196 protein-coding genes, 1 tRNA gene, 1 other RNA gene, 7 pseudogenes and 1 riboswitch (1 of these 206 only partly in view) are annotated in these 230,686 nt (G+C 73.3%); of the genes and pseudogenes, 104 read left to right on the top strand and 101 right to left on the bottom strand.

The genetic code is table 11. The features are described from left to right. From OG422_RS09040 to OG422_RS09030, 3 genes and pseudogenes are all read left to right on the top strand, one after another. Positions 1–762, top strand: partial view of a sugar ABC transporter ATP-binding protein gene (locus tag OG422_RS09040; protein WP_405741788.1) — the end only. Its footprint begins 981 nt before the window's first position; 762 of the gene's 1,743 nt are visible here — the last part of the coding sequence; its start codon lies beyond the left edge, outside the window; it ends in the stop codon at positions 760–762. A gap of 130 nt (positions 763–892) precedes the next feature. Further along, a pseudogene (locus tag OG422_RS09035) lies at positions 893–2,778 on the top strand (substrate-binding domain-containing protein). Between the two features lie 154 nt (positions 2,779–2,932). Then, positions 2,933–3,859 carry a ribokinase gene (locus OG422_RS09030; RefSeq protein ID WP_405741785.1) on the top strand — a complete coding sequence of 309 codons (927 nt, stop codon included), beginning with the start codon at positions 2,933–2,935 and terminating at the stop codon, positions 3,857–3,859. A 154-nt stretch (positions 3,860–4,013) separates the two neighbouring features. Here the strand turns inward: OG422_RS09030 and OG422_RS09025 are convergent, their stop codons facing one another. The 4 genes from OG422_RS09025 to OG422_RS09010 form a co-directional block, all read right to left on the bottom strand. Continuing rightward, positions 4,014–4,262: a hypothetical protein gene (locus OG422_RS09025; RefSeq protein ID WP_405741782.1), complete on the bottom strand. Its 249-nt coding sequence runs from the start codon at positions 4,260–4,262 to the stop codon at positions 4,014–4,016. Continuing rightward, positions 4,259–5,656 carry a nitrilase-related carbon-nitrogen hydrolase gene (locus tag OG422_RS09020; protein WP_405741779.1) on the bottom strand — a complete coding sequence of 466 codons (1,398 nt, stop codon included), beginning with the start codon at positions 5,654–5,656 and terminating at the stop codon, positions 4,259–4,261. Before OG422_RS09020 ends, OG422_RS09025 begins: the two co-directional genes overlap by 4 nt. 137 nt (positions 5,657–5,793) lie before the next feature. Next, a complete protein-coding gene (locus OG422_RS09015; protein ID WP_405741776.1) occupies positions 5,794–6,495 on the bottom strand; it encodes a DUF4097 family beta strand repeat-containing protein in 702 nt (233 codons plus the stop codon). Between the two features lie 112 nt (positions 6,496–6,607). Then, positions 6,608–7,540 (bottom strand): SGNH/GDSL hydrolase family protein, encoded by a 933-nt coding sequence (locus OG422_RS09010; protein WP_405747696.1) that lies wholly within the window; start codon positions 7,538–7,540, stop codon positions 6,608–6,610. Between the two features lie 387 nt (positions 7,541–7,927). Between OG422_RS09010 and OG422_RS09005 the strand changes: the two genes are divergently transcribed. Beyond that, the gene (locus OG422_RS09005) at positions 7,928–8,422 is read left to right on the top strand and encodes a DUF3145 domain-containing protein (protein WP_405741773.1); all 495 of its coding nucleotides are present in this window, start codon (positions 7,928–7,930) and stop codon (positions 8,420–8,422) included. 52 nt (positions 8,423–8,474) lie between these two features. Beyond that, positions 8,475–9,350: an NAD(P)-dependent oxidoreductase gene (locus OG422_RS09000; protein WP_405741771.1), complete on the top strand. Its 876-nt coding sequence runs from the start codon at positions 8,475–8,477 to the stop codon at positions 9,348–9,350. Between the two features lie 70 nt (positions 9,351–9,420). Here the strand turns inward: OG422_RS09000 and OG422_RS08995 are convergent, their stop codons facing one another. The 5 genes from OG422_RS08995 to OG422_RS08975 form a co-directional block, all read right to left on the bottom strand. Further along, complete coding sequence (locus tag OG422_RS08995; RefSeq protein ID WP_143940675.1) at positions 9,421–10,686, bottom strand: beta-ketoacyl synthase; 1,266 nt, start codon at positions 10,684–10,686, stop codon at positions 9,421–9,423. Positions 10,687–10,761: 75 nt separating this feature from the next. Then, positions 10,762–11,010, bottom strand: coding sequence for an acyl carrier protein (locus OG422_RS08990; protein ID WP_143940674.1), 249 nt, complete (start codon positions 11,008–11,010; stop codon positions 10,762–10,764). 97 nt (positions 11,011–11,107) lie between these two features. Continuing rightward, positions 11,108–12,154 carry a ketoacyl-ACP synthase III gene (locus OG422_RS08985; RefSeq protein WP_143940673.1) on the bottom strand — a complete coding sequence of 349 codons (1,047 nt, stop codon included), beginning with the start codon at positions 12,152–12,154 and terminating at the stop codon, positions 11,108–11,110. Next, the gene (locus tag OG422_RS08980) at positions 12,151–13,122 is read right to left on the bottom strand and encodes an ACP S-malonyltransferase (protein WP_143940680.1); all 972 of its coding nucleotides are present in this window, start codon (positions 13,120–13,122) and stop codon (positions 12,151–12,153) included. The genes OG422_RS08985 and OG422_RS08980 overlap by 4 nt, the downstream gene beginning before the upstream one ends. 89 nt (positions 13,123–13,211) lie before the next feature. Beyond that, positions 13,212–14,396 (bottom strand): CdaR family transcriptional regulator, encoded by a 1,185-nt coding sequence (locus OG422_RS08975; protein WP_030286795.1) that lies wholly within the window; start codon positions 14,394–14,396, stop codon positions 13,212–13,214. A 57-nt stretch (positions 14,397–14,453) separates the two neighbouring features. Between OG422_RS08975 and OG422_RS08970 the strand changes: the two genes are divergently transcribed. Then, complete coding sequence (locus OG422_RS08970; protein WP_405741766.1) at positions 14,454–15,125, top strand: pirin family protein; 672 nt, start codon at positions 14,454–14,456, stop codon at positions 15,123–15,125. Between the two features lie 299 nt (positions 15,126–15,424). Here the strand turns inward: OG422_RS08970 and OG422_RS08965 are convergent, their stop codons facing one another. After that, positions 15,425–16,255: a serine hydrolase domain-containing protein gene (locus OG422_RS08965; RefSeq protein WP_405741764.1), complete on the bottom strand. Its 831-nt coding sequence runs from the start codon at positions 16,253–16,255 to the stop codon at positions 15,425–15,427. A gap of 286 nt (positions 16,256–16,541) precedes the next feature. On the opposite strand from OG422_RS08965, the gene OG422_RS08960 reads away from it, so the two are divergent. Together OG422_RS08960 and OG422_RS08955 are read left to right on the top strand one after the other, a co-directional pair. Next, positions 16,542–17,066 (top strand): MerR family transcriptional regulator, encoded by a 525-nt coding sequence (locus tag OG422_RS08960; RefSeq protein ID WP_405741761.1) that lies wholly within the window; start codon positions 16,542–16,544, stop codon positions 17,064–17,066. A gap of 6 nt (positions 17,067–17,072) precedes the next feature. Next, on the top strand, positions 17,073–18,089 hold the full coding sequence (locus OG422_RS08955) for an aldo/keto reductase (RefSeq protein WP_405741758.1): 1,017 nt from the start codon (positions 17,073–17,075) through the stop codon (positions 18,087–18,089). A 224-nt stretch (positions 18,090–18,313) separates the two neighbouring features. On the opposite strand, the gene OG422_RS08950 is transcribed toward OG422_RS08955, so the two are convergent. The 6 genes from OG422_RS08950 to OG422_RS08925 form a co-directional block, all read right to left on the bottom strand. Continuing rightward, a complete protein-coding gene (locus OG422_RS08950) occupies positions 18,314–19,477 on the bottom strand; it encodes an alpha/beta hydrolase (RefSeq protein ID WP_143940668.1) in 1,164 nt (387 codons plus the stop codon). A gap of 356 nt (positions 19,478–19,833) precedes the next feature. Beyond that, on the bottom strand, positions 19,834–20,514 hold the full coding sequence (locus OG422_RS08945; RefSeq protein ID WP_143940667.1) for a response regulator transcription factor: 681 nt from the start codon (positions 20,512–20,514) through the stop codon (positions 19,834–19,836). Continuing rightward, positions 20,511–21,866 carry a sensor histidine kinase gene (locus OG422_RS08940; RefSeq protein ID WP_405741754.1) on the bottom strand — a complete coding sequence of 452 codons (1,356 nt, stop codon included), beginning with the start codon at positions 21,864–21,866 and terminating at the stop codon, positions 20,511–20,513. The genes OG422_RS08945 and OG422_RS08940 overlap by 4 nt, the downstream gene beginning before the upstream one ends. Positions 21,867–21,967: 101 nt before the next feature. Then, positions 21,968–22,846, bottom strand: coding sequence for a DUF4429 domain-containing protein (locus OG422_RS08935; RefSeq protein WP_143940665.1), 879 nt, complete (start codon positions 22,844–22,846; stop codon positions 21,968–21,970). Between the two features lie 91 nt (positions 22,847–22,937). Then, a complete protein-coding gene (locus OG422_RS08930) occupies positions 22,938–24,161 on the bottom strand; it encodes an alpha/beta hydrolase (RefSeq protein WP_405741751.1) in 1,224 nt (407 codons plus the stop codon). A 241-nt stretch (positions 24,162–24,402) separates the two neighbouring features. After that, positions 24,403–25,062 (bottom strand): TetR family transcriptional regulator, encoded by a 660-nt coding sequence (locus OG422_RS08925; RefSeq protein ID WP_143940663.1) that lies wholly within the window; start codon positions 25,060–25,062, stop codon positions 24,403–24,405. Positions 25,063–25,177: 115 nt separating this feature from the next. Here OG422_RS08925 and OG422_RS08920 point away from each other — a divergent pair, with 115 nt between their 5' ends. Together OG422_RS08920 and OG422_RS08915 are read left to right on the top strand one after the other, a co-directional pair. Next, complete coding sequence (locus tag OG422_RS08920; protein ID WP_405741748.1) at positions 25,178–26,779, top strand: MFS transporter; 1,602 nt, start codon at positions 25,178–25,180, stop codon at positions 26,777–26,779. Between the two features lie 553 nt (positions 26,780–27,332). After that, entirely contained in the window at positions 27,333–27,737 is a 405-nt protein-coding gene (locus OG422_RS08915; protein ID WP_405741745.1) for a peptidase inhibitor family I36 protein, read from the top strand. A 100-nt stretch (positions 27,738–27,837) separates the two neighbouring features. Here the strand turns inward: OG422_RS08915 and aceE are convergent, their stop codons facing one another. Then, positions 27,838–30,570, bottom strand: a complete 2,733-nt coding sequence (gene aceE / locus OG422_RS08910) for a pyruvate dehydrogenase (acetyl-transferring), homodimeric type (RefSeq protein WP_143940660.1) — start codon at positions 30,568–30,570, stop codon at positions 27,838–27,840. Positions 30,571–31,099: 529 nt separating this feature from the next. Between aceE and OG422_RS08905 the strand changes: the two genes are divergently transcribed. The 6 genes from OG422_RS08905 (at position 31,100) to OG422_RS08880 (ending at position 35,630) form a co-directional block, all read left to right on the top strand. Further along, entirely contained in the window at positions 31,100–31,531 is a 432-nt protein-coding gene (locus OG422_RS08905; protein WP_143940659.1) for a DUF3052 domain-containing protein, read from the top strand. A 148-nt stretch (positions 31,532–31,679) separates the two neighbouring features. Next, complete coding sequence (locus tag OG422_RS08900) at positions 31,680–32,138, top strand: peroxiredoxin (RefSeq protein ID WP_030286771.1); 459 nt, start codon at positions 31,680–31,682, stop codon at positions 32,136–32,138. Positions 32,139–32,299: 161 nt separating this feature from the next. Continuing rightward, the gene (locus OG422_RS08895) at positions 32,300–32,875 is read left to right on the top strand and encodes a TerD family protein (RefSeq protein WP_143940658.1); all 576 of its coding nucleotides are present in this window, start codon (positions 32,300–32,302) and stop codon (positions 32,873–32,875) included. Between the two features lie 163 nt (positions 32,876–33,038). Further along, positions 33,039–33,614: a TerD family protein gene (locus tag OG422_RS08890; RefSeq protein WP_405741740.1), complete on the top strand. Its 576-nt coding sequence runs from the start codon at positions 33,039–33,041 to the stop codon at positions 33,612–33,614. 54 nt (positions 33,615–33,668) lie between these two features. Then, positions 33,669–34,796: a DUF475 domain-containing protein gene (locus OG422_RS08885; protein WP_405741737.1), complete on the top strand. Its 1,128-nt coding sequence runs from the start codon at positions 33,669–33,671 to the stop codon at positions 34,794–34,796. Between the two features lie 96 nt (positions 34,797–34,892). Then, a complete protein-coding gene (locus OG422_RS08880; protein WP_143940655.1) occupies positions 34,893–35,630 on the top strand; it encodes a Tellurium resistance in 738 nt (245 codons plus the stop codon). Positions 35,631–35,733: 103 nt separating this feature from the next. Here the strand turns inward: OG422_RS08880 and OG422_RS08875 are convergent, their stop codons facing one another. After that, positions 35,734–36,795 (bottom strand): TerD family protein, encoded by a 1,062-nt coding sequence (locus tag OG422_RS08875; protein WP_405741734.1) that lies wholly within the window; start codon positions 36,793–36,795, stop codon positions 35,734–35,736. Between the two features lie 195 nt (positions 36,796–36,990). On the opposite strand from OG422_RS08875, the gene OG422_RS08870 reads away from it, so the two are divergent. The 3 genes from OG422_RS08870 (at position 36,991) to OG422_RS08860 (ending at position 41,652) form a co-directional block, all read left to right on the top strand. Then, a complete protein-coding gene (locus OG422_RS08870) occupies positions 36,991–38,163 on the top strand; it encodes an HpcH/HpaI aldolase/citrate lyase family protein (protein WP_405741731.1) in 1,173 nt (390 codons plus the stop codon). Positions 38,164–38,266: 103 nt separating this feature from the next. Then, on the top strand, positions 38,267–40,816 hold the full coding sequence (locus OG422_RS08865; protein WP_405741728.1) for a phosphoribosyltransferase: 2,550 nt from the start codon (positions 38,267–38,269) through the stop codon (positions 40,814–40,816). After that, positions 40,816–41,652 carry an HAD family hydrolase gene (locus tag OG422_RS08860; protein ID WP_405741725.1) on the top strand — a complete coding sequence of 279 codons (837 nt, stop codon included), beginning with the start codon at positions 40,816–40,818 and terminating at the stop codon, positions 41,650–41,652. The genes OG422_RS08865 and OG422_RS08860 overlap by 1 nt, the downstream gene beginning before the upstream one ends. Positions 41,653–41,851: 199 nt before the next feature. Here the strand turns inward: OG422_RS08860 and OG422_RS08855 are convergent, their stop codons facing one another. The 3 genes from OG422_RS08855 to OG422_RS08845 all read right to left on the bottom strand — a co-directional run bounded on the left by OG422_RS08855 (position 41,852) and on the right by OG422_RS08845 (position 44,501). Beyond that, positions 41,852–42,064, bottom strand: coding sequence for a zinc ribbon domain-containing protein (locus OG422_RS08855; RefSeq protein ID WP_143944668.1), 213 nt, complete (start codon positions 42,062–42,064; stop codon positions 41,852–41,854). Positions 42,065–42,157: 93 nt separating this feature from the next. After that, positions 42,158–42,817, bottom strand: coding sequence for a DUF4383 domain-containing protein (locus tag OG422_RS08850; RefSeq protein WP_405741722.1), 660 nt, complete (start codon positions 42,815–42,817; stop codon positions 42,158–42,160). A 310-nt stretch (positions 42,818–43,127) separates the two neighbouring features. Then, positions 43,128–44,501, bottom strand: a complete 1,374-nt coding sequence (locus OG422_RS08845; RefSeq protein ID WP_405741719.1) for a hypothetical protein — start codon at positions 44,499–44,501, stop codon at positions 43,128–43,130. Positions 44,502–44,643: 142 nt separating this feature from the next. Here OG422_RS08845 and OG422_RS08840 point away from each other — a divergent pair. From OG422_RS08840 to OG422_RS08830, 3 genes are all read left to right on the top strand, one after another. Further along, positions 44,644–44,715, top strand: a tRNA-Val gene (locus OG422_RS08840). A 661-nt stretch (positions 44,716–45,376) separates the two neighbouring features. Then, a complete protein-coding gene (locus OG422_RS08835; protein WP_405741716.1) occupies positions 45,377–45,928 on the top strand; it encodes a DoxX family protein in 552 nt (183 codons plus the stop codon). 40 nt (positions 45,929–45,968) lie between these two features. Continuing rightward, positions 45,969–46,469: a VOC family protein gene (locus OG422_RS08830; protein ID WP_143945140.1), complete on the top strand. Its 501-nt coding sequence runs from the start codon at positions 45,969–45,971 to the stop codon at positions 46,467–46,469. Positions 46,470–46,500: 31 nt separating this feature from the next. Here OG422_RS08830 and OG422_RS08825 read toward each other — a convergent pair whose 3' ends face one another. The 3 genes from OG422_RS08825 to OG422_RS08815 form a co-directional block, all read right to left on the bottom strand. Next, positions 46,501–47,343, bottom strand: a complete 843-nt coding sequence (locus OG422_RS08825; RefSeq protein WP_405741713.1) for an alpha/beta fold hydrolase — start codon at positions 47,341–47,343, stop codon at positions 46,501–46,503. A 237-nt stretch (positions 47,344–47,580) separates the two neighbouring features. Beyond that, entirely contained in the window at positions 47,581–48,240 is a 660-nt protein-coding gene (locus OG422_RS08820) for a nucleoside/nucleotide kinase family protein (RefSeq protein WP_405741710.1), read from the bottom strand. Between the two features lie 203 nt (positions 48,241–48,443). Further along, a complete protein-coding gene (locus tag OG422_RS08815; protein ID WP_405741707.1) occupies positions 48,444–49,613 on the bottom strand; it encodes a methyltransferase in 1,170 nt (389 codons plus the stop codon). 436 nt (positions 49,614–50,049) lie between these two features. Between OG422_RS08815 and OG422_RS08810 the strand changes: the two genes are divergently transcribed. After that, positions 50,050–50,979 (top strand): universal stress protein, encoded by a 930-nt coding sequence (locus OG422_RS08810; protein WP_405741704.1) that lies wholly within the window; start codon positions 50,050–50,052, stop codon positions 50,977–50,979. Between the two features lie 17 nt (positions 50,980–50,996). Here OG422_RS08810 and OG422_RS08805 read toward each other — a convergent pair whose 3' ends face one another. The 3 genes from OG422_RS08805 to OG422_RS08795 all read right to left on the bottom strand — a co-directional run bounded on the left by OG422_RS08805 (position 50,997) and on the right by OG422_RS08795 (position 53,398). Next, on the bottom strand, positions 50,997–51,635 hold the full coding sequence (locus tag OG422_RS08805; protein ID WP_405741701.1) for a DedA family protein: 639 nt from the start codon (positions 51,633–51,635) through the stop codon (positions 50,997–50,999). A 269-nt stretch (positions 51,636–51,904) separates the two neighbouring features. After that, positions 51,905–52,390, bottom strand: coding sequence for a DoxX family protein (locus OG422_RS08800; RefSeq protein WP_405741698.1), 486 nt, complete (start codon positions 52,388–52,390; stop codon positions 51,905–51,907). Between the two features lie 363 nt (positions 52,391–52,753). Then, positions 52,754–53,398, bottom strand: coding sequence for an HNH endonuclease family protein (locus tag OG422_RS08795; RefSeq protein WP_405741695.1), 645 nt, complete (start codon positions 53,396–53,398; stop codon positions 52,754–52,756). 704 nt (positions 53,399–54,102) lie between these two features. Here OG422_RS08795 and OG422_RS08790 point away from each other — a divergent pair. Further along, on the top strand, positions 54,103–54,684 hold the full coding sequence (locus OG422_RS08790; protein WP_405741692.1) for a TMEM165/GDT1 family protein: 582 nt from the start codon (positions 54,103–54,105) through the stop codon (positions 54,682–54,684). 49 nt (positions 54,685–54,733) lie between these two features. Here OG422_RS08790 and OG422_RS08785 read toward each other — a convergent pair whose 3' ends face one another. Together OG422_RS08785 and OG422_RS08780 are read right to left on the bottom strand one after the other, a co-directional pair. After that, positions 54,734–55,414 carry an HAD-IA family hydrolase gene (locus tag OG422_RS08785; protein ID WP_405741689.1) on the bottom strand — a complete coding sequence of 227 codons (681 nt, stop codon included), beginning with the start codon at positions 55,412–55,414 and terminating at the stop codon, positions 54,734–54,736. A gap of 450 nt (positions 55,415–55,864) precedes the next feature. Continuing rightward, complete coding sequence (locus tag OG422_RS08780) at positions 55,865–56,758, bottom strand: peptidoglycan-binding protein (protein WP_405741686.1); 894 nt, start codon at positions 56,756–56,758, stop codon at positions 55,865–55,867. 861 nt (positions 56,759–57,619) lie between these two features. Between OG422_RS08780 and OG422_RS08775 the strand changes: the two genes are divergently transcribed. Continuing rightward, positions 57,620–59,695, top strand: a complete 2,076-nt coding sequence (locus tag OG422_RS08775) for an MFS transporter (RefSeq protein ID WP_405741683.1) — start codon at positions 57,620–57,622, stop codon at positions 59,693–59,695. Between the two features lie 267 nt (positions 59,696–59,962). Here the strand turns inward: OG422_RS08775 and OG422_RS08770 are convergent, their stop codons facing one another. The 4 genes from OG422_RS08770 to OG422_RS08755 form a co-directional block, all read right to left on the bottom strand. Beyond that, positions 59,963–60,289, bottom strand: a complete 327-nt coding sequence (locus tag OG422_RS08770) for an antibiotic biosynthesis monooxygenase family protein (RefSeq protein ID WP_391642774.1) — start codon at positions 60,287–60,289, stop codon at positions 59,963–59,965. A gap of 232 nt (positions 60,290–60,521) precedes the next feature. Then, positions 60,522–61,907 carry a glycine betaine/L-proline transporter ProP gene (proP, locus tag OG422_RS08765; RefSeq protein ID WP_251076632.1) on the bottom strand — a complete coding sequence of 462 codons (1,386 nt, stop codon included), beginning with the start codon at positions 61,905–61,907 and terminating at the stop codon, positions 60,522–60,524. 592 nt (positions 61,908–62,499) lie between these two features. Next, positions 62,500–63,513, bottom strand: a complete 1,014-nt coding sequence (locus tag OG422_RS08760; protein ID WP_405741678.1) for a CU044_5270 family protein — start codon at positions 63,511–63,513, stop codon at positions 62,500–62,502. After that, positions 63,506–64,045 carry an RNA polymerase sigma factor gene (locus OG422_RS08755; protein WP_143941847.1) on the bottom strand — a complete coding sequence of 180 codons (540 nt, stop codon included), beginning with the start codon at positions 64,043–64,045 and terminating at the stop codon, positions 63,506–63,508. Before OG422_RS08755 ends, OG422_RS08760 begins: the two co-directional genes overlap by 8 nt. Positions 64,046–64,161: 116 nt before the next feature. Between OG422_RS08755 and ctaD the strand changes: the two genes are divergently transcribed. Continuing rightward, the gene (gene ctaD, locus OG422_RS08750; protein ID WP_405741675.1) at positions 64,162–65,811 is read left to right on the top strand and encodes a cytochrome c oxidase subunit I; all 1,650 of its coding nucleotides are present in this window, start codon (positions 64,162–64,164) and stop codon (positions 65,809–65,811) included. Beyond that, on the top strand, positions 65,808–66,155 hold the full coding sequence (locus OG422_RS08745; protein WP_405741672.1) for a hypothetical protein: 348 nt from the start codon (positions 65,808–65,810) through the stop codon (positions 66,153–66,155). Before ctaD ends, OG422_RS08745 begins: the two co-directional genes overlap by 4 nt. 168 nt (positions 66,156–66,323) lie before the next feature. On the opposite strand, the gene OG422_RS08740 is transcribed toward OG422_RS08745, so the two are convergent. The 4 genes from OG422_RS08740 to OG422_RS08725 form a co-directional block, all read right to left on the bottom strand. Continuing rightward, positions 66,324–67,001 carry a hypothetical protein gene (locus tag OG422_RS08740; protein ID WP_405741670.1) on the bottom strand — a complete coding sequence of 226 codons (678 nt, stop codon included), beginning with the start codon at positions 66,999–67,001 and terminating at the stop codon, positions 66,324–66,326. 223 nt (positions 67,002–67,224) lie between these two features. Next, complete coding sequence (locus OG422_RS08735) at positions 67,225–67,719, bottom strand: DUF6114 domain-containing protein (RefSeq protein WP_405741667.1); 495 nt, start codon at positions 67,717–67,719, stop codon at positions 67,225–67,227. Between the two features lies 1 nt (position 67,720). Further along, entirely contained in the window at positions 67,721–68,338 is a 618-nt protein-coding gene (locus OG422_RS08730; protein WP_405741664.1) for a DUF6230 family protein, read from the bottom strand. A gap of 432 nt (positions 68,339–68,770) precedes the next feature. After that, entirely contained in the window at positions 68,771–70,003 is a 1,233-nt protein-coding gene (locus OG422_RS08725) for a cytochrome P450 (RefSeq protein WP_405741661.1), read from the bottom strand. A 333-nt stretch (positions 70,004–70,336) separates the two neighbouring features. Here OG422_RS08725 and OG422_RS08720 point away from each other — a divergent pair, with 333 nt between their 5' ends. From OG422_RS08720 to OG422_RS08710, 3 genes are all read left to right on the top strand, one after another. Further along, the gene (locus OG422_RS08720; RefSeq protein WP_143941842.1) at positions 70,337–71,506 is read left to right on the top strand and encodes a steroid 3-ketoacyl-CoA thiolase; all 1,170 of its coding nucleotides are present in this window, start codon (positions 70,337–70,339) and stop codon (positions 71,504–71,506) included. Positions 71,507–71,573: 67 nt separating this feature from the next. Next, positions 71,574–72,242, top strand: coding sequence for a HEAT repeat domain-containing protein (locus OG422_RS08715; protein ID WP_405741657.1), 669 nt, complete (start codon positions 71,574–71,576; stop codon positions 72,240–72,242). Between the two features lie 4 nt (positions 72,243–72,246). Next, the gene (locus OG422_RS08710) at positions 72,247–73,263 is read left to right on the top strand and encodes a HEAT repeat domain-containing protein (RefSeq protein WP_405741654.1); all 1,017 of its coding nucleotides are present in this window, start codon (positions 72,247–72,249) and stop codon (positions 73,261–73,263) included. On the opposite strand, the gene OG422_RS08705 is transcribed toward OG422_RS08710, so the two are convergent. The 6 genes and pseudogenes from OG422_RS08705 to OG422_RS08680 form a co-directional block, all read right to left on the bottom strand. Beyond that, a complete protein-coding gene (locus OG422_RS08705; RefSeq protein WP_405741651.1) occupies positions 73,218–74,165 on the bottom strand; it encodes an ECF transporter S component in 948 nt (315 codons plus the stop codon). The two genes, OG422_RS08710 and OG422_RS08705, sit on opposite strands and share 46 nt — an antisense overlap. Then, positions 74,162–75,925, bottom strand: a complete 1,764-nt coding sequence (locus OG422_RS08700; RefSeq protein WP_405741648.1) for an ABC transporter ATP-binding protein — start codon at positions 75,923–75,925, stop codon at positions 74,162–74,164. The genes OG422_RS08705 and OG422_RS08700 overlap by 4 nt, the downstream gene beginning before the upstream one ends. A gap of 329 nt (positions 75,926–76,254) precedes the next feature. Continuing rightward, positions 76,255–77,337 (bottom strand): annotated as a pseudogene (locus tag OG422_RS08695) (CbiQ family ECF transporter T component); the annotation flags it as partial. Further along, the gene (locus OG422_RS08690; protein ID WP_405741645.1) at positions 77,334–77,987 is read right to left on the bottom strand and encodes an SCO2322 family protein; all 654 of its coding nucleotides are present in this window, start codon (positions 77,985–77,987) and stop codon (positions 77,334–77,336) included. The gene OG422_RS08690 and the pseudogene OG422_RS08695, both read right to left, overlap by 4 nt. Continuing rightward, positions 77,987–79,255, bottom strand: coding sequence for a prenyltransferase/squalene oxidase repeat-containing protein (locus OG422_RS08685; RefSeq protein WP_405741642.1), 1,269 nt, complete (start codon positions 79,253–79,255; stop codon positions 77,987–77,989). Before OG422_RS08685 ends, OG422_RS08690 begins: the two co-directional genes overlap by 1 nt. 177 nt (positions 79,256–79,432) lie before the next feature. After that, positions 79,433–79,573: riboswitch (cobalamin riboswitch) on the bottom strand. 181 nt (positions 79,574–79,754) lie between these two features. After that, a pseudogene (locus OG422_RS08680) lies at positions 79,755–80,486 on the bottom strand (MBL fold metallo-hydrolase); the annotation flags it as partial. A gap of 255 nt (positions 80,487–80,741) precedes the next feature. On the opposite strand from OG422_RS08680, the gene OG422_RS08675 reads away from it, so the two are divergent. The 3 genes from OG422_RS08675 to OG422_RS08665 all read left to right on the top strand — a co-directional run bounded on the left by OG422_RS08675 (position 80,742) and on the right by OG422_RS08665 (position 82,718). Next, positions 80,742–82,193: an aldehyde dehydrogenase gene (locus OG422_RS08675; protein WP_405741639.1), complete on the top strand. Its 1,452-nt coding sequence runs from the start codon at positions 80,742–80,744 to the stop codon at positions 82,191–82,193. Continuing rightward, positions 82,193–82,429, top strand: coding sequence for a ferredoxin (locus OG422_RS08670; RefSeq protein WP_405741636.1), 237 nt, complete (start codon positions 82,193–82,195; stop codon positions 82,427–82,429). Before OG422_RS08675 ends, OG422_RS08670 begins: the two co-directional genes overlap by 1 nt. 142 nt (positions 82,430–82,571) lie before the next feature. Next, positions 82,572–82,718 (top strand): hypothetical protein, encoded by a 147-nt coding sequence (locus OG422_RS08665; RefSeq protein ID WP_405741633.1) that lies wholly within the window; start codon positions 82,572–82,574, stop codon positions 82,716–82,718. A 75-nt stretch (positions 82,719–82,793) separates the two neighbouring features. Here OG422_RS08665 and OG422_RS08660 read toward each other — a convergent pair whose 3' ends face one another. Continuing rightward, positions 82,794–83,540, bottom strand: a complete 747-nt coding sequence (locus tag OG422_RS08660; protein ID WP_405741630.1) for a phosphotransferase family protein — start codon at positions 83,538–83,540, stop codon at positions 82,794–82,796. Between the two features lie 340 nt (positions 83,541–83,880). After that, positions 83,881–84,534: a TetR family transcriptional regulator gene (locus OG422_RS08655; RefSeq protein WP_405741627.1), complete on the bottom strand. Its 654-nt coding sequence runs from the start codon at positions 84,532–84,534 to the stop codon at positions 83,881–83,883. A 241-nt stretch (positions 84,535–84,775) separates the two neighbouring features. Between OG422_RS08655 and OG422_RS08650 the strand changes: the two genes are divergently transcribed. The 4 genes from OG422_RS08650 (at position 84,776) to OG422_RS08635 (ending at position 88,889) form a co-directional block, all read left to right on the top strand. Then, positions 84,776–86,137, top strand: a complete 1,362-nt coding sequence (locus OG422_RS08650; protein ID WP_405741624.1) for a glycosyltransferase family 4 protein — start codon at positions 84,776–84,778, stop codon at positions 86,135–86,137. Positions 86,138–86,194: 57 nt separating this feature from the next. After that, positions 86,195–86,929: a class I SAM-dependent methyltransferase gene (locus OG422_RS08645; RefSeq protein ID WP_143943915.1), complete on the top strand. Its 735-nt coding sequence runs from the start codon at positions 86,195–86,197 to the stop codon at positions 86,927–86,929. Then, positions 86,926–87,996 carry a prenyltransferase gene (locus tag OG422_RS08640; protein ID WP_143943916.1) on the top strand — a complete coding sequence of 357 codons (1,071 nt, stop codon included), beginning with the start codon at positions 86,926–86,928 and terminating at the stop codon, positions 87,994–87,996. Before OG422_RS08645 ends, OG422_RS08640 begins: the two co-directional genes overlap by 4 nt. An 86-nt stretch (positions 87,997–88,082) precedes the next feature. After that, on the top strand, positions 88,083–88,889 hold the full coding sequence (locus tag OG422_RS08635; protein ID WP_143943917.1) for a maleylpyruvate isomerase family mycothiol-dependent enzyme: 807 nt from the start codon (positions 88,083–88,085) through the stop codon (positions 88,887–88,889). 87 nt (positions 88,890–88,976) lie between these two features. Here the strand turns inward: OG422_RS08635 and OG422_RS08630 are convergent, their stop codons facing one another. The 4 genes from OG422_RS08630 to OG422_RS08615 all read right to left on the bottom strand — a co-directional run bounded on the left by OG422_RS08630 (position 88,977) and on the right by OG422_RS08615 (position 92,871). Then, positions 88,977–89,987, bottom strand: a complete 1,011-nt coding sequence (locus tag OG422_RS08630) for an LLM class F420-dependent oxidoreductase (protein WP_405741620.1) — start codon at positions 89,985–89,987, stop codon at positions 88,977–88,979. Positions 89,988–90,223: 236 nt separating this feature from the next. Then, positions 90,224–91,072 carry a hypothetical protein gene (locus OG422_RS08625; protein WP_405741617.1) on the bottom strand — a complete coding sequence of 283 codons (849 nt, stop codon included), beginning with the start codon at positions 91,070–91,072 and terminating at the stop codon, positions 90,224–90,226. A 199-nt stretch (positions 91,073–91,271) separates the two neighbouring features. Beyond that, positions 91,272–92,192: an N-acetylmuramoyl-L-alanine amidase gene (locus OG422_RS08620; protein WP_405741614.1), complete on the bottom strand. Its 921-nt coding sequence runs from the start codon at positions 92,190–92,192 to the stop codon at positions 91,272–91,274. A 19-nt stretch (positions 92,193–92,211) separates the two neighbouring features. Next, on the bottom strand, positions 92,212–92,871 hold the full coding sequence (locus OG422_RS08615) for a class I SAM-dependent methyltransferase (RefSeq protein WP_405741611.1): 660 nt from the start codon (positions 92,869–92,871) through the stop codon (positions 92,212–92,214). A 515-nt stretch (positions 92,872–93,386) separates the two neighbouring features. Here OG422_RS08615 and OG422_RS08610 point away from each other — a divergent pair. The 6 genes from OG422_RS08610 (at position 93,387) to OG422_RS08585 (ending at position 102,049) form a co-directional block, all read left to right on the top strand. Continuing rightward, positions 93,387–95,678: an acyl-CoA dehydrogenase gene (locus tag OG422_RS08610; RefSeq protein ID WP_405741608.1), complete on the top strand. Its 2,292-nt coding sequence runs from the start codon at positions 93,387–93,389 to the stop codon at positions 95,676–95,678. 57 nt (positions 95,679–95,735) lie between these two features. Next, positions 95,736–96,929, top strand: a complete 1,194-nt coding sequence (locus OG422_RS08605) for a lipid-transfer protein (RefSeq protein ID WP_405741605.1) — start codon at positions 95,736–95,738, stop codon at positions 96,927–96,929. 161 nt (positions 96,930–97,090) lie between these two features. After that, the gene (locus tag OG422_RS08600) at positions 97,091–98,530 is read left to right on the top strand and encodes an MFS transporter (protein ID WP_405741602.1); all 1,440 of its coding nucleotides are present in this window, start codon (positions 97,091–97,093) and stop codon (positions 98,528–98,530) included. 407 nt (positions 98,531–98,937) lie between these two features. Then, positions 98,938–99,861 carry a MaoC/PaaZ C-terminal domain-containing protein gene (locus OG422_RS08595; RefSeq protein WP_405741599.1) on the top strand — a complete coding sequence of 308 codons (924 nt, stop codon included), beginning with the start codon at positions 98,938–98,940 and terminating at the stop codon, positions 99,859–99,861. Between the two features lie 97 nt (positions 99,862–99,958). Beyond that, positions 99,959–101,035, top strand: coding sequence for a Zn-dependent alcohol dehydrogenase (locus OG422_RS08590; protein WP_405741596.1), 1,077 nt, complete (start codon positions 99,959–99,961; stop codon positions 101,033–101,035). Between the two features lie 63 nt (positions 101,036–101,098). Then, entirely contained in the window at positions 101,099–102,049 is a 951-nt protein-coding gene (locus tag OG422_RS08585; RefSeq protein WP_405741593.1) for a 3-oxoacyl-ACP reductase, read from the top strand. 124 nt (positions 102,050–102,173) lie between these two features. Here the strand turns inward: OG422_RS08585 and OG422_RS08580 are convergent, their stop codons facing one another. Continuing rightward, positions 102,174–102,341 carry a hypothetical protein gene (locus OG422_RS08580; RefSeq protein WP_405741590.1) on the bottom strand — a complete coding sequence of 56 codons (168 nt, stop codon included), beginning with the start codon at positions 102,339–102,341 and terminating at the stop codon, positions 102,174–102,176. 132 nt (positions 102,342–102,473) lie between these two features. After that, complete coding sequence (locus tag OG422_RS08575; RefSeq protein WP_405741587.1) at positions 102,474–104,054, bottom strand: hypothetical protein; 1,581 nt, start codon at positions 104,052–104,054, stop codon at positions 102,474–102,476. A gap of 233 nt (positions 104,055–104,287) precedes the next feature. Here OG422_RS08575 and OG422_RS08570 point away from each other — a divergent pair, with 233 nt between their 5' ends. The 4 genes from OG422_RS08570 (at position 104,288) to OG422_RS08555 (ending at position 108,202) form a co-directional block, all read left to right on the top strand. Beyond that, the gene (locus OG422_RS08570) at positions 104,288–105,319 is read left to right on the top strand and encodes an ABC transporter substrate-binding protein (protein ID WP_405741584.1); all 1,032 of its coding nucleotides are present in this window, start codon (positions 104,288–104,290) and stop codon (positions 105,317–105,319) included. Positions 105,320–105,434: 115 nt separating this feature from the next. Beyond that, positions 105,435–106,310: a Nif3-like dinuclear metal center hexameric protein gene (locus OG422_RS08565; RefSeq protein WP_405741581.1), complete on the top strand. Its 876-nt coding sequence runs from the start codon at positions 105,435–105,437 to the stop codon at positions 106,308–106,310. Continuing rightward, entirely contained in the window at positions 106,307–107,050 is a 744-nt protein-coding gene (locus OG422_RS08560) for a zinc ribbon domain-containing protein (RefSeq protein ID WP_143945494.1), read from the top strand. The genes OG422_RS08565 and OG422_RS08560 overlap by 4 nt, the downstream gene beginning before the upstream one ends. Before the next feature lie 3 nt (positions 107,051–107,053). Continuing rightward, positions 107,054–108,202, top strand: coding sequence for a bifunctional RNase H/acid phosphatase (locus tag OG422_RS08555; protein WP_405741578.1), 1,149 nt, complete (start codon positions 107,054–107,056; stop codon positions 108,200–108,202). A 59-nt stretch (positions 108,203–108,261) separates the two neighbouring features. Here OG422_RS08555 and eda read toward each other — a convergent pair whose 3' ends face one another. Then, positions 108,262–108,903 (bottom strand): bifunctional 4-hydroxy-2-oxoglutarate aldolase/2-dehydro-3-deoxy-phosphogluconate aldolase, encoded by a 642-nt coding sequence (eda, locus tag OG422_RS08550; RefSeq protein ID WP_143942981.1) that lies wholly within the window; start codon positions 108,901–108,903, stop codon positions 108,262–108,264. A gap of 69 nt (positions 108,904–108,972) precedes the next feature. After that, the gene (gene yaaA / locus OG422_RS08545; RefSeq protein WP_405747692.1) at positions 108,973–109,770 is read right to left on the bottom strand and encodes a peroxide stress protein YaaA; all 798 of its coding nucleotides are present in this window, start codon (positions 109,768–109,770) and stop codon (positions 108,973–108,975) included. A 285-nt stretch (positions 109,771–110,055) separates the two neighbouring features. Between yaaA and OG422_RS08540 the strand changes: the two genes are divergently transcribed. Beyond that, on the top strand, positions 110,056–111,573 hold the full coding sequence (locus OG422_RS08540) for an RNB domain-containing ribonuclease (protein ID WP_405741576.1): 1,518 nt from the start codon (positions 110,056–110,058) through the stop codon (positions 111,571–111,573). Between the two features lie 39 nt (positions 111,574–111,612). Next, positions 111,613–112,013, top strand: an RNA gene (rnpB, locus tag OG422_RS08535) — RNase P RNA component class A. Positions 112,014–112,263: 250 nt separating this feature from the next. Here the strand turns inward: rnpB and OG422_RS08530 are convergent. Continuing rightward, positions 112,264–113,120 (bottom strand): annotated as a pseudogene (locus OG422_RS08530) (nucleotide sugar dehydrogenase); the annotation flags it as partial. Positions 113,121–113,186: 66 nt separating this feature from the next. On the opposite strand from OG422_RS08530, the gene OG422_RS08525 reads away from it, so the two are divergent. Then, a complete protein-coding gene (locus tag OG422_RS08525) occupies positions 113,187–113,960 on the top strand; it encodes a glycosyltransferase family A protein (protein ID WP_143943561.1) in 774 nt (257 codons plus the stop codon). A gap of 33 nt (positions 113,961–113,993) precedes the next feature. On the opposite strand, the gene OG422_RS08520 is transcribed toward OG422_RS08525, so the two are convergent. Next, positions 113,994–114,932 carry a TauD/TfdA family dioxygenase gene (locus OG422_RS08520; RefSeq protein ID WP_405741572.1) on the bottom strand — a complete coding sequence of 313 codons (939 nt, stop codon included), beginning with the start codon at positions 114,930–114,932 and terminating at the stop codon, positions 113,994–113,996. A gap of 483 nt (positions 114,933–115,415) precedes the next feature. Between OG422_RS08520 and OG422_RS08515 the strand changes: the two genes are divergently transcribed. The 7 genes from OG422_RS08515 to OG422_RS08485 all read left to right on the top strand — a co-directional run bounded on the left by OG422_RS08515 (position 115,416) and on the right by OG422_RS08485 (position 129,445). Then, positions 115,416–115,742 (top strand): Lsr2 family protein, encoded by a 327-nt coding sequence (locus tag OG422_RS08515; protein ID WP_143943563.1) that lies wholly within the window; start codon positions 115,416–115,418, stop codon positions 115,740–115,742. A 1,008-nt stretch (positions 115,743–116,750) separates the two neighbouring features. Continuing rightward, positions 116,751–121,139 carry a type I polyketide synthase gene (locus OG422_RS08510; protein ID WP_405741569.1) on the top strand — a complete coding sequence of 1,463 codons (4,389 nt, stop codon included), beginning with the start codon at positions 116,751–116,753 and terminating at the stop codon, positions 121,137–121,139. Continuing rightward, entirely contained in the window at positions 121,136–124,465 is a 3,330-nt protein-coding gene (locus OG422_RS08505) for an amino acid adenylation domain-containing protein (protein WP_405741566.1), read from the top strand. Before OG422_RS08510 ends, OG422_RS08505 begins: the two co-directional genes overlap by 4 nt. A gap of 169 nt (positions 124,466–124,634) precedes the next feature. Continuing rightward, the gene (locus OG422_RS08500) at positions 124,635–125,585 is read left to right on the top strand and encodes a thioesterase domain-containing protein (protein ID WP_143941775.1); all 951 of its coding nucleotides are present in this window, start codon (positions 124,635–124,637) and stop codon (positions 125,583–125,585) included. Beyond that, entirely contained in the window at positions 125,582–126,808 is a 1,227-nt protein-coding gene (locus tag OG422_RS08495; RefSeq protein WP_405741563.1) for a cytochrome P450, read from the top strand. The genes OG422_RS08500 and OG422_RS08495 overlap by 4 nt, the downstream gene beginning before the upstream one ends. Further along, positions 126,805–128,751 carry an FAD-dependent oxidoreductase gene (locus OG422_RS08490; RefSeq protein ID WP_405741561.1) on the top strand — a complete coding sequence of 649 codons (1,947 nt, stop codon included), beginning with the start codon at positions 126,805–126,807 and terminating at the stop codon, positions 128,749–128,751. The genes OG422_RS08495 and OG422_RS08490 overlap by 4 nt, the downstream gene beginning before the upstream one ends. Before the next feature lie 190 nt (positions 128,752–128,941). Continuing rightward, the gene (locus OG422_RS08485) at positions 128,942–129,445 is read left to right on the top strand and encodes a hypothetical protein (RefSeq protein ID WP_405741558.1); all 504 of its coding nucleotides are present in this window, start codon (positions 128,942–128,944) and stop codon (positions 129,443–129,445) included. A 36-nt stretch (positions 129,446–129,481) separates the two neighbouring features. On the opposite strand, the gene OG422_RS08480 is transcribed toward OG422_RS08485, so the two are convergent. Beyond that, on the bottom strand, positions 129,482–130,660 hold the full coding sequence (locus tag OG422_RS08480; RefSeq protein ID WP_405741555.1) for a hypothetical protein: 1,179 nt from the start codon (positions 130,658–130,660) through the stop codon (positions 129,482–129,484). 334 nt (positions 130,661–130,994) lie between these two features. On the opposite strand from OG422_RS08480, the gene OG422_RS08475 reads away from it, so the two are divergent. Further along, positions 130,995–131,378, top strand: a complete 384-nt coding sequence (locus OG422_RS08475) for a hypothetical protein (RefSeq protein WP_405741552.1) — start codon at positions 130,995–130,997, stop codon at positions 131,376–131,378. A 66-nt stretch (positions 131,379–131,444) separates the two neighbouring features. Further along, positions 131,445–131,651 (top strand): hypothetical protein, encoded by a 207-nt coding sequence (locus tag OG422_RS08470; RefSeq protein WP_405741550.1) that lies wholly within the window; start codon positions 131,445–131,447, stop codon positions 131,649–131,651. A 215-nt stretch (positions 131,652–131,866) separates the two neighbouring features. Here the strand turns inward: OG422_RS08470 and OG422_RS08465 are convergent, their stop codons facing one another. From OG422_RS08465 to OG422_RS08455, 3 genes are all read right to left on the bottom strand, one after another. Further along, the gene (locus OG422_RS08465) at positions 131,867–133,279 is read right to left on the bottom strand and encodes a hypothetical protein (protein WP_405741547.1); all 1,413 of its coding nucleotides are present in this window, start codon (positions 133,277–133,279) and stop codon (positions 131,867–131,869) included. A 283-nt stretch (positions 133,280–133,562) separates the two neighbouring features. Beyond that, positions 133,563–134,504, bottom strand: coding sequence for a PhzF family phenazine biosynthesis protein (locus OG422_RS08460; protein WP_405741544.1), 942 nt, complete (start codon positions 134,502–134,504; stop codon positions 133,563–133,565). 215 nt (positions 134,505–134,719) lie between these two features. Next, a complete protein-coding gene (locus OG422_RS08455) occupies positions 134,720–135,616 on the bottom strand; it encodes a DUF4429 domain-containing protein (RefSeq protein ID WP_405741541.1) in 897 nt (298 codons plus the stop codon). Between the two features lie 335 nt (positions 135,617–135,951). Between OG422_RS08455 and OG422_RS08450 the strand changes: the two genes are divergently transcribed. From OG422_RS08450 to OG422_RS08425, 6 genes are all read left to right on the top strand, one after another. Continuing rightward, positions 135,952–137,604, top strand: coding sequence for an alkaline phosphatase D family protein (locus OG422_RS08450; protein ID WP_405741538.1), 1,653 nt, complete (start codon positions 135,952–135,954; stop codon positions 137,602–137,604). A 138-nt stretch (positions 137,605–137,742) separates the two neighbouring features. Next, entirely contained in the window at positions 137,743–139,065 is a 1,323-nt protein-coding gene (locus OG422_RS08445; protein ID WP_405747690.1) for a Bcr/CflA family multidrug efflux MFS transporter, read from the top strand. Between the two features lie 53 nt (positions 139,066–139,118). Beyond that, entirely contained in the window at positions 139,119–140,258 is a 1,140-nt protein-coding gene (locus tag OG422_RS08440) for a serine hydrolase domain-containing protein (protein WP_405741536.1), read from the top strand. Between the two features lie 210 nt (positions 140,259–140,468). After that, positions 140,469–141,428, top strand: coding sequence for a small ribosomal subunit Rsm22 family protein (locus OG422_RS08435; RefSeq protein ID WP_405741533.1), 960 nt, complete (start codon positions 140,469–140,471; stop codon positions 141,426–141,428). Positions 141,429–141,495: 67 nt separating this feature from the next. Next, a complete protein-coding gene (locus OG422_RS08430) occupies positions 141,496–142,092 on the top strand; it encodes a TetR/AcrR family transcriptional regulator (RefSeq protein ID WP_405741530.1) in 597 nt (198 codons plus the stop codon). Positions 142,093–142,241: 149 nt separating this feature from the next. Continuing rightward, positions 142,242–142,985, top strand: a complete 744-nt coding sequence (locus tag OG422_RS08425; protein WP_143940438.1) for a bifunctional DNA primase/polymerase — start codon at positions 142,242–142,244, stop codon at positions 142,983–142,985. 98 nt (positions 142,986–143,083) lie between these two features. Here OG422_RS08425 and OG422_RS08420 read toward each other — a convergent pair whose 3' ends face one another. The 4 genes from OG422_RS08420 to efeO are packed head-to-tail and all read right to left on the bottom strand — an operon-like array spanning position 143,084 to position 147,454. Next, positions 143,084–143,959 carry a hypothetical protein gene (locus OG422_RS08420; protein ID WP_405741527.1) on the bottom strand — a complete coding sequence of 292 codons (876 nt, stop codon included), beginning with the start codon at positions 143,957–143,959 and terminating at the stop codon, positions 143,084–143,086. Further along, positions 143,946–144,938: an iron uptake transporter permease EfeU gene (gene efeU, locus OG422_RS08415; RefSeq protein ID WP_405741524.1), complete on the bottom strand. Its 993-nt coding sequence runs from the start codon at positions 144,936–144,938 to the stop codon at positions 143,946–143,948. The genes OG422_RS08420 and efeU overlap by 14 nt, the downstream gene beginning before the upstream one ends. Before the next feature lie 60 nt (positions 144,939–144,998). Beyond that, entirely contained in the window at positions 144,999–146,309 is a 1,311-nt protein-coding gene (efeB, locus tag OG422_RS08410) for an iron uptake transporter deferrochelatase/peroxidase subunit (RefSeq protein ID WP_405741521.1), read from the bottom strand. Continuing rightward, positions 146,306–147,454 (bottom strand): iron uptake system protein EfeO, encoded by a 1,149-nt coding sequence (efeO, locus tag OG422_RS08405; RefSeq protein WP_143940440.1) that lies wholly within the window; start codon positions 147,452–147,454, stop codon positions 146,306–146,308. The genes efeB and efeO overlap by 4 nt, the downstream gene beginning before the upstream one ends. Positions 147,455–147,777: 323 nt before the next feature. On the opposite strand from efeO, the gene OG422_RS08400 reads away from it, so the two are divergent. Then, entirely contained in the window at positions 147,778–148,437 is a 660-nt protein-coding gene (locus OG422_RS08400; RefSeq protein ID WP_405741517.1) for a PhzF family phenazine biosynthesis protein, read from the top strand. Between the two features lie 64 nt (positions 148,438–148,501). Here OG422_RS08400 and OG422_RS08395 read toward each other — a convergent pair whose 3' ends face one another. Together OG422_RS08395 and map are read right to left on the bottom strand one after the other, a co-directional pair. Further along, a complete protein-coding gene (locus OG422_RS08395; protein WP_405741514.1) occupies positions 148,502–149,179 on the bottom strand; it encodes a heme oxygenase (biliverdin-producing) in 678 nt (225 codons plus the stop codon). Between the two features lie 130 nt (positions 149,180–149,309). Beyond that, positions 149,310–150,167: a type I methionyl aminopeptidase gene (map, locus tag OG422_RS08390; protein WP_405741511.1), complete on the bottom strand. Its 858-nt coding sequence runs from the start codon at positions 150,165–150,167 to the stop codon at positions 149,310–149,312. Between the two features lie 67 nt (positions 150,168–150,234). On the opposite strand from map, the gene OG422_RS08385 reads away from it, so the two are divergent. Then, positions 150,235–150,465: a hypothetical protein gene (locus tag OG422_RS08385; protein ID WP_143940444.1), complete on the top strand. Its 231-nt coding sequence runs from the start codon at positions 150,235–150,237 to the stop codon at positions 150,463–150,465. A gap of 134 nt (positions 150,466–150,599) precedes the next feature. After that, a complete protein-coding gene (locus tag OG422_RS08380; protein WP_405741508.1) occupies positions 150,600–151,679 on the top strand; it encodes a sugar ABC transporter substrate-binding protein in 1,080 nt (359 codons plus the stop codon). 21 nt (positions 151,680–151,700) lie between these two features. Here the strand turns inward: OG422_RS08380 and OG422_RS08375 are convergent. The 3 genes and pseudogenes from OG422_RS08375 to OG422_RS08365 all read right to left on the bottom strand — a co-directional run bounded on the left by OG422_RS08375 (position 151,701) and on the right by OG422_RS08365 (position 154,897). Continuing rightward, positions 151,701–152,315, bottom strand: a pseudogene (locus tag OG422_RS08375) (hypothetical protein). 52 nt (positions 152,316–152,367) lie between these two features. After that, positions 152,368–153,885: a sialate:H+ symport family MFS transporter gene (locus OG422_RS08370; protein WP_405741505.1), complete on the bottom strand. Its 1,518-nt coding sequence runs from the start codon at positions 153,883–153,885 to the stop codon at positions 152,368–152,370. 55 nt (positions 153,886–153,940) lie between these two features. Further along, on the bottom strand, positions 153,941–154,897 hold the full coding sequence (locus tag OG422_RS08365; RefSeq protein WP_405747688.1) for a dihydrodipicolinate synthase family protein: 957 nt from the start codon (positions 154,895–154,897) through the stop codon (positions 153,941–153,943). A 176-nt stretch (positions 154,898–155,073) separates the two neighbouring features. Between OG422_RS08365 and OG422_RS08360 the strand changes: the two genes are divergently transcribed. From OG422_RS08360 to OG422_RS08345, 4 genes are all read left to right on the top strand, one after another. Further along, the gene (locus OG422_RS08360) at positions 155,074–155,757 is read left to right on the top strand and encodes a FadR/GntR family transcriptional regulator (RefSeq protein ID WP_143940449.1); all 684 of its coding nucleotides are present in this window, start codon (positions 155,074–155,076) and stop codon (positions 155,755–155,757) included. A gap of 247 nt (positions 155,758–156,004) precedes the next feature. After that, entirely contained in the window at positions 156,005–156,139 is a 135-nt protein-coding gene (locus OG422_RS08355; protein ID WP_349628723.1) for a hypothetical protein, read from the top strand. 91 nt (positions 156,140–156,230) lie between these two features. Beyond that, positions 156,231–156,980, top strand: a complete 750-nt coding sequence (gene npdG / locus OG422_RS08350) for an NADPH-dependent F420 reductase (RefSeq protein ID WP_405741501.1) — start codon at positions 156,231–156,233, stop codon at positions 156,978–156,980. A gap of 145 nt (positions 156,981–157,125) precedes the next feature. Further along, complete coding sequence (locus OG422_RS08345) at positions 157,126–157,350, top strand: hypothetical protein (RefSeq protein ID WP_143940450.1); 225 nt, start codon at positions 157,126–157,128, stop codon at positions 157,348–157,350. Positions 157,351–157,382: 32 nt separating this feature from the next. Here OG422_RS08345 and OG422_RS08340 read toward each other — a convergent pair whose 3' ends face one another. After that, the gene (locus OG422_RS08340) at positions 157,383–158,177 is read right to left on the bottom strand and encodes a site-2 protease family protein (protein WP_405741498.1); all 795 of its coding nucleotides are present in this window, start codon (positions 158,175–158,177) and stop codon (positions 157,383–157,385) included. Between the two features lie 356 nt (positions 158,178–158,533). Between OG422_RS08340 and OG422_RS08335 the strand changes: the two genes are divergently transcribed. Further along, positions 158,534–161,989: an AfsR/SARP family transcriptional regulator gene (locus OG422_RS08335; protein ID WP_405741495.1), complete on the top strand. Its 3,456-nt coding sequence runs from the start codon at positions 158,534–158,536 to the stop codon at positions 161,987–161,989. A 149-nt stretch (positions 161,990–162,138) separates the two neighbouring features. Here OG422_RS08335 and OG422_RS08330 read toward each other — a convergent pair whose 3' ends face one another. The 3 genes and pseudogenes from OG422_RS08330 to panB all read right to left on the bottom strand — a co-directional run bounded on the left by OG422_RS08330 (position 162,139) and on the right by panB (position 165,038). Then, positions 162,139–162,969 (bottom strand): ABC transporter permease, encoded by an 831-nt coding sequence (locus OG422_RS08330; RefSeq protein WP_405741492.1) that lies wholly within the window; start codon positions 162,967–162,969, stop codon positions 162,139–162,141. Then, positions 162,966–163,919: pseudogene (locus tag OG422_RS08325) on the bottom strand (ATP-binding cassette domain-containing protein); the annotation flags it as partial. The pseudogene OG422_RS08325 and the gene OG422_RS08330, both read right to left, overlap by 4 nt. 225 nt (positions 163,920–164,144) lie before the next feature. Beyond that, positions 164,145–165,038, bottom strand: a complete 894-nt coding sequence (panB, locus tag OG422_RS08320) for a 3-methyl-2-oxobutanoate hydroxymethyltransferase (protein WP_405741489.1) — start codon at positions 165,036–165,038, stop codon at positions 164,145–164,147. Positions 165,039–165,312: 274 nt separating this feature from the next. On the opposite strand from panB, the gene OG422_RS08315 reads away from it, so the two are divergent. From OG422_RS08315 to OG422_RS08300, 4 genes are all read left to right on the top strand, one after another. Continuing rightward, the gene (locus tag OG422_RS08315; RefSeq protein ID WP_405741486.1) at positions 165,313–166,932 is read left to right on the top strand and encodes an MFS transporter; all 1,620 of its coding nucleotides are present in this window, start codon (positions 165,313–165,315) and stop codon (positions 166,930–166,932) included. Beyond that, positions 166,929–167,579, top strand: a complete 651-nt coding sequence (locus OG422_RS08310; protein ID WP_405741483.1) for a TetR/AcrR family transcriptional regulator — start codon at positions 166,929–166,931, stop codon at positions 167,577–167,579. The genes OG422_RS08315 and OG422_RS08310 overlap by 4 nt, the downstream gene beginning before the upstream one ends. 315 nt (positions 167,580–167,894) lie before the next feature. Further along, positions 167,895–168,827, top strand: a complete 933-nt coding sequence (locus OG422_RS08305; protein ID WP_405747686.1) for an endonuclease/exonuclease/phosphatase family protein — start codon at positions 167,895–167,897, stop codon at positions 168,825–168,827. A 172-nt stretch (positions 168,828–168,999) separates the two neighbouring features. Next, positions 169,000–169,392 carry a LecA/PA-IL family lectin gene (locus OG422_RS08300; protein WP_405741480.1) on the top strand — a complete coding sequence of 131 codons (393 nt, stop codon included), beginning with the start codon at positions 169,000–169,002 and terminating at the stop codon, positions 169,390–169,392. A gap of 257 nt (positions 169,393–169,649) precedes the next feature. On the opposite strand, the gene OG422_RS08295 is transcribed toward OG422_RS08300, so the two are convergent. After that, a complete protein-coding gene (locus tag OG422_RS08295; protein WP_405741477.1) occupies positions 169,650–170,183 on the bottom strand; it encodes a GNAT family N-acetyltransferase in 534 nt (177 codons plus the stop codon). Positions 170,184–170,367: 184 nt separating this feature from the next. On the opposite strand from OG422_RS08295, the gene OG422_RS08290 reads away from it, so the two are divergent. The 4 genes from OG422_RS08290 (at position 170,368) to OG422_RS08275 (ending at position 173,082) form a co-directional block, all read left to right on the top strand. Further along, entirely contained in the window at positions 170,368–170,496 is a 129-nt protein-coding gene (locus tag OG422_RS08290; protein WP_405741474.1) for a hypothetical protein, read from the top strand. After that, a complete protein-coding gene (locus tag OG422_RS08285) occupies positions 170,493–171,005 on the top strand; it encodes a lasso peptide biosynthesis B2 protein (protein ID WP_405741471.1) in 513 nt (170 codons plus the stop codon). The genes OG422_RS08290 and OG422_RS08285 overlap by 4 nt, the downstream gene beginning before the upstream one ends. Positions 171,006–171,313: 308 nt before the next feature. After that, a complete protein-coding gene (locus OG422_RS08280) occupies positions 171,314–171,667 on the top strand; it encodes a GNAT family N-acetyltransferase (RefSeq protein ID WP_405741468.1) in 354 nt (117 codons plus the stop codon). Positions 171,668–171,846: 179 nt separating this feature from the next. Continuing rightward, positions 171,847–173,082, top strand: a complete 1,236-nt coding sequence (locus OG422_RS08275; protein WP_405741465.1) for an MFS transporter — start codon at positions 171,847–171,849, stop codon at positions 173,080–173,082. A 40-nt stretch (positions 173,083–173,122) separates the two neighbouring features. Here OG422_RS08275 and OG422_RS08270 read toward each other — a convergent pair whose 3' ends face one another. Together OG422_RS08270 and OG422_RS08265 are read right to left on the bottom strand one after the other, a co-directional pair. Beyond that, entirely contained in the window at positions 173,123–174,877 is a 1,755-nt protein-coding gene (locus OG422_RS08270) for an NAD+ synthase (protein ID WP_405741462.1), read from the bottom strand. A gap of 172 nt (positions 174,878–175,049) precedes the next feature. After that, positions 175,050–176,648 carry a multicopper oxidase family protein gene (locus tag OG422_RS08265; RefSeq protein WP_405741459.1) on the bottom strand — a complete coding sequence of 533 codons (1,599 nt, stop codon included), beginning with the start codon at positions 176,646–176,648 and terminating at the stop codon, positions 175,050–175,052. Positions 176,649–177,414: 766 nt separating this feature from the next. Here OG422_RS08265 and OG422_RS08260 point away from each other — a divergent pair. From OG422_RS08260 to OG422_RS08250, 3 genes are all read left to right on the top strand, one after another. Continuing rightward, complete coding sequence (locus tag OG422_RS08260; protein ID WP_143942993.1) at positions 177,415–178,236, top strand: alpha/beta fold hydrolase; 822 nt, start codon at positions 177,415–177,417, stop codon at positions 178,234–178,236. Between the two features lie 311 nt (positions 178,237–178,547). Beyond that, positions 178,548–179,909 (top strand): type I glutamate--ammonia ligase, encoded by a 1,362-nt coding sequence (glnA, locus tag OG422_RS08255; protein WP_143942992.1) that lies wholly within the window; start codon positions 178,548–178,550, stop codon positions 179,907–179,909. A gap of 57 nt (positions 179,910–179,966) precedes the next feature. Continuing rightward, positions 179,967–182,990, top strand: a complete 3,024-nt coding sequence (locus tag OG422_RS08250) for a bifunctional [glutamine synthetase] adenylyltransferase/[glutamine synthetase]-adenylyl-L-tyrosine phosphorylase (RefSeq protein WP_143942991.1) — start codon at positions 179,967–179,969, stop codon at positions 182,988–182,990. Positions 182,991–183,018: 28 nt separating this feature from the next. Here the strand turns inward: OG422_RS08250 and OG422_RS08245 are convergent, their stop codons facing one another. The 4 genes from OG422_RS08245 to OG422_RS08230 all read right to left on the bottom strand — a co-directional run bounded on the left by OG422_RS08245 (position 183,019) and on the right by OG422_RS08230 (position 187,146). After that, a complete protein-coding gene (locus OG422_RS08245; RefSeq protein WP_405741455.1) occupies positions 183,019–183,441 on the bottom strand; it encodes an SRPBCC family protein in 423 nt (140 codons plus the stop codon). A gap of 43 nt (positions 183,442–183,484) precedes the next feature. Further along, entirely contained in the window at positions 183,485–184,498 is a 1,014-nt protein-coding gene (locus OG422_RS08240; protein ID WP_143942989.1) for an aldo/keto reductase, read from the bottom strand. A 501-nt stretch (positions 184,499–184,999) separates the two neighbouring features. Continuing rightward, a complete protein-coding gene (locus OG422_RS08235) occupies positions 185,000–185,824 on the bottom strand; it encodes an aldo/keto reductase (protein WP_405741452.1) in 825 nt (274 codons plus the stop codon). Positions 185,825–185,922: 98 nt separating this feature from the next. Next, positions 185,923–187,146 (bottom strand): MFS transporter, encoded by a 1,224-nt coding sequence (locus OG422_RS08230; protein ID WP_405741449.1) that lies wholly within the window; start codon positions 187,144–187,146, stop codon positions 185,923–185,925. 192 nt (positions 187,147–187,338) lie between these two features. On the opposite strand from OG422_RS08230, the gene OG422_RS08225 reads away from it, so the two are divergent. Then, positions 187,339–187,806, top strand: coding sequence for a MarR family winged helix-turn-helix transcriptional regulator (locus OG422_RS08225; RefSeq protein ID WP_405741446.1), 468 nt, complete (start codon positions 187,339–187,341; stop codon positions 187,804–187,806). Positions 187,807–187,894: 88 nt separating this feature from the next. Here the strand turns inward: OG422_RS08225 and OG422_RS08220 are convergent, their stop codons facing one another. Then, a complete protein-coding gene (locus OG422_RS08220; protein ID WP_405741442.1) occupies positions 187,895–188,530 on the bottom strand; it encodes a TetR/AcrR family transcriptional regulator C-terminal domain-containing protein in 636 nt (211 codons plus the stop codon). A gap of 165 nt (positions 188,531–188,695) precedes the next feature. Here OG422_RS08220 and OG422_RS08215 point away from each other — a divergent pair, with 165 nt between their 5' ends. Together OG422_RS08215 and OG422_RS08210 are read left to right on the top strand one after the other, a co-directional pair. Next, on the top strand, positions 188,696–190,252 hold the full coding sequence (locus OG422_RS08215; protein ID WP_405741439.1) for an APC family permease: 1,557 nt from the start codon (positions 188,696–188,698) through the stop codon (positions 190,250–190,252). Between the two features lie 68 nt (positions 190,253–190,320). Continuing rightward, complete coding sequence (locus OG422_RS08210) at positions 190,321–191,925, top strand: amidohydrolase (protein ID WP_405747683.1); 1,605 nt, start codon at positions 190,321–190,323, stop codon at positions 191,923–191,925. Positions 191,926–191,961: 36 nt separating this feature from the next. Here the strand turns inward: OG422_RS08210 and OG422_RS08205 are convergent, their stop codons facing one another. Genes OG422_RS08205 through OG422_RS08195 form a run of 3 tightly spaced genes read right to left on the bottom strand, consistent with a single transcriptional unit; the run spans position 191,962 to position 195,705 of the window. Beyond that, the gene (locus tag OG422_RS08205; RefSeq protein ID WP_405741436.1) at positions 191,962–192,819 is read right to left on the bottom strand and encodes a phosphatase PAP2 family protein; all 858 of its coding nucleotides are present in this window, start codon (positions 192,817–192,819) and stop codon (positions 191,962–191,964) included. 36 nt (positions 192,820–192,855) lie between these two features. Next, positions 192,856–194,061, bottom strand: a complete 1,206-nt coding sequence (locus OG422_RS08200; RefSeq protein WP_405741433.1) for a LacI family DNA-binding transcriptional regulator — start codon at positions 194,059–194,061, stop codon at positions 192,856–192,858. Positions 194,062–194,085: 24 nt separating this feature from the next. Beyond that, positions 194,086–195,705 (bottom strand): glycoside hydrolase family 13 protein, encoded by a 1,620-nt coding sequence (locus tag OG422_RS08195; protein ID WP_405741430.1) that lies wholly within the window; start codon positions 195,703–195,705, stop codon positions 194,086–194,088. Between the two features lie 272 nt (positions 195,706–195,977). On the opposite strand from OG422_RS08195, the gene OG422_RS08190 reads away from it, so the two are divergent. Genes OG422_RS08190 through OG422_RS08170 form a run of 5 tightly spaced genes read left to right on the top strand, consistent with a single transcriptional unit; the run spans position 195,978 to position 201,726 of the window. Then, the gene (locus OG422_RS08190) at positions 195,978–197,252 is read left to right on the top strand and encodes an extracellular solute-binding protein (RefSeq protein WP_405741427.1); all 1,275 of its coding nucleotides are present in this window, start codon (positions 195,978–195,980) and stop codon (positions 197,250–197,252) included. Beyond that, positions 197,249–198,184, top strand: a complete 936-nt coding sequence (locus tag OG422_RS08185; protein ID WP_405741424.1) for a carbohydrate ABC transporter permease — start codon at positions 197,249–197,251, stop codon at positions 198,182–198,184. The genes OG422_RS08190 and OG422_RS08185 overlap by 4 nt, the downstream gene beginning before the upstream one ends. Before the next feature lie 8 nt (positions 198,185–198,192). Further along, a complete protein-coding gene (locus OG422_RS08180) occupies positions 198,193–199,071 on the top strand; it encodes a sugar ABC transporter permease (protein WP_405747681.1) in 879 nt (292 codons plus the stop codon). A gap of 1 nt (position 199,072) precedes the next feature. Further along, a complete protein-coding gene (locus tag OG422_RS08175) occupies positions 199,073–200,692 on the top strand; it encodes a glycoside hydrolase family 13 protein (protein ID WP_405741421.1) in 1,620 nt (539 codons plus the stop codon). Next, a complete protein-coding gene (locus tag OG422_RS08170; RefSeq protein ID WP_405741418.1) occupies positions 200,689–201,726 on the top strand; it encodes a LacI family DNA-binding transcriptional regulator in 1,038 nt (345 codons plus the stop codon). Before OG422_RS08175 ends, OG422_RS08170 begins: the two co-directional genes overlap by 4 nt. Before the next feature lie 28 nt (positions 201,727–201,754). Here OG422_RS08170 and OG422_RS08165 read toward each other — a convergent pair whose 3' ends face one another. Genes OG422_RS08165 through OG422_RS08155 form a run of 3 tightly spaced genes read right to left on the bottom strand, consistent with a single transcriptional unit; the run spans position 201,755 to position 203,612 of the window. Beyond that, positions 201,755–202,594, bottom strand: a complete 840-nt coding sequence (locus OG422_RS08165; protein WP_405741415.1) for a maleylpyruvate isomerase family mycothiol-dependent enzyme — start codon at positions 202,592–202,594, stop codon at positions 201,755–201,757. A 2-nt stretch (positions 202,595–202,596) separates the two neighbouring features. Next, the gene (locus OG422_RS08160) at positions 202,597–202,785 is read right to left on the bottom strand and encodes a DUF397 domain-containing protein (protein ID WP_405741412.1); all 189 of its coding nucleotides are present in this window, start codon (positions 202,783–202,785) and stop codon (positions 202,597–202,599) included. After that, the gene (locus tag OG422_RS08155) at positions 202,782–203,612 is read right to left on the bottom strand and encodes a Scr1 family TA system antitoxin-like transcriptional regulator (protein ID WP_405741409.1); all 831 of its coding nucleotides are present in this window, start codon (positions 203,610–203,612) and stop codon (positions 202,782–202,784) included. Before OG422_RS08155 ends, OG422_RS08160 begins: the two co-directional genes overlap by 4 nt. A gap of 153 nt (positions 203,613–203,765) precedes the next feature. On the opposite strand from OG422_RS08155, the gene OG422_RS08150 reads away from it, so the two are divergent. From OG422_RS08150 to OG422_RS08135, 4 genes are all read left to right on the top strand, one after another. Next, complete coding sequence (locus OG422_RS08150; protein WP_405741406.1) at positions 203,766–204,230, top strand: ATP-binding protein; 465 nt, start codon at positions 203,766–203,768, stop codon at positions 204,228–204,230. Between the two features lie 129 nt (positions 204,231–204,359). After that, the gene (locus tag OG422_RS08145) at positions 204,360–204,821 is read left to right on the top strand and encodes a DUF3592 domain-containing protein (protein ID WP_405741403.1); all 462 of its coding nucleotides are present in this window, start codon (positions 204,360–204,362) and stop codon (positions 204,819–204,821) included. Positions 204,822–204,946: 125 nt separating this feature from the next. Continuing rightward, positions 204,947–205,231 (top strand): hypothetical protein, encoded by a 285-nt coding sequence (locus tag OG422_RS08140; RefSeq protein ID WP_405741400.1) that lies wholly within the window; start codon positions 204,947–204,949, stop codon positions 205,229–205,231. Between the two features lie 95 nt (positions 205,232–205,326). Beyond that, the gene (locus OG422_RS08135; RefSeq protein ID WP_405741397.1) at positions 205,327–205,809 is read left to right on the top strand and encodes a GreA/GreB family elongation factor; all 483 of its coding nucleotides are present in this window, start codon (positions 205,327–205,329) and stop codon (positions 205,807–205,809) included. Positions 205,810–205,975: 166 nt separating this feature from the next. Here the strand turns inward: OG422_RS08135 and OG422_RS08130 are convergent, their stop codons facing one another. The 4 genes and pseudogenes from OG422_RS08130 to OG422_RS08115 form a co-directional block, all read right to left on the bottom strand. Next, complete coding sequence (locus tag OG422_RS08130; protein WP_405747679.1) at positions 205,976–207,127, bottom strand: serine hydrolase domain-containing protein; 1,152 nt, start codon at positions 207,125–207,127, stop codon at positions 205,976–205,978. Positions 207,128–207,392: 265 nt separating this feature from the next. Beyond that, a pseudogene (locus OG422_RS08125) lies at positions 207,393–207,641 on the bottom strand (GNAT family N-acetyltransferase); the annotation flags it as partial. Positions 207,642–207,760: 119 nt separating this feature from the next. After that, a complete protein-coding gene (locus OG422_RS08120) occupies positions 207,761–208,801 on the bottom strand; it encodes a GNAT family N-acetyltransferase (protein ID WP_405747677.1) in 1,041 nt (346 codons plus the stop codon). A 443-nt stretch (positions 208,802–209,244) separates the two neighbouring features. Next, positions 209,245–210,090, bottom strand: a complete 846-nt coding sequence (locus OG422_RS08115) for an LLM class flavin-dependent oxidoreductase (RefSeq protein ID WP_185993998.1) — start codon at positions 210,088–210,090, stop codon at positions 209,245–209,247. Positions 210,091–210,796: 706 nt separating this feature from the next. On the opposite strand from OG422_RS08115, the gene OG422_RS08110 reads away from it, so the two are divergent. Then, on the top strand, positions 210,797–211,627 hold the full coding sequence (locus OG422_RS08110) for a thioesterase family protein (RefSeq protein ID WP_405741394.1): 831 nt from the start codon (positions 210,797–210,799) through the stop codon (positions 211,625–211,627). A gap of 56 nt (positions 211,628–211,683) precedes the next feature. Here OG422_RS08110 and OG422_RS08105 read toward each other — a convergent pair whose 3' ends face one another. The 3 genes from OG422_RS08105 to OG422_RS08095 are packed head-to-tail and all read right to left on the bottom strand — an operon-like array spanning position 211,684 to position 213,114. Further along, positions 211,684–211,911, bottom strand: coding sequence for a helix-turn-helix transcriptional regulator (locus OG422_RS08105; RefSeq protein ID WP_143943160.1), 228 nt, complete (start codon positions 211,909–211,911; stop codon positions 211,684–211,686). Next, positions 211,911–212,408 carry a DUF2975 domain-containing protein gene (locus OG422_RS08100; protein WP_405741391.1) on the bottom strand — a complete coding sequence of 166 codons (498 nt, stop codon included), beginning with the start codon at positions 212,406–212,408 and terminating at the stop codon, positions 211,911–211,913. Before OG422_RS08100 ends, OG422_RS08105 begins: the two co-directional genes overlap by 1 nt. A gap of 31 nt (positions 212,409–212,439) precedes the next feature. After that, positions 212,440–213,114: a TetR/AcrR family transcriptional regulator gene (locus tag OG422_RS08095; RefSeq protein ID WP_405741388.1), complete on the bottom strand. Its 675-nt coding sequence runs from the start codon at positions 213,112–213,114 to the stop codon at positions 212,440–212,442. 116 nt (positions 213,115–213,230) lie between these two features. Here OG422_RS08095 and OG422_RS08090 point away from each other — a divergent pair, with 116 nt between their 5' ends. After that, complete coding sequence (locus OG422_RS08090; protein ID WP_405741385.1) at positions 213,231–214,196, top strand: alpha/beta fold hydrolase; 966 nt, start codon at positions 213,231–213,233, stop codon at positions 214,194–214,196. A gap of 52 nt (positions 214,197–214,248) precedes the next feature. Here OG422_RS08090 and OG422_RS08085 read toward each other — a convergent pair whose 3' ends face one another. From OG422_RS08085 to OG422_RS08060, 6 genes are all read right to left on the bottom strand, one after another. Beyond that, on the bottom strand, positions 214,249–214,947 hold the full coding sequence (locus OG422_RS08085) for a TetR/AcrR family transcriptional regulator (RefSeq protein WP_405741382.1): 699 nt from the start codon (positions 214,945–214,947) through the stop codon (positions 214,249–214,251). Between the two features lie 67 nt (positions 214,948–215,014). After that, positions 215,015–216,124 carry a PDR/VanB family oxidoreductase gene (locus tag OG422_RS08080; RefSeq protein ID WP_405741379.1) on the bottom strand — a complete coding sequence of 370 codons (1,110 nt, stop codon included), beginning with the start codon at positions 216,122–216,124 and terminating at the stop codon, positions 215,015–215,017. A 1-nt stretch (position 216,125) separates the two neighbouring features. Continuing rightward, positions 216,126–217,040 (bottom strand): metal-dependent hydrolase, encoded by a 915-nt coding sequence (locus OG422_RS08075; RefSeq protein WP_143943166.1) that lies wholly within the window; start codon positions 217,038–217,040, stop codon positions 216,126–216,128. A 167-nt stretch (positions 217,041–217,207) separates the two neighbouring features. Beyond that, on the bottom strand, positions 217,208–219,178 hold the full coding sequence (locus OG422_RS08070) for a hypothetical protein (RefSeq protein ID WP_405741375.1): 1,971 nt from the start codon (positions 219,176–219,178) through the stop codon (positions 217,208–217,210). Positions 219,179–219,303: 125 nt separating this feature from the next. Beyond that, the gene (locus OG422_RS08065) at positions 219,304–219,588 is read right to left on the bottom strand and encodes a DUF397 domain-containing protein (RefSeq protein WP_384590165.1); all 285 of its coding nucleotides are present in this window, start codon (positions 219,586–219,588) and stop codon (positions 219,304–219,306) included. A gap of 58 nt (positions 219,589–219,646) precedes the next feature. Further along, on the bottom strand, positions 219,647–222,787 hold the full coding sequence (locus tag OG422_RS08060; protein ID WP_405741372.1) for an alpha-N-acetylglucosaminidase TIM-barrel domain-containing protein: 3,141 nt from the start codon (positions 222,785–222,787) through the stop codon (positions 219,647–219,649). A gap of 555 nt (positions 222,788–223,342) precedes the next feature. Here OG422_RS08060 and OG422_RS08055 point away from each other — a divergent pair. Together OG422_RS08055 and OG422_RS08050 are read left to right on the top strand one after the other, a co-directional pair. Next, the gene (locus tag OG422_RS08055; RefSeq protein ID WP_405741369.1) at positions 223,343–224,113 is read left to right on the top strand and encodes a GNAT family N-acetyltransferase; all 771 of its coding nucleotides are present in this window, start codon (positions 223,343–223,345) and stop codon (positions 224,111–224,113) included. Then, a complete protein-coding gene (locus tag OG422_RS08050) occupies positions 224,110–224,922 on the top strand; it encodes a lysophospholipid acyltransferase family protein (RefSeq protein WP_405741366.1) in 813 nt (270 codons plus the stop codon). Before OG422_RS08055 ends, OG422_RS08050 begins: the two co-directional genes overlap by 4 nt. Positions 224,923–224,986: 64 nt before the next feature. Here the strand turns inward: OG422_RS08050 and OG422_RS08045 are convergent, their stop codons facing one another. After that, complete coding sequence (locus OG422_RS08045) at positions 224,987–225,610, bottom strand: winged helix-turn-helix domain-containing protein (RefSeq protein ID WP_143943285.1); 624 nt, start codon at positions 225,608–225,610, stop codon at positions 224,987–224,989. Between the two features lie 585 nt (positions 225,611–226,195). On the opposite strand from OG422_RS08045, the gene OG422_RS08040 reads away from it, so the two are divergent. The 4 genes from OG422_RS08040 to OG422_RS08025 all read left to right on the top strand — a co-directional run bounded on the left by OG422_RS08040 (position 226,196) and on the right by OG422_RS08025 (position 229,991). Further along, entirely contained in the window at positions 226,196–227,083 is an 888-nt protein-coding gene (locus OG422_RS08040) for a Gfo/Idh/MocA family protein (protein ID WP_405741362.1), read from the top strand. Positions 227,084–227,224: 141 nt separating this feature from the next. Then, the gene (locus OG422_RS08035; RefSeq protein ID WP_405741359.1) at positions 227,225–228,793 is read left to right on the top strand and encodes an AMP-binding protein; all 1,569 of its coding nucleotides are present in this window, start codon (positions 227,225–227,227) and stop codon (positions 228,791–228,793) included. Between the two features lie 113 nt (positions 228,794–228,906). Next, positions 228,907–229,179 (top strand): hypothetical protein, encoded by a 273-nt coding sequence (locus tag OG422_RS08030; RefSeq protein WP_143943287.1) that lies wholly within the window; start codon positions 228,907–228,909, stop codon positions 229,177–229,179. Positions 229,180–229,529: 350 nt separating this feature from the next. Continuing rightward, a complete protein-coding gene (locus OG422_RS08025; protein WP_405741356.1) occupies positions 229,530–229,991 on the top strand; it encodes a nuclear transport factor 2 family protein in 462 nt (153 codons plus the stop codon). A gap of 24 nt (positions 229,992–230,015) precedes the next feature. Here the strand turns inward: OG422_RS08025 and OG422_RS08020 are convergent, their stop codons facing one another. Further along, the gene (locus tag OG422_RS08020) at positions 230,016–230,630 is read right to left on the bottom strand and encodes a PadR family transcriptional regulator (RefSeq protein WP_405741353.1); all 615 of its coding nucleotides are present in this window, start codon (positions 230,628–230,630) and stop codon (positions 230,016–230,018) included. Positions 230,631–230,686 lie beyond the last annotated feature (56 nt).

Genomic DNA, 230,686 nt, shown 5'->3' with positions numbered 1-230,686 from the left:
GCGCTCTTCGGTGTGGACCGCTATGACGCCGGGACCGTCGAGGTGGACGGCAGGGAGCTGGCCCCCGGCGACGTACGGGCGGCGATGCGCGCCGGGCTCGGGCTGGTGCCGGAGGACCGCAAGGGCCAGGGGCTGGTCCTGGACGCGTCGTTGCAGGACAACCTGGTGCTGGCCCGGCTGGACCGGGACACCCGCGGCGGGCTGGTCGACCGGCGTGGGCAGCGGCGCGAGGCGGCCGCGGTCGCCTCGCAGCTGAAGGTCCGGATGAGCGGTCTGGGCCAGAGCGCCCGCACCCTCTCCGGCGGCAACCAGCAGAAGATCGTGATCGGCAAATGGCTGCTGACCGAGACCCGGCTGCTGATCCTCGACGAGCCGACGCGCGGCATCGACGTCGGCGCGAAGGTCGAGATCTACCAGCTGATCAATGAGCTGACCGCGGCCGGATGCGCGGTCCTGATGATCTCCAGCGACCTCCCCGAGGTGCTCGGCATGAGCGACCGGGTGCTGGTCATGGCCCAGGGCCGGATCGCCGGTGAACTCCCGGCCGGACAGGCCACCCAGGATGCGGTCATGGAGTTGGCCGTGCAGGCCCCGAAATCGGCCACCGGGAGCCGGGCGCCCGCCGAGGCACCGAAGCCGACGGCCGGCGGCCCCACCGAGGCGGCCACGGCGGCCGGCCCTGCGGGCCCCGCCTTGTCCGCCACCCCGCAGAATCCCATGAAAACCCCTGGTCAGAGCGCGATGGAGGGCTCCGATGACTGAGTTGCTGAAGACCCCGGAGGAGACTCCTCCGCCCCTGGAGGCGGGCCGCGGCGCCGCGTTCGGCGGATGGTTCACCAGGGTGGTCCTGAAGAACGGCCCGCTGGGCGGTCTGATCGCGCTCGTCGTGGTGATGGCCGCGCTGTCGAAGGACTTCCTCAACGGCCAGAACCTCCTCAACGTCGGTGTCCAGGCGTCCGTCACCGCGATCCTCGCCTTCGGCGTCACCTTCGTCATCGTCTCCGCGGGCATCGACCTGTCCGTCGGCTCGGTCGCCGCGCTCTCCGCCACCGTCGTCGCCTGGGCGGCGACCCACGAGGGACTGCCGGTGTGGTGCGCGGTCCTCCTCGGGCTGGCGGTCGGTGTGGCCGCGGGTCTCGTCTCCGGCGCGCTCGTGGCGTACGGCAGGCTGCCCGCGTTCATCGCGACGCTGGCGATGCTGTCGGTCGGCCGTGGCCTGGCGCTGGTCGTCTCCGGCGGTACGCCCATCCCGTTCCCTTCCTCGGTCAGCGCTCTCGGTGACACCCTCGGCGGCTGGCTGCCGGTCCCCGTCCTCGTGATGATCGCGATGGGGCTGATCGCCGCGGTGATCCTGTCCCGTACGTACACGGGCCGGGCGATGTTCGCGATCGGCGGCAACGAGGAGGCGGCCCGCCTCTCCGGCATCCACGTCAAACGCCGCAAGCTCGTCATCTACGCGCTCTCCGGCCTGTTCGCGGCGGTCGCCGGTATCGTGCTGGCCGCCCGGCTCACCTCCGCACAGCCGCAGGCCGCGTCCGGATACGAACTCGACGCGATCGCCGCCGTCGTCATCGGCGGTGCCAGCCTCTCCGGCGGCTCCGGCAAGGCATCCGGCACCCTCATCGGCGCCCTGATCCTCGCGGTGCTCCGCAACGGCCTCAACCTGCTGAGCGTCTCCGCGTTCTGGCAGCAGGTCGCCACCGGCGTGGTCATCGCCGTCGCCGTCCTCCTGGACACGCTGCGCCGCCGGAGCGCCCGATGAACGCCCGGAACGCGGCGGCCGAAGGCCGCGAGGCCCAGTCCCGTACGGGACGGGCTCGTACGGGACGGACCCGTATGGCGGGCATGGGCGCGGGCCGCAGGTGGGGCGTGCGGTGCGCGGTGGCCGCCGCGGCGGCCGGGCTGGCGCTGGGGCTGGCGGGCTGCGACCGCGGTGGCGACACCGACCTCGGGCTGGCGCTCTCCACGCTCAACAACCCGTTCTTCGTCGGCATCAAGGAGGGCGCCCAGGCGGAGGCGGACGCCCGGGGCCTGCACGTCAACATCACCGACGCGCAGAACGACCCCACCCAGCAGATCAACCAGATGGAGACGTTCACCAGCCAGGACGTCCGGGCCGCCATTATCAACCCGGTCGATTCGGATGCAGCGGTTCCGGCCGTCGGCGTCGCCAACCGCGCGAACGTCCCGGTCATCTCCATCGACCGCGGCGTCAACGGCGGCAAGGTCGGCTCCACGATCGCCTCCGACAACGTCGCGGGCGGCCGCCTTGCCGCGAAGACGCTCGCCGAATCGCTGGGTGGCAAGGGCAAGGTCGCGTTCCTGGAGGGCCAGCCCGGGACGTCCGCGGCCCGCGAGCGCGGCCAGGGCTTCGAGGAAGGCATCAGGAAGTACCCCGGCATCCAGGTCGTGGCCCGCCAGCCCGCCGACTTCGACCGGACCAAGGGCATGGACGTGATGGCGAACATGCTCCAGGCCCACCGCGACATCGGCGGGGTCTTCGCCGCCAATGACGAGATGGCGCTCGGCGCGTCCAAGGCCCTCGGGGCCCGCTCCGGCAAGGACGTCAAGGTCGTCGCGTTCGACGGCACCCCCGACGGGGTGACGGCCGTGCGCCGGGGCACGCTGACCGCGACCGTCGCCCAGCAGCCCAAACTGCTCGGCAAGAAGGCGGTGGACTGGGCGCTGAAGGCCGCCCGCGGTGAGAAGCTGCCCGCTTCGGTCAAGGTGCCGGTCGTCCTGGTGACGTCGGACAACGCGGCGTCGTTCGACGGCTGAACGGGCCGCGGCCCACGCCGCCTGTGCCATACGGGCGATACGAGCCGTGCGTGCCAAGTGGCCTGTGGAGCGCCGACGGGTGACGTGGCCGCCGCGCCGGACGCGACAGGCAAGAGTTTCACGACAGATACGAGAGAGGGGAGCGGCGAAGGTGATGAGTGGAGAGGGGCGTGTGTACGACGTTCTGGTGGTCGGTTCGGCCAACGCGGATCTGACGGTACGGGTGGACCGGCGGCCCGGTGCGGGGGAGACCGTGCTCGGCACCGATCTGGTGGAATCGGCCGGTGGCAAGGGCGCCAACCAGGCCGCGGCGGCGGCCCGGATCGGCGGGCGGACCGCCCTGTTGGCACGGGTCGGCAAGGACGCGTACGGCGATCTGCTGCTCGCCGCGCAGCGCGAGGCCGGAACCGATGTGACGCCGGTCGTCGTCGACGAGGCGGCCCGCACCGGCACCGCCATGATCATCGTCGGCCCGGACGGCGACAACAGCATCGTCGTCTCACCCGGCGCCAACGCCGCTCTCACGCCGCAGGATGTCGCCGCCGCCCGGCAGACCGTCGCCGCTGCCACCGTTCTCTCCCTTCAGCTGGAAATTCCGACCGAGACCGTGCGGGCGGCCGCCGTGACCGCCGAGGAGTGCGGCACCCGCGTCGTCCTCAACCCCTCCCCGGTACCGGAGCGACTGGCCCCCGAACTTCTGGCGGCGGCCGACCCGTTGGTGGTCAACGAGCACGAGGCCCGCTGTCTCTCCGGCGCCGCCGACGGCACCCCGCGGGACTGGGCGCACGCCCTGCGCGAGCTGGGCGCCCGCTCCGTCGTCGTCACCCTCGGCGCCGACGGCGCGCTGCTCCTGGACGGCGCGGGCCTGCACGAGGTGCCCGGCGTCACGGTCGACGCGGTCGACACCACGGGCGCCGGCGACGCCTTCACCGGAGCCCTCGCCACCCGCCTGGCCCGCGGCGACACCCTGCCCGCCGCCGCCCGCTTCGCGGTTCGTGTCGGCGCCGCCGCCGTCACCAAGCCGGGCGCCCAGCCGTCCTACCCGACTCTGGCTGACCTGGACGCCTTGCTGGGGAGCTGAACGGTGGTGGGGTGAGCGGCGTGTGGGTGCACGGCGTGCGCCTCGCGCAGGCCGGGCGTGAAGCTTCGGTGCAGGCCGGGCGTGAAGCTTCGGCGCAGGTCACTGCCCCACCGGGACGTGGGCTCGTCCACCCCGGAACGGCCCGCCCCGACGATCACCCCCGCCGACCCCGCCCCCGACACCTCCCCGCCAGCTCCGCCGCCACCGCCACCTCCGTGCCGGCCAGGCCGACCGACGAGAACAGGGTGATCGCGTCGGTGTCGGTCCGGCCCGGTGCGGAGCCCGCGAGGACCGCTCGCACCGCCCGTACCGCACACGTCGCGTCCAGCGACTCCCGTACCTCGGCGTCGCCCAGCAGCACCGGCCCGGTCAACCCGCCGCCGCCTTCGCGGTCTTCGCTCACCTCAGCTCCCTCGGTCCGTACAGCGCGGCGTCCGCGCCTGTTTCCAGTGCCCAGTAGCGGTCGCCGTACGACCAGTGCCACCACTCGGTCGGGTAGTTCACCAGCCCGGCCGTCGTCAGCGCGGCGCTCAGTGTCCGCCGGGCCCGACGTGCCGCCGCCGGTATGCCGGGCGCGGCGGTGTAGCAGGCGCCGTCGCTCTCCTCCGGCGAGGCGTCCACAGGGGTGCCCATGTCGACCGGTGAGCCGTCGGCGGTGATCAGGGTGACGTCCACGGCGCCGCCCGCGCTGTGCGGGGCGATCTCCGGCGGCGAGACGAACCGGGAGGCGGCGGAGCGCACCCGGTCCGGAGCCCAGTCGGGGTGCAGCCCGCGCAGCCTGTCGGCGTATCTCTCGAAGTAGTGGCGCTGGAGGGCCGGCGGGCGGTACCCCTCGACCAAGCGGAGCCGCAGGCCGTCGGGGAGCACCCGCTCCGCGGCGAGCAGCCGCTCCAGCACCCCGGCCCGCAGATGGGCACCGGCGCCGTCCGTCGTCGCCTCCTCCGTATCGGCTGCGGCCGCCAGCAGGTTCGGCGCCGCCTCCCGTACGTCCACCAGCGGCTCCCCGCACTCGCGGACCGGCATCGCGGCCACCGCCGGGTCCGCCATCAGCACGACGGCGTCGCGTACGTCGGTCAGCACCAGCTCGCCCTCCTCCGGGCAGTCCGCCCCCGGCCCGGCCGACGCCACCTGCCGCCCGTCCGGCAGCCAGCCGCCGCTGAGCCCGCATCCCGGGCCGGAGGTGCCGCTGCCCATGCCCGCGCCGTTGGCGAGCAGGACGTGGAGGCCGTTGTCCCACGCCCGGTCCGGGTACTTCGTCAGGCTCTCCGGCGAGCTGTGGAACGAACTGGCGAGGTACACCCGGCAGCCGTCCGCCGCGGCCCGCTCGGCCAGCTCCGGGAAGGAATTGTCGTAGCAGGTGGCGAGGGCGAACGGGACACCGCCGAGGCGGAAGCGGCCCTCGGTGTGGCCCGGGGTGACGAGGTCGCGTTCCCGGCCGGACAGATGACGCTTCGTATAGCGGGTCAGCAGCGCCCCGTCCGGACCGAAGACGAACGAGGTGAGGCCCGGTATGCCCGCCGGGCCGCCGGGCTCCCGCGCGGGGACGTTGACCACCGCCCCGACACCGTGCGCCCGGCACGCCTCCCGCACCGGCGCCAGCCGCGCGTCGTCCGGGGTGAGGGCGAGGCCGGGATCCGCTGCGAGGGCGTCGAGGTCGTACTGCGTGAGCGCCAGCTCGGCGAAGACGACCAGGGCCGCGCCGAGGTCGGCGGCGCGGGCGAGGAGGGCGGCCATGCGTGCGGCGTTGGCCGCGATGTCGTGGCGGCGGGACGGGAATTGAGCTGCGGCGATCAACATGCCGTCATCATGCATCCGCGCAACTCACCCGCGCAGAGCCTGTGGATAACTCCCGATCGGCGGACCGCAGACCGCAGACCGCGGACCGGCGGATCGGCCAGCGACCGCCCGCCGATTGCAGCCCCCGCGCTCGCTGTTCAGGAAGCCGTCACCACCGACACATCCCCGCCGCTGGTGCGCGCCACCACCCGGTGCCGGGCGGCCGGATCCGTCGGTACCGAGACCTTTCGGTCGCCGCCGCTGGTCGTGGCCTCCACGGCGTAACTGCTCCGCGGCAGCCGGATCGTGACGTTGCCGCCGCTGGTGGTGCCCGACACGTCATCGGGCACGGTGGTGAACGTGGCACTCACGGAGCCGCCGCTGGTCTTCGCCCGGGCCTTGCGCGCGGCGACGGCGTCCAGGGTGACGTCCCCGCCGCTGGTCTCCGCGGCGACGGAACCCGTCGTACCGCGCACCGTGATGTTCCCACCGCTGGTGTGCAGATCGACCGCGGTCGCCCGCGGCACCTGCACCCGGTAGCTCACCGAGCAGTTGTTGCCCAGGCCCCGGCACACCGAGGCGTCCAGCGTCAGCCCGCCACCCGCGACGGAATGGGTCGGGGCCGGGCGGCTGTCGTGGTACGCGTACTTCTCCGTGACGCGTACCGGGCCGCCGCCGTCCACCGTCACCACCTCGATGGAGCCGCCCGCCGTGGTGGCCGTCACCGTGCGGACGTCACCGGGCACGGAGTACGTCCGCTCCGCGGATTTCGACGGCCCGAGCGCGCCCGAGCAGCCGGTCGTCAAGGCGGCCGCTCCCGCGCAGGTCAGGGCGAGACAGGCGGTACGGAGACGGGTCATGGCGAGGTTCCCTCAGGAGTCGACGGCGATACCGGTCACCGGAATCCTCCGGCACGGCTCCCCGGGGCGCCTCATGCCACAGGACGACCGGACCCGGAGGACGCCCCCGAGGTCAGGCCGCCGATCCCTTACGGGTGATCGTCCGGAACGCCATCTCCGCCAGCTCCCCCTGGCCGCGGACGCCAGGATGGAACCAGTCCCAGCTGCTCAACTGCCGTTCCGTGAAGCGGTAGTCGAAGACCCCCGGGTCGAAGCGGCAGAGGGAGTCCTCGGCGCAGACCTCCTCCAGCGCCTCGTTGTACGCCTTGACGCGGTCGCGCACCTTCTCGCGGCGCTCGGCCGCCCGCTCCGTCAGATCGTCCGGGTCGCGCAGCATGGAGCCGCAGATCCCCAGCTGCCACACCTGCTTGCCGAGCGGGTTTTTGCGCCCCTCCGACCACAGGCGCAGCAGATCGGGCACCGCCGCGACGTACACCTGCGTCCGGGGCAGCGACCGCCGCAGCTTCTTCATCGCCCGGGTGAAGTCGGCGCGGAAGGCGGCGGCCGGGGTCATCGCGCGGACCTCGCTGCGGCAGGCGTCGTTGGCGCCGATCAGCACCGTCACCAGCTCGGGCCGGTCGGCCTTGGCCGCGTCGACCTGATCCGGCAGATCGCTCATCAGCGCGCCGGTGCGGGCGTGGTTCCAACTGTGCCCCGCAGGGTGGTCCAGCAGCCGCCTCGCGAGGCTGTCGACCTTGGGCGAGGTGCCCGTCGACCAGGACACCTCGGGGCAGTCGGACAGCACCGTGCAGGCGTCGAAGCCGACGCTGATGGAGTCGCCGAGCGCCGCGATCGACGCCGGGGCGGTGCGCCATACCGGGACGGGCTTAACGGACGGCGCGGAGACCTTCGGGCTCGGCCGCGCCGACGGTGCGTCGGCGCCGTCCTCGCTGCACGCCGTCACGGACAGCAGCAGCGCGCCGGCGACGAGGGCGGCGCCCGCGCGACGCCGCACGCCCCCCGACGCGCCGTTCCGCCCTGGAGGAGCCGCCTCCGCGGACCACATCCGGAACGAAGCCGTACGCCGAGAGGGGAACGACCGGTCGATCTCTGTCATCCCCTGTCCCCTCCGGCGCGTGGGTGATATCTCTTCGAGGTACCGACGGTACGTCACCCCTCGGCCGGGTCCGCGGGACAGCCCCGTTCCGGGGTCGCCGCGCCATGACCCGAACGGGTGTGCACAGTCGGCGTAAACCTCTGGCAACCCGTCATTTCCCGTCCTTTTTACGGCAGATTGCGGCATATTGGGCCCAATGGTGTTTACTGTAGGTCACCTGGCAGGCCGGTGCCGAAACGCTCACCGGGGCGGACCGCCGGCACTCGTCCCGGCCGCCGACGGGGCGGGCACGAGGCCGCCGGGGAAGGCGAACCTCGAACCGCACTGGAGGTCCCGGTGACGACCCGTGGAGTTCTCTACGTCCACTCCGCACCGCGCGCGCTCTGCCCCCACGTCGAATGGGCCGTCGCGGGCGTCCTCGGCGTACGCGTCACCCTCGACTGGATCGCCCAGCCCGTCGTCCCTGGCACCTGGAGAGCCGAATTCTCCTGGCAGGGCGCCGTCGGCACCGCCTCCAAGCTCGCCTCCGCGCTGCGCGGCTGGCATCTGCTGCGCTTCGAGGTCACCGCCGAACCCTGCGCCACGGCCGAGGGTGAGCGCTACAGCTCCACCCCTGACCTGGGCATCTTCCATGCCGTCACCGGAATCCACGGCGACATCCTCATCCCCGAGGACCGGCTGCGCGCCGCCGTCGTCCGCGCCGAGGGCGGCGAGAGCGAACTCGCCGCCGAGGTCGCACGTCTCCTCGGCAAACCCTGGGACGACGAACTGGAGCCCTTCCGTCACGCCGGGGAAGGCGCCCCCGTCCGCTGGCTGCATCAAGTCGTCTGACCGCCCCGCCGCGCCTTGCCTTCGAGCGCGCTCGAAGTCTTAGCGTGCGGACATGGCTGATCACATCTCTGTGGCGGTGCTCGGCACCGGCATCATGGGCACGGCGATGGCCCGCAACCTCGCCCGCGCCGGATACGACGTCCGCGCCTGGAACCGCACTCGCGCCCGGGCCGAACCCCTCACCGCCGACGGCATCCGCGTCATGGACACCCCGGGCGAGGCCGTCGACGGCGCGGACACCGTCCTCACCATGCTCCTCGACGGACCCGCCGTCCTCGACGCGATGACGGCGGCGGCCCCGCGCCTCGCCCCCGGCACCCTCTGGCTCCAGATGAGCACCGTCGGAATCGAGGGCACCGCCCCACTGGCCGCCTTCGCCGCCGCCCACGGCCTGCGCTACGTCGACGCCCCCGTCCTGGGCACCAAGGCCCCCGCGGAACAGGGCCAACTGACCGTCCTGGCCGCCGGACCCGCCGACGTACGGGAGCGGGCCGCCGCCGTCTTCGACGTCATCGGGCGGACCACCCGCTGGGTCGGCGATGACGGCACGGACGGCCACGCCAGCCGCCTCAAGCTCGTCCTCAACAGCTGGGTGCTGACCGTCATCAACGGCGTCGGCGAGGCCGTGGCGCTCGCCGAAGGGCTGGACGTCGACCCGCGCGACTTCCTCGCCGCCGTCGACGGCGGCCCGCTGGACCTGCCCTACCTGCGCATGAAGGCCGAGGCCATCCTCTCCGGCGACCTCCGGCCCAGCTTCACCGTCTCCGCCGCCCGCAAGGACGCCCGGCTGATCGCGGAGGCCGCCGCGGCGTCCGGTGTCCGCACCGACCTGGCCGCGGCCGCCGCCGAACGGCTGCGCCGGGCGGAGGAACAGGGGCACGGCGACGAGGACGCGGCCGCCGCCTACCACGCTTCCTTCGGCGACTGACCCGGCCACGTACGCCGAGGGCCCGCCCGGTCGTCATGACCGGGCGGGCCCTCGTACGTCAGCGGTGCGTTCAGACCGTGCGGAACGCCAGCACGACGTTGTGACCGCCGAAGCCGAACGAGTCGTTCAGCGCCGCGATACGGCCCTCGGCGGGCAGCTTGCGGGCCTCGCCGCGGATGATGTCCACATCGACCTCGGGGTCGAGGTTCTCGACGTTGATCGTCGGCGGGGCCACCCGGTGGTACACCGCCAGGATCGACGCGACGGACTCGATACCGCCGGCGCCACCCAGGAGGTGACCGGTCATCGACTTGGTGCTGGCGACGGCGATGTGGTCGGTGTCGTCGCCGAAGACCTTGCGCAGCGCCTTCAGCTCGGCGAGGTCACCCTGCGGCGTCGACGTCGCGTGCGCGTTGACGTGCACGATCTCGGCCGGGTCCAGATCACTGTTGTCGAGGAGGCTCTGCAGCGCGTGCGCGATGCCGTTGCCGGACGGCTCGGGCTGCACGATGTCGTGACTGTCGGCGGAGATGCCCTGGCCGACGGCCTCGGCGTAGACCCGCGCGCCACGCCTGGCGGCGTGCTCCGCGGACTCCAGGACGATGACGCCGGCGCCCTCACCCATGACGAAGCCGTTGCGTGCGGTGTCGAAGGGGCGCGAGGCACCCTGCGGGTCGTCGTTCGACTTCGACATCGCCATCATGTTGCCGAACGCGGCGATCGGCAGCGGGTGGATCGCCGCCTCCGTACCGCCCGCGACGACGATGTCCGCACGGCCGGTGCGGATCATCTCGATGCCGTAGCCGATGGCCTCGGAGCCGGACGCGCAGGCGCTGACCGGGGTGTGCACACCCGCGCGGGCGTTCACGGCCAGGCCGACGTTGGCGGACGGGCCGTTGGGCATCAGCATCGGCACGGTGTGCGGGGAGACGCGGCGTACGCCCTTCTCCTTCAGCACGTCGTACTGGTCGAGCAGGGTCGTCACGCCGCCGATGCCGGAGGCGATGACGGTGCCGAGCCGGTCGGGGTCGACGGTGGTGTCCTCGCCCGCCTTGGCGGTGAAACCGGCGTCGGCCCACGCCTCGCGGGCCGCGATCAGCGCGAACTGCGCCGAGCGGTCCAGCTTGCGGGCCTGCGGCTTGGGGATGACCTCACCGGGGTCGACCGCCGCACGGGCGGCGATGCGGACCGGGAGGTCGGCCGCCCAGTCTTCTTCCAGGGCGCGTACACCGGACCGGCCGGCGAGCAGGGCCTCCCAGGTCGAAGCGCTGTCGCCACCCAGCGGTGTGGTTGCGCCGATACCGGTGACGACCACGGTGCGATTGGTCGCGTTCACGGGAATTCTTACTCCACGGGTAGAGGGGTCTGAATACGGCGCCACCGCGGGGTGGCGACATGCGCAGGAGCTGGATCAGCTCTGGTGCTTGAGGATGTATTCGGTCGCGTCGCCGACGGTCTTGAGGTTCTTGACGTCGTCGTCGGGGATCTTCACGTCGAAGCGCTCTTCAGCGGCGACGACGACCTCGACCATGGACAGCGAGTCGACGTCGAGGTCGTCGGTGAAGGACTTTTCCACCTGGACGTCCTCGGTGGGGATCCCGGCGATCTCGTTCACGATCTCGGCGAGACCGGCGACGATCTCTTCCTTGGTGGCGGCCATGATGGCGCTCCTTGGTGCTCTAGTGGTAACTGACGGGGTGAAGCTAGGCGCAGCGACCGGCACATCAGGGGGACGGACGGCGCTGCGCAGATCCTGCCTAGGGGAGGGTAACGACCGTAGCCGCGTAAACGAGACCCGCCCCGAAGCCGATGACCAGCGCGGTGTCGCCGCTCTTGGCCTGACCGGTCGCCAACAGCCGCTCCATGGCGAGCGGGATGGAGGCGGCGGAGGTGTTGCCGGTGGTCTCCACGTCACGGGCGACCGTGACGTTCTCCGGCAGTTTCAGTGTCTTCACCATCGAGTCGATGATCCGCATATTCGCCTGGTGCGGAATGAAGACATCCAGGTCGTCCGGGCTGACACCGGCCGCGTCCAGCGCCTGCTGGGCGACCTTCGCCATCTCGAACACCGCCCACCGGAAGACCGCCTGGCCCTCCTGGGTGATGGCGGGGTAGCGGATCGCCTCGGGGGCCGTCCGCTCCTCGGGGCCGTCGCCACCGGGCACCGGCGTCGTGCGGTACGCGTCCCAGGCGATGGTCTGCTTGATCGTTTCCGCTTTGTCGCCCTCGGAGCCCCAGACGGTCGGGCCGATCGAGGGCTCCTTGGCGGGGCCGACGATGACCGCGCCCGCACCGTCACCGAACAGGAAGGCCGTCGCACGGTCCTCCAGATCGGTGAGGTCCGACAGCCGCTCCACGCCGATGACCAGCACATACTCGGCGGAACCGTCGGTGACCATGCCCTTGGCCAGGGTCAGGCCGTAGCCGAAGCCCGCGCAGCCGGCCGAGATGTCGAACGCGGCCGGACGGCCCGCGCCGATGCGGTGCGCGATCTCGGTCGCGACGGCCGGGGTCTGCTTGAAGTGCGAGACGGTGGAGACGACGACCGCGCCGATCTGCTCGGGCGAGATGCCCGCGTCGGCGATGGCCTTGCCCGCCGCCTCGACCGACATGACGGCGACGGTCTCCTCCGGGCCCGCCCAGTGACGGGTGGCGATGCCCGACCGCGAGCGGATCCACTCGTCGGAGGAGTCGATGTGCTTGAGGATTTCCTCGTTGGGCACCACACGGGTCGGGCGGTAGCCGCCGACACCCATGATCCGTGCGTACGGGGCACCCTTCGTGGGCTTGATCTTCGCGGTCATGCGCGGGCTCCTTCTTCGGCCGACGGATCGGCGACCGGAGAGCTGTGCTCGGCGATCAGGGTACGGGCTGCGTCGAGGTCGTCGGGGGTCTTCAGGGCGAGCGTCTTCACACCGGGCAGGGCGCGCTTGGCCAAGCCGACGAGCGTGCCGCCCGGCGCCGCCTCGATGAGCGCGGTGACGCCCAGCTCCTTGAACGTCTCCATGCACAGGTCCCAGCGCACCGGGTTCGCCACCTGGCCCACCAGAAGCCGCACCAGCTCATCGCCGGTGGTCACGATCCGCCCGTCCCTGTTGGAGACGTAGCGGGTGTGCGGGTCGGTGGCGGTCAGCTCGCCGACCGCGAACTCCAGCGCCGCCACGGCGGGGGCCATGTGGTGGGTGTGGAACGCGCCGGCCACCTTCAGCGGGACGACCCGCCGGGTGCCCTCCGGCTTGTCCGCGACGAGCGCCGCGATCTGCTCGGTGGTGCCCGCCGCGACGATCTGCCCGGCGCCGTTGACGTTCGCCGGGGTCAGCCCCAGCTTCTCCAGATGCGGGACGACGACGGACTCCTCGCCGCCGAGCAGCGCCGCCATACCGGTCTCGGTAACGGCGGCGGCCTCGGCCATCGCCTGGCCGCGCCGCCGGACCAGCGTCATCGCCGACGCGTCGGTGAGCGTGCCGGTCAGCGCGGCGGCCGCCAGCTCGCCGACGCTGTGACCGGCCGCGGCGCCGACGTGCGCGGTGAACTCCTCGGGCGTGGCGAACAGCTGCCGGGAGGAGATCAGCGCGGACGCCACCAGCAGCGGCTGCGCCACCGCGGTGTCGCGGATCGCGTCCGCGTCGGCCTGCGTGCCGTAGTGGATCAGGTCCAGATCGATGGCCGCGGACCACTCACGGAGCCGGTCTTCGACACCGGGGAGGTCGAGCCAGGGGGTCAGGAAGCCGGGCGTCTGAGCGCCTTGGCCAGGAGCGACGAATACGAGCACCCTCACACTCTCTCTTGTGGGAGGTCCCGCCCGCCCGTGGGGACAGGGACGAAGAACCATCGGGGGAATTGTTGGTGTCCGACAAAAGTCTAGAGCTGCGATTCTCCGTCAGCCAGACGCCCCAGGATCAGTGCGATACGCAGGGTGAAGGCCGAGCGGACATCGGACGGGGACCATCCCGTGACGTCCGTCACGCGTCGGAGCCGATAGCGCACGGTGTTCGGGTGCACGAACAGCATCCGCGCCGCGCCCTCCAGACTGCTGGCCTGCTCCAGATAGACGCTCAGTGTTTCCAGGAGCGCGGAGCCCGCCTCCTCCAGCGGCCTGTAGATCTCCTCCACCAGCTGGTCGCGCGCCACCGGGTCCGACGCCATCGCGCGCTCCGGCAGCAGATCGTCGGCGAGCACCGGCCGCGGTGCGTCGGGCCAGGCGGCGCAGGCCCGCAGACCCGCGGCGGCGGCCTGCGCCGACCGCGTCGCGGCCAGCAGGTCGGCGACGACCGGACCGGCCACCACCGGGCCCGCCGCGTACGGCCCGATCAGCGCCTTCGCCGCCTTGAGCGGGTTGTCGGAGCCACCGGCGATCACCACCAGGCGGCTGCCCAGGACGCCGGTCAGCACCTGGAGCTTGGCGTGCCGGGCGGCTCGGCGGATCGCCTCCACGGTCAGTTCGCTGTCGCCGTCGGGGGCGGTGCCCAGGACGACACAGACGTGCTCGGGGGAGTTCCAGCCCAGGGCCGCGGCCCGGGAGACCGCGCCCTCGTCGGCCTCTCCGGAGAGCACCGCGTTGACGACCAGCGATTCAAGGCGGGCGTCCCAGGCGCCGCGGGCCTCGGCGGCCTGGGCGTAGACCTGCGCGGTGGCGAAGGCGATCTCGCGGGCGTAGACGAGCAGCGCCTCCCGCAGGACCGATTCGTCACCGGGAGCCGCGACCTCGTCGATCGCCGACTCCATGACCTCGATGGTCGTCCGGACCATCTCCACGGTCTGGCGCAGCGTGATCGCCCGGGTCAGCTCGCGCGGCGCGGTGCCGAAGACGTCGGTGCTGATCGCCTGCGGGGTCTCGGGATGCCGGAACCACTCGGTGAACGCCGCGATACCGGCCTGCGCCACGAGGCCGATCCAGGAGCGGTTCTCCGGTGGCATTGCGCGGTACCACGGCAGCTGCGCGTCCATGCGGGCGATGGCTGCCGCGGCGAGTTTCCCGGACGACTGCTCCAGCCTGCGGAGGGTCGCCTGGTGCGGATGAGGGGCGCGCGATGCGGGTTCAGACACGGGACAAGACTGCCTTATCGGGGCGGGCAGGTGGCGCGGCGGGGCTACGGTGACTGCATGATTCAGGTGCACGCGGGCGCGGAACGCTATCGGGGCGGCGATCCGGAAGCCGGGATCGAGACGTTGCACGCGTTCTCCTTCGGCCCCCATTACGACCCCGCCAATCTGCGGTTCGGCGCGCTGATCGCCTGCAACGAGGAGCGGCTCGCACCGGGCGCCGGTTTCGACGAGCACCCGCACCGCGACACGGAGATCGTCACCTGGGTCGTCGAGGGTGAACTGACCCACCGCGACTCCACGGGCCATGAGACGACGGTAGGGCCCGGCGACCTGGCCCGGCTGACCGCCGCCGACGGCGTCCGGCACATCGAACGCAACGACGGCCCCGAACCGCTGCGCTTCGTCCAGATGTGGCTCGCACCGACGGAATTCGGCGGCACCCCCTCGTACGACGTGGTGCGCGGCCTCACCGACAACGCCCCGTACGCCGTCCCGCGCGCCGGCGCGACGCTGCACGTCCGCCGCCTCGCCGCCGGCGAGAGCACCGAGGTCCCGGCCGCGCCGCGGGTGTATGTGCAGGTGGTACGTGGTGAACTGCGGCTCGGTGAGGACGTGTTGGTATCTGGTGATGCCGTGCGGCTCACCGAGGAACGTGGTGCGCTGTTGCGGGCGGAGAGGCCTGCCGAGTGCCTGGTTTGGGAGATGGGCGCGGAGCCGCGGTACGTGTGAGGACGGTGCGCGGGTGAGGGTTGCGGTGGGCGCCGGGGCGGCGGACGTCGGTGGCCTGGTGGCCTGGCCTCGTGGTGGGCGGGCTCGCCGGTGCGGCGTGAAAGCCGTGGTGGTGTGGCCTGGTGGCCCGGCGCCGTGGTGGTGGGCGGGCCCGCCGGTGCGGCGTGAGGGCCGGGTGGTGCGCCGGTACGGGGCGGTAAGCCGCGAGGGCCGGGCGGTGCGCCGCGGGTGCCGGTCGGAGCCGGGTGGTGGGCCGGGTGGTGGGCGGCCGGGATCCGTGTGGGCCCGGCCGCCGGGGGTCAGGCGGAGTGGAGCTCGGCCAGGACCGCGTCGGTCAGCGGCGGCCAGGCGTCGATGGCCCAGGGGCCGAAGGCGCGGTCGGTGAGCGCGACGCAGGCGGCACCGGTGCCGCCCGCCGCCTCCGGGTCCACCCACAGGAACGTACCGGACTGACCGAAGTGCCCGAACGTCCGCGCCGACGACGAGGCGCCTGTCCAGTGGGGCGACTTCCCGTCGCGGATCTCGAACCCGAGACCCCAGTCGTTCGGCTTCTGGTGACCGTAGCCGGGCAGTACGCCGGTGAGCCCGGGGAAGGCCACGGAGGTTGCGGCAGCGACGGTCTCGGGCGCGAGCAGCCGTGGCGCCTGCAGTTCGGTGGCGAACCGGATCAGGTCGGCGACGGTCGAAACGCCGTCCTTGGCGGGGGAACCGGCCAGCTCCGTCGCGGCCATCCCGAGCGGCTCCAGCACCGCCTCCCGCAGATACTGCGGGAAGGGGATCTCGGTGGCCTCGGCGATGTGGTCGCCCAACGCCTCGAAACCGGCGTTGGAGTAGATCCGGCGGGTGCCCGGGGCGGCCATCACGCGCCGCTCGTCGAAGGCGAGGCCGGAGGTGTGGGCGAGGAGATGGCGCACGGTGGAGCCCTCGGGCCCGGCCGGTTCGTCCAGCTCGACCGCGCCCTCCTCGATCGCCACCAGCGCGGCGTACGCGGCCAGCGGCTTGGTCACCGAGGCCAGCGGGAAACGGTGCTCCTGGGGCCCGTAGGCTCCGGCCACGCTGCCGTCGGCTCGTACGACGGCGGCCGCAGCGGTCGGCACCGGCCAGTTCTCGATCATCCGCAGGCTCTGCATGGGACGAGCCTAAAGGCCGCCTGCCCGGGGGCCGCAGGCCGGTCGGTGCAGGGCTCCGACCCGGTACGGGGTGCTCGCTCGGACCGGATCGGGCCGGTCGCGCCGGGAGCCGGGCCGGAGACGGGGCGGCGGTCGGGGCAGCATCGGGAGACGGGCCGGCGGAGCTCCGGGCCACGTGGGGTGCTTGCCAAATCCCGGTCAAGATCGCGCTTGCTTGGAGTGCGCTCCAACTCTCTAGCGTTGAGTGACGTCGACGGGGGCGACAGCCGAACAGGGGAGACGCGGCATGACGGTGACCCGGAGCGAGCCGGTGATCGAGGAAACGGTGATGACGTGTGGCGGAGCGGTGTCCACGCAACGGACACCGGACGGTCCGCAGTGGGCGGCGCGGAGCTGCGCCCAGGAGGTGTTCCACCCGCGCCCGACCGGCCGGGACCGCTACTCGATCAGCGAGGTGGCGGCACACACCGGGCTCAGCGCCCACACCCTGCGCTGGTACGAGCGGATCGGCCTGATGCCGCACGTCGACCGCAGCCACACCGGACAACGGCGCTTCACCAACCGTGACCTGGACTGGCTGGCGCTCGTCGGCAAGCTGCGGCTGACCGGTATGCCGGTCGCTGACATGGTGCGCTTCGCCGAACTGGTCAGGGCCGGCGACGCGACGTTCGCCGAGCGGGAACGGCTGCTGACCGCGCACCGCGAGAACGTACGGCACCGGATCGCGGAACTGCAGAGCACCCTCGCCGTACTCGACTACAAGATCGACATCTACGCCGACGCCCGACGCCGGGCGTCCGAGAGGGGCTGAGCCGACATGGGCAGCGAAAAGATCGACACCGTGGAGCTGGGCACCGGCGGCCCGCGCGTCGGAGTCCAGGGCCTGGGCTGCATGGGCATGAGCTTCGCCTACGGCCCGACCGACGCCGACGAGGCACGCGCCACCCTGGAACGCGCCCTGGAACTGGGCGTGACCCTCTACGACACCGCCGACCTCTACGGCAACGGCGAGAACGAGAAGTTCCTCGGGCCCTTCCTCCGCGACCACCGCGACGAGGTCGTGCTGGCCACCAAGTTCGCGCTGGCCATCGACTCCGCCGACCCGAACAAGCGCGTCATCCGCAACGACCCGCCCTACATCCGGCAGGCCGTCGAGGGCAGTCTGCGGCGACTCGGCGTGGACACGATCGACCTCTACTACATGCATCGCCGCGCCCCGTCCGTCCCGATCGAGGAAACCGTCGGCGCGATGGCCGCGTTGGTCGCCGAGGGCAAGGTCAAGCACCTGGGGCTCAGCGAGGTGACCGCCTCCGAACTGCGCGCCGCCCAAAGCGTGCACCCGATCGCCGCCGTCCAGTCCGAGTGGTCGCTCTTCAGCCGTGACGTGGAGAACGGCGTGGTCGCGGCCGCGGCCGAGCTGGGCGTGGGCTTCGTCCCGTACTCGCCGCTCGGCCGGGGATTCCTGACCGGCTCCTTCGTCCACGCGGAGAAGGAGCTGAGCAGCGACGACTTCCGCCGCCAGCAGCCGCGCTTCACCGGGGACAACGCCGCCGCCAACGCCGCGCTGCTGGAACCCGTCCGCGCTCTCGCCGCCGCGCACGACGCGACGCCCGGACAGATCGCGCTGGCCTGGGTCCAGCAGCGGGCCGAGACCCACGGCCTGAGCGTGGTGCCGATCCCCGGCACCCGCAGGCGCACCCGTATCGAGGAGAACACCGCCGCCACCCGCATCCGGCTGACCGGGGACGAGCTGGCACTGCTGGAACCCATCGCGGGGAAGGTCGCGGGGGGCCGGTACGCGGACATGACGTTCACCTCTGCCGGACGGGAGTGACGGACGGGAGCTGCGGGCGGGGCGGGTGCCTGGACCCTTCGGGACGGCGGGGGGAAGGCCGCCCGCCGGAGCTGGGCCGCCCTCGCCGGGCGGGCCGTTGCCGAGCCGGTCCGGGCACTCAGCGAGCCGGTGGCCCGAGCCCGTCGCCGAGCCTTCGGCCAGCCAGCGACCCGGCCCGAACCAGGCGGCGCCGGGCCCTGAACCGCCCACTTGCCGGGCCCGGTTCAGCTGACGGCTGCGTAGCGCCCGAGCGTGATGGCGGCGAAGTTGCGTAGTGAGTCGGTGCCCGGGGCGAGATAGCCGGTGTGGCCCTCGGCCCGTATCGCGGAGACCTGCCGTGCCCCGAACGCCGGGTCGGTGGGGTCCTCGCCATGGCCCAGCCCCAGCACGTCGACGTGGGGAACGTTGCCTATCCAGTCCGTGGCATCCCGCGCGGCCCACACCTGGGCGTAGCCGTCCACCGCGGCGGCCGACGGCCGACGTATGCCGGGGGAGCCGAAGATGATCAGATCCCTCGCGGTGTGGCCCAGAACCGGCCCGGCGAGACCGCAGACGACCGAGCCGTAGCTATGGCACAGCAGCGCCGGTGCGGGGGAGCCGACCGCTGCCAGCCCGGACAGGAAGCGCACCAGCCGGGGAGCACCGGCCTCGGCGAGCCTCCCGGTCGCGGCGTCCGGTCCCAGACCGACCGGGGTGGTGTACCCCGTCCAGGCGATCACGGCCGTCCGGACACCGGGGGCGTCGGCGGCCATCCGGGCGCGCAGCGACGTCGCCATCCCCGTCGGGGTGCCGTACGGATCGAGGTCGCGGTCGAAGGTGGTCAGATCGATGTCGGAGCCGGGGACGACGACGGCGGTGCGCTCCGCCCTTGCCAAGTCGCCGTGCACCTCCGCGATCTGACCGCGACCACGTGCGTCGAAGGCGAGGATGTGGCGTCCGGGCGCGAGCAGTTCGGTGTAGCGGTCGGCCGCCCGGCGCGCCGTCCGATGGTCCTCAAGGGTGCCGCCGGGGTCGGTCGACAGCGCCCGCTGACGGTCCCTCTCGGCCGTCAGCGCAAGGGAGTTGGCCTGGTACCGCAGCGCTATGGGAGCACCGTCGAGATTGCCGACGGTCAGAGGGTGCCGCACCGCGAGGGCGTACCGCTGGGCCGCGGTCAGCCCGTCGAAGAAGTGGGCCACCTCGGCCGGGGGCGCCGTCGCCGGATCCGGCAGCCGGGTGCCCAAGGAGTGGTCCGCGCGCCAGGCGGCGGCGCCCGGCGCGGGCCCGGTCACGGCGGTCTCCGCGGAGCCGGCGGCCCAGCCGCCCGTGCCCCCGGCGACGAGCGCGACGAGCGCGGCGGTGATCAGCGCGCGTCGGCCGCGCCGGGTGGCGGCTCGTAGCAGTGCCATGGTGTCTCCCTCGTGCAGTGGTGCGATGGAAGGAAACGTAGAAAGGCGTCGGGTGAGACGGCGTCCCCCCTCGGAGCCAACTCCCGAGTGATACCGCAGTAGGAGATGGTGACGCCGGGTCCCACCTGAGTACCGCCCGGCCTCACCATGGCGGGGGAGTGGCGGGCTGACCTGCGGTCGTATCGCGGCGCGGCCCGGCCGGGGGGCGGCGCCCCGACCGCTCGCAGAGGTCACCGGAAACCGGACCGCGGGCTGCGTCGGCACGCCGGAACACCCCGCCGCATGCCGACGTCACGGAACCCGTATCGGGCGAGACCGTCCCCCTGTCCCGCCAAGGGCGCGAACTCTGTGGCGCCTCAGCGTTCGCCGGGCGTGACCAGCCCCGACTCGTACGCGAAGATGACCGCCTGGGCGCGGTCGCGCAGCCCCAACTTGGCCAGTACGCGCCCGATATGGGTCTTCACGGTCTGCTCGGCGAGGATCAGCGCGTCCGCGATCTCCTGGTTGGAGAGGCCGCGGGCGATCAGCTTCAGCACCTCCGTCTCCCGCGGGGTGAGGCCGTTGAGCCGCAGCACGGTGGTCTCCTTGCGGGGCGCCGGACCCTGGCGTGCGAAATCCGCGATCAGCCGACGCGTCACGGACGGCGCGAGCAGGGCCTCGCCCGCGGCGACGATCCGCACCGCCGCGATCAGATCGGCGGGCGGTGCGTCCTTGAGGAGAAACCCCGAGGCACCGGCACGCAGCGCCTCGTAGACGTAGTCGTCGACGTCGAAGGTGGTCAGCATCAGCACCTTCGGGCGATGCGTGACGCCCTGCGGCGGGGACAGCAACTGCCGTGCCGCCTCCAGGCCGTCCATCTCCGGCATCCGTACGTCCATCAGCACCACGTCCGGGTGTGTCCGGCGGCTCAGCTCGACGCCCTGGACGCCGTCCGGAGCGTCGCCGACCACGTCGATATCGCTCTGCGCGGCGAGCAGCGCGGCGAAACCCGCCCGCACCATGGCCTGGTCATCGACGATGATCACCCGTGTGGTCATGAGGAGTCGGCGTCCTTGTCGATCGGAAACGGCAACGGCAAAGGGAGTTGGGCGGCGACCATGAAGCCGCCGCCCGGTAGCGGCACGGTCTTCAGCGAACCCTCCACCAGCCGCACCCGCTCCCGCATCCCCACCAGACCGTGCCCGGTGCCGGAGGTCTCCCAGGCGGTGGACGGCGTCGGGGGCGGGCCGTTGAGGATCACCACCGTGAGCAGGGTGCCGTCCGGGGACCGCGCCACCGACACCTGGGTGGGGGCCCCGGGGGCGTGCCGCACCACGTTGGCCAGGGCTTCCTGCACGATGCGGTAGGCCGAGAGAGCCACCGCGGGCTCCGGCGCCACCGGCTCCTCGGGCAGCGCCAACTCGACCGGCACGCCGGCCCGTATGGTGGCCTCGACCAGCCGTGGCAGCTCGTCCAGACCCGGCTGTGGGGCCTTCTCCGGACCCGCGTCCCGCGCCGCCTCCGCGCTGCGCAACACCCCGAGCAGCCGCCGCATCTCCGTCAGCGACTCCCGCGCCGTCGTCGCGATGGCGGCGAACTCCTCCCGCGCCTGCGGGGGTATGCCCTTGATGCGGTACGGCGCGCTGTCCGCCTGGACGGTGATCACCGACATGTGGTGGGCGACCACGTCGTGCAGCTCGCGCGCGATCCGGGCCCGCTCCTCCAGCAGGGTGCGGTGGGCCCGCTCCGCCTCACTGATCGTCTCCTGCTCCCGCAACTTCCGTCTGGCGTCGCCGCGTTCCCGCACGACGACGCCGACCAGCAGCAACACGCCCGCCAGCACGAACAGCAGCATCCAGGTGTTGTCGCTGCCGCGGGGCGTCAGCGGCTCCAGGAAAACGCCCACCACGCCCGTCGCCGCCCAGACCGTGCCCAGGGTGCGGCGGCTCTCCCGCTGGGACAGCGGCACCATCAGCGCCAGATAGCCGATGATCGCCGCCGGTGGCCACGGCCAGGGCTGCGTCTGCGGGGATGCGGAGAGCAGCAGCGCGCACAGCACGTCGGAGCCGAAGATCACCCACCACGCCGACAGCGGCCGGACCACCGCCATCAGCAACGGCAGCGTCTGCGCCGCCCCCAGGAGCCCGGCGGGAGCACCGCTCATGCCGTAGTTCTCCCCGAGGTTGCGCGCGGCGACGGGCATCAGCACGGTGGTGAGGAGGACGGCGAGGACGTACGGGAGGCGGCGGACCCAGGTGCTGCGGGCCGACCCGAGCAGCGGCGCGCCGGGCCGGTCCCCCAGCCCGATGAGCGCGGCCAGGACCCGGCGGGCCGTGTGCAGGGCGCGCTCCCGGGCCGGTGCGCGCGCCGCGCCGGTGCCGGTCGAGGAAGAGGAAAGATCTCGGGTCATCGCGCAGTCAATGTAAGCGGACTGCGATGAACCGAACGTCATACCGCAGTGCGGAGCTGCACCCCCTACCACGGTATGACCCACGGCCGTTCGCGCCGCGGCTACAACTCCGCGAGGAGTTCGGCCTTCTTCGCGCTGAACTCGCCGTCCGTCAGCAGCCCGGCGCCGTGCAACTCGCCGAGCCGGCGGATCCGGTCGGCGATATCAGCCGGATTCCGCCCGGCGTCCCCGGCCCGGCGCACCGGCTCGCACGCCGTCGGCTCCGGCCCCGACTGTGCCGTCCGCACCGCCGCGAGCACCGCCGCGGCGAACGGCAGCGACTCGTGGACGGGCCCGTACCCGAGGCCGAAGACCACGGCCGCCGGGTTCTGATCGGCCTCCCCGGGCGCCTCGTCCAGGGCGGTGCGCTCCAGGAGCCGCAGATGGCCGGTGACCAGCTCCGGCGAACGCCACTCCACACCGCTCAACTCGCCGATGCCGAAGCTCTGGTCGCCGCGCTTCCACTTCGCGGACGACGCACCCGTCCAGAACCAGTGGAACGTCACCGCGCTCCCGTCGAACGACGCCTTGCCGTCGTACGCCTTGAAGTGCAGCGGGCCCTCGGGCGGCGCGACCAGATGACGGTCGGCGGGCTCCCCGGCGCCCGGGCCCAGCAGACGGCGCAGCTCGTCGGCGTACCGCGCCGCCGGGGTCCCGTGCTCGGCGGGCAGCACCAGACGGTACGGGTCGGCGTCCTCCTTGAGCTGCCCGGCGGCCGCCTCCATCAGGGGGTCGGCGCCCGGGCGCGGCACGGCGTGCAGCACGACGGTGCCGCGTCTGCCCTCGGACAGCTCGACGGCGCTCAGCGCCTCGTACGGAATGCGCCGCTCGCCGAGCGCCTGGAACAGCTTCGGCCTGCGGATCCCCCGTTCGAAGCGGATGAGTACGGAGTCCGTTCCGAACTCCCAGACGGCGTGAAAACCGGCCAGCACATCACCCATGCGGCTCATCGTATGTGGCGGTTGCCCGCCCGTCCCCCTTATGGACACCTTGTACCGTCCGCGGCCGACGGCCCCCGGCCGTCGCAGCGGATCAGGCGAGCCCGGCGACGCAGCCGGCGTCGTCGGCCGCGCAGCGCACGTCCGAGAGCGCGCCCACACCGACCTTCGCGAAGTTGCGCAGGCTCTCCGCGCCGGGTGTGAAATACCCGGCGTGGCCGACGGCCCCCTCGGCCGACAGCAGACGGCTGCCGAACGCCGGGTCGACCGGGTCGGGACCGTGCCCCAGCCCGCCGACCTCCAGGTACGGCATGTCCTGGATCCAGTCGTCGGAGTCCCGCATGGCCCAGAGCCGGGCCCGGGTGTCGAGCGCCGCCTTGTTGGCCGCGCGCATGCCGGGGCTGCCAGCCACCGCGATGTCCCGCACGTTCGACGGCAGATCGCGCGCGGCCAGGCCGCAGACCACCGAGCCGTAGCTGTGGCAGAACAGCGCGACGGCGTCGGCGGAGGGCAGTGCCCGGGTCAGCGCCCGCAGGCGGACGGCGCCCGCCTCGGCGAGCTGCCCGGTGGCGGCCTCCACCCCGAGACCGGCCGGGGCGGTGTAGTCGGCCCAGGCGATCACGGCGGTCCTGGTGTGCGGACGCACGGCACGCTCGGCGCCGTAGAGCGCGTCAGCCATGCCCACGGGGGCGCTGGTGGCGCGGGTGGTGCGTTCGAAGTTCGTCAGGTTGGTGTCCACCCCGGGGACGACCACGGAGACCCGGCGGGCCGTGTCGAGGTCGCCGAAGACCTCCGCGGCGCGGCCGCCGCCCGCCGGGTCGAACGCCAGGATCTGGCGGCCCTTGGACATCATCGACTCGAAGCGGTGCATCAGCCGGCCCGCGTCCTGGCGGCCGACGGGTGTGAGGCGGCGGTCGGTGGAGCGCCGCTCCTCGATGGCGCGCGCCTGGTCGAGCGCGGTGCGGTTGGCGCGGTAGCGCAGATCCACCGGCGCGCCGTTCATGTTGCCGACGACCAACGGATACCGGTCGGCGAGGTCGCGGCGACCGGCGCGGTCCAAGGTGGCGAAGAAGGCGCGGAGCCGGGCCGGTGCGGCGGCCGGGTCGGGCAGCCGGTCACCGTGGAACGCGCTGTGCCGCCAGTCGGTCTTCGCCGTGGCCAGCGGGTCGGCGTCCTCCTGGTGGCCTCTGATCGCCGTCCAGCCGGTGAGGGTGAGCATGACGAACACCACCACCAGGGCGAGTGCCGCACGCCAGGCGGTGGACTGCAGGAATCCGAAGGAACCGAAGGAGGGGCCGAGCCCAGAGAAAGAAGTCACCGCGGGCCACCCTAGGAGACGCGACGGCATGCCTGCTCCACGGGTGAGTCATGTCACGTTTCACGGCAGGTAATTCGAACAAAGTGGACGCCGGAAGCCGCGTTTCCGCGCTCAGGAGTGCGGCACCGGACTCATCCGGAATCGGCGCGTCACGCCCAGTCGATGCCAGGTGACGGTGCGTCCCGGGGCGGGTCGGTGTACGTCCCCGGCGCGCGGGCGGACCCTACGCGCCGGGTGCGCGTCACCGCTCCTCGCGCCAGTTGTCGTCGAGGGCGGGCCCGATGTGATCGAGGTACGAGTGGGTCAGCTCACGGATCGATGCGACGGTAACCTCATCGCCCTCGCTCCACGCCTTCCCGGCAGCGCGCATCACGCCGTTGAACGCCCCGACCAGCACCCGGGGGCGCGGGTCCCGGTCCGCGTCGAGCCCCTCCCGCCGGGCGAGCAGCCGGGCGATCTCCTCCTCCAGATCGCAGGAGCGCCGCATGTGCGCGGCGATCAGCGCGGGCGTCGACTCGATCATCTGGTAGGCGCGCATGTGCAGCTCCACCGGGACGATCGGCTCGATCGAGGCGGCGATGCCGTCCCAGGCTGCCATCACCGAGCTGCGCAGCGCGGTCAGCGGCGCCTCGTCGGCGGGCCGGTGGCGCAGCTCCTCCAGGAAGCGCGCCTCGACCATCTCCTGGACGGCGAAGGCGACCTCTTCCTTGTTGCTGAAGTACCGGAAGAAGGTGCGCTGCGAGACGTCGACGGCGGCGGCGATCTCGTCCACGGTCGTCGCCTCGTAGCCCTGGGCCGTGAACAGTTCGAGCGCCGCGCGGATCAGGGAGTCCCGGGTGCGTTGTTTCTTGCGGGCGCGCAGTCCGCACAGAGCCGCTTCGTGCGGCGTCGACGGGTCCATGCTGCGCCGCCTTTCCATGGTGTTCTCGCTGCTCAGGATAGCTGTGAGCGAAATGACAGTTACCGACTCATGAATTACTTTGTCAACTGTCAGTGGCTGACATTAATGTCTGAGTATGAGTTCCCAGACCCCGGTTGCCCAGAGCGCGCCGGAACTTCCCGTACCGGAGCCCCGTAAGGGGTTGCGCGGCCATCCGTGGCTGACTCTCTTCTCCGTCGCGATCGGCGTCATGATGGTCGCCCTCGACGGCACGATCGTGGCCATCGCCAACCCGGCCATCAAGCAGGACCTGAACGCCTCGCTGGCCGACGTGCAGTGGATCACCAACGGCTACATGCTCGCGCTGGCCATCGCGCTGATCACCGCCGGAAAGCTCGGTGACCGCTTCGGCCACCGTCAGACGTTCCTGATAGGCATCGTTGGTTTCGCCGCCGCCTCCGGGGCCATCGGCTTCTCCAAGGAAGTCACCTTCGTCGTCGTCTTCCGCGTGCTCCAGGGACTGTTCGGCGCGCTGCTGATGCCCGCGGCGCTCGGTCTGCTGCGCGCGACCTTCCCCGCCGAGAAGCTCAACATGGCGATCGGCATCTGGGGCATGGTCATCGGCGCCTCCACCGCCGGTGGCCCGATCGTCGGCGGTCTCCTCGTCGAGCACGTCAGCTGGCAGTCGGTGTTCTTCATCAACGTCCCCGTGGGCGTGCTGGCCCTCGTCCTGGGCCTGGTGATCCTCAAGGACCACCGCGCGGCCAACGCCCCGCGTTCCTTCGACATCCCCGGCATCGTGCTGCTGTCCGGCGCGATGTTCTGCCTCATCTGGCCGCTGATCAAGGCGTCCGCGTGGGGCTGGGGCTCGATGCAGACCTGGGGCTTCCTGATCGGCTCGGTGGTGCTCTTCGCGCTCTTCGCACTCCTGGAGACGAAGGTGCGCGAGCCGCTCATCCCGCTGCGGATGTTCCGCTCCGTGCCGCTCACCGCGGGCACGGTCCTGATGGTCCTGATGGCCTTCGCGTTCATGGGCGGCCTGTTCTTCGTGACGTTCTACCTCCAGAACGTTCACGGCATGAGCCCCGTCGACAGCGGTCTGCACCTCCTGCCGCTCACCGGCATGATGATCGTCGGCTCGCCGCTGGCCGGTGCCCTGATCACCAAGTTCGGCCCGCGTATCCCGCTGGTCGGCGGCATGGTCCTGACCGCCGTCGCGATGTACGGCATGTCCGGTCTGGACACGGAGACCGGCACGGTCCTGATGTCGATCTGGTTCGCCCTGCTCGGTCTGGGCCTCGCCCCGGTCATGGTCGGCGCCACCGAGGTCATCGTCGGCAACGCCCCGCTGGAGCTGTCCGGCGTGGCAGGCGGTCTCCAGCAGGCCGCGATGCAGGTCGGCGGCAGCCTCGGTACGGCTGTCCTGGGCGCGGTGATGGCGTCCCGCGTGGAGAACGACCTGCCGGGCAATTGGAAGGACGCGGGGCTGCCCGCGGTTGACCCGAAGCAGCTGTCGCAGGCGTCCGACGCGGTCTCGGCGGGCTTCGCGCCGGTGCCGCCGAACACCCCGCCGGTGATCGGCCAGAAGATCGTCGCCGTCGCCCATGACACCTTCATCTCCGGCATGGGCCTCGCCTTCGCCGTGGCCTGCGGTGTCGCGGTCGTCGCCGCCGTGGTCGCGCTGTTCACCAAGCGCGGCGAGAACGCGGAGGCGGGCGCGGGCGTCGGCCACATCTGAGCCACCGCATTCCCGACGGCGCGCGGTCGGACCGGTCAACTCCGGTCCGCCCGCGCGCCGTTGCGCTGCCCGGGCCCACGGTTGCCCCTCGCCGGCCCTCGCGCCGCTCCCGTGCGGGGCGGCCCCGTAGCTACGGGGCCGCCCCACGCATTTCCCCCTGCCTTACGCGTCAACTCCCTGCCGTACGCGCCACTTCGAGCCCCAACCGTCGACGCCTTGCCGCGTCCGGCCCCCGCCTCCGCCCCGTTTCGCTCCTTCGGGTGAGTCCCGCACGGGAACTCGCCGCGGCGCCTCCCGCACGGTCTGCGCGCGGGCCCCTTGGTACAGGCGGGAGGAACGGTTTCCGCGGCCCCGCACGGCCGCTGTCGGCGCGTCAACCCGGCGCCGCGAAGCCTGGCCCCGAGCCCTACGCTCCGTCCACATCGCCCCACCGGGTGGTGCTGTCGCCAGGGCCTTGGCAGCCGCCCCGGCCGACGCCGAAGCTCGGCAGTGAACCGCCGCGGGCAACCGGCCTGCGGCGGACCCATCGCCGTATACACGGGGGAGATTCCTTATGCGTACGTACCGCAGCACCGCGCTCGTCACCGGCCTCACCGCGCTGGCCGCCACCCTCGCCGCACCCACCGTCCTCACCGCACCGGCCGCCCACGCGGCGCCCGGCGGGAAGAGCGCCACCTCCGGCGACTGCTCCAACGGCCAGCTCTGCGTCTGGCCCGGGGCGGAGTTCGGCGGCAAGCGCCAGACCTTCGAACTGGCCGACACCGACATCGACAGCTGTATCCCGCTGCCCAAGGGCACCACGGCCGCCTCGCTCGCCAACCGCACCGGCCGCCCGGTCACCACGTACCAGAGCGCCGAATGCGCCGAGACCGGCGAGTTCGACACCTACCCGGGCGGCGGCAGCTGGGTGCCCAGCTCGCCGTACCGCTTCCGGGCCGTGAAGATCTGGGAGCACTGACCGGCCGATGACCCGCGCATCGGACACGGCCGTGCCCGGAAACGCACCGCGCCCCCGACCGGCGGACCGGTCGGGGGCGCGGCAGGGGCCGTGCGGCGGATCAGGCGTCGCCGCCCGCCTCCCCGGCGTCGGCGGCCGTGACGTCCAGCAGCTCGTAGCGGTCGATGGCCTGCTTCAGCAGCGAGCGGTCGACCTTGCCCTCCTTCGCCAGCTCGGTCAGCACACCGAGCACGATCGACTGCGCGTCGATGTGGAAGAAGCGGCGGGCGGCGCCACGGGTGTCCGCGAAGCCGAAGCCGTCGGCGCCCAGCGACTGGTACGCACCGGGCACCCAGCGCGCGATCTGGTCCGGCACCGAACGCATCCAGTCCGACACCGCGACCTTCGGGCCGGGCGCGTCCGCCAGCTTGCGGGTGACGTACGGGACCTGCTGCTCCTCCTCGGGGTGGAGCAGGTTGTGGCGCTCGACGTCCACGGCCTCGCGGCGCAGCTCGTTCCAGGAGGTCGCCGACCAGACGTCCGCCTTGACGTTCCACTCGTCCGCGAGGATCCGCTGGGCCTCCTCGGCCCACGGCACCGCGACACCCGAGGCGAGGATCTGGGCCGCGTGCTCGCCCTTCTCCCCGGCCTTGATCCGGTGCAGACCCTTGAGGATGCCCTCGACGTCCACATCGGCGGGCTCGGCCGGGTGCTGGATCGGCTCGTTGTAGACGGTCAGGTAGTAGAAGACGTCCTCGGAGTTCTCGCCGTACATCCGGCGCAGACCGTCCTTGACGATGTGCGCGATCTCGTAGCCGTACGCCGGGTCGTAGGCGACACACGCCGGGTTGGTCGAGGCCAGCAGCTGGGAGTGGCCGTCGGCGTGCTGCAGGCCCTCGCCGGTCAGCGTCGTACGGCCGGCGGTCGCGCCGAGCACGAAACCGCGCGCCAGCTGGTCGGCCATCTGCCAGAACTGGTCGCCGGTCCGCTGGAAACCGAACATCGAGTAGAAGACGTAGACCGGGATCAGCGGCTCGCCATGGGTGGCGTAGGCGGAGCCCGCGGCGATCAGCGAGGCGGTGCAACCGGCCTCGGTGATGCCGTCGTGCAGCATCTGGCCGGTCGGCGACTCCTTGTAGGCCAGCAGCAGCTCGCGGTCGACCGACTCGTAGATCTGGCCCAGCGGGTTGTAGATCTTCGCCGACGGGAAGAACGCGTCCATGCCGAAGGTGCGGTACTCGTCGGGCGCGATCGGCACGAAGCGCTTGCCGATCTCCTTGTCCCGCATGAGGTCCTTCAGCACCCGGACGAACGCCATGGTCGTGGCGATCTTCTGGTGGCCGGAGCCCTTCTTGGCACCGGCGTACGCCTTGTCGTCCGGCAGCGGCAGCGGCTTGGCGCGCACGACACGGGTCGGCACATAGCCGCCCAGCGCCGTGCGGCGGTCGTGCATGTACTGGATCTCTTCGGAGTCGCGGCCCGGGTGGTAGTACGGCGGCAGGCCGTCCTCCAGGTCCTTGTCCGGGATCGGCAGCCGCAGCCGGTCGCGGAAGCCCTTGAGGTCCTCGACCGTCAGCTTCTTCATCTGGTGGGTCGCGTTGCGGCCCTCGAAGTTCGGGCCGAGCGTCCAGCCCTTGACGGTCTGCGCGAGGATCACCGTCGGCTGGCCCTTGTGGGCCTTGGCCGCCGCGTACGCCGCGTAGATCTTCTTGTGGTCGTGACCGCCGCGTCCCAGGTGCAGGATCTGGTCGTCGGTCATGTTCTCGACCATGGCGCGCAGCCGGTGGTCGCCGCCGAAGAAGTGGTCACGGATGTACGCGCCGGTCTCGGTGGCGTACGTCTGGAACTGACCGTCGGGCGTGGTGTTGAGCTTGTTGACCAGGACGCCGTCGCGGTCCTGCGCCAGCAGCGGATCCCAGCTGCGGTCCCAGACCAGCTTGATGACGTTCCACCCGGCGCCGCGGAACTGCGACTCCAGCTCCTGCATGATCTTGCCGTTACCGCGGACCGGGCCGTCCAGGCGCTGCAGGTTGCAGTTGACGACGAAGGTGAGGTTGTCCAGCCCCTCGCGCGCGGCGATGGAGAGCTGGCCCAGCGACTCCGGCTCGTCCATCTCGCCGTCGCCCAGGAAGGCCCAGACGTGACTGTCGGAGGTGTCGGCGATGCCGCGCGCCTCCATGTAGCGGTTCATCCGCGCCTGGTAGATCGCGCCGAGCGGGCCCAGGCCCATCGAGACGGTCGGGAACTCCCAGAAGTCCGGCATCAGCCGCGGGTGCGGGTAGCTCGACAGACCGTTGGGGGCCTTGGACTTCTCCTGGCGGAACGCGTCCAGCTGCGCGTTGGAGAGCCGGTCCAGCAGATACGCGCGGGCGTACACGCCGGGGGAGGCGTGGCCCTGGAAGAAGATCTGGTCGCCGCCCTTGCCGTCGTCCTTGCCCCGGAAGAAGTGGTTGAAGCCCACGTCGTACAGGGAGGCGGAGGAGGCGAACGTGGCGATGTGACCGCCGACGCCGATACCGGGGCGCTGCGCCCGGGAGACCATGACGGCCGCGTTCCACCGGGTCGCGTTCAGGACCTTGCGCTCGATCTCCTCGTTGCCGGGGAAGAACGGCTCGTCCTTGGTGGCGATGGTGTTGACGTAGTCCGTGCTGCGCATCTCGGGCACGGCCACGCGCTTCTCGCGGGCACGCTCGATCAGTCGAAGCATGAGGTAGCGAGCTCGTTCCCGGCCTCGCTCATCGACGGCTGCGTCGAGCGAGTCGAGCCATTCCTGGGTCTCTTCGGGATCGAAGTCCGGGACCTGGCTGGGAAGGCCGCCAATGATGATCGGGTTTCGATCGGATCCGGAAGCCACGCTGTTCCTTCGTGTTCGGGTCATGTCGTGCTCTGCACGCGATAGCTGCTGCGCACGCGGTCGGATGGTGTCTCTCTGTGGTGCCTGTCGATGGTCGCGCCGCCTTCCATCGTGTACCGAGGCATCGCGATACGTCATCTCTACCGAGGGGTAACCCCAGGCCGGGAGCCGATGGCGGCGCGGGCCGCGGTGACAGGTCGGCCAAATCGCAACCATACGCCCATGTCGACAGAGGGTGACGTACTGAGGTACGGAATCCGCATGGGTGTCCGAGAGGCGGGTAGAACACCTAGGAGGGATCGCCGCGACTGTCCACACCGCAAACCCGGCAGATCGTCGTGAGGTGCATCACTTCGGCCCGTCCGGACGGGGTCGCAGTTGCGGCGAGACGCCGCCAATCGTCACCGTTTAGGCGGTCTCCGCGGCCGGGTACTTGCGCGATCCGTCCCGCCCGTGTGGACTACGCCCAATGCTCCGCGCACGCGCGGGGCGTTTCAGAGCATTTCCGAAACACGACAGGAGGCAATCCGTGAGCGCGACCGCGGACCACGCGGAGGAGCGGACCAACCATGCCGCCAGGCTGGGGTTCGAGCCCGGACAGGTGGTCCAGGAGATCGGCTTCGACGACGACGTCGAGCAAGAGCTCCGCGAAGGTATTGAGGCCGTTATCGGCCAGGACCTCGTCGACGAGGACTACGACGACGTGGCAGACGCCGTCGTGCTGTGGTTCCGGGACGACGACGGTGACCTCACGGACGCGCTGGTGGATGCCATCAGCCTGATCGACGAGGGCGCCCCTGTGTGGCTGATGACGCCCAAGACCGGGCGCGAGGGCTACATCGAGCCGAGCGACATCAATGAGGCCGCGCAGACCGCGGGTCTGTCCCAGACCAAGAGCATCAACGCGGGCAAGGACTGGTCGGGCAGCCGGCTGGTCACGCCGAAGTCCGGCAAGCGCTGAGCGGCCTTTTCCGCCAGCCGCACCCGAGCCCCCTCCGGATCCGTCCGGAGGGGGCTCGGTGCCGTCCGGGGACGGCCTCCGGCGCGCGCGGGCGGGCGCGTAGGGTTGGGCCGATACCCGTTTGAACGTGAGCGAAGGGATGCACCCCATGGCGATCGAGGTCGGCACGAAGGCTCCGGATTTCGAGCTGAAGAACCAGCACGGCGAGCTGGTCACGCTCTCCCAGTTCCGGGGTGAGAAGGCCGTCGTTCTCCTCTTCTACCCCTTCGCCTTCACCGGCGTCTGCACGGGCGAGCTGTGCGCGCTCCGCGACGAGCTGCCCAAGTTCGTCAACGACGACGTGCAGCTGCTGGCCGTCTCCAACGACTCCCCGTTCTCGCTGCGCGTCTTCGCCGAGCAGGAGGGCCTTGAGTACCCGATGCTGTCGGACTTCTGGCCGCACGGTGAGGCGTCGCGCGCGTACGGCGTCTTCGATGAGGAGAAGGGCTGCGCGGTGCGCGGCACCTTCGTCATCGACAAGGAGGGCGTGGTCCGCTGGTCGGTGGTCAACGGTCTGCCCGACGCCCGCGACCTGAACGAGTACGTCAAGGCGCTCGACGCCCTCTGAGCGACGCCGTGGGTGGCGCCGGTTCCCGCCGCAGCCGACATTCACCGGTGATATCTGCGATCGGCGGGAACCGGTCACTAGGATCGATTCGTTGATCCGATGCCATGCACGATGGGGGCGCAAAAAATCTTGACGTACCCCTCGAATCTATGGGAGGACTCGTGGGAGTCAGCCTCAGCAAGGGCGGCAACGTCTCGCTGACGAAGGAAGCCCCCAATCTGACCGCCGTGCTCGTCGGTCTGGGCTGGGACGCGCGTACCACCACCGGTACGGACTTCGACCTGGACGCCAGCGCTCTGCTGACGAACGACCAGGGCAAGGTGGCCGGCGACCAGAACTTCGTGTTCTTCAACAATCTGAAGAGCCCCGACGGTTCGGTCGAGCACACCGGCGACAACACCACCGGTGAGGGCGAGGGCGACGACGAGGCCATCAAGGTCAATCTCGCCGGTGTCCCCGCCGATGTCGCGAAGATCGTCTTCCCGGTGTCGATCTACGACGCCGAGACCCGCCAGCAGAGCTTCGGCCAGGTCCGCAACGCGTACATCCGCGTCGTCAACCAGGCCGACGGCAACGAGCTGGCGCGCTACGACCTGAGCGAGGACGCCTCGACCGAGACCGCCATGGTCTTCGGCGAGCTGTACCGCAACGGCGCGGAGTGGAAGTTCCGCGCCATCGGCCAGGGGTACGCCTCGGGGCTGCGCGGCATCGCGCAGGACTTCGGCGTCAACGTCTGACCGCTCGCGGGCCCGCGCCCCGAGGCGCAACGCCCGCGGCACCGCTCGACCACGTGCGGCGCCGTACGCCCGCAAGGGGGTGCGGCGCCGCACGCGCGCACAGAGGGGCGGCGGCCCAGGGTGCGCCGCGGCCTGTCACGACACCGGGGAGGATCCGAACACCATGAGCGTCACACTCGCCAAGGGAGGCAATGTCTCCCTGTCCAAGGCCGCGCCGGACCTCACGCAGATCATGGTCGGTCTCGGCTGGGACGCACGGTCCACCACAGGGGCCCCTTTCGACCTCGACGCCAGCGCGCTGCTCTGCGCCGGGGGCCGGGTGCTGGGCGACGAGTACTTCGTCTTCTACAACAACCTCAAGAGCCCGGAAGGCTCCGTCGAACACACGGGCGACAATCTCACCGGTGAGGGCGAGGGCGACGATGAATCGATCCTGGTCGACCTCACCCGCGTGCCCGACCGGGTCGACAAGATCGTCTTTCCCGTGTCGATCCATGAGGCGGATCTGCGCGGCCAGAGCTTCGGTCAGGTCAGCAACGCCTTCATCCGCATCGTGAATCAGGCCGACGGCAGCGAACTCGCGCGGTACGACCTGAGCGAGGACGCCTCCGCCGAAACGGCGATGATCTTCGGTGAGGTGTACCGCTACCACGGCGAATGGAAGTTCCGGGCCGTGGGGCAGGGGTACGCGTCGGGTCTGCGGGGCATCGCTCTAGACTTCGGGGTCAACGTTTCGTAAAAAGGCGCCACGCCGTGTGCGCGGGGGCCCGTAGAGCTAGGGAATGGGTAGGCAGTGCTCCTGAAAACCTTTGGCTGGTCGTTCGCCGTCACGGTGGTCGGCCTCGCCGTGGCCGGCGTGCTCTGGGGGTGGCAGGGGCTCGCGATCGTCGGGATCCTGTCGATCCTGGAGATTTCGCTCTCGTTCGACAATGCGGTCATCAACGCGGGCATCCTGCGCAAGATGAACGCCTTCTGGCAGAAGATCTTTCTGACCCTCGGCATTCTGGTCGCGGTCTTCGGCATGCGGCTGGTGTTCCCGGTCGTCATCGTGGCGATCACGGCGAAACTCGGGCCGATCGAGGCGGTCAAGCTCGCCATCAACGACAAGGCCCATTACCAGGAGCTGGTCACCGCCGCGCATCCGGCCATCGCGGCCTTCGGCGGCATTTTCCTGCTGATGATCTTCCTCGAATTCCTTTTCGAGGAGCGCGACCACAAGTGGCTGGCCTGGATCGAGAAGCCGATGGCTCGCCTCGGCAAGCTCGACACCCTCTCCGTGATCGTCGCGCTGGCGGCGCTGCTGGTGACCGCCATGACGGTCGCCACGAACGTTGCGCACGGCGGCGGTGACAAGACCGCCACGGTCCTGCTCGCCGGTGTCGGCGGTCTGATCACCTACCTCGTCGTCGGCGGTATCTCCGGGTACTTCGAGGACAAGCTGGAGGATGACGAGGAGGACGAGGACGAGGCCGCCGCGGCGCCCGCGAAGAAGGGCACCGGCGCCGCCGTGGGCCTGGCCGGTAAGGCCGCGTTCTTCATGTTCCTCTACCTGGAGGTCATCGACGCGTCGTTCTCCTTCGACGGCGTGATCGGCGCGTTCGCCATCACCAACGACATCTTCGCGATGGCGCTGGGTCTGGGCATCGGCGCGATGTACATCAGGTCGCTGACGGTCTTCCTGGTCCGCAAGGGCACCCTCGACGACTACGTCTACCTGGAGCACGGCGCGCACTACGCGATCGGCGCGCTCGCCGTCATCCTGCTCGCCACCATCAGGTACGAGATCAGCGAGGTCATCACCGGTCTCATCGGTGTCGTGCTGATCGGGCTGTCCTTCTGGTCCTCGGTGGTCAAGAACCGCCGGGAGGCCGGGCCCGGCGACGGCGCCGAGGCGAAGGCCGAAGTATCCTCCGGCGTGTGACGCCGGCCTGATTGAGGAACGCTCTCAGCGGGGCGGCCACGGGGTGCGGACCTCGGGCCGCCCCGTTGTCATCGGGCCGAGCAGTGGGGTGGGCAAGTGTCGTTCCTCGGGAACTTCTGGCGCGGCGGTGCGCCGGCGTTCGACAACGGCGGCGGGTCGTACGTCGTCGAGCTGACGAAGCGGAAACCGACGGTCTCGCTCAGCAAACAGGGCGCGGACCACGGCCATATGCGGGTCAATCTGCACTGGCAGATGCGGACCACGGATCTGGGTGACCGGAGCGGGCGGAGCCTGCGCTCCCTGCTGCGGCACCCGAGCCGGATGTTCACGCCCGAGGTGGTGCAGTCGCAGGGCCCGGCGGTCGTCCAGATCGACCTCGACCTGGCCTGCATGTACGAGCTGAAGGACGGCACCAAGGGCGTGGTGCAGCCGCTCGGCGACTTCCTCGGCGACCTCAACACCGCGCCGTATGTACAGCTCAGCGGCGACGACCGGTTCGGTTCGCCGTCCGGCGAGACGCTGTACATCAACATGGACCAGCGCGATGAGATCAAGCGGCTGCTGATCTTCGTCTACATCTACGACGGCACGCCCGCCTTCGACCGTACGCACGCGGTGGTGACGCTCTACCCGACCACCGGGCCGCGGGTGCAGATCCGGCTCGACGAGCGGGCGCCGCAGGCCCGGTCCTGCGCGATCTTCACGCTGGAGAACAGCAAGGGCGAGCTGACGGTGCGCCGCGAGGTGAAGTACGTCTACGGCTTCCAGGCGGAGCTGGACCGGCTCTACGGCTGGGGACTCCAGTGGGGCCGGGGCTACAAGTCGAAGACGTGAGCCCGGGGCCACGCCCGGCCGGTCGCCGCGCCGGGCCCGCCCGCCGTCCGCCGCGCCCCGGGGCGCGCCTCCGTAGTGGGGCCCGCCCCGGGGTGCGGCACTCTCAGCGCCGTTGGAACTGCGGGCCCTGGGGTGGCAGGACGAAGGCGGGCTCCGGCGCGGCCGGTTGCTGCGGGTAGCCGTACGCCGGGGGCTGCTGCGGGTAGCCGTACGCGGGCTGCGGCTGGTACGGCGGTGGGCCCGGCTGGTGCGGCGGGCCGGGGTAGCCGTAGGCGGGCTGGGCCGGGGGCTGGGCGGGCGGCGGGGGGACGTGCTGCGGGTAGCCGTAGCCGCCGGTCGCCGGGGAGCCCTGCGGCGGGGCGAGGGGGAAGGCGTCGGGCAGCTGGCCCGTCGCCGGGTCCGGGACGTGCTGGGTCGCGGCGTCCGGGTCGGACGCGGGGTGACCGCCGCCCGCCGCGGCGACCGGCGGGGCGGCCGCTTCCTGGGGCCATGCGGACGGCGGCGGGACCACCGGGCCGTCGGCGCCGCCCCTCACCGGGGGGCCGTCCGGGAGCGGCGGGGCGGTGGGGTGCGGGGCCGGTGCGGCGGACGGGCCGGACGGCTCGGGGGTGTGGCCCTCGCCGTCCTCCTCGACCGAGATCCCGAACTCCGTGGCCAGGCCGAGCAGTCCGCTGTCGTACCCCTGGCCCAGCGCGCGGAACTTCCAGCTACCGGCGCGCCGGTAGAGCTCACCGCAGATCAGGGCCGTCTCGTTGCCGGTGTCGGGCACGATGTCGAAGAGCAGCAGCGGTTCGCCGTCGCCGCCCGCCGCGTCGTACAGCAGGACCCGCAGGTCCGGCACGTTCCCGAACGTTCCGCCGTCGGCGGAGGCGGTGAGGAGGATGCGGTCGACGGAGGCGTCGAGTGTGGTGAGGTCGGCCTCCAGGGTGTCGGTCAGGCTCTCGCCGACCGGGGCCTTGGCCAGGTGGCGGACGCCGCAGCCGGGGTGCTGCGGCTGGTTGTAGAAGACGAAATCCTCGTCGGAGCGCACGCGTCCGCCGGGCCCGACCAGCAGCGCCGAGGCGTCGACGTCGGGGACGTCCGCGCCGGGTGTCCACCGCAGGACGGCGCGTACGGCCGTGGTGTCCACGGGTACGTTCGACCCTTTCAGCATGGCGTGCGTCATAGCGCAATCCTGCCTTCCCCGAGGCCGGGCGGACAACGCGGGGCACCGGCCGGTGGGCGCGCGGGGCGGGCGTACCGGGGCGATTTCCCGCCCGAGGGAACTTTCCGTCACCCCCCGCACGTACGATTATCGGCTGGATCCAGAGGTCAAGACGCAGCGGGTGTGCCCGGTTCGCGCCTGTATACGGGGAGTTGTATGCGGCATTTTGGGCATCTCGGGCCCGACATCCGGAAGAAGTTGTTCCACCGGGAGCCGGTGGAGTTCACCACAGCCTCACCCGCCCGCACCCTCGCGACCGCGCTCGGCGCCACGCTCTACAGCCCCGCCACCCGGCCACGGCTCGCCGACGACATCCGCAAGCAGACCGGGCGCGGCGTCGTGTCGATGGTCCTCTGCCTGGAGGACTCCATCAGCGACGCCGAGGTGGTGGCCGGGGAGGCCAACCTCGTCCGGCAGTTCGCGCTGCTCGACGCGGCGGCCGAAGACGGCGCCGACCTCCCCCTCCTCTTCATCCGCGTCCGCACGCCCGAGCAGATATCCGACCTCGCGCGGCGGATGGGGCCCGCGGTGCGCCGCCTCTCCGGCTTCGTGCTGCCGAAGTTCACCGCGGAGCGCGGCGCCGCTTTCCTGGAGGCCCTGCGTGCCACCGAAGCCGCCTGCGGCCGACGGCTCTTCGCGATGCCGGTCCTGGAGTCCCCGCAACTGCTCCACCTGGAGAGCCGCCGCGAAACGCTGGCCGGGATCGCCGCGACCGTCGACGACCACCGCGACCGCGTCCTCGCCCTGCGCCTCGGCGTCACCGACTTCTGCTCCGCGTACGGACTGCGCCGCGCGCCGGACATGACCGCCTACGACGTCCAGATCGTCGCCTCCGTCATCGCCGACGTGGTCAATGTGCTGGGACGGGCCGACGGCAGCGGGTTCACCGTCACCGGGCCGGTGTGGGAGTATTTCCGGCTGCATGAGCGGATGTTCAAACCGCAGCTGCGCCGCAGCCCGTTCCAGGGCCGCGCCGAGGAGCTGCGGACGGCGCTGATCGAGCACGACATGGACGGGCTGCTGCGCGAGATCGAACTCGACCGCGCCAACGGCCTGCTGGGCAAGACCTGCATCCATCCCTCGCACGTCGCGCCGGTGCACGCCCTCTCGGTCGTCAGCCACGAGGAGTTCAGCGACGCCGCCGACATCCTGCGGCCCGAGCGCGGCGACGGCGGCGTCCTCCGCTCCGCGTACACCAACAAGATGAACGAGGTGAAGCCGCATCGCGCCTGGGCCGAGCGCACCCTGCTGCGCGCCGAGGCGTTCGGGGTGGCCCGCGAGGGTGTCGGTTTCGTGGAACTGCTCACCGCGAGCGTGCCGCAGGACTGACCGCGGCGGACGGAACGGACGACGGGCGGCGCACGGCGCGACCGCCCCGCGGGCACCGCACGGCGCCCGTCGCACAGGGAATTCGACGGAGGGGAAGAAACGCGTGGTGTGGACGGGAGAATGGGTCGCTCGGCGGCTCGGGGTCTCGCTCAGCGGCGGGGACCAGCTGCCCGGGCTGCTGGGGCTGGCGCTGCGGCGCAACCCCAAACGGGCCCATCTGCTCGTCTCGCATGTGCTCGGCAAGCATGTGCCGCAGCGGCCCGGTGTGGTGCACGGCGTCGGCGTGGGGCTGGGCCGCCGGGTGCGCGCGCTGCTCGGTGACGACGAGGCGTCCCGCGCGGTGGTCCTCGGATACGCCGAGACGGCCACCGGACTCGGCCACTCCGTCGCCGACGGCCTGGGCCTCGCGCCGTATCTGCACTCCACCCGCAGGCCGGTGGAGGGCGTCGCACCCGCCGGCGGCTTCGAGGAGGAGCACTCCCACGCCACCTCCCATCTGCTGCTGCCCGAGGATCCGGCGCTGCTCGCGGGCGACGGCCCGCTGGTCCTCGTCGACGACGAGTTCTCCACCGGCCGCACGGTCCTGAACACCATCAAGGCGCTGCACGCCCGCTTCCCCCGGCAGCGGTACGTCGTCGTCGCCCTCGTCGACATGCGCTCCGAGGGCGACCGCCGTCACCTGGAGAAGTTCGCCGCCGACCTGGGCGCCCGCGTCGACCTCCTCGCGCTCGCCGCCGGTGGCGTACGGCTGCCCGCCGACGTCCTGCGGCGTGGCCAGGAGCTGGTCGCCGCCCATGACGCCCCGGAGGAGGCACCGCCCGCCGCGCCGCGGAACGCCGCCGTCCGGACCGATCTGGCCTGGCCGGACGGCCTGCCGGACGGCGGCCGCCACGGCTTCACCCCCGCCCACCGCGTCCGGCTCGACGCGGCGCTGCCCGCCATGGCCGACCGGCTCCGCGACCACCTCGGCGCCGCCCGCCGCGTCCTCGTGCTCGGCAACGAGGAGCTGATGTACGCACCGCTGCGGCTGGCCCACGCCCTCGACCAGCGGCTCGGCGCACCCGACGGCTTCGGCGCCCTGGACGCCGAGCGCGCCGCCGAGACCTGGGCCGCGGACGGCGCCGGCCACGACGACGGCCCCGCGGTGTTCTTCTCCACCACCACCCGCTCCCCGGTCCTCGCCGTCGACGACCCCGGCTACGCCCTCCGCACCCGCCTCACCTTCCCCGCCCACGACGACCCGGCCGACGGCCCCGGCCCGCGCCACGCCTACAACGTCGCACCCGGCGGCGACCCGGCCCGCCGCTTCGACGCGATCGTCGCTGTCGTCGACTCGCACGGCGACACCCCCGAACTCCACGCCCCCGGCGGTCTGCTGGACCGCCTCGCCGCCCACACCGACCGGCTGCTCCTCGCCGTCGTCCCCGCCCACACCCCGCGGCCCGCCGCGGCGGACCGCGCACCACACCGACAGGCCCCGCCCATGCCCCTCCCCGAGCCGCTGCGCGGCCCCGCGTTCTCCTCGTACGCCCCCGAGGAGGTCGGCTGGCTGCTCCAGGACCTGTCCGCGGTGACGCTGGAGGCGCCGACCGAGGAGCGCGAGGAGGCCATCCAGAGCGGCGGCGCGCACTACGCGGAATCGCTGCCCGTCGAGTACCAGCCGTCCCATCGGTACCAGGCGCTCTTCCACGCCGCGCTGGAGACGTCCGCCGCCCGCATCGCCCGCGCCGTCGGCGCCGTCACCGAGACCGTCCTCGCCGAACTCCCGCGCCGCCGCGGCCATCTCACGGGCCCGCCGCCCCGGCCGGTACTGGCCTCACTGGCCCGCGCCGGGACGCCCGTCGGCGTGCTGATGCGCCGCTGGGCGCACCACGCGCACGGCCTGGACCTGCCGCACTACGCCATCTCCATCGTCCGCGGCCGCGGCATCGACACCACCGCACTGCGCTGGCTCGCCGCCCACCACGACCCGGCCGATGTCGTCTTCGTCGACGGCTGGACGGGCAAGGGCGCCATCACCCGCGAACTCACCGCCGCACTGACGGAGTTCCCCGGCTTCGACCCGCGCATCGCGGTCCTCGCCGACCCCGGCGGCTGCGTCGGCACCTACGGCACCCGCGATGACTTCCTCGTCCCGTCCGCCTGCCTCAACTCCACCGTCTCCGGGCTGATATCCCGCACCGTCCTCCGCGACGACCTGGTGGGGCCGGACGACTTCCACGGCGCCAAGTTCTACCGCGAGCTGTCCGGCGCCGACCTCTCCGGCACCTTCCTCGACGCGGTCACCGCCCGCTTCGCCGAGGTCGCGGACGGCGTCGCCGCCGACGCCGCCCGCCTGGCCGCCGAGGACCGCCGCCCCACCTGGGAGGGATGGGCCGCCGTCGAGCGGATCAGCAAGGAGTACGGCATCGACGACATCAACCTCGTCAAGCCCGGCGTGGGAGAGACCACCCGGGTACTGCTGCGCCGGGTCCCGTGGAAGATCCTCGCCCGCCGCGGTGCCGGACCCGACCTCGACCACGTACGCCTGCTCGCCGAGGAACGCGGCGTCCCCGTCGAGGAGGTCGGCGAACTCCCCTACGCCTGCGTCGGGTTGATCCACCCCCGCTACACCCGCGGGGCGACCGGCGCCGACGGCCGGACGGTGGCCTGATGACGACCACCCTTGTCGCCAGCGACCTCGACCGCACCCTCATCTACTCGGCGGCGGCGCTGGACCTCACCGTGCCGGACGCCGAGGCACCCCGCCTGCTCTGCGTCGAGGTCTACGAAAGGCGCCCGCTCTCCTACCTGACGGAGACCGCGGCGGCGCTGCTCACCGACCTCGCCGCCCGGGCCGTCTTCGTCCCGGCCACCACCCGCACCCGCGAGCAGTACCGGCGCATCCATCTGCCCGGCCCGCCGCCGCGGTTCGCGGTCTGCGCCAACGGCGGCCATCTGCTGGTGGACGGCGTACCGGACCGCGACTGGCAGCGCACGGTCGCCGCCCGCCTCGCCGAGGGCTGCGCCCCGCTCGACGAGGTCCACGCCCATCTGGTCCGCTCCGCCGACCCCGCCTGGCTGCTCAGGGAGCGGACCGCCGAGGACCTCTTCGCGTACCTCGTCGTGGAGCGGGCGCTGCTGCCCGACGGCTGGACCGAGGAGCTGACCGCGTGGGCGGACGGCCGCGGCTGGTCCGTCTCGCTCCAGGGCCGCAAGGTCTACGCGGTGCCGAAGCCGCTGACCAAGAGCGCGGCGGTCGCGGAGGTCCGCCGCCGCACCGGCGCCACCGAGGTCCTCGCCGCGGGCGACTCCCTGCTCGACGCCGATCTCCTCCTCGCCGCCGACCGCGCCTGGCGCCCCGGCCACGGCGAACTGGCCGCCACCGACTTCCGCGCCCCGCAGGTCACCGCCCTGACCGAGCGGGGAGCCGCCGCGGGCGAACGCATCCTCCGCGCCTTCCACGAGGCGGTACGGGAGGGGGACGGGGTCCGGGGCACGCTCGCGTGACGGTACGGGGGCCCGGGAGGCCCGGCGCCTCGGGGCGGGGCCGGGCCGGATGCATCCGAGCAGGTCAACGGCAGCTACGGTAGGAGGCGAAGACCTCCGGGCGTGGTGTGTTCCTGGACAGCTCCATCACACCGGGGGTCTTCTTCCGTACCCGCGTCCGGGGGCTCGCGTCCCGGATGCCGCTACGTGGCGAACGCGGTCAGCCGCAGCAGCCGCCCCCGCAGCAGCCGCCGCCCCCGCCTCCCGAGGGTGCGGGCGCCGGGGCGGAACCGGCGACGGCGACGGTGGAGAGCAGCTTCACGGTGTCCTCGTGCCCGTCCGGACAGACGGCGGGCGCGGCGGACTCGGCCATCGGCCGGCTCAGCTCGAAGGTGGAACCACAGGGACGGCACCGGTACTCGTAACGAGGCATGGCGACAGATTAAGGGCTGTCACGCCCGCGGCCCCGCCCGGGCACCCGATGCCGCCGGGCGGGCACCCGGCGGCGGCACGTCCGGCCCGGTGATCAGGCCCCGGCCCGTCCGGTGTCCGGCCCCTCGCCCTTCCGCAGCTGCTCCAGCGCCGCCTCCCGGGCGGCCGTGGGGCCGGGGGCGGGCGTCGGCCGGTGCGCCGCCTCGGGGTGACGGGCGCGCCAGTACGGGTTGTCGTGCGACAGCCCGCCGCTGACCCGCCCGTACATGCCGAAGACCACCAGCAGCAGGCCGACCACGAAGCTGAACAGCACGTTCTGGATCTTGAACGCGAGGAAGTTCGCGCCGGTCTGCAGCAGCGCCAGGTTCACGAATCCGCTCAGCAGGAACAGCAAGCCCAGCACGATGTTGAGCGTCGACGCCAGATTGCCGCCGATGACCATGCCGCCGAACAGCACCACGCCCACGATGATCGACAGGACGCTCAGCGCGCCGTTGGTGTTCAGCTCGGCGACCATCGCGCCACCGGTGTCGAAGAAGCCGATCCTGTTGAGCAGACCGAGTATGCCGAACGCGACCAGGACCAGGCCCATCAGTCCCGCGCCGACCCGGTAGACCTTGCTGAGCCGGTGGTCGATCGGCAGATGCTCGTCGAGTCGGGTGTGGCGCAGCTTGCCCCCACGGAACAGATTCGAGGGCCCGTGCAGACCGTGCGGTCCGACCCTCGTGGTTCCGGTAGCCCCAGTCGTTGCCATCTCCGGCCTCCCTTGCGCAGAACGTGCCGCTTGGGCTGTGTTGCTTTCCAGGATCCGTCAGGGGGTCGGGTCACGCCAATGCGCCGCGGGGGCGGCGGGGTGGTCGCTCTGCGGTAGAGGGGTGGGGCGGTGGCCGGTGAGGTTGCGCGTGCCCGGCGTCCGGGGGCGGGCTCACCTGGCTCGGGGCGGAACCGGCGGCCTCGGGTGGCTCGGCCTCGGTCGGCCCGGCCGGGAAGGCAAGCGGCCCCGCCTCGCCCGGACGCCCCGGACCTGCCCGGGCCCGGCCCGGCCCACTCGGGCGGGGGCTCGCTCAGCCCCCGCCCCGCTCCTCCCGGATCTCGCGGACCACCCGCGCGGCGGTCTCGCGTACCGCCTCCGTCTCGGTCAGGAAGTGCCACCAGTCGGGGTGGCGGCCCTCCAGACCGGCGACCGCGCGATCCAGCCGGGCGACCGCGTCGTCCAACGGGCGCGCATGGCGGGGATCGGGCGTACTGCGGCCCGTCATTGCCAGCCGCTGGGCATCCCGGACCGCGAACCGCGTCCGGTCGACCTCCTTCTGCCGGTCGAAGGCGACCGCGTCGAGCCGCTGCAGACGGTCACCGGCCGCCGAGACCGCGTCGTTCGTGGTGTCCAGCAGCGCCCGGACCGTCGCCAGCAGGCTCGCCGCATCCGCCCACCGCTGGCCGTCCCGCGCCCGCTGGGCCTCGCGCAGCTTCGTCCCGGCCTGCGCCACCGACTCCGCCGCCTGCTCGGGAACGCGCTGGAGGTCCTGCCAGCACGCCGCGCTGTACCGCCGCCGCAGCTCGCTCAGCACCGGATCGACCTGCCCGGCCCGCGTCGAGATCGCCTGCGCGCGGGTACGCAGCGACACCAGGCGCTTGTCGATCTCGGCCGCCCGCTCCGGCAGCCGCTCGGCCTCCGCCCGCAGCTCCTCGGACCGGCGCAGCACCTCGTCGGCGCGCCGGATCGTCTCCTGCACGCCGTGCCGACCGGCGCCCTCGTTGAGCTTGGTCAGCTCCGGTGCGAGCGCCGCCAGCCGGGCCGCCAGCTCGTCGGCCGCCAAGCCCTTGGCGCGGACGGCGTCCAGCGCGTTGCTCGCCGCGAGCAGCGCCTGCCGGGCCCGCTCCACGGCGGGCGCCAGCCGCGCGAGCTGCGTCTCCGCCGCCGCCAGCAGCGGGCCCAGCCCCTGCCCGAAACGGTCCAGATCGGCCTTGGCGCGCTCCAGCTCCTCCCGGGCTCGCGTCAGATCGGCCCGCGCCCGCCCGGCGGCTGCGCCGTCCAGATCGTCGCGGTCCAGATCATGGGCGTCGACGGCCGTGATGTACCCCTGGCTGACCTCGTCGATCCGCCGGATGAACCCCTGGTACTCCTCGGCCGCCCGGCTCGCCCGCGGCGAGTTGTCGACCGCGGTGATCGTCTCCAGCGAGATACGCAGATCCCGCTGCGCGGTGTCCAGCTCGTAGAACGCCGCCGCGGCCGCGTCCTTCGCCGCCTGCGCCTCGGCCCGCTGACCGTCCCCACGCCCGAACCACCGCCGCGTACCGCCCCCGGCGAACGCCGCCGGAGCCACCGCGACCAGCAGCGGCAACGGCAGCAGGGCCAGCGCCACCGCCTCACGCAACGGCCCCCCGCGGGCCCGACGGCGTGCTCGCTGCTCGTACGGCTGCGTGTGTGTCGCCGTCACATCCCTCTCCCGATCGGATCGCCCCGGAACCGGCTGCCATTCTCCCACTCGGGAGAAACGAACACACCGGCCGGTAAGTTCGCGATATGCCCGCTGGCTTGCAGTTCGGCCCGTACGGCAAGGTAGTCTGTCGCCTCGACCAGGGCGCATAGCTCAGCGGTAGAGCGCTGCTCTTACAAAGCAGATGTCGGCGGTTCGAATCCGTCTGTGCCCACCGGTCGAAAGACCCCTCGCCGATTGTGGCGGGGGGTCTTTCGCGTCCAGGGATGACATCGGTTCCGGTGTGGGGCCGAAGGGGAAGGGGGCGGAATGCCGCAGGAGAGGCCGGAAGGGGCGCGGGAGAAGCGGCGGGGCGGTGCGTTCGAGGCGCTTGCCGTGGGGTCGCGCGGGCCGTGCTGCCGTACGGGCGTGACGGGCGGCGGACCTCGTTCTGGTCGTGGGATGCCCGCGGACTCTTCATCGTTCTGCTCGGCGGGCCGGGCATGGTCGGGAACGCCGTCGTGCCCGGGCTGGGGTGGGTGTGGTGGCAGCGTGCGCTCTTCGGGCTCGGTGGCGTCGCCTTTTCCGTGATCGCCGCTCTGACCTTGATCGGAGGGTGGGGGTTGCTGTCCCGGAAGGAGTGGGCCGCTGAGGTACGCCCGGAGCGGCCCGATTGGTGCCCCCCCCGTAGCGCCATGTCCTCGCGAAGGCCCTCTGCAAGAAGCATGCAGGGGGTCTTTCGCGTACGTGGGGGCCGGGCGGAGGCCGGGGATGTCGGGCGGCGGCTGCCGATGGTGCCGGTTGTCGCGGATGGGGTGGCTGTGTATCGTCAAATGCAGATGTCTTGAAGTTTCAAGTAAATCTTTCCCTGTCTCCGTCCGAAAGAGCGGCCTCCCATGACCACCCCCCTCGGTACCGTCCCGACGGCGCGCGCCGGTGCGCCGGAACACCCCGATTCGTCCCCGCACGGCTACGCCGCGGGCCTGCTCGTACTGCGGCTGGTCATCGGTCTGACGATGGCTGCGCACGGGGCGCAGAAGCTGTTCGGCTGGTTCGACGGGCCCGGACTGGACGGCACCGGCCAGTTCTTCACGATGAGCGGCTACCCGGCCGGTCACACCATGGCCGTCGTGGCCGGGCTCAGCGAGGTGCTGGGCGGGCTCGGGCTGGCCGTCGGGCTGTTCACGCCGCTGGCTGCCGCCGCCGTCGTGGGCACGATGATCAACGCGCTGGCCGTCAAATGGGGCGGCGGCTTCTTCGCGCCCAAGGGCGTCGAGTACGAACTCCTGCTGACCTTCGGGGCGGCCGCACTCGCCCTGACCGGGCCCGGGCGCTACGCCCTCGACCGCTGGGTGCCGGTCCTGCGCTCCCACCGGCTGCGGTACGGCGCACTGGCCCTGATCCTGGGCGTGGTACTCGCCGGGATCGTGCTGCTGGTGCGTAACTGACGTTGCCGCCGGTGTGGAGAGGAAGAGGAGGGTGAGTCCGGTGTCGGTGCGCAGGCTGAATCATGCGGTGCTGTACGTGCGGGACGTCACGGTGTCCGTGGCGTTCTACGGGGAGGTCCTGGGGCTCGCGCCGGTCGATGAGTTGCCCGGCCGGGCGGCGTTCCTCCGGGCGGCCGGTTCCCTGAACGATCACGACCTGGGACTGTTCGCCGTGGGGGAGGACGCACCGGGGCCCGGGACCGGGCGGGTGGGGCTGTACCACCTGGCCTGGGAGGTCGGCACGCTCAGGGAGCTGGTCGCGGCCCGGGAACTGCTGGCCGCGCGTGGCGCGCTGGTCGGGGAGAGCGATCACCTCGTATCGAAGTCGCTGTACGCCAAGGACCCGGACGGCAACGAGTTCGAGGTCATGTGGCGGGTGCCGCGCGAGGACTGGCCGGGCCCGGACGAACCGGACCGGGTGCGGCCCCTCGACCTCGCCGCCGCGCTCGCGCACTGGGGGCCGGACCGGGAGACGGGAGCGGCGGTCGGTCAGGCCACCTGAATTGCCCCTGGGCCCTCCGGGCGGCGCACGCTCAGTAGCTCAAGGACGAGAGGAAGTCGTGGAGGGCGTGGTCGAACTGCCCGACGTTCTCCAGGTTGACCATGTGTCCGGCGCCGGGTATGCGGACCCGGCGCGCGCCGGGCACTGCGAGGGTGATGGCGTGGGCATTGGCGGAGATGTCGCGGCTGTCGAGGTCGCCGTCGAGGACGAGGGTGGGGACGCGCAGCTCGGCGAGCCGCTCGGCGGTGCCGATCTCCAGGGGCATACCCGTACCCTCGGCGTGCACCTCGACATTGGCCTCGGCTGCGGCGCGCAGCCGCTCGCGCAGCCCGGGATGGACGGCCTCGGGCGCCCGGTGCGGGCCGTCCACCCATCCACGCAGGAAGTGCTCGACGTACCGCTCGACACCGTCCGGCTCGCCGATCGCGGCGGACTGCTCCCGCAGGTGGTCGAGGAGGAACGGGTCGGTGAAGGGGCGTCCGCTGATGCCCGGTGAGGCGAGCGCCAGCGCCGTGACGCGCTCGGGGTGCGCCAGCGCCGCGTCGAGGGCCACGCGGGAGCCGTGGGAGAGACCCACCAGGACGGCGCGATCCACCGCGAGCGCGTCGAGCAGTGCCCGCAGGTCGTCGTGGTGGGCGAAGTCGCCGGTGGCCGTGGAGGAGAGGCCGTGGCCCCGCAGGTCGTACCGGATCGCGCGGAGGCCGGAGTTGACGAGCCAGGTGAACTGCTCGTCCCACATCCGCTGGTCCAGCAGCGCGCCGTGCAGCAGCACCACGGCGGGGCCGGTACCGGCGGCTTCGTAGAACAGCTCGCCGTCGTCGATCGGCACCGTGCCGTTCTCGACGTCGCTCCATGCGCTGATGCCCTGGGTCATGCTCCGTCCGTCCTTCGTGAGCGGTGAGTGGTGAGCTGTGTCGTACGAGGTGGGTGGGGCGCGGTGCTGCGGGTGGTTCGCCGGGTCCCTTCGGGGCAACGTCCGAGCCGTGCGCCAGGTGCCGGAATTCCTCGGCCGGGCGGTTCAGCGCCCGCGTGGTGGTGGCGGGGCGTGCCGTCGGCCTCGAAAGCGGCACCCCGGCGCCTGGCGCTCCACCCGGCGGCCGCGCTGCCCCGGTCAGCCGTCGCCGGATGGCTGCGGCGCCACGTCGGGACTGAACGCCACGACGAGATCGGCGCGTTCCCGGGTCGCCGCCACCAGGCGGGCGTTGGCCTCGTCCGAGGTGTGGACGAAGCGCTCCGCCGCGTCGCGCGCGGTGCCGAACCGCTCGTGACGCGCGATCAGCCGTCGCACCCGTTCCACGCCGGGCAGGTCGACGTACCAGACCTCGTCCAGCAGGGCGCGGGCGCGCCCCCACGGAGGTGTGTCCAGGAGCAGGTAGTTGCCCTCGGTGATGACGAGCGGGACCTCAGGCGGTACGGGGAGGGCACCGGCCACAGGGTCCTCGATGCGACGGTCGAACTCCGGGGCGTAGACGACCGATCCGGGGACGGGGTGGCGCAGCCGCTCCAACAGGGCGGTGTAGCCGTCCGGGTCGAAGGTGTCCGGGGCGCCCTTGCGGTGGCTGAGGCCCAGGCGGCGCAGTTCGGCGGCGGCGAGGTGGAACCCGTCCATGGGGACCAGTGCCGCCTGCCCGGCCAGCCGGGCCACCAGATGGGCGGCGAGCGTCGACTTTCCGGCACCCGGCGGGCCCGCGATGCCGAGCAGGCGACGGTGCCCGGGCGTCGCGGAGGCGGCGAGCCGACGGGCGCGCGTCAGGAGATGCTGCGGATTCATGGTGGGTCCATGGTGCCCGAGGGGCGGCGCGCGTGGGGGAGCGGCCTGCGGGGGCGCCGGGCCCGCGCCCGACGGCGTCCGGAGACCGGCGCCGCGCTCGCCCCGTAGACGTCCGCCGCCGAAGGGACGCGGCGTCAGCCACCGGGGGCACGACCGCAGCTCACCGCAAGGGCCCGCTCCCCGCTCACCGCAAGGGCGTGCCCTCAGCCCTCTCCGGCACGCGCCGTCAACCGCCACAACGACGTCACCTCCGCCGCCCGCGCCGCATGCAGCGGATCGGAGGCATCGCGCGCCCGAGGATGCCGCGGGGCGATGTCATGGCGGTCGACGACGGTCAGACCGGCCGTCTCGAAGGCGGACAGCAACTCCGCGCGGGGGCGCAGGCCGAGGTGTTCTGCCAGGTCGGAGAGGATCAGCCAGCCTTCACCGTCCGGTGTCAGATGGGCCGCCAGGCCGTTCAGGAAGCCGTGGAGCATGCGGCTTCCGGGGTCGTAGACGGCGTGCTCCACCGGGGTGGCCGGTTTGGCGGGGACCCAGGGCGGGTTGCAGATCACCAGAGGGGCGCGCCCCTCGGGAAACAGATCGGCCTCGATGATCTCGACCCGGTCCGCGGCACCCAGGCGCGCGGTGTTCTCCCGGGCGCAGGCGAGCGCGCGCGGGTCCTGGTCGGTGGCGACGATCCGGCGCACGCCCCGGCGCGCGAGCACCGTGGCGAGGACGCCCGTACCGGTGCCGATGTCGAAGGCCAGCTCCAGGGAGGGCAGCGGTGCCTCCGCCACCAGGTCGACGTACTCGCCCCGGGCCGGGGAGAAGACGCCGTAGTGCGGGTGGATGCGGTCGCCGCCCAGCGCCGGGACCTCGACGCCCTTGCGGCGCCACTCGTACGCGCCGATGAGGCCGAGGAGTTCGCGCAGGGAGACGACCGAGGCGGCTCCGGGGGCCGCGGGCGCGGCGCCGGGCTCCGGGGGCGGCCCGTATGCCTGGGCGCACGCCGCGCGCACATCGGGTGCGCGGGGCAGTGGCACCGCCAGCTCCGCGTCGAGGGGGACGAGCAGCATGCCCAGGATGCGGGCGCGTTGGTTCTGGGCCGCGCGGTGCCGGTGGAACGCGAGCGCGGGATCGGCGGGCGGCGCCTTGCGCGGGCGGCGGTCGATGCGGCGGGCCAGCGCCGTCAGCATCTGCCGCGCGTTGTGGAAATCGCCGCGCCAGAGGAGCGCGGTGCCCTCGCAGACGAGCTTGTAGGCGGCGTCGGCCTTCATCCGGTCGTCCGCGATCACGACGTGCTTCGGGGGTGGCGCGCCGCTCTCGGAGCGCCATGCGGCGGTACGGGCCTCGTCGGCCTCGGTCCATGCGACGACCGGCGGTGCGTTCACCTGAATGTGCCTCGTGTGGATGGTGCGGAACCCGGCCGGACGCCGCGGGGCGGGGCTCCGCCCGGGGCGCCGGGCCGCCCTCGGCGTGCGCGGGCACAGGGGCGGAGCGGCGGGATGGTGACGGCCGACTCTACCCGGTGCCGGACGGCCGCACCGGTGCGCGCGGAGCGTCGCCCGAGGTCCCGGTCCCGGGGCGGCCGGTACGGGACCTTCGGCCCGTGCCGTACGGCAGCCACCGGGGCAGGATGAGAACAGCGGTAAAGGGGCGAAGGGCGTGGGAGGTTTTCCACCATCGCAGGGCGGGCTTTTCCGTACGTGTGGGCAACGGGGGTGGGGGCTGCCCGGGGCGCCGCGGGCGGTGCCGGGCACCGGTGCGCCGCCCGACGTTCGATGGCCCCCGCCCGTGAGAGAACCCCACAGATCCAAGGAGAGTCGCATGGAGGGCAACCTTCCGGTCATCGTCGCGGTGGACGGATCCGTCGACAGCGAGCGGGCGCTGCGCTGGGGCAGGGAGGCGGCGCGGCTACAGGCGGCGCCGCTGCACGTGGTGCACGTATGGCCGTACGCCACGGCCGAGCGGGCCGCCGCCGGGGAGGCGGGCGGTGACCCCGTCCTGGCGCGGCTGCGCGACGAATGGGAGGGGGCGGAGGGAGAGCCCGACCCGGTGTTCCGCAGCGTCGGAGGACTGCCCGACAACATGCTGCCCGCCCTGGGGGCCGAGGCCCGGATGCTGGTCCTCGGCTCGCGCGGGCGCGGCGGCTTCGCCAGCCTGCTGCTCGGCTCGAACGGCCTCGCCGCCGCCGGTCAGGCGGCCTGCCCGGTCGTCATCGTGCCCCGCCCGGACCGCGGCGGCGGACGCCGGGCCGACGGTGAACGGCTCGGGCTCGACGGGCCGCAGATCACCCTCGGCGTGGACGCGGAGGACGACCAGCCCGGTGCCATCGGCTTCGCGTTCGCCGAGGCGGGCCGCCGCGGCGCCCGTCTGAAGGTGATCTCCGGCTACACCTGGCCGCTCCTGATGCCGCCCGCCTTCGAGTACCTCGCCGCCTACGAGGCCACCCAGCAGGAGTACGAGGACGCGCTCGCCGACCAGCTGACGAAGGTGCTCGACCCCTACCGCAGGCACCACCCGGAGACCGAGGTGGAGGTGGAGCTGCGCGGCGCCGACGCGGCGGGGCTGCTGGTGGACGCCTCGCTGGAGAGCGATCTGGTGGTCGTCGCCCGCCACCGCCGCCGGTTGCCGCTCGGACGGCGGCTCGGCTCGGTGGCGCACGCGGTGCTGCTGCACGCCCTCTGCCCGATCGCCGTCGTACCCGGCCAGGCCACGGTCGCCACGGGGAAGCCGGAGGCGGACGCCGGCGCGTAACGGGGGATCGGCGCCGGTCAGGCCGAGGCGCGGCGTTCCGGGCGGCGCATCAGGAACGCCGCCGCCGATCCGGCGACGACGAGGGCGCAGACGGAGAGCACGGTGCTCATCCAGGAGGCGCCCAGCCACTGCCCACCGAAGTAGCCGAGGCTGACGCTGTACCCGGCCCAGGCCAGGCCCGCCAGCGCGGACCAGGGCAGGAACTCGCGGACCGTACGGTGGGCCACCCCGGCGCCCAGGCTGACCACCGAGCGCCCGGCGGGCGCGAAGCGGGCCAGGACGACGATGGCGCCGCCGCCCCGGGCCAGGGCGGTGCCGAGGCGTTGCTGGGCGGCGGTCAGACGGCGGGAGCGGCCGATCGCGCGGTCGAAGCGGTCACCGCCGCGCCAGGCGAGCCGGTAGGCGACCATGTCGCCGAAGACCGACGCGGTCGCGGCGCACAGCACCAGCGCACACAGCTCCGGCAGAGGGGCGCCGCCGTCCACGCGGGCACCGACGGCGCCCGCGGCGGTACGGGTGCCCGCCGCCGCGGTGGCCGCGGCGATCACCAGGACGCCGCTGGGCAGGAACGGCACGAAGACGTCGAGGACGATCGAGAGGCTGACCAGGGCGTACACCCAGGGGGTGCCGCTGACAGGCCCCAGGCTTTCCAACAACGTGCCACTCCCGGTCCGGACCCCGCCGCGACGTCGCATGGGGCGGCAGGGGCGGCTCTACAGCTGTACAGCGTACGCCTGGGATGCGGCGGCTTTTGTCCCAGGGGGACAGATGTTGTTCGTTTCACGTTCACCCGGGGGGTTCGACCCCCTGTGCCCGGGCTTGAACGGCGCCTCCAGGGGTGAACGGTGCGCCCTGGGAGGCGCCGTGCGGACCGGCGGCGGGATCACGGACCGTGAGCGGAGGGCCCGTTCTCCAGGGGCGGCGGTCAGTCGGTCGCCTCCGGTGCGCCGTCGCGGCTGCCGAAGAAGAGCCGGTCGAGGGGCCAGGCGCCGGGGCCGAGGAAGAGGATCAGCAGGAACGCCCAGCAGTAGATCGCGGACGGTTCGCCGCCGTTCTGTATCGGCCACAGCGCGTTGCCCTGATGGACGGAGAAGTACGCGTACGCCATCGAGCCGGAGCTGACGAAGGCGGCGGCGCGGGTGCCGAGGCCCAGCAGGACCAGGAGGCCGCCGGCGAGCTGGATGACGGCGGCGTACCAGCCGGGCCAGGAGCCCGCCGGAAGGGCCGAGCCGTTGCCCATCGCGCCGCCGAGCACCCCGAAGAGCGAGGCCGCCCCGTGGCAGGCGAAGAGCAGACCGACGACGATCCGGAAGAGCGCGAGGACGTGCGGCGCGTATCTCGTGGTCAGCGACGTTATCGGGGTGATGGTGCCGGTATGGGGGGTAGTAGGCGGATGGAGCTGAGCGGACATGTGAGACTCCTACGGCTTCGGAGGGGACGGACAACCGATGGAGGCATAGGTTAGGGATGCCTAATAGTGCTTGCAACTTCAATCTCTAACCAACGGTCGACCTTGCCGAACTGATTGGTCTGAACCAATCATGCGTGCGGGGCCGGACGCGTCAACGGTCCGGACAGCGGTAAATCCGCGCACCACCCGCCACCGGGTGTCCTGTGCCCCCGACTGCCCCTGTACGTCCGGGTGTTCGGCGCCGGGGCGCGGTCGTCCGCCGGATTCCGGACATGCGAAAGCCCGCCTCCCGGAGGGCTCCGGAAGGCGGGCAGGGAGCGAGGGAGTCCGGGCGGGCCGCCGGATCTCGGTCGCCCGACGGGATCAGCAGCCGTCGAGGATCTTCTTCAGCGCGGCCTTCTCGGCCGAGTCCGCCGTCAGCTCGTACACGTGCTTCACCCAGACCCACATCCGCGCGTACTCGCAGTGGTACGAGGTCTTCGGCGGCAGCCACTTCGCCGGGTCCTTGTCGCCCTTGGCCTGGTTCACGTTGTCGGTGACGGCGAGGAGCTGGGAATGGGTCAGGTCGTTGGCGAATTCCTGGCGGTGCGCGGTCGTCCACTGGGAGGCGCCCGACTTCCACGCCTCGGAGAGTGGCACGACGTGGTCGATGTCCAGGTCCGACGCCTTCGTCCACTTGGCGTCGTCGTACGGCGAGATCCAAGTGCCGCTCACCGCCGCACAGTTGGAGTCCGTCGTGACGTCGGTGCCGTCGCGCTTGAGTACCACCTCACGGGTGTTGCAGGCGCCCTCCTGGGTGATCCAGTGCGGGAACTTGTCGCGGCTGTAGCCGTCGCTCGAACCCTCGGGCTGCTCCTTGATCTCGGAGAGGTACGTCCGGGCGGTGGCCGCGCTCGGCGGGCTCGGCGGCGCCGCCTCGGCGGTCTGGCCGGTCAGGGCCACGGTGCAGACGAGCGCGAGGGCCGAACCCGCGGCGACCGTGAGGCGACGCGCGTAGACCTTTGGCATCGGAACTCCCTTGACGTGGGGGGAAGTGGGGCGGGCCCATGGTGGCCGTGTGGGATGGCCGGTACATAGGCGCCAGGTAACAGAGTGACGACATGCTCACGTCAGTTCAAGGGCTTGATGCCGCGCCATGTTCGTGTCGGGGCACGGGGGTTGGGACGCTCCCGCGCACGCGCCCCCCTGGTGCGAGCGCGGGCCACCGCTGGTCAACGGGGCGCCGCCCGCTCGCCGCCGCATCGGCCGGGGCGGAAGGGCACTGCCGTGACTGCCGGGATTCCTCGTGCGGATGTTCGCCGCACCGCCGGGAACCGGCCCGGACCCGGGAACGTGGGGTTGGTCACGCCGCCCGGGGCGCCCGTGGAGCCGCCGCCCGGAGACCTCCGGCGCGTTCCGGCAGGCGCGGTACGACAGTTCACGCCGGTGGCGGTGCAGACTCCCGGGCGACGTGGTCCCGGCGCCGTGCGCGCGTGGACGGACAGGCCCCGTACCCTTGGCCGGAGCAGAAGGGGAGTAGCTCTTCGCCGGACCGTCGACATACTGCCCGCCCTCGCGGCGGGCCGGCGCCCGGAGGCTCGCGACCGTCGAGGAATCATCGGCGTACGCGGGCCAGCGAGACCTTCGGCCGCAGTGTCCTGACGCTGCCGTGCCGAAGCGACCCCGGATACGGGCCCCTCGGCGCGGCCCGACCGAACGAGGTATCCCGCCCCGTGTTCAGCCTTACCGTCGCCGCCGTCGTCTTCGGCGTCATCTTCCTCGCCGAGCTGCCCGACAAGACCGCGCTGGCCGGTCTCATGCTCGGCACCCGCTACCGCGCCTCGTACGTCTTCGTCGGCGTCGCCGCGGCGTTCCTCGTCCATGTGGCGCTGGCCATCGCGGCGGGCAGCGTGCTGACGCTGCTGCCGCACCGCCTCGTCCAGGGCGTGGTCGGCGTGCTCTTCCTGGCGGGCGCCGCCGTGCTGCTCTTCAAGAAGGACGACGGCGAGGAAGAGGTGAAGAGGCCCGCCGACCAGAGCTTCTGGAAGGTCTCCGGGGCGGGCTTCATGATGATCCTGGTCGCGGAGTTCGGCGACCTCACGCAGATCATGACCGCGAACCTCGCGGCGCGCTACGACGACCCGGTCTCCGTCGGCGTCGGCGCCGTCCTCGGCCTGTGGGCCGTCGCGGGCCTGGGCATCCTGGGTGGCCGCACGCTGATGAAGCACGTCCCGCTGAAGCTGATCACCAAGGTGGCGGCGGCCGTGATGCTGCTGCTGGCCGGATTCAGTCTCTACGAGGCGATCGCCGGCTGAGTTTCCACCGGGTGGCGGCCGGGAACGGTGCCACCCGGTGCGGCAGGCCCTACGCCCCGGCCGCGTCCCGGGCGGGCAGGCGCAGAGTGAACCCGCCGTCCGGCAGCGCCTCGATGCGGATGCCGGTCAGGTCGGTGACGTGCACCGTCGGCGCGAAGGCCGCGGCCCGGTCGCCCACGCCGACGACCCGCATCCCGGCCGCCCGGCCCGCCTCGATGCCCGCCTCGGAGTCCTCGAAGACCACGCACTCCGCGGGCGCGAAGCCCAGCTCCGCGGCACCTTTCAGGAACCCTTCCGGATCGGGCTTGCTGGCGCCCACGCTCTCCGCGGTGATCCGCACGGCGGGCATGGGCAGCCCGGCGGCGCCCATCCGGGCGTCGGCGAGGGCGCGGTCCGCGGAGGTCACCAGGGCGTGCGGCAGTCCGGCGAGCGCGGCCATGAAGGCGGGCGCGCCGGGGACCGGCACCACACCGTCGGTGTCGGCGGTCTCCTGCGCCAGCATCCGCCGGTTGTCGGCGAGGTTCTCCGCCATCGGGCGGTCCGGGAGGAGGGCGGCCATGGTGGCCCAGCCCTGACGTCCGTGCACCACCCGCAGGACGTCCGCCGCGGCCAGCCCCCGCTCGTCGGCCCAGCGGAGCCAGCAGCGCTCGACCACGGCCTCGGAGTTGACGAGGGTGCTGTCCATGTCCAGCAGCACGGCGCGGGTGGTGAGCGTGGTGGTGGCCGTCATCGGCGGGCTCCTGGGCGCTACGGGGAGTGCGGAGGGCGCCGTCAGGCGGGGCCGCTGCGCGCCCGGTGCCGCGGGGAGGTCAAGTGGCTCCGCCCGCCGGTCAGGGAGTGCGGGCGGAACCACTTTGTTCCTACACGATACAAAGCGCGTCGGGGTGCGGACAAGCGGCCCCCGCCGAACGTTCGTGGGCCCGCGTGTGAACGCCGGGTGCACGCCCTGGGGTGCGCCGCCCGTAGCCCCCGGTCCGGGGGCGCCCTGGCGGCGGCCTCGCGCCCGCCGTGCCGGGGCTGCGCGTACGCCGGGGGCTCCCGTCCACCGCCCGCGCGCCCCTGAGTTCCCGGGTCGGGGTGTGCCTGATGTCACGGCACCGGGGGCGCTCCGGGGCGGGCTGGTGCGGGGGCGCGGGGGCGCGGGGGCGTGCGGGGCAGGCCCGGGCGCGCCCGCGTCCTTCTACGGCCCGTACGTGTGGGACTCCAGGGAGGCGCGGGTGGCGGGTCCGTAGACGCCGCGGGGGTCGCTCGGGACGCCGTACCGCGCCTGGTAGCGGGCCACCGCGTCCCGGAGCTCCGCGCCGTAACGGCCGTCGACGGGGGCGATGTAGAGCCCCAACTCACGGAGCCGGAGCTGGAGTTCGGTCACCCGGCGGCCGGTGGCGCCCTCGCTGAGCGGGACCGGGGCGGGCGGGGTGGTGGTGCCGTGGGCCGGTGGGCGGGGGTGCCAGGCGCCGGGGGCGGAGACGGCCGCGTCCGAGGCCGGGCCGGGGGAGGCGGCGCGGGCCGTGGAGCGCGACGGCGGCAGCGCGACCGCCGGGGCGCGGTCGTCGGCGGGTGCGGTGTCCTCAGCGGTCGGGACGGCCGTGTCGTCGGAGGGTGGTGCGGCCCGGTCGCGCCGGTCGGCGAACGGTTCGCCGCCGAGCAGCCCGGCGGTCACGGCCACCGCGGTACCGGCCATGGCCAGGACGGCCGGTACGGCGCGTTTGCCCGGGCGCGCGCCGGGGGGCGCGGGAGCCTCGGCTCCGGGCTCCGGGCACCGCACCGTCCGCGAGGTCGGCCCCGCGAGCCCCGGCCGGGCCCGGCGTACCGCCCCCGCGCGCGCCACCGGGCGGACGCCTCGCAGCCCGCGCAGGTCCGGCAGGGCGGCGAGAGGCGGCCGGGCGTCACCGGGCGGGACGGTCCCGGCGGCGGGCGCCGAGGGGGGCTCGGAGGGAGGCCGCCACCCGGGGCCGCCCGGTGGGGGCGGCGGGGCGACGGGCGGGAACGCCGGGGCGGGCGGCGGTTCCTCGGGGTCGGGCAGCAGCACGTACGGCCGTAAGCGCAGCGGTTCGAAGTCGTCCGTGGCGGACACGGCACACAGGCACGCCGGCCGGCCGCCGCCGCTCTCCGGCGCCAGGCAGTACGGGCACCTCGCAGACGTCACAGCGGTACCTCCCGCGGTGCCCGGAACTCCCGACGTGCGCGTGGCGGCCCCGGAGCGGCCCGCTGTCCCCGCCTCCGGGCGTACGGCGGAGCCGCGCGGACCTGCCCCGGCCCGCGGCGGCATCGCGGGCGTTCGGCCGCTGCGATTATCCAGGCCCGCCCCGGCGCGCGCAGGTACTCCGGCACATCCAGGGGCGTACGGCGGAAGGCGCCCTGGTGGCTGTGCGGGGCGCTCGGCCGCCAGGAGGGGCGGGCCCGGCGCGCGGTGTCCGGAAGGGGTGCGCGGGGGCGCACCGTACGGACGCCGCGCCGCGGGCCCTCTCCCGGCGGGGCGCCGCACCGGCGGCGCTCCCGCGCTCGGCGGGCCGGATCCGGACATAACCACCAGGATGGAGGGTGCGGGCGCCCGCCATGGACGGCCACCCCGGGCGACCGGTTCCGTGCACCGGGTCCGTGTACCGGGCCCGCTGACAGGGCACGGCGCACCGAGTGCCGGGAGGACGAGGAGGCCGCGAGAACCAGAAGGCCGGACGGCCGGAACCGGGAGGAGCCGGAGCTTCGGGAAGGCCGGAACGGCTGGAACGCCGGAACGGCCGGACCCGCTGGGACGCCGGTACCCGGGTGGACCGGGAAGGCCGGGAAACCGGGCCCGGGGCCCAGGTCGTCCCGGCGCATCACGAGCCGGAAGCCGGGAAACCCGGCCTCGGCCGCCAGGCCGCCCGGCGACGGCATCCGGGCCCGGAGACCACCCATCCGGAACCCGCGAAGCCCGGGAGAGGGGAAGACGCTCATGGCGCAGGACACCGGGGCACCGGCGGGGCCCGTCGAGGCCGGGGACCGGCGGACGGTTCTCGTCGCGATCGGCGCGCTGCTGCTCGGCATGCTGATCGCCGCACTCGACCAGACCATCGTCGCCACCGCGCTGCCCACGATCGTCAGCGACCTCGGCGGTCTCGACCACCTCTCGTGGGTGGTCACCGCCTACCTCCTGGCGTCGACGGCGGCGACCCCGCTGTGGGGCAAGCTCGGTGACCAGTACGGCCGCAAGAAACTCTTCCAGACCGCCATCGTGATCTTCCTGATCGGCTCGGTGCTCTGCGGATTCGCCCGGAACATGCCGGAGCTGATCGGCTTCCGGGCGCTCCAGGGCCTGGGCGGCGGCGGGCTGATCGTGCTGTCCATGGCGATCGTCGGGGACCTCGTACCGCCCCGGGAACGCGGGAAGTACCAGGGGCTCTTCGGGGCGGTGTTCGGCGCCACCAGCGTGCTCGGGCCGCTGCTCGGCGGGGTGTTCGTGGACCACCTCAGCTGGCGCTGGGTCTTCTACATCAACGTGCCGATCGGCGTGATCGCCCTGGCCGTCATCGCCGCCGTGCTGCACATCCCGGTCCGCCGCACCTCGCACCGCATCGACTATCAGGGAACCTTCCTGATCGCTGCGGTCGCCGCCTGCTTCGTGCTGATGACCTCGCTCGGCGGCGTCACCTACCCCTGGAGCTCCTGGCAGATCATCGGGCTCGCCGTCCTCGGGTTCGTCCTGCTGGCCGCGTTCGTCGCCGTGGAGCGGCGGGCCGCCGAACCGGTGCTGCCACTGCGCCTGTTCCGCCTGCGGACCTTCGCGCTGACCTCCGTCATCGGCTTCGTCATCGGCTTCGCGATGTTCGGCTCGATGACGTATCTGCCCACGTTCCTGCAGGTTGTCCAGGGCGTCACGCCCACCATGTCGGGTGTGCACATGCTGCCGATGGTCCTCGGCATGCTGCTGTCGTCGACCGCGTCCGGGCAGATCGTCAGCCGCACCGGGCACTACAAGTTCTTCCCCCTGGCCGGGACCGCCGTGACCGCCATCGGCCTGCTCCTGCTGCACCAACTCGGCCCGGCCAGCGGCGTCGCGGTGATGAGCCTGTACTTCTTCGTCTTCGGCTTCGGGCTCGGCCTGGTCATGCAGGTGCTGGTACTCATCGTGCAGAACGCCGTCGACTACCGGGACCTGGGCGTCGCCACCTCCGGCGCGACCTTCTTCCGCTCCATCGGCGCGTCCTTCGGCGTCTCCATCTTCGGCACGGTCTTCGCCGGCAACCTCGGCCCCCGTATCGCCGACGCCGTCGCGGGCCACCCGCTGCCGCCGGGCATTTCCCCGTCCGCCATCGCCCAGGACCCACGGGTCGCCGGGCAGCTGCCGCCCGCGCTGCGCGCCGGTGTGCTGAACGCCTACTCCGTCTCGATCACCGATGTTTTCCTCTACGCGGTGCCCGTCGTCCTCGTCGCGTTCGCTCTGGCATGGTTCCTGAAGGAAGAGCCGCTGCGCTCCAGCGTGACGGCGCCGGACACCACCGAGGTGCTGTCGTCCAACCCCGTCGAACGATCCTCGTACGAGGAGTGCGCCCGGGCGCTGTCCCGCCTCGGCGGCCTGGAGGGCCGCAAACGGATCTACGAGAAGATCACCGAGCGGGCCGGGCTCGATCTGAAACCGGCGGCCAGCTGGATGCTGCTGCGCATCCAGCACCACGGCTCGGTGGAACCGGCCCTCCTCGCCGACCGCACCACCGTGCCGCTCGGCGTGATCTCCGAGGCCACCCGGCAGGTCGAGGAGCGCGGTCTCGCCGTACGCGAGGGCCTCGACCTGCGGCTCACCGACGCCGGGCGGGAGGTCGCGGAGCGGCTGGCGGAGGCGCGGCAGGAATCGCTGGCGCGGATGCTCGGCGACTGGTGGACGAAGGACCGGCCGACCGATCTGACGGAGCTGGTACGCGAGCTGACCTCGGAACTCTGCGGTTCGGACGCCGAGGAGCCACACAACGGCGACGCCCGGCGCACCCTGCCCCGTACGGGCTCGGCGCCGCGGCCGCCGGATCTGGCGAAGTGAGGGGGCCGGAACCGGGAGGGAGCGTCCCCTGGGAGGTCGGAAGGCCCGCCCCCGGAGAAGCCCAGGCGGGTCCGTCCCCGGGGGAGGCCCAAGCCGGTCCAGGCACCGGGGGAGGCCCAAGCCGGTCCGGATCCCAAGGGAGGCCCAAGCCGGCCCGGATCCCAAGGGAGGCCCAAGCCGGCCGGTCCGGCCCCAGGGGGAGGCCCCAATGGGTCCGGCCCCCCCCGGGGCGCCCACACCAGGCGGGCGCCCCGGATCGGTACGGTGTCAGCCCTGCTTCGGACCGGCCTGCTGGACGACCTCGAAGGACCAGAGGGTGGAGCCGGACGCCGCGGGCTTCGGCCGCTCGCCGCCCTCGCCGCCGCCCTGGTGGGCGGCCTTCATCGGCCCCTCCATCCACGCCTGGAAGGACGCCTCGTCGCGCCAGCGGGTGTAGACGAGGTACTGGTCGGTGCCCTCGACGGGGCGCAGCAGCTCGAACCACTCGAAGCCGTCGGACGAGTCGACGGTCCCGGCGCGCGAGGAGAACCGCTGCTCCAGGACCTCACGCTGCTCGGCGGGGACGGTGAGTGCGTTGATCTTCACGATGCTCATGCCGCCATCGTGCCCCATCCCGGCGGACGGCCCCGGGGCAGGTCCCCCGACCGGACGCCGCCGCCGGGGCCGGTCGGGGCGGGCGCGTGGGGCCGGATGCGGGCCCGGCAGGTGGGGCGGCGTCCGGCGGGCCGGGAGCGAGCCCGGCCGGTGGCCTCGGACGCGCAGGAGCCCGGTGCCGTAACGCACCGGGCTCCTGCATGTTTCCTACCGCTTCCGACCGACTTGCCGGTCAGGCGGCCGCGGCGGCCTCCTGGCGGGTGGCGTGGATGACCTCGCGGGCCTCCGCCTCGGTCTCGACCGCGGGGGGCGAGCCGGGCAGCGGCTTGCGGGCGCTCTCCGACATCCGCCAGACCGCGATACCGCCGATGACGGCCGCCGCCATCATGTAGTAGGCGGGCATCATGCGGTCGCCGGTCGCGCCGATCAGCGCCGTGACGACCAGCGGGGTGGTGCCGCCGAACAGCGACACGGAGATGTTGAAGCCGATGGACAGCGAGCCGTAGCGCACCTTCGTCGGGAAGAGCGCGGGCAGCGCCGACGGCATCGTGGAGGTGAAGCAGACCAGCAGCAGGCCCAGCGCGCTCATGCCGAGGGCGATGGCGAGCAGCGAACCCTGCCGGATCAGCAGCAGCGCGGGCACCGAAAGAAGCAGGAACCCTGCACATCCCGCGGCCATCACCGGGCGGCGGCCGAAGCGGTCGCTGAGCCGCCCCGCGAACGGCTGGACGCACATCATCACGACCATCACCGCGAGGACGACCAGCAGCCCGTGCGTCTCGTCGTACTTCAGCTCCGAGGTCAGATAGCTCGGCATGTACGACAGCAGCATGTAGTCGGTGACGTTGAAGACCAGGACCAGGCCGACGCAGAGCAGCATCGAGCGCCACTGCCCGAAGATCATCTCGCGGACGCTGACGCGCTTCTCGGCCTCCCGGCGCTCCTTCTCCTTCGTCCGTGCCTCCTGCTCCAGCAGCGCGAACGCCGGGGTCTCCTCCAGCCGCATCCGCAGGTAGAGGCCGATGATGCCCATCGGGCCCGCGATCAGGAACGGGATCCGCCAGCCCCAGGACAGCAGGTCCTCGGTGGAGAGCAGCGCGGTCATCAGGGTGACCAGACCGGCGCCGCCGACGTAGCCCGCCAGGGTGCCGAACTCCAGCCAGCTGCCGAGGAAGCCGCGCTTCTTGTCGGGCGCGTACTCGGCGATGAAGGTGGACGCGCCGCCGTACTCACCGCCGGTGGAGAAGCCCTGCACCAGGCGGGCGACGAGCAGCAGGATCGGGGCGCCGACGCCGATCGAGGCGTACGAGGGGATCAGGCCGATGCAGAAGGTGCCCGCAGCCATCATGATCATGGTGACGGCGAGGACCTTCTGGCGGCCGATGCGGTCACCGAGCGGACCGAAGACCATGCCGCCGATCGGCCGGACCAGGAACGCCGCGGCGAACGCGCCGAACGTCGACAGCAGCTGCGCCGTCGGGTTCCCGGACGGGAAGAAGACCTTGCCGAGGGTGACCGCTATGTAGCTGTAGACGCCGAAGTCGAACCACTCCATCGCGTTGCCGAGCGCCGCGGCGGATACCGCGCGCTTGACCATCGCCGGTTCGACGACCGTCACCTCGTCGGCAGGTCCTTTGGAGGACGTTCCCCCGGTGCGCTTTTCCGAGTCGGATGCGGCAGCCGTCTGGCTGCCGCCCTTGCCACGGGGCCCCGGTGCGACGGGGGACTGCGTCGGCACGTGTTCGCTCGCCTGCGCTCTCTGGGTCGACTACAAGGAAAGTCCCGTCACGGGGTGACGGGCGAAGTCGACCATAGGGGCAGACCCGGTCATCACGGACGGTGCGCGGATGACCGCGCAATTGGTCGCCTACCCGTTCCACGCAGGGCAAACGCGGCTTCGGAGACGTTCCCGCGGTGAGTCGTGGTGTGAGCCATATCGCGGTGAGAGCCTGCAACCGTACGCCGGGGTGAGGCGGCCCACACCCCGCGCGCAGCCCTCCTCGCACGCGCCCCTCCCGCACGCCTTCCCGCCCGCCGCGCACGGGGCTGCCGTACGGCCCGCACGGGACCGACGGCCCGTACGTACGCCTCGTACCGGGCCCGCACACACGACCGGCGCGGCAGCCCGTGGCGGGCCACCGCGCCGAGGGATCGTCGCGTCACTCAAGGATCCGCCCGGTCCGCCCGGACCGCCACCCGGAGGGCACCGCTCACTCCATCCACGCCTCGTACGACAGCACCGCACCGGCCTCGACCCGGGTACCGGGGATGTCCTCGGTGGTGGTCGTCTCGCTGCCCAGGAGACGACCGGTCGTCGGGTCGAGGATCAGCATCTGGCGGATGCCCTCCATGGCGCCCTCACGCCCGGCACAGACGTACGCCTGGCCGCGGCGGCCCAGCCGGTCGGTGACCCGGCCCACCGGGCGCAGATCACCGGCGCTGGCGAGCAGCCGCACCACGGCGGCGCTCTCCCGGGGCCCCGGCGTCCACTCCTGACGGAACGCGGACAGCGCCTGGAGCAGCTGCGGCGTTCCGCCGTCGGCCTCGCCGTACAGCGCGCCCAGCAGCCGCCGCAGCGCCTCCGGGTCGTCCGGCGGCGGGGTCCGCGACGCCAGACCGCCGCGCTGCGCCTCGACGCCCGCCGGATACACCACCCGGTGCAGCACCTTCCCGTCCTCGACGGTGCCGCGGCGGCCGTCGCCGGTGGGGTGGATCACCGGGCGCCCCGGGTGGCGCGGATCGGTCGCCACCACCAGCTCGGCGCCGCTGCCGTCGGCGTTCCAACGGGTCAGCCGCTCTTCGGGCACGGTCAGCGGCGGCGCGTCCGCGGTGCCGGTGCGGCGGTCCAGGTACCAGCTCTGCAGATGGCTGCCCCGGTGCGGCCCGGCCCCGGGGCCCGCCGCGGCGGCGTACGCCTCGGCGCGCCGCGCCAGCTCGGCCAGCGGCACGGACGGGTCGCCGGAACGCACCTGGAGGGCGGCCGGGACGGCGGCGGCCGGGGTGGAGCCGGGCCCGGAGAGGGTGTAGGCGAGCACCGCGAAGAGGGCCAGCGCCGCCGCCTCGGCGCGGAGCACCAGACGGCGGCCGATCTTCTTGCGGCGGCTGCGGTACAGCAGCTGGTTCAGCTCCCGTTCGGCCCGGTGGCCGAGGGGTTGCTCCCGCCACGGTCCGGTGTGCGCCGACACGGGATCGGCCGTGCGCAGCAGCTCCAGTTCGTCATCCATCGCACTCGCCTCCTGCTCGCGCGGACATCGGCGTCCGCATCCGGTCGATCTGGGTACGGAGCCGGGCCCGCGCCCGGTGGAGCCGCATCGCCGCCGCGCTCCGGCCGCAGCCGAGGGTGACGGCGAGCTCGTCGACGGTCAGCTCCTCCCACGCCGTCAGCCGCAGCACCTCCTGGTCGGCGGGGGAGAGCCGGGCGAGCGCCTCGTGCACCCAGGAGCCGGGCCGCTCCGCGTCCGGGCTCTCCACCGTCCCCCCGCGGTGCGCGATCTCGTGGTTGCCCAGGCGGTGCAGGAGGCGGCGGTAACGGCCCCTGCCGCGCACCGTGTTGGCCAGGCAGTTGCGGGCCACCCCGTACAGCCAGGGCAGGGGCGAGTCGGGGAGGTCCGCGCGGCGCCGCCAAGCGGTGGAGAAGACCTCCGCGACTACTTCCTCGACCTCGTCCGCCTGCCCGTCCAGTCGCCGCGCCACGAAACGACTGACCGCCCAGTAGTGGGCGCGGTAGGCAGCGGCGAAGGCATCGTCCGTGCTCATGATCGGTTGGTGTCCGGCACACCCCGGATCGTCACACCCCGCCGCGGTGATCCATCCCACGGCCCCCGGCGGCGCGGAACGGTGACACGGGGCGGGCCGCCGGACACCTACCGGGCATGAGAACTCCCGTGAAGTGGCTGACGACCACGGACCACAAGGCGATCGGCACGCTGTATCTCGTCACCGCGTTCGCGTTCTTCTGTATCGGCGGGGTGATGGCGCTGCTGATGCGCGCCGAACTGGCCCGGCCCGGCCACCAGATCCTGTCGAACGAGCAGTTCAACCAGGCGTTCACGATGCACGGCACGATCATGCTGCTGATGTTCGCGACGCCACTGTTCGCCGGATTCGCCAACTGGATCATGCCGTTGCAGATCGGCGCGCCGGATGTCGCCTTCCCGCGGCTGAACATGCTCGCGTACTGGCTCTATCTCTTCGGGTCCCTGATAGCTGTCGGCGGGTTCCTCACGCCGCAAGGGGCGGCGGATTTCGGCTGGTTCGCGTATACCCCGCTGTCCGGTGCGGTCCGGTCGCCCGGCATCGGCGGCGATATGTGGATCATGGGGCTGGCGCTCTCCGGGTTCGGCACGATCCTCGGCGCCGTCAACTTCCTCACCACCATCATCTGCATGCGGGCGCCCGGTATGACGATGTTCCGCATGCCGATCTTCACCTGGAACGTGCTGCTCACCGGCGTACTGGTCCTCCTCGCCTTTCCGGTGCTCGCCGCCGCGCTGTTCGCCCTGGAGGCGGACCGGAAATTCGGGGCGCACCTCTTCGACGCGGCGAACGGCGGGGCGCTGCTGTGGCAGCACCTCTTCTGGTTCTTCGGGCATCCAGAGGTCTACATCATCGCCCTGCCGTTCTTCGGCATCATCTCCGAGGTCATTCCCGTCTTCTCCCGCAAGCCGATGTTCGGTTACGTCGGATTGATCGCCGCGACGATTTCCATCGCCGGCCTTTCGGTGACGGTCTGGGCGCACCACATGTACGCCACCGGCGGCGTACTGCTGCCGTTCTTCTCGTTCATGACCTTTCTCATCGCGGTGCCGACCGGGGTGAAGTTCTTCAACTGGATCGGCACGATGTGGAAGGGCTCACTCTCCTTCGAGACGCCGATGCTCTGGGCGATCGGCTTCCTGATCACCTTCGTCTTCGGCGGCCTGACCGGCGTCCTCCTCGCCTCACCGCCGCTCGACCTCCACGTCACCGACTCGTATTTCGTGGTCGCCCACTTCCACTACGTCATCTTCGGTACGGTCGTCTTCGCGATGTTCTCCGGATTCCACTTCTGGTGGCCGAAGTTCACCGGAAAAATGCTGGACGAACGCCTCGGGAAAATCACCTTCTGGACGCTGTTCGTCGGCTTCCACGGCACGTTCCTCGTCCAGCACTGGCTGGGCGCGGAAGGCATGCTCCGCCGCATCCCGGACTATCTGGCGGCCGACGGCTTCACCACGCTGAACACCGTCTCCACGATTTTCTCGTTCCTGCTCGGCCTGTCGGTCCTGCCGTTCTTCCACAACGTCTGGAAGACCGCGAAATACGGGGAAAAGGTCGAGGCGGACGATCCGTGGGGCTACGGCCGCTCCCTGGAATGGGCGACCTCCTGCCCGCCGCCGCGCCACAATTTCCGCACCCTGCCGCGTATCCGCTCCGAATCCCCGGCGTTCGATCTGCACCATCCGGAGATCGCTGCCGAGGGCAATGCGCCACGGAACGGGGAACGGGCGGCGCTCGTGCCCGAGCGGAGCGGCCGGATATGAGCGGGACGACCGGCGGGATGCGGACCGACGAGGCGATCAACGAGATCGAGGGCTTCCTGCTGTGGGAGGCGGAGAAGCGCCGGGCGCGGGGCCGGGCCGAGGCGTTCTGCGCCGGGCTGCCCTGGCTCACCGAAAGCCAGCGCGCGGAGGTCGAACGCCGCTACTGCCACGACCAGGCGGAGCTGTCCCGCGACTGCCTGGAGCGGATCGCGGCACGCGCCACCGCACTGCGCGCCGAGTACGCGGGCGTCCACCGGGCGCTGCGGCGACGCCTGTTGACCGGGTACGCGACGGGCACGGTCGTGGTGGCGGCGGCGGTGGGCTTCGCCCTGGGCGGTCGGTGAGGCGGCGGCCCCGGGGCGATCTGCGCGGCGCCGGACCGACAGCGGTGGTTGGTTCCGTAGCGCCTGCCCGGTGGTGCCGCCGACGGCCGGGGGGAACAGCCGTCGGCGGCGGGACCGGCGCGGCGCGTGGGCCGACCGGAGTGCGGGCGGTGCGTGGGCGGTGCGGGGTCAGCCGCCGACGGTGATCCGGGACGCCGGGTCGGTGGTGTCGCTGACGGTGTAGGTGGCGTTGAAGTGCGAGCTGGTCGCGGTCGTCGGGCAGCCGAAGCCGCCCTCGGCCTTCACCGGCACCGCCGCGTCGGTGAACTTCAGGGTGGACGGCGCGCCGTTGGTCCAGGTGCCGTTGACGGTCGCCGCCGCCGTCGGTGCGGCGGTCACCGTACAGCTGGCCAGACCGCTGGTCTTCAGCACGAACCCGCCCGACGGCATGGTGAGCCCGGCGGTCGCCGGGGCGCCGTTCTGCAGGGCCACGGTCCAGTCGCCGGTCGTGGTGACGGTGGCGCTGACGCCCGGCATGCTCGTGGTGCAGGAGCTGTACGTGGGCGCGGAGACGGCGCTGCTCACCGGCCCGGAGGCGTTGGCGTTGCCGGGTGCGGCGGGGACCGAACCGGTGGCGTCGGAGGCGGTGCAGGTCACCGTCACCGAACCGGCGGAGAACGTCGCGGAGCCGGACAGCTTCGCGCCGAAGGCGTGCCCGGCGGGCGTGACGGTGGTGGACGCGGCGGCGGTCCGTGCTGTGGGGGCGGGCTCGGCGGTCGCCGGTCCCGTCACGGCCAGCATCAGCCCGAGGGCCGCCGCGATACCGGCCGATGCGGTGAGCACGGTGCGGGAGAGGTGCTGGGTCATCGCTGAACTCCTTCGTACGGGTGGGTGCCCGGGGCCGGGCTGTGAGGGGGAGTGCGGTGGTGCGGGCACACGCGGCGGCACACGGACGCATGGCCGCGCGGCGTGGCGGGGGCGCACGGCGGACACCGTGCGCGGGGGAAGGGCAGCCGTACGGGGCCGGTCGGCTGTGGGGTGCCGTACGGAAGGCGGGGGACGAACTCCGGGACGGGCGGGGGCTACCGCGTCACGGAATGCGGCTTTCCACGGCCGGGTCCGGCACGCCGGGCGCCACGGGCGGAGCCCCGTCCGCGTCCGGTGCACCGGACGCCTCGGCCGCGGCAGGCCCTATGGGCGGAGCCCCGCCCCCGTCCGGAGGCGTCCTGGTCTCCACCGGCTGCCATGCGAAGACCATCGCGCCGCCGAGGATGCCGAGGACGGTGCCGACCAGGAAGCCGCCGAGGTTGGACATGACCAGCGCGGCCATCGCGCCGAGGACGGTCAGGACGCCGGCGAGGGTCCGGTGCTGCGGGGTGAACCACGCCGAGAGGCCCATCAGGATCATCACCAGCCCCATCAGCACCGACGGGACACCGGCGATGCCCTGCTGGAGCATGATCTTCAGCGGGGCCAGCGGCAGGGCGCAGATCTCCGCCCCGGCCAGCACCGCCGCCAGCCCGCCCCAGAAGGGACGGCCGCGCCGCCAGCGCCGCCAGCGGGCCCGCGCTCCGGCGGCGCCCATCTCAGAAGCATTCCTTCGCGCCCTTGGACACCTTCATGCTGAGCCCGGAGAGCCGGAACGTCCCGGCGTTGGTGGACCAGGCGGTCTGCCGCAGATGGTTGATGGCGATGTCGTCGGCCTGCTGCGCGAAGAGGTCCTGGAGGCCCTTGGCGTCGGCCGGGCCCTTGGTGAGCGTCGAGGCGTCCCGGCCGATCTCGATGCGGTGGAAGGACGCGTCCCCGGAGAGCTGGGTGGCGTCAACGAACAGGTCGGTCGCCTGTACGGGCTTGTCGGCGCCCGCGGTCAGGTTGAGCGAGATGTCGCCGAGGACCGGCAGATGGGTGACGACGGACTGGCACAGATGGTGCAGTTCGGCGGTCTTGATGGCGGTGACGGCGACCGGCAGCAGATCGCCCCTGGCGTTGGTGTCCACGCTGCCGTACTGGGCGAATCCGTCGCCGGTGAGGCGGTCCGCGGACACCTTGAACTGCTGTCCCGAGACGGCGAACGAGGCCGCGAGCGCCCCGTTGGCGAGGGCGATGCCCAGGGCGGCGGTGCCGGCGACGGCGGGGACGGTCAGCACGGCGAACCGCCGCCAGCTGATGCGTCCCGTGACGTGTCTGCCGTGTGCGTCCTTCACGACGTGTCCCCTTCGATGAGTGCGGTGGTCGCGCTGTCGAACGTGTGGGGGCGTGCCAGGTGCGGGTACGCGGCGTACCGTCCGGGCGCCGCGGCCGTCGGGCGGCGTGGGGCGCGGGCGGGCACGGTGGCCGTGCGGCGGTACGGGAGCGTGCCGGCAGGGTCTGCGGACGGCGCGCTGCCGGTGGCGCTGAACTGCCGGTGTTACCACGGGTGTTACCGGCGAGTTGAATGTAATTCCGCCGCTGTCCGCTGGCAAGGACACGCGTGCGACGGTTTTCGGCCGACTGCGCGGGCCCGTGACGCCCGGTCTCCGGCGCCCGACGGCATGCGACGGCCCGCCGCCCCGGGCGCACGCGAAGGCCCGCCGCCCCGTGGACGACGGGCCCGTCCCGCACGGCAACGCGTCGGCAACGCGTCGGCAACGCGTCGGCTACGCGTACCGCACCCGCATCTCCTTCACCCCGTTGAGCCACGACGAGCGCAGCCGCCGGGGCGTGCCGGTGAGGGCGATGTCCGGCAGGGCGTCGGCGATGGCCTGGAAGATCAGGTCGATCTCCAGGACGGCGAGGGACTTGCCGAGGCAGAAGTGCGGTCCGCCGCCGCCGAATCCGAGGTGCGGATTGGGGTCGCGGGTGATGTCGAAGACCTCGGGGCGGTCGAAGACGTCCGGGTCGTTGTTGGCGGAGGCGTAGAAGATGCCGACCCGCTGGCCCTCACGGATCCGCGCGCCGCCCAGGGTGGTGTCCTGCGTGGCGGTGCGCTGGAAGGAGACCACCGGCGTGGCCCAGCGCACGATCTCCTCGGCGGCGGTGGCGGGCCGCTCCCGCTTGTACCGCTCCCACTGCTCGGGGTGGGTGAGGAAGGCGTGCATGCCGTGAGTGATGGCGTTCCGGGTCGTCTCGTTGCCCGCGACCGCCAGCAGCAGCACGAAGAACCCGAACTCGTCGGAGCCGAGGTTGCCGTCGCCCTCCGCGGCGACCAGCTTGCTGACGATGTCCTGCGCCGGGCACGCCTTGCGGTCGGCGGCGAGGTTCATCGCGTACGAGATCAGCTCCATCGCGGCGGTGGTGCCGACCTCCTCGGTGATGGCGAGTTCCGGGTCGTCGTAGGCGATCATTTTGTTCGACCAGTCGAAGATGCGGGCCCGGTCCGCCTGGGGGATGCCGATCAGCTCCGCGATGGCCTGGAGCGGCAGTTCGCAGGCGATGTCGGTGACGAAGTCGCCGGTGCCGGAGCGGCGTGCACCCTCGACGATCTTCCCGGCGCGCTCCCGCAGCGCGTCCTCCAGTGCCCGCACCGCGCGCGGGGTGAAGCCGCGCTGCACGATCTGCCGGACCCGGGTGTGCTCGGGCGGATCCATGTTCAGCATGATCAGCTTCTGGACGTCGATCTGGTCGCGGGTCATGGACTCGTGGAAGCGGATGATCGACGTGTTGCGGTGCGCGGAGAAGATGTCCGGTTTGGTGGACACCTCCTTGACGTCCTCGTGGCGGGTCACCACCCAGTAGCCGTCGTCGCCGAAACCGGCGATGTTGTGCGGCTGGGCGCACCACCACACCGGCGCGGTGCGCCGCAGCCGGGCGAATTCGGGGAGCGGGACGCGGGACTGGTAGACGTCGGGGTCGGTGAAGTCGAAACCCTCGGGCAGCGCGGGGCATGGCATCGGCGGCTCCTGATCCGGTCCGGCGCGGCCCGGCGGCCGGCCGTCACGGGCCGGGTGACGCCGGCGCCACCACTGGTTCTGACGAGTCATCAGATGTCGCGGCGAAGGTAGTGACGAGTTCTGCAAGTGGCAAGGGGCGCGGCGCCATCCACCCGTCGGCAAGGGTGCCCCGGCGGCCAATTCCGGCGCGCGCGACGCGGACCCGGCGGCTGCATGCCCCTTGCGCCCCCGGGGTACGGCTCATGAGACTGACCGAAGAACTAGAACGCGTACTAGTTCTTCTTCCGTGGGTGCCGGGACGCCCCGCGGACGCGAGGAGAGGACGAGTCAGTCATGGCCGCGGAACCCGTCATCGTCGAAGCCGTACGCACCCCCATCGGCAAGCGCCAGGGCGCGCTCGCCAACCTCCACCCCGCCTACCTCCTGGGCGAGACGTACCGCGAACTCCTCGGCCGTACGGGCATCCAGCCCGACTGCGTCGAGCAGATCGTCGGGGGCACCGTCACCCACGCCGGCGAACAGTCGATGAACCCGGCCCGCAACGCCTGGCTCACCATGGGCCTGCCGTACGAGACCGCCGCCACCACCGTCGACTGCCAGTGCGGCTCCTCGCAGCAGGCCAACCACATGGTCGCCAACATGATCGCGTCCGGCGTCATCGACATCGGCATCGGCTGCGGCGTCGAGGCGATGTCCCGGGTGCCGCTCGGCAGCGGCTCCAAGCACGGCCCCGGCAAACCCTGGCCCGACGAGTGGCACGTCGACCTGCCCAACCAGTTCGAGGCCGCCGAACGCATCGCCCGCCGCCGCGGCCTGACCCGCGAACGCGTCGACGCGCTCGGCCTCCTCTCCCAGCAGCGCGCCCAGGCCGCCTGGGCCGAGGAACGCTTCAAGCGGGAGACCTTCGCCGTACAGGTCCCCACCACCGAGGAGGAACAGGCCGCAGGTCAGGGCATGTGGCGCCTGGTCGACCGCGACGAGGGGCTGCGCGACACCACCATGGCGGCGCTCGGCGGCCTCAAGCCCGTCATGCCGCAGGCCGTCCACACCGCCGGGAACTCCTCCCAGATCTCCGACGGCGCCGCCGCCGTCCTGTGGGCCTCCAAGCGCATGGCCCGCGCCCTCAAACTCAAGCCCCGCGCCCGCATCGTGGCGCAGGCGCTGGTCGGCTCCGATCCGCACTTCCACCTCGACGGACCCGTCGACGCGACCCGCGCCGTCCTCGGTAAGGCCGGAATGACCCTCAAGGACATCGACCTCGTCGAGATCAACGAGGCGTTCGCCTCCGTCGTCCTGTCCTGGGCGCAGGTCTTCGACCAGGACCTGGAGAAGGTCAACGTCAACGGCGGCGCCATCGCGCTGGGCCACCCCGTAGGCGCCACCGGCGCCCGCCTGATCACCACCGCCCTCCACGAACTGGAGCGCCGGGACAAGGAGTTCGCGCTGATCACGATGTGCGCGGGCGGGGCCCTGGCGACGGGGACGATCATCCAGCGGTTGTGACGGGCCGGGGCCGGGCTTGACCTTCACACGGTGCGAAGGTCTTGCCTGGGCCCCGGAGGTGGTCGCGATGACCCTGTCGGACGAGGACACACCCACGACGCGCGCGCTCCGGGCGCTGGCGCACGGCGACGCGTCGGTACGGCTGCGCGCCGCGCTCGCGGTCGGTACGGACCCGGCGACGCCGTGCGTCACACCACTCATCGAACGGTGCGCGGTCGAGCCGGAGTTCCCCGTACGGGAGATGCTGACGTGGGCGCTCACCCGGCACCCGTCGTCGGCGACGCTCCCCGGGCTCCTCGGTGAACTCCGCTCGGAGCGCGCGCAGGCCCGCAGCCAGGCGCTGCACACGCTGTCCAAGATCGGGGACCGGCGGGCGTGGCCGGCGCTCACCCGGTCCCTGCTGACCGACGCCGACGACGAGGTGGCGCGGAGCGCCTGGCGCGCGGCGGTCGTCCTCGTACCCGACGGCGAGGAACAGGCACTGGCCGGAGCGCTGGCGACGCAGCTCGGGCGCGGCGGGCGGGAGACGCAGCTCAGCCTCAGCCGGGTGCTGATCGCGCTCGGCGAGGCGAGCACGCCGGCCCTGCACGCCGCGACGACCGACCGCGAACCCCACGTACGGCGGCACGCCCTTGCCACGGAGCAGCTGCGGCGCGACCCGGACGCCGGTTTCGATTTCGCAATCGAGGAGGCGAAGCGCATCGTGGCTCTCGGCACGGACGACCGGGAGGAGTGACGGAGTGCTGATCGGCGAGGTGGCGCGGCGCTCCGGGGTCAGCGCCCGGATGCTCCGGCATTACGACACGCTCGGCCTGGTGCGGCCGACGGGCCGCAGCGGGTCCGGGTACCGGGAGTACTCCGGTGACGATCTGCGGCGCCTCTTCCAGGTCGAGAGCCTGCGGTCGCTGGGGCTGTCGCTGCGGGAGGTCGGGCGCGCGCTGGACGGCCCCGGCTTCGCGCCCGCGGAGCTCGTCGACGACCTCATCCGGCAGGCCCGGGAACGCCTCGCCACGGAGACGGCGCTGCTCACCCGGCTCCGCCGGATCGGCGCCGCGGAACCCGCCGACTGGGCGGACGTCCTCCAGACCGTCGCCCTCCTCCAGGCGCTGGGGTCGGAGAGCGCCGGGCGGCGGCAGCGCGCCGCCCTGTCCGCGGCGGAGGGGCCCACACCGGTGGAAGCCCTGGTCGAGGCGGTGCTGAGCGAGTCGGACCCGAACGTCGCCGGGGCCCTCCGCTGGGCTCTGGCACGCTCCGGAGACGCCGCACCGGCGCTGCTGGCGAAGGCCCTCGACGCCCCGGCGGCCGCGACGCGGCAGCGCGCCGTGCAGGCCCTCGCCGCACTCCCGGGCGACGCGACGACCGCACCGCTGCGCGACGCCCTCGCCCACCCCGACACCGCGGTCCGCCGGGGCGCGGCCCTGGCGCTCGGCGCCCGGGGGCTGACCGACGCGATCCCCACCCTCGTCGACATGGTCGCCGAGGAGGCCAACGACGTCGACGCGGCCGATGCGTTGAGTGCCCTGGCGGGCGATCCGGCGGTGGCGGAGCAGATCGCCACCGGGCTCGTCGCCCGTCTCGCTCCCGGCGCCACGGGCGCGCCGGTACGGCGGCGGCTGGCCCAGGCGCTGGCCGGGATCCCGGGGGATACGGCGGCACGCGCCCTTGGGGAGTTGTCACGCGATGAGGACCGTGGTGTGGCGGTGACGGCGGGTTATGTCCTTACGTTGCGGGATGCGTCGTTCGGTGGGGGTGGGTGAGGGCAGGGGGCCCGCTTGTCATGGCTCGTGGGCTCCCCCTCCGCCAACGGCTCCGCCCCCTCGGGCGGCGTCGCGAACTCCACCGGTGCATCGAACGCCGCCCTCCGGGTCGCCCGCCGCAACGCCTTCAGCAGGGGGCCGCCGACGGTCAGGGTCAAGGCCACCGTGACCGCCGCGCGCGGCAGATCCCAGCCCAGAGACGTCGCCAGGCAGTACGCCAGGTACCGCGCCAGGTTGTCGGCGAGGGGGTCGCCGGGGACGAAGGAGACACCCGAGGCCAGCCCGGCGATGTACGGCCAGCCCTGGAGGTTCATCACCAGCCCGTAGGCGACCGCGGCCACCGCCCCGTACCCGGCGAGCAGCGCCAGCTCGCGGCGGCCGCGGAGCCGGTCCGGGCCGGGCAGCAGGCCCGCGCCCATCGACACCCAGCCCATCGACAGCATCTGGAACGGCATCCACGGCCCGACGCCGCCGGTCAGCAGCGCCGACGCGAACATCGCCACCGAGCCGAGGACGAACCCGAAACCGGGGCCCAGCACCCGCCCGGCCAGCACCATCAGGAAGAACATCGGCTCGATGCCCGCCGTGCCCGCGCCGAGCGGGCGGAGTGCGGCGCCCGCCGCGGCCAGGACGCCGAGCATCGCGATGGCCTTGGCGTCCAGACCGGAGTCCCCGATCGTCGCCACCACCACGGCCAGCACCATCGGCAGCAACGCGGCGAACAGCCACGGCGCGTCCGCGGAGTGCGCGAGCCCGGAGGCGGAGGAGGCCAGCAGCGGCCAGCCGAACGCCATCACGCCCGTCACCGATACGAGTGCCAGCGCGACGACGGAGCGGGGGCCGAGCCGTACCGCCCGTGCCTGCCGTCCCGTGCCCGTCGTGGGCTCCGGTGCGGCCGTCACGGCGCGGTCCCCAGGGCGCGGGCCACCTGCGGCACCGTCAGCCACGGCAGCGGCGCGAGGATCTTCGCGACCTGCGGGGCGAACGCGGGCGAGGACACCACGACCTCCTCGGTCGGCCCGTCGGCGACGATCTCCCCGCCGGCCAGGATGACGACCCGCCGCGCCAGTTCGGCGGCGAGTTCCACGTCGTGGGTGGCGAGGACGATGCCGTGCCCGTGCGCCGCCAGCTCCCGCAACACCTCCACCAGGCGCGCCTTGGCCGCGTAGTCCAGGCCGCGCGTCGGCTCGTCGAGGAGCAGCAGCGGCGGCCGCGCGGTCAGCACCACGGCCAGCGCCAGCGCCAGCCGCTGGCCCTCGGACAGATCCCGCGGATGCGTCGCGTCCGACACCCCCGGCAGCAGCCGCGCGACCAGTTTCCGGCAGGTGCCCGCCGCGGCATCCGCGTCCCGGTCGGCGGCGGCGCACTCGGCGGCGACGGTGTCCGCGTACAGCAGATCCTGCGGCTCCTGCGGCACCAGCCCGACGTGCCGGACCAGCGTGCCGGGCGCGGTGCGGTGCGGGACGGCGCCGCCGACGGTGACGGTGCCCGACGCCGGTTCGTGCAGCCCCACCAGGGCGCCCAGCAGCGTCGACTTCCCGGCGCCGTTGCGGCCCATCAGCGCCACCGTCTCCCCGGCGCCGACGGTCAGATCGACCGCGCGCAGCGCCTCGGTCCGGCCCCGGCGGACGGCCAGCCGCCGCACCTCGGCGAGCGGCGCCCCGGGCGCGGCACCGTCCGGCGCGCTCCCGTCGGCCGCGCCCCGGCGCCCGCCCCGCCGCAGCCCCGGCAGACCGGGCAGCTTCCGTCGGCGGGTACGGCCCGGGGCGGCGGGCGCGGGCGGGGCGCCGTCGGGCGACGGCTCCGGAGCGGCGGCGTCCGGGGCGTTCGGGTGGCGCGGTTCCGTCCCCGCCAGCCGGGCGCGCAGTTCGGGGGCGCGGCGGCGGGCGTCGCGTACCGACAGCGGCAGCGGCGACCAGCCGGCCAGCGCCCCGAGGTCGACGACCGGCGGCCGCACGGGGGAGTGCGCCATCATCGCGGCGGGCGGGCCCTGCCGCGGCGCGGCGCCCGGCCCCGGCAGCAGGATGACCTGGTCCGCGTACTGCACCACCCGCTCCAGACGGTGCTCGGCCAGCAGCACCGTCGTCCCCAGGTCGTGCACGAGGCGCTGGAGTACGGCCAGGACCTCCTCGGCGGCCGCCGGGTCCAGCGCCGACGTCGGCTCGTCCAGCACCAGCACCCGGGGGTGGGCGGTCAGCACCGACCCGATCGCCACCCGCTGCTGCTGCCCACCGGAGAGCGTGGTCAGCGCGCGGTCCCGCAGCCCGGCCAGCCCCAGCAGGTCCAGCGTCTCCTCGACCCGGCGCCGCATCACCTCCGGCGCCAGGCCCAGCGACTCCATGCCGTACGCCAACTCGTCCTCGACGGTGTCGGTGACGAACCGGTCCAGCGGGTCCTGGCCCACCGTGCCGACGACGTCGGCGAGTTCGCGCGGGGCGTGGGTACGGGTGTCCCGCCCGGCGACGGTGACGCGGCCGCGGAGCGTGCCGCCGGTGAAGTGCGGCACCAGCCCGCACACCGCGTTCAGCAGTGTCGACTTACCGACACCGGAGGGGCCGACGAGAAGACACAGCTCCCCCTCGGCGACGGTCAGGTCGACCCCCTGCACGGCGGGCGCCGACGCCTCGCCGTAGGTGACCGAAACCTGCTCGAACCGGATCATTGGGCGCGCTCCTTCGTGGGGCGTGTGGGGGAAGGGGGCCGGCCATGGGCGGCGGGCTGCGCGTCGCGGACGGGGCGCGCCCCGGGGCCGGGACGCTCCCGGTCGGCGGGCGTCCGGCCGACGAACCGGTCCAGGCCGACGCCCGGCCCCGCGCCGACGGCCCGCTCCCCGCGTACGGGGCGCGCTCGGTCGGCGGGCGCCCGGCCGGTGATCCGGTCCCTGCCGACGCCGGGCCCCGCGCCGACGGCCCGCCCCCCGCGGACGGCCCGCTCCCGGCCCCCACCATCCGGCCCCGCCCCGGGACCGTCACCGCCCGCGCCCCGCCCGGCCGCATCCGCCGGACGCGGCGCCACCCACGCCGGGACCAGCCCGACGAGGACGGACAGCGCGGGCCACAGCGGCAGCCGCGGCGCGGTCAGCGGTACCGCCGACGGGTGCAGCGCCTCGGGGGCGTAGCCGCCCGCCGCGATCAACAACGCCGCCACCGCCACGCCCGAACCCGCCACCAGCCAGGCCCGCACGCCCCACCGCTCGGGCCGGTACCGGGTCCGCACTGAGCGGCGGCCGCCGAGCCACAGCCCGGCCAGCGCCGCCGCCAGGCCCGCGATCAGCAGCGGCAGCCCGAGACCCGCGCCCGCCTGCGCCAGCAGGCCGTACGTCCCGGCACACACGCCCAGCAGCCCGCCGAGCGTCAGCGCCGCCGTGGTCCGCCGCACCGCGCGCGGCACCTCGGCCCGGCGCCCGTACCCCCGCGCGTCCATCGCCCCGGCCAGCGCCACCGAACGCTCCAACGCGCCCTCCAACACCGGCAGCCCCACCTGGAGCAGCGCCACGAACCCGCGGTCCGGGCGGCCCCGCAGCCGCCGCGCCGCCCGCAGCCGCTGCACATCGGCGACCAGATGCGGCGCGAACGTCATCGCCACGACCACCGCGACCCCCGCCTCGTACAGCGCCCCCGGCAGCGACTTCAGCAGCCGCGCCGGGCTCGCCAGGGCGTTCGCGGCGCCCACACAGATCAGCAGGGTGGCGAGCTTCAGCCCGTCGTAGAGGGCGAAGACCATGCCCTCCGCGGTGACCCGGCCGCCCACCCGGACGCCCTGCGCCCAGTCGGGCAGCGGCAGTTCCGGCAGCGTCACCAGGGTGTGCGTCCCCGGCACCGGCGACCCCAGGACGAACGCGAACACCAGCCGGATGCCCAGCACCAGCAGCCCCAGCTTCACGAACGCGCCGTACGACCGGGCCCACGGCGCATCCGTCCGCCGCGCCGCCACGACAAACCCGGCCACCGCGATCAGCAGCCCCAGCAGCAACGGATTGGTCGTCCGCGACGCCGCCGCGGCCAGCCCCAGCGCCCACAGCCACCAGGCGCCCGCGTGCAGCGCCGTACTCCGGGTGGCCTGCGGCGCCCTCATCCGCGACGGCGACGGGCCTGCCACACCGCCGCCGCCCCCAGCACCACGACCGCCGCGCCGCCACCGAGCAGCCCCGCCGACGGTCCGCCGTCGCCGTCCGCCCCGGCCGAAGGCTTCCCCGGCGCCTTCGGCTCGGACGTACCCGAACCGCTCACCTGCTCCGCGCACCCCGCCTCCGGATACCCGGCGACCCCGCACAACAGCCCCTGCGCGTCGTACCGCAGCGGCTTCGCCACCGCGGCCAGCGCCTCACCGGCCGACGCGTCCTCGGGCACCCGCGCGCACGCCGTCCGCTCCCGCGGCGGCCGCTCACCGTCCGGCGCGTCCGCCGCCGACCCGAAGTCGACGACGACGCCGACCCGCTTCGTCCCGGACTTCTGCGGCGTACCGGAGCACAGCTTCCCGAAATCGGCCGCCGCCCGCGGCCGGTCCACCGCCGACGACTCCGCGCTGACCGTGAACCGGAAACCGGCCACCGCACCGTCCGCGGGCCGCAGCGTCGCCGGGCCCTGCGTCGCGTACGCCCACGTGCCGCCCGCGCCGTCCCAGAACGACCAGTACCGGTACCCCTGCGCCTGCGCCGGGCCCGCGCCCAGCGCCGTCACCGCTCCGGCCAGCGCCAGCGCACCGGCCCACCGCGACCGCCGCATCACTGCCCGCGCTTCCGGCGGCCGCTCAGCAGGAACCCGATACCGGCACCCGCGGCGAGCCCCACCGGCACCAGCCACCACGCGCTGATCGAGCCGGTGCCCTTCTCCTTCGGCACCGCCTTCTCCGCGGCGGCGGACGGCTTCGGGCCCGTCGCGTTCAGCGCGGCCACCAGATCCGTACCGCCGAAGTCCCGCGGGTCGGTGCCCGTGGCGTGCGCCGCCAGCACCAGCTGCGCGTACGCCGCCGGACCGGCCTGCTTCGCCCACGCCGGGCCGTTCTTCTCCAGCCACGCCAGCGGCTTGGCCGCCGCCGCGCCGTGCCCGCCGGCGGCCAGCGCCACCACCGCGTCCGCGGTGTTCCCGACATCCGGCTGCGGCTCGGCGCCCGGCATCGCCGACATCAGATGCTGCCCGTGCGCGTCCATCTCCTTCACCAGGTACGCGCTCGCGCCCGACGCGGCGGACCGCAGCGCGGCCGCATCCGCACCGGTCGGCTCCTTCTTCCCGCCGCAGTCCGGCGCGGCCACCGGGGTGTCGGCGTCCTTGCCCGCCGCCGGGACGACGAAGCCCTTGCCGAGCGCGCCGGTCGCCGCGGCGGCCGAGGCATCCGCGTTCGCCGCCGCGCCCTTGAGCTGGAAGGTGAACGCACCGCGCTCGGCGGGCTTCACCGCGCACCCGAGCCGGAACGTCAGCAGCCCCTCGTACGGCGTGTGCCCCTTCGGCGACGTGACCTTCGCCGGGTCCTCGCCCGCCGCGGCCAGCGCGCCGATGACCACCGCGGTGGAGTTGGCGTCGCTGGGTGACCCCGGCATCGACGGCCAGCCGCCGTCGTCGTTCTGCACCGACGTCAGCCAGTGCACCGCCTTGTCCACCGCCTGGCCGTGCCCGCCGAGCGCCGCCAGCGCCTGCACCGCCGCGCCCGTCTGGTTGGTGTCCCGCATCGTCGACGCGCCGCACGCCTTCGCGGTGTCGGCGCGGTACGCGGTGAACGCGCCGTCGGCGCACTGCTGGCCGGTCAGCCAGTCCACGGCCGTGGCGGCGGGCTTGACCTGCACGGTGTGCTGGGCGAGCAGCGCCAGCGACTGCCGCCACACGCCGTCGTACTGCGGGTCACCGGAGCCGTACAGGCCCGCGGGCAGCTTCTTGGGGGACGGCGCCGGAGTGGCGAACGCGGCGGGCGCGGTCGCCGCGACCGGCACGAGCGCCGCGGCGCACACCACGGCGGCGCGGCGCACCAGGGCGGCGCGGGAAGGGGCCAGGGGGGCCATCGTCGGTGCCTCTCAGTCAGGTCGCTCGGAGCGCTCGGGGCGTCGCGGGGCGGACGGCCGCGCTCGGCCCTCCACCCGCACGACGGCCGGGGCCGTACGCGGTGGCACCGGGCTCAGCTCCGTATACCTCGACGGTGCCGCCACCGGTCCGGCCGCCGCACGCGGCCCGCCGGTGGCGGGAGCCTGTCGCGCCCCATCGGGTGTTCCGGCTCGTGCGGACCGCGCCCACGGCGCACGTCCGCCCTGACGGTTGCGGGTCAGCGCCGGAATTTCACCGGCTTCCCCCGATCGGGCACGGATGGAGTTGTCCGCACATTTTAGCGGTCGCCCCGCTACGCCCACCCGGCGCCGGGGCGGCGGCCACCGCGGTACGAAGGCAGGCGCGGCCCGACGGTCACCGCCGTACGGCCGCCACCGGGGCGCGACGGCCACCCGGCCCCGGCGCCACCGGGGTGCGACGGCCCCGCCGAGACTTGTCGGCCGCCCCGTGCCGTACGCCTCACACCGCCCGGTACGTCACCGGATCCGACCCCGGCACCGCCTCCGCCCGGCCCAGCGTCATCAGCCGCCGCAGATGCGCCTCGGCCTCCGCCACCGCGATGTTCCGCGAGGCGTACGGGATCCGCTCCCAGGGACGGTTCCACTCCATCGCCACCGTCAGCTGCCACAGCGTCAGCGGCTCCGCGAGCAGCCGTACCGGACCGCCGAGCCGCGCCTCGTGGTGATCGAGCAGCGCACGGGCCCGCCCCGCCGCGTCGGTGAACGCATGCTGATGGGCGGGCAGCACCTCCGCCGGGGCGAGCCGCGCGACCCGCTCCAGCGACGCGAGGTAATCCCCCAGCGGGTCGGTGGGCGCCTCGCCCGGCCCCTCGTACACACCGATGTGCGGGCTGACCCCCGGCAGCAGATGATCACCGGAGAACAGTCGCCCGAACCCGGCGCCCGGCGCCCGCCCCGGGTGCGCCTCCTCCAGATGCAGACAGACATGGCCGGGCGTGTGCCCCGGCGTCCAGACGGCACGCAGCCGACGGCCGGGCAGCTCCAGCAGCTCACCCGGGGCGATGTGCCGGTCCGGCACCGCCGCCCGCTGACCCGGCAGCTCCCCGCCGCCCGTCAACGGCGCGAGATGCTCCTCGGGCGCCCCGGCGGCGGCCAGCTTCGCGGCCAGCCGCGCCCGCCACGCGGCGGGCCGCGCCGCCCGGGTGCGCCGGACGACATCGGCGTCCACGGAGGCCCGGTCGCGAAGGCGGCGACGGCGCGGGCCCCGCCGCCGGTTCCCGGAGGCCCTGTGGACTCCTGCTCCGGGAGGTGGTATCAGTTCAACGACCCATAACTGACGTGCCGTCAGAATTGCTTCGGTGTCGCTCCGCCCCCCGGCGGACGGCCCGGGACGGCGCCGGACACGCGCGACGCGCAGGCAGTTGACGGAAGTTCCCGCCCCGCCCCGGACGCCGGGCGGGGCGGCCGACCGCGGGAGGCGGCAGCCATGAGCGACCTCGTCGAACACGGCAAGCTCTACATAGGCGGTGAACTCGTCGACCCCGCCGGACCCGACACCCTCGACGTGATCTCCCCGCACACCGAACAGCTCATCGGCCGCGTCCCGCACGCCACCCGCGCCGACGTCGACCGCGCCGTCACCGCCGCCCGCACCTCCTTCGACTCCGGCGTCTGGGCCGACACTCCGCTGGAGGAGCGGATCGCGGTGGTCACCCGCATCAAGGACGCCTTCGCCGTCCGCAGCGAGGAGATCGCCAAGGTCATCAGCGCCGAGAACGGCACCCCCTACACCTCCGGCGTGATGGTCCAGGCGCTCGCCGCGATGCTGGTGTGGGACGCCGCGCTGACCGTGGCCCGCGACTTCCCGTTCGAAGAACGCCGCGACGGTCTCCTCGGCCCGCTGCTCATCCGCCGCGAGCCCGCCGGAGTCGTCGCCGCGGTCGTCCCCTGGAACGTCCCGCAGTTCACCGCCGCCGCCAAACTCGCCCCCGCCCTCCTCGCCGGATGCTCCGTCGTCCTCAAGGTCTCGCCCGAGACGCCGCTCGACGCGTACCTCCTCGCCGACATCGCGACGGAGGCGGGCCTGCCGCCGGGCGTCCTGTCGATCCTGCCCGCCGACCGCGAGGTCAGCGAATACCTCGTCGGGCACCCCGGCGTCGACAAGGTGTCGTTCACCGGCTCCGTCGCCGCCGGGAAACGCGTCATGGAGGTCGCCGCCCGCAACCTCAGCCGCGTCACCCTGGAACTGGGCGGCAAATCCGCCGCGGTGATCCTGCCCGACGCCGACCTGGACGCGGCGGTCGCCGGGATCACCCCGTTCGCCTGGATGATCAACGGCCAGGCGTGCGTCGCCCAGACCCGCATCCTCGCCCCGCGCTCCCGCTACGACGAGATCGCCGAACGGTTCGCCGCCGCCGCGGGCGCCCTGACCGTCGGCGACCCCCTCGACCCCGCCACCGAACTGGGCCCCCTCGTCACCCGCCGCCAGCAACAACGCTCCCTCGACTACATCGCCCTCGGACAACAGGAGGGCGCCAAGATCCTCGCCGGCGGCGGCGTCCCGTCCGACCGGCCCACCGGCTGGTACGTCGAACCCACCCTCTTCGGCGACGTCACCCCCGCCATGCGCATCGCCCGCGAGGAAATCTTCGGCCCGGTGATCTGCCTGCTCCCGTACGAGGACGAGGCGGAGGCGGTACGCATCGCCAACGACTCGGAGTACGGCCTGTCCGGCTCGGTGTGGACCGCCGACACCGGCCACGGCATCGACCTCGCCCGCCGCGTCCGCACCGGCACCTACTCCGTGAACACCTTCAGCATCGACATGCTCGGACCGTTCGGCGGCTACAAGAACTCCGGCATCGGCCGCGAGTTCGGCCCCGAAGGGTTCGGCGAATACCTGGAGCACAAGATGATCCACCTCCCGGCGGGTGCGTGATGGGCGACCGCTGGCAGGTGACGGTGGACCGCGGCGTCTGCATCGGCTCCGGCATGTGCGCCGCCACCGCCCCGGACCACTTCCGCCTCGACAGCGCCCGGCAGTCCCATCCGGTGAACCCGGAAACGGACGCGGCGGAACCTGTCCTCGCGGCAGCTGAGGGGTGTCAGGTGGAGGCGATTGTTCTTGCGCTCACGGGGAGTGGGGAGGTGGTGTTTCCGCCGAGGGAGGAATGAGGGGCTATTTGGGGCTGGAGGCGGGGGAGGGGTGAGTTCTGGGGCGTGGGGCGGAAGCGTTAACGACTCCTAACAAAAGGAGGTTTCCGGACCTCGGGAATGACGATGTGTCAGTTCTCGTCCGGGCGTGTATCGCTGGGTCGTGGAAGGAGCAATCGCGCTGCTGCACTGGTTCCGCCGCCTGCGTACCCGCTGGGAGATCCGCGACGACATCCACCACGCGTTCGTCACCCTCGACTGCGCTGTCATCTGCTGGCGACGACTGCGCACCGTACTTTGTCGAGAGTAAGGGCGGGCGATCAGCCCAGGGGATGGCCTGCTCGATGCGTCAGAGCGCATTCGTAGCAGTCAGGCCCGCGCAGCCTCACATCCGGGATCTCAGCACGTCGACCTCACAGCCCGGCGCGAACGGGTCGAAGCCGTGCTCGATCAGCCAGCGAACTGCCAGCAGGCTTCGCAACGACCACCACGCGTGGATCACGTCGAGGTCGATGTCGGTGCCATAGCCGGTGAGGACGTCGTCGAGGTGCTCCTCGTGTCCGAGCGTGAAGGTGGCGAGGTCGTACAGGGCATCACCCTGGCCCGCCTCGGACCAGTCGATGATGCCCGTGACCTCGTCGCCGTCGACGAAGACGTGCGCGATCTGCAGGTCGCCGTGCGTGAACGCCGGAGTCCACGGCCGGAGTGCGGCCTCGGCGACTTGGCGGTTGTGGGTGACCAGGTCAGCGGGCAGGAGGCCGTTCGTCACGAGCAACTCGCACTCGTCGTCGAGTTCCGCCGCCAGCGCGACGATGCTCCGGCCGGCCCGGCCGGGCAGGGGCGGCAGCGGCGCGTCGTGCAGCTTCCGGATGGCGGCGCCCGCCGCGGCCCATGCCGCCGACGACCCGGTCGACGGCCCGCCGAGGCGCCCAAGCGTCGTCCCCGGGAGTGCGGCGATCGCGAGCACGGGCGGCTTGCGCCACAGGACCTCCGGGGTCGGGACCGGCGCGAGGGACATTGCCTCGACCTCGACGTCGATGCGCGCCTGATCGGCGTCCACCTTCAGGAACACGTCGCCGACGCGCAGGGTCGCGCGCTCGGAATGGGCGACAACGACTTTGACCTCATCCATGGGCGGCCAGTATCCCGGGGATGATCGCCGATGTCGCCGGGTTTATCGCGTGCGATTACGCGGCTGACCGCGTCCCGATACCCGGCGGCCCCGTGCGCGACACCGACCTCTGACCAGGTCAAGTCCACCACTTTTGTGAGGAGTTCTAAGTCCCCCGGTCCAGCGGGTAGTTGGCCCGCGAGGGGCCCGCCGAACCCCTACGGGATCCGCCGTACGGGATCCCCGCCCCGCACCCCGATCCGACCGCCCGTCCCGTAGGGCGCGTCCCGTAAGGGTCAAAAGGCCCCCTTGCGGGCCAACTACCCCCACCCCCACCGAAGCTAACCCCACCCCACCGAAGCTAACCCCACTCACCGGAGCTACCCCTCTCACCCCCACCGCCCGTAACCCCGATCAACCGGCACGCCATCTCGATATCGATCTTCACCTGAGCGATGGACGCACGCCCCGACAGCCACGTGATCAGCGCGGAGTGCCAGGTGTGTTCGATGACGCGGACGGCGGAGAGTTGTTCGGGGGTGGGTGGGCTGTCGAGGTTCATGGCGTCGAGGATGATCGTGGTGGTGAGGCGGGAGACGGTGTCGACCTCGGGGCTGACGGAGCGGTCGGCGAAGGTGAGGGCGCGCACCATGGCGTCGGCCAGGTGGGGTTCGCGTTGGAGGGCGCGGAAGGCCCGCATGAGGGTTTGTGCGACGCGGGCGCCGGGGTCCTCGTCGGACGGCGGGCGTTTGCGGAGTGTGGTGTGCAGGTGTTGGAGCTGGTCCTGCATGGTGGCGACCAGCAGGTGCACCTTGGACGGGAAGTAGCGGTAGAGGGTGCCGAGGGCGACGCCGGAGGATTCGGCGACCTCGCGCATCTGGACGGCGTCGAAGCCGCCGCGGCCGGCCAGTCGGGCGCTGGTGCGCAGGATGCGTCGGCGCCGCGCCTCCTGACGTTCGGTCAGGGGTGGACTCGCGGGAAGTGCCGGCCTGGCCACCCTGGATTCCGTAGTCATATGTCCCATTCCATGGCATTTCGTCCGCGATGCGGCGCTGTGCCGGTGGTGCGATCGGCACAGCATGGCAGGGGCTCCGGCCGTGGCGCGAATCACCCGATGCGGCTCCTCGTGCCCCGTGCCCGGCCGGTAGATTCAACAGCTCGTGAACTGATCAGTAGCCATTCAGTTCTGAAACTTGTTCTAGATTACCGTCAGCGGTTACGCTCCGGCGGACGTCCAGTGAGGAAGGGGGCCGCGCGTGACCGCAGAGGCCGTCCAGGCAGCGACGCCCCGCCCCGGCGGCGCTCCCTCCACCACCGCCCGGCCGCACCGAGACGACCCCCTGAGCATCGCGATGCTGACGTACAAGGGGAACCCGTTCTGCGGCGGACAGGGCGTCTACGTACGGCACCTCTCCCGCGAACTGGCCCGCCTCGGGCACACCGTCGAGGTCATCGGCGCCCAGCCCTACCCGGTGCTCGACGAGGGCGTCCCGCTCACCGAGCTGCCCAGCCTCGACCTCTACCGCCAGCCCGACCCGTTCCGCACGCCGAAGCGCGGCGAGTACCGCGACTGGGTCGACGCGCTGGAGGTCGCCACCATGTGGACCGGCGGCTTCCCCGAACCGCTCACCTTCTCCCTGCGGGCCCGGCGCCATCTCGCCGCCCGCCGCGGCGAGTTCGACATCGTCCACGACAACCAGACCCTCGGCTACGGCCTGCTCGGCGGCACCGGCCCGCTCGGCGCCCCGCTGGTCACCACCGTCCACCACCCCATCACCGTCGACCGGCGCCTCGACCTCGCCGCCGCCGACGGCGTGGGCCGCCGCCTCTCCGTCCGCCGCTGGTACGGCTTCACCCGTATGCAGAAGCGCGTCGCCCGCCGCCTGCCGTCCGTCCTGACCGTCTCCGGCTCCTCCCGCCAGGAGATCATCGACGACCTCGGCGTACGCGGCGACCGCATCCATGTCGTGCCCATCGGCGCCGACACGGACCTCTTCTCCCCGGACCCGTCCGTCCCCGAGGTGCCCGGCCGCATCGTCACCACCTCCAGCGCCGACGTCCCCCTCAAGGGCCTGATCCACCTCGTCGAAGCGCTCGGCAAGGTCCGTACGGAGCACCCCGACGCGCACCTCGTCGTGGTCGGCAGGCGCGCCGACGACGGGCCGGTCGCCGCCGCCGTCGAACGCCTCGGCCTCTCCGGCGCCATCGAGTTCGTCAAGGGCATCACCGACGCCGAACTGGTCAACCTGGTGCGCGGCGCCCAGATCGCCTGCGTCCCCTCCCTCTACGAAGGGTTCTCGCTGCCCGCCGCCGAGGCGATGGCCACCGGCACCCCGCTGCTCGCCACCACCGGCGGCGCCATCCCCGAGGTCGCTGGGCCCGACGGCGAGACCTGCCTCGCCGTGCCGCCGGGCGACGCCGGAGCCCTCGCCGACGGACTGCTGCGCCTCCTCGGCGACGCTGGCCTCCGCCGCCGCCTGGGCGCCGCCGGACGCGAACGGGTCCTCGCCCGTTTCACCTGGCGTCAGGCCGCCCTCGGTACCGTCGAGCGCTACCGCGAGGCCATCGCCCGCCAGTCCGGCGCCGCCCCCGCCCGCCGCGCCGCCGCGCGCGTGTAGCCCCGCAACTGCCCCTGAGTTCCCCCGACCCGCCCCGCCGGACGAAAGCAGAACGCCGTGCTGACCGTCGACTTCTCCCGCTTCCCGCTCGCCCCGGGTGACCGCGTGCTCGACCTGGGCTGCGGCGCCGGTCGCCACGCCTTCGAGTGCTACCGCCGCGGCGCGCAGGTCGTCGCCCTCGACCGGAACGCCGACGAGATCCGCGAGGTCGCCAAGTGGTTCGCCGCCATGGAGGAGGCGGGTGAGGCGCCCGCCGGTGCCACCGCCACCGCCATGGAGGGCGACGCGCTGGCCCTGCCGTTCCCCGACGACTCCTTCGACGTCGTGATCATCTCCGAGGTCATGGAGCACATCCCCGACGACAAGGGTGTCCTCGCCGAGATGGTGCGGGTGCTGCGCCCCGGCGGTCGCATAGCCGTCACCGTCCCGCGCTACGGTCCCGAGAAGGTCTGCTGGGCGCTGAGCGACGCCTACCACGAGGTCGAGGGCGGCCACATCCGCATCTACCGCGGCGACGAACTCCTCACCAAGATGCGCGCCGCCGGACTCAAGCCGTACGGCACCCACCACGCCCACGGACTGCACAGCCCCTACTGGTGGCTGAAATGCGCCTTCGGGGTCGACAACGATCAGGCGCTGCCGGTGAAGGCGTACCACAAGCTGCTGGTCTGGGACATCATGAAGAAGCCGCTGGCCACCAGGGTCGCCGAACAGGCGCTCAACCCGCTCATCGGCAAGAGCTTCGTCGCCTACGCCACCAAGCCGCACCTGCCCGAGGCGGCCGCCAAGTGACGAGCCCGGGCCGCACCGAACGCCTCGTCCTCCCCGGGGTGCTCACCGCCGAACAGGCCGCCCGTACGGTCGCCGGCATCCTCGCCACCCAGCGCACCGACGGCGCCATCCCCTGGTTCCGCGGCCACCACCTCGACCCGTGGGACCACACCGAGGCCGCCATGGCGCTGGACGCCGCCGGTGAGCACGAGCGCGCCGCGGCGGCGTACGACTGGCTGCGCCGCACCCAGAACCCCGACGGTTCCTGGTACGCGGCGTACGCCGACGGCGACGCCGACGAGCCCACCGACCGTGGCCGGGAGACCAATTTCTGCGCCTACCTCGCGGTCGGTGTCTGGCACCACTTCCTGTCCACCGGCGACGAGACGTTCCTCGACCGGATGTGGCCCGCCGTCCACGCCGCGACCGAGTTCGTCCTCGCGCTCCAGCAGCCCGGCGGCGAGATCGGCTGGAAGCGGGAGGACGACGGCACGCCCGTCACCGACGCGCTGCTGACCGGCTCGTCCTCCGTGCACCACGCGCTGCGGTGCGCGCTGGCCATGGCCGAGCAGCGGGAGGAGCCGCAGCCCGACTGGGAGCTGGCACTCGGCCGCCTCGGCCACGCGCTGCGCGAGCACCCCGAGCGGTTCCTCGACAAGTCCCGCTACTCCATGGACTGGTACTACCCGATCCTCGGCGGCGCGGTCCGCGGCGCCGCCGCCCGGGCCCGGATCGACGCGCACTGGGACGAGTTCGTCGTCCCGGGGCTCGGCGTGCGCTGCGTCCTGCCCAACCCGTGGGTCACCGGCGGCGAGAGCGCTGAACTGGCCCTCGCGCTCTGGGTGATGGGCGAGTCCGACCGCGCCGTGCAGATCCTCGCCTGGATCCAGCATCTGCGCGCCGACGACGGCATGTACTGGACCGGGTACGTCTTCGACGACGATGTGATCTGGCCACGGGAGCGGACCTCCTGGACGGCCGGTTCGCTGCTGCTCGCGGTGGCGGCGCTCGGCGGCGACGAGGCCACCACCTCGGTCTTCGGCGGCGAAAGTCTTCCCATGGGTCTCGCCCCGGACTGCTGCCGCTGACGGCGCCCGCGGCAGGCGGAAAGAATTCGCCAGAGTGTTCGGGAAATGTGCGAGCGCTCCGGAATCCGCTGTATTACGGTGCGGCCATGACACTCCAAGGATCACTCAGCCACGAGCGGTACTGCGCCGAACTCCTCGCGGAGGCCGAGGCGTTCCGCGACACCGTGCGCGGCGCGGACCTCACCGCCACGGTGCCGACGTGCCCCGACTGGACGCTCGCCGACCTCGTCCGGCACGTCGGCGGCGCGCACCGCTGGGCCGGGACGATGGTCGCCCGCCGAGCCACCGAGGTCGTCCCGCCCGCCGACGTCCCGGGCGGCGAGGGCCCCGGCGACGACCCGGACGCCCTGGACCGCTGGCTCGCCGAGGGCGCCGAGGAGACCGTACGGGCGCTGCGTGAGGCCGGTCCGGAGGCTGCGGTGTGGACGTGGACGCCGGAGCGGCGGGCGGGGTTCTGGTCGCGGCGGATGGTCCACGAGACGGTCGTGCACCGCGCCGATGCCGCGCTGACCGCCGGGGTGCCGTTCGAGGTCGCCCCGGAGGTCGCGGCGGACTGCCTGGAGGAGTGGTTCCAGCTGGGCGAGGTGCCCGAGGTCGCGGCGCGGCTGGCCGCCCGCGAGGGCCTGGAGTCGCCGTTCGCCCCCGGCCGCTCCGTCCATCTGCACGCCACCGACGCCCCGCCCGAGCTGAACGCCGAGTGGTTCCTCGACCTGAGCGGTGACCACGTCGTCCACCGCCGCGCCCACGAGAAGGCCACCGTGGCGGTCCGCGGTCCGCTCACCGACCTCCTGCAGATCGCCTTCCAGCGGCTGCCCGCCGACAGCGACCGCGTCGAGGTCATCGGCGACCGCGACGTGCTCGACGGGTGGCTGGCGTACGCGACGTTCGGCTGAGGGACGGGCGGAGCGATCAGCGGCACGGCGGACCCGGCGCCGCGCGGGACCCGGCCACGGCCACCGGCCCGCCCGGCTGTCACCCCGTCAGGTCGTCAGCTCCGCCAGGACCCGCAGGGTGTGGGGGTCGGGTGCGGTCACCAGCAGGTCGGTGACCGGGCCCGACCGCCACAGCTCCAGCCGTTCCGCGATCCGCTCCCGCGGCCCCACCAGCGAGATCTCGTCGGCGAACGCGTCCGGCACGGCCCGTACCGCCTCGTCCCGGCGGCCCGCCAGGAACAGTTCCTGGATCCGGTGCGCCTCCTCGGCGAACCCCATCCGGGCCATCAGCCGGGCGTGGAAGTTCTTCGCGGCGTGTCCCATGCCGCCGATGTAGAAGCCGAGCATCGCCTTGACCGGCCACAGCCCCTCGGCGACGTCGTCGCAGACCGCGGCCCGTGCCATCGGCGCGATCCGGAAGCCTTCGGGCGCCTCGCGCATCGACTCCTCGTACACGCCGGTGCGCAGCGGCGACCAGTACAGCGGCAGCCAGCCGTCCGCGATGCGGGTGGTCTGCGCGATGTTCTTCGGACCCTCCGCGCCGAGCAGTACCGGCAGGTCGGGGCGGAGCGGGTGGGTGATCGGCTTGAGCGGTTTGCCGAGCCCGGTGGAGTCGTCGCCGCGGTAGGGCAGCGGGTGGTACGTCCCGTCCGACGTCACCGGGGCGCCGCGCCGCAGCACCTGGCGGACCACGTCGACGTACTCGCGGGTCGCGGTCAGCGGGCTCGCCGGGAACGGCCGCCCGTACCAGCCCTCGACGACCTGCGGCCCGGACAGTCCCAGGCCCAGCAGCAGCCGCCCGCCGGAGAGATGGTCGAGGGTGAGCGCGTGCATCGCGGTGGCCGTCGGGGTGCGGGCGGCCATCTGCGCGATGCCGGTGCCCAGGGCGATACGGGAGGTGTGTGCGGCGATCCAGGTGAGCGCGGTGAACGCGTCCGATCCCCAGGATTCCGCGGTCCACACCGAGGCGTAGCCGAGCCGTTCGGCCTCACGGGCCAGCTCCAGATGGCGGGGGTCGGGGCCGCGGCCCCAGTAGCCGAGCGCCAGCCCCAGTCGCATGCCCGCCCCTCCCACCGCCGGAATCCGCAGAGCCCGCACCAGAACTGACGTAGCGTCAGGAATGGGCGGTGGGCGCACTGTACGACCCGGCGACGGCCGGTGCAATGGCCTCTCGCCCGGCGCCGCACGGCACAACAGCCCCACGCGCCGCAACGGCCTCGCCCGCCCCCGGGCAACACGAAGACCCCCTGCCGGAAAGGCGAGGGGGCCGTCGTACGCCGGTTGCGCGGTGTGTGTCAGCCGCGCTGGATGCCGGTGGTGTCCTGCAGGACGCCGCGACGGCCGTCCTGGGTCTGCGCGATCAGGGCCTGGCCGCGCTGCTCCACCGCGAGGTACCAGGTGCCGGGCGCCAGCTCCGCGATCGGCGACGGCGAACCGTCCTCGCCGTACAGCGGACGCGCCACCGGCACCGCGAACCAGAACGCCGCGAACTCCGCGGGGGCCGCCGCGCCCTGCGCGCCGCCGGCCGTGCCGCCCGCCGGAGCGGGCTGCTGGCCGCCGTAGCTCTGCTGCGCCGGGTCGGGCTGCTGCTGACCGCCGCCGGGGTAGCCGTACCCCTGGCCCTGCGGCTGCTGCTGCGCGCCCGGGTAGCCGTACCCCGGCTGCGGACCGGCGCCGTACGGAGAGGCGGTCTGCGGCTTCGGGGCGCCGAGCAGCGGCGCCTTCAGGGCCGGGACCAGCGGCGTGGCGACGGCCCCCGCGGCCAGCACCAGCGCGGCGATCAGGCCGAGGATCATGCCCGCCGAGGCGCCGCTGCCGCTGACGATCCACCAGAACTCGGTCCAGGCGACGAACACGGACAGCACGACGCCGATCTGGTTCAGCTCCAGACCGATGACCTTCGGGGCCTGCGGCAGCGCCCGCGCCAGGACGATCAGGGCCGCGGCGATGACGCCCGCGAGGTACACGCTCATCAGCAGCGGCAGCGCGTCCCAGGCGTTGGGGCCCGAGGACGGCGCCGGGCAGTACTTGCCGACACAGTCGGAAGCGCCGGTCGAATAGAGGGGGAGGAACGAGGCGATGAACAGCAACACCGCTGCTCCGGTCACCACGCCGTCACCTCGACTGAGGGAGCGGATGTTCACGTAAGGGTCCTTTGTCGGTTTCGGGTTCGGATCGTCGCTGTCGCTCGTGTGCGCGGCGGGAGGCGCGGCGGTGGCCCCCACCGTAAAGGCGAACCTATCGCCCGGGCGGGCGGGCCGTCCTGCCGGTCGGCGTACCGCGGGGGAACACCAGGAGTCCGCGGGGGCGCATTCCGCGCCCGGCGCTCCGGGAGATTCCGTCTCAATGCTCCAAGAAGTCCGTAATGCCCTCGGCGATCCCGCGCGCGGCCTTTTGCCGCCACTGCGGATCGGTCAATTGCGCGGCGTCCTTCGGATCGCGCATATTGCCGCACTCGATGAAGACCTTCGGCACCTTCGAAAGGTTGAGGCCGCCGAGATCGGAACGGACGTCGAGGCCCGTTCCGTTGCCGATGTAATTGGAAGGGGCGCTGCCTGTCGCCGCCACGAATCGCCCGGCCAGTCGCTCGCCGAGCGCCCGCGACGGCGCCACGATCGCGGAGGTGTCCGCCTTGCCCGCGGTGACCCGCGCCGGAAGGATCACATGGAAGCCGCGGTTGCCCACCGCCGAACCGTCCGCATGCACCGACACCGCGGCGTCCGCGTGCGCGGTGTTGCCCAGGGCCGCCCGCTCGTCGACACACGGACCGTACGGCCGGTCGCCGTCCTGCGTGAACACCACCTTCACGCCCTCCTGCCGGAGCAGCGCCCGCGCCCGCCGCGCGACATCCAGCGTGAACGACGCCTCGGCGTAGCCGTCGTTCGTGGCGGTGCCGGTGGTGTCGCACTCCTTACGGGCGTTGCCGACGTCCACCCGGCGGGCGATCTCCGCGCCGTGGTCACGGTTGCGGAGGTTGTGACCCGGGTCGAGGACGACGATCTTGCCGCTCAGCCTGGTGTGCCCCGGGGCGCCGTGGCCCGCGCCGTGCCCGGTGGGGCCGTGCGACGGGGCGGGTGTGGCGGACGCGCCGTGCGGCGACGGCGCCGCGGCCCGCGGGGACGCGCCACCGCCCGGCCGCCAGAGGAACCAGCCCACCGCCCCGGCGGCGACCACCGCCACCAGCAGGGCGGCGACGAGGATGCCGCGCGCGCGACGACGGGGCTCGGGCGACAGGGTGGACCTGGGGGAGGGGCCGGAGAACACGTCGGTGATGGTAGCCCGCTCAGATTCCGGGCCCGATGCGCCGCAGCACATGCAGCGAACGGCAGACTGCGGTCTCGCTGAACGCACCGGACTCCAGCGCCCGCCGGTAGATCCGGTACGGCGCCTGCCCGCCGTCCGCCGGATCCGCGAACACGTCGTGGATGACCAGCAGCCCGCCCTCCGCGAGGTGCGGCGCCCAGCCCTCGTAGTCGGCGGTGGCGTGCTCATCGGTGTGCCCGCCGTCGACGAAGACCAGCCCGACCGGCGCCCCCCACACCGCCGCGACCTGCGGCGACCGCCCGACCAGCGCGATGACGTGGTCCTCCAGACCGGCCGCGTGCAGCGTGCGGCGGAACGTCGGCAGCGTGTCCATCCGGCCCACCTCCCCGTCCACCACCGACGGATCGTGGTACTCCCAGCCCGGCTGCTGCTCCTCGCTGCCCCGGTGGTGATCGACGGTGAGCGCCGTCACCCCGGCGGCGCGCGCCGCGTCGGCGAGCAGGATCGTGGACCGCCCGCAGTACGTCCCGACCTCCAGCAACGGCAGCCCGAGCGCCGCCGCCTCCACCGCGGCGGCATACAGCGCCCGCCCCTCGTCCACGGGCATGAACCCCTTGGCCGCCTCGAAGGCGGCGAGGGTCTGCGGCGCGATCTGAACGTCGGCGGGCACAGCGGCCATGGCGTCCTCCTGGTCGTACGGTCCGGTGGGTTTCCGCCCAGGGGCGGGCCCGGTGGGCCATGGTGCCGTATGGGGGAGGAGGCGGTGGGGGTGGGGGAGGGATGAGTGGCCGGGGTGGAAATCCGGAGAGGGGGAAAGCGCGTCCGTATTCCGGCGCGTATTCCCTGCCGAATTTCGCTGCGCTGCCAACGGTGTGCGCGTGTGGCCTCCCTTCGCCGTGGGCTCTCCTCGTTCACCTGTGCCGTTCTCGGAATGCCGGGATTTCCGCCCGGAGTCGGGATACGGGAATCGGCGAGGGCGTGCGCGCCAGGCGGGACTTTGCGGACACGCCCTGGGCCGGAGAGGGCGATCGGCGGGAATGCGGGGCGGAATCGGACGGCGGGGTGGGCGTGGCTGCTGCCGGCGCCGCGCGACCCGACCGCGCCACCGGCCCCCTGCGCGGCCCTGGCGCGCCGCCGCCCCGCATCCCGCACCTGACCTTCCGTCAGATTGAAACGTGTTCTACTCTGCCCGCCATGGGCATCGGAATCACGCAGGAGCAACGTGACCTGGCCGAGGCGGTGCGGGGCTGGGCCGCGCGGGCCGTGCCGCCCGAAGCGGTGCGCGCGCTGGTCGACGCGGGGGAGACCGGGAAGGCGGCTCGGGAGCGGCCCGCGTACTGGGGCGAGTTGGCGGCCCAGGGGCTGCTTGGGCCGCACCTTCCGGAGGGGCTGGGCGGGGGCGGCGGCACCGTGCTCGATCTCGCGGTCGTCCTGGAGGAGTGGGGAGCCGCGCTGTTCCCCGGCCCGTATCTGCCCAGTGCGCTCGCCGCCGAACTGCTGCGCCGCGGCGGCGCGGACCACCTCGCGGCGGCGCTCGCCTCCGGCGACCGGATCGGCGCCGTCGCCCTCGGTGCGGGCACGCTCACCGCCACCGCCGTCCCCGGTGGATACGTCCTCGACGGCACCGCGCCCCCGGTCCCGGGCGGCGGCCCGGCGGACCTGATCCTGCTGGCCGCGACGGAAGCCCCGGGCGCCGACGCAGCCCCCGCCCCCGGGGAGCCGCCGGGCGCCGACACGGCCCGGCCTGCCGGAGGAGCACCGTCCGCCCCGGCCACCGGGGAAACCCCCTCACCCCTCCTCTGGTTCGCCATGGACGCCGCCTCTCTCTCCGTCCGCGTCCGGAAAGCCGCCGACCCCACCCGCCCCACCGCCGAGGTGCGTGCCGACGTCGTGACCGTCCCTGCCGCCCGGCGCCTCGCCCTGGACGAGGCGCTCGTCCGGGACCTCGCCGGGGTGCTGTACGCAGCCGAGAGCTGCGGCACCGCCGCGTATACCCTGCGTACCGCCGCCGAACACGCCGCCGTACGCGTACAGTTCGGGCGGCCCATCGGGCAGTTCCAGGCGGTCAAGCATCTGTGCGCCACCATGCTGATCCGCTGCGAGACGGCCCGGGCGCTGGTCTGGGACGCGGCGCGGGCGCTCGACGCGCCGCCCGCCGAACGCGGACTCGCCGCTGCCCTCGCCACCGCCACCGCCCTCGACGCCGCCTTCGACTGCGCCAAGGACTGCATCCAGATCCTCGGCGGCACCGGCTTCACCTGGGAACACGACGCCCATCTGCATCTGCGCCGGGCCATCGTCACCCGCCAGCTCCTCGGCCCCGGCGACGCCCACCGGCAACACGCCGTCCGCCTCGCCGCCGACGGCGTCCGCCGCACCCTGCATCTCGAACTCCCGTCCACCGCCGAGGAGTTCCGCGCCCGCGCCCGTACCGCCCTCGACGCCGCCCGCGGCCTCGACCCGGCGGCCGCCCGCCGCGCGCTCGCCGCCTCCGGGTACGCCGCCCCGCATCTGCCGCCCCCGTACGGGCTCGGCGCCGGGCCCGTCCAGCAGCTCGCCATCCAGCAGGAGACGGCCGCCGCCGGGGTCGAGATCTCCGGGCTGTCCATCGCCACCTGGGTCGTCCCCGCCCTCCTCACCCACGGCACCGAGGCGCAGCGCGCCCGCTATCTGCCGCCGACGCTCCGCGGCGACCTCGCGTGGTGCCAGCTCTTCTCCGAACCCGAGGCCGGATCGGACCTGGCGTCGCTGCGTACCCGCGCCGAGCGGACCGCCGACGGCTGGCGGGTCACCGGACAGAAGGTGTGGACCTCCGCCGCCCGCGAGGCCGACCACGGCATCCTCCTCGCCCGCACCGACCCCGACGCCCCCAAACACCACGGCCTGACCTTCTTCGTCGTCGATATGCGCACCCCCGGCATCACCGTCCGCCCGCTGCGCGAGATCACCGGCGACGCACTCTTCAACGAGGTCTACTTCGACGACGTGGAGCTGCCCGCCGACGCCGTGGTCGGGGCCGTCGACGACGGCTGGAAGGTCGCCCGCACCACCCTGGGCAACGAACGCGTCCACATGGCCGACCAGATGACGTTCGGCACCGGACTGGAGACCCTCCTCGGGCACGCCGCGCGCCGCGACGGCGCCGTCCGCGCACGCGCCGGGGCGCTCGCCGCCGAGGCGCACGCCCTCGACTGCCTCGCCCTGCGCACCACCCTCCAGCAGGTCGCCGGGGAGGAACCGGGCGCCGGGGCCAGCATCCGCAAACTCGTCCAGACCGCCCACCAGCAGAAAACCGCCGAACTGGCCCTGGAACTCCTCGGCCCCGACGGCTCCCTGGACGAGGGGCCGGGCGCCCGCGCCCTGCACGGCTTCCTGATGTCGCGCTGCCTGACCATCGCCGGCGGCACCACCCAGGTCCAGCTCAACGTCGTCGCCGAACGGCTCCTCGGCCTGCCCCGCGACCCCGAGCCCCGCCCCCTCATCTGACCCGCATCCGGTACGCGCCCCCGGGCGCGTCCGGCCCGTCGACGCCCAGGAGCACCCATGACCGGCAAGGCGTACATCGTCGGCGTCGGAATGACGCCCTTCACCAAACCCGAGAGCGGCGACCGGCAGTACGGGGACCTGGCCGCCGAGGCGGGCGGCAACGCCCTCGCCGACGCCGGGATCGGCTACGACGCCGTCGAGCAGGTCCCGGTCGGCTACTGCCACCAGCCGTCCACCGCCGGACAGCGCGCCGTCTACCAACTGGGCATGACCGGCATCCCCGTCTACAACGTCAACAACAACTGCGCGACCGGCGCCACCGCCCTGATGCTGGCCCGCCAGTTCGTCGAGGCAGGTGTCAACGACTGCGTCCTCGCCCTCGGCTTCGAGCAGATGCGGCGCGGAGCGCTCGGCGCGGGCGCCGGGAGCGGCGACTTCGCGGCGTCGCCCGTCGCCCGGCACTACGGCGTGATGGCCGCCACCCACGGCTTCGGGAAGACCCCGCCCACCGCCCAGCTCTTCGGCAACGCCGCACGCGAACACATGGACCGCCACGGCACCACCGCCGAACAGCTCGCCGCCGTCGGCGCCAAGAACCACCGCCACTCCGCGCACAACCCGTACGCGCAGTTCCGGGACGTGTACACCGTCGAGGAAATCCTCGCCGCCCCCGTCGTCCACCACCCGCTGACCCGGCTCCAGTGCTCCCCGACATCGGATGGCGCGGCCGCCGTCGTCGTCGCCTCCGAACGGTTCGTCGACGCCCACGGCCTCGCCGACCGCGCCGTCGAGATCGCCGCGCAGGCCATGGCCACCGACACCGAGGAGAGCTTCGCCTCCGGCTCCTGCACCGACGTCGTCGGCACCCCGCTGACCCGCGCCGCCGCCCGCCGGGTCTACGAGGCGAGCGGCCTCGGCATCGAGGACGTCGACGTCATCGAGCTGCACGACTGCTTCTCCGTTAACGAACTCCTCACCTACGAGGCGCTGGGCATGTGCGCCGCGGGCGCGTCCGGCGCGCTCGTCGCCGACGGCGCGACGACCTACGGCGGCCGCTGGGTGGTCAACCCGTCCGGCGGGCTGATCTCCAAGGGCCATCCGCTGGGCGCCACCGGCCTCGCGCAGGCCGCCGAGCTGGTGTGGCAGCTGCGCGGTACCGCCGGTGAACGACAGGTGCCCGGGGCCCGGACCGGCCTCGCCCACAACATCGGCCTCGGCGGCGCCGCGGTGGTGACACTGCTCCGCAAGTGACGTCGGAGGGACGGGGGTTGGCCCGTCGCGCGGGCCCGAACCGGGCCTCCCCGGGGCGGCATCGGTCGTAGGTCCTAGGACCATGCCTGCGACCTGCGACGGGGCCGGGGCCGGGCCGATATCCGATACATGTTCGGTCCGGCGGGTGCGACGATGGGCGCATGCCGTCTGCTGCCACGTCCACCGCCCTGTCCGCACCCCCACGCCGTAGAAGCGCCGTCCCTGGCTGGCTCGTGACGCTGCTGGTCTGCGCCGGTCAGTTCCTCGTCATCCTGGACGTCTCCGTCGTCAACGTCGCACTGCCCGCCATGCGGACGGGCCTGGGCCTGAGCGAGCTGGGCCTGCAGTGGATCGTCAACGCCTACGTCATCACCTTCGCCGGATTCATGCTCCTCGGCGGACGGGCCGCCGACCTCTTCGGCCGTAAGCGGATATTCGTCCTCGGGCTGGCGCTCTTCACCGTCGCCAGCCTCGCCGGGGGAGTGGCGCAGCAGCCCTGGCAGCTGATCGTGGCCCGCTCCCTCCAGGGCATCGGCGCGGCTGTGCTCTCCCCGGCCACCCTCACCATCCTGACGACGTCCTTCCCGACCGGCCCGGCCCGCACCCGGGCCATCGCCACCTGGACGGCGGTCGGCGCCGGTGGCGGCGCGGTCGGCGGGCTGGTCGGCGGGGTGCTCACGCAGTACCTCTCATGGCGCTGGGTGCTGCTGATCAACGTCCCCGTCGGCGCGCTGGTGCTGGCCGGCGCCGTGCTCTGGCTCACCGAGAGCCGCCAGGCCACCGCCCGTCGCCTGGACATACCCGGCGCGCTGCTGGCCACCGGCGGTCTCGGGCTCGTCGCCTACGGCATCGTGCAGACGGAGACGGCCGGTTGGGGCTCCGCCGCCGCACTGCTGCCGTTCGCCTCCGGCCTGGTGGTCATCGCCGCCTTCCTCGCCGTCGAGGCGCGCGCCAAGGCGCCGCTGATGCCGCTCGGCATGTTCCGGATGCGGGCGGTGTCCTCGGCCAACGCCGCGATGCTGCTGTCCGGGGCGGCGATGTTCTCCATGTGGTACTTCCTCTCCCTCTACGTGCAGAACGTCCTCGGCTACTCACCGCTCCAGGCCGGACTCTCCTTCATCCCGCACTCGCTGAGCATCGTCATCGGCTCGAAGCTCGCCCCGCGGCTGATGCACCGGGTGGGCGCCAAGACCCTCGCGGTCTGCGGTGCGGCGCTCTCCGCGTGCGGCATGCTCTGGCAGGGCACCATGGGCGTCGACGGCACCTACCTCGGCACCCTGCTGGGCCCCGGCATCCTGATGGCGTTCGGCGCCGGACTGGCCGCCACCCCGGTCGCCGCCATCGCCACCTCCGGCGCCGCCCCCGGCGATCAGGGCCTGGTCTCCGGGCTGATCAACACCTCCCGGCAGATGGGCGGCGCGCTGGGCCTGTCCGTCCTCTCCACCGTCGCCGCCGCCCGCGCCCTCTCCGGCGACGGCCGCGCGGCCCTGGCCGGCGGCTACGGCCTGGCCTTCCACGTCGGCGCCCTGGTGCTGGTGGTCGCCATCGTCCTGATGCTCGTTGCCCTGCCCCGGCGCCGGGAGGACGCGACCCACGGCTGAACGCAGGACGGGGCCGGGTCCGGCGCGGCCCGGCCCTCGCCCCCCCCGCTCCACGATCCTCGCGCCCCGACGCTACGCAGCCGCGGCATGGCACGGCGCGGCGCGGCAGAGGTGGACGATGGGCGCCGTCCTCCGGCGCATGTCATCGGTGCGGCCCCCACCCGCTCCCGAACTGACGCACCGTCAGGGGGGTTCCGGGCGTCGGGCGGATCAGCTATACAGGAGGCCATCGGCTAGAACGCGTTCTAAAAGCGGGGGTGCGCCCCGGACCCACCGGACGCCCCGCCCCCGCCCGGCACGCCCCCGCGCCGCCGGACGCGTCCCCGCCGAACCGGTACGGCCCCGGCCCGTCGACGGTGCGGACGGCGGGCCGGGGTCCTCGCACCCCTAAGGAGCGAAACAGCCCGATGCCCATCGATGTCGCCAAGGCCACCGCCGCCCCGCCGCGGACCACCGAACTCACCTGGGACCACAAGGACGTTCAGCTCTACCACCTCGGCATCGGCGCGGGCGCGCCCACCCCGGAGAAGGAACACCCCGCCACCGACCCCGACGAACTGCGCTACACCCTGGAGAGCGCGCTGCACGTGCTGCCCAGCTTCGCCACCGTCGCCGGAACGGGGTCTCCCCTGCTCGAGCAAGGTCGAGAGCGTGGGGAAGGTAGGGCGGTCGCCGGGGGCATGGCCGCGCCCGGCATCGACGTCGACCTCGCCGCCGTGCTCCACGGCGGCCAGACCGTCACCGTCCACCGCCCCCTCCCGGTCCGCGGCCGCGCCACCCAGACCTCCACCGTGCCCGCCGTGTACGACAAGACCAAGGCGGCCGTCATCGTGCTGCGCTCCGAGGTCGCCGACGACGACGGGCCGCTGTGGACCTGCGACACCCAGATCTTCGTCCGCGGCGAGGGCGGCTTCGGCGGCGACCGCGGCCCGTCCGCCCGCATCCAGGTGCCCGAACGCGCCCCCGACCTCACCACCGAACGCCGCATCCGCGAGGACCAGGCCCTCCTCTACCGCCTCTCCGGCGACTGGAACCCGCTCCACGCCGACCCGTCGTTCGCGAAGCTCGCCGGGTTCGACCGGCCCATTCTGCACGGCCTGTGCTCGTACGGCGTCGCCCTCAAGGCCGTCGTCGACACCGCCCTCGACGGCGACGTCTCCCGGGTGCGCGCCTACACCACCCGCTTCGCCGGGGTCGTCTTCCCCGGCGAGACACTGCGCCTGCGGCTGTGGCGCGACGCCCCCGGGCCCGGCCGCATCCAGGTGCTGGTCACCGCCGCCGACCGCGACGACGCCCCGGTCCTCGCCGACACCGTCGTCGACCACACCTGACCCACCCGCACCCCGCACCCGCATCTGCATCCGCGCCCCGTACCTCCCACCCCCGCCCCGCCCCGCACCGTCCGTTCGTACGAGAAGGAGCCGCACCGTGCGCGCAGCCGTACAGCACGAGACAGGACAGGACACCCTCGACGTCCTCGACGACGTCGAAGCAGTGGGTTTCGGTCCCGGCAAGGTCAGGATGCGGGTGCGGGCCACCGGCCTGTGCCACTCCGACCTCTCCGCGATGAGCGGGGTGCTGCCGCAGCCCGCGCCGTTCGTCCCCGGCCACGAGGGCGCGGGCGAGATCCTCGATGTCGGCGACGGCGTCACCGCCCTGTTGCCCGGCGACCGCGTCCTGATGTGCTGGCTGCCCGCCTGCGGCGCCTGCCCGTCCTGCAAACGCGGCCAGAGCCATCTGTGCCTGGCCGGGTTCATGAACGCCGGAACGCCCAACTTCAAACGGCCCGGCGGGGACGTCTTCGGCTTCGCCGGTACCGGCACGTTCGCCGAGGAGGTCGTCGTCCCCGCGCACTGCGCCGTCCCCATCCCCGACGACGTGCCGTACGACATCGCCGCGCTCATCGGCTGCGGCGTCACCACCGGCCTCGGCGCCGCCGTCAACACCGCGAAGGTGGAGGCCGGTTCGTCGGTCGCCGTCATCGGCTGCGGCGGCGTCGGCATCTCCGTCATCCAGGGCGCCCGGGCCTGCGGCGCCGCCCACATCACCGCCGTCGACCCGGTGCCCGCCCGCCGCGAGGCCGCCCTCCGCTTCGGCGCCACCGAGGCCCTGGCGCCCGACGCCCTCGCCGACGCCAAGGCCCAGGTCACCTCCGGCGAGGGCTACGACTACGTCTTCGAGGTCGTCGGCAAGTCCGCCACCGCCCGCACCGCCTACGAGACCACCCGCCGCGGCGGCACCCTCTGCATCGTCGGTGCGGGCGCCCTCGACGACACGTTCCAGGTCAACATGTTCGAGCTGTTCTTCGACGAGAAGCGCATCCTGCCCTCCCTCTACGGCGGCGGCGACGTCCTGCGCTCCTACGAACGCGCCATCGCCCTGTGGCGGGCCGGACGCATCGACCTCGAAGGGCTGATCACCCACCGCGTCCGCCTCGACGACATCAACGACGCCCTCGACCAGATGCGCACCGGCACCTCCCTGCGCACCTGCATCGAGCTGTGACCGCCCGGGACCGGGCCGCACACCCCCCGCGACCGCCCGCCCCCGCGACCGAGAGGAACGGCATTGACCGGCACCGTACTTCCCCTGGACGGACGCACCGCCGTCGTCACCGGCGCGGGCCGCGGTCTGGGCCGTGCCGAGGCCCTGGAACTGGCCCGGCTCGGCGCCGCCGTCGTCGTCAACGACTTCGGGGCGCCGGGCCGCGACGGCTCCGGTGAGGCGTCCGCCGTCCCCGCCGCCCAGGTCGTCGCCGAGATCACCGCGGCCGGCGGCCGGGCCGTCGCCCACACCGGCGACGTCGCCGACCACACGCAGGCCCGCGAGCTCATCGAACTGGCCGTCGCCAGCTACGGCGGCCTCGACATCCTGGTCAACAACGCGGGCATCCTCCGCGACCGGATGATCTTCTCCATGACCGAGGACGAATGGGACTCGGTCATCCGCGTCCACCTCAAAGGCCACTTCCACACCACCCACTTCGCCGCCACGTACTGGCGCGGCCGCGCCAAGGCGTCCGGCGCACCCACCTACGGCCGGATCGTCAACACCTCCTCCGAGGCGTTCCTCGCCGGATCGGCGGGTCAGCCCAACTACGCCGCGGCCAAGGGCGGCATCGTCGGCCTGACCACCTCCACCGCGCTGGCGCTCGCCAAGTACGGCGTCACCGTCAACGCCATCTGCCCACGCGCCCGCACCCGGATGACCGAGGACGTCTTCGCCGGGTTCGCCGAACCCACCGACGGCGGCCTCGACCCGCTGGCCCCCGAACACGTCGCCCCGCTCGTCGGCTACCTCGCCTCCCCGGCGGCCGCCCGCGTCAACGGACAGCTGCTGGTCGTCCACGGCGGCATGGTCGCCGTCGCCGAACGCCCCCGGGTCGCCGCCCAGTTCGACAGCGCGCAGGAGACCTTCACCTACGACGAACTGGACGCCGTACTCACCCCGTACTACGCGGAGCGCCCGGCGGGGGAGACCTTCGCCGCCACCGAGGTGCTGGGCCTCAAACGGGCCTGAGCGCGGGCCCCGTCCGGAAGCCGCGTTCCGGGGCGGCCGAGGCGCCCGTTCCGCAACGGCAACGGCCCCCGCCCCTTCCGGAGAAGGGGACGGGGGCCGTGACAGGCTCCGGGGCGCCTGGTGATCAGGCGTTCTGGGGCTGCTTGGTGCGGCGGTGACGGCCGTTGGCAGCCGCCTTGGCCTCCTCCGTCGCTGCCGGACCACGGTGCCTGCCGGAGCCTTGGGCCTCGGCGGCCTGGGCGGGTGCCTCCTGCGGGCGCGCCTCGGTCGTGTCGGTCTGGGCTTCGGGCATGGAAAGTGTCACTCCGTCGGATCGCTTACGGCTGTACGCGTCGGGACCGCCGCGGTGTCGCCGCCGATGGCCGGGTCGACCAGCTGCGCGGGGGTCGACCCGCGCTCCGTCAGGAGTGAAGGGCGACCCCCATCAGCCCCGCTGAATCCTAACGGGGCGGGTGATCACGCTCCACCGGGCCTCCCCGGCCGACAGCGGCGCCTCCTGCAGCGGCACCGGCCGACAGGGAGAAGGATGCGCGGCGCCCGCGTACGGTTCCCGGAGCGCGGTGTCCGGTGGGGGGAATGGTGCGGAGCCGCCGTCCCGGGGCGGCGGGACCGCCGCGCCGATCGGGGCGATCCGGCCGCGGTCCTGCCACCGCCGGATGGCGTCCCCGCCCAGGGTGTTGCGCACCGGGAGCGGCGGGCGGGTGGTACGCAGCCCCTGCATCGTCCGCACCGCCTGCGGCAGCCGCGGCCGCTCCGCGTCCGGCGTCTGCACGGTGGCCCCCACCGGCGGTACGGGCACGGTGGCCCCCACCGGCGGTACGGGCACGGGCTCCGCGGCCCGCGCGGCGGGCAGCGCCGGTGCCGGGACGGGTACCAGGGGCAGCGCCGGGGGCAGCGCCGCCATCGGTGCCGCCACCGGCACCAGGTCCGGCTCCACGACCGGCACCGGGTCCGGCACCGGGTCCGCCGTGCGCGCCCACGGTTCCTCGGACGGCTCCAGCGGAACGGCCATCCGTGCCAGACCGCACGCGACGGTGTCCGTGACGTACGGCAGCAGCAGTTCGCCGTCCGCGCCCCAGCGGCCCGCGCCGGTCAACCAGCCCTCGGGGGCCGGGAGTTGCCGCAGCCCCTTGGCCGCGGGGCGCCAGACGCCGAGGCGTTCGCCGTCGCCGTCCTCGACGCGCCACGCCACCGCGCACTGCTCCGGCGTCAGCATCTGGCCGGGCTGGACGGCGAAGGGGGTGAGCGTCGCGTCCGGCGGCCGCAGGCAGGAGGGGAACCGCACCGGGAGCGCACTGCCCAGGACGCCCCAGCCCAGCCGGTCCTCGCCCGGCGCGTCGGAGCGGACCAGCAGCAGTCCGCTGTCCGGATCGGCCAGCAGCAGCCGGTCGTTGCTCTCCTCGGTGATCTGGAGAAGCAGTGTCGTTTCACCGCCGCGGGTCAGATCGAGGGCGACGGTTTTCGTCCGGCCGTCCAGCTCCTGGTCGACGGCGAGCAGCTGCCCGGAGCGGTCCAGCCAGGCGCCGCCGGTGCACCGCCCGGGGATCTCCGCGAGGTGTTCGGGCCCGTCCGGACCGCCGTGCAGCAGCCACAGGGAGGTGGAGGTGTCACCCGGCGTCAGCGCGTGCGCGCTCCGGCCGCCGGGCGCCGGGGGCAACAGCGTCAGCTCCGGCGCCTCGATGGTGCCGAGCGGGAGTTCGCCGGTGCCCGGGCCCGTCGGGTACAGCAGCGCGAGGCCGAAACCGTCCTCGACCGGCCGCCGGATCAGCACCCGGCCGTCCGCCAGCGGCAGCAGCGTGCTGTCCGGCGCCTCCGGGGTGTCGCCGGGCAGCGGTACGGCGTAGGGCTCCGGTCCGCTCAGCGTCCAGCGCTCCGGGAACCAGCCGTCCGTACCGTCGTCCTGACGTACCAGCCGGGCGGCGTACGAGCCGTCGGCGGCGATCGTCAGCGGCGCGCGGGGCGGACGTCCGAGCGCCGCGATGTCTTTCCTGACACAGACCGTCATCGGATGATCACCTCCAGTCATCATGCCGAAGGTAGTTTTCGGACTTCCGGCCGATCAACGTGTGCGGTGAGGGTTCACGCATAAGGGTGGCGAAAGTCCGGTTCGCCGGTGTTGGCGGGGGTCCCTGTGCTGGCAGTTTCAAGCGTGCGTAAAGTAAGGGCTGCCTAACCTTTGTTGTGTCGGGTGTGCCGCCTCCCGTGGACCGCCCGCAGTCCGACCCCCAGGAGTACGCGATGTCCCTTCGCCGCCGCGGCACCGCCGCCGCAGCCCTCGCCGCCGCCGGTGCCCTCGCCCTCGCGGCCTGCGGTTCCTCCGCCGGGGGCGGCAAGAGCGACAACGGCGCCGGATCCAAGTCCGTCGCCCAGGGCGGCAAGGACTTCGCCAAGGCGGCCGAGGAGACGGCCAAGATGGGGACCGACGCCAAGGCCGGTCAGTTCCCCCGCACCATCGAGCACGCCATGGGCGAAACGAAACTCAAGGCCGAACCCAAGCGCGTCATCGTCCTCGACGTCGGCGAGCTGGACAACGTCGTCTCCCTCGGCATCAAGCCCGTCGGCTACGCCCCCACCGAGGGCGACGAGGCGATCCCGGACTACCTGAAGAAGGACGCCGGGAACCCCAAGAGCGTCGGCACCATCAACGGCCTCAACCTGGAGGCCATCAACAAGCTCAAGCCCGACCTGATCCTCGGCAGCAAGCTCCGCGCCGAGAAGCAGTACCAGCAGCTCGCGAAGATCGCCCCGACCGTCTTCTCCATCCGCCCGGGCTTCACCTGGAAGGAGAACTACCTCCTCAACGCCGCCGCCCTGGACAAGACCGCCGAGGCCAAGGCGAAGCTCGCCGCGTACGAGGAGAAGGCGAAGAAGCTCGGCGAGGACATCGGCCCGAAGAAGCCGACCGTCACGATGCTGCGCTACATGCCGCAGTTCACCCGGCTCTACGCCCAGCAGTCCTTCATCGGCACCCTCCTCAAGGACGTCGGCCTGCCCCGCCCGAAGAACCAGCAGGTCGACGACCTCGCCACCGAGGTCAGCCCGGAGAACATCAACCAGGCGGACGCCGACTGGATCTTCACCGGCGTCTACGGCGACCCCAAGGCCACCAAGCGGGACACCGCCGAGTCCAACCCGCTGTGGAAGAACCTCAAGGCGGTCAAGGACGGCCACGCCAAGAACGTCAAGGACGAGACCTGGTACCTCGGCCTCGGCGTCACCGCCGCCGACAGCGTCCTCGACGACCTGCGCGGATACCTCGTCAAGAAGTGACGTCCGGGCCCGGTGGCGCGGCGGCGGACCCCGTCGCCGCACGCCGCCGGGCGCCCGTCACCGCCCGTCGGGGACGCGGGACGGCGGGCCCCGGGCGGGAGGTAACCTTCCACCCGTGCCCGCACTGTCTGAAGTCCTCACCGCTCTCGACGCCCTCTGGCCCGCCGAGCGGGCCGAAGGGTGGGACGCCGTCGGCGCGGTCTGCGGCGACCCCGCGGCGCGGGTCGAGCGCGTCCTGTTCGCCGTCGATCCCGTCCAGGCCGTCGCCGACGAGGCGGTCTCCCTCGGCGCCGACCTCCTCGTCACCCACCACCCGCTCTATCTGCGCGGGACGACGACGGTCGCGGCGTCCACCTTCAAGGGCAAGGTCGTCCACACGCTCATCCGGAACGACATCGCCCTGCACGTCGCGCACACCAACGCCGACACCGCCGACCCGGGGGTCTCCGACGCCCTGGCCGGCGCGCTCGACCTGCGGATCACCGGCCCGCTGGTGCCGGACGCCACCGACCCGCACGGCCGCCGCGGCCTGGGCCGGATCTGCGAACTGCCGCACCCGATGACGCTCGCCGAGCTGGCCGCCCACGCCGCCGCCCGGCTCCCGGCCACCGCGCAGGGCATCCGCGCGGCCGGTGACCCGGACCGCGTCATCCGTACGCTCGCGGTCTCCGGCGGCTCGGGCGACAGCCTTTTCGACGCGGTGCGGGCCGCCGGTGTGGACGCGTTCCTCACCGCGGATCTGCGCCACCACCCGGCCTCCGAGGCCACCCAGAGTGTGGGCGCCGTTCCCCCGGCGCTGCTCGATGCCGCGCACTGGGCCACCGAGTGGCCCTGGTGCGAACAGGCCGCCGCCCAGCTCGACGCCGTCTCCGACCGCCACGGCTGGGGCCTGCGCACGCACGTCTCCCGTACGGTCACCGACCCCTGGACCGCCCACGCGGCGTCCGCCTCCCCCTCCGCCCCGACACACACCACAGGAGCCCCCCGCTGAACGCCGCGCCCGCCGACCAGATCCGTCTCCTCGACGTCCAGGCCCTGGACGTCCGCCTCACCCAGCTCGCGCACAAGCGCAACAACCTCCCCGAGCTGGCCGAGCTGACCACCCTGGAAGCCGACCTCACCCAGCTGCGCGACCTGCTCGTCGCCGCGCAGACCGAGGAGAGCGACACCGCCCGCGAGCAGACCAAGGCCGAGCAGGACGTGGACCAGGTGCGCCAGCGCGCCGCCCGCGACCAGAAGCGCCTGGACTCCGGCGCCGTCACCTCGCCCAAGGACCTGGAGAGCCTCCAGCGTGAACTGGCCTCCCTCGCCAAGCGCCAGGGCGCCCTGGAGGACATCGTCCTGGAGGTCATGGAGCGCCGCGAGGCCGCCCAGGAGCGCGCCACCGAGCTGTCCGGCCGCGTCGAGGCCGTCCAGGCGAAGGCCGACGACGTCACCGCCCGCCGCGACGCCGCCTGCGCCGAGATCGACGCCGAGGCCGAGACGGTCACCAAGGAGCGCGAGCTGACCGTCGCCGACATCCCCGCCGATCTCATGAAGCTCTACGGCCGGCTGCGGGAGAGGCACGGCGGCATCGGCGCGGCCCGCCTCTACCAGCGGCGCTGCGAGGGCTGCCGCCTGGAGCTGGACATCACCGAGCTGAACGACATCCGCGCGGCCGCCGCCGACACCGTCATGCGCTGCGAGAACTGCAGCCGCATCCTGGTCCGCACGCCCGACTCCGGTCTGTAGGCCGTGGCCCGCACCCTGATCGTCGAGGCCGACGGCGGCTCCCGGGGCAACCCGGGCCCGGCCGGTTACGGCGCCGTCGTCCTCGACGCGGCCACCGGCGAACCCCTCGCCGAGGCCGCCGAGTTCCTCGGCACCGTCACCAACAACGTCGCCGAGTACCGCGGCCTCGTCGCCGGGCTGCGGGCGGCGCACGCCCTCGACCCGGCGGCCCGGATCCGGGTGCGGATGGACTCCAAGCTCGTCGTCGAGCAGATGTCGGGCCGCTGGCAGATCAAGCACCCCGACATGAAGCCGCTCGCCGCCGAGGCCGCCGCCGCCCACCCGGCGACGCTGGTCTCGTACGAGTGGATCCCCCGGGCGCGGAACAAGCACGCCGACCGGCTCGCCAACGAGGCGATGGACGCCGGGCGCGACGGCCGTCAGTGGCGGCCCGAGGGCTCCCGCGCGGCGCTCGACGCCCCGGCGCGCACCGGCACGGACGCGACCGGGGCGGCAGCCCCGGTCGCCGGCTGGGGGAACGCCGACCTCGGCGCGCCCGCCACCCTCGTCCTGCTGCGCCACGGCGAGACGGCGCTGACCCCGCAGAAGCGCTTCTCGGGCAGCGGCGGCGGCGACCCGGAGCTGTCCCCGGCGGGGCTGCGGCAGGCCGAGGCGGCCGCCGCCGCGCTCGCCGCCCGCGGCACGATCGAAGCCGTCGTCAGCTCCCCGCTGCGCCGCTGCCGGCAGACCGCCGCGGTCGTCGCCGACCGGCTCGGGCTCGACGTCCGCGTCGAGGACGGGCTGCGCGAGACGGACTTCGGCGCCTGGGAGGGCCTGACCTTCGGCGAGGTCCGGGAGCGGTACCCGGACGACCTCGACGCCTGGCTGGGCTCCAGCCGCGTGGCGCCGACCGGCGGCGGCGAGGCGTTCGCGACGGTGGCCCGCCGGGTCGCCGCCGCCCGGGATGCGCTGACCGCCCGGTACGCGGGCCGCACCGTCCTCGTGGTCACCCATGTCACGCCGATCAAGACGCTGGTCCGGCTGGCGCTCGGCGCGCCGCCCGAGGCGCTGTACCGCATGGAGCTGTCGGCCGCCTCGCTCTCCGCCGTCGCGTACTACGCCGACGGCAACGCCTCGCTGCGGCTGCTGAACGACACCTCGCATCTGCGCTGACGCGTACGACGACGGGCCCGGCACCTGCGGAAGGTGCCGGGCCCGTCGTCGTACGGTGTTCAGCGGGTCAACGCGGCGGCTTCGCGGGCGAGTTCGGTGACCCGGCCCCAGTCCTTGGCGGCCAGCGCGTCGGCCGGGAGCATCCAGGTGCCGCCGACGCAGCCGACGTTGGGCAGTGCGAGGTAGGACGGCGCGGACGCGGCGCCGATGCCGCCGGTCGGGCAGAAACGGGCCTGCGGCAGCGGCGCGGCCAGCGACTTCAGATACGGGGTGCCGCCCGCGGCCTCGGCGGGGAAGAACTTCATCTCCGTCACGCCCTGCTCCAGCAGCGTCACCACCTCCGACGCCGTCGAGACGCCGGGCAGGAACGGCACACCGGCGTCCTGCATCGCGGCCAGCAGCCGCGGCGACCACCCGGGGCTCACCAGGAACCGCGCACCGGCGCCGCAGGCCGCCGTGGTCTGCTCGGGCGTCAGCAAGGTGCCCGCGCCGACCACCGCGTCCGGGACCTCGGCGGCGATGGCGGCCAGCGCGTCGAGCGCGGCGGGTGTCCGCAGCGTCACCTCGATCGCGGGCAGTCCGCCGTCGACCAGGGCGCGGGCGAGCGGCACGGCGTCGGCGACGTCCTGGATCACGACGACCGGAATGACGGGGGCGAGGCCCAGCACGGAGGCGGGCGCGGGGGAGGGGGCAGCGTGCATCACGCGCCCATATTGCGCCCCTCTCTGCATAATTCGCAACGAGCGTTGCAAATTATGCAATGAGGGTGCTCACAGCTCCGTGACGACGACATCCACCGCCCACGGACGGCCCGCCCGCGCCGGGGCCTCGGCTTCCACCGTGTACCCGAGCGTGCGCAACGCCTCCACCAGCTCCGCCGGGCCCTCCGGCACCCTCCCGGCGGTCAGCAGATCGCGGACCATCCGCCCCTTCGTCGCCTTGTTGAAGTGGCTGACCACCGACCGCTTCTCCACCCCGTCCACGATCTTCGACTGGAGCACCCGCACCGTCGCCGTCCGCCCCGCGACCTCGCCCTTCGGCTTCCACGCCGTCGCATACGCCGCCGACCGCAGATCCAGCACCAGCCCGGACGCCGCGACCTCCGGCAGCACCCGCGCCATCGGCTCCCGCCAGTACGCCCCGAGCGCCCCAAGGCCCGGCAGCTTCACCCCCATCGAGCAGCGGTACGACGGGATCGCGTCACCGGGCCGCACCGCGCCCCACAGGCCCGAGAACACCAGCAGCGACCGGTCGGCCCGCTCCCGCGCCGCCGCGTCCAGCGTCGTCAGGCCCAGGGCGTCGTAGAGCACCCCGGTGTAGATCTCCGCGGCGGGGCGGGTGCCCGCCGTCCGCAGCGCCGCGTTCTTCGCGACCTCGGCCCGCAGCCCCACGCTGATGCCCAGGGTCTCGCGCGCCTTCTCCTGGTCGCCCGAGCAGAGCGCGATCAGCTCGTCCAGCACGGCCTCGCGCGCGGCGCCGAGCCCCGGCAGCGACAGCGCGGCCATATCCAGCGGCGCCCCCTCGCCCCCCGCGGCCTTCCCCTCGGACGGCGGCAACAGCACCAGCACGGTCTTCTCCTTCACGCGGCGAATGCGGTACGGCGGGGCCCGGCGCACCGCGCCGCAGACCCCGCCAAAGGGTAGGTCCTGTCGCCCGCCACGACGGAACCGCAGCTCACGGGCCCGCACCCGACCGGCCCGGCCGAACCCGGCGCACCGCGCCACACGGTGGGACCTGCCGTCCGCCACGACGGAACCGCAGCTCACGGCCGTGATCCGGGCCCGCACCCGACCGGCCCCGGCGCGCCCCGCCGCACCGCGCCGCGCACGCCGCACCGCCTTACGCTCGGTGACATGCCCCGCCGCCCCATGCACGTGACCGACGCCGCGCAGGACCCGCTGCGCGCCGCGCTGCGCGGACTGCGCTGGCGGCTGGAGATCCCCGAACACTTCCCGCCCACCGCCCAGGCGGAGGCCGACAGCGCGGCCCTCGCCCCGCGCATCCCCACCGCCACCGGCGACGTGGCCACCGCTCACAGCCTCGCCGACGCCACCGACCTGCCGCTCTTCACCCTCGAACCGCCCGGCGCCCCGGACCTCGACCGCGCGATGTTCCTCGCCCGCCGCCCCGCCGGACGCGGCTTCCGCCTCCACTACGCCGTCGCCGACGTCGCCTCCTTCGTCACCCCCGGCGGCGCCCTCGACGCCGAGGCCCACCACCGCGTCACCACCCTCCACTTCCCCGACGAACGCGTCCCCCTCCACCCGTACGCCCTCAGCGAGCGGGCCGCCGGACTCCTGCCCGACGAGGACCGCCCGGCCATCCTGTGGCAGCTCGACCTCGACGCGGACGGCGCCCTGGCCACCGCCTCCGTACGCCGCGCCCGGGTCCGCTCCCGCGCCCGCCTCGACCACCCGGCCGTCCAGCGCATCCTCGACGACGGCACCGCCGAGGAACCCCTCGCCCTGCTCCGCGAGATCGGCCTGCTGTGCGAGGCCCGCGAACGCGCCCGCGGCGCGATCTCCCTGTATGTCCCCGAGGCCCGGCTCACCGTCCACGACGGCCGCTACGCCCTCGCCTACCGCGCCCCGCTCCCCGCCGAACGGTTCACCGCACAGCTCGCCCAGCTCATCGGCGTGGCCGCCGCCGACCTCATGCTCGCCGCCGGTACCGGCATCCTGCGCACCCTGCCCACCGCACCGGACGGCTCCGTCGCCCGCCTCCGCCGCACCGCCCACGCCCTCGGGGTCGACTGGCCGCACCACACGTCGTACGCCGCGCTCGTCCGCGGCCTCGACCCGCACCGCGCCTCGCACGCCGCGTTCCTCCAGGAGTGCGCCACGGTGCTGCGCGGCGGCGGCTACCTCGCGTTCGACGGCAGCCCCCCGCCGCCGTCCGCCGCGGTGCACGCCGCCGTCGCCCTGCCCTACGCCCATGCCACCGCCCCGCTGAACCGCCTCGTCGACCGCTACACCTCGGAACTCTGCCTGGCCGCCTCGGCCGGTATCGCGCCGCCGTCCTGGGTCCGCTCCGTCCTGACCGGGCTGCCCGCCACGATGGCGACCGGCGCCCGCCGCGCCGACGACGCCGAGCGCGAGTGCGTCGCCCTCGTCGGCGCCGCCCTGCTGCGCGACCGGATCGGCGAGACCTTCGACGCCGTCGTCACCGACACCGACACCGACCCCGACCCCGACGACGCCACCGGTGTCACCGGTGTCACCGGTGCCACCGTCCACCTCCACACCCCCGCCGTCACCGGCCACCTCACCACCCCGCCCGATGCCCCCGCACCCCGCCCGGGCGACGCGCTCCGCGTCCGTCTCACCGCCGCCGAACCGGGCAGCGACCCCGTCCGCTTCACCCCGGCCTGACCGCCGGGTCCGGCCGGGTAGCATGGTCACCACGGCGGACGAGCCGGCCGGGCGGCCGCGTGAGGATCTTCGGACCCTCCCGAGGAACGTCCGGGCTCCACAGGGCGGGGTGGTGGGTAACGCCCACCCGGGGTGACCCGCGGGACAGTGCCACAGAGAACAGACCGCCGGAGCCGCAAGGCACCGGTAAGGGTGAAACGGTGGTGTAAGAGACCACCAGCCTCCGAGGTGACTCGGAGGGCTCGGTAAACCCCACCCGGAGCAAGGTCAAGAGGGAGCGCCCCGGCGCTCCTGCGCGGACGATCGAGGGCTGCCCGCCCGAGTCCGCGGGTAGACCGCACGAGGCTGTCGGCAACGGCAGCCCTAGATGGATGGCCGCCTCCCCTCGGCCCGCAAGGACCGGGGGAGACAGAACCCGGCGTATAAGGCCGACTCGTCCGTCGCCTAGCCGGCGAAGGGCCCCTGACCTGGTAAAGCTCCAGGTCAGGGGCCCTTTGCGTGCGCCGTGAGGACGGAGCGAGATGGTCACTCTTAGAAGGAGACTATGCCGCCGGTAAACGCAGCGCCCTGGAAGCTCCCGCCATCGAAGATGGCCCCGGTGAAGTCCAGATCGCGCCCGCACCACGTCGTTGGTGCTGCTGGATCTTGGAGGTGGTCGCGGATGATCCGGATGATGGTGAGCCGAACCGTCGCCTCTACTCGGATGAGGCGCGCGTCGGTGCAGATGTCATTGACGACGTGCGGGTCCGCACCCCGCACCTCGGCACCGAGGTTGAGTAGCAACTCAGCGATACGCGCCGACGGCGACTCCCGGGCGTCGGAGGTGTTGGCCTTGTAGGCCAGACCGAGCAGCAGGACACGAGATCCACTGACGGCCATGCGCCGCGTATTGAACCCCTCTATGAGCCGCCGGACCACGAAGTCGGGTCGATCGGCAGGCAGTGTCCGCCGACACCGGGGCCGGGGGCGAACCGCATGTAGCCGAAGGGCTTGGATGCGGCGACGTCGATCGCCTCCCAGACGTTCACGCCGAGCGACCTGGCGAGCATCGCCGTCTCGTTGACCAGCGCGATGTTGACGTGCCGGAAAATGTTCTCGATGAGCTTCGTCGGCTCGGCCACCTTCGTTCCCGAGACCGGAACGGTGGTCTCCACCAAGTCGTCGTAGAAGTCCTTGACCACGCTGAGCGACACGGCGTCGATGCCGGCCACCACCTTGGGCGTCTTCTCGAACGGCCACGCTTGGTTTCCCGGGTCGATGCGCTCAGGGCTGAAGCCGACGTGGAAGTCCGCACCAGCGATCAGTCCGGACGCCTTCTCCAAGATCGGCAGCACCAGTTCCTCGGTGGTGCCGGGGTAGGTCGTGGACTCCAGGACCACGGTCGCGCCAGGACGTAGGTGCGCGCCGAGCGTGCTGGCACAGGACTCGCCAGCGGCGAGCTGCCGGACGCGATGCGGGTCCGTAGCGACGACATGGTGGCCCACCTCGGCGGCGCGCACGGCCAGCGGCAGCCCCACGTAGCCCTGACCAGCGACAACAACATGCATGGCAGCTCCTACTCGATCGCAATGCTTGAATGGACTGTCGTGCCTGGCTGAGCAAGGAGAAGCGCTGTGCCCCTGGTGTCTGTCGTGATGCCCGTGTACAACTCGGCAGCGACGCTCGACGCAGCGGTCCGGTCGGTGCTCACGCAGACCCACAGTGATCTGGAGCTGCTGGTCACCGACGACAAGTCCACCGATGGCTCCATGGACCTGCTGAGGGAGTTCGCCCGGCAGGACAAGCGCGTCCTACCGGAGTCGGCACCTGAACAGGGCGGTGCCGGGCGGGCACGCAACCTCGCCATCGAGCGGGCCCGGGGGGACTACGTGGCCTTTCTCGACAGCGACGACATGTGGCTGCCGGAGAAGACCGAGCGGCAGATCGAATTCGCTGAGGCGGGCAGTGCGCCCCTGACGTTCACCTCGTACTTCAAGATGGACGCCGACTACGACGGCGAGAGCACCGACTTCATCCCGAACGGGCGCGTAGTTCGCGCGAGGGAGCACGTGGACTACCGTCAGATGCTGGTCCGGGACCACATCGGTGCCCTGACCGCCATGTACGACCGCAACGTCTTGGGCACGAGGCTGATGCCGGAGATGCGGAAGCGGCAGGACTACGCCCTGTGGCTGTCGATCATGCGTGACGGTGCGGACGCCCGGGGCCTTTCCGAGCCGCTTGCCGTATACAGGGCCCACCAGGCGGGATCGCTGTCCTCCAACAAGCTGTCGCTTGTTCAGTACAACTGGGAGCTGTACCGGGAGCACGAGGGGCTGTCGGTTCCTCGGTCGACGCGGGCGCTGGCCGGCGCCGTGTGGCAGTCGCTGCGTAACTCACGCATCTAGAACTCACGGTGGCCCGGCCAGCGCCCGCGCCACCTACGAGGCGCCCGGTTCGGTGGCGCCCGTGCTGCGCAGGAACAGTTGGAGCAGTAGGCGGCGGTTCTCAGGCTCGACATCGTGCTGGCCGTTGGCGAGCGGTTCACGCCCGCGGACCCAGCGATGCTGGTTCACGATCAACATGTCACCGCGCTGGAGCGTGAAGGAGACCTGCCCGGCGACCATCTGGCCCGCTAGCTCCTTGGCCGCGTTGGCGTGTACCTCATCGAGTTCGGATTCGGTGAGCATCTTGGCGGTGAACCGCACAAACCCGCGGTCGTCGGGTTCGCTGTCCAGTACCGGGAACGGCTTGTACTCCTGGCCGACGTCGGCCAGGCGGAAGAAGCCGCCGTAGGCGTATGCCGCGTCGGTCAGGAGTGCGCGGCTTGATGGCGTCAGGCGAGACACGGCCTCGCGGGCGTTGGAGACGATGCTCGCGCCCGCCCCAAGCGGGTCGGGTCGGACGCACAGCAGCGTGGTGTAGTCCGGCGGCCGGGTCGCGTTGACCAGGTCCATGTGGAACGCGTTGTACCCCGTACCGGTGGACAGGCCGGGGTTGGCGTTGAGGTTGGTCCCGCTCTCTTTCCACAGTGGCCACCGGCGGAAGGGCTGGAAGGGCCGCGCCACTTCCGCGAGGATGGCCGTTGCCAGGCGCAGGAACTGCTTCCCGGTTCCCAGCACGTCAGCGATTTTCCCCAGACGCACCACGGCGTATCCGGTGCCCGTCGTGCTGAGCATGGCGAGCAGGGATTCGATGGTCTCGGTGACCAGTGGGACCGAAGCCAGTTCGGCCTGGTACCGCTCGATCGCGGAATCCGCCAGGAACGTGCCCTCCAAGTCCCAAGAAGGGAGGGTGCTTCCGAGGTCGATGAGAGCTTTCTCAGGCTCGTTGGGCAGATTGATGAACGTGTCCTCGCCGTCATGCGCCAGAATCCCCATCACATTTCATCCCTTCTCGTGGATGTTGCTTGAGGCACTTCAACCCGCCCCGGCCGGCTAGCCCTGTCCGTTAATCGGGGGCGACTGAGGCGGGGGTGGAGCCCCGCCTCCGCGGCGATAACCATTTCCGTGGGAGAAATTAAGTGGCTAGCTTGCCGCGGAGGCGGGAGTCTGCGGACTGTTCTTCGAAACGAAGTAATTCCAGATCAGGCTTTCCAGCTCCGCAATGCAGTTCTCGCAGGCGGCGGTGCGTGCATTCCGCTGGAAACGGCGGGGCCGGTCCAGATGACCGGAACGTCACTGACCGTGATGCACCCCATGGCCAGAGAGGTGCTGCGGGTACTAATGGTTATGCACCAGCGCACTCGTCCCGACCTTTTGGAAATGGCTAAGCGTACAGGGCTGGCGGATTGAATTCAATTCAAGGAAGCGGAGTCTGCGGGGCCCCGGCTCTGGTCCGTCGCACCGTATACGATGACCCGCATGGCACAGAAGATCGTCACCATTTACACCGATGACCTCACGGGCGAAGAGACATCGGAAGCAGCTACGCACGTCATCGCTCTTGACGGTGTCACGTACGAGATTGACCTCGGGCCCGACTCCTACGACCAGTTGCTGGAAGCCATGGGCCCGTTCCTCAAGGCAGGCCGCAAGACGAAGGGAAAGTCCGGCAAGCCGAGGGCGGCCTCCGTGCCGGCCCAGGACACTGCGGCGATCCGGGCCTGGGCCAGGGAGAACGGCTACAACGTCAATGACCGCGGCCGCGTCCCCGTCGAAATCCGCGAGGCGTACGCGAAGGCCGAGTGAGCTTACTTGAACAAGCCGGAGACCCCCTCATGGGATATGAGGGGGTCTCTTGGTCTCACCAGGAGTGCCGACGATCGCCCTGGGAGCGACCCTTGTCCTATGACTGCAAGGATCATCGTCCATCCCCCCCAGCCGCACGGGCGGCCGTCGTGTCAGCGCCGACGGAACCATCCTCGGCCTGGCCATGAACGGACGGGACCTGCTGGAGTTCATCCGCCGGGCCGGCCTGGACCCGGAAGCCGTCGACCTGGAGGACTCCACCGTCATCGTGTGGCGAGGCGCAGGGCCCGGCATCTGGGAGTAGCAGGGCCCGACATCCGGGAGTACAGGGCCCGACATCCGGGAGTAGGGGACGCGCTCCTGCGGAGCCTCATCCCAGGGTGCCCAGGCTGGTGAGCACCAGGGCCATCGGCGTCATGGCGATGCCGGACCCCGTACAGGCCGGTCTCGTCCGTCGGCTGGCTTGTGAAGGGTCCTGGACCTGATGGAACTCCGGGTCGGGGGCCCCCTTTTTGGTGTCTGTGGTGGCGCGCCATGACGGCCGGAGGATGGGGCTCGGCTTCGCGCGGGTGGTCGCGGGCGCCCGGGGATGGGGGCCGAGCGGAGCGCGCCCCGGAGCGGAGCGGGCCCCGCGGGGGGCGTCTCTCCCGGCGCGACGGGTGTCCGGGCTCGGGGGAAATGAGCCATGGGAAACGGGTCGGCGTCCTCAGGAGTGCGCGCGGCCTGCCAGGTGGCGTGGGGGTAAAACCGCAGGTCGCGCCTATATCACAGGGTTTTGATGTGCACTACATCCAATCAGAGGTGTGGTGGGGGGAAAGCCGTTGACAGTCTGTGCCGGGGATTGCACGCGCTGTTGATCTTGGTTCGCTTCCGTACGCCCGAAGGCTCGCGGGAGCGCTGTGATCTTGCGCTTGGACGCCCGCCGCCGTCGCCGGTACGTCCTTCCGGTCCCCTCCGTGACACACGGTTCAACACTCTGTGAGTGGTGGCGCACAAGGGAGTTCAGGAATGTCTGAGCGGCTCGATCCGCATCGCGGAACGGCTCACGGCCCGGGCCCGGGCGCGGGCCCCGGCACACCGGCGGCCGGTGATGCCGGAAGTCTTGAGGGCTGGCTTCTGGAGTGGGTGGCCGGGACGACCGGCCGGGCGCGCGATGAGGTCCGTGCGGACCGGCGGTTCACCTCCTACGGGCTGGACTCGATGGCGCTCACCCGCCTCGTCGCCGAGGCGTCGCGCCGGCTCGGGCGTCCGCTCGCCCCCACCCTCGCGTGGAGCTGCCCGACCCCCGCGGAGCTGGCGCGGCAACTCGCCGGGCAGGGCGCGGAGCCGTCCGGGACCGGTGCCGCGCCGGCCGTCGCCGAGTCCGCCGCGGCGGCGGTCGACGAGCCGGTCGCCGTGGTGGGGATGGCCGCGCGGTTCCCCGGGGCGCCGGACCTCGCCGCGTACTGGGACCTGCTGGCCGGCGGCCGGGACGCGGTCACCCAGACGCCGCCGGAGCGCTGGGCTGTCGACGACTGGTACGCGCCCGGCGAGCCCGGCCGGATGGCGACCCGGTGGGGCGGATTCCTGGAGGGGATAGCCGGCTTCGACCCGCTGTTCTTCGGGATCTCGCCCGCCGAGGCCCTCCACATGGACCCCCAGCAGCGGCTGGTGATGGAGCTGGTGTGGGAGGCACTGGAGGACGCCGGCATCGTGCCGGGGAGCCTGCGGGGCCGGGCGGCGGGGGTGTTCGTCGGCGCGATGTGGAGCGAGTACGCCGCGCTGACCGCCGCCGACCCGATGCGGCTGACCCCGCACTCGGCCACCGGCGGCGACCTCAGCATCATCTCCGCCCGCGTCTCCTACACCCTCGGCCTCACCGGCCCCAGCCTGACCGTGAACACCGCGTGCTCGTCGTCGCTGGTCGCGCTGCACCAGGCGCGGCGTAGCCTGCTCGCCAGGGAGTGCGACCTTGCGCTCGTGGGCGGCGTCAACCTCTTCTGCGACCCGGTGGGCACCGTGACGATGTCGCACTTCGGCGCGATGGCGCCGGACGGCCGCTGCAAGGTGTTCGACGCGCGCGCCAACGGCTACGTCCGTGGCGAGGGCGGCGGCCTGGTGGTGCTCAAGCCGCTCTCCCGGGCCCGCGCGGACGGCGACCGTATCTACTGCACCCTGCGCGGCAGCGCCGTCAACAACGACGGTTTCAGCAACGGCCTGACCGCGCCCAGCCCGCAGGCGCAGGAGGCGGTGATCCGCCGGGCCTGCGCGGACGCCGGCGTCGCCCCGGCCACCGTGCGGTACGTGGAGACCCACGGCACCGGCACCATGCTCGGCGACCCGATCGAGGCCGGGGCGCTGGGCGCCGTCTACGGCGAGGGGCGGGCCGCCGACGCGCCGCTGCTGCTCGGGGCGGTGAAGAGCAACATCGGCCACCTGGAGGCGGCCGCCGGCGTGGCCGGGTTCGTCAAGACGGCGCTGGTGCTGCACCACCGCGAGGTTCCCCGCAATCTGCACTTCGAGAGCCCCAACCCGCACATCCCCTTCGACGACCTGCGGCTGGCGGTGCCCACGGCGGCACGGCCCTGGCCGGGCGCCGCGGACGAGGAGGCGTGGGCCGGGGTGAGCGGCTTCGGCTTCGGCGGGACCAACTGCCACCTGCTGCTGTCCGCGGCGCCCCGGGAGGAGACGGCGGGCACAACGGCGCCGGCCACGCCCGTACCGGCGGGCCCGGAGGCCGCGCTCGCGCCCGTACCGGCGGACCCGGCCGCCCCCCGAGCGGCCGGCGACGCGACCGCCGGCCCGGTCTTCGTTTTCGGCGGGCAGGGGTCGCAGTGGCCGGGCATGGGCGTGGAGTTGATGACGGAACCGGCGTTCGCCCGGGCGGTGCGCGCCTGCGACCGGGCGCTGGCGCCGCACCTCGGCGGGCGGAGCGTCAAGGATCTGCTCACCCTGCGCCGGGAGCCGCTGGACGACACCAGCTCCGTCCAGGCCGCCGTCTTCACCATGCAGGTCGCGCTCGCCGCGCTCTGGGCGGACCGGGGTGTGCGCCCGGCGGTGGTGATCGGCCAGAGCATGGGCGAGATCGCGGCGGCCCACGTCAGCGGCGCGCTCTCGCTGGACGACGCGGCGCGCCTCGTCGCCGTCCGCGCCCGGCTCGTCGACGAGCTGGCCGGCGACGGGACGATGGCGGTCGTGGGCCTGGACGCCGCACACACCCGGGCCGCCCTCGCCCGCCACGGCGCCCCGGACCTCGCGGTCGCCGTCGTCGGCGGACCGGACCGCACCGTCGTCTCCGGAGGCCGCGCCGCGATCGGGAGCCTGACCGCCGCGCTCGCCGCGCAGGACGTGACGGTACGCCCGATCGACGTGGACTACGCCTCGCACTCGGCGCACATGGACCCGCTGCTCACCCCCCTGCGCAAGGCCCTCGCGGGCCTCGCCCCCGGCCCCGGCACCGTACCGATGTGGTCCACCGTCACCGGGGAGACCGCCGCCGGGGAGGAGCTGGACGCCGATTACTGGTGCCGCAACCTGCGCGAGCCGGTGCTCTTCCGCGACGGCATCGAGGCCCTCGCGGCACGCGGCCACCGGCACTTCCTCGACCTCAACCCGCACCCGGTCACGCAGCTCGACACCGAACGGACCCTGGACGGGCGCGGGGTGGCCCTGCCGTCGATGCGCCGGGGCGAACCGGCCGCCGCGCAGCTCACGGCAACGGCCGACGCGCTCCCGCACGCCCCTGCCCCCACCGCGTGGCCCCCGCTGCTCACCTTGTCCGCCCGCGACGAACGGGCGCTCGCCGAGGCCGCACGGCTGACCGCCGGCCGCCTCGAAGCGGCCGCCCCCGGCGAACTGCCCGGAATCTGCCACACGCTCGCCGCCCACCGCGGCCACCACGAGCACCGGCTCGCGCTCGTCGCCGCCGACGCCCGGGAGACGGCCGCCTCCCTCACCGCGTACGCCAGCGGCGAGCGCCCGCCGGGCCTGGTGCGTGGCCGGGCCCGCGCCGCCACCACCCGCACGGTCTTCGTCTTCCCCGGTCAGGGCGGCCAGCACGCCGCGATGGGCCAGGAGCTGTACCGGGACGAGCCCGCGTTCCGCCGCGCGGCCCACACCTGCGCCGAGCTGATCCACGCCGAGGGCGGCATCGACCTGCTGCCCTGGCTGCGCGGGGAGCGGCCGCTGGACCCGAAGGCCATCGAGACGGTCCAGCCGGCCGTGTTCACGGTGGGCGTCGCCCTCGACGCGCTCTGGCGGTCCTGGGGCATCGAGCCCGCGGCCGTGGTCGGCCACAGCATGGGCGAGGTCGCGGCGGCGTACGCCTGCGGTGCGCTCTCCCTGCCCGACGCCGTGCGCGTGATCTGCCGCCGCAGCTCGGCCCTTGGCCCGCTGATGGGGCAGGGCGGCATGCTGCTGGTGGACCTCGACGCACAGGCGGCACTCGCCGCGGTCGCGCCGTACGCGCCGGGCGTGGAACTGGCCGCCGCCAACGGACCGCGTGCCACGGTGCTCACCGGCGACGCCGACGAGATCGCCGACGCGGCCCGGAAGCTCGACGCCCAAGGCGTCATGGCGCGCGTCCTCCAGGTCGGCGTCGCCGGGCACAGCCGCCAGTTCGAACCGCTCCTTCCGGACCTGCGGCGTGCGCTGAAATCGCTGACGCCCGGGGCGGAGCGGGTGCCCTTCGTGTCGACGGTCACCGGCCGCGTCCACCCCGGCGAGGCCCTGGACGCCGGGTACTGGGCGCGGAACCTGCGGGAGCCGGTGCGGTTCGCGGACGCCGTCGACCGGATCGCCGCCGACGGGCCGGTCTGCTTCCTGGAACTGGGCCCGCACCCGGTGCTGGTCCCGGCGCTCCAGGACCTGATCCGCGAACGGCAGGACGGCGGCGCGGTGGGCGCGCTGCGCCGGGATGCGCCGCACCCGGAAACCCTCACCCGGGCCCTGGCCACCCTGCACACCGCGGGCGTCGCCCTCGACTGGGACCGTGTCCCGCTGCCCGCCGGGCGCCTGACCGCACTGCCCGCCTACCCCTGGCAGCGCCGCCGCTACTGGATCACCGATCCGCCGCGCGCCGTCGAGGAGACCACAAACCGGGTGCCGCCGGCCGACCGGCTCGCCGCCGCCTCCTCGCCCGCCGAGGCCGCCGCGCTGATCCGGCACCACCTGAGCACCCATCTGGCCGCCCTGCTCCAGACGGACCCCGCCGAACTGCCGGACGACGTCCCGCTGCTCGCGCTCGGCGCCGGCTCGCTGGTCGCGATGCAACTGCGCAACACCCTGCTGGAGGACCTGAACACCGACCTCAAGGTCTCCCGGATCCTCGCCGCCCCCTCGCTCACCGCCCTTGCCGAGGAAGCCGTCGACGCCGGCGCACGCCACTCCCAGGACGCCCCGACGGAGGTACTGCTGTGAACGCCCCCACGGACCCGGTACTCGCCGCCCTCGTCGCCCGCGGCGGCGACCTCCGCGCCGAAGCGGGCCGCCTCCGGCTGCGCGGCCCCGACGGCGCCCTCACCCCCGCACTGCGCGACGACATCACCGCGCACCGCGACGCCCTGCTCGCCCGGCTCCACGACCGGCGGGTGCTGCCGCTCTCCGGCATCCAGCGCCGCCTGTGGTTCCTCCAGGAACTGGACGCGAGCGGCACCGGCTACACCTTCAGCTACGCCCACCGGCTCCGCGGACGACTGGACCCCGCCGCCCTCGACACCGCGCTGAACACGGTCCTCGCCGCCCAGCCCGGCCTGCGCGCCGGCTTCGCCGAACTCGCCGGCCACCCCGTGCAGTTCCTGCCCGATGCCGTCACCGTCACCACCACCGTCCTCGACCCCGGTCCGGGCGAGGAGTGGCCCGCGCTCCTCCGCGCCCAGCTGGTACGCCCCTTCGATCTGGCCCGTCCGCCGCTGATCCGCTCCGCGCTGGTGCGGCTCGGCGACGACGACTGGATCTGGGGCCTGACGGTGCACCACCTCGTAGCCGACGGCTGGACGTACGGCCTGCTGCTGAACGGGGTGTCCGAGGCGTACGCCGGCAAGGCCGTCGAACCGGCCGCCGACTACGCCGAGTTCGTCGCCCATGAGCGCGCCGTCGAGGACGCCCCCGGCCGGGTTACCGCCCTCGACCACTGGGAGAAGACGCTCACCGACGCCACCACCGACGCCACCACCGACGCCACCGCCGAACTGCCGGCGGACCGGCCGCGGCCCCGGCAGCGCAGCTACCGCGGCGCCACCGCCGGTCTCACCCTGCCCGCCACGACGGTGCACACGCTGCGCGCGCTCGCCGAGGCGGAGGGCACCACGCTCTTCGCCGCGCTGCTCGCCGTCCACGGCGTGATGCTCGGCCGGCACACCGGCGGCGACCGGGCGGTCGTCGGCACCCCGTACGCCAACCGGCCCGACGCCCGCTTCCACGACACCGCCGGCTGCTTCGTCAGCACCCTGGTACTGCCGGTCGACCTGACCGGCCGGCCCACCTTCCGGCAGCTGATCGCCGGCACCGGCCGGACCTGCGCCACCGCCTGGGACCACTGCGACTACGCCTACGAGCGGCTGGTCGAGCGGCTCGCCCCGCAGCGCGACCCCGGCCGCAACGCGCTGTTCCAGACGTTCCTGGCACTCCAGGACCTGCCGGGCCGCCTGGACCTGCCCGAAGTCACCGCCGCCCCGGTGCCGTTCGACGCCGGTACCACCCAGTTCGACCTGGAGGTGTACTTCACGCCCGCGCCCGACGGCGCGCTGGAGCTGGAACTGCGCCACAGCACCGAGCTGTTCGACCCGGTCACCGCGACCGCCTTCGCCCACCGCTGGCAGCAGCTCGCACAGCGGCTCGCCGACGATCCGGACCGCGCCACGCAGCTCGTCACGGTGCTGTCCGACGACGACCGGCGGGCCCTTGCGGCGGCCAACGACACCGCCCGCTCCTCCCCGTCGGACGCGACCGCCGCCGACCTGTTCGCCGCGCAGGCGGCCCGCACCCCGGACCGCACCGCGCTGCGCTGCGGCGACGAGGAGTGGTCCTACCGCCGCCTGGACGCCCGGGTCGCCGCCCTCGCCGCGCTGCTGCACGACCAGGGGTGCGCGGGCGGCCGGGTCGGGATCCTGATGAACCGCTCCGCCGACATGGTCGCCGCGGTGCTCGCCTCCCTGCGCGCGGGCGCCGCCTTCGTCCCGCTCGCCCCGGACCTGCCCGCCGACCGGATGGCGCGGATGAGCGCCGACTGCGGGCTGACCGCTGCCTGGACCGGCCCGGACACCGCCGCCCTGCTGCCCGCAGAGATCCGCGCGCTGGACGCCACCGGGGACGCCCCACCGCCCGGCCCGGCGCCGGAGCGGGCGGCGGGCGACCCGCGGACGACGGCCGCGTACGTCCTGTACACCTCCGGCTCGACCGGCGCCCCCAAGGGCGTCGAGGTACCGCACTCCGCGCTGGTCAACCTCCTCACCACCATGGGCGAACAGCCCGGCCTCGGCGCCGACGACGTGCTCGTCGCCGTCACCGCGCTCTTCTTCGACATCTCGCTGCTGGAGCTGCTGCTCCCGCTGCTCACCGGCGCCACCCTCGTCGTCGCCACCGATGCCGAGACCCGCGACCCCGACCGCCTCGCCGCCCTGCTGGAGCGGCACGACGCCACGGTCGTGCAGGCGACGCCCTCGACCTGGCGGATGCTGCTGGACTCCGGCTGGCCCGGCCGGACCCGGCTGCGCGTCTGGTCCGGCGGCGAAGCCCTCAGCCGCGACCTGGCCGACCGGCTGCTGCGTTGCTGCGCCGAGGTGTGGAACCTCTACGGCCCCACCGAGACGACCATCTGGTCCACCCGCTGGCAGGTCGGGCCGGGGGACGGGCCGGTCCTGCTGGGCCGGCCGGTCGCCAACACGGCGCTGCAGGTCCTCGACCGGAACCGGATGCCCGTCCCGCCCGGCGTCCCCGGCGAGCTGTACCTCACCGGCGACGGCCTGGCGCTGGGCTACCTCCACCGGCCCGAGCTGACCGCCGAGCGCTTCGTCACCCTCGACACCGGCGACGGACGGACCGAACGCGCCTACCGCACGGGCGACCTGGTCCGGCGGCTGCCCGACGGCACGCCCGTCTTCCTGGGCCGCGCCGACGACCAGCTCAAGGTGCGCGGCCACCGCATCGAGCCGGAGGAGATCGAGCACGCCCTGCGCCGCCACCCGGCGGTCCGCGACGCCGTGGTCGTCCCGGCCGACGGCGATGTGCTCGTGGCCCATCTGCGGGCCGCCGACCCGGCCGCCCCGCCCGCCGAGGAGGAGCTGGCGGCCCACCTCGCCGGGCTGCTGCGCCCCGCGCTCATCCCGCAGCGGTTCATCCCGCACACGGAGCTGCCCCGTACGGCCAACGGCAAGACCGACCGCGGCGCGCTGCGCCGCACGCCGCTCCCGGCGGCCCTCGCCTCCGGTGGCACGGAGCCCCCGGCGGGCCCCGAGGAGCAGGCCGTCGCGGCGGTGTACGAGGAGGTCCTGGGCCTGACCGGGGTCGGCCGGCACGACGACTTCTTCCGCCTCGGCGGCCACTCCCTGGCCGCCACCGGCGTCCTGTACCGGCTGCGCGAGTCCACCGGCACCCGCATCCCGCTGCACGTCTTCATGCAGGACGCCTCGGTCGCGGCGGTCGCCGGCCACCTGCGGCCGGCCGACGACCTCGAAGCGGCCCTCGCCCTGCTCGACTCCCTCTCCGACGAGGAGGCCGCGGCCCTCCTGTCCGGCCCGGCCGCCTAGGGCGTCGCGAGCCGGGCGGGACTTTGCGGACACGCCCTGGATCCTGTCGTCACCCTCCCGCCTGCCTCGCGGCGCCCGGCACGCCCTCCCCGGATCACCCACCACCGAACCCCCGAGAACCACTTCGGTACGAATCCCCACTTCGGCACGAATCCCCCTGGAGTTCCCCATGACCGATCTCGCCAACAGGGTCAGCGGCCTGTCCGACACCAAGCGGCTCGCGCTGCTCCGGCTGCTCGCCGAGAAGAACGCCGAGGCCCGCCTGCTGGAGCTGACTGGCTCCCACCTCAAGGTGCTGCGCGAGGGCAGCCCCCGGCTGTTCTTCTTCCCGGCGACGGAGGGCAGCGTCGGCTACATGAGCGGCTATCTGCCGCACGTCCCCGCCCCCTGGGGCGTGTACGCCTGCCAGTCGCCCGGCCTGGACGGCGACCAGTCGCCGACCACCACCGTCGAGGAGATCGCCGCACGCGGCATCGAGGAGATCCGCCGCGTCCAGCCGGAGGGCCCCTACTTCCTCGCCGGCAACTGCATGGGCGGCCTGCCCGCCTTCGAGGCCGCCCGCCAACTGGAGGCCGCCGGCGAGGAGGTGCCGCTCGTCCTGCACCTGATGCCGACGTTCGCCCGCGCCTGGCGGGAGCTGCCCGAGGCGGAATCGCTCCAGACCCGGGCCCTGCACGACTACGGCTTCATCATCGAACGGCTCCTCGGCCACCCCGTCGAGCTGCCGCTGGAGCGGATCGCGGCCGCGCCCGAGGGGGAGCGCACCGACATCCTGGTGGACTTCCTCGCCGCCCAGCCCGGTCTGGGCAGCGTCGACCCCGGGGTGCTGCGCCACCGCATCGCGGTGTACCAGGCCAACCTCGGCGCGATGTTCGCCTACCGCCCGGCCGATGGTCCGAAGGGACGGCTGCACGTCCTCGCCGTCGGCGAGGGCGCCCGCCGCGAGAACGTCGTCGACCCCGGCTCGCCGTACGCGAAGGCCCTCGACGCCATGGACCCGGAGCGGGTCGAGATCGAGAAGATCGACGCCGAGGCGAGCACCCTCTTCGACTGCGCCGAGCCGCACATGTCCCGCGTCGGCGTCGCCCTGCGCGCCGCGGTCGAGCGGGCCGGCCGATGAGCTGCCCCGTCCACGCGGGCTACGACCCGCTCGCCCCCGCCTTCCTGACCGACCCGTATCCGCAGCTCGCCGAGATCCGCGCGGAAACCCCGGTGTTCCACCACCCCGAGCTGAACATGTGGGTGGTCACCCGGCACGCCGACATCGAGCGGATCATGAAGGACCACCGGACCTTCTGCGGCGCCAACACCCAGGAGCCGGTCTTCCCGCTGGACGAGGAGGCCCGCGCCCTCCTCGCCGACGGCTTCGGCACCAGCCCCACCATGTCCAACGGCCCCGAGCCCAAGCACAGCCGGGTCCGCTCCCACTGCCTGAAGGTCTTCTCGGCCCGCCGCCTGGAGGTCCTGGCGCCGACGGTCCGGGCCCGCGCCGACGAGCTGATCACGCGGATGCTGCGCCGCCCCCGGTTCGACGCGGTGAACGAACTGACCTATCCGCTGCCCGCCTCGGTGGTCTTCGCGCTGATCGGCTTCCCCGCCGAGGACACCGTGATGCTCAAGGAACTCGCCGCCGAGCGGATGGTGTTCACCTGGGGCCGGGCCACGCCCGAGCAGCAGACCGACGTCGCGAAGTTCATGGTGCGGTACTGGAAGTACTGCGTCGACTTCGTCCACCGGCGGCTGGCCGAGCCCCGCGACGACTTCACCAGCGACCTCATACGCGTCCACCTCGACGACCCGGAGGCGCTGACCGTCGACGAGATCACCAACGTGATCCACGCGATCAGCTTCGCCGGCCACGAGACGACCACCAACGTGGCGACCAGCGCGCTGCTGCGGCTGCTCGGCGACCGTGAGCAGTGGGAGGCGCTGTGCGCCGACCCGTCGCTGGTGCCGCAGGCCGTCGAGGAGGCGCTGCGGTACGACCCGAGCCTGTTCACCTGGCGCCGCCAGACCACCCGCGCGGTCGACATCGGCGGCGTCGAGGTCCCGGCGGGGGCGAAGCTGCTGCTGCAGATCGGCTCGGCCAACCACGACCCGCAGGCGTTCGACGACCCCGAGGTGTTCGACATCCGCCGCGAGGCGGCCCGCCACCACCTCACCTTCGGCCGCGGCATCCACTACTGCTTCGGGGCGCCGCTGGCCCGGATGGAGATCGGGGTGATGCTGGAGCTGCTGGCCGAGCGGGCACCGAGTCTGCGGCTGGCCGGCAAGGACGTCGACTACCCGCGGAACATCTGCTTCCGCGGCCCCGAGAAGCTGTGGCTGGAGTGGGACGCATGACCGCGGCTCCCGACGGCCGCTACGACCGGCTGTTCACCCCCATGACGCTGGGCCGCCGCGAGGTGAAGAACCGCATCGCCTTCCCCGCGATGATCACCGGCGTCGGCGCCGGCAACCTCCCCACGGAACGCACCGTCGCCGGGTACGCCCGTATGGCGTCCGGCGGCGCCGGGATGGTGGTGTCGGAGGCGCTGGCGGTCCATCCGACGTCCGAGCCGAAGCCGTTCGCGCTGGTCACCTACGACCCGGCCGGGTGGGACGGTTTCGCGCGGATCGCGGAGGCGGTCGAGGGCGAGGACTGCCGGATGATCGGGCAGCTCTACCACCTGGGCCGCAGCCAGCTGTGGACCACGGGCGGCGCCCGGCCCATGGGCCCCTCCGCGCTCCCGGACCACTACAGCCGCACCGTGCCGCGGGCCATGTCGCACGGCGATATCGCCATGCTCACCGAGGCGTTCGCCCGCTCCGCGGCGATGCTCGCCGCACGGGGCTTCTCCGGCGTCGAACTCCACGCCGCCCACGGCCATCTGCTCTCGCTCTTCCTCTCCCCGTGGTCCAACCACCGCGAGGACGACTACGGCGGCGACGCCACGGGCCGCTCCCGCTTCCTGCGGGAGGTCATCGAGGCCATCCGGTCGGTCACCGGCCCGGACTTCGTGATCGGCCTGAAGATGCCGGGCGACGAGGGCGTACGCGGCGGACTGCGGCCCGCGGACGCCGCCGCGCTGTTCACCCGCATCCAGGCGGGCGCGCCCGTGGACTACGTGTGCTTCGCGCAGGGCACCATCGCGCCCAGTTTCGGCGACCACGTCCCCGACGCGTCCTACCCGCCCAGCCCGTACCTGGACCTCCAGCGCGAGGCGCGGGCCGCGGCCGGCGGGGTGCCGGTGGTAGCCGTCGGCCGCATCCGGTCGGCGGCGGAGGCGGAGACGGCGCTGCGCTCCGGCGCCGCCGATCTGGTCGCCCTCGGCCGGGCCCTGGTCGCCGACCCGGACCTGCCGCGCAAGGCCCGCGCGGGCCGGGAGGAGCTGATCCGGCCCTGCGTGTACTGCAACGCCTGCTGGGGCGAGGTGCACGCCGGGCGCCCGGCCGCCTGCCCGGTCAACCCGGCGTTCGGCCTGACCGCGAAGGAGGCCGAGCCGCCCGCCACGGTGGAAAACCCGCTGCGGGTGACGGTGGTCGGCGGCGGCGTCGCGGGCCTGGAGGCCGCCCGGGCGGCGGCGGACCGCGGCCACCGGGTGACGCTGCTGGCCGGACCGCGCCTCGGCGGCCGGACCCGTGCCGAGGCCGCGCTCCCCGGGCGGGGCGACCTCGGGCTGCTGGTCGCCGCCCAGGAGGCCGCGGCGCGCCGGTCCGGCGTCGAGATCGTCCAGGGCGCGCCCGCCGAGGCGGCGGACGTCCTCGCGACCGGCCCGGACGCGGTCGTCCTCGCCACCGGCGCGCGGATGCGGCCGCCCGCCGTCGACGGCACCGCGATCGGGGACCTCCCCGCCGCGCCGGAGGTGTCCGCCGAGGGCACCGCCGTGCTCCTCGCCGAGGACGACGGCGCCGCGGCCTGCGCGCTGGCCGAACTGCTCGCCGCCCGCCACCCGCGGACGGTGCTGCTCACCCCCCGCCTGGCTCTGGCCGAGACGGTGCCGTACACCAGTCGGCTGGGGATCCACCGGCGGCTGTCCGCCGCCGGGGTCGAGGTGGTCACCGGCGCCGCCGCGACCGGGCTGGACGGCGGGACGCTGCACTACGAGAACGTCTTCAGCGGCGAGCGCGCCACCATCGACGACGTCGGCCAGGTCGTCTGGTCCACCGCCCGCGTGCCCGCCGACGACCTCGCCGGACCGCTGGGCGACCGGGGCCTGACGGTCCACCGCGTCGGCGACGCGCACGCCCCGGCGACCCTGCTGGAGGCACTGAACCGGGCCCGTACGGTCGCCGGGAGCCTGTAGGCGGCGGGGACGCGGCGGGGACGCGGCGGGGACGCGGCGGGGACGCGGCGGGGACGCGGCGGGGACGCGGCGGGAGGGGCCGCCCCGGTGCGATCCGGCACCGGGGCGGCCCTTTTCCGGTACGGTCCGCGGCGAGGTCCTTGGAGGGTGTGCGTGGGGGCGTAGCCGAAGGACTGATGCAGGAAGCGAATTGAGCACGCTGCAGGGGCACTTGTATGTTCGGCGGACATCAGTGCCGGGCTCGGTCCGCGCAGAAGCTGAACACTTCACCGGAGGAAGAAACATGGTTGAACGTCCCGAGTCGGAAAAGCGAGTTGACGACTCCGAGTTCATGGACATCGCCAAAGACCCGGCACAAGCCCGCATCTTGCGAAAGGCACTTGAGCGACTTGCGGAAGGCGGCGCAGGGGACACGTTGAAGGAGATGGCTCAGGAGGTGCTTTCCGGGCGCGTCGGGTTGCGGGAGGCGTCAACGATCTCAGCCTACTCCGATGCGTTGGTGACGGGTATGCAGCCCTTCAAGGAGAAGTGGGATCAAACGTCCGACAGTGAACGCCAAAATCTTGCCGCACAGGGTGAACGTCACCTTGAGGAAGAACGCCAAGAAATAGCGAAAGAGCAGCGAGAGGCGCAACAGGGGGGCCGAGGTGCGCGTACCGGTTCCAAGCACGGTGGAAAAGGTTGGTCTCTATGACGGGAGAGGGGAGTGCCGAGAGGGGCGGAGGCGGTGCTACACGGCGGTGTTGTCGTAGCTTTCCTTGGGGACGGGGAACGACTTGATCGCGGAGAGAGCCGCTATCACCTCGGACTGCCCTGAGGCCTGCGCACCCTGAAGCGTGAGGTAAAGGCCGGTCAGTGCCGTCGCGATTTCGTCCGACAGCTGGATCATCTTGGCGACCTTGAGCGCGATGTCGGCGGCGGCAGCGGCGGTGACGATGAGCCCCACCCCGGTAACCCCGGACGCGGCGCCGGCGGCTGCTTCCAGGGCGGCCATGAGAGCCAGGTCGGAGATCGTCGATATCGCAGCCTTGAGCATGTTGACGAACGAAGCGATTTCGGTGCCGATCTTGGCATAGCACTCGTCGAGCTTTTTGAAAGTCTCCTGGGCCTTTTCGAGTTTTTCTGCTACGGCATGGAAGTAATCCCACGCAACGTCAGCTGATTGGCCCTGCCACGTCAGGGTCAAGAGGTCGTTTCCGTATGACACATTCGTGGAGGTGGCGGCGCACAGTTCTCCCAGCTTCCCCCAGGCTTTGGCGCATTCGCTGAACGTCCCCCAGTCACCGGCAACGCAGTTGGCCAAATCGCCGAAGAGGTCCCAGCCGAAGGCCAGTTTGAGTCCTTCGTTGACCAGCACGGACGGGCTGGTCAAGTCCAGGACGTCGCCAACGAGTTCCCCGATGACTCCCAGGGCGCCATTGGGGTTGTCGACGATGCCGTCGATGCGGGGTTTGATCACGAGGTCGTACCGGGACTGGATGAATCCCGGTTCCGGATCGGCCGCCAGGTGTGACCGTGCGTCAACACGGTCATTGAAGCCGTTTCCGAAAATGTCCGTTCCGGCAGTGATGCCAGTGCCGGGCGGGGCCCCTCGGCCACCTCCGCCGTCTATCATGTCTACCGCAGCAGCCTCATTGGTGTCGGTATCCCTGTAGTACTGCGCGGACCTGATCAGTTCTCTGCTGGAGGAATTCAGTATCCCTCCGTAGCCCTTGAGCGCCTTATCTGCGAGATCGACGTGATCCTTGTGCATGGCGACAACCTTGCTCCAGATTCCGTCTGCACCTCCAGACGTTTCGATCTTCGCATTGTTGCGCAGGAATTCGCCACCTGCGAGCATGTCATGTTCCGCCCGGTCGACCAGCTTCCCGAAGCTGTTTATGTCGTCAGGTTCGACGCGAAATTCCATCCTGCCCCCGGAACCCCCAGCGATGTGTTCCCTCGCCTCGGCCAAGGAACCTTTGACTCCACGGTATCAACCGTGCATCGCAAGGGTCCGGGAAACCGGAGAATCCTCTGCCCCCCGACCGTGAACTCCCCGCACCCCGCAGACAAGTAAGTACCCGTAAGGCCGTTGATCCGCGCTCCCGGGCGAATCGGCTCCACGGTATGCGTTCACTGCTGTCCATCGCCCGCTTCCCGGAGTCATTCCCGTCCCCACGGAGCCTTGGGCACTCGCACTCGCGGGGCGTGTGTGGCAGACTCCGCGCCGAACATCTGAGGTAGGTCGGGGGAGGTTGGCCATGTGGTCGGCGAAGCACGGTCGGCGTGAGCAGCTACACCGCGGCCCGCATCAGCCGTCTGATCCGCAGCCCGAAGAGCCGATGCCGCGGATGCGCGTGGGCTGGATGTTCAGCGACGATCCGAACAAAACGCTGGACCCCGGCCTCGACCACGCCCAGCGTGTCCTGACCGTTCGCCTCCACAACAGCACCAGGGCCTTCGTCCAGTCCCTGATTTTCGGTGCCGCACTCATTGTCTTCGGTATCGCGTACCGCAAGTTCGAGACCACCATCGGTGTCGTCGGAGTGCTCGCGGGAGTCGGCACGCTCGCCTTCGGTGTCCGGTCCCTGTTCAAGGCGAACGCCTTGAGGCGCGAACTGCGCCGCCAAAACCAGGCCGACTGACGCCGCTGGGCGACTGGGCCCGTACCGTCGCGCCGGGTCGCGGCGCTACCCCCGCAACGCCACCCCATGCCGACTGCGCAGCCGATGGCCAGCAGCGGTACCAGGGTCCAGGCGCCGAAGTACCACAGGGCCGACCGCCCGGCCGGCCACAGCTGGCTCCGCATCGTCCGGCGCGTCCCGGGGGTGGCCGCCAGGTGGAGGATCGCGACGACCACCGCCGCGCTCAGCAGCGCCAACCAGGGGGCGAAGATCAGCCGTTGCAGGAACTGGTGATCCGCCTGTTCCACATCGTCCCAGCCGCCGAACAGGGCAAGGAGCAGTGCCGACATGGCCAGGGCGGTCCAGGCGCGGACCCGCTGCACCCGGAGGACGTCGGGGTCCACGATGCGGCCCTGTGCGTGTACCGGGAAGACCCGGGGGACGCCGTGCCGGGCCTACGGGGCTGCCCCGGTCCGGCGGACACCGGGGCCGGGGCAGCCCCGTACCGCCTACCGGCCGCCCTTGGCGCCCACCGGGAACCACGTCGCGCGGGACTTCTTCCACGCGTCGTGCGGGAGGTCCTTGGCCTCGGTGCCGTCGCCGTAGAGGTCGGCGGAGCCGTCGTCGGTGATCAGTTGGGCGCGGGCGTCCGGGGCGGTGAGGTCGGGGACGTCCACCACGGATTCCCAGCCGCCGGGGTCCTTCGTCGGCAGGTCCTGCGCCTTCGCCGGGGCGTGTCCGGGGACGCCGTCCCAGGTGTAGAGGGCGTACGCCTCGCTGTTGTCGTCGGCGGCCCAGGAACCGGCCACGATCAGATACTGGTCGGCGGCGTTCTTGCGGATGTCGCGGATAGACAGGCCGCCGAGGTCCAGTTCGACGGGGGTGCCGATGGCCGCGTGGGCGCCGCCGCCGACGACCTTGTCGAGGTTGGTGACCGGCACCAGCAGCGCCTTGCCGCCCTTCTTCGGCGGCACGAGCGGCGCGCGGAAGCCGACGTACGCGGTGGTGGTGGAGCCGGGCGCGAACTCCAGGCCCTCCACGTTGAACCCGTCGATCTGCTTGGGCACCTGCCCCTCGGCCGTACCGGCGGCGAAGCCGTACCTGTCGTCGTGCTTCTTGTCCCAGGCCACCAGGTCGTCGCGGAGCTTCTTGTACGAGCCGCCGAGCGAGAGGCGGGTGTCGGCGCCGGAGCCACTGACCTTGGTGGTGAAGACGGTGGCGCGGTCGGGCTGGAACTTGCCCTTCTTGCTGTTGCCCAGCGAACCGGTCCAGTAGATCGTGTCGCCGGCGCGGGCCGCCGCCTCGATGTCGATCTCCTTGGAGACGCCCAACTCGTCGCTGAAGTCCCAGGTCTTCACCGGCGCGCCGCCCGCCCGCCGGTCGTAGAGGCGCAGCACGTTGGACTCGTCGTCGGCGACGACGACGTAACCGCCGCCGACGTCCACGGCGGCCGACGCGTCGCTGGAGCCGGTGAAGTAGCGGGTGTCCGCGGCGCGTTGGACGGCGGCGGACGCCGCGTAGTGCAGGGTGGCGGTGGCCGAGGCGCCGTCGCCGTCGGCGACCTCGATCTTCAGGTCGGTGTAGCCGACGCCGCGGGCGGTGATGGTGAGCGTACGGGTGGCGCCGTCGCCGCTGACGTGGACGTCGCCGGTACGGGCGACGGACGTGTCGGAGCTGGCGCGCGCCGAGACCTTCAGCGCCGAGGCGTCGCCGCCCGACAGCTTGACGGTCACCGACGGGTCGCCGGTGGCACCCACCGCGCCGGAGAGATAGCCGGACGACAGGGAGATGCCCGGTCCGCCGGAGGCGGCGGCGAGCGCGGGCCCGCTCAGCCCGAGGGCGGTGAGGCCGAGGGCCGCGCCGAGGGCGAGCGGTATCCGGCGCGAGGACCGGTGGGGGGACGGGGAAAGACGACTGCGCACGGTGTGCCCTTCGACGGCTCCGGTGTCGCGAACAATGTCCTGACCGCCGTCAACAGCGGTCGTACCCCTGGGCATACGCGGGGTGAACAGCGGTCGACGGTGCGGGCAACACGATACGGAGCGGGGAGCCCCCGCGGCCATGGTCCGGACCAGGGGGATTCCGGGCGTGGGGGGAACGCCCCGGTAAGACCCCGCGCACGCCGGGCCGGGCGCCGTCCACCGGGAGCGGCGCCCGGCCCCGATTCCCCGATCCGGCCCGAACTCCGTGACGAGGAAGGGCTGTTCATCTCTCCGGAAGGACGGTTGCCGTGCCGCCGACGTGGGCGCGGGGGTCACCGTCGCGCAGTTCGACGGTGAGCAGACCGGGGCGGCCCAGGTCGTGGCCCTGGTGGAGGGTGAGGGTGGTGGGGGCCGTGACGAGGCCGAGGGTGCGGGCGTAGGCGCCGAGGGCGGCCGCCGCGGCGCCGGTGGCCGGGTCCTCGACGACGCCGCCGACCGGGAACGGATCGCGGACGTGGAAGACGGACTCGCTCTCCCGCCAGACCAGTTGGAGCGTGGTGAGGTCCAGGCGCCGCATCAGGGCGGCCAGGCGCGGGAAGTCGTAGTCGAGGTCGGCGAGGCGGGCGCGGGTCGCGGCACCCAGCACCAGATGGCGGGCCCCGGCGTAGGCGATACGGGGCGGCAGTGCCGGGTCGAGGTCGGCGGCGGGCCAGTCCAGCGCGGCCAGCGCCTCGGCGAGATCGCCCGGGGCGACGTCTGTGACGTACGGCTCGACGCTGCTGAGGGTGGCGACGAGGCGGCCGCCCTCCTCGCGGACGGTGACCGGAACGGTGCCGGAGCGGGTGGCGAAGACCAGCTCGCCGGGGCCGTGGCGCTCGGCGAGGGCGACGGCGGTGGCGACCGTGGCGTGGCCGCAGAACGGCACCTCGGCGAGCGGGCTGAAGTACCGGATCGTGAACGCGCGTCCGGGGGCGCCCAGGCCCTCGGGCGGGGCGGTGAGGAACGCCGTCTCGGAGTAGCCGAGCCGCGCGGCGATGGCGAGTCGGGCCTCGCCGTCGAGCCCCGTCGCGTCCAGGACGACACCGGCCGGATTGCCGCCCGCGGGGTCGTCGGAGAAGGCGGTGTAGCGCAGGATTTCGGGGGATTCGGTGGATTCGGCCGAGCGCGCCGCCGTCGTGACGCCCGTGGTTCCGGTACCGGCCGTGGAGCTGTCGTCGCGTGTCATGGCGGCGAGAACCTGCCGGCGCGGCGAGCTATTCCCGGGGGGTGCTCGCCCGGGGTGGGCCGCCTCGTACGGTCCGGTGTGCGCCGGGCGTTTCCCGGGCCGGGAGCGGGGAGCGCTGCCTTGTACCGGGAGCGACCTCAGGGTGCCCGGGGTGCTCAGCGCGGAAGCCCGCCTCCCGGGGGCCGCACCCTCGGCTCACCGGGCCGGGCCCCGCCTCACGCCCCGTGGAACCGCTCCAGCACCGACGCCTTGGCCGTGGCGAACTCCCCCTCCGTCAGGATGCCGTCGCGCCGCAGCTCCCCCAGTTCACGCAGGCGCCGCAGGAGCGTGTCGTGGTCCTCGGCGGGGGCGGCCGCGCGCGGCTCGGCGGCCGGCCCGGACGGCGCGGCCCCGGGGCGTCGGGCGGGTGCCTTGGGGTGCGGGAGGTGGGCGGTGACCGCCGAGGCCAGCAGGGCGGTGCGGCCGCTCTCCTTCTTGAAGCCCCACAGTTCGATGGCGTGCGGGTCGTGCTCCGGCTTGCCGTGCGGCTTCACGCCGTGCGGGCGGAACCGCAGAAAGCCCGAGTCCAGGCCGACCGGCGGCCGCCACTCCACCGCCTCCAGATCACCGATGGCGAACTCCTGGGGACCGGCGTGCTTCTTGTGCTCGTTGGTGTTCCAGCGCCAGGCGATCTCCACCCGCTCGCCGTCGAACGTCGCGGTGCCGTCGACGCCCGCCGCCGACAGCGGCACCGCCGGACCGGGCAGCAGATAGCGGTGACAGGGCCCCTCCGGGATCTCCTCCAGCGTCAGCGCCCGCCGGACCTCGCCGACGAGGTACTCCGCGACACCGGCGCGGTCCGCCTCGACCGCCAGGTGGTACGGGCTCGCGTCGTCCGGCAGGCGGCCGCCGGTGGCCTGGAGCAGCGGGTCGGCGCCGTCCCGCAGCCGCAGCCGCAACCGGCCGCCCTTACGCGCCGGCTCGTAGAAGATGCCCGCGACCGCCTCCAGCGGGACGGTGTGCTCGCCCAGCTCCTGCCGCAGCCGGTGCACCCCGCGCTCGCTGCCCGGCACGATGCGTACGGCCTCGCCGTCGAAGGTCCAGGTGCCGTCCCGCGTCATCAGTTCAGCCATGCCCCGGAGCCTAATGAGCCGCTGGTTCGGCCGCCTCCGGGTCGACGCGTACGGTCCCGGAGCCGCCCGCCGGGCCCGCGCCGGGGGCGCACGGCCCCGGAAACGCGCCAGGCTCCCGGAGCCACGCCGGAGGGCGCCCGGACCGAGGGAGTGCGCCCCCGCCGCGCACCTCGCGCGGCCGGGCCCCGCCCTGCCGCCCGCCCACTTCGCCCCACCGCGCCCGTTGCGGGCCGAGTTCTCACCGAGCTGTCATGCATGCGTCGTACACGGGACAGCGGCCCGCCGTCCCCCGCCCCTGCAATCACAGGTGACAACCACCGTCAGGGGAGGGGCAGATGACCCAGCACGCAGCGCACGAGCAGGGGACGGCCGCGCACGACCGGGAGCTGCGGGACGCCGCCGCGCACCTCGGGCGCCGCCGCTTCCTCACCGTCACCGGCGCGGCGGCGGCGCTCGCCTTCGCCACCAACCTGCCGCGCCCCGGCGCCGCCCACGCCGCCGAGGCCGACCCGCGCCGGATCGCCGAGGACCCGTTCACCCTCGGCGTGGCCTCCGGCGACCCGCAGCCCGGCTCCGTCGTCCTGTGGACCCGCCTCGCGCCGCGCCCCTACGAGCCCGGCAACGGCATGCCCGCCGCCCGCGTCCCGGTCCGCTGGGAGGTCGCCTACGACGAGAAGTTCACCCGCCTCGCCGGACGCGGCCGCGCCGACGCCCACCCGGAGTTCAACCACTCCGTACACATCGAGCCCACCGGCCTCGCCCCGGACCGCGTCTACCACTACCGCTTCCGCGCCGGTTCCTGGATCAGCCCCGTCGGCCGCACCCGCACCGCGCCCGCATACGGCGCCCGCAACGCCGCGCTGCGGCTCGGCGCCGTCTCCTGCCAGGCGTACCACGACGGCTACTTCACCGCCTACCGCCACCTCGCCGAGGAGGACCTCGACGTCGTCTTCCACCTTGGCGACTACCTCTACGAGTACGCCGTTGACGCCACGGGCGGCGCCCGCCGGTACACCGACCGCACCCTGCCCGCCCACTTCGACCACGAGACCGTCACGCTGGAGGACTACCGGCTGCGCTACGCCCTCTACAAGTCCGACCCGGACCTCCGAGCCGCGCACGCCGCGCACCCGTTCATCGTCACCTGGGACGACCACGAGGTGGAGAACAACTACGCCGCCGACATCAGCGAGGACGACGCCCCGCGCGACCAGTTCCTCCTCCGCCGCGCCGCCGCCTACCGCGCCTACTGGGAGAACCAGCCGCTGCGCCGCCCCCAGCTCCCGCGCGGCGCCGACGCCCGGCTCCACCGCCGGATCCACTACGGGCAACTCGCCCAGTTCGACATCCTCGACACCCGCCAGTACCGCTCCGACCAGGCGTACGGCGACGGCTGGCACGCGCCGGGCCCGGACTCCGCCGACCCGGCGCGGACGCTGACCGGCGCCGCCCAGGAACGCTGGCTGATCGACGGCTGGCGGGCCTCCACCGCCCGCTGGAACGTCCTGCCGCAGCAGGTCACCTTCTCCGAGCGGCGCAGCACCACCGGCGACGCGTACAAGGTGAGCATGGACAGCTGGGACGGCTACCCCGCCTCCCGGGAGCGGCTGCTGGCCGGGGCCGAGGCGGCGGGCGCGGACAACCTGGTGGTGCTCACCGGCGACGTCCACGTCCACTACGCCTTCGACATCAAGCGGGACTTCGCCCGCCCCGACTCGCGCACCATGGGCGTCGAGTTCGTCACCACGTCGATCACCAGCGGCCAGGACGGCGCGGACAAGCCCGCCAACTGGGACACGTACCTGGCCGCCAACCCGCACCTGAAGTTCTACAACGGCCGACGCGGCTATGTGACCGTCACCCTGGACCACGACACGGCGCGCGCCGACTACCGCACGGTGTCCGCCGTCACCACCCCGGGCGCCCCGGTGCGCACCGCCGCCTCCTTCGTCTCCGAGGCGGGCGCCCCCGGGCTGCGGCCCGCCTGACCCGGCCTCCGGGGGCGGGCGGGCGCCGGGCCCGTCCGCCCCTCGGAAGGCCGCCCGGCCGCCCCGGGCGAAGCGGCCGGAAAGGGGCCGATGCATGACACGATGGTCCGCGGCCATCAACAAAAACTGGAGACGCTCATGACGGACGCCGCGCCCGGCACGGCAGAGAACCAGGATCTTCCCCCCATATCCGGGCGGGGCGTGGCGGCACCGCCGCCCGCGTCCCGCCGCACCGGACTGCTCCTCACTCTCGTCCTCGGCGGCCTCACCGCCGTCCCTCCGCTCTCCATGGACATGTACCTCCCGGCCCTCCCGGAGGTCACCCAGGCGCTGCACAGCCCCGCCGCCACCGTCCAGCTGACGTTGACCACCTGCCTCACCGGGATGGCGCTGGGGCAGCTGGTCGTCGGCCCGATGAGCGACAAATGGGGGCGCCGCCGCCCGCTGCTCACCGGCATGGTCATCTACGTCCTCGCCACCGCGCTCTGCGCCCTCGCCCCCAACGCCGAGATCCTCATCGCCTTCCGGCTGCTCCAGGGCCTGGCCGGCGCCGCCGGGATCGTCATCGCGCGGGCGGTCGTCCGCGACCTCTACGACGGCGTCGCGATGGCCCGGTTCTTCTCCACCCTGATGCTGATCTCCGGCGTCGCCCCGGTCGTCGCACCGCTGATCGGCGGGCAGATCCTGCGGATCACCGACTGGCGCGGCGTGTTCGTGGTGCTCACCGTCGTCGGCCTGCTGCTGACCACCGTCGTGTGGCGCACCCTGCACGAGACGCTGCCGCCCGAGCGGCGCCACGCGGGCGGCCTGGGGGAGACCCTGCGCACCATGCGCGACCTCCTTGCCGACCGGGCGTTCTCCGGCTATCTCCTCGTCGGTGCCTTCGGCTTCGCCGCCCTCTTCGCGTACATCTCCGCCTCCCCGTTCGTCATCCAGGAGATCTACGGCGCCTCCCCGCAGACCTTCAGCCTGCTGTTCGGCGTCAACTCCGTGGGGCTGGTGACGGTCGGCCAGATCAACGGCAAGGTGCTGGTCGGCCGGGTGCCGCTGAACAAGGTGCTGGGCACCGGCCTCACGCTGATCGCGCTGGCCGCCACGGCGCTGCTGCTGATGTCCTCCGGTGTCTTCGGCCCAGTCGGGCTGTGGCCGATCGCGGCCGGACTCTTCGTGCTGATGGCGTCGATGGGCCTGGTCATGCCCAGCACCAACACCCTGGCGCTGCTGCGCACCCCGCACGCCGCCGGTTCCGCCTCCGCGCTGCTGGGCACCTCGACGTTCCTGCTCGGCTCCGTCGCCTCCCCGCTGGTCGGTATCGCGGGCGAGCACACCGCCGTCCCGATGGCCGTGGTACAGCTCGGATGCGCCGTTCTGGCGCTGGTGTGCTTCCTCGGCCTGTGCCGCCCGTGGCAGCGTGGGGAGGGCACGCACGGGGGCACCGCCGACGGGAGGGTCACGCTCTGAACACACCGAAGCCGCCGCACACCCCGGGCGCCTCACCCGCCCCGTACGCACCGGTGCTCCGGCCCGGCACCCCGGCCGACGCCGGGCTCGACCCCGGCTGGACGGGACGGCTGACCGACGGCGTCCGGGCGCTGCCGCACGGCCGGGACCCGTGGTGCGCGGGCGCCGTCGTCCTCGCCGGGCGCGGCCCGGTCGTCGCCGTCGAGGAAGCCGCCGGGTGGGCGGTCCGCTACCGTGCCCACGACCCGGCGGCCGACCGCGGCGTCCCGCTGCCCCGCGACGCCTGGGAGCCGATGCGCCCCACGACCGTCTTCGACCTGGCGTCGGTCAGCAAACTCTTCACCGCGCTCGTCGCCCTTCAGCACGTCGAACGCGGCGCCCTCACCCTCGACGAGGAGGTCCGCGCCACCCTCCCGGCCTTCGCCCCGGGCATCACCGTCCGCCACCTCCTCACGCATACGTCCGGTCTCCGCCCCGAACTGCCGCTGTACGAAGGGAGGAATCGGGCCGAGCAGTTGGCGATGGTCTGGGCGCAGGCCGCCGCGCCCGACGACCGCCCCGGCAGCGGCCCCCGCTACTCCGACCTGAACCTCCTCGCCCTGCACCTGCTGCTGGAGCGCCGCACCGGCCGGGGCCTGGCCGCCCTGGTCCGCGACGGCGTCACCGTCCCGCTGGGCCTGCACTCCACGGCGTACGGGCCGCTGGCGCCGCAGGGCGTGGCGGCGACGGAGGACCAGCGGCGGCCGTGGGCGAAGGCCGACCGCGGCATGGTGCGCGGCGAGGTGCACGACGAGAACGCCTGGGCGCTGGGCGGCGTCGCCGGGCACGCGGGCCTCTTCTCCACCGCGCAGGACCTCGCGGTCCTCTGCCGGACGCTGCTCAACGGCGGGGCGTACGGCGCGGTGCGGGTGTTGCGGCCGGAGACCGTCGCCGCCCTCCTCGACCCGCCGGGCCTCGGCTTCGCCGTCGACCAGCCGTACTTCATGGGCGAGCTGGCGGGCCGCGGCGCCGCCGGACACACCGGCTTCACCGGCACCAGCCTCGTCCTGGACCGCGCCACCGACACCTTCCTCGTCCTGCTGGCCACCACCGTCCACCCCCGCCGCCGCACCGCGGGCAGCGCACCGCGCGCCGCGGCCGCCACCTGCCTGGCGCGCGCGGTGGCGGCGTGGGACGGGGCGGGCCCGGGCTGACCGGCGGGGCGGGGGATCGGGGTTGTTCCCTAGGGGGTGGGTGGGCCCCCGGACTTGCCCTACCCGTCGGTGGGGGCGGGGACCGCGCACGATCCCCGGGAACGCCCGGAGGCTTCCCGTAGGGGTGGACGCGCCCGCCCGGCCCGCCCGGGTTGGCGCCCGGCCGCAGCCGCCCCGGGCGCCCCCGTCCCGCCCCGTAAACTTGGCCGCATGCACGACGAACTGCGCGCCGCCCTGGCCGGCCTGCTCGACGGCCTGCCGCCCACGCAGGCTGCGCGGGCCGTCGACCGGCTGATCTCCCACTACCGCGGCACCACACCCACCGACGCCCCGGTGCTCCGCGACCGCGCCGACGTCGCCGCCTACGCCGCGTACCGCATGCCCGCCACCTTCGAGGCCGTACGGTCCGCGCTGACCGCCTTCGCCGCCCGGGTGCCGGAGTTCGCGCCGCGCACCCACCTCGACATCGGCGGCGGCACCGGCGCCGCCACCTGGGCCGCCGCCGCGACCTGGGACGGCCACCGCTCCACCGTCGTGGACTGGGCGCAGCCCGCCCTGGACCTGGGCCGGGAGCTGGCCGACGGCACGCTCTCCGGCACCGAGTGGCGGCGCGGCGTCATCGGCGACGGCCTCTCCGTCCCGGAGGGCACCGACCTGGTGACCGTCTCGTACGTCCTGGGCGAGCTGCGGCCCGAGGCCCGCCGCACCGTGGTGGACGCCGCGGCCGCCGCCACCGCCGTCGTCCTGATCGAACCGGGCACCCCCGACGGCTACCTCCGCATCCGTGAGGCCCGCGAGCAACTGACCGCCGCCGGGCTGCGGATCGTCGCGCCCTGCCCGCACGGCGCCGCCTGCCCGATCGTGCCCGGCGAGGACTGGTGCCACTTCGCCGCCCGGGTCAGCCGCTCCTCCCTGCACCGCCAGGTCAAGGGCGGCTCGCTGGCGTACGAGGACGAGAAGTTCTCCTACGTCGCGGCGGTCCGGCTGCCCGCGGCCCCCACTGCGCCCGCGGCGGACCGCATCGTCCGCAAACCGCAGCTCCGTAAGGGCCAGGTGCTGCTGGACCTGTGCACCGCGGAGGAGGGGCTGCGCCGTACGACGGTGACCAAGCGCCACGGCACGCAGTACCGCGCGGCCCGGGACGCGGCCTGGGGCGACGCCTGGGGGTGACCGCCGGACCCCGGCTCCTGCGAGACGACCCGTCTCGCCCAGGCGCCCCGCTCGGTACGATCGCGCCATGCCCACCACCCCCTCGCCCCACGCCGCGCGCCGCAGCGAGCGCTCCCGCCGCGCGATCTTCGACGCTGCCCTCGCCCTGGTCGGCGAGGTCGGCTACCCGCGCCTGACCATCGAGGGCATCGCCTCCCGCGCCGGGGTCGGCAAGCAGACGATCTACCGCTGGTGGCCCTCCAAGGCGGCGGTGCTGCTCGACGCGTTCACCGAGGGCGTCGACAGCTACGGCGAGGGGCTGCCCGACACCGGCGACCTGGCCGCCGACCTGAAGTACGTCCTGCGGGCCACCTGCGACGAGTTCAACGACCCGGCCTTCCAGGCGCCCTACCGCGCGCTCGCCGCCGCGGGCGCCGCCGACGAGGAGCTGTCCCGCGCCTTTCTCGCCCGCCTGCTGGAGCCCGGCTTCGCCGTCTACGAGGCCCGGCTGCGCGCCGCCCGGGACGCCGGGGAGATCGCCCCGGACGCCGACCCCCGCATCGTCACCGAGATGCTGCTGAGTCCCTTCTCACAGCGCTGGCTGATGCGCACCGGCGAACTGACCCACGCCTACACCGACACCCTCGTCGACCTGGTACTCCGCGCGGTGCGCCCCCACGACTGAGCCGCGCGCCCGGCGTGCGCTCCCTCGTACGGGATGGCAAATGCCTGCTTCGTCCGCCCCGTACGGGCCCCGGATCCGGACACAGGTCCCCCGGAGCGCAGGATGGTGGCAGCATTGTTCCCAGACCACCGCTCGAATTGAGGGGATAGATGGAACGCAAGAGCAGGTTCTCCCAGTGGCTGCGTCGGCCGAAGAGCGGATCGGACGGCGATGAGACGGACACGGGATCGGCGGCCGCGCGCGGCCGCGAGGACCTGCTGCTGGCGGCGGCCGACGCGGGCTTCCCCATCGCCCCCGCCGCGCACCCGTCCGGCTACGGTTGCTCCTGCGAACGCATCGGCTGTCCCACCCCCGGCCGCCACCCCGTCTCCTTCGGCTGGCAGACCGTCGCCACCACCGACCGCGACAAGGTCGCCGCCTGGGTCCGCACCCTCCCGCAGGCCAACTTCATCACCTCCACCGGCATCGCCCACGACGTCCTCGACGTCCCCGCCGAGGCCGGACGCACCGCCCTGGAACGCCTGGAGGCCGCCTCCGTCGAGCTGGGCCCGGTCTCGCTGAGCGGCGCCGGTATCGGCGACGGCCGGATGCTCTTCTACACCGCCACCCGCGGCACCCCGGACGACGAGGACGAATGGTGGCCGTGCGAGCTGGACTGCCACCCCGAGACGATGGACGAGCACCCGGGCCTGCGCTGGCACTGCCGCGGCAGCTACGTCCTGCTGCCGCCGTCCCGCCTCCCCGGTGACCGGCCCGCCGTGTCCTGGCTGCGCGGCCCCGAGCGCCCGCTGCCCGACCCGCTGACGCTGCTGGAAACCCTCACCGACGCCTGCGCCGAGTTCATCGGCCGCACCCCCGACCACGAGACGACCGCCTGGCCCATCGGCCGCTGACCCGGGCCCGCCGGGACGCCCGGCGGGCCACCGCCACGGCGCACCTCCCGGACGCCGCGCGCCTGCCTCTCCCGGCGCCCGCACCCTTCGGCGCCGCTCTACGGCACCTTCGCCGACGTCCGCGCCTCGACGTAGTTCAGCACTGCGACCTTGCCGCCCGCGCTCTTCGCCGGGACCTTCACGACCTGCGCCGTCAGATTCGTCAGCGTGATCTTCGTGGCCTGTTCCACCGGCTTGTCCATGACGCCCTGCACCTGCGGCGACACCTGCATCGTCGAGCCCTCGGACACCGTCTTCTGCTGGTGGTAGTAGCTCGCGAAGAACACCAGCGCCCCGCCGTCCGCCGTCCGCAGCGCCACCGGCGCGAACCGCGCCGACTGGTCCAGGTACTGGATCTGCGACCCCGGCGTGCGGGACTTCGCCTCGCGGTCCCGGCGCCAGGCATCGGTGCGGAAGCCCGGCGCGAACAGATCGCCCTTGCCGGTCCGCAGATAGTCCGTGTACGCCTTGCTCAGCCGCGCCGGGTCCACCACCAGGCCGTTCCCGCCGTCCGCGGGCACCGGCTCCGCGAACCCGTCCGCGTCCGTCCTGAACTGCGGCACCTGGTCGCCGGAGAGCGTCGCCAGATACGCCGCCCGCCACGGGGCGTCGGCGGCGGTGCGGCTGAACACCAGGAACCAGCGGGAGAGTTGCCCGCTGCCGCCCCGGCGGTTGCTGACCGCGTCGGCCAGGAAGAAACGCGGCCAGCCCGCCTGCTTCGGGACCGTGAAATGCGGGTCGCGGAAGGTCAGCGGGCTGGCGTTGGGGTTGCCCTGCGGATGCGCGGCGTGGGCGGACTTGATGCCCGCCCGGTCGATCATGAGCAGCGCGTCCGACTCGTACGAGGCGTTGACGGCCGGATCCAGCGTGCGGTTCGCCTTGTTGAAGCCGTCGGTGAAGTGCTTCAGCGCCTTGGTGGCGTCAGCCTTCGTCACCGCCGGGACGATCTCCCGCTCGCCGTGCACCGTCACGCACCCGGTCAGCATCGCCAGCGCCGCTGCTGCCGACGTCAGTGTGAGCGGCACCCGGAACGGCGACCTGCGTGTCATGGGGCTCGGGCTCCTTCGGGGCGACCGGGGCGGGCGCGGAGGCCGCCGGGGTGGCGGGATTCGGCGCCACCCTACCGGGGGAGAGGAACACCGCGAGCGTGGGGACCAGATACGCCGCCCACACCACGACCTGGAGCACCGTCGGATCCGGCTGGAAGTTGAAGACGCCCTTCAGCAGGGTGCCGTACCAACTGTCCGCCGGGATCTGGTCGCTGACGTCGAACGCCAGGGTCGACAGCCCCGGCAGTGCGCCCGCCTCCTGAAGGTCGTGGACGCCGTACGCGAGGACGCCCGCCGCGACGATCACCAGCATCCCGCCGGTCCAGGTGAAGAACTTCGCGAGGTTGATGCGGACCGCACCCCGGTAGAACAGCCAGCCCAGCACCACCGACGTCGCCAGGCCCAACAGCGCGCCGACCAGCGGCCGGACGCCGTCCTGCGCCGACTGCGCCGCCGTCCAGATGAACAGCGCGGTCTCCAGGCCCTCGCGTCCCACCGACAGGAACGCGGTGATCACCAGCGCCGTGGTGCCCATCGCCAGCGCGGCGTCCAGCTTGCCGTGCAGCTCCTTCTTCAGATGCCGCGCGGTGCGCCGCATCCAGAACACCATCCACGTCACCAGGCACACCGCGATGATCGACAGCGAGCCGCCCAGCGCCTCCTGCGCCTGGAACGTCAGCGTCTGCGAACCGAACTGCAGCGCCGCGCCGAACCCGAACGACAGCACCACGGCGAGCGCGATCCCCGCCCATACCGGACGCAGCGCCTCCCGCCGCCCCGTCTTGACCAGATAGGCGATGAGGATGCAGACGACGAGGCTGGCCTCCAGCCCCTCGCGCAGACCGATCAGATAGTTGCCGAACACGTCGGTCCCTTCTCTTCCTTCATGGCGTTCGTGGCGTACGGCGGTGGTGGTGCGGGCGGTTCAGGCGGACGGCGTGAACAGCGCCCGGCCCCACCAGTCGGCGGCGTCCCGGACGCCCGGCGGCACCGCGAACACCGCGGAACCGACGTGCTGGATGTACTCGTTGAGCGCGTCGTGCCGCGCCAGCTTCTGCTGCAACGGCACGAACCCGTGCCGGACATCGCGCTGGTAGGCGAGGAAGAACAGCCCCGCGTCCAGCCGCCCCAGCCCGTCGGTGCCGTCGGTGAAGGAGTAGCCGCGGCGCAGGATGCGGATGCCGCCGTTGCTGTCGGGGTGCGCGAGGCGGACGTGCGCGGTCGGCAGCATCGACGGCAGATGCGCCGCGTCCCGCTCGTGGCTGCGGCCCGCCGGGGCGCCCTCGGCCTTGTCCCGCCCGAAGACGTCCTCCTGCTCCTTGAGGGAGGTGCGGTCCCAGGTCTCGATGTGCATCCGGATGCGCCGCGCGACGAGGTACGAGCCGCCGGCCATCCACGCCGCGTCGCCCTTCGCCTCCGCGGCGGGCACCCAGACGTGCTTGTCCAGCGACTTCGGGTCGTCGCCCGCGACGTTCTCGGTGCCGTCCTTGAAGCCGAACATGTTCCGCGGGGTCTGCGCGCCCGGCGTCGTCGACGACGTCTTGCCGAAGCCCAGCTGCGACCAGCGGATGGCGACCTTGCCGAAGCCGATCCGGGCGAGGTTGCGGATGGCGTGCACCGCGACCTGCGGATCGTCCGCGCACGCCTGGACGCACAGGTCGCCGCCGCTGCGCGCCTTGTCGAGGTTGTCGCCGGGGAACTGCGGCAGATCGATCAGCGCGTCCGGCCGCCGGTCCTTGATCCCGAAGCGGTCCTTGCCGTCCTTGCCGAAGAGCGTCGGGCCGACGCCGAACGTCAGCGTCAGCCGGGACGGCGGCAGGCCGAGCGCCTCGCCGGTGTCGTCCGGCGGCGCCTCGGCGAGCCCGCCGACCGCGCCGTCGCCGACCGCGTCGCCCGCCGTCATCGCGGCCGCCGCCTTCGTCCACTCCTTGAGCAGCGAGATCAGCGCCTCGCGGTCGTCGGTGGTGACATCGAACGCCGCGAAGTGCAGCCGGTCCTGGACGGCGGTGGCGATGCCCGCCTGGTGCGCGCCGTGGAACGGCACGGCCGCTCCGGCGGCGGCGTCCGCGTCCGCCGGAGCGGCGTCGCCGGAGCGCAGCGCGGTGGCGGTGCCGCCCGCCGCGACGGCGCCGAGCGCCAGCCCCGCACCGCCCCAGCCCAGCAGCTTCCGCCGCGAGGGCTTGGAGCCCTCCGCGGGCTTCTCCTCCGCGGGCGTCTCGTCCACCGGCTCGGTCACTTGGTCACCGCCACGGCCGCGGCCAGCTTCGACAGCGGCTCGGCCAGCGCGTTCACGCTGTCCGACAGCTTCTTACGGGCCTCCTTGCCGACCGTGTCGTACGAGACGAAACCGTCTGCGGAGCCCTTGTCGCGGTGGTCGTCGAGCCGGGCGTGGATCTCCTTGAACTGCCGGTCGAGCTCCTTCGTCAGCTCCGGGTCGTTCTTCGACACCACCGGCTTCAGCAGGTCGTACGCCTTCTGGGCGCCCTCGACGTTGCCCTGGAAGTCGACCAGGTCGGTGTGGCTGTAGCGCTCCTCCTCGCCGGTGACCTTGCCGGTGGCGACCTCGTCGAGGAGTTCCTTGGCGCCGTTGGCCATGCTGGTCGGGGTGATGTCGGCGGTGCCGACGCGCTTCTGCCAGTCCTTGAGGTCGTCGATCAGCTGCGCGGCCAGCTTCTTGTCGTCCGCGGAGATCTTCTTCTCCTGCCAGAGCGACTTCTCCAGCCGGTGCCAGCCGGTCCACTTCTGGCCGTCCTCCAGACCGTCCGCGCGCACATCGACCTTCGGGTCGATGTCCCCGAACGACTCGGCGACCGGCTCGGTGCGCTCCCAGCCGACGCGGGAGAGGGCGTACGTCTTCTTCGCCTCCGCCACGTCCCCGGCGCGCACCGCGTCGGCGAACTTCTGCGCGGCGGGCAGCGTCCGGTCGGCCTCCTGCTGAACGTAGGTGCGGTACGCGGCGACGGCGGCGTCGAGGCGAGGGTCGCGCTTGGCGTCGGCGCCCTTGCCGTCGGCCGTCAGCTTCTGACGGATGCCGTCGCCCTTCATCCCGGGCTTGCAGGCGACCTCGTAGTGGCCCGGCTTGATCTCGGCGGTGATCTCCGCGCTGGTGCCGGGGCCGATGTTCTCCCGCTCGGTGACGATGCGGTCGCCGGGCGCGTAGACGTAGACCTCGGTGACCTTGGAGCCCTTGTTCTGCACGGCGAAGCGGACGTGCCCGGCGGGGAACGTGTCGGCCGACAGTTCACAGGCGTTGTCGCTCGCCGCCACCTCGATCACCCCCTTGCCGCCCTTGCTGTCACTCTTGGCCGCACAGCCGGAGACGACGGTCAGGGCCGCGGCCACGGCGACGGCGGCGACGACGGGTGAGCGGAGGGCTCGCATGCGGGGCTCCAGTGGAGGCGAGGGACGGTACGGGGTTGCTAAGGCAGCCCTAAGTTATCTGAGGCTTACCTGAAAGATGCCCTCGTACGTCCGTGATCCGGCTCTCACGGGACACGGTGCGATGACGGAACAGTCGGATTTGCGTCACGGAAAAGTCATCGAATCGTCAAGTAAGGGGCGCCGTGGCCGGATGGCTGTGACAGGCGGCGGCCTGGCTGGATTCTTTCCTTCGCCGTCCGAACGTGACGGAGCCGGGCGCCGCCCCGCATGACACCGCTTCATGTGGCCCGCATCACGTTCGCGTGGGGGCTCAGACTGGCCCGATGACCGACATCGAAGTGCTCCGGGTGTTCTGCGGCGACGACGGCGCGGGCGGTAATCCGCTGGGCGTCGTCCGCGCCGGCGCCGCCCTGCCCGACCGGGCCGCGCGCACCGCCCTCGCCGCCGAACTCGGCTACAGCGAAACGGTGTTCCTCGACGACCCCGCACGCGGCACCGTCGACATCCACACCCCCTCCGTCCGCCTGCCGTTCGCCGGCCACCCCCTCGTCGGCCTCGCCTGGCTGCTGCGTGACCTCGGCCGCCCGACAGGCGTCCTGCGCCCACCGGCCGGTGAGGTGGCCGTCGCGTACGAGGGCGACACGGTCTGGGTGCGCGGCCGCGCCGCCTGGGTGACCGGGCGCAGCTGTGTGCGGTACGGCTCGCCCGCCGAGGTCGACGCGCTGCCCGCGCCGCCGCCCGGCGAGGGCTGGCTGTACGCCTGGGCCTGGCAGGACGAGACCGCCGGTACGGTGCGCGCCCGCGGCTTCCCCCGGCGCGGTGACGCGGTCACCGAGGACGAGGCGACCGGCGCCGCCGCCCTGCTCCTCGCCGATCAGCTCGGCCGTCCCCTGGACATCCGCCAGGGCGCGGCCTCCCGCATCCTGACCCGGCCGGGCCCGGACGGCACCGTCGAGGTCGGCGGCCGGGTCCGACGGGCCTGACGGCGGCGGGGTGGGGCCCGGCGGCCGGGCGGATGCGCCCCGCCCCGGACCCGCCCGCCCGGCCCTACGCGCTCAGCGGGAACCGCTCGCTCAGCGCGTGGAACACCGCGTCGTTCAGCGCGAAGGCCCGCTTGCACTCGTCGATGATCCGCTGCTTCTCCAGATCGTCCGCCGGGACCGCGTCCAGCAGCGCGCGGTACTCACGCTTGAAGGCGGCGGGGTGGGCGATCCGCTCGAAGACGTAGAAGCGCACCCCGTCGCCCTTGGGGGCGAAGCCCCACTCCTTCTCGGCGGTGGCGCGCAGCACCTGCCCGCCCGAGAGGTCGCCGAGGTAGCGGGTGTAGTGGTGTGCGACGAAACCGCCGGGCCAGTGGCGCGCGCAGTGCCGGATGCGGTCGGTGTACGCCACCGTCTCCGGCAGCGGCGTCACCCGCGCGTGCCAGGACGGGCCGTGGAAATGGGCCAGATCGCGCGCCAGCTCCGGCGCGCGGGTCAGCTCGGGGCGGACGAACGGACCGGCGACCGGGTCCCCGGCCAGCCGCTCCGCCTCCTCCTCCAGGGCGCCGTAGACGAACCACAGCTGCTCGGTGTAGCAGCGGTAGGCGGTCACGCCGTGCCGGGCGCCGATGAGGTCGGCCAGGAACGAATCGCCCGAGGTGGCGTCGTGCTGCGGGCGCGAGGCGGTGCGCAGCAGCGTCGAGAAGGGGGCGGGCGCGGACGAGGTCGTGCTGGTGGTGTCCAAGGCTGACCTCCGGGAACGGGTGACTTAGGTAAGCCTGAGTAGACCCGTGGCGGACGCCCGGGTCAACCCGTTCCCGACGATCTGTCGGTAAATATTCGGTGCGTGGCGATGCCGCGTGCGCGGCGCCAGGTCAGGGCAGCGTCAGGATCTCCGCGCCGGTGTCCGTCACCACCAGCGTGTGCTCGAACTGCGCGGTCCGCCTGCGGTCCTTCGTCACGACCGTCCAGCCGTCGTCCCACATGTCGTACTCGTACGAGCCCAGCGTCAGCATCGGCTCGATGGTGAACGTCATCCCGGGCACGATGTCCGTCGTGTGGTGCGGGCTGTCGTAGTGCGGAACGATCAGACCGGAGTGGAACGACGTGTTGATGCCGTGCCCGGTGAAGTCCCGCACGACGCCGTAGCCGAACCGTTTGGCGTACGACTCGATGACCCGGCCGATGATGTTGATCTGGCGGCCCGGCCTGACGGCCTTGATCGCGCGGTTCAGGGCCTCCCGCGTCCGCTCCACCAGCAGCTTCGACTCCTCGTCGACATCGCCGCACAGATACGTGGCGTTGTTGTCGCCGTGCACGCCGTTGATATAGGCGGTCACGTCGAGATTGACGATGTCGCCGTCCTTCAGGACGGTCGAGTCGGGGATGCCGTGGCAGATGACCTCGTTGAGCGAGGAGCACAGCGACTTGGGGAAGCCGCGGTAGCCGAGTGTGGACGGGTAGGCGCCGTGGTCGCACATGAACGCGTGGGCCACCCGGTCGAGTTCGTCGGTGGTCACACCGGGAGCGATCAGCTTGGCGGCCTCCGCCATCGCCTGCGCGGCGATCCGGCCGGCGATCCGCATCCGCTCGATCGTGTCGGCGTCCTGCACCTCGGGACCGCTGTACGGGGTGGGCGCGGCCTTCCCGACGTATTCGGGCCGCGGGATCGAGGCGGGGACAGGGCGGGTGGGGGAGATTTTCCCCGGGACAAGAAGCGACTGGCCAGACATGCCAGCGAGTGTATCGGCGGGCCATCGGGCAGGATGGCGGCACGGAAACGGACCACAGGAGGCGGCGATGGCGCTGTTCAAGAGGAGGACCGAGGGCAGGCCCGGAGAGTGGTTCTACTGCCTGCGGCACCAGAAGGTCGAGGAGGGCCCCGAATGCCGGGCCGCCGACCGCTTCGGCCCGTACGCCACCCGCGAGGAGGCGGCGCACGCCATGGAGACGGCCCGCGAACGCAACCTGGAGTGGGAGACCGACCCCCGCTGGCACGACAGCGGCAAGAAAGACGACCCGGAGTCCTGACGAAGAAGGGCGTTCCGGAGCCCTCACTGCATTCCACGTGACTTCATATCGTTACTCTCCCCATTCTTGACGTTACGACCGGTAGTGGCGTTCACTTCAGCCGTTCCAGGGCGGCCCACGGGGGAGAATCCGAAATGAACGCACAACCGCGCAGAATCCTCACCGGCGCATTGGCCCTTTCCCTGACCCTGCCGCTGGCCGCCTGCGGGAGTGAACAGCCGAAGGCGCCGAGCGGCAACAGATCCATCGGATTGCTGCTGCCGGACAGGGCCGCGCGTTACGACGATTTCGACCGCCGCATCATGGCCCCGAAGATCGGCGCCCGCTGCCTGGAATGCAAGATCGAATACCGAAACGCCCAGGGTGACGTGGAAACGCAGCGACGCCAGTTCGAGGAGATGGTGCGCGACGGCGTCCGCGTCGTCGTCCTCGACGCGGTCGACGCCCGGGCGGCGGGCCCGTGGGTGGACGCCGCCGCGAAGAAGGGCGTCAAGGTCGTCGCCTACGACCGGCTCGCCGAGGGCGCCATCGCCGCGTATGTCTCCTACGACAACGAGAAGATCGGCAAACTGCAGGCCGAGGGCCTGGTCACGGCCCTCGGGGCGCGCGCCGCCACCGCCCGGGTGGTGATGCTCAACGGCTCGCCCTCCGACCCCAACGCCGTTGCCTTCAAGAAGGGCGCCCACGCCGTCCTCGACCGCAAGGTCGACCGGATCGTCTACGAGAAGGACATTCCCGGCTGGTCCGTACCGCTGGCCCGGAAGAAGATCACCGAAGCGGTGAACACCCTCGGCCCGACCGGATTCGACGCGGTCTACGCCGCCAACGACGGAATGGCGGGCGCCGCCGCCGACGTACTCGAAGCGGCCGGTGCACACCGCATCCCGCTCGGCGGTCAGGACGCCGAACTCGCCGCACTGCAAAGGTTGGTGAAGGGTGTTCAGGCCTTCACCGTTTACAAGGAAGTCCGGCCCGAGGCACAAACCGCCGGGGAAATCGCGGTCAATCTGCTCCAGGGAAAGAGCATCGGTTCCCTGACCCCGGCAACCGTCGACAGCAAGAGTCATTCGCATATTCCCGCGAAGCTCTTCAACGCCCGGCTCGTCACCCGGAAAAACATGGCCGACACCGTGATCCGCGACGGCGCGGTCCGTGCCGACCTCATCTGCACCAAGGACCTTGCGGCCGACTGCGCCGCCCTCGGCCTCGACTGACGCAGCCGGGCCCGGCGCCCGTCACCACCGGGGCGGCGGCGGTGACGTCAGCGCATCGGCCAGGCGGGAGAGCCGGTCGCGGAAGCGGCGGCGGCCGCGCGGGGCGGGCCTGCCGTTCTCCCCGGCGGCGGCGCTGACCAGGTGCTGCACCGTCTCCAGATCGAGCGGACGAGGCGTCGGCGCCGCCCTCCGCCGACGGCGGCGCCGCCAGCGCCTCGTGCGCCAGCGCGTGCAACTCGTCGTCCCCGCCGTCCAGCGCCAGCACCGTGGCGCCGCCGCGCCGCGCGTCGTGGACCCGCTCCAGCAGCCCGGCGCCCCCGGCGAGACGACCAGCAGCGTGTCACCCCGCCCGGCCGCCGCCAGCCGCTCCGTGGAGACCGCCAGATGCGCCGGGCTCCCGGCGGGCACCCGGTGCCGCACCAGCGTCGGCGACAGCTCCGGCAGCCCCGACCAGGCCGCCTCGTCGTCCAGATGCGCCGCCAGATGCCACGGTTCGTACGTCTCGCCGCCCACCAGCAGCAGCCCGCCCTGCGGGGTGACCGAGGAGCGCAGCGCCCCGGCGAAGCGGCGGGTGGCCTGTAGCCACTCCGTCCCGGCGAGAACGTCGCGCAGCAACGCGACCCGTACGGCTTCCATGGCCCGGCATCCTCCCGCAGTGCCCGCCATCCCGGGCCGCCCCACCCGCGCTTCACCCGAAAGGGGGCGCGGCCCCCGGGGCGGCTCCCTCCGCCGCCCCGGGGCCCGCCGTTCCGGGGCGCGCAGCGGCGGCGCCCGGCTCGCCGGCCAGATGGTCGCGCGGCGCGTCCGGGTTCCGCAGCCGGTGCAGCCGGCCCGGCACATCGCAGCCGACCAGCACCACCACCAGCAGCGTCCCGGCGAACGTCAGCCCCGCCAGCGCACCGCCCAGCGACCGGCCCTCGGCAAGCCGCGCCCCCAGTACCGGCGCCACCGCTCCGCCCAGCGCCCCCACGTTGTACGTGAAGCCCAGCCCGGCGCCGCGGCCCGCGGTCGGGAAGTGCCCGCCGAGGTAACGGGGCAGCAGCCCGGAAACCCCGAAGCTCAGCCCCTGGAGCACGAAGAGCAGCACCCCGAGCAGGACCGGATGGTCCCCGACCGCGAACACCGGGAAGACGAACACCAGCGACGCCAGCAGCGTGTACACGTACGCCCGCCGCGCCCCGAACCGGTCCCCGGCGAACCCCGCCAGCCAGCAGCCCGCCATCGTGCCGAACCCCGCGAAGTACAGGACGTCGGTGACCTGCCCCGCGTCGTAGTGCAGCTCCGTCTTCAGATACGTCGGCAGCAGTGCCTGGAGTGGCCAGCTGTAGAGGAACGCGACGAACACCGTGGCGCTCAGCGAGAGGTACAGCACCCACCCGCGGGCTCCGCCCAGCTGCACCGCCAGCGCGACGAGGGCCAGCCCGCCGCCCGCCGCCAGCTCCGGCACCGCGCCCGCGCCGACCGGCGTGAACACCCCGAACAGCGCGGCCGTCGCCACCGCCGCCACCACGCTGTTGACGGCCGCCCGCAAAGGTGTCGCGAACAGCGGCCGGAACGGGTCCGGCCCCGCCGCCCGCTCCCCGACGGCCGCCCGCCACTCCGCCGTCTCCGGCAGCGACCGGCGCACCCACAGCGCCACCGCGAGCGGCAGCAGCCCGAGGTAGAACATCCAGCGCCAGCCCAGCGCCGGGACGACCCACTTGTAGCACTCGGCGGCGGCCACCGAGCCCAGGGAGAACCCGGAGATCAGAAAGCCGCTGGCCCGCCCGCGGAACCGGGCCGGCCAGCTCTCCAGGACATACGTCGCGCTCGCGCCGTACTCACCGGCCATGCCCATGCCGATCAGCAGCCGGGCGGTGAACAGGCTGGTGTAGTCCCAGGCGAAGCCGCAGGCGAACGTGGCGCCCGCGTACAGCGCGATCGACGCGACCATTGCCGCCCTCCGCCCGAAGCGGTCCCCGACCGCCCCGAGCACCGCGCCGCCCAGCCACCGCGTGATGAACGCCCCCGACACCAGACCGGCCGCCCGCACCGTGTCCAGGCCGAACTCCGCGCCGATCTCCGTCAGGACGAGCGTGATCAGGACGAAGTCGAAGCCGTCGAGGACATAGCCGAGCCAGGCGGCGAAGAACGCCTTCCACCGGGCGCCGCCCACCTCCCGGTACCACGGAACGGCGTCCCGGGGCGGCTGCTGCGGCGTGTGCACGGTGCCTCCAGGGGCCGGACGCGCGCGGTCTGCGGGGGTCGCGAGCGGCGGCCGGTCAGCGCTCCGGGAGCAGCCCGGCGGCGTCCAGCATCCGGCCGACCTCGGCGACGGCCGCCTCGTCCAGCGGGAGTTGGGGGACTGCGGTCGTACCGTGCGCGATGACGCCGCGCAGCGCCAGCGCCGCCTTGAACGCCCCGAGCGCCGACGAGCTGCGCCCCATCTCGGCCTCCGGGCCGACGTCCACCATGGCGAACAGCGCCGCCAGCCGCTCCTGTTCGGCGGCGGCAGCCGCCCAGTCCCCGGCCCGCGCCGCGTCGTGGAGGCGTACGTACCCGGCCGGATCGACGTTCCCGAGCCCGGGCACCACGCCGTCCACGCCCGCCAACAGCGCGGCGTCCACGGTCAGTTCGGAGCCGGTCAGCACCGAGAATCCGGGCGCCGGGCCGGTGCGGCGCCCGGTGCGGCCGCCCAGCGCGACCAGGAGCCGCCGCAGCCCGCCCTCGTCGCCGCTGCTGTCCTTGAGCCCGGCCAGCGTGCCGTCCTCGGCCAGCTCCCGCACCAGCGCGGCGGGCAGCTTGGTGTGGACGGCGACGGGGATGTCGTACGCGAAGAGCGGCAGGCCGGCGGCGCGGACGCGGCGGAAGTGCGCGGCGATCTCGCGCGGATGGGTGCGGGTGTAGAACGGCGCGGTGGCGACGAGGGCGTCGGCGCCGAGGCGGGCCGCGGCGGTGGCGTGCACGAGGACGCGGGGGGTGGTGGTGTCGATGACCCCGGCGAGCACCGGGACGCGGCCGCCCGCCGCCCGGACGACGGTGTCGAGGACCTGGGCGCGCTGGTCGTCGGTGAGGTAGGCGACCTCGCCGGTCGAGCCCAGCGCGAACAGCCCGTGGACGCCGCCGTCGAGGAGGTGGTGCACCAGGCGGGTGAGGGAGGCGGTGTCGACCTCGCCGTGCGGGTCGAGCGGGGTGCAGAGCGGGGGGACGACGCCGTGCAGGGGCGCGGGCAGTGCCATGGGCTCTCCAGCGGTGGTGCGTGGGGCGGGCGTGCCGTCCTGCGGGACATCGGACATGGGATGTCCTATGTCTGGGTCACAATAGCGAGGTGGACACGCGGTCGGTCAAGGGTGCCGGTCCCCGGCAGGGGGCGGGTCGCCGACCGCCGCACGGCAGATGCGGGAGAGGGAGATTCATGGCGCGAGGCACGCTGTCCGAGGACGTTCAGGGGCAGATCAAGCAGCTGATCCTGGAGCGCAGGCTCACGCCCGGCGACCCGCTGCCCACCGAAGCCGAACTGGTCGGCCTCCTCGACGTCAGCCGCAACTCCGTCCGCGAGGCGCTCAAGGCGCTCCAGGCCATGCGCATCGTCGAGATCCGGCACGGCTTCGGCACCTACGTCGGCCCCCTCACCCTCGAACCGTTCGTCGAGGGCGTCGCCTTCCGCGCCGCCGTCCGCCACCACCAGGGCGAATCCAGCCTCTACGAGCTGATGGAGGTCCGCGAGGCGCTGGAGTCCGGGCTCATCGCCACCGTCGCCCGCGATCTGCCCCCCGAGGACCTCGCCGTCCTCAAGGGCCTCGTCGCCCGCATGGGGGAGGAGGCCGCCGCCGGGCAGGTCAACGGCTCCACCGACCGCGCCTTCCACCTCGCGCTCTACCGCTCCCTCGGCAACCAGCTGCTCAGCGACGTCCTTGACGCCTTCTGGGAAGCGCTCCGTCGCGTCCGCGACGACCTCTCCGACGGTCCCCGGGACCCCCGGGTGACCCACCATCAGCACGCCGAGATCGTCGCCGCCCTGGAGGAGGGCGACGGCGACCGCGCGGTCGAGGCGATGCACCGGCACTTCGGCGACATCCGGCGGCGGTTGGCGGAGTGAGGGGGCGGTGCGCCCGGTCTCGGGGCTGACTTCGGGGCGGGCCCAGGCGTGACCGTCCTCCGGGCGCCCCCGGGGCGCCCGGTAAGGGAAGAAAGGCACCGACGCCCAGGCGAACCGGGGCGGCTCCACCACCGGCTTACCCGCCGCCTCCTCTCCCGAGGGCGCCCTGGACTTCGCGCTCCCGCTCAACACCGACCCGAAATCCCTCGCCCTCCTCATCGACGGCGGATACGGATTCCCCGGCGCCGTGAAGGGCTACGCCACCGAAGATCTCGACGCCGACCGTGCCTTCTTCGGCGGCCAGGAATACAGCAAGGTCCTCGCCGCTGCCGGAGCCCATGTCGACACCGCGTGCCTGGCCGACGGCGGCCTCAAGGCGTGACGGCGGGGCGCTCCCGCGGCCCCGGACCAAGATCGAAAGGCCCGTCCAGAGCATGATCCGCGGCCTCGCCGCCCATGGCACCATCACTGCCATGACTACTGCTGACCACGCCCCCGCCTCCGATCCCGCCTTCTCCGAGAACGCCGCGACCCGCGCCAAGGCCGCCCTCAAGCGCGACCCGTGGGACCTGCCCGACGTCTCCGGGCACGTCGTCGGCGTCCTCGGCGGCACCGGCGATCAGGGCCGCGGCCTCGCCTACCGCCTCGCCAAGGCCGGGCAGAAGGTGATCATCGGCTCCCGCGCCGCCGACCGCGCGCAGACCGCCGCCGCCGAACTCGGCCACGGCGTCGAGGGCGCCGACAACGCCGAATGCGCCCGCCGCAGCGACATCGTGATCGTCGCGGTGCCCTGGGACGGCCACGCCAAGACCCTCGAATCCCTCCGCGAGGAGCTGACCGGCAAGCTGGTCATCGACTGCGTCAACCCCCTCGGCTTCGACAAGAAGGGCGCCTACGCCCTCAAGCCCGAGGAGGGCAGCGCCGCCGAACAGGCCGCCGCCCTGCTCCCCGAATCCCGCGTCACCGCCGCCTTCCACCACCTGTCCGCCGTCCTCCTCCAGGACCCGGACACCCACGAGATCGACACCGATGTGATGGTCCTCGGCGAGTCCCGCGCCGACACCGACCTCGTCCAGGCCCTCGCCGGCCGCATCCCCGGCATGCGCGGCGTCTTCGCGGGCCGCCTCCGCAACGCCCATCAGGTCGAATCCCTCGTCGCCAACCTGATCTCCGTCAACCGGCGGTACAAGGCGCATGCGGGGGTGCGGCTCACGGACGTGTGAGCCCCGCCCCACGGCGTACCGCCCGGCGGGGGCGCGGCGCGGCCGGTGCCGGGGGCGATTCCCGGGGCCCCCGACCCTCGCCGGCCCCCTGGAACCCATGGGGGACACTGGGAGGGACCGCACCATCCCGACAGGAGCCGACCCCATGCCCTCCGTTCCCTCGTCCCGCCCGGCACCGCGACTGGCCGTCTTCGCCGTCCTGGTCTGCGTCCTCGCCGTGGCGGCCGCCGTCGTCTCGTTCGTCCAGGGCAGCTGGCTCGGCATCGTCTGGATCCTGATGGCCGGTATCTCCAGCAACATGGCGTGGTTCTACGTCCGCCGCGACCGGCTCGCCCGCGCCGCCGGGACGGAGACGGCGACCACGGGCTGAGGGGGGCGCGGCCGGGGCGCCGCCCCGCACCCCTACCGCACCGGAACCTGCGGCTCCCCCTGCCAGAAGCGGAAGAATTCCTGGCCCCAGTAGGAGTCCCAGCGGGAGACGCCCAGGGGGTCGAGGATCGTGTCCACGAGCTGGAAGAACACGTGGTTGACCTCCGGGACCCACAGCAGGCCGAAGACCGCCAGCAGGCCGAACGGGGCGAACGGTTCGACCTGGCGGCGCAGGCCGGGGGGGAGCCAGGGTTCGAGGACGCCGTAGCCGTCCAGGCCCGGGACGGGGACGAAGTTGAGGATCGCCGCCGTCACCTGGAGCAGGGCCAGGAACGCCAGGGCGTAGCGGAACGGGTCGGGGACGCCGTCCAGGGCGTGCAGCCAGAACGGGGCGGTGACGGCGGCGGCGAAGAGGATGTTGGTCAGCGGACCGGCGGCCGAGATCAGGCTGTGGCGCCAGCGGCCCTGGATGCGGTGGTCCTCGATGAAGACCGCGCCGCCGGGCAGACCGATCCCGCCCATGATCACGAAGATCACCGGCAGCACGATGCTCAGCAGGGCGTGGGTGTACTTGAGCGGGTTCAGCGTCAGATAGCCCTTGGCGCCCACGGAGATGTCGCCGCTGTGCAGCGCCGTCCTGGCGTGCGCGTACTCGTGGAGGCAGAGTGACACCACCCAGCCGGAGACGACGAACAGGAACACCGCGAAACCGGTGCTCGCGGCGAGCTGCTCGCTCCAGACGGCCCACCCCGAGACCGCCATCACCGCGACGAGCGCGAGAAAGACCGGGCTGACGCGGCGCTCGGCGTGCCGTACTGCGGTGGTCATCGTGCGGGGCTCCCAGGTGCGGACGGCGGTGGACGGTGCGTACGCGGTGTGGCCGGGCCGCACCGCAAGGGTGACGGTAGCCCCGACCGTATCGGCGCCGGGGCGGTCCGCGCACGGCCCGGGGCGGAACCGTTGTACGGGCGCGCGCCATCCCGTGTGCGCCCCGGCGGCTCGGTGCCGGGCTCCGCGCACCCGCGCCGGGACCCGGGACTCCCGTGTGCCCCCGGCCGTCCGGTCCCGGCGCGCCACCCGTATCCCGGTGCGGAATCGGGTGGGCGCGGAACGGACGCCCGGGAGAAGGTGGGGCGGGCCCGTTCCGGGTGCGGCGGACCGTATGGGGAGGAAGGGGGCGGAACGTGAACGACAATGTTCGGGTGCGGTACGGAATTCTGGGCACGACGCAGGCGCTGAGGACGGACGGGACGGCTGTGCCTCTCGGGGGCGCGCGGCTGCGCGCGCTGCTGGCCGCGCTCGCGCTGCGGCCGGGCCGGGCGCTGCCCACCGCCGCGCTGATCGCGGACATCTGGGGGATGGACCCGCCGGCGGACGCGAACGGCGCGCTCCAGGCGCTGGTCGGCCGGTTGCGGCGGGCCCTGGGGCACGCGGCCGTCGCGTCCGCCGACGGCGCGTACCTGCTGTGCGCGGAGCCGGACGCGGTGGACCTGCCGCGGTTCGAGCGGCTGACCGCGGACGGCGCCGCGGCGCTCACCGGCGGCGACCCGCGCCGCGCCGCCGCCGTGCTGGACGAGGCGCTGGCGCTGTGGCGGGGCCCGGCCCTCGTCGACCTTCCGGCGGCCCGTACGGACGCGGTCCGGGCCGAGCGGCGACGGCTGGACGCCCGCCGCGTCCGGTTCGCCGCGGACCTCGCCCTCGGGCGGGCCGAGGAGGCGCTGCCGGGGCTGGACGCGCTGTGCCGGGACCATCCGCTGGACGAACCGTTGCAGGCGCTGCGGCTGCGGGCGCTGCGCGCCGCGGGCCGGACGGCGCAGGCGCTCGCCGCGTACGAGGAGGTCCGGGTGGGGATCGCGGACCGGCTCGGCGCGGATCCGGGGCCGGAACTCCGGGAGCTGCACGGGGAGTTGCTGAGATCCGGGCCGGTCGGGGAGGGTGTCGCCCCGTCGGCGTCCGGGCCGTCGCCGGACGCCGCCGGCGCGCCGGGGCCCGCATCCGTACTGGCGTCCCCGGCCCCGCCCGGTGAGTCCGCCACGCCCCCCGCCCCACCTGCGCCCCACGCGCACCCGAAGCCCTCCCCGCACCCGGCGGCGCCCCCGTCCCCCGGAAACCTCCGCGCCCGCCGCACCTCCTTCGTAGGCCGCGACGACGAACTGGCCGGGCTGCGGGCGGACCTCGCCGCGCACCGGCTCGTGACACTGCTGGGACCCGGCGGTGCGGGCAAGACCCGGCTCTCGCAGGAGGGGGCGGAGGTGGCCGCGGGGGCGTTGCCGGGGGCCTGGCCGCAGGGGGTGTGGCTGGTGGAGCTGGCGCCGGTCGACGATCCGGCGACGGTTCCGGAGACCGTGCTCACCGCCCTCGGTGCCCGCGAGACGGTGGTACGCGGCTCCACCGCGGAGGGGCTGCGCGCCGCCACCGACCCCACGGCGCTCGATCCGCTGGGCCGCCTCGCCGAGCACTGCTCCGACCACCGGATGCTGTTGATCCTCGACAACTGCGAGCACGTCATCGGTGCCGCCGCCGCGCTCGCCGAGCGGCTGCTGGCCGACTGCCCGGGGGTGACGGTCCTGGCGACGAGCCGGGAGCCGCTGGCCGTCCCCGGCGAGGTGCTGCGCCCGGTGGAGCCGCTGCCCGACCCGGTGGCGCTGCGGCTGCTCGCCGACCGGGGCGCCGTCGCCCGGCCCGGCTTCCGCGCCGCCGACGACCCGGCCGCGTGCGCGGAGATCTGCCGCCGCCTCGACGGGCTGCCGCTCGCCATCGAACTGGCCGCCGCCCGGCTGCGGATGCTCTCCCCGCGGCAGCTCGCCGATCGCCTCGACGACCGTTTCCGGCTGCTGACCAGCGGGAGCCGTACCGCGCTGCCCCGCCAGCAGACGCTGCGTGCCGTCGTCGACTGGTCCTGGGACCTCCTCGACGCGCCCGAACGCGCCGTGCTGCGGCGGCTGTCCGTCTTCGCCGGGGGCTGGGACCCGGAGCTGGCCGAGGAGGTCTGCGCGGGCGACGGCGCAGGCCGGCGGGAGGTGGCGGCCGTCCTCGGCTCGCTGATCGACAAGTCGCTGGTGGTCGCCGCCCCGGCGGCGGACGGCCGGATGCGTCACCGCCTCCTGGAGACGGTCGCGGAGTACGCGGGCGAGCGGCTGGACGAGGCGGGCGAACGCGCCGCCGCCGAGCGCCGTCACCTCGTCGCCCACCGCGAACTGGCCCGCACTGCCGACCCGTTGCTGCGCGGCCCCGGCCAACGGGCGTGGCTGGAGCGGCTGGAGCTGGAGCACGACAATCTGCGGACCGCGCTGCGCCGTGCCGTCGCCGCGTCCGACGAGCACGAGGCGCTGTGCCTGGTGCTGTCGCTCCAGTGGTTCTGGACGCTCCGCGATCACCGGGTCGACGCCCGTACGTGGGCGCGGGCGGCGGGGGCGCTGGGCCCGAACCCGTTCCTGTCGCCCGTCACCCCCGCCCCGGACCTCCACGACCGGCCGATCGACGCGCCGCCCCCGATGAGTGAGGAACAGCTGCTGGAGGCCCGCCGGGAGGTGCGGCTGGTGGAGCTGTCGTGCGCGGAGAACTACGCGGAACTGGTGGCCGCATCGGGGCGGAAGGAGGAGATGGCCGGGGTCCTCGCCGCGTACCGCGCGGGCATGCCGCAGACCTGCCGGGTGCCGGGCGCGCTCTGGTACTACCCGGTGCTGCTCTCCGGGCGGCAGGCCGATCTGGTGGAGCTCGCCGATCGGGGCGTCGCCGCCTGCCGCGCGCTCGGATACGACTGGGAGCTGGCGTTCGTCCTCCAACTGCGCGCGAAGATCCTCAACGACCGGCCCGGCGCGCTGGAGCAGGCGAGCCGGGATGCCGACGAGTCGCTGCGGCTGTTCGTGGAGATCGGCGACGACTGGGGAGTGGCCGAGGCGCTCGCCGGGCGGGGCGAGGCCCGGGAGGCGCGCGGCCGGTACGCGCTCGCCGCCGACGACTACCGCGCGGCCATGCGGTACGCCGAGGAGCTGGGCGCCCACGGCCAGACGCTGATCCTGCGGACCCGGCTGGGCGGGGCGCTGGTCGAGGACGGGCAGGGCGAGGAGGGGGAGCGGCTGCTGCGCGAGGTGCTGGCGCGGACCGAGGACCTGGCCGCCGGGCGGGACGCGGTGCCGTTCGCGCGGCTGACGCTGGCGATGCACCTGCTGGTGACGGGCCGGCTGGACGCGGCGCGCGAGCAGCTGGAGCTGGTGCGGGGGGACTCCCTGGCGTGGGGCCCGGACCTGTTCGTCGGGATGGTGGACGGGGTGCTGGTCGCCGCGGAGGTCGAGGCGGGCCGCCCCGAGGGGCTGCTGCCGCGGCTGCGGGCGGCCCTCGCCAAGATGCAGGACGGGCTGACCCGGCTGGTGGCACCGGACCTTCCGGTGACCCAACTGCTCACCGGTGCACGGGTGGTGCTCGCGGTGCACGGCGCCGGGGCGGGGCGGGACGCGGCACGGCTGGTGGGCGCGTACGACGCCCTGTGGTCGCCGGGGCACGTCCCGCAGCGGGTGGTCCGGCACCTCAGGGAGACGGCGGAGGCGGATGCCCGCGCGGCGGTCGGCGACGCGGCGTACGCCCGGTGGTACGCCGAAGGCGGTGGCCTCTCCTTGGAGGAGGCCACCGCCCTCATCTGACGCGAGCCGGGCGAAGGACTCCCGGGGCGCGTGGCCGCCGGGCGCGTCAGGTCCGGTCCCCGCCCGGCGGCGGAACGGGCCCGCCACCGGCGCGGTGCGGTTCTCCGTAACGGTCGGTTCTCCGTAACGGAACGGCTCTCCGCCGCGGATCAGGTCTTCGTACGGAACTTCTTGACCGCCAGCGGCATCGTGACCGCCGTGATGACCGCCGCCCAGCCGAGCGTGATCAGCGCGGGGTGGGCGACGGCGCCGTGCCCGTTGACCAGGGCGCGGGCGGCGTCGGCGAGGTTGGAGAGCGGGTTGACCTTGGTGAAGCCCTCCAGCCAGCCGGGCATCGACGCGGTCGGCGCGAAGATCGACGAGCCGAACTGCAGCGGCATCAGGACGAGCATCGCCAGCCCCTGCACCGCCTGCGGCGTCTTCACCGACAGCCCCAGCAGGATGAAGATCCACATCAGGGCGGCGCCGAAGACCGTCGACAGGGCGACCGAACCGAGGAACGGCAGGATGCCGCCCTTGATCTCCAGGCCCAGCAGAAAGCCCATGACCAGCAGGATCGTGGTGGCGATCAGCATCCGGCCGACCTCGACGACGATCTTGGCGATCAGCACCGAGGAGCGGGCTATCGGCATGGTCCGGAAGCGGTCCATGACGCCCTTGCGGAAGTCCTCGTTGACGCCGCTGCCCACCGCCATGGCGATGTTCATGCCCATCATCGCCATCATGCCGGGCACCAGGTACTGCACATATTCCTGCTGCTGGCCCTTGCCCGCGATGGCGCCGCCGAAGACGTAGACGAACAGCAGGATGAAGATGACGGGCATCAGCAGGGCGTCGAACATCGACTCGGGATCCTGCTTGATCTGGAGGGCGTTGCGCCGCACCAGCGCGCCGATGTGGCGCAGGTTGGCGCGCAGTCCGATCCGGCCCTCGTCGGCGCCCGGCTTCGTCGCCGGTGCCGTCGGTGTCGCGGCACTCATGCCGATACCTCCGCGTACTGCTGGTCGTTCTCGCGCGCGTCGTCGTCGGCCGGTGCCTCCGAGGACTTCTGGCCGGTGAGGGCGAGGAACACCTCGTCCAGGCTGGGCAGATGGGTGCTGATCCCGGCGAGGGCGATGTCATGGCGCCCCAACAGGCCGATCACCGCGGTCAGTTGCTCGTCGCTGATGATGGGGACGTTGACGACGCCCTCGGCGGGGTCGGGCGTCGCGCCGCCGATGCCGTCGAGACCGGCGCCCGCCAGGGCCGCGGCCACCGCGTGGAGGGCGGTGGGGTCGGCGGGCCGGATCTGCAGGGTGCGGCCGCCGACCTTGGCCTTCAGCTCGTCGACGAGGCCCTCGGCGATGACCCGGCCGCGGTCGATGACCGTCAGCTCGTTCGCCAGCTGCTCGGCCTCCTCCATGTACTGCGTGGTCAGCAGCACGGTGGCGCCCTCGCGGACCATGCGCCGCACCTCGTCCCACACCTCGTTGCGGGTACGCGGGTCGAGGCCGGTCGTCGGCTCGTCCAGGTAGAGGACGGCGGGCCGCCCGATCATGGACGCGGCAAGGTCGAGGCGGCGGCGCATCCCGCCGGAGTACTTGGCGGCGGGGCGCTTGGCGGCGTCGGTGAGCGAGAACCGCTCCAGCATCTCGTCGGCGCGGCGCCGGGCGTCCGTGCGGGACAGGTCGAGGAGCCGGCCGATCAGGTAGAGGTTCTCGTAGCCGGAGAGCTTCTCGTCGACCGAGGCGTACTGTCCGGTCAGCCCGATGGTGCGGCGCAGCGCGCGGGGCTGGCGCACCACGTCGTACCCGGCGACCACGGCGCTCCCGGCGTCCGGGACGAGCAGCGTGGACAGGCAGCGGACGAGCGTGGTCTTACCGGCGCCGTTCGGTCCGAGTACGCCGAGCACGGTGCCTTCGCGCACGTCCAGGTCCACCCCGTCGACGGCTTTCACGTCGCCGAAGTGCTTGACCAGACCGCGCACCTCCACGGCGTTGCCGCCTCGGGGGGTCTTCGTCTGTCGTGTCATGCCCCTACGGTGCCGGGCCCCGCCGACACGCCACCGACAGACCGCCGACAGGGGCCGGGCCGCGGCCACGGACCGCCGGTACGGGGCCGGTACGAGGCCGACACGGGGGCCGGTACGGACGCGCACCAGCCCCCGGCCACGCCCCTAGTGGAAGGTGTGCCGCTCCTCCGGGAACGTCCCGGCGACGACCTCCTCGGCGAACTCCTTCGCCGCCCCGCCCAGCAGCTCCCGCAGCGCGAGGTACTGCTTGGCGAAGCGCGGGACCCGGCCCGCGGTCATCCCGGCCATGTCCGTCCACACCAGCACCTGCGCGTCGCACTCCGCCCCGGCGCCGATGCCGACCGTCGGGATGTGCAGCGACCGCGTGACCTCGGCGGCCAGCTCCGCGGGGACGGCCTCCAGGACCACCGCGAACGCGCCCGCGTCCTGCACCGCCTTGGCGTCCCGCAGCAGCTGCTGCGCGGCCTCCTCACCGCGGCCCTGGACGGGGTAGCCGCCGAACGCGTGGACCGACTGCGGGGTCAGCCCGATGTGCGCCATGACGGGGATGCCGGACGACACCAGCAGCTCCACCTGGTGCGCGGAGCGCTCCCCGCCCTCCAGCTTCACGGCCCCGGCCCCGGCCTCCTTGACCAGCCGGGTGGCGTTGCGCAGCGCCTGGACGGGGCCCTCCTGGTACGCGCCGAACGGCAGGTCGGCGACGATCAGGGCGTGGTCGGTGCCGCGGACGACGGCGGCGGACAGCAGGGTGATCTCGTCCATCGTGACCGGCACGGTCGACTCGTAGCCGAGGTGGCAGTTGCCCATCGAGTCGCCGACGAGCAGGACGGGGATCCCGGCCTCGTCGAAGACCGACGCGGTCATCGCGTCGTAGGCGGTCAGCATCGGCCATTTCTCCCCGCGCTCCTTGGCGGCGGCGATGTCGCGGACGGTGACCCGGCGTGAGCGGGTCCCGCCGTAGAGGGCCTTGCCGGGCTCGGCGGGCGGCGTCGCTGCGGGCTCCGCGGCCGGTTTCCGGGCAGGCGAAAGCTGCGTCATGGTGACGGCTCCTGTTCTCATCTCGAAGCGCCCTTACGGCGTCTCCGGACTCCCCTCCATGCTGGCACGCCCCACCGGGACGGGGAAGGGGGAGGCCGTCCGGCGGGGGCGGGCCAGGCGCCTGACCTGGGCCGGGCCGGAGGGCCGTCCCGTTCCCTGCGGGCGCCCCGATATCCCCGGGACATCCCCGGGTCCGCCCCGCCGCACCCCGGCCTTCCCCGGAGGAAACGGCGATACGGAACGGTGCCGTATCGAAAGGCGTACGCTGGCGGGCATGGCCAACTCCCCGATCCGCTCGGGCGACCCGAGCCCCGGCCGCGTCGACGCGACCGTGCACCGCCGCCGCTGGGTGATCCTCTCCGTGCTCATGCTCAGCCTGCTGATCGTGGTGCTCGACAACTCCATCCTCAACATCGCGATGAAGACCATCGCGATGCCCGCGCCCGCCGGTCTGGGCGCCACCCAGAGCGAGCTGGAGTGGGCGATCAACGCCTACACGCTGGTCTTTGCCGGGCTGCTGTTCACCTCGGGCCTGCTCGGCGACCGCCTCGGCCGCAAGAAGGTCCTGCTGTTCGGGCTGGCGGTGTTCGGCGCCGGGTCGGTGCTCGCCGCGTTCGCCGCCTCGCCCGTTCAGCTGATCGCGTTCCGCGCCCTGATGGGCCTGGGCGGCGCCTTCGTGATGCCCGCGACCCTCGCCGTCCTGATGAACGTCTTCGAGCGCGAGGAGCAGCCGAAGGCGATCGGCGTCTGGGCGGGCGGCGTGGGCCTGGCCATCGCCGTCGGCCCGATCGCCGGCGGTCTGCTGCTCGACCGCTTCTGGTGGGGCTCGGTCTTCCTGATCAACGTCCCGATCGTGCTGGTCACGCTGGTGGCGATGGCCTTCCTGGTGCCCGACTCCCGCGACCCGGCGCCCGGCCGCCTCGACCCGGTCGGCGTCGCGCTCTCCGTCGTCGGCCTGGTCCTGCTGGTCTACGGCATCATCAAGGGCGGTCAGCTCGCCGACTTCACCGACCCGGAGGTGATCGGCACCGTCCTCGGCGGCCTCGCCGTCCTCGCGGTCTTCGTCGTCCACCAGAAGCGCAGCGACCACCCGTCCATCGACATCGGCTACTTCCGCAACCCGGCCTTCTCCGCCGCCGTCGCCGCCATCGCGCTGGTCTTCTTCGCGCTGATGGGCGTCACCTTCTTCATCGTCTTCTACGTGCAGAGCGTGCGCGGCTACACCCCGCTGGAGTCGGGGCTGCTGATCCTGCCGCTGGCCGCCGCGCAGCTGATCTTCGCGCCGCGCGCCCGGCACGTCGTCGACCGCTTCGGCGCCCGCGCGGTGTGCACCGCCGGGATGCTCACCGTCGCCGTCACCATGGCCGGACTGCTGCTGCTCGACGTCTCCACCCCGATGTGGCTGATGGAGGTGATCTTCTTCCTCCAGGGCACCGGCATGGCGCACATCATGCCGCCGGTCACCGTCTCGATCATGCAGTCGCTGCCCCGGGAGAAGGCCGGTTCCGGTTCGGCGCTCAACAACACCTTCCGGCAGGTCGGCGGCACCCTCGGCGTCGCGGTCCTCGGCTCGGTGCTCTCCACGACCTACCGCGACTCCATCAAGGACGCCCTCAACTCCGTCCCGGATCTTCCCGGGCCGGTGCGGCACGCCGCCGGTGAGTCCATCGAGGCCACCCTCGGCGTCGCCGCCCGGCTGGGCCCCGCCGGGCGGCCCCTGGTGACCGCCGCGCAGGACGCCTTCGTCCACGCCATGCACCTCACCGCCCTCGCCTCGTCCGGCATCGCGCTGGTCGGCGCCGTGGTGGTCGCGGTGTTCCTGCCCGGCCGCCCGGCGACCGCCGCGCCCGTCGCCGCGCCGCGCCCGGACGAGACCGCGCGGGCCCCGAAATGACCGGCCCGACCGCACCTGATGGCCCTGGCGGCCGCCCCGGCCCGGCCACCCCGGAGGCGGCGGACGGGCGCCGCGGCCGTCCCCGCTCCGCCGCGGCGGACACCGCCATCGTCGAGGCGGTGCTGCGCCTCATCGAGGAAGGTGCCTCCATCGGCGACCTGTCGATGGAGGGCATCGCCCGGGCCGCGGGCGTCGGCAAGGCCACCGTCTACCGCCGCTGGCCCGGCAAGAACGCCCTGCTCCTGGACGTCGTCCGCTCCCTGGAGGACGACCTTCCCCCGGCGCGCGGCGACTCGGTCCGCGACGACCTCGTCGCCATGCTGGAGCATCTGCGCCGCCGCGGCCTCGCCAAGCGCCACTCCGCGGTGTTCCGCTCCGTCCTCACGCACGTCCAGGCGCAGCCCGCCGTCTGGCGCGAGTACCACGAGACCGTCATACGGGCCCGCCGCGAGGCGATGCACGCGATACTGCGGCGGGGGATGGCGCGGGGCGAGATCCGCGCCGACCGCGAGGTCGATGTGCTCGCCGATCTCTTCGTCGGCCCGATGCTGGCACGGGCCCTCCTCGACGAGCGCACGGCGCTGCCCGAGGGGCTCGCCGAGCAGATCGTCGACACGGTGCTGGAGGGGGTGCGCCCGCGCCCGTGAGCGGACGGCGCCCGGACCGCGCCCGGCGGGGTGCCGCGCGCCGGGGCGGGCGGACGCATGTGCCCGTTCTGTCACAGGATGCGATGCGGGACCCGCGGCCGGAACTTTCCCCCGAGGCCGCCTCGTCACTACACGTGGAAAAGCGGCGCCCGGCGATCACCTAGGGTCGGTGGGCGGAGTCGAGGCCGCGGGAGACAGAGCAGTGAGGGAAGCGGAATGGCGCAGGCGTACATGACGGAGCCGGAGCAGGGGCCGGGCCCTGAACAGACCGGTTCCCGGGCCGAGCGTCTGCGCAGGTGGTGGGGGCCGGAGCGGATGTGGCGGCGCGGCATCGCGCTCGCGGTGCTGGCCGTGCTGCTCGGCCTGCTGATCCTGCTGCACGCCAGGATCCCCAACACCGTGGGCAACCTCGGCAGCCTCCTGGAGACGTTCCTGCCGTGGCTGGGCCTGGGCATCCCGCTGCTGCTCCTGCTCGCGGTGTTCCGCCGCTCGGCGACCGCGCTGGTCGCCCTGGTGCTGCCGGTCTTCGCCTGGGCCAACCTCTTCGGCGGCCAGCTCACCGGCAAGGCGGGCACCGGCGGCGATCTGACGTTCGTCACCCACAACGTCGACGCGGCCAACCCCGACCCCGCGGGCACCGCCCGGGACCTCGTGGCCGCCGACGCGGACGTCGTCGCCCTGGAGGAGGTGACGGCCCAGGCGCTGCCCGCCTACAAGAAGGGCCTCGCGACGGCGTACCCGTACCACGCGGTCAAGGGCACCGTCGGCCTCTGGAGCAAGCGGCCGCTGTCCGACGCGGCGTCGGTGCCGATCAAGATGGGGTGGACGCGGGCCCTGCGCGCCACGCTGACCACCCCGGACGGCGACAAGATCGCGGTGTACGTCGCGCATCTGCCCTCGGTGCGGGTCAAGGTCAAGGCGGGCTTCACCGCCAGCCAGCGCGACGCCAGCGCCGCCGCGCTCGGTAAGGCCGTCTCGCAGGAGCCGCTGCGCCAGGTGGTGCTCCTCGGCGACCTCAACGGCACGATGAACGACCGCTCGCTGGCGCCCATCACCTCCCAGATGCGGTCGGCGCAGGGCGCGGCGGGCGACGGCTTCGGCTTCACCTGGCCGGTGTCGTTCCCGATGGCCCGGATCGACCAGATCATGACCCGGGACCTGAATCCGGTGGCCGCCTGGACGCTGCCCGCCACCGGCAGCGACCACCTGCCGATCGCCGCGTCGATCAACCTCTCCGGCGGCTCCTGACCACACGGGGCGACCTAGTTGTTCTGTCCCGGGAGGTTGTGGACGGGGCGCGCGGCTCGGCGGCGTTAGTTCATGCAGGTTCAGTGCCGGTGAGTCCGGCGTTGCGCTTGGCACCAACTCGACTCCAGGTGACATTGTGACTACGTAAAGTAACAATCCAGGAGGTGTCACCATGGGTGATTTCAATGTCGTGTCCGTGCCGGCAAAGATTGAGGGCGGGGTGAAGTCCGGTGTGACCGTCCGGCGTGACGACATCTTCACCGTCTCCGGAAGCGGGCGGGCACAGTACGACCAGACGCGCGTGACGTACCCCGACGGGACCCGGTACATCGACGACAAGTTCGCTGGGGCGCATGTGACACAGACCGTCCTGCCCGGAGCGCCCGTGGGGGCGCTGATCGCCCGCGTCGGTTCGGGCCCGTGGTTCGCAGCCGGCCCTTCCCAGACCTTCTCCGCCCAAGAAGACGGCGAAATCACTGTCGCGTACAACGACCGCCCCGGAATGTACGGCGACAACTCTGGCGAATACACCGCATCAATTGAAAATCATGGAAAACGCTCGTAAATCGCCCACCGTCTGAGGGCGTAGGTGGGGTGAAGGGCGGGCGGACCGGCGTCAGCGACGGCCACCCGGGCCGCCTCTTCGCCTGCACGGGCCTCCCGTCCGGGGTGAGCCTCTCAGGGTGAGTGTGTGCCAGATGCCAGCGCCCGCTGCTAACGGCACATCGAGTACCCCAGCCCCGCTCCGGCCACGTGCCGGGGCGGGGGTATTCTGTGTTGCGTGGGATTCATGGATGAATTTGCCGAGGTGCGGTCAGTGCTTCAGGCGCTGCGCAAAGGTCGAAGCATGACCGCATAAAGCGGGGAATCGGCGAAGGGCTGCTGCTCTCCGACTTTCCGGTACGCCCAGGACTCGTACAGAGCTTGCAGCCTGGGGCGCTGGGTATCCACGGTGAGCGTTACGTGCGCCTCGGGCCGTGGGCTGATGAGCGCCTCGTGCAGGCGCGCAGACAACCCCTGCTTCCGCCACTTCACCCGGAGCATGAGCTCGGACACCGCGAACGTTGACGCATCATCGGGCTCGGGGACGTGTTCACGCCACCATTCGTTGCCGGGGTCGTTCGGCGCCCCGTAGGAAAAGCCAACTGGATCTCCGGCCTGGTAGCCGATTACGCACGAGAATCCGGCCTTGTTTCCCCACCGGTCAACGAACCACGGGAAGCGCTGTACAAAATCCTCACCCATACGGTCCGCGTATGCGTCGGCATGCACGTCCAAGAGCGTCGATCGGATTTCCGGAAGGTCGTCCTTGGTGTAGTGGCGCAGGTCGATATCAGCTGTCACGCCGGGCTCCATTCAGATCGGTATCGGTCGCCCCACTCCCGGGCCACGGTGGCGGTTGGCGCGAGGGTGAGTAGGCCACGGTGGAAGTCACCCAACATGACACGCAGACGCCCCGGGAGGGGGTGCCCAGCCATCAGGGCGAAGGCATCCGCGGTAGTAGCACATCCTCTGTCGATTTCGCCTTCACGCCGCGGCAATGGGCGTGGAGACGAACTGGGCCATGCTGCTCCCCACGTTGGCCGCCGAGCAGTGGCTCGACACCCTCGACCACGCCCCGGCCATCGAATGGGCCAGCACCGCCCCCACCCGGGCAGGTGGGCGATGAAACCCACCCCGCACACCGTGATCGCCCTCACCACCAGCGCCCGCGTGATCATCAACTACGACACCGGCACCACCGAATTGCGACGGCTCGACGGCCCGCCCGTCGCCGGCACCGTCGTGCACATCCCGCCCTCCACCCCCGCGTGGGGCACGAACGAGGCACCCGCCGTCCTGCCCGCCAACGGATTCGCGCCCATCCACTGGCGCCTGGGCGCCATCCCGGCAATCCTCATCACCGCCGCGGCACGGTCCTGCGGACCACGCGCCCGACGCTTCCGCCGCCTCGTACGGCTAGCCCGATACGGCAGCCGCCGCCCGCCCGCGACTCTGGCCCAGGCCGAGTTCGCTGTCCGCGCCGTACGCCGGGCCTCGACGTACTTCCCCGCCCGCTGGGCGTGCCTGGAAGAGTCCGTCGCGGCCACCACGCTGCTGGCCCTCGCCGGCTTTCGCGGCGAGTGGCGCCACGGCTTGGCCTCGGAACCCCGTACGCCTGCACGCCTGGCTCGTTGATCCCAGGGGAAGGCCCGTCGAAGAACCCGACGAGACCGTGCTCTACACCCCCACCTACACACCGGACGGCCCTGGCCCCGCCCGCCAGGACCGGAGGGAGAACACAACGTGAGCACTCCGCACCTCCTCCTGACCGGCGAACGCCTCGCCCTGGGCATGCCGCGCGAGGACCTGCTCCCCGAATACCACCGCTGGGAGACCGACTACCGCACCCTCCTCGGCTACGGCGCAGGCTTCCCCCAATCCTGGAATCGCGCGCCGCCGGCTGGGAACGCCTCCGCAACAGCCCCTCCAGCCCGCGGTTCGAAGTGGTCCGGACCGAAGACGAGGCCGCCATCGGACTCACCACCCTCCACGTCGCTCAGGTCAGCAGGACAGCGGAATTCGTGATGATGCTGGCCCCGCACGAACGCGGCAAGGGCTACGCGGCCGAAGCCGCCCGCCTCACCCTCGACTGGGCCTTCCACATCGGAGCCCTCCGCATGATCTGGCTCAAGGCCCTCGCACCCAACACGGCGGGCATCGCCGCCTACGAGAAAGCAGGGTTCCGGCATGCTGGCCGCATGCGCCAATCCGGATACTGGATGGGGAAGCCTGTCGATGAGCTGATCATGGATGCCCTCCCAGAGGACTTTCCTGGGCCTTCCGCGATCAGCGAATAGCGCTGGCTCGAAGTCGCGCAGACCACGAGCAGCGCGCGGGAATACCGATGTGCGGGCTGTCGCCGTATCTGAGAGCCTGTAGGGCCGGTGTGTGACACACCGGCCCTCTCCGTGCCCGACAACGCGGTCGGCCGCACTCCCACTCCCGCTCGCATACCTCGCCGGAGGACCACCGCGTCATGCCCTTGGCCCTGCTCGCTCTTGCGGTCGCCGCGTTCGGAATCGGTACCGCAGAATTCGTCATGATGGGCCTCTTGCCCAACGTCGCGGCTGACCTCGGGGTGACTGTCCCCACCGCGGGCTGGTTCGTCACCACATACGCACTCGGCGTCGTCATCGGCGCCCCGCTCCTGACGATGCTGGGCACCCGGCTGCCGCGAAAGCTCACGCTCATTCTGCTCATGGGGCTCTTTACCCTGGGCAACTTCGTAGCCTCGATCGCGCCGGACTTCGGCACTTTGATCATCGGCCGTGTCCTGGCCGGCCTTCCGCACGGTGCGTTCTTCGGCGCCGGAGCCGTTGTCGCCGCCCGGATGGTCGCGGAGGAGCGTCGTGCACGCGCCGTGGCCACCATGTTCCTCGGGCTGACCGTAGCCAACATCGTTGGCGTCCCGGTCGGCACCGCCCTCGGCCAGCACCTCGGCTGGCGCGCCACCTTCCTCGTCGTCGCGGGCATCGGCGTCGTCGCGATGGCCGCACTGGCCCGCCTGGTGCCGCCGCTGCCCGCCGGGGAACGCACCGGGCTCGGCCGCGAACTGCGCGCCCTCGCCGGGCGGCAGGTGCTGCTCGGCCTGCTCACCACGGTCCTCGGCTTCGCCGGTGTCTTCGCCTTCTACAGCTATCTCGCGTCGGTGCTGACCAAGGTCACCGGCTTCTCCGAGACCTCCGTGACGCTGGTCCTCGCCCTCTTCGGCATCGGGATGACGCTCGGCGCCCTCGCCGCCGGACCGCTCACCGACCGGGCGCTGCGCCCCACCCTCTACGGTTCACTGGCCGCCCTCGCCGCGGTCCTCGCGGTCTTCCCGCTGGCCGCGCCGCACAAGCCGCTCGTGCTGGTCGCCGTCGTCCTGATCGGCGCGGTCGGCTTCATGACCACCACACCGCTCCAGATGCTGGTGATGGAGAAGGCGCAGGGCGCGCCGACGCTGGCCGCCGCGTCCAACCAGTCGGCGTTCAACCTCGCGAACGCGGGCGGCGCCTGGGCGGGCGGCCTCGCCCTGTCGGCGCACTGGGGCTGGACGTCGCCCGCCGCCGTCGGCGCGGTGCTGGCCACCGCGGGCCTCGCCGTCGCCGTCACCGCCGGACTCCTGGACCGTACGAAGGAGGGCGGCTGCGACGTATCCCGCGTCGTGGCCCGCGGCGGCGCCGCGGAGGAGCCCGTGGAAGCGTCGGCACCCGCCGGCCACCGCGGCTGACGGTGCACGCCGGGCGCCGTACGCACCCCGGCCCGCCGCGTCAGGCGCCCTCCCGCCACAGGTTGGTGACCGGCAGCCGCCGGTCCTTGCCGAAACCCTTCGCGGAGATCTTGGTGCCCGGCGGGTACTGCCGCCGCTTGTACTCCGCCGCGTCCACCATCCGCAGCACCCGCACCACGAGGGCGTCGTCGAACCCCTCCGCGACGATCTCGGCCCGTCCCCGGTCCCCGTCGACGTACCGCGCCAGGATCCGGTCGAGGACGTCGTAGTCGGGCAGCGTGTCGGTGTCGAGCTGGCCGGGGCGCAGTTCGGCGCTGGGCGGTTTGGTGAGGGTGTGCTCCGGGATCGGCGGGGTGCGGCCCCGGTCGGCGGCCGCGGCGTTGCGCCAGCGGGCCAGCGCGTAGACGTCGCTCTTGTAGACGTCCTTGATCGGCCCGAACGCGCCGACGGAGTCGCCGTAGAGCGTGGAGTAACCGCAGGCCAGCTCGCTTTTGTTGCCGGGCGCGAGGACGAGGTGGCCCTCCTGGTTGGAGAGCGCCATCAGCGTGGTGCCGCGCACCCGCGACTGGAGGTTCTCCTCGGCCGTCCCGCTCAGCCCCAGCGACTCCATGTACGCGTCGACCATCGGGCCGATCGGCACCGTACGGAACGCCAGCCCGGTGCGGCGGGCGAGGTCGGCGGCGTCGGTGCGGGAGTGCTCCGAGGAGTACGCGGACGGCATCGCGACGCCGTGGACGTGCCGGGCGCCCAGCGCGTCGCAGGCCAGCGTGGCCACCAGCGCCGAGTCGATGCCGCCGGACAGCCCCAGGACCACGCTGTGGAAGCCGTTCTTCGCGACATACGCCCGCACCCCGACGACCAGCGCGGTGTAGATCTCCTCCAGGTCCTCCAGCCGCTCCGCCTCGCCGCCCAGGGCCTGCGGCGGATAGGCGGGCAGCGGGTCGGCGGAGAGCGTGACGTGGTCGATGCGCAGCCCGTCGCCGACGGTGCCGGACGGTGGCTCGGCGGCGGCCGCGGGCAGCTCCAGATCGACCAGGACGCACCCCTCGGTGAACTGCGGCGCCCGCGCGATCACCCGGCCGTCGGGGGAGACGACGAGCGAGTCGCCGTCGAAGACCAGCTCGTCCTGGCCGCCGGTCATCGCCAGATACGCGGTGGTGCACCCGGCCTCCCGGGCCCGGCGGCGCACCAGCTCCAGGCGGGTGTCGTCCTTGTGCCGCTCGTACGGCGAGGCGTTGAGGGAGAGCAGCAGTCCGGCCCCGGCGGCGCGGGTGGCAGGGACCCGGCCGCCGTCCTGCCAGAGGTCCTCGCAGATCGCCAGCGCCACATCGACGCCGTGCACCCGTACGACGGGCAGCGTGTCGCCGGGTACGAAGTACCGGAACTCGTCGAAGACGCCGTAGTTGGGCAGATGGTGCTTGGCGAAGCTCAGCGCGATCCGGCCGCGGTGCAGCACCGCCGCCGCGTTCTGCGGCGCCCCGGCGGGCCGTCCGTAGCGCGGCAGCTCCCGCGCGCAGCGGTCGAGGTGGCCGACGACGACGGGGAGTTCGCCCAGCCCCTCGGTGGCCAGCCGCCCGGCCAGCTCCGCCAGCGCCGCGCGGCTCGCCTCGACGAACGACGGGCGCAGCGCGAGGTCCTCGACGGGGTAGCCGGTCAGCGCCATCTCGGGGAAGGCGACGAGGTGTGCGCCCTGCTGGGCGGCGTGGCGGGTCCAGTGCAGCAGCGTCCCGGTGTTCCGTGCGAGAGCGCCGACGCAGGTGTCGATCTGGTTGAGGGCGACGCGAAGCTGAGGCACCCCACCATTTTATTCGGCTTTCTGACGCGAGGGGGGTCGGGAAGGTTACGGGCGGGGCGCGTGTGTGACGGGCGGATGACGGGGCGCGGCCGGGCGGCCCGCGCCCCGCCCGGCCGTGGGCGGCGGCCCGTGCGTATGCGGCCGCCGCCCGCCAACTCCCTTGTACACAGGGCTAGTCGCGGTATCCGAGCACCGTCATCATCCCGCTCTCCGAGTGGTACACGTTGTGGCAGTGCAGCATCCACAGGCCCGGGTTGTCGGCGTCCAGATGGACCCGCACGGTGCGGCCCGGGCGCACGCTGACGGTGTCCTTGCGCGGCCCGCCGTCCGCCAGCTCGAAGGCGTGGCCGTGCAGATGCATCGGGTGCCACATCCGGGTGTGGTTGCGGAACACCAGCTGTACCCGCTCGCCCTCCCGGACGGCGTAGCGCTGCGACGGCGTGAACGGCTCGTGGTTGATCGCCCAGTTGAAGCGGCCCATCGACCCGGTCAGCACCATCTGATGGCGGCGTTCGACGTCACGCTCGGGGAGCCGCACCGACTCCGCGGAGTACAGATCGGGCGCGGTGACCAGCTTCCCGTCCAGCTCCCGGGGACGGGTGCCGGGGCCCGGCGCGGAGCCGCCGCCGGTGCGCAGCACGGCCTGGGCCAGGTGCTTCTTGCCCTCGGCGAGCGCGGTGAGCGGGAAGGCGCCGTCCTTGGCGGTGACCAGCACGTCGTAGCGTTCGCTCATCCCGAGCAGCAGCGTGTCGGTGTCGGCGTGCTCGACGGGGTGGCCGTCGGTGTGGGTGATGGTCATGGTGTGCCCGCCGAGCGCCACCCGGTAGGCGGTGTCGCCGCCCGCGTTGATCAGCCGGATCCGGATGCGGTCACCGGGGGCGGCGGTGAAGGTCTCCGGGTCGTCCGCGGTCCGCCCGTTGATCAGATGGAGCGGGTAGTCCACATTGCCCGCCTCGCCGCCGAGCAGCTCGCTGTGGGAGCCCTTCAGGATCCGCGACGGCCCCTCCGGCGCGGCGGCGGCCCGCATCTCGTGGCCGCCGTGACTCATCCCATGGTTCAGCTCCTTGAGGATCGCGTCCGGGTCGGAGCCGTCGATCCCGTCGACCCAGTCGTCGAGGACGACCACCCACTCCTTGTCGTACGCGAGCGGTTCCCGGGGATCGTCGACGATCAGCGGCCCGTACAGGCCACGGTCCTGCTGTACGCCGACGTGCGGGTGGTACCAGTACGTGCCCGGCCGCACCACCATGAAGCGGTACGGGAAGGACGCCCCGGGTGCCACGGCGGCCTGGGTGATGCCCGGCACCCCGTCCATGTCGTTGCGGAGCGCCACCCCGTGCCAGTGGACGGTGGTGTGGTGCGGCAGGTTGTTGGCGAAGTCCACCGCCAGCGTGTCGCCGGCCGTCACCCGCATCTCCGGGCCGGTCAGCGAACCGTCGTACGCCCAGGTGCGGACGGTGCGGCCGCCGAGCTGGACGAGGGCGGGCGTGGCGAGCAGGGACAGCTGCCGCACCGGGCCGTTGCCGCGCCGCTTCTCGGCGTCGCGGACATGGGGCCCGCCGGGCGTGACGTATCCGGGCGGGACGTCGCCGGAGGCGGCCGCCGCGCCCCTGCCGTCGGCGCGCACCGGGCGGGCGGCGGCGGTGCCGCCCGCGCCGAGCAGCCCGGCGGCGACGGCGGCGGCTCCCGCGCCGAGCAGCGTCCGCCGCCCGGGCTCGGCGGGGCGGGCGGATGGATCGGTCAGGGGACGAGAGGAGCGCTCAGGTCGCATGAAGTACCTCGGGGTGTCGGTGGGCGCACGACCACGGGCAGGACGTGGGGTGCGAAAGCGAATGAATGCGGACAAATTGCCGATGGGGGAGTGAGCGGAAGGAAGGCGGGTGGGGGGCTCGGGGTGAGGGGCCGGTGGGCGGCGGTGGGCGGCGCGCGGCGGGCCCGGCGGTCGGGTGGTGCCTCGCGGGGCACCTTACGACCTGGGGGGCGGGAATCCGCGGCGTCACGGCGCCCGCCACGGACACCGCTCCTTCCTCCGGGGCTATCGGCCACTCCGGGTCGTTACCCCCGCGGGGTATCCGCCGGGCGGGCGGCGTGTCGTACGGCGTCGGTGTCCGGCGCCGCGGACGCGTGCCCGGAACGCGGCGGCGGGCGCGACGTCCGGGACCGTGGGCGCGCGACCCGGCGTACGGCGGCGGGCGCCGCCCGCGCGGGCCTCCTCGCCGCGCGCCCCGGCACACCGCGGCGCGCCCCTCGCCCCGCCCACGGCCACCCCGCCCGGCGGGAGAATCACCGCGCGGGGCGGGAGAATCGGTGCCGGGCGGGAAGAAACCGAGCAGGGCGCGGCCGGGGGCGGTGCGAGACGGATGAGCGGGAGGCCGCGGATGAACCGCAGCAGGGGCAGCAGTCAGGACAGCGGAAGCCGCGGGAACGGCAGCCACGACGACGGCACCTGGCACGACGACGGCACGGACCGCGCGCCGGACCGGCCCCGCGGCACGGACGCCGCGGACGGTCCGGGCCCCGGCGCGCCGCCCGGCCGGATGCTGCGCGTCGACGGCGTGCCGCTGCACGTGCTCCAGGAGGGCGCAGGTCCCGTCGTGGTGCTCTGCGGCGGCCTCGGCATGGCCTGGTTCGACTGGGAGGCGGTGGCCGCGCTGCTCGCCCCCGACCGCACCGTCGTCCGCTTCGACCGCCCCGGCCTCGGCCTGAGCGCCCCCGCGCCCGGCCCGCCGACCGCCGCTGCCGAGGCCGACCGGATCGCCCATGTCCTCGACGCGCTCGGCCACGCGGGCCCGGCCACCGTCGTCGGCCACTCCATGGCCGCCTTCCACGCCGAGGCGTTCGCCCGGCTCCACCCGCACCGCTGCGCGGGCCTGGTCCTCGCCGACGGCAGCCTCGCCGGCCCGGTCCGCCCGGTGCTGCCGCGCGCGGTCCGGCACGCTTGGGCGGGCGGCGTGGCGGGCGCCGCCTCCGCCGCCGGACTGCCCCGCGCCCTCGGCCCGGCCGGACGCCGCCTCGTCTCCCGCGCCGGGGCGCTCGGCCCGCACCCCGCGCACCCCTGGGAGCGCGCCACGTACCGCACCAGCCGCGTCGTCCGCGCCTGCGCGCTGGAGAACGCCGCCCACCCCTACCAGGCGGCGGAAGTGGCGGCGCTCCGTCCGGAGCGTGCGCTGCCACCCGTTCCGGTGACGGTCCTCGCGGCGTACGGCGGCGGGGAGACGCCCCGGGAGCTGCGGTGGCTGGAGCGGCAGCGGGGCCTCGCCGCCGAGCTGGGTGGCCGGTTCGTGGTGGCCGCGCCCGCCGGGCATCTGCTGATGGCCGACGCGCCGCACGCCGTCGCCCGGGCCGTCCGGGAGCTGTGACGGGCCGTTTCCCGGTCCGTCACGAACGGGTCAACGGCGGCTCCCGGAGAGGTCAGGAGTGCGCCAAGCCGCCGGTTTGCCGTGCCGTGGGCCGTGACAGACGGCGCCCGTGCGCCCCACGCTGACCATGGCGGGCTCACCGGGTGCGCCCCCGGCGTGGCGGGCGACGGCCCGAGGACACGGCCGGGCGGTTCTGAATCAGGCCAAGGGTGCGTAATGTGACGGTAACCCCCGCGCGTGATATTGGTGTGCCACACGATGTGGTCCCACACGTGTGGACGGGCCGATTGACCTGCAAGGATTGGTGAACCATGGACAAGCAGCAGGAGTTTGTGCTCCGCACGCTGGAGGAGCGTGACATCCGTTTCGTTCGGCTGTGGTTCACCGATGTGCTCGGGTTCCTGAAGTCCGTGGCCGTCGCGCCCGCCGAGCTTGAGCAGGCGTTCGACGAGGGCATCGGCTTCGACGGCTCCGCCATCGAGGGCTTCGCCCGGGTCTACGAATCCGACATGATCGCCAAGCCGGATCCGGGCACCTTCCAGATCCTGCCCTGGCGCGCGGAAGGCCCCGGCACCGCCCGGATGTTCTGCGACATCCTGATGCCCGACGGCTCCCCCTCGTACGCCGACCCGCGCTACGTCCTCAAGCGCATCCTGGCGAAGACCTCCGACCTCGGGTTCACCTTCTACACCCACCCCGAGATCGAGTTCTTCCTGCTCAAGGACAAGCCGGTGGACGGGCGGCGGCCCACCCCCGGCGACTCCTCCGGCTACTTCGACCACACCCCGCAGAACGTCGGCATGGACTTCCGCCGCCAGGCCATCACGATGCTCGAATCGATGGGCATCTCCGTGGAGTTCAGCCACCACGAGGGCGCCCCGGGCCAGCAGGAGATCGATCTGCGGTACGCCGACGCGCTGTCGACCGCCGACAACATCATGACGTTCCGGCTGGTCATGAAGCAGGTGGCGCTGGAGCAGGGCGTGCAGGCGACGTTCATGCCCAAGCCGTTCTCCGAGTACCCCGGCTCCGGCATGCACACCCACCTCTCCCTCTTCGAGGGCGACCGCAACGCCTTCCACGAGTCCGGCGCCGAGTACCAACTCTCCAAGGTCGGCCGGTCGTTCATCGCCGGACTGCTCCGCCACGCCGGGGAGATCTCCGCCGTCACCAACCAGTGGGTCAACTCCTACAAGCGCATCTGGGGCGGCGCCAACCGCACCGCGGGCGCCGGCGGCGAGGCCCCTTCGTACATCTGCTGGGGCCACAACAACCGCTCCGCGCTGATCCGGGTGCCGATGTACAAGCCCGGCAAGATGGGCTCCACCCGCGTCGAGGTCCGCTCCATCGACTCCGGCGCCAACCCGTACCTGACGTACGCGGTCCTCCTCGCCGCCGGACTCAAGGGCATCGAGGAGGGCTACGCACTGCCGCCCGGCGCCGACGACGACGTCTGGGCGCTGACCGACGCCGAGCGCCGCGCGATGGGCATCGAGCCGCTGCCGCAGAACCTCGGCGAGGCCATCGACCTGATGGAGCGCAGCGAACTGGTCGCCGAAACCCTCGGCGAGCACGTCTTCGACTTCTTCCTGCGGAACAAGAAACAGGAGTGGGAGGAGTACCGCTCCGAGGTCACCGCCTTCGAGCTGCGCAAGATGCTGCCGGTTCTGTAACCCGATCCCCGCCGTCGCCCGGCCCGGCGGCCGGGCGGACCCCGAGAGGCGCCCGCCATGGCACAACCCGCTCCGCAGGGCCGGCGGAGCAGCACCTTCACCCGGCTGCTGCGCCACGGTTTCACCGACCCGTCGGCGGCCGCCCGGCTGCTGCGGACGCCCGAACTCGCCCCCGTACACGACGACTCGGTGCTGCTGGAGGCGTTCGGCGGGGCCGCCGACCCGGATCAGGCGCTGCTCGGGCTGGTCCGGCTCGTCGAGGCGCAGGATGAGGCGGAGCGGCAGCGGCTGCTGGCCACGCTGGTCACCGCGAAACCGCTGCGGGACCGGCTGCTGGGCGTCATGGGCGCCTCCGAGGCGCTCGCCGACCACCTCGCCCGCCACCCGCGCGACTGGCAGTCGCTCGTCACGTACGAGGCGGCGGACCTGCACCCGGCCACCCCGGAGTTCGAGCAGGCGCTCGCCGAGGGCGTGTGGGGCGAGGAGGGCGGTGCGCTGCCGCGGCCGGACGCGCTGCGGATCGCCTACCGCCGCTGCCTGCTGGGCATCGCCGCCCGCGACGTGTGCGGCACCACCGACCTCAGCGAGGTCGCAGCCGAGCTGGCCGACCTGGCGACGGCGACCCTCCGCGCCGCCCTGGAGATCGCCTCCGGGGAGGCGCCGGGCGACGCCGCCGTGTGCCGCCTCGCCGTCATCGCGATGGGCAAGTGCGGCGGCCGGGAGCTGAACTACGTCTCGGACGTCGACGTCGTCTTCGTCGCCGAGGCCAAGGAGGGCACCGAGGAGGCGGCGGCGCTCCAGGCCGCGACCCGGCTCGCGGCGCGCCTGATGCAGGTCTGCTCGGACATCACCGTCGAGGGCACCATCTGGCCGGTCGACGCCAACCTCCGGCCCGAGGGCCGCAACGGCCCGCTCGTCCGCACCCTCAGCAGCCACCTCGCGTACTACCAGCGCTGGGCGAAGACCTGGGAGTTCCAGGCGCTGCTGAAGGCCCGGCCGACGGCGGGCGACCCCGAGCTGGGGCAGGCGTACGTCGACACGCTGGCGCCGCTGGTCTGGCAGGCCGCCGAGCGGGAGAACTTCGTCACCGATGTGCGGCAGATGCGGCGCCGGGTCATCGCGGGCATCCCCGTCGCCGAGGTCGACCGGGAGCTGAAGCTCGGCCCCGGCGGGCTGCGGGACGTCGAGTTCGCGGTGCAGCTCCTCCAGTTGGTGCACGGCCGCAGCGACGCGACGCTGCGCAGCGCCACCACCCTCGACGCCCTGACGGCGCTCGCCGCGGGCGGCTACGTCGGCCGCCAGGACGCCGCCGCCCTCGACGCCGCCTACCGCTTCCTGCGCACCCTGGAACACCGCATTCAGCTCCAGCGGATGCGCCGCACCCATCTGATGCCGGAGGACGGCACCGATCTGCGGCGCCTGGCCCGCTCCATGGGGCTGCGCACCGAACCGGTCGACGCGCTGCGCGCCCAGTGGAAATGGCACGCCCGCGAGGTGCGGCGGCTGCACGAGAAACTGTTCTACCGGCCGCTGCTGGACGCCGTCGCCCATCTGGAGCCCGGCGAGACGCGCCTGTCGGCGAAGGCCGCCGGACAGCGCCTCGAAGCGCTCGGCTACGCGGACCCGGTCGGGGCGCTGCGCCACATGGAGGCGCTGGCGTCCGGCGTGACCCGCAAGGCCGCGATCCAGCGGACGCTGCTGCCGGTGCTGCTCGGCTGGTTCGCCGACTCCGCCGACCCGGACGCCGGACTGCTGGGCTTCCGCAAGGTCTCCGACGCGCTCGGCAAGACCCCCTGGTACCTGCGGCTGCTGCGCGACGAGGGCGCCGCCGCGGAGAACCTCGCCCGGGTGCTGTCCGGCGGCCGCCTCGCCCCCGATCTGCTGCTGCGCGCGCCGGAGGCGGTGGCGCTGCTCGGCGCCGCCGACGGGCTGCGCCCGCGCGGGCGGGTGGCGCTGGAGCAGGAGGTGCTGGCGGCGGTCGGCCGCGCGGACGGCGCGGAGGCGGCGGTGGCCGCGGCCCGCGGGGTGCGCCGCCGCGAGCTGTTCCGCACCGCCGCCGCCGATCTGATCGGCGCGTACGGCACGGAGGACCGCCCCGCCGAGGAGGACCCCGGGCGGCTGCTGGACGTGGTCGGCTCCGCGGTCTCCGACCTGAACGCCGCGACGCTCGCCGGTGCGCTGCGCGCCGCCGTCCGCGAGAGCTGGGGCGACGCCCTGCCGACCCGCTTCGCGGTGATCGGCATGGGCCGCTTCGGCGGCCACGAGCTGAGCTACGGCTCGGACGCCGATGTGCTCTTCGTCCACGAACCGCGCGAGGGCGCCGACGAACAGGAGGCCGCCAAGGCCGCCCGGGCCGTCGCCAACGAGATGCGGCGGCTGCTCCAGCTCCCGTCCGCCGACCCGCCGTTGCCCATCGACGCGGACCTGCGCCCGGAGGGCCGCTCCGGCCCGCTGGTGCGCTCCCTCGCCTCGTACGCGGCGTACTACCGGCGCTGGTCGCTGACGTGGGAGGCGCAGGCGCTGCTGCGGGCCGAACCGGTCGCGGGCGACGCGGAGCTGGGCCGCCGCTTCATCGACCTGATCGACCCGCTGCGCTACCCGGTCGAGGGCCTGGGGGAGGACGCGGTCCGCGAGATCCGGCGCCTCAAGGCCCGGATGGAGTCCGAACGGCTGCCGCGCGGCGCCGACCCGACCACCCACGCCAAGCTGGGCCGCGGCGGTCTGAGCGACGTCGAGTGGACGGTGCAGCTCTTCCAGATGCAGCACGGCTGGGAGCTGCCGGGCCTGCGCACCACCCGCACCCGCGAGGCCCTGGCCGCCGCGCACCAGGCCGGACTGATCGGCACCGAGGAGGCCCAGATCCTCGACGAGGCGTGGGTGCTGGCCGCCCGCGTCCGCAACGGCGTGATGCTGGTCCGCGGCCGCCCCGGCGACACCTTCCCCGCCGACGCCCGCGAACTGGCCGCCGTCGGCCGCTACCTCGGCTACGAGGAGGGCCACGTCGGCGACATGCTCGACGACTACCGCCGCACCACCCGCCGCGCCCGCGGGGTGGTGGAGGAGGTGTTCTACGGGGCGTGAAAGGGGCGGGCCGGTCCAAGGGCGCCGGTCAGTGCGCCCGGACCGTCGCGTCGAGGGCGTCGAGGCCGTCCCGGTAGATGCCGGTGAACAGCGCCTCGGCCTCCTCGTCGCTCACACCGTCGGGGACGAAGCGCCCGTCCCACTGGACCTCGGCCTCCTCGGGCCTGCCGGGCACTGCGTGCACGCGGAGCGTGGAGAGGTAGCCGGTGACGGGGAAGGGGGCCCGCAGGATGGCGTAGCTGTAGAAGCGCTCCTGGCGGCTGTACGCCGTCATCTGCTCGACGATCACCTCACCGTCGGCGTTGGTCAGCCGGCGGGCGCCGCCGCCCTGTTCGGAGACGCTCTCCGGGATGTAGGGCAGCCAGTCGGGCAGGGCGTGGAAGCCGCCGATCAGGTTCCAGACCTCCTCGGGGGAGGCGGGGACGGTGCGGCTCACGGAGGTGGAGGCCATGGTCGGCTCCTTCGTACGTGGGGGGGGGTGGGTGCCGGGCCGGTCAGGCGCCGGCCGGGAGCGGGGCCGCCGGGTCGAGCAGACCGGCCTCGCGCAGGTCGTGCCAGAACGCGGCGGGGATCTCCTCGCGCAGGGCGCCGAGGTCCTCGGCGATGCGGGAGGGGCGGGTGGCGCCGGGGATCGCGGCGGCGGTCACCGGGTGGGCGAGGACGAACTGCAGCGCCGCGGCCTTGATGGACACGCCGTGCCGGTCGGTCAGCTCCCGTATGCGCCGGACGGTCTCCAGGATGTGGGCGGGGGCCTGCTGGTACTCGAAGTGGGTACCGCCGGCCAGTACACCGGAGCTGTACGGGCCGCCGACGATCATCTCGACGTCCTGCTCCTGGGCCGCGGGCAGCAGCCGCTGGAGCGCCTGGCCGTGGTCGAGCAGGGTGTAGCGCCCGGCCAGCAGGAACCCGTCGGGGCGCGGCTCGTCCAGGGCGAGGGTCAGCTCGACGGGCTCGACGCGGTTGACGCCGAGGCCCCAGGCCTTGATCACGCCCTGGTCGCGCAGGTCGTCCAGGACCCGGAAGGCGCCGGTGCGGGCGGTCTCGAACTGGGTGAGCCAGCGGTCGCCGTGGAAGTCCTGGGCGATGTCGTGGACCCAGACCATGTCCAGCCGGTCGGTGTTCAGCCGCTTGAGGCTGTCCTCGATGGAGCGCTTGGTGGCGTCGGCGGTGTAGTCGTCGGTCATCTTGTGGGGGCGGCCGTGCTCGAACAGGCCGCCCTTCTCGCCCAGTTCACGGGTGGCGGGGTCCTCGACCTCGTCGTGGATGACCCGGCCGACCTTCGTGGACAGCACGTACGCGTCCCGCGGCTGCTGCGACAGCATCCGGCCGAGCCGGATCTCGGCCAGGCCCGCGCCGTAGAAGGGGGCGCTGTCGTAGTAGCGGATGCCCTGGTCCCAGGCGGCCTGGAGGGTGGCCTGCGCCTCGTCCTCGGGGATGGCGCGGAACATGTTGCCCATGGGGGCGGTGCCGAAGCCCAGCGAACCGGGCAGCAGGTGGGTGAGGCTCATCGGGAGCTCCCTTTCATGGAGGGCTTGGGTGGTGGCGAGCCGTCGGGCGCCTCCCCGTTTCGCGCTTTCACGGACTTGCTTGCATACGACGTTACTTGCATACGCGGCATAATGCAAGCGCGCATTATGCGCGTCGCGTGGATGGTGTCACCCCGAGGGCCGGCGGCAAAAACGACTGCGGCCGGCCCCTCCTTCCGGAGGCGGACCGGCCGCAGTGGGTGGGCGGGCGGCGCCGCCCCGGGGGCTCAGGGCAGGATCGGGTCCACGTGACCGCCGTCGACGCGCAGCGCCCGTTGACGACGACGCGCGCTCCCGCGCGGGCGAGGCCGACGGCGATGGCGTGGCCGGTGCCCTGGGTGGAGCCGGCGACCGGCGCGGTGCAGCCGGACAGACCGATCTGCATGAGGCGTTCCCCTCGTCGGGGCGGTGGAGCTGCCGGCATCGAGTGGGTACCCCGCAGCGCCCGTCCCCGGGGGACAGGCGCTGCGGGGCGGTTCGGGGTCAGTTGAGGGTGTCGGGGTCCGGGCCGGTGCGCAGGCCCCGGTCGAGCCCGGCGATGTCGGCCATCTCGGCGTCGGTGAGCGTGAAGCCGAAGACGTCGAGGTTCTGCCGGATGCGCGCGGGGGTGACGGACTTGGGGATGACGATGTTGCCGAGCTGGAGGTGCCAGCGCAGCACCGTCTGCGCCGGGGTTACGCCGTGTGCCGCGGCGATTCGCACGATCGCCTCGTCCCCGAGGACCGCGCCCTGGGCGAGCGGGCTCCACGCCTCGGTCGCGATGGAGTGCTCGGCGTGGAAGGCGCGCAGCTCGGCCTGCTGGAGGCCGGGGTGCAGCTCGACCTGGTTGACCGCCGGGGTGATGCCGGTGTGCTCCATGAGCCGCCGGAGGTGCGGGACCTGGAAGTTCGAGACGCCGATGGCGCGGACGCGCCCGCCCGCCAGGATCTTCTCCAGCGCCTTGTAGGTCTCCACGTACAGGTCACGGGCCGGGGTGGGCCAGTGGATGAGGTAGAGGTCGACGTGGTCCAGGCCCAGCTTGTCCAGGGAGGCGTCGAATGCGGCCGGGGCGCGGCCTGCGCCCTGGTCCTCGTTCCACAGCTTGGTCGTGACGAACAGTTCCTCGCGGGCGAGGCCGGAGGTGGCGAGGGCCTTGCCGGTGCCGCGCTCGTTGCCGTAGATCGCGGCGGTGTCGATGCTGCGGTAACCGGCCTCCAGTGCGGACGAGACCGCGGCGGTGGTCGCGTCGTCGGGGACCTGGAAGACGCCGAAGCCCAGCTGCGGCATGGTCACGCCGTTGTTGAGTGTCACGTTCGGGACGGAGATCATCAGGGGTTCCTAATTCGTGGGTGCCGTGGTGGCGGAGGGGGCGGTCGGCGGCCGCCGACCGGTCCGGGGGAGGGCCCGCGGCCGGTGCGGGCGCGGGGTCAGGAGTGGGCGGTTCCCGCCGGGACGGGCGCGGCGGCCGCGTCAGGGTGCGCCGGGGCGGACACCGCCTCGGCGTGGGCGGAGCGCAGCTCCAGCCGGTGCGAGACGACGGCCAGCACCAGGGCGGCGGCGGCCAGGACGGCGCCGACGGCGTTGGGTGCGGCGTAGCCGAGGCGGGCGGAGATCATCAGGCCGCCGAGCCAGGCGGCGAGGGCGTTGCCCAGGTTGAAGGCGCCGATGTTGGCCGCCGAGGCGAGCGTCGGGGCACCGTGGGCGTGGTCCAGGACGCGCTTCTGCAGCGGCGGGACGGTGGCGAAGCCGAGCGCACCGATGAGGAAGACGGCCACGACGGCCGCGACCTTGCCGGAGGCCAGGAAGGTGAACAGCAGCAGGACCAGCGCCAGACCGCCCAGGGCGGTGTGGAGCATCGGCATCAGCTTGCGGTCCGCGAACCGGCCGCCGACGAGGTTGCCCACGACCATGCCGACCCCGAAGACCACCATCAGCCAGGTGACGGAGGACTCCGCGAAGCCGCTGACCTCGGTCATCATCGGCGCGATGTAGGTGATCGCGGCGAACACGCCGCCGAAGCCGAGGACCGTCATGGCCATCGCCAGGATGACCTGACCGTTCTTGAAGGCGGCGACCTCGTGCCGCAGTCGCACCCCCTCCGGCTTGGGCACGTCGGGGATGAGCCTGGCGACGCCCGCGAGGCCCAGGACGCCGAGGGCGGCGACGATCAGGAAGGTCACGCGCCATCCGGCGCTCTGGCCCACGAACGTGCCCACGGGCACGCCGACGACGTTGGCCACGGTCAGGCCGGTGAACATCATGGAGATGGCGCCCGCCTTCTTCTCCGGCGCCACCAGCTCGGCGGCCACGACGGAGCCGATGCCGAAGAACGCGCCGTGGGCCAGCGAGGCCACCACCCGGCCGATCAGCATGACGGCGAAGACCGGGGCGACGGCGGAGATCACGTTGCCGATGATGAACAGGCCCATGAGCAGCATGAGCATGTTCTTGCGGGAGATCTTGGTGCCGAGGACGGTCATGAGCGGCGCGCCGATCATGACGCCGAGGGCGTAGCCGGTGACCAGGAATCCGGCCGTCGGTACCGAGACCCCGAGGTCCGCGCCGACCTGGGGCAGCAGCCCCATGATGACGAATTCCGTGGTGCCGATTCCGAAGGCCCCTATGGCCAGGGCCAGAAGCGCGAGCGGCATGACGAGGGTCCTTTGAGGTGGGGAGGGGGAGCCGGAAGGGAGACGCCAGGAAGATGCGTGAGCGCCTTACATGCATCGACAATAGTTGCATACGATGGCTAATGGCAAACGCGGGTATAGTGAAGTGCGTGATACGGCGGCAGGCCCGCCGCCGGCGACTCCGCCCGTACGAACCGACTGAGGGAGCTGTCCATGACCGCCACTGACCCGGCGATGACCGCACTGGCGCACAGCTGGTCGGCGCTCTCGCTGCTGCACGGACGCATCGAGAGCAGCGTCGAGCGGGCGCTGCAGGCCGCGCACCGGTTGAGCGCCCGTGAGTACTCGCTGCTGGACGTGTTGAGTCGCCAGCACGACGGCGAGGGCGGCCACCTCCAGATGCGGCAGGTCGCCGACGCCGTGGTGCTCAGCCAGAGCGCCACCACGCGGCTGGTGACCCGGCTGGAGGACCGCGGGCTGCTGTCGCGGTACCTGTGCCCCACCGACCGCCGCGGCATCTACACCGATGTCACCGAATCCGGCCTGCGTCTGCTGGAGGAGGCCCGTCCCACCCACAACACCGCCCTGCGGGAGGCGCTGGACCGGGCGGCCGGTGAGCCCGTGCTCGCGCCGCTGGTGACCGCCGTCGAGGAGCTGCAGGGCGACGTCCGGCCGGTGTGATCCGCCGGGGGGGGCTCCGCCCTCCCGGCCCGGCGATCAAGTGCCGCCAACTTCCGTCTTCATGACGGGAGTTGGCGGCATTTTGCCGTTACGGCGCGCCCTGCGTCCCCTCCCGCACGCCCGCCGCGCGCAGCGCCCGTACCCGGTCCATCACGCCGGTCAGGGACAGCTCGAAGGCGGTGTCGGCGCGGTGCGGGCCCGCGTGGGCGACGGCGGCGGCGAGGCGGGGGGTGTCGGCGGGGTCGGCGACCTCCCACATCGTTTCGGGGGCGGCCAGGTCGAGGGCGGAGCCGAGGACGACGTTCTCCACGGCGACGATCACCGGGATCACCTCGGACGCGGCGAACCCGGCGTCCAGCAGCACCCCGCAGGCCCGCTCGTAGAGGGCCAGCACGCGCGGGGCGCGGACGGGGGAGACGGTCAGCAGCGGGATGGTGCGGGGGTGGGCGGCGAACGCGGCGCGGTAGCTGCGGGCCCATGCCTCCAGGGCCGCGTCCCACGGGGTGAGTTCCAGGGTGGTGGCGTCGATGGCCGCGCCGACGTGCTCGCGCAGCAGCTCGATGACCCCGGCCCGGCCATCGACGTGGTGGTAGACGGACGCCGTGCGCACCCCCAGCTCCCGGGCGATCTGCGGCACGCTGAAATCGCCCTGCTCGTCCACGAGCCGCAGCGCCGTCCCGCCGATCCGTGCCCGGTCCAGCAGCGGTGTCCGCGGCCTCGCCATGTCATCTCTCCCGCCCGTGAGGTCTTCCCGAATCGTACGGGCGGGGGTTACGGTGCAAAAACCGAAAGGCTTTAGGTTAAATTCCTTGCGGTCCCGTTGCCGTGCCCACCCCTCCCGCGCACCGGGCCGCCCTCCTCCTCCGCCGCAGAAGGGCACCCGCACGCCATGGCTGCTCCCGCCACGACCCCGCAAGGGGCCCCGCACCGCCCCGCACCACCCGGTACCTCCGGCCCGACGCTCCGCCGCGCCAGCCTCTCCGCCGCCGACATCGCCTTCTTCGTCATCTCCGCCGCCGCCCCGCTCACCGTCATGGCCGGGACCTCGCCCGTCGCCATCGGCGCCGGTGGCCTCGGCGCCCCCGTCGGCTACCTCCTGGCCGGGGCCACCCTCGCCCTCTTCGCCATCGGCTTCACCACCATGGCCCGGCACGTCCGCCACGGCGGCGGCTTCTACGCCTTCATCACCCGTGGCCTGGGCCGCCCCGCCGGATTCGGCGCCGCCACCCTCGCCCTCCTCGCGTACAACGGCATGCAGATCGGCGTCCACGGGCTGTTCGCCACCGCCACCCAGGAGGCCCTGGAAGCCTTCTGGGGCGTGCACCTCCCCTGGCCGCCGCTCGCCTTCGCCGGGATCGGCATCATTTGGTACCTCGGCCACCGCAGCATCGACTTCGGCGCCAAGGTCCTCGGCGTGCTGCTGGTCGCCGAGACCGGCATCCTCGTGCTGCTGGCCGGGGGCGTCCTGCTGCACGGCGGCGCGCACGGCCTCGCCGCCGACTCCTTCACCCCCGCGCACGTCCTGGTGCCCGGCACCGGCGCCGTCCTCGCCTTCGCGTTCGCCGCCTTCACCGGCTTCGAGTCGACCGCGATCTACCGCCGCGAGGCCCGCGACCCGGCCCGCACCATCCCCCGCGCCACCTACGTCGCGGTCGCTTTCCTCGGCCTCTTCTACGCCTTCATCATCTGGATCATCGTCCAGGCGTACGGCCCCGACCGGATCGTCGCCGCCGCCCTGAGCGACCCGTCCGGCCTCTTCTTCTCCGCCACCACGCGCTACGTCGGCGCCTGGGCCACCGACCTGATGCACATCTTCATCGTGACCAGCATCGTCGCCTCCCAACTCGCCTTCCACAACGCCATCAACCGCTACGCGCTCTCCCTCGCCCAGGAGGGCGTGCTGCCCGCCGCCCTCGGCCGCGTCCACCCCCGCAACCGCTCCCCGTACGTCGCCGGTGCCGTCCAGAGCGGCCTCGCGGTCCTCGTCGTCGCGGGGTTCGCGGTGGCCGGAGCCGACCCGTACCAGCAGCTGCTGCTGTGGATGAACACCCCCGGCATGCTGGGCCTCCTCGCGCTCCAGGCGCTCACCGCCGCCGCCGTGCCGCTCTTCTTCCGCCGCTTCACCCACGGCGAGGGCGCCTGGCGCACCCGCGTCGCGCCGATCGCCGCCGCCGTGCTGATGACCGGAGCCCTCGGCCTCGTCATCTCCAAGATCGACCTGATGACGGCGGCGCCGCTCGCCACCAACACCGTCCTGGTCCTCCTCGTCCCCGCCGCCTTCCTCCTCGGCCTCGTCCTCGCCCGGCGCGTACGGCGCAGCCGCCCCGCCGTCTACGCGGGGTTCGCGGCCGAACCCGCGGAAGCCGATGAGGATGACGGCGAGGTGCCGGACGGCCCCGCGACGGCCACCGCAACCACCGCCACCTCCGGAACCGCCCACCCCTGACCCCACCCCGCCCCGTACCACCCACCCACGACAGAGGAGCCCCCGTGCCCACCGCTTCCCCCGCCCCGCTGACCGTCGCCGACACCGTGCTGACCGGCGCCCGGGTGCGCACCCTCGACCCGCGGCGTCCCTGGGCGAGCGCCGTCGCCGTCAAGGACGGCCGGATCGCGGCGGTCGGCGAGGAGGCCGACGTACGGGACTGGCGCGGCGCGGCCACCGAGGTCGTCGACCTGGGCGGCGCCACCCTCACCCCGGGCTTCGTCGACGGCCACAGCCACCCCGTCTGGGGCGTCGACATGTCCGACGGCGTCGGCCTCTCCGCCGTCCGCGACCTCGACGGACTCCGCGCCGCCCTCGCCACGGCCGCCCGCGACCTGCCGCCCGGCGGCTGGGTCACCGGCTGGGGCCTCGACCACAACGTCTTCGGCGACCACCCCGTCCACCGCGCCCTCATCGAGGACGCCCTCGGCGGCGCCCCCGCCTTCCTGCGGCTCTACGACGGCCACTCCGCGCTGGCCAGCGGCGCGGCACTGGCCGCCGCCGGGGTCACCGGGCCGCGCACCTTCGCCCAGCGCGCCAGCGTCGTCTGCGATCCGGACGGCCCCACCGGGCACCTCGTCGAGCCCGCCGCGATGGACCTGCTGGCGGACGTTGTCCCGCTGCCCGACCCCGCGCAGCGCCGCGCCCGGCTGCTCGCCTCCCTGCACGAGATGGCCGCCGCCGGACTGACCGGCGCTCACGTGATGGACATGCAGGGCCCCGGTGTCCCCGAACTCCTCGACGCCATCGAGGCCGACGGTCACCTCCCCGTACGTCTCCGCCTCGCCCCCTGGTGCATGCCCGGCATCGACACCGACGGCCTCGACCACCTCGTTGCCCTCCAGCAGCTGCACGGCCGCCAGTGGCGGGTCGGCGGCGTGAAGTTCTTCATGGACGGCACCGTCGAGGGCGGCACCGCCTGGCTGGAGCACCCGGACTGCCACGGCGAGGGCACCGACGCGTTCTGGCCGGACCCGGCCGCGTACACCCACGCCGTCCACCACCTTGCCCGCGCCGGGGTCCGCACCGCCACCCACGCCATCGGTGACGCCGCCGTACGCCACGCCCTCGACACCGTCGAACTCCTAGGCGACACGGGCCGCTTCCGCCACCGCATCGAGCACATCGAGACCGTCCCCGGCGACCAGCTGCCCCGCTTCGCCGCGCTCGGCGTCGCCGCTTCCATGCAGCCGCTGCACACCGCCTACACCCGCGCCGACCACACCGACGCCTGGTCCCGCCGGGTCGGCGAGGAGCGCGCCGGACGCGCCTGGCGCTGCCGCGACCTGCGGGACGCCGGTGCCGTCCTGGTCCTCGGCTCCGACTGGCCGATCGCCCACCACGACCCGCGCGCCACCCTCGCCACCGCCCGGCTGCGCCGCCCCGCGGGCGCCCCCGACACCGCCCCCATCACCCCTGAACAGGCCCTGACCGGCCTGATGGCCCTGGAGGGCTGCACCATCCACGCCGCCCTCGCCGTCGGCGAGGAACACGAGGCGGGCCGCATCGCCCCCGGCTACCGCGCCGACCTCACCGCCCTCACCGTCGACCCGGTCACCGCCCCGGCCGACGATGTCGCCGCCGCACCGGTCCGCCTGACGATGTCCGGCGGCCACGTCACCCACCGGGGCTGAACGAAGGGGGGCCGGGGCATGCGCCCCGGCTCCCGGTCAGACCCGCACCAACTCCCGCTTGTGCCCCGCCGTGTCCCGCGCCAGATGGTGCGGCAGCGTCCCGTACCACAGGCAGGCCACCGCGAAGCCGAACAGCAGGCACAGGGCGCCGCCGCAGGCGTCCAGCCAGAAGTGGTTGGCGGTGGAGATGATCACCAGCAGGGTGAAGAAGGGATAGAGCAGCGCCACCGTTTTCACCCACAGCGGGCGGGCCAGCAGCGCCACCGTCAGGCCGCACCACAGCGACCAGCCGATGTGCATCGACGGCATCGCGGCGTACTGGTTCGACATCGACGCGAGGTTCCCGGACGCCATCGAGCCCCAGGTGTTGTGCCGGACGAGGGTGTCGACGAACCCGCCGTCGGCCATCAGCCGCGGCGGCGCCAGCGGATAGAAGTAGTAGCCGACGAGCGCGACGCCGGTGGTCGCGAAGAGCGCGAGGCGGGCGGCGGCGTACCGGCCGGGGTGCCAGCGGTAGAGCCAGACCAGCACGCCGATCGTCACCACGAAGTGCAGCGTGGCGTAGTAGTAGTTCATCGGCACGATCAGCCAGGTCACGGCGTTCACCGCGTGGTTGACGGTGTGCTCGACGGCGATGCCGAGGGCGTGTTCCGCCCGCCAGATCCAGTCGGCGTTCCGCAGCGCCTGCGCCTCCCGCTCGGGCACCGCGTTGCGGATGACGGAGTACGTCCAGTAGCTGAGGGCGATGAGCAGGATCTCGAACCACAGCCGGGGGGCGCGCGGGGCCCGCAGCCGGGTCATCCGGCCCGGAGGGGGAGGGCGTTCCGCGGTCGCGCCATGAGGCGGCGGGCTGGCCGGCGGGTCGTCGACGGTCCTCACATGCGCTTCACCCATGGGCAGACAGTTTGCCAGAAAGGGGTTACCCGTCTGTCATTCTCTGGTGGGGTTGACGACGACCTGTGTACTTCTCGGGGTGGATGTCCGGGCCTCGCCCGTCAGAGGCGGAGTGGACGGTTCCGGGATCTTTGTCCGCTTCGAGGGGGAAGCGTGCTCCGTGGCGGCGGCGTCCCCGGCGTCCGGGTCGCCCTCGGGCCACGCCCCCGCGTCCGCACCCGCCGCCGCCCGGGGCGCCGACGCGGTCGAGCCCCGCACCACCAGTTCCGGGTGGAAGACGAACTCGCTGTGCGGCGCGGGCGTCCCGCCGATCTCCTCCAGCAGCGCCCGCACCGCGGCCTGGCCCATCGCCGGGACCGGCTGCCGGATGGTGGTCAGCGGCGGGTCGGTGAAGGCGATCAGCGGGGAGTCGTCGAACCCGACGACGGAGACCTCGTGCGGCACGTCGAGGCCCCGCTGCCGGGCCGCGCGGATCGCGCCGAGCGCCATCATGTCGCTGGCGCACACCACCGCCGTCGCCCCGCGGTCCAGCAGTGCGCCGGCCGCCGCCTGCCCGCCCTCCAGGGAGTACAGCGAGTGCTCGATGCACCGCTCGGCCGCCGCGGCGCCCAGCCCCAGCTGCTCGCGGACCGCCCGGACGAACCCCTCGATCTTCCGCTGCACCGGCACGAACCGCCGCGGCCCCAGCGCCAGCCCGATCCGGCGGTGGCCCAGCGCCACGAGGTGGGTGACCGCCAGGTGCACCGCCGCCCGGTCGTCGGGGGAGACGAACGGCGCCTGCACCTGCGGGGAGAAGCCGTTGATGAGGACGAACGGGACGCCCTGGCCGCGCAGCCGGGCGTAGCGCTGCATATCGGCGGAGGTGTCGGCGTGCAGCCCGGAGACGAAGATGATCCCGGCCACCCCGCGGTCGACCAGCATCTCCGTCAGCTCGTCCTCGGTGGAGCCGCCCGGCGTCTGCGTGGCGAGCACCGGCGTGTAGCCCTGACGTGTCAGGGCCTGGCCGATCACCTGGGCGAACGCCGGGAAGATCGGGTTCTCCAGCTCCGGGGTGATCAGCCCGACCAGGCCCGCGCTGCGCTGCCGCAGCCGTACGGGGCGTTCGTAGCCGAGGACGTCGAGGGCGGCCAGCACCGACTGGCGGGTGGCCGCGGAGACGCCCGGTTTACCGTTGAGCACCCGGCTGACGGTGGCCTCGCTGACACCCGCCTGCGCTGCGATATCGGCAAGCCGGGCGGTCATGCCAGGGACTTTACCTTTCGCCCCTCAGATTGCCCACCAGGCGCAGCTGTCCCCGGGGAGCACCGCCGACGCCCCCCGGACGGGTAGCGGCGCACTGGCCAGCAGCAGCCGTCCGGGCGCCTCGAACGCGACGTCGCCGCCGGTGGTGTTGACGGTGCACACCACCCCGGGCCGGGCGAACGCCAGCACCCCTTCGGGCGCCTCGCGCCAGGTCATCCCGCCGTCGCCCAGGCCCGGCAGCATCCGCCGCAGCGCGAGCGCCGCCCGGTACAGCTCCAGCGTGGAGTCCACGTCACCGGTCTGCGCCGTGACCGACAGCCCGCCCCACACGGCCGGTTGCGGCAGCCAGCTCCCGCCGTCGCCGAAGCCGTACGAGGCTCCGTCCGGGGTCCACGGCAGCGGCACCCGGCACCCGTCGCGCAGCCCGTCCTGCCCGGAGGAGCCGGAGGCGGCGTCGGCGGCGCTCCGGCGGCGCAGGAACGCCGGGTCCTGACGGGCCTCGTCGGGCAGGTCGGTGACCTCCGGGAGGCCCAACTCCTCGCCCTGGTAGAGGTAGACGGAGCCGGGCAGCGCCAGCATCAGCAGCGTCGCCGCGCGGGCGCGGGCCAGCGAGCCGAGGCGGGTGGCGTGCCGGACCACGTCGTGGTTGGAGAGGACCCAGGTGGTGGGGGCGCCGACGGAGGCGGTGGCGGCCAGCGATGCGTCGATGACCTCGCGCAGCGCCGACTCCCCCCAACTCGCGGTCAGGAACTGGAAGTTGAACGCCTGATGCAGCTCGTCCGGCCGGACGTAGAGCGCCAGCCGTTCCGGGGTGGGTGCCCATGCCTCCGCGACGCCGATGCGGGCGCCGCCGTAGCTCTCCAGCAGGGTGCGCCAGGAGCGGTGGATGGCGTGGACGCCGTCCTGGTCGAAGAAGGGCAGCGACTGGTTGCCGATCAGGGTGGCCTGGCTGCCGCGCCCGATGTCCGGCAGACCCGGCGCCTTGACCATGCCGTGCGCGACATCGATCCGGAAACCGTCGACGCCGAGGTCGAGCCAGAACCGCAGGATCGCCGCGAACTCCGCGTGCACGTCGGGGTTGTCCCAGTTCAGATCGGGCTGCTCGGGCGCGAAGAGGTGGAGGTACCAGTCGCCGCGGTCGGTGCGCGTCCAGGCGGGGCCGCCGAAGACCGACTCCCAGTCGTTGGGCGGCAGTTCGCCGTCGGTGCCGCGGCCGGGCCGGAAGAGGTAGCGCTCCCGGGCCAGCTCCGGGTCGCGGAACCACGGGTGCCGGTCGGAGGTGTGGTTCGGCACGATGTCGACGATCACCCGCAGCCCGCTGGCATGGGCCGCGCGGATCAGCGCGTCGGCGTCCTCCAGGCTGCCGAAGAGCGGGTCGACGGTGCGGTAGTCGGCGACGTCGTACCCACCGTCGGCCTGCGGTGACGCGTAGAACGGCGTGAGCCATACGGCGTCCACGCCCAGGTCCTTGAGGTACGGCAGCCGCTCGCGCACCCCCCGCAGATCGCCGACGCCGTCGCCGTCGCTGTCCGCGAACGACCGTACGTAGACCTGGTAGATGACGGCGTCGCGCCACCAGCCGGGCCCGGGGGCCGGTTCGGCGGCTTGGCGGGCGGGGCTGGGGGAGGTGAGCTGCTGGGTCATCTGCCGTCCCTTCGTGCGGGGAGGGCGGACGGCGTGCCGCCGGTGCGGCCCGGCGCGGGCCGGATGCCACCGGGAGGGGCCGTGCGCCGCCAGGAGCGGTGCGCCTGGCACCGGAATCAACGCGCGGACGGGCGTCGGGTGACGGCCCGTACGCCTTCCCGCCGCAGACCTTTCCAGCAATCTTGCAGAAATATCTCGCAAGGTCTTTCGGTTTTCTTGCGGCGCTGTTACGTTCCCCACCGCCATCTCAGGCGATTCCCCAAGGAGTTCACATGCGGCGTGGCATACGTGGCGTCACCGCCACCGCACTGGCGGCGGGCCTGGCCCTGGCGGCGACGGCCTGCGGTGGTGGCGGCGACGGCAAGGGCGGCGGCGACGGAAAACTTTCCGGTACCGTCACCTTCTGGGACACCTCCAACGACGCCGAGAAGGCGACCTACCGCAAGCTTGCGGAAGGCTTCGAGAAGGAGCACCCCGGCGTCGACGTCACGTACGTCAACGTGCCCTTCGGCGACGCCAACGCCAAGTTCAAGAACGCGGCGGGCGGCAACGCCGGCGCCCCCGACGTGATGCGCACCGAGGTCGCCTGGACCGCCGACTTCGCCCACCTCGGCTACCTCGCCCCCCTCGACGGCACCCCCGCCCTCGACCACACCGCCGACTACCTCCCGCAGGCCCTCGGCTCCACCGAGTACGACGGCAAGACCTACTCCGCGCCGCAGGTCATCGACACCCTCGGCCTCTTCTACAACAAGCAGCTGCTCAAGAAGGCCGGGGTCTCCGTCCCCAAGACCTTCGCCGAGCTGGAGTCCGCCGCCGAGAAGATCAAGGCGAAGACCGGCGCCACCGCCCTCTACCTGCGCGGCGACGACCCGTACTGGTTCCTGCCCTACCTCTACGGCGAGGGCGGCGACATGGTCGACGCCCGCGACAAGACCATCACGATCGACGACGACGCCGGGACCCGCGCCTTCGCCACCCTCAAGCGCCTCGTCGACTCCAAAGCCGCCGTCACCGACGCCACCGACGGCCAGGAGAACCAGCTCAAGGCCCTCAAGGACGGCGACGTCGCGATGGCGATCGACGGCCCCTGGGACATCGAGGGCGCCCGCGCCGGAAAGGCGTTCGCCGACAAGGACAACCTCGGCGTCGCGCCCGTCCCCGGCGGCAGCGTCGCCCAGGGCTCCCCGCAGGGCGGCTGGAACCTCTCCGTCTACGCCGGGTCCGGCAACCTCAACGCCGCCTACGCCTTCGTCACGTACATGAGCGGCGCCGACGTCCAGCGGAAGACCACCGAACAGCTCAGCCTGCTGCCGACCCGCAAGTCCGTCTACCAGCTCCCGTCGGTCAAGAAGAACGAGATGGTGAAGTTCTTCAAGCCCGCCGTCGACGGCGCCGTCCAGCGCCCGTGGATCGCCGAGGGCAACTCCCTCTTCGAGCCGGTCAAGGTCCAGATGAACAAGGTCCTCACCGGCGCCGCCACCCCCGGGCAGGCGGCCAAGGCCACCGGCGACGCCTACCGGAAGCTGCTCAAGGACTACAAGTGACCCTCGCCGCCCGCGTCCGCCGCGCGCTGGCCCCCCACTGGTACGCCTGGACGATGGTGGCGCCCGTCACCGTCGTCCTGGGCGTGATCATCGGGTTCCCGCTGGTGCGCGGCGTCCACCTCTCCCTCACCGACGCCGACGAGGCCAACGTCGCCCGCGACATCGGCATGAACCACCTGCCCGCGACGTACCACTTCACCGGCCTCGACACCTACCGCGCGATCCTTACCGACTCCGTGTTCTGGGGCCGCCTGGGCTGGACCGTCGTGTGGACGGTCGCCTGCGTCGGCCTGACGTACCTCATCGGGCTGGGCCTGGCCACGCTCCTCAACCGCCCGCTGCGCGGCCGCACCGGCTACCGCCTCGCGCTGATCCTGCCGTGGGCGCTGCCCGCCTTCGTCTCCGTCTTCACCTGGCGGATGCTCTTCAACGACCGCAACGGTCTGCTCAACTCCGTCCTGACCGGCGGCGGCATCGGCGCGATCCCCTGGCTCAACGACCCGACGTGGGCGAAGCTCGCGGTCATCGCCGTCAACGTCTGGCTCGGCGTCCCCTTCATGCTCGTCGCCCTCCTCGGCGGGCTCCAGTCCCTCCCGGGCGAGCTGTACGAGGCGGCCGAGATGGACGGCGCCGGGCTCTGGCAGCGCTTCCGGTACATCACCCTGCCGGGCCTGCGCACCGTCAGCTCCACGGTGATCCTGCTCTCCACCATCTGGACGTTCAACATGTTCCCGGTGATCTTCCTGCTCACCCGGGGCGGCCCCGGCGACGCCACGGAGATCCTGGTGACCTACGCCTACCGCCTCTCCTTCGTCGACAGCCCCCGCGACTTCTCCGGCTCCGCCGCCTGGGGCGTCCTGATCCTCCTGCTCCTCAGCGCCGCCGCCGTCCTCCACCGCCGCGCGCTCCGCAAGCAGGGAGAGACGTGGTGACCGAGACCATGAGCGAGATCAGAAACGGGACCGCCCCCGCCCCCGCGAAAGCACCCCGCCCCCGCGGCCACCGTTCCCCCCTCGCCTCCGTCGGCCTGCACGCGACGCTCCTGCTCGCCGCCGTCATCGCCGTCTTCCCGCCCCTCTGGCTGCTGATCACCTCCTTCAAACCCAAGAACGACGCCTTCACCACCGCCGTCGTCTCCCACCCGACCCTCGCCAACTACCGCCACGTCCTGGGCGATACGTCGTTCCCGACGTGGTTCGGCAACTCCGTCCTCGTCGTCGCCGTCACCACCGTCGTCGGCGTCCTCCTCGCCGCCACCACCGGCTACGCGCTGAGCCGCTTCCGCTTCCCCGGGATGCGCCCGCTGCTGTGGCTGCTGCTGATCACCCAGATGTTCCCGGTGGCCGTGCTGATCGTGCCGCTCTACAACCTCATGGCGGGCCTGGGCCTCCTCAACCAGCCCGGCGGCCTGATCGTCACGTATCTGACCATCGCCGTGCCGTTCTGCGCCTGGATGATGAAGGGCTACTTCGACACCATCCCCGTCGAGATCGACGAGGCGGGCCGCGTCGACGGCCTCACCCCCTTCGGCACCTTCTGGCGCCTGGTGCTGCCGCTGGCCCGCCCCGGTCTCGCCGTCACCGGTTTCTACACCTTCGTCACTGCCTGGGCCGAGGTCGCCTACGCCTCCGCCTTCATGACCGGCGACGAACACCTCACCCTCGCCGGGGGCCTCCAGACCTTCGTCAACCAGTACACCAACGACTGGGGCTCGATGACCGCCGCCGCCGTCCTCATCGCCGTCCCGGCCACCGCCGTCTTCGCCTTCGCCCAGCGCCACCTCGTCGCCGGACTGACCGCCGGCACCACCAAGGGATGACATGACTCCGGACCAGCCCGCACCCGCCCCGAGCCAGGATTCCGCCCGCCCCGACTGGTGGCGCGACGCGGTGATCTACCAGGTCTACCCCCGCAGCTTCGCCGACGCCGACGGCGACGGCATGGGCGACCTGGAAGGCATCCGCCGCCGCCTGCCCCACCTGCGCGACCTCGGCGTCGACGCCGTCTGGCTCTCCCCCTTCTACGCCTCCCCGCAGGCCGACGCCGGATACGACGTCACCGACTACCGCGCCGTCGACCCGATGTTCGGCACCCTCGCCGACGCCGACGCGGTGCTGCGCGACGCCCACGCCCTGGGCCTGCGCGTCATCGTCGACCTCGTCCCCAACCACTGCTCCGACCGGCACGCCTGGTTCCGTCAGGCCGTCGACGAGGGCCCGACCTCCCCGCTCCGCGCCCGCTTCCACTTCCGCGACGGCCGCGGCGAGAGCGGCGAACTCCCGCCCAACGACTGGGAGTCCGTCTTCGGCGGCCCCGCCTGGACCCGCCTGCCCGGGCCCGACGGCCAGTGGTACCTCCACCTCTTCGCCCCCGAACAGCCCGACTTCAACTGGGAGCACCCCGCCGTACGCGACGAGTTCCGCGCCGTGCTGCGCTTCTGGCTGGACCGGGGCGTCGACGGCTTCCGGGTCGACGTCGCCCACGGCCTGGTCAAGGCACCGGGCCTGCCCGACACCGGCACCACCGGCCAGATAGCGCTCCTCGGCCATCAGGTGCTGCCCTTCTTCGACCAGGACGGCGTCCACGCGATCTACCGCTCCTGGCGCACCCTCCTCGACGAGTACCCCGGCGAGCGCATAGCCGTCGCCGAGGCATGGGCGCCCAGCCCCGAGCGCACCGCCCGCTACGTCCGCCCCGACGAACTCCACCAGGCGTTCAACTTCCACTACCTCGGCACCGCCTGGGACGCCCCCGCCCTCCGCGAGACCATCGACGCCTCCCTCGACGCGATGCGCCCCGTCGGCGCCCCCACCACCTGGGTCCTCTCCAATCACGACGTGGTCCGCCACGCCACCCGCCTCGGCGGCGGCGCCGCCCGCGCCCGCGCCGCGACCCTGCTGATGCTCGCCCTCCCCGGCTCCGCCTACCTCTACCAGGGTGAGGAGTTGGGCCTGCCGGAGGTCACCGACCTGCCCGACGAGGCCCGCCAGGACCCGGCGTTCGCCCGCCGCACCGGCGCCTTGGGCCAGGACGGGCTGCGCGACGGCTGCCGCGTCCCGCTGCCCTGGACCGAGGACGGCCCCTCGTACGGCTTCGGCGACGGCGGCAGCTGGCTCCCGCAGCCCGACGGCTGGGGCGCCCTCTCCGTCGCGGCCCAGACCGGCGACCCGGACTCCACCCTGGAGCTGTACCGCGCCGCCCTCGCCCTGCGCCGCACCCACCCGGGCCTCGGCGCGGGCACCGAGGTCACCTGGCTGGACGCCCCCGACGGCGTCCTCGTCCTCCGCCGCCCCGGCGGCCTCGTCTGCACCGTCAACACCACCGACACCGCCGTCCGCCTCCCGGCCCCGGGCGAGCCCCTGCTCTCCTCGGGCCAACTCCGCTCCACCGACAGCGAATTCATCCTCCCCGCCGACACCACCGTCTGGTGGGACGCGTGAGCGCACCGGCCTCCCGCGCCACCCCCCGCCTCGCCGACCTCGCAGCTCAGGCGCAGGTCAGCGAGGCGACCGCGAGCCGCGTCCTCAACGGCCGCGCGGGCGTCGCCGCCGCCACCCGGCAGCGCGTCCTCGCCGCCCTCGACGTCCTCGGCTACGAGCGTCCCGTACGGCTACGGCGGCGCAGCGCCGGGCTGGTCGGGCTGGTCCTCCCGGAGCTGACCAACCCGATCTTCCCGGCGTTCGCGCAGATCATCGAGCAGTCACTGGCCGGTCACGGCTACACGCCGGTGCTCTGCACCCAGATGCCGGGCGGCTCCACCGAGGACGAACTCGTCGAGCAGCTGGAGGAACGCGGCGTCACCGGCATCGTCTTCCTCTCCGGCCTGCACGCCGACACCGGCGCCGACCCGGCCCGCTACCACCGCCTGCGCGAGCGGGGCGTTCCGTACGTCCTGATCAACGGCCACCGCCCGGACATCCCGGCCCCCTCCGTCTCACCCGACGACGGCGCCGCCGCCCGCATGGCGGTCCGGCACCTGGCCGCGCTCGGCCACACCCGCATCGGCCTGGCCGTCGGCCCGGAACGGTTCGTGCCCTCCCACCGCAAGGCGGACGGCTTCACGGCGGCGCTGGGGGAGTGCTTCGGCTTACGGCCCGAGCACGCCGAACGCCGCGTCCGCCACACCCTCTTCACCGTCGAGGGCGGCCACGCGGCGGCCGACACCCTCCTCGACGACGGCTGTACGGGCCTGGTCTGCGGCAGCGACCTGATGGCCCTGGGCGCGGTCCGCGCCGCCCGCGGGCGCGGCCTGCCGGTCCCCGACGCGGTCTCCGTCGTCGGCTTCGACGACTCCCCACTGATCGCCTTCACGGACCCACCCCTGACGACGGTCCGCCAACCCGTCCAGGCGATGGCGGCGGCAGCGGTCGACACGCTCATCGAGGAGATGCAGGGGAATCCCGTCCGGCATACGGAGTTCGTTTTTCAGCCGGAGTTGGTGGTGCGGGGGTCGACCGGGGCGGTACGGGGCTGACCGGCGGCAAGCCGAAGAAGCATGGTTGTCAGTACACGATGGACACGATTCGGCAGGCGGCTTCGGCAAGTTGGCGGTCGCCGTCGACGCGGGCCCCGGCGAACGCGGTGGCCGGTGAGATACCACGGGTGCACAGCCGCCACGCGGTCGCAGCGTCCAGCCCGAGCCGGGCGGCGGGCCGACCGGCATCCGGCGCGGCCAGGGACCACCGGCCCTCGACGACGGTGGCGGTCCAGGTGCCGCCGGCCGGGCCGCCGATGTGCACCTGGACCTGTGTACCGGACGGGGCAGGGGTGTCGCGCAGGGTGTGCGGAAGGGCCCGCAGGAAGGTGTCCAGGACCACGGACAGGAGGCGCGGATCGGGATCGGTCTCCTGACCGACGGCGTGGCGGATCTGCTGACGATGGGTCCAGAACTCGGTGAAATCCCGGGCGCTGTCGAGCCACATGGGAGCGGGATCGGCACCGGCCCAGGACACCCCCAGCGAAGCCCTGTCGAGATCGACGGTCTCGAAGAACCGGGTGACCTGCCCGCCGACCAGGTCCACCGTGTCGGTCAGCGCGGCGGCGCTGACCCGGCGGTGGGCGTCCACCCACTCCTGGTTGATGCGGTGGATGAACCCCTCCAACGTCTCGCCCGGCGCCGGGGCGGGGCCGCCCCGATGGCCGTCGCGGTCGCGGCCGAGGCGCCCGTAGAAGTCACCGAGAAGATGCGCGACAAGATCGTGCACGCTCCATCCCGGCACCGCCTCCTGCCCCCAGTCGGCAGGTGCCAGCCCCCGCAAGGTGGCCATCAACGCCGCCTGCTCCGCCGCGAACAGGTCACGGGCATCGATCGGCGCACCGAGTCGGCGCCATCCATCAGACATGCCTAGCCCCGAGTGACCGCGTACGCGACGAAGGCCCGCCAGGTGCCGGAGGTGACGGCGAGCTGGGGGCCGTCCTTGTCCTTGGAGTCGCGGATGTGGATGGTGGTGGGGGAGGTGGCGATCTCTACGCAGTCGCCGTCCCCGCCGCTGCTGTAGCTGCTCTTGAACCAGGCCAGGTCGGTGGTGCTCATAGCGCTCCTCGCATCCGCTGCAACAGGCTCAGTGAGTCTTCGGGGGAGAGAGCCTGTGAACGCATCCTGGCATATCGCATATGGAGCACGCTGATCTCCTTGGGGTCGGAGAGAAGGAGCCCGCTGCGTTGCCCTTCGCAGTACCCGAACCACTTGTTGGACGGGGTCTCCGCCAACTGCATCGGGCCATCCAACCCAGCGTGCGTTTCGCGGACTTGCGGCATGATCTGCACCTCGACATTCCTTGCCGAGGCCAGGTCCAGAATATGGTCGATGAGTTCCCTGGTCACGTCTGTCCCGCCAACGTGACGGAGAAACAGGTGCTCTTCAAGGATGAAGCTGTACGCAGTGTTCGGCCGTTGCCCCAGCAGGCGCTGTCGGTCCATCCGCGCCGCCAGTTGGTTCGCGATCTGCTCATCGTCCAAGGGCGGAAGCTGATTGGCGAACAGCGTCCGTGCATACGCCTCCGTCTGCAACAAGCCCGGGATCAACCGGCACTCGTACGTATAGAGACTCACGGCTTCCTCCTCCAGGTCCGCCCACTGGCGGAACCAGGACGCCAAGCCAGGCTTCCGGGCGAGATGCCGCGCCATCGCCCGCAGCACACCGAACGCGTCCAGCACTTCCTCGGCCCGCGTGATGAAGTCAGGCGGGGGCAAGCGCCGCCCCTGCTCGATCGACGCCACCATCTGGACCGAGAACTTCACCAGCGGCGCCAACTGCTCCTGCGTCAGCCCGGCCCGTTCCCGGAATGTCTTGACGGCGGCGCCGAACGCCTTGAGGCTGTCCGTGGACTCCGGCTCGTTGCCGCCTGTGTTCCCTGCCATGTTCCGGCACCTCCGCTGTGTGCGCCCCTCCAGCCAACTCGGCCATGCTCACGGTCGGTTACCCGTACTGTCCACTCTCTGCGCCCGTACGCTGACCCAGCGTACGAGCGCAGTTGCTGGTCAAGGCATTGACCAGGGCGCCAACTTGGGCATATGCACGCCTCATCCGCCGCGCCCGCGGCCCCCGCCACCGTTACCGCGCGTGTGTTCGCACAGCGCTTCAGTGCCACCCGCCGCGGCGCCCGCCTCGCCCGGCGATTGGCCACCGCCCAGCTCGACGCCTGGGGCACCCCGTACGGCAGCGAACGGTCCGACACCGTCGCCCTGCTCGTCGCCGAACTCGCCGCCAACGCCGTTCTCCACGGCCGTGTCCCGGGGCGTGACTTCGAGCTGCGGCTCACCCTCGTAGGCGGTCCCGCCGGACGCGACCGGCTACGGATCGAGGTCGCCGACACCCGCACCGAGGCCCGGCCGCCGGGGCCGGACGGGCTGCGTCCGCCCGCACCGGACGCCGAATCGGGCCGGGGCCTCCTCCTCGTCGATGCGTTGGCCGACCACTGGGAGGTCGCCGACCGCCTCGGCGTCGGCAAGATCGTCCGGGCGGAGATGGGGTGGTGATCCGGCCGCGCGAGGTGCGAACCGGGCCTGACCGAAAGAGACCCACCTCCGCAACCCGCCACAGGCCACAGGCGTCCTCCGCGGCAGATGTCCGCACCACCTTCCGCGGACAGTCAAAAGGGGGCAGCAATGGATCCGGAATCTGGGGACTTCTACGTCACGGACAACCCGTTCGCCGCCTACGGGGCGGGCGTGTTCTGTGTGGTCGGCGGCGCATGGGCGGTGTGGAAGGCTTTCGAGGGGTACCGCGGGGCCCGGAAGATGATCCGGGAGGGGCTGACCGCCGAGGGACGCGCCATCAAGGACCTCCGGCGCCGTGGCGAGAACGGCGATATCCACCACCTCCCGGTCATCAAGTTCACCGACCAGGACGGCCGCAAGCGGACCTTCCGCTCCTCCCTGCAGTTCAGCAAACCCCAGTCCGGCCAGGAGTTCCTCGTCCGCTACCTCCCCGACGCCCCCGCCGGCACCGCCGAGATCCACTCCTGGCGCGCCCGCTGGGCGAACACCCTCGGCCTCGCCTTCTGCGGCCTCGCCTTCGTGGCCGCGGGGGTGACCCTCGTGGTGTCGTACGTGGTCGTGTACGGCTGACCTCCGGCTCCGGGCCCGCCCCGACATGCACCCGCCCGCCGCCCCGGCGATCCTGGGAGAAGCGCATTTCCCGAGGGGCCGGGCGCGGGACGCGGTCCGGCTGCCGCAGCCGAGGAGGAGGGCGCATGGGACACCACCATCACAAGCCGAACAAGGCGGTCGAGGGCGACCCGGACGAGGGCCACGGGCGCGGGATGCCCCGGCGGCCCGACGGGCGGGAGGCCGAGCGGCGTACCGAGGAGGACCGCCGCGAGGTGGGCCTGCCCGACGGTGCCGGGAAGGACGACGCGACCCGGTACGCGGAGGAACGGGCCGAGGTGGAACGCGAGGCCAACAGCGGCACCATGCCCCGCAGCGTCGCCCCACGGAAGAAGCGGAACCCGTACCCACCCTCCGACTACGAGGAGTGAGCGCGGGGCCGCCAGTCGTACGGGTGGGCCGGAGAGACGGGCGAGCCGGACGCGCGGGCCCGGCCGCCCCCGCAGGTCAGAGGTACGGAGCTGGAATGAGTCAGGAACCCGAACCGATCAGCGCCGCCGAGCGCCGCGCGCTGGAGCGGGACCGCGACGCGCTGCGCGCCGCCCGCGCGGCCGACGCCCCGGCGCCGCAGGACTCCGATCAGGCGGGCGACCGCGGCGACGCCGCCGACCAGTCGGAACGCGTCGACGAGGCCACCCACATCGGGGTCCGCCTGGCCGAGATCACCCTGCGCCTGCACGAGGGCGAACGCGCAGGCGTGCCGCCCGTCGACGCGGTCGGCGTGGGCAGCACCGTCACCGTGCGCTTCCCGGACGGCGACCGGGCCACGCTCCACCTCGCCCGACTGGCATCGGACCGCGACCCGACCCTCGTCACCGCCGACAGCCCCCTCGGCCACGCCCTCCTCGGCCACGAGGCGGGCGACCGCGTCGAGTACGCCACCCCCGACGGCCGCGAGACCGTCCACCTGCTGTCGGTCGGCGAACCCGGTCCGGAGAACGGACGGTAGCGGGCCGGCGGCCCAAGCCGGCGCTCCTTGACGGGTGGCCGGTGCCGGCCGGGGCACGGCGCACCGGGGCTCTCCGGGCAGCTTCCGCAACCCCTGGCCGCTGCCGCCCGCCCGGCTCCGCCCGAGCATGGCCGCCACCAGCCGTCCGCCCGTGTCGGCCCGCCCCTCAGCCCCCCAGGCACTCCCGCACCGCCGCGACCAGCCGGTTCGCCCGCGCGTCGCCATGGCCGATCATGCGGTTGGCGACGTACGCGAACCCGACGCCGAACGCATCGTCACCGAACGCGAACTGACCGCCCGCGCCGTCGTTGCCGAAGCTGCGGGCGCCGAGCATCGGCCGGAACGGCGAATCCAGCAGGAACCCCGCACCCCAGCGGGCCCCGGCATCGAACCCCAGCCACCCCGCACCGGAGGAGACCTCCCGCACCACATCCGTCACGGACTCCGGAGCCAGCAGCCGCCCGTGCCCGTCAAGACCGGTGACGGCCGCCGCGTACAGCCCGGCGAGGCCCGTCGCGGAGGCCACCGCGCCCGCGCCCGGCAGCTCCGTGCCGAGCAGCGCCGGGTCGTTCCAGCCGTACGGCGCGTCGATGCCGGGGAAGACCAGCGCGCCGTTCATCGTCACGATGCGGGTGAGCAGATGCTCCGGCCCCGGCATCGCGGGCCGCCCCGCCGCCTCCGTCAGCCGCGCCCGGCCCGCCACCTCCTCCTCGGGCAGCCCGATCCACGCCCGCAGCCCCAGCGGATCACCCACCGCCCGGCGGAAATACGCACCCGGCGTGAGCCCGGTCAGCCGCCGGATCACCTCACCGAGAACGAAACCGAAGACATGGCCGTGGTACTCGTACGCCGCACCCGGCTCCCACAACGGCCGCTGCTCCTCCACGGCGTGCACCACCGGCGTCCAGGCGGCGATCTCCTCGAACGTGAGCACCCGGTCGAGGACGGGTATCCCGGCCCGGTGTCCGAGGACCATCCGGCAGGTGATCTCCTCCTTGCCGTGCCGGGCGAACTCCGGCCAGTAACGGGCGATCGGCACATCAAGATTCAGGAACCCTTCCTGAACGAGCAGCTGCACACACACCCCGACCAAGCCCTTGGCGCACGAGAACACCGGTACGACGGTCTCCCGCTCCCACGGCCGCCCGGTCCGCTCGTCGGCGGCCCCGCCCCACAGCTCGACGACCTTCCGCCCGCCGACGAACACCGTGACCGCCGCGCCCAGTTCGGGAAAGTCCGTGAAGTTCCGCACGAACGCCTCGGCGACGCCCCCGAACCCCTCGTCCACCTCACCGTGACACTGCTCCACCGGGCCCAGCCCCCTCCGTAACGCGCTCCCGGCGCGCGGTGCCCCCGCCCGCCGCCGACCGCGCCACGGTACGGCGACGCCCGCCCCGGCGCGAACGAATTTCCGCACGGCGGGGCGGGCCGGGAACGATGCGGAGGGGGAGTGGGAGACCAATGAACAGTGGCTTCAACTCGCGCTTTTACGGCTGGAGTTGGCGGGTGCGGGGTCGCCCGGGTCGCCCGCCTGCCTGCGTGCGCCTCGCCCTCCAGTCCGCGTGCGTCCCGCCCCCCGCCCGTCAGACGCCGAACGCCGCCGGATAGCGGATCGTCCCGGACGGAACCGGCGCATCCGGAGCCAGGGCGAGCGCCATCATCGCCTCGTCCGGAACGCCGAACGGCGCCCGGATGCCGAACCGGGACGCGGGCACGAACCCGAAGCGCGGGTAGTACGCGGGATGCCCGAGGACGAGGACAAGGTTCTCGCCCCGCGCACGCGCCGCCTCCAGCGCCGCCCGGATCACCGCCGACCCGGCACCCCTGTCCTGCGCCGACGGCACCACCGGGAGTGGCTGTTCTGTGCCGGGGCCGGGGGCGGTCGTTCCGGGTCGGGAAGGCGGGGAGCCGGTGGGGCCTCCCCGCCTTCGGGGAACGGTTCGGGGCGGGCTCAGTCCCAGGTCATGTCGATGCGGCCCTCGAAATCGCGGTATCCGGCGCGCCGGAACGCGTTCGACATGGGGACGTTCCCGAGGTCGGTGGCCGCCCGGATCCGGGGCACGCCCTGCACGGTCAGCACCCGGGTGCCCTCGGCGAGCAGCGCGTCCGCGTACCCCTTGCCACGGTGCGTGGGCACCACTCCGAGATACGCGATGATCGCGTGGTAGTCGTTCCGCGCCGGAATCACGAACCCGACCGGCTCACCGCCGGGCGACACCGCGACCCGCCACCACTCCCGCGGGCTGCGGTACCGCACCAACTCCTCCTCGTACTGCCGAACCGCCGCCGCCCGCGCCGACATCCGCCCCAGCTCGGCACGACTGTGCGCGTCCAACGTGCCGTCCAGCACCGACGTCATCAGCGTCAGCAACTCCTCGCGGTCGCGGGGTGGGCGGAAGGTGAGCGCGGTGGGGGTGAGTGCCGTGGGGGTGCGTACGGGGCCGGGTGGCGTGAGTCCGTCCCGTGCGGGGCCGGAGGGAGCGGCGGCGTCGCGTTCCCGGTCCGGTGGCGCGGCGGCGTCCCGCGGCGTCCACTCCCACCGCAGCCGCTCGACGAGCAGCCGGGCGCCGGTCCGTTCCAGCGCCGCCATGCGGTTCTCCACGGCGCGCCGCTCCACCGGATCCGTACGCCAGCCGGGCGGGACGAACCGGAGGTACTCGGGCCGCGCCCCGTCCGCCGGCACGGCGGGCAACGCGGCGCGCAGCAGCCGCACCCCCGCATCGAACGGATCGGGTCCGGCGGCGCCCGCCCCGGAGCCGTCGGGCGCGGCGCCCGCGTCATCGAGGTCGAAGACGTCCATGAGCAGTGGGACGGCATCACCCGGCCGCGACCACCAGGCAACGCGCGCCAGAACGCGGTCGCCGTGCAGCGCCACCCACATCCACGACGGCTTCCGCCGCCCCTCGGCGAGGTCACCGGCCAACTCGTCATTGAGGGCGTACGGGAGGCTGCGGAAGAGGTCCAGCTCCTCGGGCCCGGTCAGGGGGCGCAGGGTCAGGTCGTTGTTCGGGTCGTTCGGGTCATCAGGGCTGTTCGGGTCGGGCGTCGGGCGCGGACGTTCGTTCGCGCGCGGGTGGTTCGTCTGCGTGGTCAAGGCGCACTCCTACGGGGCGCCCGTCCCCTCCGGGATCAGCGGGAGGCCGTGTCCCGGGAGGACGCGGGCGCGGTGACGGCGGTGGTCATGCCTGCCTCCTCCTTCCGATGTCGTGGTCGTCGGGCCACGCCTGCGGGCGGGCCGGGGACACCTCTATCCGAGCCGGAACGGCGACCGCAAACCCTTTTCCAGCGGCCGTCTGCGCACCGGCGGGCGGAACCGGGAACGCACCGGCGGCCCGGAAACGGAGCGCACCGACGCCTCTTAAGACGCAGACGCAGACGCAGAAGCAGACGTGTTACGGCGAAGGCGGTGGCCTCTCGCCGCCCGCTTCCCGGAGGTCACAGCCCGACCGCGTCGGCGAGCAGATCCACCTGCTCCTGGCCGCCGCCGTGCGGGAAGAGGATGAGTTCGTCGCAGCCCGCCTCGGCGTAGGCAGCCACCTCGCGGGCCACGTCTTCGGGCGTGGCCAGACCGGCTTCGATGGACTTCTGGGTGTAGGTGCCAGAGGTGTAGTAGTGCGCCAGGCTGGTGTGCAGGCGTTGCTCCGCGTCCGGGCCCAGCGCGAAGTGCGCGGTCGCCACAAGGCGAGGCTCGCCCGCCTTCCCGGCCTCCTGCCACGCCTGTCGGACCCCCGGGAGGAGCGCGCGGAAGTTCTCGACACCTTGGGCGCCGGCGACCCAGCCACGCCCGTAGGTGACCATCCGCCGTAGGGCGGACTTGGTGAACCCGCCCAACAGCAGCGGGGGACCGCCGGGCGTGGCCGGGCGCGGTCCGGTTCCGTCGTGGTCCTGCCACTGCCCGGCGGCCTGTTCGAGCAGTGCGTCGAACAGCTTGCCGCGGCGCCGGAATTCGAGCCCGCTCGCCCCGTAGTCGTCCTCCCGGGCGCCGGGTGCCAGACCCAGCACGAGCCGACCGCCGGACAGGCGGTCGAGCGTGGCGGCGGACTTGGCGAACAGTGCGTGATTGGCGCGCAGCGGAGCCAGCAGGATGCTGGTGGTCAGCCGGATACGGGAGGTGGCTCCGGCGGCGACAGCCAGTGCGGTCAGCGGCTCGTATTGGTCGTAGACCAGGCGGTCGGTGGAGCCGACCGTGGAGAAGCCACGCGACTCGGCGTGCCTGGCCCAGTCGACGATCGACAGGCCCGGGTCAGGGCGCAGAACCGGCAGTCCGATTCCGATTTCCATGGTGTTGTGCTCCTCCCAGGCCGGGGCAGGACGATCTGACCTCATCGTGGGGCGGTCGGGCAGCGGCCCAACGGTTCCACCCGGTAACGCTTGCTGTCGGCCGCTTCACGCTACCCGGCAGGGACACGGCTCCAGGTGTCATGCCCCCCCGCGCGTCGCATCCACCGGGGACAGAGGTGGCGGGGCAGAGGCGGCGGGGCATGTCAGCGGCCCGACACGACACGATGCCCACGGGTGCTCTCAGGGATCGTAGGGACCGTGAGGGCCCTCACGGCGCCGGCCAGGCAACACGGTCAACTGCCCACCCCGGCCCACGGTGTGCGTGGTGATGAGGTCGGATGCGCCACGGCGGGCCGGAGTATGCGCCGCCGGTCCGCCCGCGCCGGGCGCGTGGACCCGGGCCACGGGGCGCCCGGACCTCCGGCCGGGCGGACCGGGGCTTGCCCGGGAACGTCACACCCTTGCAATCCCTTGCGTATGAGCTTGCGGAGGGGGCGGTGCGCTTGCGGCAGGCCGGGGAGCCCCTGGCGCGGCGCCTCTTTCGCAGCATCGCTTCCGCCGTCCTGTGGAATCGATCACGGCCCCTGCCCACGCAACACCGGGCCCTTTACCCTCCTTTGCACGGGCCGGGCGGCGCGGCCGGGCGTGTGTCCCGGCCGGTTTCCCGCCCCGATCGATGACTTGTCCCGCGTGAGGAGAATCGCCTGTGACCATCGCCCCCACCGGACACGAGAGCCACCGCCGTAGCCACCGCGAGAGCTACTACGAGCGCACGGACGAGCGCCACTACAAGCCGACGCCCCACGCGCAGGGCGCCTGGAGCCCCGACGAACAGCACTTCGGGCCGGTCTCCGGGCTCCTCGCGCACGTCCTCGACCGCCACGTCGCCGAGCGCCCCGGCCCCGGTCTGGCCCTGGCCCGGATCAGCTACGACATCCTCGGGCGCATCGCCTTCGAGGAGTGCGAGGTCACTGTGGAGACGATCCGGCCGGGCCGGACCATCGAACTCCTCGAAGCCGTCCTGCGGATCGGCGACCGTCCGGTCGTCCGCGCCCGCGCCTGGCTCCTCGCCTCGCTCGACACCACGGCCGTCGCCGACAGTCCCTTCGAGCGCATCCCGCACCCCGACACCCTCGCGCCGTGGACCATGGGCGACACCTGGGGCGGCGGCTACATCGCCTCCCTCGACGCCCGCCGGGTCCCGTCGCACCGCAAGGGCCGTACGACGGCGTGGATCTCGTCCACCGTCGACCTGGTCGCCGACGAGCCCCGCAGTGAACTCGCCTCCTACCTCACCCTCGTCGACACCGCCAACGGCATCGCCGTGCAGCAGGACCCCACCGCGTGGATGTTCCCCAACGTCGACCTCACCATCCACCTGCACCGCACGCCCCGGGGCCCCTGGACCGGCCTGGACACCAGCGTCACCTTCGGCCCCTCCGGCCAGGGCGTCACCAGCAGCGTCCTCCACGACGTCCACGGCCCCGTCGGCCACGCGGAACAGATCCTCACCGTCCGTCCGATACCCGGCACCTGAGCCGTCGGCCTGATGCCGGGCGCCTGACGGGCGGGGAGGCGGCAGGCCGGCCCGGCCTACCCTGCGTCACTCTCCTCCCCGTCCGGCACCCACCGCAGAACATCCCCCGGCTGGCACTCCAGCACCCGGCAGATCGCATCGAGTGTCGTGAACCGGACCGCCTTCGCGCGGCCGTTCTTCAGGACGGCGATGTTGGCGGGGGTGATGCCGACGGCGGCGGCGAACTCGCCCACCGAGAGGCCCCGGCGGGCGAGTTGCACGTCGAGGTCGACGATGATCGCCATCAGATGACCTCGGCCATCTCGCGCTGCAACTCCGTCGCCTTGTGCAGCAGGCCCCGCATGACGACGACGAGCATCGCGAAGGCCGCGCCCACCCCGACGGCCGCGAGGGCGGCGCCCAGGGCGCCGATGACCTCCATGCCGTCACCGGGCGAGGGTATGGAGGCCAGCGAGAGATGCCCGGTCACGCCCGCGGCCAGCAGCGTCGCCACGAGGGAGGCGCCGATGATGACGTCGACCCAGCGGAAGGCCCGTGGGGTGAAGAGCGCGCCGCGCCGCACCATGGCGAGCAGCCGCCACACGGCGACGAGCCCCACCTGGACACAGGCCACCCCGGCGATCGCGATCGCCGCGTACGGCGCGGCGAACGGGGCGTACGGCGGGAAGCGGTCGACCTCGTCGGCCGCGGTCGCCGGGATGATCACGAACTGCGCGAAGAGGCCGAACAGGATCGCCGCGGCGATGGCGGCCCGTAGCGCGACGATGAAGAGTCGATGCATGTATCGAATATCGATGGGTTTCCATCGAAAGTCAATCGATATTCGAGGGGGATGTGCCTTTCGGTGAGGGGGAGTTCGCGGCGGGCCGGGGTGAACTCGCCGACGAGGTGCGGAAGATCCGGTTCAGCTGGTGCCGGAGCACCGCGGTGGCCGACTCCGCGGTGCGCTGCCCGGCCAGGATGCTCGTCCCCAGCCCGGCGGCCATCGCGAGAAGGGCGACCGCCTCCGTCCGCGTATCGGCGTCCGGGGCGAGCAGTCCGGCCTCCCGGGCCTGTTCGAGCAGTCCGGTCACGGCGTCCTCGGCGGCGTCCGGGCGTCGGAGGTAGGGCTGGGCGGCGAGCGCCTCATCGGTCACGGCGAGCAGCGCGTACGAGGTGAGGACGAGGTGGAAGGCGCGGCTCTCCTCGTCGGCGGGGAGCGAGGTCATCAGCAGCGCCTCGACGGCCGCGCGCGGCCCGGGGTTCTCGCCGGCCGCCCGGACCCGCGCGGCGACCCGCTCGCCGAACCCCTCGGTCAGCTGCTGGAGGCCGTGGAACAGCAGGTTCTCCTTGGTCTGGAAGTAGTACTGCACGAGGCGGAGCGAGATTCCGGCCTCGGCGGCCACGTCGCGCATGCCGACGGCGTGCAGTCCGCGGCGCCCCGCGACCCGGACGAGGGCCCGGCCGATCTCGGCGCGCCGTTCGTCGTGGTCCACGCGCTTGGGCATCGGTGCTCCCCGGGGTCGGTCCGTCCGGCCGTTGCGGCCTCCGGTTTTCATGGTACCGCCGTATCACCAACGTGGTACGGTCGTACCACGAAAACGAGGCTCCAGGAGGTGCCACCGTGTCCGACACCGCCACCCGCGCCCCGGCCGACATCGGCCGCTACGTCAACGACGCCCTGCGCGACCGCTACTTCGCCGCCTGCGACGCGGTCCACGCGCTGGGCGCCCCCGCCCGCGCGGAGTACGACGTGGAGACCTCCTTCGGGACCACGCACGTCTACCGGTACGGGCCGGAGGAGGGCACCGCGTCCGCCGACCGCGCCGCCACCCGCACCCCCGTCGTCCTGGTGCACGGCGCCGGAAGCTGCGCCGCCATGTGGTACCCGAACACCCCGGCGCTGGCCGCGGAGCGCACCGTCTACGCGCTCGAAACCCCCGGCGACGCCAACCGCAGCGTGCACCGCGTCCCGCTCCACCAGCCGGAACGCGCCGCACAGTGGCTGGACGAGGCGCTCGCCGGGCTCGGCCTCGACCGCGTCCACCTCATCGGCTCCTCGTACGGCGGCTGGCTCACCCTCAACATGGCGCACCGGCGGCCCGGGCGCCTCGCCTCCGCGACGCTGCTCGACCCGGGCGGGCTGGAGAAGGTGGGGCTGCGGTTCTTCACCTGGGTCTTCGTGAGCCTCTTCGCGACCGCCGCCCCCGCGGCGCTCCGCCCGCGCCTGGCGGCCTGGCTGGAGCAGCCGGTCCTCGTCGTCCCGGAGCTGCGCGCCATGGTGCGGGCCGGGGTCCGGGCCCACCGCATCCGCCGCCCGGCCCCCAAGCCCCTCACCGACGACGAACTGCGCACCCTCCGCACCCCGCTCCACCTGGTCCTCGGCAGGCGGAGCCTCCTCCTCGACCCGAAGCGGCAGGCGGAACGCGTCCCGCGGCTGATCCCCGGGGCCCGCGTCGTCATCCTGGAACGCACCGGCCACGGCCCGCAGATCGACCACGCCGACGAGGTCAACGCCCGGATGCTCACCTACCTGGACGGCGTCGACGACGCGGCCCGCGAGGGGGGTGGCGTACCGGGGAGGGCATGACGGCGCGCCCGGGTACGGCGGGGCATCACCCTGCTGTACCCGGCCCCGTCCCTCAGATGCGCTGCGGTGCCAGCGCCAGCAGCCGGGCCGTCAGGTCCGCGAACATCCCGTCCGGCGGCTCCTTCGCCAGGAAGGCGCGGACGATGTCCGCCATCCCGTCGTCGTACGCCGCGCTCACCGACGCCAACGCCGCGAAATCGTGGACGAGTTGCCGCTCCAGCTCCCCGCGCGGTACCCGGCGGTCGTCCAGCCACAGCAGCGCCGTGGTCTCCGCCAGCGACACCCACGAGCGCACCACCAGCGTCAGCCGCGGCGGCGGCGCGGTGACCTCCAGATGCGCCAGGATCTGCTCGTACGCGGCCTGGCGTACGCCCTCGATCAGCGCGCCGGTGCGGCCCGAACCGATCGCCGGGCCGCCCCGCATCAACGCCGAGAACCCCGGCCCGTGCTCGTCGACGAAGTCGAAGAACCGCTCCATCACCCGCAGCAGCCGCGGACCGAGCGGCCCCTCGTGCGGCTCCACGAACCGCGCCGTCAGCTCGTCGGCGGCGCGCCGCAACGCGGCCTCGTACAGCTGCTGTTTGCCCGGGAAGTAGTGGTACACCAGCGGCCGCGATATCCCGGCCGCCTCAGCGATCTCGTCGATCGACACGTCCTCGGGCGAACGGTGGCTGAAATGGTCGAGGGCGACGGAGATCAGCTGCTCCCGCCGCTCCTCGACGCCCATCCTGCGGCGCGCCCCGGTCGTCATGCCGCACACCCTAACGGCCTGGGGTGACGGTCCTCGGGCGGTAACCGGGCCGGGGCGCACGCCCCGCTCACAGGTCCAGCGTCAAAGAAGCCCCCCGCGCCCGCGACACGCAGATCAGCAGGGAGTCGTCGCGTTCGGCGTCGGTCAGCAGCTCGTCGCGGTGGTCGACCTCGCCCGCCAGCACCCGCTGCTGGCACGTCCCGCAGAAGCCCTGTTCGCAGGAGTACGGCAGATCCGGCAGCGCCTGCTCGCGGAGGGCGCGCAGCACGCTGGTGCCGGGCTCCACCGTCACCGTGCGGCCGGTGCGGCGCAGCTCCACCTCGAACGGGGCGTCCCCGGCGGCCGCTTCGGGCGGGGTGGCGGGCGCGAACCGTTCGGTGTGCAGCGTCAGCCCCTCCGGGCCCTCGGGCAGCAGCGCCGCCACCGCGTCCCTCAGGGGATCCGGGCCGCAGCAGTACACCGCGGCGTGCGGCGGCGCCCCGGCCAGCGCCGCCGCCAGATCGGGCCGCCCGTCGGTGTCCTCGGCCACCACCGTCAGCCGGTCGCCGCCCGCCAGCTTCTCCAGCTCCGCCAGGAACGGCATCGACGCCCGCGACCGCCCCGCGTACACCATCCGCCACGGCACGCCTTCGGCCTCCGCCTGCCGCGCCATCGGCAGCAGCGGTGTGACGCCGATACCGCCCGCGACGAAGAGGTACGCATGGCAGTCGGCGAGCGGGAAGCGGTTGCGCGGCCCGCGGACCTCCACCTCCACGCCCTCGTGCAGCGCCTCGTGCACCTCCCGGGAACCGCCCCGGCCGTCCGCGAGCAGCCGCGTCGCGACGGTGTACGACCCCGCGTCCGCCGGGTCCCCGCACAGCGAGTACTGCCGTACGGTGCCCGACGGCAGGACGAGGCCGAGGTGGGCGCCCGGCTCCCAGGCGGGCAGCCGCTCGCCGGTCAGCCGCAGGGCCACCACGCCCTCGGCCGCCTCGGTGCGCTCCGCGACGCGCAGCCGCAGCGCCCCGGCGCCCCGGCCGCCGCCCCGGCCCGAAACCGGCTCCTCCAGCGCGGGCAGCGGCCACAGCGGCGACCGCCTGATCCGGCGGCGCAGCGCACCGCGCGCCAGCAGCGCCGCGGCCACGCCGCCCACCACCAGCGCGGTCCGTACGGCACGGGGACGGGGAACGACGGACATCTCAGGTGCCTCCAGGGGATCCGGCCTCGGCGGCGACCGCGGCGGGGGACCGGGCCAGATAGGCCGCGGCCTGTGCGGTGCTGCCGTAATGCGAGGGGTGGTACGACGGGCTCAGGTACTGCGGGATGGACCGCAGCATCGCGGCGGGCTCCGGCAGCACGCCCTCCCGGCCGCCACGCCGGAAGTCCCGCGCGGACGCCTTGCCGTCGCGCAGACTCGGGTCGTTCTCCATGAAGAAGCGGATACCGCGCTGCCACAGGAACACCAGCGCACCGAAGGCCAGCGCCCAGGTGCGGGCCCGGCGCCGGTAGCCGCCGTCGACGTGCAGGAACAGTTCGTAGGCGACCGACCGGTGCTCGACCTCCTCCGCGCCGTGCCAGCGCAGCAGATCCAGCATCACCGGGTCGGCGCCCTTCGCGTCCAGCTCCTGGGCGTTGAGCACCCAGTCGCCGAGGAACGCGGTGTAGTGCTCGATCGCCGCGATCAGCGCGATCCGCTCCCGCAGCCACCACGCGCGCGGCCGGCCCGGCGGCAGCGTCCGGTCGCCGAGCAGCTTCTCGAAGAACCAGTCGACCTGCGCGGTGTACGGCTCCGGGTCCAGGCCCTGCGCCCGCAGATGCGGCAGCACCCCGTCGTGCGCCTGCGAGTGCATCGCCTCCTGCCCGATGAAGCCGAGGACGTCCTCGCGCAGCCGGGCGTCCCGGATCAGCGGCAGCGCCTGCTTGTAGACGTGCACGAACCAGCGCTCACCGGCGGGCAGCAGCAGATGCAGCACGTTGATGGTGTGGGTGGTGGACGGGTCCCCGGGGACCCAGTGGAGAGGGGTGCCGGCCCAGTCGAACGCGACGTTGCGGGCCTTCAGCGGCACATGCTCCTGTGCGGCCGGTCCGGGCCGCGGCGACGCCTTGTTAGACATGGCGTCAATGTACTGGGGGGTAAGACGTTGGCAATACCCCTCGGACAGGGAAAATCCCGGGAGCCCGGCGCCCCACGCGCCGCCTCCCGGGATCCGTCCGTCCGCCTCTGCGGGGCCGCCCGCCGACCCGTACGGGACCGCTGTCGGCCGCCCCGTACCGCCGGGCCTCAGCCCAGCCCGTCGATCCGGCCACCGCCCGACAGACGGCCCGTCAGCTGCGCGTGGCTGCCCGCCGGGACCCGCAGCGCCAGCAACCGTCCCCTCGCCCCGCCCCGTACGCCGCCGGTCGCCGCGATCGACGTCACCTCCCGGCTACCGGCCGCCAGCAGCCACCACGCCCCGTCCCCGGACTTCCACAACACCCCGGCCAGCACCCGCGGCGCCCGCGGCCCGCACGCCGTACCGCCCTCGGCCGCCGCCGTCACCGCACCCGTCGCATACGGCTGCCCGCTCGGCGCCGGGGCCTGGAACACCGACAGCGTGCGGCTGCCCGGCCCCCGCCAGGTCTCCGCCCGGGCACACAGCCACGACGCGGTGCCCGCCCCGCCCGGCAGCGCCTGCCGCGCGAACGGCCACGCGTTCACCGACTGCACGCCCAGCCCCCGCAGCGCCGGAAGCTGACACGCCGTCCGCGCCCACGCCGCCCGCCCCTCCGGACCGTCCACCGCATCCGGCGCCTGCGGCGTCCCGTACGTCAGCCGCACCGGGGTCGTCTCGCCCAGGTCGGTCAGCAGCGCACCGTCCGTCCGCAGCGCGGGCCAGGAATCGCATCCGCCGGACGGGCCAGGCGACGGCGCCGGGGCGGTCACCCCCTGCGCGTCGACGGCCAGCCGCTCCCCGGGCGCGCCCGGCTTCAGCAGATCCACCAGCCGCACCGACGACGCCCAAGGAGCCGTCAGATAGCGGACGTTGCGGGCCGTGCGGCCCACCACCAGCGCGGCGGCCGACGCGCCCTGCGCCCCGTCCGTCCGCGCGAAGTCCAGCGCCGCGCCCGCGTCCGTCGACCCGTCCGCCGCCTCCGCGTACCGCACCAGCCGCTGCCCGTCGTGCAGCAGCACCACCGCCGCGTGATCCACCGTCCCCGCGAACAGCAACTGCGGCGGCCCGGCCGCCGGACCCGCCGCCGTACCCGGCGTCGCCGCCACCTTCACCCGCGGCCCCGGCCGCGCCCACACCGCCAGCGCCCGCCGCAGCAACGCCTTGTCGCCGATCCGGTCGCCCCGCGCCGGCCAGGCCGCGAAGTCCTCCCGCGCCGCCGACTTCCACGCCGTCGGCGACGACACCGCCAACCGCGCCGGATCCATCGCCGCCCGCGCCGCCGCGTTCTCCGTGTACGGCGGCGCCGCCGCACCCTGCGGCCCCCCGCCCTGCCCCGGCAGCCCCAGCAGCGCCCCGCACACCACCACCGCGGCGCCCGCCGCCAGCAGCGCCCGGCCGTGCTGCCGCCGCCGGATCAGATCGGTCGGCCGGGCCTGGAGCGCACACGCGTCGAACTCCGGCGACTCCAGCAGGGACCGGCCCCGCACCGCGCCCGGCGCCGTCACCTCGTCCGCCTCCACCGCCGCGACCTCCGGATCGCGCACCCCGGCGGCCCCCAGCGTCCGGTGGACCTCCGTCGGCGTCATCCGCTCCAGGGCGCGCAGCACATACGCCGCACGCCCCGCCGCCGACAGCTCCGCCAACTCCCGGTCCAGGGCCAACTCCGCCGCCCCGCCGGACCGCGGCGCCAGCCGCACCCCCCACACCTGCGGCAACGGCCCGGGCCGCCGCCACCGGCCGTCCGCCACCGCCAGCGCCTCCCGCAGCACCTGGACCCGCAGCACCGCATACCCGGGACCGTCCGCCTCCAGAGGGCCGCGCGGGCCGGGCAGCGGCAGGGCCGGCGTACCGGTGCGGCGGCGCGGCAGGGCACGCTGCGTGACGGCGTGCGCGGCGCACACCCGGCGGCCCCGGCCACCGCCGTGCGGCAGCACCAGATACGCCAGCCGCACCAGCCGCGGATAGTGCGCGACCAGCGCCGCCTCGGCCTCCTCGACGTCCACCGCGTCGAGGCCGTCCGGGGCCCTTCCGGGGGCGTGAGCGGCGACGCGGTCCTCGGGGGCGCTGTCCTGACGGAAGGGTGTCGGCTGCTGTTTCACGCTCGGTGAAACGAGCGAAGACGAGGCCGGTCACCCGCCGCCACGAAGGCGGGTACGGGTGACCGGAAGGGGGCCGGGCCCGGCCGCGGACAGCCGCCCGGCACCGGGCACGGGCCCGGGGTGCTTCAGATCTCCAGGTCGAACTCGCCGTCCCGGGCGCCCAGCACGAACGCGTCCCACTCCGCCTTGGTGTAGCGCAGCACCACATCCGGCTCGGTGGAATTACGCATCGCGACCGCGCCGCGCTCCAGGAACGCGATCTCCACCGCCTCCTCGGCGTCGCCCGGTGCGCGCTGCCAGGTGGCGTCCGAGATGTCGAGGCCGTACAGCCACGCCTTCTCGGCTTCCTTCGCCGCCGCCTTCCCGGCCGCTTCCCGATCCGCTGCTTCCTGCTCCGCTGCGGCGCTCATGCCGTTGTCCCCTCGCTCACGTGGTCCTTCCGGCTCAGCGTACGCGGTGGCCGGCCGGTCACCGGATGCTCCAGCGGCGGAACTCGGCCGTCCCGCGCGCCCCCGAACCGGAGTTGGCCGCACACTGGTGCACCCCGGTGTCCTGCGCCCCGGCCGCCCCCGGCACCCGCACCGTCCCGACCTCCCGCCACGTCGCACCGCCGTCCACCGAACAGGAACCGGTGTACGTACCGCCGCCCGCCCCGTCCGCGCCCCGCACCAGCCGCAGCGTCACCGGCGCGGTCACCCCGGCCAGCCGCTCGTAGGTGTCGAGGGTGCCGTCGCCCGTCGCGTCGTAGGAGAGCACCACGCCGTTGGCCGGGGTGACGGAGAGGTTGAGGAAACCGCGGGTCCCGGGCGAACCGGGCTCCGCGGCCAGCCGGTTGCGGACGATCAGGCCCGCGCGGGCCCACGGCGCCGTCGCGTCCTGCCGCACCACCTCGGCCTGCGCCGACCCGCCCGGGGCGAACGCCCCCGGCCGGTACACCGCGCCGAACTCCGCGGTGGCCCGCCACAGATCGCTGCCGCCGCCGTCGACGGCGAACCGCTCCGCCACCTGACCGAAAACCGCCCCATTGGTGGTGACCGTCGCCAACCCTGCCTCCAACGGCCCCGCCACCCACAACGTGCCCTCGCGCACCGCCCGCACCCGCTCCTCCCCGCGCGGCCCGTACGTGGCGGCCAGCGTGTACGGCAGCGCCCGCAGCGGCTCTTTCGGCGGGCCCGCGGGCGCCGTGACCTGCCAGCGAGCCCGGCCGGTGGCGCCCGGCCCGACGGACGGCAGCGACAGCGGGCCGTCCGGCGCCGCCTCCGGGCCGCTCAGCGCGAAGTCCACCCGGCCGGTGGCGCACAGCCCGCTGACGTTGCGCAGCGCCGCCGTGACGCGCGCCCGCCCGCCCGGCGGCAGCGCCGCGGGCTCGGCCGTGACCGTCAACGTCCCCTGGTACGGCGCCGCCGCCAGCACCTCACGGACCCGCCGCGCGGTGCGGTACGCATCGGCGACCGGCCGCTCCGGATGCCGCTCCCGCCGCCGCGTCCACTCCTCCTCCCATGCGTACCAGTCGAACGTCTTCGGCTCCCGCCCGGCCGCCAGCGCATCCGCCAACTCGTCCAGATACGCCTGCCACTGCGGCAGGTACACCTCGCCGATCAGCCCGTGCCAGTCGCGGTTGGCGTAGCGCGCCAGCTTCCCGCCGTCCGCCGTCGGCCGGTCCGCCCACGTGGTGATCAGCGCCCGGGCCGACCGCTCCAGCCGCGCCTCCAGGGCCGCGTCCCCGGCGGCCGCGGCCCGCGCCTGCGCCAGCCACGGCCCCAGCAGAAACCGCCGGTGCGCCCCGGTGACCTCCTCGCTCAGCCGCATCAGCCGCAGCCACAGGTCCGACAGCGCCCGGAACGACGCCCCGTCGCCCCGCTCGTACGCCTCCTGGAGCTGCCCGATCAGCTGCCAGGAACGGTTGGCGAGCGCCTGCCGGGCCAGATCGGTCAGATCGTGGCGGTAGGTGTCGGCGCCGCGCAGCGCGGGCCGTACGCCCAGCAGCGCGGCGAACGCGGTGTCGACTGCCGCCGGATCGCACGCCGGAGTGTGCGTGGCGTGCGCCGTCCCCGACCGCGCGGCCAGGCTCGGCCGGGCCGCGAACACCGCGTCGTGCGGCCGCCCGTCCACGCTGGAGATCTCGTACGCGCTGGTGCGCAGCGCGGCGAACGCGGCCCGCGCGGCGGCGTCCCGGCCCCCGTAACGGGCATCCGCGTAACCGTCGAACCACGTCGCGCGGTCCACCGGCCGCTCGCTCCACGCCAGCTCCGCGAAGAGCGCGAACGCCGCCGGATCGCGCTCCGCCGCCTCCGGCATGTACGCCGTCCCGGCCAGCGCGCTGCCCGGCTTGTCCCGCCAGAGGGTGAACCGCTCCGTCCACCGGTGCGTCTTCGCGCCGATCGTGGTGCGCCCGCCGAAGTTCGGGATCGTCCCGAACGCGTACGGCACCCCGCCCCAGTCCCGCTCCCGGTCGGTGACGGTGTCCAGATCGCTCAGGCCGTCCACGATCAGCATCCGGTCCCGGTCGACGCCGTCCAGCAGCTCGGGCCGCGGATTCTCCTGCCAGCCGAGGATCACCCACGTCGCCCCGGGGTGCGCGGTGCGCAGCGCCCGCTCCACCGCCCGCGCCGCGTCCGCCACCGGTACGTCGCCCGGGTCGCCGCCCTCGTGCAGCAGATCCATCTTGAAGTGCCCGGCCGGGCCCAGCAGTTCCCGCTGGTGACGGTAGAACGCGGCGGCGATGTCGGCGAACACGCCGGTCCGCGGGTCCAGCCAGTCCGGGCGCGGCAGCCCCGCCCAGACACCTTGCGGCACGGCGGTGGCCCCCGGGTTCCGCTCCGCGAAGTCCACCGGCACCGTCCCGAAGTAGCCCGGCAGCACCGGCCGCATCCCCAGGGCGCGCAACCGGTCGGCGATCCGCCGCCCCAGCCGCGCCCGCCGTGCCAGGAGCGCCGGGTCGATCGGCCCGCCGTAACTGCTCATGTTCTGGAGCAGCCACCACGGTTGGTGGGTGGGCTCCGGAATCCAGGCGCGGGCCTCGGCGTCGGTGTACCCGAACCCGGTCAGCAGCCGGTGGTAGACCGCCTCCGAACCGGGCGTGACCAGCACCTCGTTCACCCCGTGCAGCGCCAGCAGATCGATCAGCCGCTCCCAGCGCGGCCAGTCGGCGTACGGGGCGGTGTAGCCGTCGTGGGTGTCGTTGAGTGCGAAGCGGTGCGGCAGCGGGCAGGACCGCTCGGCGGACGCGCCCGGGGCGGGCAGCCGGTCCGGCAGTGCCAGCTGGTCGCCGCCCCAGGACAGCTGGGCCCCGCAGGTGTGGCGCAGATAGTGGTGCACCCCGGTCAGCAGCGTCGCCGGGGAGGTCCCCGCGACCTCGATCCGCCCGGCCCGCCCGCCGACCCGGAAACGGTCCCCGGTCCGGTCGCCGGGGGCCAGCCGGACGAGCCGGAACTGCTCCGCGTGGTGCGGCAGCAGACGGCGCAGCGCGTCGTGCGCCGGTCCGGTGCCGAACGGGACGCCGCCGTCCGCCGCGGCCGGGGCGGGGACGGCGGCGCCGCCGCCGAGCGCGGCCCGGACGCCGAGCGCGGCGGCGGAGCCCAACAGGGTGCGACGGGTCGGACGGGGCATGGCTGCCTCCACTGCTCGGCGGTCGTACGGCGACACAACGGGGACGTGCGGAAGCGCGGCGCGGGCGGCACACCCGCACCGGCACGCTAACGGTCACGGGGTGCCGCTCCAAGGAGGCGTGAGGGAAGGGTTCTTCGGGACCCGCCCGTCCCGGCCACGCCCGCACCGCGCCTCCTCCGGTGACTGTTCGGCGGCCCCTCACCCGTTCGCTCCCTCCGCTTCACGCGCCCGGGCGGCACGCGCGGGGACAGTCGGGGCGGCGGGGCGCACCGCCACCCCGCCCGCGCACCGCCACCCCGCCCGCGCACCGCCTCCCCGCCCGTGCCGTGCACCGCCTCCCCGCCCGCGCACCGCCTCCCCGCCCGCGCACCGTCACCCCGCCCGCGCACCGGGCCCGCGGCCCGCCGCCGTGCCGCCCGTCCCCCGCTCCCCGACACCGCTCCGTCCCCCGCACCCGTACCCCGCCGGTCGCGTTCCCCCGGGACCGGCGTCCGTCACCGTTCCGCGGTCTCCCGCAGCCGGGAGGCCGCCGCAGCCTCCCCTGGAGGGCTCCCCATGCGTACGGTCCCGACCGCTCCTGACCGCCCCGCGCCCGCCGGCGTCCGGCGGCCCGGCTACACCACCGCGCTCGCCGCCACGGACGCGGAGATCCGCGCCGCACAGCGGCTGCGGCACCGGATATTCGGCCAGGAACTGGGCGCCACCCTGCACACCGAGGTGCCCGGCCACGACGCCGACGCCCTCGACGCCCACGCCGACCACCTCGTCACCATCCACCACCCCACCGGCGAGACCGTCGGCACCTACCGGCTGCTGCCGCCCGGCCGCACCCGGCGGCTCTACTCCGACGACGAGTTCGACCTCACCGCCCTGGACGCGCTGCGGCCCTCGCTGATCGAGGCGGGCCGCAGCTGCGTCCACCCCGGCCACCGCGGCGGCGCCGTCATCCAGCAGATGTGGGCCGCCCTCGCCCGCTACACGCTTCTCTCCGGCCACCGCTACCTCGCCGGATGCGCCTCCGTCCCGCTCGCCGACGGCGGCACCGCCGCGGCCCACGCCTGGGCACTCGCCCGCACCCGCCACCCCGCCCCGCCCGGTCTGCACGCCGTACCGCACCGGCCCTGGCTCCCCGCCGGACCGCTGCCCGAGAGGCCCGCCGCCACGCAGCTGTCCCCGCTGCTCCGCGGCTATCTGCGGCTCGGCGCCTGGGTCGCGGGCCCGCCCGCCCACGACCCGGACTTCGGCGTCGCCGACTTCTTCGTCGTCCTCGACATGGAACGCCTCGGCGACCGCTACCGCCGCTACTTCCTCGGGGCCGAAGCATGACCGGCGGCCCCTGGGACGTCGCCCCCGGCTGTGGCCGCCACTGCGCGCACCACGCCCGGCCGCCCGTCCCGGCGGCCACCACCGCGCTGCGCGGCGCCGCGTTCGCCGCCGCCGTCCGCCGTGCCCTGGCCGACGGCGGGCGCCTCACCGACCCGCCACGGCTGCGCGCCCACGCCCGCGCGCTGCTCGGCGCCCTCGGCGTCCGCCTCGACGGCGCCGGACCGCTGCGCGCACCGTCCACCGGGCCGGGCACCCTCATCGTCGCCAACCACATCTCCTGGCTGGACATCCCGGCGCTGCTCGCCGTCGACCCGGCGCCGGTGCTCGCCAAGCGCGAGGTCGGCGGCTGGCCGGTGGTCGGCGGCCTCGCCCGCCGCGCCGGTACGCACTTCATCGACCGCACCAGCCCGCGCCAACTCCCGTCCGTGGTCGCCGAGTTGACGGACATCCTGGCCTCGGGCCGGTCCGTCGTGGTGTTCCCGCAGGCCACCACCTGGTGCACCGCCGACGGGGGCGTCTTCCGGCGGGCCACCTTCCAGGCCGCGCTCGACGCCGGTGCGCCCGTCCGCCCGGTGACTCTCACCTACACCCAGGACGCACTGCCCTCCACCGTCGCCGCGTTCTGCGGCCCGGACACCTTCCTGGCCTCGCTCCGCCGCGTCCTGACCGCCCGCGGCCTCGCCGTACGGGTCACGGTCCACCCGGCGCTGCCCCCGGGGCGCCACCGGGACCGGCGGGAGCTGGCGGCCCTCGCCCGGGACGCCGTGCTCGCCGCACCGCACAACACGCCGACGTACCAGGACAGGTGACCGTCCGGACAGGCGAACGGCCGGGCGCGCACCGTGGTGCCGCGCCCGGCCGGAGCCGTGCGGATCAGGCGCTGGGCACGTACTTGTACCCGACGCGCCGCACCGTGACGATCGACGCCCGGTGGTCGGAGCCGAGCTTCCGCCGCAACCGGGCGATGTGGACGTCGACGGTCCGGCCGTCACCGACGTGCCCGTAGCCCCACACCGTCGTCACCAGCTGATCGCGGGTGTGCACCCGGTGCGGATGCGCCACCAGGTGCGCCAGCAGCTCGAATTCGAGATACGTCAGATCCAGTGGACGGCCCAGCACCTGCGCCGTGCGCTGCTCCGGGTCGATCCGTACGACCTCGTCGTCGGTCACCGTGCCGGGGCCGGACGCGGTCTCCGGGGCGGGCTCGCCGGGCGGCCCGGAGGCGGCCGGCGCGGCGTCCGGACGGCGGCCCGCCGCTGTGGCCTGCTCGGCCGGTACGAGCACCAGATAGCCGACCATCGGCGGGCGGCCCGGCAGTACCGGCAGGCTGCCCTGCGGGGCGGGCAGCCACGTCGCGCCCGCGGTCAGCAGCTCGGCGACCGGCGGCACCTCATCGGGTGCCACGGCGCGCAGCCGCTGACGGCCGAGGTGCGGGGAAGGAGCGGAGGAAACGGGGGCCGTCGCGGAAGTGGCAGGCAAAGGGCGGATGTTCGTCATGGGATTCAGCTCTTTCGCGCAGAGAAGCGTCAGGGGACGTCGTGCGCGCGGGCAGGGCCGACGACACCGGGTCAACGGCGTCGGACTGAGGAGTGCGGGCCCGCGCTCAGTGCGCGTGGCAACACAGACGATCGAAGGCGTGCGCCTGGCGGGACGGCCAGAAGGGCTCAAGGTCGCTGCGACCTGTCGCGCTGTCATTGAGGCTGGCCATGACGCTCATTCAACCAGACGGCTGTTGATATGTCCTTCACACGGACCGCGGTGTGAGACGGATCGCCCGGATCTTGGGCACCGTGCCCCGCCGTACGCCCCACCCGTACCCACCACGGCGCCAGTTCGGCCGCGCCCGCACGGCGCCGTACGGGCGCGGGCGGGGCGTACGGGGCGACCACGGGGGAGCGCGGGGGCGTACGCGAGCCCCCGGGCGGACGGCGCGCGCCGTCCGCCCGTACCGGCGCGGCGGCACCCGGGGCCGGGCCCGATCTGCCGGTCGCCGCCCGGATGCGCGCGACCCCGGGTGATTCCAACGCCCGCGCCGGGCTCCGGCACCCCGGGGAGCGGGGCCCGGCGGGGCAGACTGGGCCCATGACGACCCCGCGCATCGGACTTCTCGGCACCGGCTTCTGGGCGCAGCGCGTCCACGCACCCGCCCTGGCCGCCCACCCCGGAGTGGAGCTGACGGGCGTCTGGGGGCGCCGCCCGGCGGCGGCCGAGGAGCTGGCCCACGCCCACGGCGCCCGCGCCCACACCTCCCCGGACGAGCTGTTCGCCGCCTGCGACGCCGTCGCCCTGGCGCTGCCCCCGGCCGTCCAGGCGCCCCTGGCGACCCGCGCTGCCGAGGCCGGGTGCCACCTCCTCCTCGACAAACCCGTCGCCCTCGATCCGGACGAGGCCCGGGTGCTGGACGAGGCCGCCTCGCGCGCGGGCGTCGCCTCCGTCGTCTTCTTCACGGCACGCTTCGGCACCCACGAGGCGGAGTGGATCGCCGGGCGGGCGGAGGAGGGCGGCTGGTTCACCGCGCACGCCGACTGGCTCGGCTCGGTCTTCGCCGAGGGCAGCGACGGCCCGTACGCCGCCTCCGCCTGGCGCCGCGAGAAGGGCGCCCTGTGGGACGTGGGCCCGCACGTGCTCTCCGTCCTGCTGCCGGTCCTCGGCGACGCGGTGGATGTCGCCGCCCGACGCGGCCCGGCCGACACGGTGCTGCTGACGCTGCGCCACCGGGGCGGCGCGGCCAGCTCCGCCACGCTGAGCCTGACCGCGCCCGCCGCCGCGGCGGGTGTCGCCGTCACCCTGCGCGGCGCCGCCGGGGTCAGCGTTTTGCCGCGCCGTCAGGACGGCCCGCTGCCCGCCTACCACCGCGCCGTCGACGCCCTGCTCCTCGCCGCCCGCACCGGCCGCCCGCACCCCTGCGATCTCCGCTTCGGCCGCCGCGTCACCGAGATCCTGGCGGCGGCGGAGCAGGCGCTCGACTGACGGGGCGTCGCCCGGGGTGGCGCATTCCCGCAGGTGCGGGCGGCGTTTGGCCGTAGCGTCGGCGTACCGGACCGGCGGACCCGTCCGTTCCGGCGGCGGCCGCCCGTCCGCCGCACCTCCACCGCGCGAAGGAGCCCACCCGTGAACGCCCCCGATGCCCCCTATTCGGACGTCCTGCTCGCCGCCCTGCGCCGCGATCCCGCCCGTACGGCCCTGATCGCCGCCGACGGTACGGAGATCACCGCGGGCGCACTGGCCGCCACCGTGCACCGGATGGCCGCCGTGCTGGCCGGCCGCGGCGCCGGCCGCGGCACCACCGTCGCCCTGCTCAGCGGCAACGCCCCCGCCGTGCTCGCCGCCCGCTACGCCGCCAACCACCTCGGCGCGCGGGTGGTGTTGCTCTACGACGGGCTCGCCCCCGCGACCCTCGCCACCCTCGTCGACAGCGTGGACGCCGCGCTGCTGCTCGTCGAACCGGAACTGGCCGCCACCGCCCGCGCCCTCCTGGGCCATCTGCGCGGCCCCCGGCCCGCCGTCCTCACGCTCGGCCCGGACGCGTACGAGCCGCCCTTGGGTGACGACCTCCTGGCCGCCTGCGCCGTGCTCCCAAAGACCCCGGAGGTGCCGGGGGCGGCGCTCCCCGGGGACGACTGGTGCATCCGGCACACCGGGGGAACGACGGGCGTCCCCAAGGGGGTCCGGATGACGCACGCGCCCTACGCGCGCATGCTGACCCGCCCGATGGCCGCCGCCGGGAACCCGCCCCGCTTCCTGGCCGCCACCTCCCTCGCCCATCTCGCGGGCATCTTCACCGATGCGGCGCTGGTGGCCGGCGGCACCGCGGTCCTGCGGCGCGGTTTCGAGGCGGGCGAGGTGCTCGCCGCCGTCGCCCGTCACCGCATCACCCACCTGTGGGCGCTCCCGCCGCTCCTCTACCGCCTTCTCGACCACCCGGACCTGCCCACCACTGACCTCTCCTCCCTCACCCGTGTCACCTACGGCGGCAGCCCCGCGTCCCCGTCCCGGATGCGCCGGGCCGCCGAGGCGCTGGGACCTGTGTTGTACGGGGAGTACGGCCAGTCCGAGGCGTTGTCGATAGCCGAGGCGGTCCCGGCCGACCTCGACGTCGTCGGGCCCGGCGGCCGGCTCACCGTCGGCCGGGCCCGGCCGGGCGTCGAGATCGCCGTACGCGACGGGGACGGCCGCACCCTGGGGTCGGGGGAGGCGGGCGAGATCCACGTACGGTCGGCGGGTGTGATGACCGGCTACTGGAAGCAGCCGGAGCGCTCCGCCGAGGTCCTGGTCGGTGACGGCTGGCTGCGCACCGGCGACATCGGCCTTCTGGACGAGGAGGGGCGGCTGTACCTCCTCGACCGCGCCAAGGACGTGATCATCGTCGTCGGCGGCCATGTCCACCCGTTGGAGATCGAGGATCTGCTGCACACCCATCCGGACGTCGCGCAGTGTGCCGTCTACGGGGTGCCCACCGACGACGGTGAGGAGGTGCACGCCGCGGTGGTCGCGGCGCCGGGCCGCACCGTCGACCCGGAACAGCTGCGCGCGTTGGTGGTTCACGACAAAGGCGCCATGTACGCGCCGGTGGCGTTCCGGATCTGCGACGCGCTGCCGCTGACGCCCGTCGGCAAGCCCGACAAGGTCCGGCTGCGGGCGGCGGACGGCCCGGCCGCGGCGGTCGCCGCCGCACCCTGACCGGACCCGGTCAAGCACCGTCATATCGCCGCTGGTCAGGGGCTTTTGTCAGTGGTCGGCCGTAGAATGGGAACCAGTAAGTGAGGGTTCACCCAGCACTCGGAGGTTGCCCGATGGCCCCTGCCACTCTGACGACGAAACCTCTCCCGGCCCACCCGCTGCCCAAGAAGCCGCTGCCCGCCGGCTGGCCCCGCGAGCGGTATGAATCCCACAACCGCCGCCTCAAGGCCATGCGCCTGGCGATAGCCCTGCTCGACACCGGCGTGTACCGCCCCGACCAGGCCCCCAACGGCCGTATACGCACGATGGCCCAGGCCATCGGCGTCCACTGCCCGTCCGACACCACCTGCCGCCTGGTGCGCGCCCTGCTCTACGACAACTGCTGACACGAGGAACGCACGGGACAGGGGAACGGGCCCTCGCCGGCGTCGTGGTGACGCCCGCGAGGTCCCGGTATCTCCCGGAGGCGCCGCCGCCGGTGCGCCTGCCGGACGAGGTAAGGCGTGGGCTCCGGAAGAACCGGGAAGTCGCTGCCCATGGCCGGTTCCCGGATCACGCGCTTGACCAGCGGCAGTGCCGAGCGCAGGCGCTTGTTGCACCCGGGCTGCCGGGGCAGGTACGGAAAAAGGGCGTCACCACCGGATCCTGGCGGCCTTCCTCTGGTCCGCACCCCGAAGTCCGGGCCCCTCGCTCGAATGAGCTCGCCCCTGCGTTGACCGAACGGAGTCCCACCCCCATGCCGGACACAACCTCGGCCCACCTCGGCCCTCATGAGGTCCTGGCCCGCTACCAGCGGGCGATGCTCGACAAGTCCGCGGACGATCTGGCCGATCTGTACGCGGTCGATGCCGTCCACGAGTTCCCCTTCCTCTCTCCCGGCATGCCTGCGCGTTACCAGGGGCGCGAAGAGATCCGCGCAGGCTATCGAGCGGCGTGGGGCGCAAGTCCGGCGCAGCCGCAGGAGATCTGCGAAGTCGTCGTGCACGAGAGCACCGACGCCGAGGTGATCACCGTCGAACAGACGGTTACCGGGACCGTGACCACGACCGGCCGGTCCTTCAGAATTCCCGGCCTCCTGGTGATCCGGGTCCGAAGCGGTCGGATCGTGCATGTCCGCGACTACATGGACGGGCTCGGCGTAGCTCACGTCATGGACCGGCTGCCCGCCGTGGTCGCCAGCCTCAATGACCGCTGCTGAGGCGCTGACTTCGGACTCATTCGTCTAGGGCACGCCCTCCGGTCCACCCACCCCCGCCGCGTCCTCCGGGCGCCCCGCGCTCGTCGGGCACCCCGCACTCTCGTCGTCCGCCATCTCCGCCATCTCCGCCAGCGCCGACGTCAGCCAGGTGATCCAGAACGTCTCCAGATCGATCCCGGCCTGCAGGACCAGCCGCCGCAGCCGGTCGCCGGGGGAGTCGGCCTCCGCGAAGTCGCGTTCCTCGATCGCGGTGTACTCCGCCAACTGCCGCCGGTGCAGGCCGAGATGGCGGCGCAGCTCCTCGTCGAGCCCGTCGCGTCCCACCATGGCCGCGGCCCGCATCCGGAGCAGCAGGGCGTCCCGGGGCGGCTTGGGGTCCTGCTGCCCGGACGCCCACTCGGTCAGCGCGGCGCGGCCGGACGGCAGGACCTCGAACTCCTTCTTCTGCCCGCGGGTCGGCTGCGCGGCCGGGAGTGCGCGGATCAGTCCGGCCGCCTCCAGCTTGCCCAGTTCGCGGTAGATCTGCTGGTGCGTCGCTGACCAGAAGTAGCCGATCGACTTGTCGAACCGCCGCGTCAGCTCCAGCCCCGACGACGGCTTCTCCAGCAGGGCGGTGAGGATCGCGTACGGCAGGGACATGGACGCATCCTAGGCCGGGGGCGCGCCGTGGCCCGGAGGCCGGGGCCGGGCCCGGA

Source organism: Streptomyces sp. NBC_01525 (assembly GCF_045040405.1).
GTDB lineage: Bacteria > Actinomycetota > Actinomycetes > Streptomycetales > Streptomycetaceae > Streptomyces > Streptomyces benahoarensis.
The sequence above is the reverse complement of the archived record's forward strand: the minus strand, read 5'-3'. Positions and strand labels throughout refer to the sequence as shown.

Coding starts and splice junctions, on each gene's coding strand:
- OG422_RS09030 (WP_405741785.1), top strand. CDS start 2,933: ATGAGTGGAGAGGGGCGTGTGTACGACGTTCTGGTGGTCGGTTCGGCC.
- OG422_RS09020 (WP_405741779.1), bottom strand. CDS start 5,656: ATGTTGATCGCCGCAGCTCAATTCCCGTCCCGCCGCCACGACATCGCG.
- OG422_RS09015 (WP_405741776.1), bottom strand. CDS start 6,495: ATGACCCGTCTCCGTACCGCCTGTCTCGCCCTGACCTGCGCGGGAGCG.
- OG422_RS09010 (WP_405747696.1), bottom strand. CDS start 7,540: ATGTGGTCCGCGGAGGCGGCTCCTCCAGGGCGGAACGGCGCGTCGGGG.
- OG422_RS09000 (WP_405741771.1), top strand. CDS start 8,475: ATGGCTGATCACATCTCTGTGGCGGTGCTCGGCACCGGCATCATGGGC.
- OG422_RS08990 (WP_143940674.1), bottom strand. CDS start 11,010: ATGGCCGCCACCAAGGAAGAGATCGTCGCCGGTCTCGCCGAGATCGTG.
- OG422_RS08985 (WP_143940673.1), bottom strand. CDS start 12,154: ATGACCGCGAAGATCAAGCCCACGAAGGGTGCCCCGTACGCACGGATC.
- OG422_RS08970 (WP_405741766.1), top strand. CDS start 14,454: ATGATTCAGGTGCACGCGGGCGCGGAACGCTATCGGGGCGGCGATCCG.
- OG422_RS08965 (WP_405741764.1), bottom strand. CDS start 16,255: ATGCAGAGCCTGCGGATGATCGAGAACTGGCCGGTGCCGACCGCTGCG.
- OG422_RS08960 (WP_405741761.1), top strand. CDS start 16,542: ATGACGGTGACCCGGAGCGAGCCGGTGATCGAGGAAACGGTGATGACG.
- OG422_RS08955 (WP_405741758.1), top strand. CDS start 17,073: ATGGGCAGCGAAAAGATCGACACCGTGGAGCTGGGCACCGGCGGCCCG.
- OG422_RS08950 (WP_143940668.1), bottom strand. CDS start 19,477: ATGGCACTGCTACGAGCCGCCACCCGGCGCGGCCGACGCGCGCTGATC.
- OG422_RS08945 (WP_143940667.1), bottom strand. CDS start 20,514: ATGACCACACGGGTGATCATCGTCGATGACCAGGCCATGGTGCGGGCG.
- OG422_RS08940 (WP_405741754.1), bottom strand. CDS start 21,866: ATGACCCGAGATCTTTCCTCTTCCTCGACCGGCACCGGCGCGGCGCGC.
- OG422_RS08935 (WP_143940665.1), bottom strand. CDS start 22,846: ATGGGTGATGTGCTGGCCGGTTTTCACGCCGTCTGGGAGTTCGGAACG.
- OG422_RS08925 (WP_143940663.1), bottom strand. CDS start 25,062: ATGGACCCGTCGACGCCGCACGAAGCGGCTCTGTGCGGACTGCGCGCC.
- OG422_RS08920 (WP_405741748.1), top strand. CDS start 25,178: ATGAGTTCCCAGACCCCGGTTGCCCAGAGCGCGCCGGAACTTCCCGTA.
- OG422_RS08915 (WP_405741745.1), top strand. CDS start 27,333: ATGCGTACGTACCGCAGCACCGCGCTCGTCACCGGCCTCACCGCGCTG.
- OG422_RS08900 (WP_030286771.1), top strand. CDS start 31,680: ATGGCGATCGAGGTCGGCACGAAGGCTCCGGATTTCGAGCTGAAGAAC.
- OG422_RS08890 (WP_405741740.1), top strand. CDS start 33,039: ATGAGCGTCACACTCGCCAAGGGAGGCAATGTCTCCCTGTCCAAGGCC.
- OG422_RS08875 (WP_405741734.1), bottom strand. CDS start 36,795: ATGACGCACGCCATGCTGAAAGGGTCGAACGTACCCGTGGACACCACG.
- OG422_RS08870 (WP_405741731.1), top strand. CDS start 36,991: ATGCGGCATTTTGGGCATCTCGGGCCCGACATCCGGAAGAAGTTGTTC.
- OG422_RS08860 (WP_405741725.1), top strand. CDS start 40,816: ATGACGACCACCCTTGTCGCCAGCGACCTCGACCGCACCCTCATCTAC.
- OG422_RS08855 (WP_143944668.1), bottom strand. CDS start 42,064: ATGCCTCGTTACGAGTACCGGTGCCGTCCCTGTGGTTCCACCTTCGAG.
- OG422_RS08850 (WP_405741722.1), bottom strand. CDS start 42,817: ATGGCAACGACTGGGGCTACCGGAACCACGAGGGTCGGACCGCACGGT.
- OG422_RS08835 (WP_405741716.1), top strand. CDS start 45,377: ATGACCACCCCCCTCGGTACCGTCCCGACGGCGCGCGCCGGTGCGCCG.
- OG422_RS08825 (WP_405741713.1), bottom strand. CDS start 47,343: ATGACCCAGGGCATCAGCGCATGGAGCGACGTCGAGAACGGCACGGTG.
- OG422_RS08820 (WP_405741710.1), bottom strand. CDS start 48,240: ATGAATCCGCAGCATCTCCTGACGCGCGCCCGTCGGCTCGCCGCCTCC.
- OG422_RS08810 (WP_405741704.1), top strand. CDS start 50,050: ATGGAGGGCAACCTTCCGGTCATCGTCGCGGTGGACGGATCCGTCGAC.
- OG422_RS08800 (WP_405741698.1), bottom strand. CDS start 52,390: ATGTCCGCTCAGCTCCATCCGCCTACTACCCCCCATACCGGCACCATC.
- OG422_RS08795 (WP_405741695.1), bottom strand. CDS start 53,398: ATGCCAAAGGTCTACGCGCGTCGCCTCACGGTCGCCGCGGGTTCGGCC.
- OG422_RS08785 (WP_405741689.1), bottom strand. CDS start 55,414: ATGACGGCCACCACCACGCTCACCACCCGCGCCGTGCTGCTGGACATG.
- OG422_RS08775 (WP_405741683.1), top strand. CDS start 57,620: ATGGCGCAGGACACCGGGGCACCGGCGGGGCCCGTCGAGGCCGGGGAC.
- OG422_RS08770 (WP_391642774.1), bottom strand. CDS start 60,289: ATGAGCATCGTGAAGATCAACGCACTCACCGTCCCCGCCGAGCAGCGT.
- OG422_RS08760 (WP_405741678.1), bottom strand. CDS start 63,513: ATGGATGACGAACTGGAGCTGCTGCGCACGGCCGATCCCGTGTCGGCG.
- OG422_RS08755 (WP_143941847.1), bottom strand. CDS start 64,045: ATGAGCACGGACGATGCCTTCGCCGCTGCCTACCGCGCCCACTACTGG.
- ctaD (WP_405741675.1), top strand. CDS start 64,162: ATGAGAACTCCCGTGAAGTGGCTGACGACCACGGACCACAAGGCGATC.
- OG422_RS08745 (WP_405741672.1), top strand. CDS start 65,808: ATGAGCGGGACGACCGGCGGGATGCGGACCGACGAGGCGATCAACGAG.
- OG422_RS08740 (WP_405741670.1), bottom strand. CDS start 67,001: ATGACCCAGCACCTCTCCCGCACCGTGCTCACCGCATCGGCCGGTATC.
- OG422_RS08735 (WP_405741667.1), bottom strand. CDS start 67,719: ATGGGCGCCGCCGGAGCGCGGGCCCGCTGGCGGCGCTGGCGGCGCGGC.
- OG422_RS08725 (WP_405741661.1), bottom strand. CDS start 70,003: ATGCCATGCCCCGCGCTGCCCGAGGGTTTCGACTTCACCGACCCCGAC.
- OG422_RS08720 (WP_143941842.1), top strand. CDS start 70,337: ATGGCCGCGGAACCCGTCATCGTCGAAGCCGTACGCACCCCCATCGGC.
- OG422_RS08715 (WP_405741657.1), top strand. CDS start 71,574: ATGACCCTGTCGGACGAGGACACACCCACGACGCGCGCGCTCCGGGCG.
- OG422_RS08700 (WP_405741648.1), bottom strand. CDS start 75,925: ATGATCCGGTTCGAGCAGGTTTCGGTCACCTACGGCGAGGCGTCGGCG.
- OG422_RS08690 (WP_405741645.1), bottom strand. CDS start 77,987: ATGCGGCGGTCGCGGTGGGCCGGTGCGCTGGCGCTGGCCGGAGCGGTG.
- OG422_RS08685 (WP_405741642.1), bottom strand. CDS start 79,255: ATGGCCCCCCTGGCCCCTTCCCGCGCCGCCCTGGTGCGCCGCGCCGCC.
- OG422_RS08675 (WP_405741639.1), top strand. CDS start 80,742: ATGAGCGACCTCGTCGAACACGGCAAGCTCTACATAGGCGGTGAACTC.
- OG422_RS08670 (WP_405741636.1), top strand. CDS start 82,193: ATGGGCGACCGCTGGCAGGTGACGGTGGACCGCGGCGTCTGCATCGGC.
- OG422_RS08660 (WP_405741630.1), bottom strand. CDS start 83,540: ATGGATGAGGTCAAAGTCGTTGTCGCCCATTCCGAGCGCGCGACCCTG.
- OG422_RS08655 (WP_405741627.1), bottom strand. CDS start 84,534: ATGACTACGGAATCCAGGGTGGCCAGGCCGGCACTTCCCGCGAGTCCA.
- OG422_RS08635 (WP_143943917.1), top strand. CDS start 88,083: ATGACACTCCAAGGATCACTCAGCCACGAGCGGTACTGCGCCGAACTC.
- OG422_RS08630 (WP_405741620.1), bottom strand. CDS start 89,987: ATGCGACTGGGGCTGGCGCTCGGCTACTGGGGCCGCGGCCCCGACCCC.
- OG422_RS08615 (WP_405741611.1), bottom strand. CDS start 92,871: ATGGCCGCTGTGCCCGCCGACGTTCAGATCGCGCCGCAGACCCTCGCC.
- OG422_RS08610 (WP_405741608.1), top strand. CDS start 93,387: ATGGGCATCGGAATCACGCAGGAGCAACGTGACCTGGCCGAGGCGGTG.
- OG422_RS08605 (WP_405741605.1), top strand. CDS start 95,736: ATGACCGGCAAGGCGTACATCGTCGGCGTCGGAATGACGCCCTTCACC.
- OG422_RS08600 (WP_405741602.1), top strand. CDS start 97,091: ATGCCGTCTGCTGCCACGTCCACCGCCCTGTCCGCACCCCCACGCCGT.
- OG422_RS08595 (WP_405741599.1), top strand. CDS start 98,938: ATGCCCATCGATGTCGCCAAGGCCACCGCCGCCCCGCCGCGGACCACC.
- OG422_RS08580 (WP_405741590.1), bottom strand. CDS start 102,341: ATGCCCGAAGCCCAGACCGACACGACCGAGGCGCGCCCGCAGGAGGCA.
- OG422_RS08575 (WP_405741587.1), bottom strand. CDS start 104,054: ATGACGGTCTGTGTCAGGAAAGACATCGCGGCGCTCGGACGTCCGCCC.
- OG422_RS08570 (WP_405741584.1), top strand. CDS start 104,288: ATGTCCCTTCGCCGCCGCGGCACCGCCGCCGCAGCCCTCGCCGCCGCC.
- eda (WP_143942981.1), bottom strand. CDS start 108,903: ATGCACGCTGCCCCCTCCCCCGCGCCCGCCTCCGTGCTGGGCCTCGCC.
- OG422_RS08540 (WP_405741576.1), top strand. CDS start 110,056: ATGCCCCGCCGCCCCATGCACGTGACCGACGCCGCGCAGGACCCGCTG.
- OG422_RS08520 (WP_405741572.1), bottom strand. CDS start 114,932: ATGGGGATTCTGGCGCATGACGGCGAGGACACGTTCATCAATCTGCCC.
- OG422_RS08515 (WP_143943563.1), top strand. CDS start 115,416: ATGGCACAGAAGATCGTCACCATTTACACCGATGACCTCACGGGCGAA.
- OG422_RS08510 (WP_405741569.1), top strand. CDS start 116,751: ATGTCTGAGCGGCTCGATCCGCATCGCGGAACGGCTCACGGCCCGGGC.
- OG422_RS08500 (WP_143941775.1), top strand. CDS start 124,635: ATGACCGATCTCGCCAACAGGGTCAGCGGCCTGTCCGACACCAAGCGG.
- OG422_RS08495 (WP_405741563.1), top strand. CDS start 125,582: ATGAGCTGCCCCGTCCACGCGGGCTACGACCCGCTCGCCCCCGCCTTC.
- OG422_RS08490 (WP_405741561.1), top strand. CDS start 126,805: ATGACCGCGGCTCCCGACGGCCGCTACGACCGGCTGTTCACCCCCATG.
- OG422_RS08480 (WP_405741555.1), bottom strand. CDS start 130,660: ATGGAATTTCGCGTCGAACCTGACGACATAAACAGCTTCGGGAAGCTG.
- OG422_RS08475 (WP_405741552.1), top strand. CDS start 130,995: ATGTGGTCGGCGAAGCACGGTCGGCGTGAGCAGCTACACCGCGGCCCG.
- OG422_RS08470 (WP_405741550.1), top strand. CDS start 131,445: ATGCCGACTGCGCAGCCGATGGCCAGCAGCGGTACCAGGGTCCAGGCG.
- OG422_RS08460 (WP_405741544.1), bottom strand. CDS start 134,504: ATGACACGCGACGACAGCTCCACGGCCGGTACCGGAACCACGGGCGTC.
- OG422_RS08455 (WP_405741541.1), bottom strand. CDS start 135,616: ATGGCTGAACTGATGACGCGGGACGGCACCTGGACCTTCGACGGCGAG.
- OG422_RS08450 (WP_405741538.1), top strand. CDS start 135,952: ATGACCCAGCACGCAGCGCACGAGCAGGGGACGGCCGCGCACGACCGG.
- OG422_RS08445 (WP_405747690.1), top strand. CDS start 137,743: ATGACGGACGCCGCGCCCGGCACGGCAGAGAACCAGGATCTTCCCCCC.
- OG422_RS08435 (WP_405741533.1), top strand. CDS start 140,469: ATGCACGACGAACTGCGCGCCGCCCTGGCCGGCCTGCTCGACGGCCTG.
- OG422_RS08430 (WP_405741530.1), top strand. CDS start 141,496: ATGCCCACCACCCCCTCGCCCCACGCCGCGCGCCGCAGCGAGCGCTCC.
- OG422_RS08425 (WP_143940438.1), top strand. CDS start 142,242: ATGGAACGCAAGAGCAGGTTCTCCCAGTGGCTGCGTCGGCCGAAGAGC.
- efeO (WP_143940440.1), bottom strand. CDS start 147,454: ATGCGAGCCCTCCGCTCACCCGTCGTCGCCGCCGTCGCCGTGGCCGCG.
- OG422_RS08400 (WP_405741517.1), top strand. CDS start 147,778: ATGACCGACATCGAAGTGCTCCGGGTGTTCTGCGGCGACGACGGCGCG.
- map (WP_405741511.1), bottom strand. CDS start 150,167: ATGTCTGGCCAGTCGCTTCTTGTCCCGGGGAAAATCTCCCCCACCCGC.
- OG422_RS08385 (WP_143940444.1), top strand. CDS start 150,235: ATGGCGCTGTTCAAGAGGAGGACCGAGGGCAGGCCCGGAGAGTGGTTC.
- OG422_RS08380 (WP_405741508.1), top strand. CDS start 150,600: ATGAACGCACAACCGCGCAGAATCCTCACCGGCGCATTGGCCCTTTCC.
- OG422_RS08365 (WP_405747688.1), bottom strand. CDS start 154,897: ATGGCACTGCCCGCGCCCCTGCACGGCGTCGTCCCCCCGCTCTGCACC.
- OG422_RS08360 (WP_143940449.1), top strand. CDS start 155,074: ATGGCGCGAGGCACGCTGTCCGAGGACGTTCAGGGGCAGATCAAGCAG.
- npdG (WP_405741501.1), top strand. CDS start 156,231: ATGACTACTGCTGACCACGCCCCCGCCTCCGATCCCGCCTTCTCCGAG.
- OG422_RS08345 (WP_143940450.1), top strand. CDS start 157,126: ATGCCCTCCGTTCCCTCGTCCCGCCCGGCACCGCGACTGGCCGTCTTC.
- OG422_RS08340 (WP_405741498.1), bottom strand. CDS start 158,177: ATGACCACCGCAGTACGGCACGCCGAGCGCCGCGTCAGCCCGGTCTTT.
- OG422_RS08330 (WP_405741492.1), bottom strand. CDS start 162,969: ATGAGTGCCGCGACACCGACGGCACCGGCGACGAAGCCGGGCGCCGAC.
- panB (WP_405741489.1), bottom strand. CDS start 165,038: ATGACGCAGCTTTCGCCTGCCCGGAAACCGGCCGCGGAGCCCGCAGCG.
- OG422_RS08315 (WP_405741486.1), top strand. CDS start 165,313: ATGGCCAACTCCCCGATCCGCTCGGGCGACCCGAGCCCCGGCCGCGTC.
- OG422_RS08310 (WP_405741483.1), top strand. CDS start 166,929: ATGACCGGCCCGACCGCACCTGATGGCCCTGGCGGCCGCCCCGGCCCG.
- OG422_RS08305 (WP_405747686.1), top strand. CDS start 167,895: ATGTGGCGGCGCGGCATCGCGCTCGCGGTGCTGGCCGTGCTGCTCGGC.
- OG422_RS08300 (WP_405741480.1), top strand. CDS start 169,000: ATGGGTGATTTCAATGTCGTGTCCGTGCCGGCAAAGATTGAGGGCGGG.
- OG422_RS08295 (WP_405741477.1), bottom strand. CDS start 170,183: ATGGAGCCCGGCGTGACAGCTGATATCGACCTGCGCCACTACACCAAG.
- OG422_RS08290 (WP_405741474.1), top strand. CDS start 170,368: ATGGGCGTGGAGACGAACTGGGCCATGCTGCTCCCCACGTTGGCCGCC.
- OG422_RS08285 (WP_405741471.1), top strand. CDS start 170,493: ATGAAACCCACCCCGCACACCGTGATCGCCCTCACCACCAGCGCCCGC.
- OG422_RS08275 (WP_405741465.1), top strand. CDS start 171,847: ATGCCCTTGGCCCTGCTCGCTCTTGCGGTCGCCGCGTTCGGAATCGGT.
- OG422_RS08265 (WP_405741459.1), bottom strand. CDS start 176,648: ATGCGACCTGAGCGCTCCTCTCGTCCCCTGACCGATCCATCCGCCCGC.
- OG422_RS08260 (WP_143942993.1), top strand. CDS start 177,415: ATGCTGCGCGTCGACGGCGTGCCGCTGCACGTGCTCCAGGAGGGCGCA.
- glnA (WP_143942992.1), top strand. CDS start 178,548: ATGGACAAGCAGCAGGAGTTTGTGCTCCGCACGCTGGAGGAGCGTGAC.
- OG422_RS08250 (WP_143942991.1), top strand. CDS start 179,967: ATGGCACAACCCGCTCCGCAGGGCCGGCGGAGCAGCACCTTCACCCGG.
- OG422_RS08245 (WP_405741455.1), bottom strand. CDS start 183,441: ATGGCCTCCACCTCCGTGAGCCGCACCGTCCCCGCCTCCCCCGAGGAG.
- OG422_RS08240 (WP_143942989.1), bottom strand. CDS start 184,498: ATGAGCCTCACCCACCTGCTGCCCGGTTCGCTGGGCTTCGGCACCGCC.
- OG422_RS08235 (WP_405741452.1), bottom strand. CDS start 185,824: ATGATCTCCGTCCCGAACGTGACACTCAACAACGGCGTGACCATGCCG.
- OG422_RS08230 (WP_405741449.1), bottom strand. CDS start 187,146: ATGCCGCTCGCGCTTCTGGCCCTGGCCATAGGGGCCTTCGGAATCGGC.
- OG422_RS08225 (WP_405741446.1), top strand. CDS start 187,339: ATGACCGCCACTGACCCGGCGATGACCGCACTGGCGCACAGCTGGTCG.
- OG422_RS08220 (WP_405741442.1), bottom strand. CDS start 188,530: ATGGCGAGGCCGCGGACACCGCTGCTGGACCGGGCACGGATCGGCGGG.
- OG422_RS08215 (WP_405741439.1), top strand. CDS start 188,696: ATGGCTGCTCCCGCCACGACCCCGCAAGGGGCCCCGCACCGCCCCGCA.
- OG422_RS08205 (WP_405741436.1), bottom strand. CDS start 192,819: ATGGGTGAAGCGCATGTGAGGACCGTCGACGACCCGCCGGCCAGCCCG.
- OG422_RS08200 (WP_405741433.1), bottom strand. CDS start 194,061: ATGACCGCCCGGCTTGCCGATATCGCAGCGCAGGCGGGTGTCAGCGAG.
- OG422_RS08195 (WP_405741430.1), bottom strand. CDS start 195,705: ATGACCCAGCAGCTCACCTCCCCCAGCCCCGCCCGCCAAGCCGCCGAA.
- OG422_RS08190 (WP_405741427.1), top strand. CDS start 195,978: ATGCGGCGTGGCATACGTGGCGTCACCGCCACCGCACTGGCGGCGGGC.
- OG422_RS08180 (WP_405747681.1), top strand. CDS start 198,193: ATGAGCGAGATCAGAAACGGGACCGCCCCCGCCCCCGCGAAAGCACCC.
- OG422_RS08175 (WP_405741421.1), top strand. CDS start 199,073: ATGACTCCGGACCAGCCCGCACCCGCCCCGAGCCAGGATTCCGCCCGC.
- OG422_RS08165 (WP_405741415.1), bottom strand. CDS start 202,594: ATGTCTGATGGATGGCGCCGACTCGGTGCGCCGATCGATGCCCGTGAC.
- OG422_RS08160 (WP_405741412.1), bottom strand. CDS start 202,785: ATGAGCACCACCGACCTGGCCTGGTTCAAGAGCAGCTACAGCAGCGGC.
- OG422_RS08155 (WP_405741409.1), bottom strand. CDS start 203,612: ATGGCAGGGAACACAGGCGGCAACGAGCCGGAGTCCACGGACAGCCTC.
- OG422_RS08150 (WP_405741406.1), top strand. CDS start 203,766: ATGCACGCCTCATCCGCCGCGCCCGCGGCCCCCGCCACCGTTACCGCG.
- OG422_RS08145 (WP_405741403.1), top strand. CDS start 204,360: ATGGATCCGGAATCTGGGGACTTCTACGTCACGGACAACCCGTTCGCC.
- OG422_RS08140 (WP_405741400.1), top strand. CDS start 204,947: ATGGGACACCACCATCACAAGCCGAACAAGGCGGTCGAGGGCGACCCG.
- OG422_RS08135 (WP_405741397.1), top strand. CDS start 205,327: ATGAGTCAGGAACCCGAACCGATCAGCGCCGCCGAGCGCCGCGCGCTG.
- OG422_RS08115 (WP_185993998.1), bottom strand. CDS start 210,090: ATGGAAATCGGAATCGGACTGCCGGTTCTGCGCCCTGACCCGGGCCTG.
- OG422_RS08105 (WP_143943160.1), bottom strand. CDS start 211,911: ATGGCGATCATCGTCGACCTCGACGTGCAACTCGCCCGCCGGGGCCTC.
- OG422_RS08100 (WP_405741391.1), bottom strand. CDS start 212,408: ATGCATCGACTCTTCATCGTCGCGCTACGGGCCGCCATCGCCGCGGCG.
- OG422_RS08095 (WP_405741388.1), bottom strand. CDS start 213,114: ATGCCCAAGCGCGTGGACCACGACGAACGGCGCGCCGAGATCGGCCGG.
- OG422_RS08085 (WP_405741382.1), bottom strand. CDS start 214,947: ATGACGACCGGGGCGCGCCGCAGGATGGGCGTCGAGGAGCGGCGGGAG.
- OG422_RS08080 (WP_405741379.1), bottom strand. CDS start 216,124: ATGTCCGTCGTTCCCCGTCCCCGTGCCGTACGGACCGCGCTGGTGGTG.
- OG422_RS08075 (WP_143943166.1), bottom strand. CDS start 217,040: ATGTCTAACAAGGCGTCGCCGCGGCCCGGACCGGCCGCACAGGAGCAT.
- OG422_RS08065 (WP_384590165.1), bottom strand. CDS start 219,588: ATGAGCGCCGCAGCGGAGCAGGAAGCAGCGGATCGGGAAGCGGCCGGG.
- OG422_RS08060 (WP_405741372.1), bottom strand. CDS start 222,787: ATGCCCCGTCCGACCCGTCGCACCCTGTTGGGCTCCGCCGCCGCGCTC.
- OG422_RS08055 (WP_405741369.1), top strand. CDS start 223,343: ATGCGTACGGTCCCGACCGCTCCTGACCGCCCCGCGCCCGCCGGCGTC.
- OG422_RS08050 (WP_405741366.1), top strand. CDS start 224,110: ATGACCGGCGGCCCCTGGGACGTCGCCCCCGGCTGTGGCCGCCACTGC.
- OG422_RS08045 (WP_143943285.1), bottom strand. CDS start 225,610: ATGACGAACATCCGCCCTTTGCCTGCCACTTCCGCGACGGCCCCCGTT.
- OG422_RS08040 (WP_405741362.1), top strand. CDS start 226,196: ATGACGACCCCGCGCATCGGACTTCTCGGCACCGGCTTCTGGGCGCAG.
- OG422_RS08030 (WP_143943287.1), top strand. CDS start 228,907: ATGGCCCCTGCCACTCTGACGACGAAACCTCTCCCGGCCCACCCGCTG.
- OG422_RS08025 (WP_405741356.1), top strand. CDS start 229,530: ATGCCGGACACAACCTCGGCCCACCTCGGCCCTCATGAGGTCCTGGCC.
- OG422_RS08020 (WP_405741353.1), bottom strand. CDS start 230,630: ATGTCCCTGCCGTACGCGATCCTCACCGCCCTGCTGGAGAAGCCGTCG.